The following is a 230,686-nucleotide window of genomic DNA, read 5'->3' as shown; positions in this document are numbered from 1 at the left end:
GCCGGTGTCGCCTGGTTGCCCGCCACCTGTGGGGTAAAACAGCGTGTGCTCCAGGGCGATGCCGTGTTCGCTGACGGCAATCACCCGGGCGCTGAAGGCATTCTGGTAGGGCGCGCTGTCGAACAGCGCCAGGGTTTCCATGGTGTGCACGGACATGTTCAACCTCCGACGATCAGTGGGCGGGCTTGCAGCAGGGAGCGCACCATGGCGCTCAAGCCAGGGGGAGAGAGCAGGGTGATCTCAAATTCCGGGCCGCAGACTTTCAGGTTCAGTGGCAAGCGCGGCAGCTGATTGCCTGCCTCGACGCGATGCAGGCGAAATTGCAGGTGGTGCCGCTCCTTGACCGTGGGCTCCAGCATTAGCCCCGGCAAGGGATGGAAATCGGCGTCCAGCACGGTCACTTTGTGGCTGGCGTTGATCTCGCCCACCACGTGCAAGCGCTCATCCAGGGCGAAGGCACCGAGGTAGTTGCCGTGGTCCGATTCATCGTTTTTTTGCAGCTGGATCTGGTTCACCACCTTCACCTTGGTGCCGGCGGGAACGTCCTGGGTGATCACGCAGGACGGGCTGATAAACACATTGTCGCCAATCAGCACATAGCCCAGCACGCGGGCGCCGGAGCCGACCTCGACGTTATTGCCCAGCCGCGGGTGACGCTTGCCATCTGGGTTGTTGGCGATGCCACGGGCGCCCAGGGTCACGCCGCAGAGGATGTAGCAGTCGTTGCCGATCTCGCAGGTTTCGCCGATCACCGTGCCGTACCCATGATCCAGCACGAAGCGTCGGCCAATGCGGGCTGCTGGGTGGATCTCGGCACCGGAAAGCACCTTGCCCTGGCTGCTCAGCTTGAGTGCAATGCGCGAAAACACGCCGTTGGTCTGGTCCGGGAAATGCCACACCAGGTGCGCCAGGCGGTAATACAGCACTGCCTTGAACGAGGCGTAGGACTCCAGGATCAGCTCGCCGCGCCCACGTGACGCCGGATCACGGTAGGCGTAGGCAATCAGGTCCTCAGCCACCGCCTGGGCCGCATTCTGGATCAGCGGGGCCAGGTGCGGTTCCAACTGCTTCATCTGGACGGGCGTGAGGGTCTTGATGAGGTGGGTCAGCAACTCATCGTGCAACTGTTGCATGTCGATAAAACCGCCCATGGAGGCACCCCCGCATTCTGGTTGGCTGGAAACCCGTTTATTCGAAACTGGGCAGGTAGCTGTCGGCATTGTCATAGACCATGGTCAGCACCACCGTTTCGGGCGGCAGTTCGGGGGCGAGCTTGGCGATGGCCACCATGTTGGCGGCGGACGACAGGCCCAGGCTGATAGCGTCGGTGCGCATGATGCGTTTCATCATATCGATGCAGTCCTGGCGCGAGACCTTGAGCATGCCGTCGATCACGTCCAGGTTGAGGATGCTGGGGATCAGCCCGATCGACAGACCCTGGATGTGATGCGGCGCGTGTTGGTTTTTCAGCAGGTCGCATTCTTCCGGTTCCACACCCATGACGCGCAGGGCTGGCCAGGCGGCTTTCAGGGTTTCGCCGATGCCGGTGATATGCCCCCCGGTGCCGATGCCGCAGACAAAGTAGTCGGCGCGTTGCTCGCCGAAGTCACGCAGAATTTCCGGTGCGGTGGTGTCGCGATGGGTCTGTGGATTGGCGCCGTTGCGCTGTTGGTTGAGCATCACGTAGCTGGGGTTTTCCAGCTGCAGTTCCATGCACTTTTCGCCATGGGAGTTGTTGCCCAGGCGGCTGTCCGACAGCACCACCTTGGCCCCATATAAACGCAGCAGCTTCTGCTTTTCCGGGCTGTAGTTATCGGGGATCACCAACACCACTTTATAGCCCAGCACATTGCCGGCCATGACCAGGCCGATGCCAGTATTGCCGCCGCTGGGTTCGATGATGGTTTGCCCGGAATCACGGATCAGCACGCCCCGGCGCTCGGCGTCGAGAATCATGCCCAGGGCGATGCGCGCCTTGTGGCTGCCGCCGGGGTTGAGGGATTCAAGCTTGGCGTAGACCTCGATGCCGAGGTCTTCGGAGAACTGCGCCAGGCGCACGATCGGCGTTTGGCCGATCACGTCGAGAATGGAGTTATGCAACATCATTCAGCCCTCGCCTCAATACAACGGCATGTCGGGTTCGACGTCGCGAACCCAATGCTTCATGCCGCCCTGCAGGACTTTGGTGTTGGCAAAGCCGGCAGCCAGCAAGGTACTGGCGGCTTGCTCCGCACGGGTGCCGGCGTAACAAATCAGATAATGGGTGTTATCCCGGCTTAGGCTGTCGAGGTGGCCGTCCAGTTCGGCCAGGGGGATATGTACCACGCCCGGCAATTTACACACTTCCAGTTCGCTGGCATCGCGCACGTCCAACAGCACATCGGCGCTGCTATGGTGTTCGAGTACCTGCTTGAGTACCCGTGGCTTTATGTAGCGCTCTTCGGCCAGCGACGGTTGGCTGGGCACGGCATCCGCGCAGGCGGTCGGTGCGAGAGTTTCGTTGTGACGCGCCTCGGAGCAGCACGGGCAGTCGGCACGGCGCTTGAAGCGGATCTCGCTGAACTTCATCGCCAGCGCATCGAAGCGCATCAAGCGGCCGGACAAGGGTTCACCAATGCCGATCAAAAGCTTGATCGCCTCGGTCGCCTGAATCATCCCGACCACACCGGGCAGCACCCCGATCACACCCCCGGCGCTGCAATTGGGCGCCAGTTCGGCGGGCGGCGCGCTGGGGAACAGGCAACGGTAGCACGGCCCGCCTTTGTAGTTGAGCACGCTGATCTGCCCGTCGAAGCGGTAGATTGCGCCGTACACCAAGGGCTTGCCCAATTGTACGCAGGCATCGTTGACCAGGTAACGGGTATCGAAATTGTCGGTGCCGTCGATCACCAGGTCGTAGGCGCCCACCAGTTCCAGGGCGTTGTCGGCGTTTAGCGCGGTGTCGTGGGCGTTGATCTGGATATGGCGGTTGAGGTCCTGCAAGCGTTGCTTGGCGGATTCCACCTTGGGCAGGCCGAGGGTGCTGTTGCCGTGGACGATCTGGCGTTGCAGGTTGCTGCTTTCGACCACGTCGAAGTCCACCAGTCCCAAGGTGCCGACCCCGGCAGCCGCGAGGTACAGGCTGATCGGCGAACCCAGGCCTCCAGTGCCGATGATCAATACCTTGGCTTTCTTGAGGTTCAACTGACCTTCGCGACCCACGCCGGGCAGGGTGATGTGACGCACGTAGCGCTGTACTTCTTCATTACTCAGCGCGTCGACATCCATGCCGCCGGACGTGGCCAGCAGCACTTCGATTTTGGCTTTTTCCGGCAAAGGTTCGTCGGCGTCGATCAACGCTTCCTCAGCGGTAAACAGGAAGTGTTCCTTGAGCTGGTTGTTTTTCTCGTGAAACAGGTGCGGGCGCAACTGTGGATGACTGCTGCAGAGGTTTTCAATGACTTCGCGCAATGTCGATCCGGTGCCCTCAAGGGTCGATTCCGGCAGCTTGGCCACGCGAACCAGAATGTCGGGGAAGGAGACAGCGTTCATGGACAACTCCGTGTGCAGGTCGTTGAAAGGTGTAAGGGCGAAATGCTTGCCATCCCAGGCAAACAGCTTGGAACCCAGGGTCTGGCCCTGGCGAACGTCTACCACCAGGTAGCTGACGGGGTAGATCGGCTCGCCCATGAACAGCGCCTTGTCCTGGTCTTCGTCGCTGAAATAAGCACCGACATCCGGGTGGGAGTGGTAGATCACCACCACGGGGTTGTCGCTGCGAAACGCTTTGTTCAGCAGCAGGGTGTCGGCCACTGAGAACGTGTAGCCGTTGGCCGCGCTGCGCGGGTACATCTCGGGGTTCTTGCGGTGCAGCTCGTTCTGGATATTACTGCCCAGGTACACGCTGCCGTCGGCGAAGACAAAACCACAGCATTCTTCGGGGTAGCTGCGGCTGGCATGGGCGTAGATCTGTTCCAGGGCGGTGGGGCGGAGGACTTCCATGTTTCTCTCGCGTTGCTGAAGGGTCAATTTTTCTTGGCCAGGAGTTTTTCAACCGGCAACTTGGTGATCGCAAAGCCGGCCAGCAGGATGGCCGAGTACAGCATCAGGTCGCGGGAAATCGACACGCCCTCGTACCAGGCGCCGATGATCACCGCGAACACCGGGAAAATGATGAACACGAACGACAGGATGATCGGGCTCAAGCGCTTGAGCAGCATGAAGTACACGATGAACCCGCCCACCGAGGCCACCAGGCCCAGGTAGAACAGCGCGCCCCAGGAGCGCAGGGTGATGGTTTCGAAGGTCGGCGTTTCAAACCACAGCCCGGCGACGAACAGCATCAGCCCGGCAATGCCGATGGGCAGGGTGTTGTAGGTGATCACGCTGATGGCGCTGCCTTTCTGCTTGGTTATCACATAGCACAGGGCATGCATGATCGCGGCGGTGAGGATCGCCAGTACGCCGAAGAATTCCGCGTGGTCCAAATGCAGGCCCTGGCTCTTGATGATCATGTAGAGGCTACCGAAACCGATACCGATACCGACCACCTGGGAAAAGTAGATGCGCTCGCGCAAGAACAGCGCGGAGAAAATCAGGATAAACACCGGCATGCAGCTGAACAGCAGCGCGGTCAGGCCGGAGGAGACATGCATCTCGCCGTAGTTGAGCAGGTAGTAGGGCACGCTGAAGTAGGACAGGGTCACGAATACGAAGAACCAGCGGCTTTCACGGGGAAACAGGATCGGCTCGCGGCGCACCATCGCAAAACACAGGAACAGCGGGAAGGCGATCAGGAAGCGCAGGCCGGCGGAAGTCAGTGGCGGCACGCTCTCCACGGCGATCTTGATCCCCAGCCAGGTGGTACCCCAACTCAGGCACACGATCAGGAACATCACGCTGGTGATCAGCCCGGCCAACCACTGTTTTTGGGTTTTTGTCTTGGTGGTGTTTTCAAGTACGGCGGACATTGGCATCGTTTATGGCTTCCCTGGGCCGGAATTGAACTCTATATTGAGCGTGTAATGAGTTGTAAAATTCGGCGATTGAACCCGTAAAAGCACACTATTAGGGCGAAAGATGACTGTCAAAACAAATATTGACATGGTGTCAATTATGCGTGAGGGGTTGTCCAGCGGTCAGGGCGTGAAGTACAAGCGCCTTTCCGATGTCATGGAGCGGGGCATCCTTGAAGGCTTGATTGAACCAGGACGAAAACTGCCGCCCCATCGGGTGCTTTCCGACAACCTGGGTGTGACCATCGGCACCATCAGCCGGGCCTACGGCGAACTGGAACGCCTGGGGCTGGTTGTGGCGCGAGTCGGTGATGGTACTTTCGTGCGCAAGCGTGGGATGGAGCGTCAGCGCGATGAAGGCTTTCGCAACTTCAGTGAAGAGCCGCGCCAGTACTTCGACATGAGCCGCAACATGCACATCCCAGGGCAGGAGACGGTGTTCCTGGCCCAAAGCTTCCAAACCCTGTCGACCAACGCCAAATTCCTCCAGGACATCAGCGCCTACACGCCGGATGCCGGCTTGCCGCGCTACCGTGAAGCGGGTGCGCAATGGTTGGTGCAGCGTGACTTTCACCCAATCCCCGAGCAGGTCATTTGTGTCAATGGCGGCCAGCATGGTTTGCTGTGCTCGATGATGGCGCTGTTGCGGGCAGGCGACACGGTGGTCACCGAGCAGCTGACATACCCTGGTCTCATTACCGCTGCGCGTATGCTGGGGATCCGGCTGATTGGCCTGGAAATGGATGAGGAGGGCGTGCTGCCGAGCGTGTTGGACGAAGTCTGTCGAAATCACCGGATTTCAGCGCTGTATTGCACACCGACGATCCAGAACCCGACCACCGCAGTGCTCTCGGTGGCGCGCCGCGAGGCGCTGGTCAAAGTGTGCCGTGAACACAACCTGCTGATTCTTGAAGACGAAGCCCACGGCGTGTTGGTCGAAGATCGACCGCCGCCCCTCAGTCATTTCGCCCCTGAACGTACGATTTTGATCAGTAGTCTCAGCAAAGCCGTGTCGGCCGGGCTGCGTGTGGGTTATGTGCACGCCCCACCGGCGTTGGTCAGCCGTATTTCGGCGGCGCTGCGTTCGACCTGCTGGATGGCCACGCCCGTCACCCTGGAGCTTGCCACCCAATGGATCGAAAACGGTACGGCGGAATACCTGCTGCGCCAGCAGATCAACGAGATCAGCCGACGCAAAGCCTTGGTGCGCGACTTGCTGGCCGGCCTGGAATACCGCACCCACCTCAACAGCCCGCATTTCTGGATTGAAGTGCCGGAACCGTGGCGGGCGTCAGAAATCGAGGCGGAGCTCAAGCAGAATAATTACCTGATCGCCACCGCCGAAGCGTTTGCGGTGGGGCAGACGGCGGTGCCTCAGTTCATTCGGGCGAGCATCTGCAATACGTCGGGGGATGATCAGTTGTTGCGGGCGGGGTTTGATGCGTTGGCCACGGCGCTGGGGCAGGGGGGAGGGAGGTTTCAGCTGTAAAGCTACAAGCTACAAGCTACAAGCTGCAAGACAAGTGCCGAGTGGCTTTTCCTTGCAGCTTGCAGCTTGAAGCTTCCAGCTGCTTCACTTGAACCTGCGCTCCACCCCTTTCTCCACCAGAATCTTCGCCGAAATCTCCTCCACCGAAAAATGCGTGGAATTGATGTGCGCAATATTCTCCCGGCGGAACAAATTTTCTACTTCACGCACCTCGAACTCACACTGCGCATAGCTGGAGTAGCGGCTATTCGGCTTGCGCTCATTGCGGATCGCCGTGAGGCGGTCCGGATCAATGGTCAGCCCAAACAGCTTGTGCGAATGCGCGCGCAGGGCAGCGGGGAGCGTCAGGTGCTCCATGTCGTCTTCGGTCAGCGGGTAGTTGGCCGCACGGATACCGAATTGCATGGCCATGTACAAGCAGGTGGGCGTTTTGCCGCAGCGCGACACGCCCACCAGGATCAGGTCGGCCTTGTCGTAGTAGTGGGTGCGGGCACCGTCGTCGTTGTCGAGGGCGAAGTTCACCGCCTCGATACGCTCCATATAGTTGGAGTTGTGCCCAATGGAATGGGACTTTCCTACCGAATACGACGAATGTTCACTCAGCTCCTGCTCCAGTGGTGCCAGGAACGTCGAGAAAATGTCGATCATGAAACCATTCGACGTTGCGAGAATCTCACGGATGTCTTGATTGACGATGGTGTCGAAAATGATCGGGCGAAAACCGTCTTTTTCAGCCGCCAGATTGATTTGTTGTACCATGGCCCGCGCTTTATCCACGCTGTCGATGTACGGCCGCGTGAATTTGGCGAAGGTAATGTTTTCGAACTGCGCGAGCAGGCTTTGACCCAATGTTTCGGCTGTGATGCCGGTGCCGTCGGAGATAAAGAAAGCAGATCGTTTCATTTGAGCCCTGGGCCTTAAGCTGATGGCGAATCTTGGATATGATAGGCGCGATTTTGCCGTCCCGCAGTGGGCCGCATTCTCACTTATTTTCCAGGTCCAGGCCACAAGCGCTGGCCTCGCTCCTACTGAGCAGCCGGCGTCCTGAGCTTTTCCAACACAGTTAGTGGAGAGATCACCTTGGTAGAGTACGTAGTTTCCCTCGATAAGCTCGGCGTCCATGATGTAGAGCACGTGGGGGGCAAGAACGCATCCCTCGGCGAGATGATCAGTAATCTTGCAGGCGCTGGTGTCTCGGTGCCCGGTGGTTTCGCCACCACGGCCCAGGCTTACCGCGATTTCCTCGAACTGAGCGGCCTCAATGCTCAGATCCACGCCGCGCTGGACGCCCTGGACGTCGATGACGTCAATGCCCTGGCCAAGACCGGCGCCCAGATCCGTCAATGGATCATGGAAGCCGAGTTCCCCGAGAAGCTCAACGAAGAAATCCGCACCGCCTTCGCCACGCTGTCGGCCGGCAACCCGGACATGGCCGTTGCCGTGCGCTCCTCGGCCACCGCCGAAGACTTGCCGGACGCCTCCTTCGCCGGCCAGCAAGAGACCTTCCTGAACATCCGCGGCGTGGAAAACGTGATCCGCGCGGCCAAGGAAGTCTTCGCCTCGCTGTTCAACGACCGCGCCATTTCCTACCGTGTACACCAGGGTTTCGATCATAAGCTGGTGGCCTTGTCTGCCGGTGTGCAACGCATGGTGCGTTCGGAAACCGGCACCGCCGGTGTGATGTTCACCCTCGACACCGAATCGGGCTTTCGTGATGTGGTGTTCATCACCGGCGCCTACGGTCTGGGCGAAACCGTCGTACAAGGCGCGGTCAACCCCGACGAATTCTACGTACACAAGGGCACTCTCGAAGCAGGTCGCCCGGCCATCCTGCGCCGCAACCTGGGCAGCAAGGCCATCAAAATGATCTACGGCGACGAGGCCAAGGCCGGTCGTTCGGTTAAAACCGTTGAAGTCGACAAGGCCGAGCGCGCGCGTTTCTGCCTGACCGACGCTGAAGTCAGCGAGCTGGCCAAACAAGCGATGATCATCGAAAAGCACTACAAGTGCCCGATGGACATCGAGTGGGCCAAGGACGGTGACGACGGCAAGCTGTACATCGTGCAGGCTCGCCCCGAAACCGTGAAGAGCCGCACCTCGGCCAACGTCATGGAGCGCTACCTGCTCAAGGAAACCGGCACCGTGCTGGTGGAAGGCCGTGCCATCGGCCAGCGCATCGGCGCGGGCAAGGTGCGGATCATCAAGGACGTGTCCGAGATGGACAAAGTCCAGCCAGGCGACGTACTGGTTTCCGACATGACCGACCCGGACTGGGAACCGGTGATGAAGCGCGCCAGCGCCATTGTCACCAACCGTGGCGGGCGTACCTGCCACGCGGCGATCATCGCCCGTGAGCTGGGCATCCCTGCAGTCGTGGGCTGCGGCAACGCGACCCAACTGCTCAAAGACGGCCAAGGTGTGACCGTGTCCTGCGCCGAAGGCGATACCGGCTTCATCTTCGAGGGCGAGCTGGGCTTCGACATCAAGCAGAATTCCATCGACGCCATGCCGGACCTGCCGTTCAAGATCATGATGAACGTCGGCAACCCGGACCGCGCCTTTGACTTCGCGCAGTTGCCAAACGCCGGTGTGGGCCTGGCCCGCCTGGAGTTCATCATCAACCGCATGATCGGCGTGCACCCCAAGGCCCTGTTGAATTACGACGGCCTACCGTTGGACATCAAGGAAAGCGTCGACAAGCGCATCGCCGGCTACAACGACCCGGTGGGGTTCTACGTCGAGAAGTTGGTGGAGGGCATCAGCACCCTGGCGGCGGCGTTTTACCCGAAGAAGGTCATCGTGCGCCTGTCGGACTTCAAGTCCAACGAATACGCCAACCTGATCGGCGGCAAGCTCTACGAGCCGGAAGAAGAAAACCCGATGCTGGGCTTCCGTGGTGCCTCGCGTTACATCAGCGAAGCGTTCCGTGACTGCTTCGAGCTCGAATGCCGCGCCCTCAAGCGCGTGCGCAACGAGATGGGCCTGACCAACGTCGAGATCATGGTGCCGTTCGTGCGCACCTTGGGCGAAGCGAGCCAAGTGGTCGACCTGCTGGCGGAAAACGGTCTGTCCCGTGGCGAAAACGGCCTGCGCGTCATCATGATGTGCGAACTGCCGTCCAACGCCATCCTGGCTGAAGAGTTCCTGGAGTTCTTCGATGGTTTCTCCATCGGCTCCAACGACCTGACCCAACTGACCCTGGGCCTGGATCGTGACTCGGGGATCATCGCGCACCTGTTCGACGAGCGAAATCCTGCGGTCAAGAAGCTGCTGGCCAACGCCATCCAGGCCTGTAACAAGGCCGGCAAGTACATCGGTATCTGCGGTCAAGGCCCTTCAGATCACCCTGACCTGGCCAAATGGCTGATGGAGCAGGGTATCGAAAGCGTCTCGCTGAACCCCGATTCCGTGCTGGAAACCTGGTTCTTCCTGGCGGAAGGCCAAGCGTCCGCCTGAGATCGTCACGTCAAAAGTGCCGGTCACCCGTTGTGGGTGACCGGCATTCTTATCTGTGCAGGGCGGAACTCCATCCGGACGCCGCCCTTTTTTGTGCAAGAGCATTATGCAAAGCAGCAGCAACCTGTTTCCCGTCGCCTTGATCAGCGCTGAACGTCGTGGCGACCTGAGTGAAGATGTGTACCGCCTCAAACCCGGTAACAGCCCTGACGGCACCGTCGAGCTGGCGGTTACCCGTTTGGGCCTGGCCGATGTCCCGGAAAACCGGGGCATACCGGTTATTTTGCTGCACGGCAGTTTTTCCAATCGCCGTTTTTGGTACTCGCCTAGAGGGATCGGCCTGGGGGCTTACCTGGCGCGGGAGGGGTTTGATGTCTGGATCCCTGAAATGCGTGGTCATGGCCTGTCTAAGCGCAATCATGACTACGCCCGGAACCGTGTTGCTGACTATGCGCGCTATGACTTACCGGCCATTGGCGCGTTCGTGCGTGAGCAAAGCGGGCAGATCCCCCATTGGATCGGCCATTCCCTGGGCGGCACCAGTTTGGCTGCGGCGCTCGGCGGGCAGCACCTTGGCGCGCCAGCAGTGGCGTCGGTGGCGCTGTTTGGCTGCCAGGTCAGTCGTACCCACTGGCCGTTGAAATTGCCCCCGGTGGAATGGACGGGCCGCTTGCTGTTGAAGCGCTTCGGCGAATTATCCGGCTCGCGGTTCAAGCGTGGTCCTGAAGACGAGCCTGCGGGCGTGCTGATCGAAGCCATGCGTTGGAATGGTCTGTTTGGCCGCTTTGGTGAAGGCAATAACGATTGGTGGAAAGGCTTGGCCGAAGTCGATGTGCCGCTGTTGGCCGTCAGTGCCGCCGGTGATCATCAAGACCCCGACTGGGCCTGTCGCAAGCTTTTCGAGCAAGTCGGCTCCGAGCATCGTCAGTACCTGTGCCTGGGCCGGCAGCAAGGCTTTACCGGAGATTTCGGGCATGTGGAAATGCTTGTCAGCAAAGCGGCCCAGGCCGAAGTGTGGCCTTTGGTGGCGCGGTGGCTGAAAGATCCGCTCACACCGTTGTTTGGCGCGCAGGCCAAGGTGTCGGCTGCGGTTTGACGCGGCGCTCTGCCAGGGACGTTTCGTTTGCGTGTGGTTGCGGCTAAGATATGACGCGTTAAACGCTTCTGGTCATATTCAGTCGCGTAGTGGCTATTGCGTTGCGGCGAGGCGAATGGGATGTTTCGCACCTGCTCTGGCTGGCGCTTCTTTCGAAAGACACCTCTTTGACGGAAAGGAATTTTTCAATGAACCATTACGTGACCCCTGATCTGTGCGACGCCTATCCGGACCTGGTGCAGGTGCTCGAACCGATGTTCAGCAACTTCGGCGGCCGAGATTCCTTCGGCGGCGAGATCGTCACTATCAAATGCTTCGAAGATAACTCCCTGGTCAAGGAGCAGGCTGATCAGCCGGGCGCCGGTAAGGTGCTGGTGGTTGACGGTGGTGGTTCCCTACGTCGCGCGCTGTTGGGCGACATGATCGCCGAGAAAGCCGCGAAAAACGGTTGGGAAGGCCTGGTGATCTACGGCTGCATCCGTGATGTAGACGTTATTGCCCAGACAGATTTGGGCGTGCAGGCCTTGGCGAGCCACCCGATGAAGACAGACAAGCGCGGCATTGGCGACCTGAACGTAGTGGTCACGTTTGCAGGCGTGACGTTTCGCCCTGGAGAGTACGTGTATGCCGATAACAACGGCGTGATCGTTTCCCCCAGCCCGCTGAAAATGCCTGAATAAGACAGGGGTAAGGATGTTCGAGGAAGAAAACGCGCAATGGGGGCTGGTGCATGCCCTGGTACTGGACGGTAAAGGCGGTGCGCGTTCGATTGCCCGGACAGAGCTCGACGACTTGCAACTGCAACCCCAGGAAAGCCTGTGGCTGCATTGGGATCGCAGTCACCCGCAAACCCAGACCTGGCTGCGCAAATCCAGCGGTTTGAGCGAATTTGCGTGTGACCTGCTGCTGGAGGAAAATACTCGCCCGCGCCTGTTGCCACTACCAGACTCGGAATTGCTGTTGTTCCTGCGTGGGGTCAACCTCAATCCAGGTGCTGAGCCGGAAGACATGGTATCGGTGCGTATCTTTGCGGCGGCCAGTCGCGTGATTTCCTTGCGACTGCGCCCATTGCGCGCCACTGACGAGCTACTGGTGCAATTAGCGGATGGCAAAGGGCCGAAGACTGCCTCAGAACTTATCCTCTATATGGCCCAGTACCTGACTAACAAAGTGCAGGACCTGGTCTCGGATTTGTCTGAAATCGTCGACGCCGAGGAAGAAAAACTTGATACCGACGAACGGTACACCCCGGAACATGGCAGCGTCCTGCAGATCCGTCGACGAGCCGCTGGGCTGAAGCGATTCCTTGCTCCGCAGCGGGATATTTTTGCCCAGCTCACGCGGATCAAATTGCCGTGGTTCTGTGATGATGATGCTGACTACTGGAACGAATTGAACAACAGCCTGACCCGTTATCTGGAAGAGCTCGAATTGACCCGGGAGCGCGTGGGGCTGGTGCTGGAGGCCGAAGACCGGCGCTTGAGCGTGCGCATGAACCGCACCATGTACCGCTTCGGGATCATCACCGGGATCTTCCTGCCGATGAGTTTTCTCACCGGTCTGTTAGGGATCAATGTGGGCGGTATTCCGTTCTCCGCCAGCCCCTATGGATTCATGGTTGCGTGCCTGTTGATGGTCTCGGTGGCGCTGGGGCAATGGTGGCTATTTCGACGATTGCGCTGGGTTTGAGCTGAATATGACCTGAACACAGGAAGAGTTCTATGTGACCCCAAGAATTTTACCCTCGTCTTTTAAATCACTTGCGAGAGGTCTTTATGCACGATCCGTTCGAACAGTCTTTGCGTGACATGCTCAACGCCTCGCCGTCCAACCGTGACGACGATGCCTGCCTGGGCCGCGTGTTGAAAACCGCCAACCGCCAGGTAGGGGCGGGTGACCTGTTCGGTCTGCTCGGCCGCTGGCTGCCGGCGTTGATGATGGCCCTGAACAACGGTTCGGCCCACGTATCGCCGGTTTCCCGTCGTAAACCTCTTGCTCGCACTGCTGATAAGGCTGATTGAATATGGAACTTGATCTCTGGACCCAGAGCCTGGTCACTGCGATGACCGCATTGTGGACCAAGGTGGCGAATTTCATTCCCAACCTGTTTGGCGCTCTGGTACTGGTACTGCTGGGATTTGTCGTGGCCAAGCTGCTCGACACCCTGCTGTCTAAATTGCTTGCGAAACTGGGCCTCGATCGCCTGATGGCGGGCACCGGTCTGACCAAGCTGTTGGGGCGCGCCGGGCTTCAGGTGCCGATATCCACCTTGATCGGCAAGATCGTTTATTGGTTTGTTTTGCTGATTTTTCTGGTTTCTGCGGCTCAGTCCCTTGGACTTGAGCGAGTTTCAGCTACGCTCGACATGCTTGCGCTGTATTTGCCGAAGGTTTTCGGCGGCGCGCTGGTGCTGTTGGTAGGCGTTTTGCTGGCGCAACTGGCCAATGGGCTGGTGCGCGGCGCGGCTGAGGGCGTGGGGCTGGACTATGCTGCGGGCTTGGGGCGGATTGCTCAGGGCTTGGTGATCATCATCAGTATTTCGGTCGCGATCAGCCAGTTGGAGGTCAAGACTGACCTGCTCAACCACGTGATTGTGATTGTTTTGATTACCGTTGGTCTGGCCGTTGCGCTGGCCATGGGCTTGGGAAGCCGGGAAATTGCCGGTCAGATTCTTGCGGGAATCTATGTGCGTGAGTTGTATCAGGTTGGGCAACAGGTGCGTGTGGGCGAGGTCGAAGGGCAAATCGAGGAGATCGGTACAGTCAAGACGACGGTGCTGACCGACGACGGCGACCTGGTGTCGTTGTCCAATCGGATTCTCCTGGAGCAGCAGGTCAGTAGCCGCTAATCCGGCAAACCCTGCTAATGTACGCCGCCGCTGGCCCGGCTGACCGGGTTGTGGCGGACATTGACCTGACTGTCGGCACGACTTGTTTTGAATAAAGCCCAAACGCTGTCCACGCGCTATGACCCCCGTGAGCTCTCTGATGAGGAGTTGGTCGCGCGCGCACACACGGAGCTGTTTCACGTAACACGCGCGTACGAAGAATTGATGCGCAGATATCAACGCACTCTGTTCAACGTTTGTTCAAGGTATTTAGGGAACGATAGAGATGCGGACGATGTCTGTCAGGAAGTGATGCTCAAGGTGCTGTATGGCCTGAAGAACTTTGAGGGCAAATCGAAGTTCAAGACATGGCTATACAGCATCACGTATAACGAGTGCATCACGCAGTATCGTAAGGAACGGCGAAAGCGTCGCTTGATGGACGCGTTGAGTCTGGACCCCCTTGAGGAAGCGTCTGAAGAGAAGGCGCCGGCACCCGAGGAGAAGGGCGGACTTGATCGCTGGTTGGTGTATGTGAACCCGATTGACCGGGAAATTCTGGTGCTACGATTTGTCGCAGAGCTTGAATTCCAGGAAATCGCCGACATCATGCACATGGGTTTGAGTGCTACAAAAATGCGTTACAAGCGTGCTCTTGATAAATTACGTGAGAAATTTGCGGGCGAGACTGAAACTTAGTGCGTGGCAAATATCTCTTACGTGTAGGCAAGTTCTGTTAGACTTGTCGCCGAGTTGTCCCCCGGTTTGTGGGACTGCTTTACAATCACCAGATGGGGATTTAACGGATGAAACTGAAAAACACCTTGGGCTTGGCCATTGGTTCTCTTATTGCCGCTACTTCTTTCGGCGTTCTGGCACAAGGCCAAGGCGCAGTTGAAGGCGAGCTGTTCTACAAGAAGCAGTACAACGATAGCGTCAAGCACATCGAAGACGGCTTCAATCCTGGCGCTCGCATCGGTTACTTCCTGACCGACGACCTGTCCTTGAACCTGTCCTACGACAAAACCAACCACACCCGTTCGAACGACGGTACTGGTAACCAGAAGATCAAAGGCGATACCGGCAGCCTGGTTGCCCAGTATCACTTCGGTCAAGCTGGCGTAGACAGCCTGCGTCCGTACGTGGAAGGCGGTTTCGGCCACCAGAGCCGTACCAACGTTCAAGCTGACGGCCACAGCGGTCGCGACCAGACTACCTTCGCTACCGTTGGTACTGGCGTGAAGTACTACTTCACCAACAACCTGTACGCTCGTGCCGGTGTTGAAGCTGACTACGGTCTGGACAACGGCAAGTGGGACTACTCCGCACTGGTCGGCCTGGGCGTGAACTTCGGCGGTAACGCTGGCGCAGTCGCTCCAGCTCCTACCCCAGCACCAGCTCCAGAGCCAACTCCAGAGCCAGAAGCTCCAGTTGCTCAGGTTGTACGTGTTGAGCTGGACGTTAAGTTCGACTTCGACAAGTCGGTTGTTAAGCCTAACAGCTACGGCGACGTGAAAAACCTGGCCGACTTCATGGCTCAGTACCCAGCTACCAACGTAGAAGTTGCTGGTCACACTGACTCCGTAGGTCCAGACGCTTACAACCAGAAGCTGTCCCAGCGTCGTGCTGACGCTGTTAAGCAAGTCCTGGTTAAAGACGGCGTTGCTCCTAGCCGTATCACCGCAGTAGGTTACGGTGAGTCCCGCCCAGTTGCTGACAACGCAACTGAAGCTGGTCGTGCTGTTAACCGTCGCGTAGAAGCGTCGGTTGAAGCTCAAGCTCAGTAATTACTGAGTGCTGAAAAAAAGCCCGGCTTAGGCCGGGCTTTTTTTCGCCTGTAATTTGCCTCAGGCACTGGCGGCTTGGGCGAGGCTAGCCACCTGTCCCGGGGCTGAAACACGTCCAATCACCAAGATGGCCGGGCTCTTCAAGGCAAATGCCTGCGCATCTTCATGCATACGCCACAGCTCGCTACGACATTCCCTTTGCTGGGGCAGCGATGCATTTTCGATCATCGCCACGGGCATATCCGCGGCCATCCCGCCGTCGATCAATTGCTGGCGAATTTCTTCCAGCTTCGCCACGCCCATGTACACCACCAGGGTGGTCCCACCTTCTGCCAGTGCACGCCAATTCAGGCTGCTGTTGTCCTGGGTATGCGCCGTGACCAGCGTCACGCCCCGACTCACCCCGCGCAACGTCAGTGGAACCGCGCAATTTGTCGCGCCTGCCAGCCCTGCGGTAATTCCGTTGACCAACTCCACCTCGACGCCCCGTTCACGCAGCCATATAGCCTCCTCACCACCGCGCCCGAAAATGCACGGGTCGCCACCCTTGAGTCGCACAACGCACTTGCCTTGGCGCGCATAGCGCAGCATCAAGCGGTGGATAAAGTCCTGTGGGGTCGAGCGGCAGCCGCCGCGTTTACCCACGATGACTACCCGCGCGTTACTGCAATGTTCCAGCACCGCCGGATTGACCAAGTCATCGATCAGCACCACATCGGCCTCACGCATCGCGCGTACCGCCTTGAGGGTCAGCAGCTCCGGATCACCGGGTCCCGCGCCCACCAGCCAGACTTTTGCGTTCATAGGGTTTTCCTCGTCCAGGGATGACGTCAGCTGTGAAAGAGTGAATACAGCAGTGCCAAGTTGATCAGCATCGACAGCAGCGCCAGCGTGCGCCAGACCTTCACCGGCTCGCGTTCCAGCAGCGGCCTGGGGCGTATGCTCAGCTCCTGGCGGTCAGCCTGTTCCAGCACCCGCAACCATTCTTCGGCGGTCTCGTAACGATGGGCAGGTTGGGCCGCGACTGCCCTCTCCAGGCTGAGGGGCAGCCAATCCGGCAGGTCGGGACGGTAGCGACTGGCGCTGACAGGCTGGTTGAATTTGGGCCGTTGGAAGGCTTCGATTTCACCGTAGGGATAATGCCCGGTCAGCAGGAAATAGAGGCTGACGCCGACGCTGTATAAATCCTGTTGAGCTGTAGGACGCTCGCCATTGAAGGCCTCGGGAGCAATAAAACTTGGCGTGCCCGGCAGTACATGAGCGTGGTCTTCCGACAGGCCCGGACAGTACGCCAGGCCGAAATCCAACACGCGCAGTTCGCCATCTTCTCCCAGCAGCAGGTTTTCTGGCTTGATATCGCGGTGCAGGATCTGTCGTCGATGCAGCATGCCGACCGCCCGCAGCAACCTTTCGGCTACCGACTGCCATTGGGCGAGGGGCAGCGGGCCTTGACGCTGGAAGAGTTCGGCCAGGGTTTGACCGGAATATTCACGCATCACGTAGTATAAATGCTGGCGCCCGCTGGCGACATGGACCTCAGGAAACGCACGTCCTGCAACCCGCCGTAGAAACCATTCCTCCGACAGCAAGGCTTGTCCGGCGTCGCTGTCATCGTCACGGCTCAGCGGCAGGGTTTTGAGCAGCCAGGGTTGCTGCTGGGCATCTCGCACCCGGTACAGTAACGACTGCCGGCTTTGCGCCAATACACATTCTACCTGCCAGCCTTCAAAGTGTTGCCCGGCTTTCAACTGGGGTGGCAGTGGCCACTGCTGCAACTGCACCAGTGCATCGCCGAGAGTGGCCGCGCCGAGGGTGTCGACCCGTACCAGCAGGGCGCTGGCATTGTCCTGACTGCCGGCCAGGTGCGCCGCGCTCACCAGGGTGTTGACCGCCAACTCCATGTCCGTTTGCTCGCGCAAGATCGCACGGATACTGTGATCGCCCAGAGTTGCCCAGACACCATCGCTGAGCAGCAGGAAACACTCACCTTCACGTAACTGGCCATCGAGAAAGTCCACCACCAGGTGCTGATCCAGGCCGAGGGCGCGCTTGAGCACGTGCTGCATACCCGGCTGCTCCCAGACGTGATCCTCGCTGATGCGCTGCAATTCGCCATCGAGCCAGCGATACGCGCGGCAATCGCCAACGTGCGCCAGGGTAAAGCGTTGGCCGCGAAACACCAGGGCACTGAGGGTGGTCAGCAAGGGCTGGCCACCGCCATTGGCCTGCAGCCAGCGATTCTGTGCCAGCAGCAACCGCTCCAGGGCCTGGGCCACGCTCCAGGTTTGCGGCGTGGCGTAGTAGTCCAGTGCCAGCGCCTGCAAGGTCGAACGTGCGGCCAGGCCACCGTCGGCGCACTGGCTTACGCCATCAGCCATGGCGTACAGGTAGCCTTTGCTCGCCGCCAGTTCGGCCACTGGAGTCACCACCCGCAGCGCGTCCTGGTTTTCCGCCCGTGGGCCGATGGCACTGGCTTGAGCGACGCTCAGTTGCAGGCTCATCAGACCCGCGCAGCCGTCACGGCAGCCGAGCCCCAGGTGGTTCTCCAGCGACGCTTCACGCCATGCAGGCCGAACCAAGCCAACACGCACAGGCTGGCGAATAACCATAGCGCCATTTGATAGCTACCGGTACTTTGCTTGATCGCGCCCATGCCCGCTGCCAGGGCGAAACCGCCGATACCGCCGGCCATGCCGATCAGGCCGGTCATCACGCCGATCTCACGGCGGAAACGCTGGGGAACCAGCTGGAACACTGCGCCATTTCCTGCGCCAAGACCCAGCATGGTGCAGACGAAAAGTGCCAGTGCTGCGTAGGAATTCGGCAGGTTGAAACCTACCGCTGCGATGCAGATCGCCGCTACGCTGTACATGCCCAGTAAGGTCCGGATCCCGCCAAAGCGGTCCGCCAGGGCGCCGCCCAGTGGGCGCATCAGGCTACCGCCGAACACGCAGGCAGCGGTGTAATAGCCGGCTGTCACCGGGTTCAGTCCGTACTGGTCGTTGAAATAACCGGGCAGGGCGCTGGCCAGGCCGATGAACCCACCGAAGGTCACACTGTAGAAAAACATGAACCACCAGCTGTCACGGTCCCCCAGTGCCTTGAAGTAGTCGGCCATGGATTTGGCTTTTGGTCGTTCAGGCGCATTGCGAGCCAGCCAGGCAAACGCGATCAGGGTCAGCACGAGTGGGATCAATGCAAAGCCGAACACGTTGCTCCAGCCAAATGCGGCTGCCAGTACAGGCGCCAGCAATGCGGCGAACACCGTGCCGGAGTTGCCTGCACCCGCGATGCCCATGGCCTTGCCCTGGTGTTCTGCCGGATACCACTGGGAGGCCAGTGGCAGTGCAACGGCAAACGATGCGCCGGCCATGCCGAGGAACACCCCCAGCAACAGCGCTTGTTCGTAGCTGTGGATCCCCAGTTCCCAGGCGCCGAACAGAGCGCAGATCACAATCACCTGGCCAATCAGGCCGGCAGTCTTGGGCGACAGCTTGTCCGCCAGCATGCCCATCAGGAAACGCAAAATCGCGCCGGCGAGGATCGGCGTCGCGACCATCAGGCCGCGCTGCTGAGTGGTCAAGTGCAGGTCGGCGGCAATTTGTATCGCCAGTGGGCCCAGTAGGTACCAGACCATGAAGCTCAGGTCGAAATACAGGAACGCGGCAAACAGGGTCGGGGTGTGCCCGGATTTCCAGAAGCTTGATTTCATCACGCACCTCAACGGTTGGGAGTCTTGTAAGAAGGCCAAAACGAAAAAACGCCGCCACCGGGTTCGCGAGGGCAAACCGGGTGTGCGACGTCTTTGTCGTGGAGGGGCAACCGCCGTTGGCTACCTGTGATGATTCCCTAGCAAGAGCTGCGCCAGCTCAGCCGAGCAGCTCACTCATGGCGATAATCTGTTCCGCCACCTGGATCAGTTTCTGCTGGCGACTCATGGCCTGGCGGCGCATCAGGGTGTAGGCCTCTTCTTCATTGCAGTCCTTCATTTTCATCAGCATGCCCTTGGCCAGTTCGATGCGCTTGCGCTCGGCCAACTGCTGGTCCCGAGCATGCAGTTGGGCGCGCAAGGCCTGGTCGCTTTCGAAGCGCGCCATGGCCACGTCGAGGATCGGCTGCAGGCGCTGGGCCTGAATGCCTTCGACGATGTAGGCACTGACGCCGGACTTGATCGCCTGACGCATCACGATCGGGTCGTGTTCGTCGGTGAACATCACAATGGGACGGGGTTGGTCGCGGCTGACCAATACCACTTGCTCCATCACATCACGGCCGGGTGACTCGGTATCGATCAGGATCACGTCCGGGCGCACCGTTTCGACGCGTGCGGGTAGGTCAATCGTCAAGCCGGACTCATCGATGACCTCAAAACCCGCCTCGATCAGCGCACTCCTGAGGCGGCCGACCTTGCGCGGGGTATCGTTGATCAACAGGATTCGCAACATGGAAGTCCTCCTGTCAGCGCGAGGCTTGGCGGTGGGTGAGATCGGCCATGGAATGCAGGCGGAAACTGCGTGCATACCCGGCAGGGTCGGAACCGTCCCAGATTTTGCCGTCGATCAACTGGCTGCTGCGCATGTCATGGTCCTTCGACTCGATGCCCAGGGCGTCGGCTGCCTGGCGATACAGCCCCAGTTGCTGCACCTGGCGTGCAATGCCAAGGTAGTCCGGGTCTTCGCGCAGAAGGCCCCAACGCCGGAACTGGGTCATGAACCACATGCCATCGGAGAGGTAGGGCAGGTTCACCTCACCCCCTGCGAAAAAGCGCAGGGCGTGGGGATCCTGCCACTGGTTGCCCAGGCCGTCGTCATAAGCCCCTGACAGACGCGGTTCGATGCAGTCGAGCGGTGCGTCCAGGTACTCGCGGCCGCTGAGCAATTGCGCGGTGGAGCGGCGGTTTTCAGGGCTCTCTTCGATAAACCGACTGGCCTCCAGAATCGCCATTACCAGAACGCGCGCGGTGTTGGGATACTGGTCCACGAACGCCTGGGTGCAGCCGAGCACCTTTTCCGGGTGGTCCGGCCAGATCGCCTGAGTGGCTGCCAAGGTAAACCCTTGGTCCTGCTTGACCGCGCTGGCGCACCAGGGCTCGCCGACGCAAAATCCGTCGATGCGCCCAGCCTGCAGGTGCGCAACCATTTGCGGTGGCGGGACCACCACGCTGTCCACGTCCTGCAGCGGGTGAATGCCTTGACTCGCCAGCCAGTAATACAGCCACATGGCATGTGTGCCTGTGGGAAAAGTCTGGGCGAAGGTCAGTTTTGTTCGGCTTTGGTGCACGTGGCGATCCAGTGCCTCAGGAGTGGTCACCCCTTGTTGTTGCAAAGCGTGGGACAGGTTGATGCTCTGGCCGTTCTGGTTGAGCCCCATCAGCACGGCCATGTCGGTGGGCGCGACACCGCCGATGCCCAGGTGCACCGCGTAGATCAGCCCGTACAGGCTGTGGGCGGCGTCCAGTTCGCCGCTGACCAGTTTGTCGCGCAGGTTGGCCCAGGACGATTGGCGCTTGAGGTTCAAGGTCAGACCATAGGGTTGAGCGAAGCCCTGGGTGGCCGCCACCACCATCGAAGCGCAGTCGCTCAAGGCCATGAAGCCAAGGTCGAGGCTGCTCTTTTCCGGGGCATCACTGCCGTTGACCCAGGCCAGCGGGTCGTTCATCGGGCTTTTGCCAACCGAATCGTTCATCAACACCTACCTTTTCTTTCAAAAAAAACGTCGTTCCCTCAGATGGCGATGTAAGCCCATGCGAGTAACGACGCCTTTGTCCGTAAGCTCGCTCCGCCGTTGGCGCGTGCTCTGATACAGAGTTCATAGCAAGGCACATGCCACGGGGGAGGCGTGGGCCGCCGTCACCTTTCCATCAAGATTGAAACCGAGCGGCCTTTCAGTATGGCGGCCCCTTCTATGCCAGAACGCTCAGGAACCCAACGGTGTCCGTCGACTTACTTGCAACGATGCCCCGCCTCTGGCTGCTTTTGGTCGTTCTGCTGTTGGGAAGTGGACTTGCTCGGGGTGACCTTTATCAGGCACAGGACGAAAGCCTGCATACCGTATTTACTGCGCTGTCGGAGCCAATGGGGCTGCCCATCGTTGTCAGCCACGAAGTGGCACGCAAACGACTCAGCGCCGCGTTGGACCTAGGTGCGCCGCAACAAACCCTGGAGGCGCTGGCGCAGCAACAAGGATTGATCTGGTACAGCAACGGCCAAGCGCTTTATGTCTATGACGCAGGCGAGGCAAAAAGCTCTGCGGTGACCTTGCGGCATATTTCCGTCGACAGGCTGCGTAGCCTCATGCGCCGCTCGGGTCTTGATGAGTCACGCTATCCCTTGCGTGAAAGTGAAGGGCGAACATTCTACGTGTCCGGCCCACCGAACTATGTCGATCAGGTGCTGCGCCTGACCCAATTGGTGGACCGACAAAGGTCTGAATTGCGCGTGGGGACGCAATCTTTTGGCGTCGTTCAAGTGTTCAACACCGACGTGGCGGACCGTCAATACGGCACGAGCGACAACCCGGTCACACTTCCGGGGATGGCCTCGATGATCGAAACTTTTCTGGCCAGCGAGCATAAGGGCTTGCTAGCCGACAAGAGCCTGGGCGTGATCGCCTACCCGGACAGCAACAGTCTGCTGATCAAGGGTAAACCCGCGCAGGTCAGCTTTATCCAGAAATTGGTGGCGGAGCTCGATATACCCAAGCGTTCGATCGAGGTTTCGCTGTGGCTGGTGGATGTGGAGCGTGAACAATTGAAAAAGCTGGGCCTGGACTGGGGTGAGGACGCCAAGGTATCGACCTCGCGAGTCCTGGCGCCGCTGGATGATAGCCATCTCATGACCAGGATCGGTGCATTGGAGCGTCGTCGACGAGCCAGGGTGACGACGTTGCCGGTGATTCTCACCCAGGAGAATGTTCCCGCGGTGTTTCAGGATAATCACACGTTTTATCTGCCGCCCCCCGCAAGTGAGCCAACTGAGTGGAAACCGGTGCGTTATGGCGCCCAGGTCAGCGTACTACCGCGTTTTGTCGAAGCTAACCAGATCGAGATGCGCCTGGATATTGAGGACGGCCGCCAGATGCGTGAGGCGGGGCGACGTGGCAAAAACATGGGGGTGGGCCGAGTGGCCGTCAACAGTGTAGTTCGTTTGCCTCAGGGCCGGCGCCTCTGGCTGGGCGCCTTTCAACGAGATTCAGAGGGGCAGGGGGCTGCTGCGCCGGCCCAAGTGCGCCTGTTTGTGATACAGGCCAGAGCCGTGGGCAGCGAGTTTGACGAGCCCATCCGGGGGGCCGGGCCTCCTCCCTTGACGGCTACACAATACGAGCGTGTTCAACGGGCGTTTGTAAGGCCTTTGCGCACTCTCTCACCGTGAACCAGGCGTTAGCCCATATATCTGGAGGTTTTTCCACAGGACTGACTGATCTGGCGCAGGTGCCAGGGATAATCGATGACGAAACGTCTTACTGCATAGTTCTATAAAACGCTGGGCGTATAGGTTTTTTCCTACTGAGAGTTGTGCGGCAAGTTTTTATAGTCGCGCAGGTGGGGAGGCTTGAGCCAGCAATGGAAATGAGGACTTTGATGTCAGTAGTCGAATACCGAGGTAACAATGGCCGTCGCGGATAACGAAGGAGCGACGACCTCCCTGTTTTTTGCATGCTGGACCCTGCATGGCGATGGTCGTCTGACTGGCGAGGGTTCGGATGTTCAACTGCCGCCCAAGGAGTGGCAGGTATTACGGCTGCTGCTGGTGTCCGGTGGCGTGTTGATGACCAAGGATCGCCTGCTGGAGCTGGCGTGGCCTCGGGGAGAGGTCGCCGAAGAATCGCTGACACGCTGCATCTACTCGTTGCGCAAGTACCTTGGCGCCGACAAGGGGTTTATCAAGACGATCTATGGTCGGGGTTATCGCTTTACCTGCAGGGTGAGGACGCAAGGCGGCCATGGGACCGGTCGTGTGGAGCATGTGTGTTCGGCCTGCGGCCAAGTCAGTCAGGGCGCGGTGAGACATGGCTAGATTCTGGAGCCGGGGGTTGGTGTTGAGTATGGTGCTGGTCAGTAATCATGCGCTGGCCTATTGTTGGGAGGAAGTCGCCAACCGCCACAATATCGAGCCGGAGTTGCTGCAAGCGATCGCCGCTGTAGAGTCGGGTTATCGCGCACAAGCGATGAATCATGCCAACCGTAATGGCACTCGAGATATCGGCCTGATGCAGATCAATAGCATCCACCTGCCGCGCCTGCTCGAGCAGGGCATTACCGAAGACCGGTTGATCAATGAACCTTGCTTGTCGGTTGAGGTGGGGGCTTCGATTCTCGCCGAGTTCATCCAGCGATTTGGCTACAACTGGACAGCGGTAGGTTCCTACAACGTGGGGACAGGTTCCGGGCCGGAGCGTGAGGCGTTGCGCATGCGGTACGCAGAGAAAATCTGGGCGTATTACGAGCAATTGGTCGCGTTACGCTCCTGACGATTGAGGTTCATGCCTCGCGCGCGCGCTGTCACCCCGGCTATAATCGCCGCCACCTTTCGCCGCCATCCGAGTCTAGCCCGCCCATGTATACCCTGGCCCGCCAGCTGTTGTTCAAACTCTCTCCGGAAACCTCCCACGATCTGTCCCTGGACCTGATCGGGGCTGGTGGCCGCCTGGGGCTCAATGGCCTGGTATGCAAGGCGCCGGCAAAAATGCCGGTATCGGTGATGGGGCTCGATTTCCCCAACCCGGTTGGGTTGGCGGCTGGCCTGGATAAAAACGGTGCGGCCATCGATGGCTTTGCACAGCTGGGTTTTGGTTTTGTCGAAATCGGCACCGTGACTCCACGACCCCAGCCGGGCAACCCCAAGCCACGTATCTTCCGCTTGCCGGAAGCCGAGGCGATCATCAACCGCATGGGCTTCAACAACCTGGGCGTTGATCATCTGCTGTCGCGGGTTCAGGCAGCGAAGTACAAGGGCATCCTGGGCATCAATATCGGCAAGAACTTCGATACGCCGGTTGAGCGTGCAGTGGACGATTACCTGATCTGCCTGGACAAGGTCTACGCCTACGCCAGCTATGTCACGGTCAACGTCAGCTCGCCCAATACTCCGGGGCTGCGCAGCCTGCAGTTCGGTGATTCCCTCAAGCAACTGCTCGAAGCCTTGCGCCAGCGCCAGGAAGACCTGGCCGTTCGTCATGGCAAGCGCGTACCGTTGGCAATCAAGATTGCACCGGACATGAGCGATGAAGAGACCGTCCTGGTCGCCCAGGCCTTGGTGGACTCGGGCATGGACGCGGTGATCGCGACCAACACCACCCTCAGCCGCGTGGGTGTCGAGGGCCTGGCCCATGGCGACGAGGCGGGCGGTCTGTCCGGTGCGCCGGTGCGTGAGCAGAGCACTCATATTGTCAGGGTGTTGGCGGCTGAACTGGCGGGGCGTCTGCCGATCATCGCCGCCGGTGGCATCACCGAAGGCAAGCATGCGGCCGAGAAGATCGCCGCAGGTGCCAGCCTGGTGCAGTTGTACTCCGGGTTTATCTACAAGGGCCCGGCGCTCATCCGCCAGTCGGTGGACGCAATCGCGGCACTGCCAAAAGCCTGACCCGCGCCCATTAAAAAGGGCTCCCTTAAGGAGCCCCCTGGGCCGAAGCCCGCCGCCCGGATGGGGCGCGCATGGTAAGTCGTTACAAATTCAAAGGTGGTGTCGGAATAAGTTGCCCTTGATTAGCCGACGGCGTGAAGTTCGTTGAGTCTGTGGATGCCCGCAGTGCCAGTCATACCGTCCCAGTTGTCGCCGCGTCCTTCTCGCCAGCCGTTGATCCAGGCTTGGCGTACCGACGGTAGAGTAAATGGGCAAAGCTCACGGGATTTGCCATGAACGCCATATTGATATCCGCGTAAAAATGCTCTTTCCAACGGATCACGCTTAAGTCTTCTCATAGGGTGTTTCCCTCACTTGTTGACTGTCTTGATATCCTTCGGCCCCGTCCGAGGCCGGGCAGAGTTTTTCTGCCGTTGGTGGGCTCGCTGCCGGCGTGGCGAGCCTATGTGTCGGCGTCGTTACGGCGCCAACCTGTGTTGAGTTCTAACCAATAGGTCACATGGATTCAATGATCGTTTTGTCATAAGCACGTAACGATAACGATGCTATAGCCATAAGCTGGGATGGCTTTTCGCCCCATTTGTCTGGCAAAGCCAGCTATGATGCACCCTGCATAGAGGATGGGTTTAATCCTTTAGTGAGAATGTCCGCCCGTTGCAGTCGGTTATTATTCGACGAAGGGTCGGAATATTTCTTTTTGTAACGTCAGATTCTCTTTCTGCCCCGTCAATAAAGGCCCAAATGCCTGCTGGACGGGGTGGGATGGCACATTCGTGCCACGCGAGCACTCTTCAAGAAAAGTGCTTGATTGAAAACCGAGCCGGCGATGCGTCGCCCGTTCATTTATTGCTGAAAAGCCTGGAATGCCCCATGTCGGACCGTTTTGAACTCTTCCTCACCTGCCCCAAGGGCCTCGAAGGCCTGCTGATCGAGGAAGCCGTCGGGCTTGGCCTTGAGGAAGCCCGTGAGCACACCTCGGCTGTGCGCGGCATGGCCGACATGGAAACCGCCTACCGCCTGTGTCTCTGGTCACGCCTGGCCAACCGCGTGCTGCTGGTGCTCAAGCGCTTCCCGATGAAGGACGCCGAAGACCTCTACCACGGTGTGCTGGATATCGAGTGGGCCGACCACATGGTCCCGGATGGCACCCTGGCCGTTGAATTCAGCGGCCACGGCTCGGGTATCGACAACACCCACTTCGGCGCGCTGAAGGTCAAGGATGCGATTGTCGACAAGCTGCGTACCCCGACCGGTGAACGCCCGTCCATCGACAAGATCAACCCGGACCTGCGCATCCACCTGCGTCTGGACCGTGGCGAAGCCATCCTGTCCCTCGACCTGTCCGGCCACAGCCTGCACCAGCGCGGTTATCGCCTGCAGCAGGGCGCGGCACCGTTGAAGGAAAACCTGGCGGCCGCGATTCTGATCCGTGCCGGTTGGCCGCGTATTGCCGCTGAAGGCGGCGCGCTGAGCGACCCGATGTGCGGCGTGGGTACCTTCCTGGTCGAAGGCGCAATGATCGCAGCCGACATGGCGCCCAACCTGAATCGCGAATTGTGGGGCTTCACCACCTGGCTGGGTCACGTCCCGGCGCTGTGGAAGAAACTGCACACAGAAGCGGCTGAACGCGCCGCCATCGGCATGAACAAGCCGCCGCTATGGATCCGTGGCTACGAAGCCGATCCACGCCTGATCCAGCCCGCGCGCAACAACATTGAACGCGCAGGCCTGAGTCACTGGATCAAGGTGTACCAGGGTGAGGTCGGCACCTTTGAACCGCGCCCGGACCAGAACCAGAAAGGCCTGGTCATCTGCAACCCGCCATACGGCGAGCGTCTGGGTGACGAAGCCAGCCTGTTGTACCTCTATCAGAACCTCGGCGAGCGTCTGCGCCAGGCGTGCATGGGCTGGGAAGCGGCGGTGTTCACCGGCGCGCCGGACCTGGGCAAGCGCATGGGCATCCGCAGCCACAAACAGTATTCGTTCTGGAACGGCGCGTTGCCGTGCAAGCTGCTGTTGATCAAGGTCAATCCGGACCAGTTCGTCACCGGCGAGCGTCGCACCCCGGAGCAGCGCCAGGCTGAACGTGAGCAAGCCGCTTACGACCAAGCCCCGGCCGAGCCGCAAGAACGCCAGTACAACAAGAACGGCAACCCGATCAAACCTGCACCGGCGCCTGTGGTCGAGCAAGCGCGCCTGAGTGAAGGCGGGCAGATGTTCGCCAACCGTCTGCAGAAGAACCTCAAGCTGCTGGGCAAGTGGGCCAAGCGCGAAGGTGTGGATTGCTACCGCGTGTACGATGCCGACATGCCGGAATACTCCATGGCCATCGACCTGTACCACGACTGGGTCCATGTGCAGGAATACGCTGCGCCGAAATCCATCGACCCGGAAAAAGCCTCCGCGCGTATGTTCGATGCGCTGGCCGCAATTCCCCAGGCGCTGAACATCGACAAGAGCCGCGTGGTGGTCAAGCGTCGTGAGCGTCAGAGCGGTACCAAGCAGTACGAGCGCCAGAGTGCTCAAGGCAAATTCACCGAAGTCAGCGAAGGCGGCGTGAAGTTGCTGGTCAACCTCACCGATTACCTGGACACCGGCCTGTTCCTCGACCACCGTCCAATGCGCCTGCGCATCCAGAAAGAAGCGGCCGGCAAGCGTTTCCTCAACCTGTATTGCTACACCGCCACCGCCAGTGTGCACGCGGCCAAGGGCGGGGCGCGCAGCACCACCAGTGTCGACCTGTCCAAGACCTATCTGGACTGGGCGCGTCGCAACTTCTCCCTTAACGGTTTCTCCGACAAGAACCGCCTGGAACAGGGTGACGTGATAGCGTGGCTGGAGGCCAGCCGCGATGAGTTCGACCTGATCTTCATCGACCCGCCGACCTTCTCCAACTCCAAGCGCATGGAAGGCATCTTCGACGTGCAGCGTGACCACGTGCAGTTGCTCGACCTGGCCATGGCGCGCCTGGCGCCGGGTGGCGTGTTGTACTTCTCGAACAACTTCCGCAAGTTCGCGCTGGAGGACAACCTCAGCGAACGCTATGCGGTCGAGGAGATCAGCGACAAGACCATCGATCCGGATTTTGCGCGTAACGCGAAGATCCACCGTGCGTGGAAAATTACCGCGCGCTGATCGCTGCTACTAAAAGAGCCGCACGCCTGGATTATTCCGGGCTTGCGGTTTTTTTACGCTGGTCAAATACAGGGCCGATGGCTATAACTTAAGGCCTAGCCAAAGTGACACCCCCCGCACGCTGGCGTTGTGAGTGTTGCCTATGCCGTTGCAAGCCGTTCGCCCGAAAATCCTAGGTTTTATCAGTGAGCAGGCGTCGGCTTGGCTGGTGGCATTGGTGGTGTTATTGGCAGGGGTTGCCTTGACGGCGATTGTCGCCTGGGCGGCTTGCGACCTCTATCAGCAACAGGTGCGCCAGCGCTTTCAGTTGCTGGTCAATGAGCGCTATACCCGTTTGCAGGAGCGCTTCGAAGACCAGGAACAGCGCCTGAACAGCTTGCGACGCTTCTTCGTCAATTCCGATGATGTGTCCCGCGAAGAGTTCGACGGTTTCGCCCAACCCTTGTTGTTGCGCGCCCGCGCTTATTCGTGGGCGCCACGGGTGTCTCGCGAGCAGCGCAGCCAATTTGAGCAAAAGGTGTCCGACCTGCGCGGCACGCCTTTTGTGATCCGTGAGTTGAATTCGACCGGTGAGCTGGCCCCCGCGCCCGAGCGCGACGAATACGTGCCGGTGCTGTACAGCCAGACCCAAAGCCTGCTGGGCGCGCCCCTTGGCTTTGATCTCTTGGCCCAGCCGCTGCGCCGTTCGACCCTTGAGCGTGCGCAAAAGACCGGCAAGCTGGCGGTGTCCCAGCCCATGCAATTGGTGGGGGTGGAGCCGGCCTATGCCACCGGGGTGTTACTGGTCGCGCCGGTGAGTCACCTGCCCACCTCCGATCAGTCCCAGAACGAGCCTTACGGTTATGTGATGGCAGTGATCAGCATGCGCCAGCTCGTGTCCGACGGTCTGCCCAAGCCGGGCCGGGACAACCTGGTGATGCAGATCATCGACACTTCGGACTTGCAGGAGCGCGTGCTCTTCGAGTCCAGCAATGAAGTCGGCAGCAGCGCCCTTGTCGGCGTGCGTCGTCTCACACTGGGTGACCATGTGTACGCCTTGAAACTGCGCCCCAGCCAGGTATTCGACCAGGCCAGTCACTCCTCGCTGAACACGATCCTGATCATGGGCGGCCTGCTCAGCCTGCTACTCAGTGCCTTGCTCTACGTGCTGGTGAGCCAACGCCAGCGCGCAGTGAAGCTGGTGGAGCAGCGCACCGCCCAGTTGCGCCTGCGCGAACAGGAATTGCGCGGTGCCCATGGTCAGTTGCGCAGCGTGCTGAATGCCGCGACCCAGATGGCAATCATTGCCACCGACCTGCGCGGCGTCATCAATACCTTCAACGCCGGTGCCGAGCAGATGCTGGGCTTCAAGGCCGAGCATGTGGTGGGCACGCACACCTTGGAAAGCCTGCACCTGGCGTCGGAGCTTGAAGCGCGCGCGGCCAGCCTGAGTGTGACGTTGGGCAAGCGTATTCCCGCCAGCCAGGCGATGCTGGTGGAAAGCCCGGACAACCTGCACGAAGCCCGCGAGTGGACCTTGATCCGCGAGAACGGCAGCCCGTTGGCCGTGAACATGCTCGCCACGGTGTTGCTGGACGACCACGGTTTGTGGATCGGCCACCTGGCGATCTACCTGGATGTCACCGAACAAAAGCATGCCTACGAGGCCTTGGCCGCCCGCGACCGCCTGCTCAAGAAGCTCAGCGCCCATGTGCCCGGCGGGATCTTCCAATTCACCCTGGAACCCCAGGGCAACTGGAAATTCATCTACGCCAGCGACGGCATGCGCGACATCTATGAAATCGAACCCAAAGTGTTGCAGCAGGATGCGAAGCAGGTCTTCGAGCGCATCCACCCGTTGGATGCGGAGCGGGTGCGTGCTTCGATCCGCCTCTCAGCATTGCAGTTGAGCCATTGGCGCGAGGAGTACCGCGTGCTGTTGCCGCAACGGGGCCTGCGTTGGATTCGTGGTGAGGCGACTCCGGAAGAGTTACCCGCAGGCGGTACGCTGTGGCATGGGTACGTGTCGGATATTTCCGATCTCAAGCGGGTGGAAGAAGAACTGCGTGCGCTCTCCATCACCGACGCCCTGACCGGCATCCACAACCGTCGCTATTTCCAGGATCGTCTCAAGGCCGAGATGGTGAGGCTCAACCGCACCTCGGGAAACTTGTCGGTGATCATGCTGGATATCGATCACTTCAAACGCATCAACGACCAGCACGGGCACGCCGTCGGCGACGGGGTGCTGCAGGAACTGTGCAAACGCATCAGTCAGCGTCTGCGCCGCACCGATGTGTTCTGTCGCCTGGGTGGCGAGGAATTCATGGTGCTGTGTCCGCACACCGATAGCGAACGGGCCTACAGCCTGGCAATGGAATTGTGGGCGTCGCTGCGCAGTGTGCCGATGGAACCGGTCGGTATCGTCACCGCCAGCTTTGGCGTGGCCAGTTGGCGGGTGGATGAGGGTATCGATGGGCTGCTGCTGCGCGCCGACTCGGCCGTGTACGTGGCCAAGCAGGCGGGCAGGGACCGGGTGGAGGTTGAGCGCTTGCGTGCTTGAGACCACCGCAGGCCCAATGTGGGAGCGAGCAAGGCCGCTCCCACAGGAGCACTGCGTTGCCTCTTAAAGGACTGGCGCGGCCGCCACCACCTTCGGCTGGCGGTATAAATCCAGCAACACTTGATCCAGCACCGACGAAGCACCCCATGGCTTCGGATCGTTTAGGATCGCCACCACGGCCCAGGTATTGCCGTTGTTGTCGCGGCTGAACCCGGCGATGGCCCGCACGGTGTTCAGGGTGCCGGTCTTGACGTGGGCTTCGCCGCGCATGGCGGTGGTCTTCAGGCGTTTGCGCATGGTGCCGTCGGTGCCGGCAATCGGCATCGAGCTGATGTACTCCGCCGCGTAAGGGCTTTTCCACGCCGCTTGCAGCATGGCCGCCATTTCACGGGCGCTGACCCGTTCGGCACGGGACAGGCCGGAACCGTTCTCCATCACCAGGTGCGGCGCGGTGATGCCCTTCTTCGCCAGCCACTGGCGCACCACGCGTTGTGCAGCCTTGGCATCGTCGCCGTCGGCGTCGTTGCGGAACTGCGCACCCAGGCTCAAAAACAGCTGCTGGGCCATGGTGTTGTTGCTGTATTTATTGATGTCGCGGATGATTTCCGCCAGGTCCGGCGAAAACGCCCGGGCCAGCACCTTGGCATCCTTGGGCACTGGCGCCTGGATGTCGCGGCCCTGGATGGTGCCGCCCAATTCCTTCCAGATCGCACGCACGGCGCCGGCGGTGTAAGTGGCGTGGTCGAGCAACGACAGGTAAGTCTGCGAGCTGCAGCCATCGGCCAATTGGCCGCTGACCGTAACGGTCACGCTGCCATCAGCGGCGGTCACCGGGTTGTAGCGCACATCACCGGTGCACTGTTTGGCATTGGAAACCTTGACCTGATTGTCGATGCGGATGCTGGCAATTGGCGGCTCGACCGACACCAGCACACGGCCGGAATCATTGCGGGTCACAAAACGCAGGGCCTTGAGGTTGACCAGCAGCGCGTCCGGCTTGACCAGGAACGGTTTGTTCTCGTCGTTGCCATCGTCATTGAATTCCGGCAACAGCGGCTGGTTGAAGAAGCTGCGGTCCAGTACCAGGTCACCGGTGACTTGCTGGACACCGTTGGCGCGCAGGTCGCGCATCAGCAGCCAGAGTTTTTCCATATTCAGCTTGGGGTCGCCGCCGCCCTTGAGGTACAGGTTGCCGTGCAATACACCACCGCTGAGGGTGCCGTCGGTGTAGAACTCGGTTTTCCACTGGTGGTTGGGGCCGAGCATTTCCAGGGCTGCGTAAGTGGTGACCAGCTTCATGGTCGAGGCCGGGTTCACGGAGACGTCGGCATTGAAGACAGTCGGCGTGCCTGGCCCGTTCAGGGGGATCATCACCAGGGACAGCGCAGTGTTTTGCAGCTTGGCTTTTGAAAGTGCCTGTTGAACATTTGGCGGCAGAGTGTTGTTGACGGGAGCAGCGGAGACGGAAAAGGCCAGTGGCAGAATCAGGCCGGCAAAAAACACTGAACGCAAAGATTTGATCATAAGAAGTAAAACCCTACTGCTGAGGAGGGTGAAAAAGGCGAGGGGTAAACAAGAAAAATCCCTCAATGGTCATGAAAGTGTCGGCATTATGCCCCAAGGCGGAGCCACTTGTAGCTGAACCATAGCGGGTATTCGGCGTTTTTTTTACAGGCAAAGTGCCGCCTGTCCCAGAGAGTCGGGCAATCGCTGCCTTAAACTGCTAAAGTGCCGCCCGTTATTACTTATGAGGATTGTTCCAATGGCGACTAACCGTTCCCAGCGTCTGCGCAAAAAACTGTGCGTTGATGAATTTCAAGAGCTGGGTTTCGAACTGAACCTGGACTTCAACGAAGGCCTGAGTGAAGAAGCTATCGACGCTTTCCTCGAAGCGTTCATCAAAGAAGCCATGGAAGCCAACGGTCTGGGCTATGTCGGCGGCGATGACTACGGTCTGGTTTGCCTGCAGAAGCGCGGCTCGGTCTCCGAAGAGCAGCGTGCTGCTGTTGAAGCCTGGCTGAAAACCCGTTCCGAGCTGACCAAGGCTGAAGTCAGCCCGCTGCTGGACGTGTGGTATCCGGAAAAGCCGATCAACGCGGCTAAGTGATACTGAAAAAAACGGCGACCTGAGGGTCGCCGTTTTTTTATGCCTTGCGCCAGTTCAGAATCAGCAGCGTCAACACCCCGGCCACAATACCCCAGAACGCCGACCCGATGGAAAACAGCGTCAAGCCGGACGCCGTGACCATAAAGGTGATCAGCGCCGCTTCTCGCTCCTTCGGCTCATTCATGGCGACGCTCAAGCCATTGATGATCGAGCCAAACAGTGCCAACGCCGCAATCGACAGCACCAATTCCTTGGGCAAGGCTGCGAACAATGCCGCCAACGTCGCGCCAAACACTCCGGCAATTCCGTAGAACACCCCGCACCACACAGCAGCGGTGTAGCGTTTGTTGCGGTCTTCATGGGCATGGGGCCCGGTGCAGATGGCCGCGCTGATTGCCGCCAGGTTGATGCCATGGGAGCCGAAGGGTGACAGCACCAGGGAGGCCAGGCCGGTGGTGGTGATCAGTGGAGAGGCGGGCACGGTGTAGCCGTCGGCCCGTAGCACCGCGACCCCCGGCATGTTCTGCGAGGTCATCGCCACCACGAACAACGGAATGCCGATGCTGATGGTCGCGGCCAGCGAGAAGTGCGGCGTGGTCCACACCGGAGTCGCTACCTCCAGCTGAAAACCACTGAAGTCCAGCAGCCCCATCAGCCCCGACAATGCCGTGCCGATCACCAATGCAGCCAATACCGCATAACGCGGTGACAGGCGCTTGATGACCAGATAAGTGAAGAACATCCCCAACACCAGTCCGGTACGGTGCTGCGCGGCGACGAAAATCTCGCTGCCGATCTTGAACAGAATCCCCGCCAGCAAAGCAGCCGCCAGTGACGCCGGGATACGCTTGACCAGTTTTTCGAAACTGCCGGTCAGCCCGCAGATCGTCACCAGCACCGCACAGGTGATATAGGCGCCGATGGCCTCGCCATAACTCACACCACCGAGGCTGGTGATCAGCAGCGCCGCGCCGGGCGTTGACCAGGCAATGGTGATCGGTGTGCGATAGCGCAGGGACAGGCCGATGCTGCACACCGCCATACCAATGGAAATCGCCCAGATCCATGAAGAAATCTGCGCCGTGGTCAAACCGGCGGCTTGCCCGGCCTGGAACATCAGGACCAGGGAGCTGGTGTAGCCGGTCATCATGGCGATGAAACCGGCGACAATCGCCGAGGGAGAAGTGTCGGCCAGTGGGCGTAGAGGCGCTTGGGCGGCGTCGGTCATGGACAGGTGTTCCTTTTACCAGAGTAGTTGCGGATTCCAGCCTAAACTCAAACGTAACGACTCATTGCAATACAGCCGACGCCGCAAACAGCCGTACAGTGTGTTGGCGCAGCCGGTTGTGTACAATGTGCCCTGATTTTAGGTGATACTTGCCAGCGACCCGCTGTTGCCGTATTACCGTTAATTCGCCGCCGTTCTCCAAACCCGAGTGCCCATGAACGAACAGTTGCAACCTCTCAAGAAACAACCGCGAGCCGGCAAGGCCGGTCGCAGCGGAACCCAGGACGATATCGTCTACGCGCATATCTTCGAGGCGATCCTTGAACAACGCCTGGCACCCGGCACCAAATTGAGTGAAGAGGCACTGGGCGAAATCTTCGGCGTGAGCCGCACCATCATTCGCCGCGCCCTGTCGCGCCTGGCCCATGAAGGCGTGGTACTGCTGCGACCCAATCGCGGCGCGGTAGTGGCCAGCCCGAGTGTCGAGGAAGCGCGCCAGGTGTTTCTCGCGCGGCGTCTGGTGGAGCGGGCGATCACTGAATTGGCCGTGCAACATGCTACGGCCGAACAACTGGCCGAGCTGCGCCAGATGGTCAACGACGAGCGCGACAGCTTTTCCCGTGGCGATCGCGGCGCCGGTATCCGCCTCTCCGGCGAATTCCACCTCAAGCTGGCCGAAGCGGCGAAGAACGCGCCGCTGATCAGCTTCCAACGCAGCCTGGTGTCCCAGACGTCATTGATCATCGCCCAGTACGAAAGCGGCAACCGCTCGCACTGTTCCTACGACGAGCACACCCAGCTGATCGATGCGATCGAGGCACGGGACGCGGCGTTGGCGGTGAATTTGATGATGCATCACATGGATCATATCGACAGCAAGCTCAACCTCGATGAGGAGAGCGCGTCGGATGACTTGCACGCGGTGTTCTCGCATTTGTTGCAGACCAAGAAGCCGGGGCGTTCCTCAATAAAGCTGTAGTTTCCCTGATTCACCGGGGACAAAAATGTGGGAGCGGGCTTGCTCGCGAACGCGGTGGATCAGTCAATACATCTGTTGACTGACACTGCGCATTCGCGAGCAAGCCCGCTCCCACATTTGGTTTTGTTGTGTGGCTGAAATTAGCGCTGGTGCACCAGCTGCCCGGCCGCATACGTCTGCAACACCGTCCGATCATCCCCCAGCGTCATCAGCACAAACAACGTCTCGGCAATGTTCTTCGCCTGCTTCAAGCGATAGCTCAGCAGCGGCGTAGCGTTGTAGTCCAGTACCAGGAAGTCTGCATCGGTCCCCGGTTGCAGCGTGCCAATCTTGTCTTCCAAGCGCAGCGCACGTGCACCGCCCAAGGTTGCCAGGTACAGCGACTTGAACGGGCTCAAGCGCGCACCCTGCAACTGCATGACCTTGTAGGCTTCGTTCAGGGTCTGCAGCAGCGAGAAACTGGTGCCGCCACCGACGTCGGTGCCCAGGCCCACATTCAGTTTGTGCTTCTCGGCCATCGGCAGGTTGAACAAGCCGCTGCCGAGGAAGAAGTTCGAGGTCGGGCAGAACGCGACCGCCGAACCGGTCTGCGCCAGCCGTGCGCACTCGTCATCACACAGGTGCACGCCATGGGCAAACACCGAGCGCTCGCCCAACAGTTTGTAGTGGTCGTACACATCCAGATAGCCTTTGCGCTCCGGAAACAGTTCCTTCACCCACTCGACTTCCTGCTTGTTCTCGCTGATGTGGGTCTGCATGTACAAGTCCGGGTATTCCCCCAGCAGTTGCCCGGCCAGCGCCAGTTGCTCCCGTGTGCTGGTCGGTGCAAAACGAGGGGTGACCGCGTAATGCAGGCGGCCCTTGCCGTGCCAGCGCTCGATCAGCGCCTTGCTTTCCTGATAGCCGGATTCCGCGGTGTCGGTCAGGTAGTCCGGTGCGTTGCGGTCCATCATCACCTTGCCGGCGATCATGCGCAGGTCGAGTTTCTCGGCGGCTTCAAAGAACGCGTTAACCGACTGCGGATGCACACTGCCAAACACCAGCGCGGTGGTGGTGCCGTTGCGCAGCAGTTCCTTGATGAAGATATCCGCGACTTCCTCGGCGTGGGCTTTGTCGGCGAATTGGCTTTCGCACGGGAAGGTGTAGGTGTTGAGCCAGTCGAGCAACTGCTCACCGTAGGCGCCGACCATGCCGGTTTGTGGCAGGTGGATGTGGGTGTCGATCAGGCCTGGTGTAATCAGTGCGTCCTGGTAATGGGTGATTTCGATGTCGGCAGGCAGGGTGGGCAGCAAATCGCTGGCATGGCCCACGGCACTGATCTGGCCGTTTTCGATCACCAGCAGGCCGTCCTCGAAATACTCGTAGGAGGCTTCGATCCCCACTTCAGCAGGGTCGGCGATGCTGTGCAGGAGGGCGGCACGGTAGGCTTTGCGAGTCAAAGGCATGGTCGTCTCAATTCAAATGGCTTGGCTGCGACGCGAAGCCGGCAGCAGTTTGGCAATGGGTTCGGCGCTGGCGGTGTGCTGGCCAAAATTGGCGTTGTAGGTGGCGATGATTTCGCCGGCGATGGAAATGGCGATTTCCACCGGCAACTTGCCCTTCACCTCGGTGAGGCCCATGGGGCAGCGCATGCGTTGCAGTTGCGCAGCGTCGAAGCCGCGATCACGCAGGCGGTGTTCGAACTTGACGCGTTTGGTCTTCGAGCCGATCAGGCCGAAGTAGGCGAAGTCGTTGCGTTTGAGCAGGGCGGCGGTCAGTTCCAGGTCCAGCGCATGATTGTGGGTCATGACAATGCAGTAACTGCCCACTGGCAGGTCGGCAATTTCGTCGACCGGCTCTTCGCTGACGATTTTACGCACGCCTTGGGGGATATGTTCCGGAAACTCCTGGTCTCTCGAATCAATCCAGCGCACCCGACACGGCAGGCTGGCCAGCAACGGCACCAAGGCACGCCCCACGTGGCCGGCGCCAAACACAGCGATCTGCGCCTGCACCTGGCCCATGGGCTCGAACAGCAGCACGGTCACACCGCCGCAGCACTGGCCCAGGCTTGCGCCGAGGCTGAAGCGCTCCAGATGGGTGTTCTGCTGACCGCGCACGAGCATGTCGCGGGCGATCTGCATCGCTTTGTATTCCAGGTGCCCGCCGCCGATGGTGTCGAAGGTCTGCGCGGCGCTGATCACCATCTTTGAGCCGGCATTGCGCGGCGTGGAGCCGAGCTCTTCGATGATGGTCACCAGCACGCAGGGTTCACCCCTGCTTTGCAGGTCGGCGAGGGCGCTGATCCAATTATTCATAGTCACCTCGGCTCAGAGTGAGGCCAGCTCGGTTTCGGTTTCAACCGCCTTGGCCGCATTTAACTGGCGCATCTGCTCACACCCCCACAACACCCGCTCCGGCGTTGCCGGCGCATCGATCTTGGGTTGATGGCGATAGTCCCCCAGGCTCGCCACCGCATCCTTGATCGCACACCACGATGCAATCCCGAGCATGAACGGCGGTTCGCCCACGGCCTTGGAATGGAACACCGTGTCTTCGGGGTTCTTGCGGTTTTCCACCAGCTTCACCCGCAGGTCCAACGGCATATCCGCCACGGCCGGGATCTTGTAGCTGGCCGGGCCGTTGGTCATCAGCTTGCCTTTGTTGTTCCACACCAGCTCTTCCATGGTCAGCCAGCCCATGCCCTGGATGAAACCGCCTTCCACCTGGCCGATGTCGATGGCCGGGTTCAATGAGGCGCCGACGTCGTGGAGGATGTCGGTGCGCAGCATCTTGTACTCGCCGGTCAGGGTGTCGACGATCACTTCGCAGCAGGCCGCGCCGAACGCGAAGTAGTAGAACGGCCGACCGCGCGACTGACTGCGGTCGTAGAAGATTTTCGGGGTCTTGTAGAAGCCGGTGCTCGACAGCGAAACCTGGGCAAAATACGCCTGCTGGATCAACGCCTCGAAGGTCAGGATCTGGTCGCGAACGCGCACATGGCCGTTGTGGAATTCCACGTCCGCTTCGCTCACGTCGTACTTGCGTGCGGCGAATTCCACCAGGCGTTGCTTGATGGTTTCAGCGGCGTTCTGTGCTGCTTTGCCGTTCAAATCCGCACCACTGGAAGCAGCGGTCGGCGAGGTGTTGGGCACCTTGTCGGTGTTGGTGGCGGTGATCTGTACGCGGTCGATTTCCACCTGGAACACTTCGGCCACCACCTGCGCGACCTTGGTGTTCAAACCCTGGCCCATCTCGGTCCCACCGTGGTTCAGGTGGATGCTGCCGTCGGTATAGATGTGGATCAAGGCACCTGCCTGGTTGAGGAAGCTGGCGGTGAACGAAATGCCGAATTTCACCGGGGTCAGCGCCAGGCCTTTTTTCAGGATCGGGCTGTGGGCGTTGTACAGGCGGATCGCTTCGCGGCGCTCAGCGTATTGGCTGCTGGCCTCAAGTTCGGCGGTCATCTCTTCGAGCATGTTGTGCTCGACGGTCTGGTAGTAGTGGGTGACGTTGCGCTCGGTCTTGCCGTAGTAGTTGATCTTGCGCACGGCCAGCGGGTCGAGGGCCAGATGGCGGGCGATGGCGTCCATCACTTCCTCGATGGCAACCATACCTTGCGGGCCACCGAAGCCGCGATAGGCGGTGTTGGACGCGGTGTTGGTCTTGCAGCGATGGCCGTTGACCGTGGCGTCGCCCAGGTAATACGAGTTGTCGGAGTGGAACATCGCGCGGTCGACAATCGAGTTCGACAGGTCCGGCGAGCAGCCGCAGTTGCCCGCCAATTCCAGGTTGATCCCGTGCAGGCGGCCGCTGTCGTCAAAGCCCACGTCGTATTCGATATAGAAGGGGTGCCGCTTGCCGGTCATCAGCATGTCTTCGACGCGCGGCAGGCGCATCTTGGTCGGCTGGCCGGTGAGGCGTGCGACCACCGCGCATAGGCACGCGGGGCTGGCCGCCTGGGTTTCCTTGCCACCGAAACCGCCGCCCATGCGACGCATGTCGACGACGATTTTGTTCATCGACACGTCCAGCACTTCGGCCACCAGCTTCTGCACTTCGGTGGGGTTCTGCGTAGAGCAATAGACGATCATGCCGCCGTCTTCGGTGGGCATTACCGAGGAAATCTGGGTTTCCAGGTAGAAGTGTTCCTGGCCGCCGATGTGCAGGGTGCCCTGGATACGGTTTTTTGCGGTGGCCAGTGCGGCTGCCGAATCACCGCGCTGATGGGTGTGGCTGTCGAGCACGAAATGCTTCTTGCGAAAGGCCTCGACCACGTCCAGTACGGGTTCCAGGTCTTCGTATTCGATCACTGCGGCCATCGCAGCTTTGCGCGCGGTTTCCAGGTCGCGGGCGGCGACCGCCAGCACGACCTGACCGACGAACTGCACGGTGTCGATCGCCAGCAATGGATCGCCCGGCATCAATGGGCCGATGTCTTTCAGGCCCGGCACGTCTTCATGGGTGATGACAATGCGCACGCCTTCGAAGGCGTAGCAGGGCGCGGTGTCGATGCTGATGATGCGGGCATGGGCGCGGTCGGACATGCGCGCATACAGGTGCAACTGATTAGGGAATTCCAGGCGATCATCGATGTACTGCGCTTCACCGGACACGTGCTTGGCGGCGCTGTCATGCTTGACGCTGCGGCCGACCCCGGAGGTGAGGTCCTGGGCGAACAGCTCGGCGAGTTCGGCCTGGGTTTTAACGACGGCGTGATGGTTAGACATAAGCGGTCACCCGAGTCTCGATGTGCGGCGTTTGCAGTTCGATGAAGTATTTGCGCAGCAGGTTCTGGGCGCTGAGCAGGCGGTATTCCTTGCTGGCGCGGAAGTCCGACAGCGGGGTGAAATCTTCGGCGAGGGCGGCGCAGGCTTTTTCCACGGTGGCGGAGTTCCAGGTGGCGCCGACCAACGCGGCTTCGCAGCTCTTGGCGCGTTTTGGCGTGGCGGCCATGCCGCCGAACGCGACGCGCGCCTCGCCGATCACACCGTTGTCGATCTTCAAGTTGAACGCGGCGCAGACGGCGGAAATATCATCGTCCAGGCGTTTGGACACCTTGTAGGCACGGAACAAGGTGTGGCCCTTCGGCACGATGATCTTCTCGATGAACTCGCTGTCCTGGCGCGCGGTGACGCGGTAGTCGATGAAGTAATCTTCCAGGGCCAAGGTGCGGCGCGCTTCGCCCTTGCACAAGACGATCTGCGCGCCCAAGGCAATCAGCAGCGGCGGCGAATCCCCAATCGGCGAGGCATTGCCGATGTTGCCGCCCAGCGTGCCCTGGTTACGGATCTGCAGAGAGGCGAAGCGGTGCAGCAGTTCGCCGAAGTCCGGGTAGGCGTGATGCAGCGCGGTGTAGCAGTCGGAGAGGGCGGTGGCGGCGCCGATTTCCAGGCGGTCGTCGAAGTCGTCGATGCGCTTCATTTCTTCAATGTTGCCCACGTAGATCATCACCGGCAGCGTGCGGTGGAACTGGGTGACTTCCAGCGCCAGGTCGGTGCCACCCGCCAGCAGGCGGGCTTGCGGGTAGGCATCATAGAGGTCGGCCAGGTCGGCGACGGTCAGCGGCACCAGGCAGCGCTTGTCGCCGCTGTTGAGTTCACCGGTCTGCGTCGGCGCGATGGCTTTGAGACGGGCGATGGTCTCGGCCTGGCGGCTGTCGAACTGGTCCTGGGGCTTGTTGCAGCAGGCCTGTTCGGCGGCGGCAAGAATCGGGCGATAACCGGTGCAGCGGCACAGGTTGCCGGCCAGGGCTTCGTGGGCTTTCTGGCTGTCGGGGGCGTCGCTGTTCTTTTGCAGGGCGAACAACGACATCACGAAACCGGGTGTGCAAAAGCCGCATTGCGAGCCGTGGCATTCGACCATGGCTTGCTGGACGCTGTGCAGTTGGCCCTGGTGCTTGAGGTCTTCGACGCTGATCAGTTGCTTGCCGTGTAACGACGACACAAAGGTCAGGCACGAATTGAGGCTGCGATAACGAATCTGCTCAGTGCCTTGATCATCCGTATGCAACTCACCGACCACCACGGTGCACGCACCGCAATCGCCGCTGGCGCAGCCTTCCTTGGTACCGGATTTGCCCAAATGTTCACGCAGATAGTTGAGCACAGTCAGGTTGGGGTCCAGGGCGTGCTCGCTACGGAGTTCCTGGTTAAGTAAAAACTGGATCACGGAAGGCCTCGCAGACTCATTATTGTTGTTAACCGCTTTGCGCCGAATCTAGTCATGTCTGACTTTTCGGTCAACGATTTTCTGACCAGAAGGTCAAGAAAATGCAATCGCAACACTTTCAATTATGGTCCAGTCTTCTGGAACCGGCGTTTTTGGGGGCTTATGGGTGTTCATCGTTGCTTATTCCGTGCCAAATTCTGAAAGGTGGGCGTAGCGCCATCAGCCAGCCAATGCGCTACACTGCCGCGCTTGTACCGATAGCAGATTTTGAAGGGAAAACATGACGTTCAAGGCGCCGGACAGTCTCGCCGAGCAAATCGCTCACCACCTCGCCGAACGCATCATTCGCGGCGATCTCAAGCCTGGGGAGCGGATCCAGGAGCAAAAGGTCACGCTGGCGCTCAATGTCAGCCGTGGTTCCGTGCGCGAAGCCTTGCTGATCCTCGAACGCCGCCATCTGATCGCGATCCTGCCGCGCCGAGGCGCCCACGTCACCGAACTCACCGCGCACAAGGTGCAGAGCCTGTGCACCTTGATGGGCGAGCTGTACATCCTGCTCGGCAACGCGGTGGCCCAGGGCTGGCAGACCCAGGCCGACATGGCGCCGTTCGTGCAGATCCAGCAGCGCCTGGTCACCCATTTCGAGCGCCAGGAGATCCGCGGCTTTGTCGAGGAAAGCTTCAATGTGATGCGCGCCGCCTATCTCTTCGCCAACAACCCGTACCTGCAGGAAACCGTCGAGAACCTGCAACCGGCGATGAACCGCGCCTATTACTTGGCGCTGGATCAACGCAAGGCGTCCATGAGCGAATACCTGGCGCTGTTCGAGCAACTGCTCGCCGCCGTACTGGCCCGTGACCTGCCGCAGATCCGTCAAGTGCTGTCGGCCTACGGCGAGCGCAGTTGCTCGTTGGTCATCGCTGCGTTGGCGGACGCCTAAACGTGCGGCTCAAGTGCATCAAACTGGCGGGGTTCAAATCCTTCGTCGACCCGACCACGGTGAACTTCCCCAGTAACATGGCGGCGGTGGTCGGGCCCAATGGTTGCGGCAAGTCGAACATCATCGACGCCGTCCGCTGGGTGATGGGCGAGAGCTCGGCGAAAAACCTGCGTGGCGAGTCGATGACCGACGTCATCTTCAACGGCTCCACCAGCCGTAAGCCGGTGAGTCAGGCCAGCATCGAACTGGTGTTCGATAACTCCGATGGCACCTTGATCGGCGAGTACGCGGCCTACGCGGAAATCTCGATTCGCCGCAAAGTGACCCGCGACAGCCAGAACAGTTACTTCCTCAACGGCACCAAGTGTCGTCGCCGGGACATTACCGATATTTTTCTCGGCACCGGCCTGGGCCCGCGCAGCTACTCGATCATCGAGCAGGGCATGATCTCCAAGCTGATCGAAGCCAAGCCCGAAGACCTGCGCAACTTCATCGAGGAAGCGGCTGGCATCTCCAAGTACAAGGAGCGCCGCCGCGAGACCGAAAACCGCATCCGCCGCACCCACGAAAACCTCGCCCGCCTGACTGACCTGCGCGAAGAGCTGGAACGCCAGTTGGAGCGTCTGCACCGCCAGGCCCAGGCCGCCGAGAAGTATCAGGAATACAAGGGTGAAGAACGCCAGCTCAAGGCACAACTCTCGGCCCTGCGTTGGCAGGCGCTGAACGATCAGGTCGGCCAGCGCGAAGCGATCATCGGCACCCAGGAGATCAGCTTTGAAGCCTTGGTAGCCGAGCAGCGCAATGCCGACGCCAGCATCGAACGCCTGCGCGACGGTCACCATGACCTGTCCGAGCGCTTCAATCTGGTGCAGGGTCGCTTCTATTCGGTGGGCGGCGATATTGCCCGCGTCGAACAGAGCATTCAGCACGGCCAGCAACGCCTGCGCCAGTTGCAGGATGATTTGAAGGAAGCCGAACGCGCGCGACTGGAGACCGAATCGCACCTGGGCCACGATCGCACCTTGCTGCTGACCCTCGGCGAAGAGCTGGACATGCTCACCCCTGAGCAGGAAATCACCAACGCCGCCGCGGAAGAAGCCGCCGCCGCGCTGGAAGAAGCCGAAACCACCATGCATGGCTGGCAGGAGCAGTGGGACACCTTCAACCTGCAATCCGCCGAGCCACGCCGCCAGGCCGAGGTGCAGCAGTCGCGCATCCAACAGTTGGAAACCAGCATGGAGCGTTTGGCCGAGCGCCAGCGCCGGATGCAGGAAGAGCGCGCATTGCTGTCCGCCGACCCGGAAGACGCGGCGATCATGGAATTGAGCGAGCAACTGGCCGAAAGCGAAATGACGCTGGAAGAGCTGGAAGCCAGCGAAGAACAACAAGTGGAGCGCCTGGAGCAATTGCGTCAGCAACTGCAACAGGCGACCCAGGCACAACAACAAGCGCAGGGTGATTTGCAGCGGCTCAATGGTCGCCTGGCATCCCTTGAGGCTTTGCAACAAGCCGCGCTGGATCCGGGGACTGGCACCGCCGAATGGTTGCGCGATCAGCATCTGGCCGAGCGCCCGCGCCTGGCCGAAGGCTTGAAAGTGGAAGCGGGCTGGGAGCTGGCGGTGGAAACCGTACTCGGCGCCGACCTGCAAGCCGTATTGGTCGACGACTTCGGTGGCTTCGACCTGGCCGGTTTTGCCCAGGGCGACTTGCGTTTGCTCAGCCCTTCGGCGGATGGCACGCGGGTGCCGGGCAGTCTGCTGGATAAGGTTGAGGCGGCGATTGATCTGTCGCCATGGCTGGGCCAGGTCAAACCGGTCGAATCGCTTGAGCAGGCCCTGGTCCAACGCGGCCAACTGGCGGCCGGCGAAAGCCTGATCAGCCGCGACGGTTACTGGGTCGGCCGCCACTTCCTGCGTGTACGCCGCGCCAGTGAAGCCGAAAGCGGCGTTTTGGCCCGTGGCCAGGAAATCGTCAATTTGATCGCCGAGCGCGAAGAGCGCGAAGCCACCCTTGAAAGTCTGGAAACCGAACTGCAAACCCTGCGTGCCACTCAGCGCCAGCAAGAGGCCGGCCGCGAACACCTGCGCCGCCTGTTGCAGGACGAAGCGCGCCAGCAAGGCGAACTCAAAGCTCAACTCTCCGCGAGCAAAGCCAAGGTCGAACAACTGACCCTACGCCGCACTCGCCTCGACGAAGAAGTCGCCGAGATGGGTGAGCAACGGGCCCTCGAACACGAACAAATCGGCGAAGCTCGTCTGCAATTGCAGGAAGCCCTCGACAGCATGGCGCTGGACACCGAGCAGCGCGAACTGTTGCTGGCCCAGCGCGACAGCCTGCGCGAACGTCTCGACCGCGTGCGCCAGGAAGCCCGTCAGCACAAGGATCACGCCCACCAGTTAGCGGTGCGCCTGGGTTCGCTCAAGGCCCAGCACGCCTCCACCGCCCAGGCCCTTGAGCGCCTGGAGATGCAGTCTGAACGCCTCACCGAAAAGCGCGAGCAACTGAGCCTTAACCTGGAAGAGGGTGAAGCGCCGCTGGAAGAACTGCGCCTCAAGCTGGAAGAATTGCTCGACAAGCGCATGACCGTCGATGAAGAACTCAAGACTGCGCAAATCGCCCTGGAAGACGCTGACCGCGAACTGCGCGACGCCGAAAAACGCCGGACCCAGGCCGAGCAACAATCTCAGCTGATCCGCGGCCAGCTCGAACAACAGCGCATGGAATGGCAAGCCCTGACCGTGCGCCGCAAAACCCTGCAGGACCAGTTGCTGGAAGACGGCTACGACCTGCACGGCGTGCTCAATACCCTGACCGCCCAGACCAACGAGAAAGAAGCCGAAGAAGAGCTTGAGCGGATTGCTGCGCGTATTCAGCGTTTGGGTGCGATCAACTTGGCGGCCATCGACGAATATCAGCAACAGTCCGAGCGTAAACGTTATCTGGATGCTCAGGACGCCGACTTGGTCGAAGCACTGGACACCCTGGAAAACGTGATTCGCAAGATCGACAAGGAAACCCGTAACCGCTTCAAGGATACCTTTGATCAGATTAATGGCGGTTTACAGGCCTTATTCCCAAAAGTTTTCGGCGGTGGCAGCGCTTACCTGGAACTGACGGGCGAAGATCTACTCGATACAGGGGTGACGATCATGGCGCGGCCTCCGGGCAAGAAGAACAGCACCATCCATTTGTTGTCCGGTGGCGAGAAAGCCCTGACGGCATTGGCCCTGGTATTTGCCATCTTCAAGTTGAATCCGGCGCCGTTCTGCATGCTCGACGAAGTGGACGCCCCGTTGGATGACGCTAACGTTGGACGCTACGCACGATTGGTGAAAGAGATGTCCCAGACCGTGCAGTTCATCTATATCACTCACAACAAGATCGCCATGGAAATGGCGGATCAATTGATGGGTGTGACGATGCACGAGCCAGGTTGTTCGCGTTTGGTCGCGGTGGACGTGGAAGAAGCGATGAAGATGGTGGACGCCTAGTGGCGGAGCTTTTAGCTAAGAGCCGCAAGCTGCAAGTGAGTTGGCTTGAGCTTGATGCTTGTCACTTGTAGCTTGTAGCTCACAGTTGGCGCCAGGGTACGAAAATGCTATTTGGGAGCGAAGATGCCAATCCAATACATCTTTCGCCAACTGTGCTAATTTAATGTCAAATTTTCGTATGCGTGGGCAAAACGTCAGTCAGAACATAGAGTTGGCGCCACGTTTTAAAGCGGTTTGCACGTTGCTAAACCCCTTATTTTTCAGCATTTTTTATTAGAGGCACGGGATTACATGGAAATCGGTCTGCGCGAGTGGCTGATCGTCATCGGCATAATTGTCATTGCCGGTATTCTTTTTGATGGCTGGCGCCGCATGCGCGGTGGCAAGGGCAAGCTCAAATTCCGTCTGGACCGCAACCTGTCCAACTTGCCCGACGACGACGGCGCCGAGCTGCTGGGGCCGCCCCGTGTGCTGGATACCCATAAAGAACCGCAACTGGACGAGCACGACTTGCCATCGATGAGCGCACCGGTGCGCGAAGCCCGCGAGCCATCGTCCAAGCGTGGCAAGCGCACTGCGCCGGTGGTTGCAGAGCCGCGCCAGGCTGATCTGGACCTGGACGTCGATGACGGCCCGAGCTTCAGCAGTCGTGACGATGATTTCCCGGACGAGAACGCTGGCAAGAATGCGCCGCGCCAATCTGTGAACGACCAGCCCGCCGCCGAAGAAGTCCTGGTGATCAGCGTGATCTGCCGCGACGCAGCCGGGTTTAAGGGCCCGGCTTTGTTGCAGAATATTCTGGAAAGCGGCTTGCGCTTCGGCGAGATGGATATCTTCCACCGCCACGAAAGCATGGCCGGCAACGGCGAGGTGCTGTTCTCCATGGCCAACGCGGTCAAACCGGGCACTTTCGATCTGGACGATATCGACCTGTTCAGCACCCCGGCGGTGAGCTTCTTTCTCGGCCTGCCAGGCCCGCGTCACCCGAAACAAGCGTTCGACGTGATGGTGGCCGCAGCTCGCAAGCTGTCCCAGGAACTGAACGGCGAACTCAAGGACGACCAGCGCAGCGTCCTGACTGCCCAGACCATCGAGCACTACCGTCAGCGCATCGTCGAGTTCGAGCGTCGCGCCCTGACACAAAAACGCTGAGGATTGCTCCTCGGCGTTGTCGGATAGAATAAGCGCACTAACATATTGAGCAGCTTCGGCTGCTCTTTTGCTTTCTGAGAGAACACCCATGACCGCCGCCCACACCCGCATCCTCGAACTGCGCGCTGAACTGGATCAGCACAACTACCGTTATCACGTCCTCGACGAGCCGAGCATTCCGGACGCCGAGTACGACCGGCTGTTCCATGAGCTCAAGGCCCTGGAAGCCGAGCACCCGGACCTGGTTACGCGTGATTCACCGACGCAGCGGGTGGGCAGTGCGGCGTTGTCGGCGTTTACTCAGGTGCGCCATGAGATCCCGATGCTCAGCCTGGGCAACGCGTTTGATGAAACCACCATGCTTGAGTTTGATCGTCGGGTGACGGAAGGCCTTGATCTGCCTGCGGATGACCTGTTCGGGGGTGTCGAGTACAGCTGCGAGCCGAAGCTGGATGGCCTGGCGGTCAGCCTGCTGTATCAAGACGGCGAGCTGGTACGTGGCGCCACTCGTGGCGACGGCACCACCGGCGAAGACATCAGTGTCAACGTGCGCACCGTGCGCAATATCCCGTTGAAACTGCACGGCAGCGGCTGGCCGGCGACCCTGGAAGTGCGCGGCGAAGTCTTCATGTCGAAGGCCGGTTTCGAGCGTTTGAACGCCTCGCAGTTGGAAGTCGGTGGCAAGACTTTCGCTAATCCGCGCAACGCGGCTGCCGGCAGCTTGCGCCAGCTGGATTCGAAGATCACCGCCGGCCGGCCACTGGAATTCTGCTGCTACGGCGTGACCACCGATGTCAGTGACACCCATATCGGTAATCTGAAACAGTTGCAGAAATGGGGCATGCCCATCAGCCATGAGTTGAAACTGGCCAAGGGCATCCAGGATTGCCTGGACTACTACCGTGATATCGGCGAGCGGCGCAACAGCCTGCCGTATGAGATCGACGGTGTGGTGTTCAAGGTCAACAGCATCGCTTCCCAGCGTGAACTGGGCTTCCGCGCCCGTGAACCGCGCTGGGCTATCGCGCATAAATTCCCCGCCCTGGAAGAGCTGACTGAACTGCTCGACGTGGAATTCCAGGTCGGCCGTACCGGCGCGGTGACCCCGGTGGCGCGCCTCAAACCGGTCAAGGTTGCGGGTGTCACCGTATCCAACGCCACCTTGCACAACATGGATGAAGTGGCGCGCCTGGGCGTGATGATCGGCGATACCGTGATCATCCGCCGCGCCGGGGATGTGATCCCGCAGGTGGTCTCGGTGGTGCTTGAGCGCCGCCCGGAAAACGCCCGCGCGGTGCCGATCCCCGAAAGCTGCCCAGTGTGCGGCTCCCACGTTGAGCGCACGCAACTGGTCAAGCGCAGCAAGGGCAAGGAAACCGTCAGCGACGGCGCGGTGTACCGTTGCGTCGGCCGTCTGGCCTGTGGTGCGCAGCTCAAGCAGGCGATCATCCATTTTGTCTCGCGCCGCGCCATGGACATCGACGGCCTGGGCGACAGGACCATCGAGCAACTGGTGGATGAAAAGCTCATCGGCTCCCCGGCCGACCTCTACAAACTCAAGTATGAGCAGATTATCGACCTGGAAGGCTTTGCCGACATTTCCAGCAAGAAGCTGATCACCGCCATCGAAAACAGCAAGACGCCGACTCTGGCGCGCTTTATCTACGCCTTGGGCATTCCCGACGTAGGCGAAGAGACCGCCAAGGTGCTGGCGCGCTCCCTGGCCTCTCTGGAGCGCGTGCAGAAGGCGTTGCCCGAAGTGTTGACGTACTTGCCGGATGTGGGCCTGGAAGTAGCGCATGAGATCCACAGTTTCTTTGAAGACAGCCACAACCAGGACGTGATCGGTGCGCTGCTGTCGCCGCAAGAATGCGGCCTGCAATTGCAGGATCAGGGTGACCTGAGTGCCGAATTCGCGGCCAGCACCACCCTGGGAGGGTTGCTCGACAAGCTGCACGTACCGAGTGTCGGCCCGGGCGCTGCGCAGAAACTCGCGGACAAGTTCGTCACCCTGGAAGGCGTGATCAAGGCCGACTGGCTGGATATGCGCCAGGCCCTGCCCGAGAAGCAGGCAAAGGCCGTGCGCGAGTTCTTCGACAATGCCGACAACGCCAGCCGCGCCCTGGCCATCGAGCAACAGCTCAAGGACTTCGGCATGCATTGGGAGAGCGAGAAGAAGGTCGTCGAAGGCTTGCCCGAAGCCGGGCACACCTGGGTACTTACCGGTTCCCTGGAGCTGATGAGCCGCGATGTGGCCAAGGAAAAACTCGAAAGCCTCGGCGCCAAGGTGGCGGGTTCCGTGTCGGCGAAAACCCACTGCGTGGTGGCGGGGCCGGGCGCCGGTTCCAAGCTGGCCAAGGCCAGTGAGTTGGGCTTGAAAGTGCTGGATGAAGAAGCCTTTGTCGCATTCCTCGCCAAGCACAACATCACCGTCTGATCTGGACTGTGTGGTGAGCGGGCTTGTCCCGCGCTGGGCTGCGAAGCAGCCCCCCGGGGATCATTAGGAAAGTGGAACGATCCTGAAGGAAAAATGATCTAGTCTCGGTCACCCAGGGAGAGATCGCCATGTTCCGCTACTTCGAGCAACTCAGTTCGCGCATCGCCGCACCGTTCGTAGCCGGCACATCCCGCGACAGCAAGGTGTGGCGGTGCCGTTGCGGCCAATCGCTGTTTTTTCGCAATAGCCAATGCCTGGCTTGCCAGGCGCTGCTGGGCTACCAACCGCAACAAAGTCGACTGGACTCCCTGCAACCCGGCCCCGTCGAAGGCACCTGGCGGTTAGACGGCAACCTAGACGCCGGCGCTTTCCGCCGCTGCGCCAACCTCGACACGCCGGCCGCCTGCAACTGGCTGATCCCGGCCCACAGCACCGCGCCGCTGTGCGTGGCGTGCAGCCTGAACCGCACCATTCCTGACCTGTCGATCGTGGAAAACCATGAGCGCTGGCGCAAAGTTGAAACCGCCAAGCGCCGTTTGGTCGCGCAATTGATCAGTCTCGGCCTGCAAGTGGTGCCCAAGACTGTCGATGAGGACAACGGCCTGGCCTTCGACTTTGTCGGTATCGACCTGGAAGGCAATGCGCCCATGACCGGCCACGCGAACGGCCTGATCACCCTCGACATCAAGGAAGCCGACGACGCCCACCGCGAAAAAGTCCGCGTACAAATGCGCGAACCCTACCGTACCCTGCTCGGCCACTTTCGGCATGAGGTCGGCCATTACTACTGGGACCGGCTGATCGCCAATACCCACTGGCTTGAACCGTTTCGCCACCTGTTCGGCGACGAACGCGCCAGTTACGCCGATGCCCTCGACCAGCATTATCAGAACGGCCCACGGCCGGACTGGCAGCAAACCTGTGTCAGCGCCTACGCCACCATGCACCCCTGGGAAGACTGGGCCGAAACCTGGGCTCACTACCTGCACATGATGGATGCCGTCGACACCGCCCTCGGCTTTGGCATGAGCGCCCGCGAAATGGACCTGGATTACCAGCCATTCCCGCTCACCACCCTCTATGACCCCGAACACCCCGGCGGCGCGGCATTCCTGTCGTTCGTCAACGCCTGGATCGAACTGGCCGGCATGCTCAATGAACTGTCACGCAGCATGGGCCAGCCGGATTTCTATCCCTTCGTGCTGCCACCGCCGGTGATTGCCAAACTGCACTTTATTCACCTGGTGATTCAGGAGGAGGGCGGCCGGGCCGATGAAGCAGTGATTTTGTAGGGACACAAGTGCTTGAGCTCCTTCATATTTTTAATCCGGCCCCAACGGTTGTAACTTCCGATGAGATCGGTACAATGGCCCCGCTTGCCGAGAGGCAGGCGTCGTTATGGTGACCCCATCGGTCCCCCCGCAACGATTACCCGTGAACCTGGTCAGAGCCGGAAGGCAGCAGCCACAGCGGGAACATTGTGTGCCGGGGTGTGGCTGGTGGGGTTGCCTCCATAACGCTCTTCCTTGCAATACTTCCTCAAATTCAATTCAAAAAATGCTTTCACGCCATCTGCCATCGTGCAGTCCATGGCGGCATACTCCAGTGCCTGGCATCCGGAGACAACACACGTGGAAAAAGTCGACGACCTCACGCGCGAAAAACTGCGGGAGTGGCAGATGCGGCGCCTGGAGATCAAGGACCGCATTCAATCGCACCCTGAACAGACCCTGGAATTGTCGCGGGTGCTGGATCTTATGGACGACGAGCACGCGGAAATTCTTAGCCAGGCGGAAATAATCCGCTCTGCGGACGTGGCCAATGAGCCCACGCCACCGCTACTCACTGGCGCCTACACGCTGCAGTTGAATGTAGCCGCACAGAGTGCCGAGGACCTGCGCCGGTTGCTGGATATGGCGGTCTTCGAACTCCAGCAGCAGGTCAATGCGATGGCCGCTACGGCTGAGGCAGGTCCTCATTGCGGCGGTATGTCGGGCTCCCTGGGGGAGTATCGGTTTGAACTGGGCGGGCAGGGCAATGCCTGATCTCCTGGCGGCGAGGCACTATGCAACCCGAACACTTTGATTTATCCAGCCCTGTCTTCCTGCCCGTTACGGAGGAAACCTGCACGGGCCTGCTCGGCGCGGACGGTGCCAAGATTCTGCCGGGGCTGACTGACCCGGAGCTGGCCGCCGTGCTGGTTATCCAGAACCTGGCCCAGGCGGCGGAAAAGGACCTGACCTGCGCTGGCGCGGAGCGCATCCTGGCCAAGCTGCTCGACTGGGCGGTCGATACCCAGGCACAGGGCGGCCCGACGTTGCTGTCCGAAGCCCAACGGCTGTTCGATCCGCGCAAGCTGTACTTTGGCTTCAACGCCCTTAAAACGGTCAATCTGCGCCTGCTCTCGGCTGAAGAGGTTGCATCGCGTGATTACCTGCTGCCTACCGGCAAATGGGATATCGGTTACAAGGTCCGTCACCTGCGCAGCAACAATCCGTTCAGCCAGCAAATGGTCACGCCCCGGCACCGCGAGCGCTGGCTCAGCCCGGCCCAGGACAAGCTGGTGCGGACCTTCCGCGCCAACCTCAACGAAGACCTGCATGTGCAAGGCTACGCCGGCATTGGCAAGAGCCATCTGCTGGGCGCGTTGATGGAATGCCTGCGTCCCGCCCAGACCTTGATACTGGCGCGCACTGGGCCAAAACTCGCGACCCTGCGTGAACGCATGGGACTGCCCAAGGACAGCAAGACCGGCTCGACCTTTGCCGCCTTCGCAAAAGCATTGTTACAGGGGCAGCGGCCCGCCGCACAGGCCACCCCGGCCCGGTTGCCCGGCAAATACGAAGTGTCGCAGACCCTGAATATCCATGGCTGGCGCGGTCACGATGGCGCGGCGACGCTCGATATCTGCCTGAAGGTGCTCGACAGTTATTGCCATTCCAACCATCACAGTTTGTCGGCACGGCATCTGCCGCATTTCAAGCAATCCTTGTCCAGCGTGGATGCCCAGGCGTTGCTGGAGTATTCCAGCCGATTGTGGACGTATTTGGGAGCCAATCCGCAATGGGCCGGTCAGACGGCCTTCGCCGCGCTGTTACTGATCAAGCGTGCGAGCCTTGATGGGTGCGTGGTGCCGCCCCGGTACACCCATGTCCTGATCGACGAAAGCCAGGACATTCCTCCGTCGTTGTTGCAGATCATCGAACGCGGCCGCCAGGTGCTGATCACCCTTGGCGATGAGTACCAGTTGGCCAGCGGTGTGATGGTCAGGCGCAAGCGCGAAGTCCGGCACACCGACATCAATTACTCGGTGCGCTCGGGCCGCAACGTGGAGCGCCTGGTCAACCCGCTGATCAGCGTGCACTCGCAGAAGGGCAAGACGCCCTTCGAAGGCGCGCGGGACGCCGACGTCGGTATCGAGTATTACCCTCAGGGTTTCGTGCCGCCCGAAGGCTGCGTGGTGTTGACCGCATCCCATTGGGACACCATGAAATGGGCCATCCAGTTGCAACAGGCCAACTGCCCGTTTGGCTTCTTCGACAGTGCAACGCAGCAGGATCTGCAGCGCTTCATGATCAGCGTCATCGCGCTGTTCAAGCCAGACTTCTACAGCAACGAGCACGACGATAACGGCCCGCACGCGCACTTCAGTGACATGGACGACTGGCAACAGGTGCGCGATGCCAGCCAGTACGACGAGTCGTTCCTGTGGGTCGAGAGCGAGCTGGAAAAGGGTTTCAACGTCGCTGATATCACACGTTTGAACCGCTTGAGCGGCGTCCCCGGCAAGCGCTGCCTGCTGATGCTGGCGGAAGAGGCGGGCGGGATGGAGTTCGACCGGGTGTTACTGACGCCGGAGCTGCTGACCAACGTGAAATTCAAGGACGCCTACGCGTTCGATCAGCGGCTGTGCGCGGTGTACATCGCCATTTCCCGGGCGCGCGTGCAGCTTTACCTGCCTTACGATGTGGTTGAGTGGATTGATTTCCACACGTATCAAAAAACCCGTGAATTCCACGGTTACTGATTTATTTAATTCGGCTGTTTCACAACTTTCATCGGTCGCTCTGGACAACCCAAAACCACCTTGTTAGTTTTCGCCAGCCACTTGTTTCAGAGTATGACAAGGGGTGCGAATGATATTGAAGTGCTATCACTTCTTTAACTAACAAGGATGTCTGTGATGAAAAGCCTGCAAGGGTTGCCCCGTCTTATCAGTGCTTCGGTCGGTGCGCCCGGTAAAGCCCGCAATTTGCCCGCCGATGTGCAGTGCATCCAGTACTTGTTCAATCTGATCATTCCCAAACTGGGCTTCCCACTGGCCGAAAACGGCAAGTGCGACGGCCAGTTGGTGCAATGCATCAGCCAGTACCAATTCCGTCATCTCAAGTATGCGCACCCCGATGGTGTGATCGACCCGACCGGTAAAACCTTCAACAGCCTGATCGAAGAAGCGGTGAAGGTGCCGGTGAAGGCCTTCCCGAGCATGCGTATTCCGAGCTTTCTGAATGCATTCGGTAACAACCAGGGTGACGCGGTGCAAGCCACCGTCAACGTGTACCTGGACCGCATGCGGGCGATGATCGAGGCTGAGCGGCGCAATCGCCAATTGATGCTTCAGGCCACGTGCGACGGCGGCATGACGCTCACCGATACAGATTTCCAGGAGGCCGCCAAGCAGTTGGGCAACGGCATTTCGGTGAATGTCATCAGGGCCTTCGCCACGGTGGAGTCCGGTGGTCGCTCGGGTTTCGGCCCGGCCAAGTTGCCGATCATTGCCTTTGAAGGGCACCAATTTCGCAAGTACACCAAGCATATCTACGACCAGGCGCATCCGCTGCTTTCGTATATCTATGTGAGAAAGGCCGGGCCGCAGTGGCAGGTCAATAACAAGGATCAGGTCAAGGCCTGGGAAACCATGGCCACTGCATTCGCCCTGGACCAGGAAGCGGCGTTGATGTCGGCGTCGTGGGGCATGTTTCAGACCATGGGGTTCAACTATGCCTCATGCGGTTACAAGACGGTGTTTGAGTTTGCCGCGGCATTAAAAGTGAATGTCGGTAACCAATTGAAGGCGTTTCTCGCGTTTTGCGCTAACAGCCCGGCGTTGATGACGGCCATGAAAACCAAGGATTTCACTTCGATGGCCCGTAACTATAACGGCAAGGACTACGGCAACTATGACGTCCTTATGCAAAAAGCCTACGAGAAACTTGAAGGGAAAAAATAAGATGATGCGTTTTCTAGCAGCCGGTGCGTTGTCGTTGTGCGCCGTAGTGCCTGCGTTGGCCGGTTCACCGGCGTTGCATTCGGGCAAATACGAAGGGCTGATGCTGGCGGTGACGCCTGAGCATCAGGTGGAAGGCTATTACGCGGAAGAGATGGGCGAGGGCGTGACCCGCAGCTGCACGTTCTACCTGCAAGGCAAGCCCTCAGCGCTGACCACCTGGAATGACACCGCCTACCCCGGCAGCGTGGCGCCTTCTTCGGACGGCGTGACCCTGACTGTGGAACAGGGTCGCCAGCATCCCGGTTGCTTGAGTGTACTGATGCCAGAGATCGCCACCGGCCTGGACCTGACCCAGACCGCCAACAAAAAGTGGATCGGCCTGGTGAAGGTGTCCGCCGACAAGGCCTACCTGCTGAAGAATCCGAGTGCCAAGGCCGCCAAGCGCCCCTACATCGTCAAGAATGACGTGGTCGGTGTGCTGGCCTTCAAGGATGGCTGGGCCCAGGTCGAGTTCATCAATGCCGATGACCGCTCGTTTACTGGCTGGATCAGCCAGGATCAGTACAGCCGTTTGTCAGCCCCAAAAAGCTGATCAGCCAAAGGTTTCACGCAACAACCCGGCAAACGCATCCCGCGCCAGGTGCCGCCGGGTGTCCTTGTGCCAGAACAGCAGGTTGTCCACCGCCTGCAATTCTTCGAACCGGTACGATGCCAGCTGATTGGCCTGCTCATAGCGGGCCAGGATGCCTTCCGGCGCCAGCGCCACGCCAATCCCGGCACTCACGCAACCAATGATCGTGCCCCAACTGGCATAGCTGGCGATGGTCGGCTTGAAGGCATGGGGCTTGACCCAGTTTTCCAGCGCTGCCCGATAGGGGCAACCCGGTGGCCATACCAGCAAGGTGCGGCCGGCCAGGTCTTCGGCGCTGCGGATCGGTGCGCTGGAGGCACTGGCGATCAGCACCAGGCGTTCGCTGTAGACCACGCTGTGTTCGAGCTTTGCGCGTTTGTTGCCAGCGGCCACCAGCGCCACATCCAGGCGATGGTGTTGCAGGTCATCGAGCAGCTCGCCCCAGGCGCCAGTCACCAGTTCCAGGCTGACATCCGGGTAGCGTCGGTGGTATTCCGCCAGCAGCGGCGGCAGACGGCCACTGGCGCTGGACTCCACTGCGCCGATGCGCAGGGTGCCACGGGGTATGGCGTTGGCGTCCACGGCGCGTTTGGATTCGTCCACCAAGGCCAGGATGCGTTCGCAGTATTCGAGGAAAATCTCCCCCGCCGCACTGATTGCCAGCCCACGCCCCGCTCGGATGAACAGCGGCGTGCCCAACTCGCTTTCCAGCTGCTTGATCCGCGTAGTGATGTTGGACGGCACGCAATGCAAGTGCACGGCCGCCTGGGCCACGCTGCCGGTTTGCGCTACGGCTCGCACCATTTTCAGTTGGGCCAGTTCCATTGCTCAGTTCCAGTGATTTCAGAAGTCAGAAACAGTTAATTGTCCTGCGTCTTGTGCGGGCCAAGACTGACGGTATTCCTTCTCTGTTTTCGGATGCCATCGATGAACATCCCGTCACCCCTGAAGCTTACGCTAGTCATCGCCAGCGTCATCCTCTGTTGGGCCTATTCGCCGATTGGCGTGCACATGGGGCTGCACAGCTACAGCCCTGGCCAGCTGGCGTTGCTGCGGTTCTTGATTGCCTCGGTGTTCATGGCGGGTGTGGCACTGGTGATGGGCATTGGCCGGCCGCGCCTGTGGGATCTGCCATGGCTGCTGGTGTTGAGTTTTTTCGGGGTGTTCCTGCATCACACCAGCCTCAATTACGGGCAGCAATTCGTGACGGCGGCGGCGTCCAGCGTGCTCGCGCAATCGGCGCCACTGTTCAGTGTGTTGATCGCATTTTTCTGCTTGAAGGAACGGGTCAGCCTCTGGCGCTGGAGCTGTGTGTTGCTCGGCCTGCTCGGTGTGCTGGTAGTGATCTGGGGCGATCAGGGTTTGGGTGACATCGACCCGCGCGGCCTGTTGATCCTGCTGGCGGCTGTGTCGTGGAGCCTGTACTTCGCCATCCAGAAACACTTCGCCCATCGCTACAGCCCGCTCACGATGGCGTGCTACATGGTGTGGGTGGGCACGCTGATGCTTTGCGTTAACCTGCCAGGCTTGCCCGCTGCGGTGTTGCAGGCGCCGTTGGCGGAGAACCTTGCGGTGCTGGTGCTCGGGGTCTTCCCCAGCGCCCTGGCCTACCTGGCCTGGGGCTATGTGTTAAAGCATGTCGAGGTCAGTCGCGCGTCGGTGGCGATGTACTTGATACCGCCGGTCGCGATGGTGATGGCCGCCACGCTGCTGGGAGAGTCCATTGCCCTGCAGGTGGTGCTTGGCGGGGGCATCGTAGTGGCCAGTGTCGCGGCCATCAGCCTGGAGGGGCGTTGGGTGCGCGCTGCCCGAGGTTTTCATCACTCATAAATGCCCAGGGCTGGCGGCATACTCGCTCCGGGTTCAGGCCTTTTCGGGGCCAACCAGAAGAGCTTGGTCAGATTAGGCAAGCGTGCCGGATGCAATTTCCCCCTTGCTCCGCTAGCATTACCGGCTTCTGTTTCCCAGTTGCGACGGTTTTCGATGAGTTATCAGGTTCTTGCACGTAAATGGCGTCCGCGCTCGTTCCGCGAAATGGTCGGCCAGACCCATGTGCTCAAGGCTCTGATCAATGCCTTGGACAGCCAACGGCTGCACCATGCCTACCTGTTTACCGGTACGCGAGGGGTGGGCAAGACCACCATTGCGCGCATCATCGCCAAATGCCTGAACTGTGAAACCGGTATTACTTCAACGCCGTGCGGCACCTGCTCGGTGTGCAAGGAAATCGACGAAGGGCGTTTCGTCGACCTGATCGAAATCGACGCCGCGAGCCGCACCAAGGTCGAAGACACCCGCGAACTGCTCGACAACGTGCAGTACGCTCCCAGTCGTGGCCGCTTCAAGGTCTACCTGATCGACGAAGTGCACATGCTCTCCAGCCATTCCTTCAACGCCCTGTTGAAAACCCTGGAAGAGCCGCCGCCCTACGTCAAATTCATCCTGGCCACCACGGACCCGCAGAAACTTCCTGCAACGATTCTGTCGCGGTGCCTGCAGTTCTCCCTGAAAAACATGACCCCCGAGCGCGTGGTCGAGCATTTGAGCCACGTATTGGGCGTAGAGAACGTTCCGTTCGAAGACGACGCACTGTGGCTGCTCGGCCGTGCCGCCGATGGTTCGATGCGTGACGCCATGAGCCTCACCGACCAGGCCATCGCCTTTGGTGAAGGCAAGGTCATGGCCGCCGACGTGCGTGCCATGCTCGGCACGCTGGACCACGGCCAGGTCTTCGACGTGCTGCACGCGCTGATCGAAGGCGATGCCAAGGCGTTGCTCGAAGCCGTGCGTCACCTGTCGGAGCAAGGCCCGGACTGGAACGGCGTGCTCTCGGAAATCCTCAATGTGCTGCACCGCGTTGCCATCGCCCAGGCCCTGCCTGATGGTGTCGACAATGGCCATGGCGACCGCGACCGCGTGTTGGCCCTGGCCCAGGCGTTGCCGGCCGAAGATGTGCAGTTCTATTACCAGATGGGCCTGATCGGCCGCCGTGACCTGCCCCTGGCGCCCGACCCGCGTGGCGGCTTTGAAATGGTGCTGCTGCGGATGCTGGCGTTCCGGCCCGCCGATGCGGCCGATGCGCCGAGACAGCCGCTAAAGCCAGTGGGGATCAGCCAGGCCACAGTTGATTCCGCCAAACCAGTGGCTGGCGCGGCAGTTGTTGCGCCAGTGGTTGCTGCATCTGCGCCCGTTGCGCCGGTGCCCGAACCGGTGGTCGCTGCACCCGTGGTCGAGCCGGAACCTGTTGTCGAGCCCGAGCCGGTTGTCGACCTGCCCTGGAATGATCCGATTGAAGCCGAAGTCGAAGCTGGGCAAGTGCCCGCCGTGGAGCCGGTGCTGGAAACCAGCGGCGAGCAGCCCGAGCTGACGCCGATGCCTACGCCGACCCCGGACAGCGTGGTGCCGGATGCGCCTGAATGGGTGTCCGCACCGGTCCCCGAACCCACCGTGGCTCAAGTGGAAGCCGCTACGCCGGGCATCGACCTCGACGACGAACCCCCGCTGGACGAAGACTACATCGAGCCGGATATGGATTCGGCGTACAGCTACCTGGACGACCTGGCCAGCGAACACACCGCTGAACCTGCCCCCGAGCCCGAGGCGGAACCCGCTGCCGCACCGGCAACCGGCCTGGCCCTGCAATGGCTGGAACTGTTCCCGAAACTGCCGATCTCCGGCATGACCGGCAGCATCGCCGCCAACTGCACATTGATCTCTATCGAAGGTGACCACTGGCTGTTGCACCTGGACCCGGCGCACAGCGCCCTGTTCAACGCGACCCAGCAGCGCCGCCTCAACGATGCGCTGAACCAGTACCATGAGCGCACGCTGACCATTACCATCGAGCTGATCAAGCCCGAGCAGGAAACCCCGGCCCAGGCCGCGACCCGCCGGCGTATCAACCGTCAGCGTGAGGCCGAGGACTCGATCCACGGTGATCCGCTCATCCAGCAAATGATGCAACAGTTCGGTGCGGTCGTCCGTCACGATACTATTGAACCTGTCGAAGCCCCGGTGCCCCAGGCGTCCTGACACCGGGCTATTAACTTGATCCACGTACTTTGAGGTGATTTCCATGATGAAAGGTGGCATGGCCGGCCTGATGAAGCAGGCGCAGCAGATGCAGGAAAAGATGGCCAAGATGCAGGAAGAACTGGCCAACGCCGAAGTCACCGGTAAAGCCGGTGGCGATATGGTCAGCGTGGTGATGACCGGTCGTCACGACATCAAGCGTGTGAGCATCGACCCAAGCGTGCTGCCTGGTGTTGGTGAAGATGACCTGGAAATGCTCGAAGCCTTGTTCGCTGCGGCCGTCAATGACGCGGTGCGCAAGATCGAAGCCAACAGCCAGGAAAAAATGGGCGGCATGACCGCGGGCATGCAATTGCCGCCGGGCATGAAGCTGCCGTTCTGATCCGGTTGCTTTAGCTAGACGTCAATGCCAGGCCTCGCGCCTGGCATTTTTGTTTGTGCCAAATCTGATCGAACCCTGGCACGGCACGCATGGTCTGCACCCTATACCGATGTATTCGATAAAGGAGCCCCTCATGCCTCAAGAACCGACCCTGAACCAGCGCATTGTCCTGGTCTCACGCCCGCAGGGCGCACCGACCCCGGAAAACTTTCGGCTGGAGCGCGTGAATCTGCCGGAGTTGGCAGACGGCCAGGTCCTGCTGAAAACCCTGTACCTGTCCCTCGATCCCTACATGCGCGGACGTATGAGCGACGCCCCGTCCTACGCGGCTCCCGTGGAAATCGACGAAGTGATGACTGGCGGCGCTGTCAGCCGCATCGAACAGTCACGTAATCCAAAATTCGAAGTAGGCGACCTGGTGGTCGGCTCGACTGGCTGGCAGAGCCACAGCATTTCCGATGGTCGCAACCTGATGCCGGTGCCCAAGGGCTTGGCCAGCCCGTCCATGGCCCTCGGTGTGCTGGGAATGCCGGGCATGACCGCCTATATGGGCCTGATGGACATCGGCCAGCCCCAGGCTGGGGAAACCCTGGTAGTCGCCGCAGCGTCCGGCGCGGTGGGGTCGGTGGTGGGGCAGGTGGCCAAGCTCAAGGGCTTGCGCGTGGTCGGCATCGCCGGTGGCGCGGACAAGTGCCGCTACGTGGTGGATGAGCTGGGCTTTGATGCCTGCGTCGATCACAAAAGTGAAAACTTCGCCGACGAATTGACCCAGGCTTGCTTCAAGGGGGTGGACATTTATTTTGAAAACGTCGGAGGCAAGGTATTTGACGCCGTGGTGCCGCTGCTCAATCCCAAGGCCCGCATTCCGCTGTGTGGGCTGATCGCCGGCTACAACGCCCATGAAGCGCCCAGTGGTCCCGACCGGCTGCCGGCCCTGCAACGCACGCTGCTGACCAAGCGCGCACGCATCCAGGGCTTTATCGTGTTCGATGACTACGGCGATCGCCAGCCCGAATTCCTCAGCGCCATGGCGCCGTGGGTGCGCGACGGCAAGATCAAATTCCGCGAGGATGTCGTCGAGGGTCTGGAGCACGCGCCAGAGGCCTTTATCGGTCTACTGGAAGGACGCAACTTCGGTAAGTTGGTCGTGCGCATTTGACGCTTATCCGGGGCGCGGGTATAAACCGCGTCTCGTTGTTTTGTCGGACCCTTCGCCCATGAGCTTCAGCCCCCTGATTCGCCAACTGATCGACGCCCTGCGCATTTTGCCGGGTGTCGGCCAGAAAACCGCCCAGCGTATGGCGCTGCAACTGCTGGAGCGTGATCGCAGCGGCGGCGCCCGGTTGGCCCAGGCCCTGAGCCAGGCCATGAGCGGTGTCGGCCACTGCCGCCAGTGCCGCACCCTCACCGAGGAAGAACTCTGCCCGCAATGCGCCGACCCGCGCCGTGACGATACATTGCTGTGTGTGGTGGAAGGGCCGATGGACGTATATGCGGTGGAGCAGACCGGCTACCGCGGGCGCTACTTCGTGCTCAAGGGCCATCTGTCGCCGCTGGACGGCCTGGGCCCGGAAGCCATCGGCATTCCGCAACTGGTGGCGCGCATCGAGGAGCAGGGCACGTTTACCGAAGTGATCCTGGCCACCAACCCGACAGTGGAAGGTGAGGCGACTGCGCACTACATCGCTCAGTTGCTGACCAATAAAGGCCTGATCACTTCGCGTATTGCCCACGGCGTGCCGTTGGGTGGCGAGTTGGAGTTGGTGGATGGCGGGACGCTGGCGCATTCCTTCGCAGGCCGCAAACCGATCACTCTCTAACAGGCGACACAGTCAAAAATGTGGGAGCGGGCTTGCTCGCGAATGCGGTGGATCATTCAATATTTTTGTTGACTGATACCCTGCATTCGCGAGCATGCCGCTCCCACATTGGTTTGTGTTGTCATTACAGTTTTCGCACGGCTTGATAACCAAGCAAGCGCTTGGTAAGTTCGCTTCACCTCACCGTGGAGCTTGCCGATGTCTGCCTATCAGGACTACTTCGACCCCAGCCACCAATTGGTCCGCGACAGCGTGCGCCGTTTTGTCGAGCGCGAGATGTTGCCGGGCATCGAGCAGTGGGAGGAGGCGGAGAGCTTTCCTCGAGAGCTGTACCTCAAGGCTGGCAAGGCGGGGATCCTCGGCATCGGCTACCCTGAAGCCTTGGGCGGTAGCCATGAAGCGGACCTGTTCGCCAAAGTGGCTGCCAGCGAGGAGTTGATGCGCTGCGGTTCGGGCGGTGTTGTCGCTGGGCTGGGCTCCTTGGATATCGGCCTGCCACCAGTCGTCAGATGGGCTCGGCCCGAGGTGCGCGAGCGCGTGGCGCCCCAGGTGCTGGCCGGCGAAAAGATCATCGCCCTGGCGGTCACCGAGCCGGACGGCGGTTCCGATGTGGCCAGCCTGCAGACTCGTGCTATCCGCGACGGCGACCACTACCGTGTCAGCGGTAGCAAGACTTTTATCACCAGCGGCATTCGCGCCGATTTTTACACTGTCGCTGTGCGCACCGGGGGGCCGGGCTTTGCCGGCATCAGCCTGCTGTTGATCGAAAAAGACACCCCTGGTTTTATGGTCGGCCAGCCACTGAAGAAAATGGGCTGGTGGGCGTCGGACACCGCTGAATTGTTCTTCGACGATTGCCGCGTGCCCGTCGGCAACCTGATCGGCGCTGAAAACATGGGCTTTGCCTGCATCATGGGCAACTTCCAGAGCGAGCGCCTGGCCCTGGCATTAATGGCCAATATGACGGCGCAGATGGCACTGGAGGAAAGCCTCGAATGGGCTGCGCAACGCGAAGCCTTTGGCAAACCCATCGGCAAATTCCAGGTGATCAAGCATCGCCTGGCGGAAATGGCCACCGCCGTGGAAGTCTCCCGCGAATTCACCTACCGGCAGGCGGCAAAGATGGCCGCCGGTATCAGCGTGATCAAGGAAATCTCCATGGCCAAGAACCTTGCCACCGACACCGCCGACCGCGTCACCTACGACGCGGTGCAGATCCTCGGGGGCCAGGGTTACATGCGCGGTAGCCTGGTGGAGCGGCTGTATCGCGACAACCGCATCCTGTCCATCGGTGGCGGTACCCGCGAAGTGATGAATGAAATCATCAGCAAGCAGATGGGGCTTTGATCACTGTTCGGTCAGCGCAAATTGCGTCAAACAAAACGTCGGAATCCCCATGTCTTCCAGGCGTTGCGATCCACCCAGTTCCGGCAGATCAATAATCGCCGCCGCTTCGAAGATCGTCGCCCCCATACGCCGCACCAGGTTCGCCGCCGCGATCAGGGTGCCGCCGGTGGCGATCAAGTCATCGAACATCAGCACCGAATCGCCCTCGCACAGGCTGTCGGCATGCACTTCCAGGAACGCCTCGCCGTACTCGGTCTGGTAACCCTCGGCCAGCACGTCAGCCGGCAACTTGCCCTGCTTGCGGAACAGGATCAGTGGCTTGTTCAGTTGGTAGGCGATGATCGAGCCGATCAGGAAACCCCGCGCATCCATCGCGCCGATATGGGTGAATTCGGCCTCGACATAACGATGGGCGAAGCTATCTGCCACCAGGCGCAGGGCGCGGGGCGATTGGAACAACGGCGTGATGTCACGAAAGATCACCCCAGGCTTGGGGAAGTCGATGACGGGGCGGATCAGGGATTTGATGTCGAACGAATCGAAGGTCATCGTCGAAAAGTCCTGGGGCTGGAAACGGACTCGAAGTATACCTGCGGCCTCGCCGATTGGCGCGGCCGCAAGTGTCTGCGTCAACCTTCCAAGGAACCACCGGCCAGCGCACACAGCTGGATCGGATCAAGGATATGCACTTCCTTGCCTTCGGCGGCGATCAGCTCGTTCTGCTGGAAGCGGGTGAACACGCGGGATACCGTTTCCACCGCGAGGCCCAGGTAGTTACCGATTTCATTGCGCGACATGCTCAGGCGGAACTGGTTGGCCGAGAAACCACGGGCACGGAACCGCGCCGATAAGTTGACCAGGAATGTGGCGATGCGCTCGTCGGCGGTTTTCTTCGACAACAGCAGCATCATTTGCTGGTCGTCACGGATCTCGCGGCTCATGACGCGCATCAACTGGCGACGCAGTTGTGGCAATTGCAGAGCCAGTTCGTCCAGGCGTTCGAACGGAATTTCGCACACCGAGGTCGTTTCCAGGGCTTGGGCCGATACCGGGTGAATCTCGGTGTCCATGCCCGACAATCCCACCAGTTCGCTGGGCAAGTGGAAACCGGTGATCTGCTCTTCGCCGCTGTCGCTCAGGCTGAATGTCTTCAACGCACCCGAACGCACTGCATAAACGGAATCGAACTTGTCGCCCTGGCGAAACAGGAATTCGCCTTTTTTCAGCGGGCGGCCGCGTTTAACGATGTCGTCCAGCGCATCCATGTCTTCCAAATTCAACGAAAGTGGCAAGCAGAGGGGGGCCAGGCTGCAATCCTTGCAATGAGCCTGGCTGTGAGCGCGCAGTTTAACTGGCTCGGGCATTTCTTAAATCCTTGTGGGAAAACACACATAAGACGTAAGGGTAACGTACTGGGGGGCGCTGAGGCCAGTGTGTACAAAAAACGGGCAGCGGTATAAAGCTTTTTGTATCAGGGTCGATACAGGCTTATATCTCAATAATCCAGGGTTTGGATGATGACTTCCATTGGCGGTATTAACCCCTCAAGTATTCGCATACCCACAGTGCCGGACCTCAAAAAGGACGCGGTGGTAGAAGATGCCAGCAACCCATTGGCACCGCAGGCTGACACCAAGCCGGTCGAAGGCGTGGCGGTGACGATTTCCGGTGCTGGTCTGCAGGCTGCCCGTAACGACGCGAACAAGGATATCGACGACAGCGACTTGAAGGACAACATCAAGCAGTTGTTGAAAATGATCCGTGAGCTCAAGAAACAGCTCGAAGACAAGATGGCCGAACTCGCAGCGGCCATGGCTGACACCTCAATGACGCCTGAGGCGCGCCAGGCCAGAATCGCGGGCTTGCAGAGCGATGTGACGTCATTGCAGGGCGCGCTGGCAACCACTCAGACCCAACTGGCCAAAGCCATGAAGGACGAACCGCCAGAAGCTCAGATGGATGTCATGAGCCTGATGGCCAAGTAAGGCGCATCGACTAGATAACCTTGGAGAAACGTTGCCTGTTCTGGTGCTCCAGATAGGCATCGAACACCATGCACACTGACCTCACTAGCAGTCGCCCGGCCGGCAATACATGGATGCCCTGGGCCTCCAGCTTGATCAGGCCGTCTACGGCCAAGGCCTCCAGTTGCGGCCAGATGTCTTCAAAATACCCAAGAAAATCAATGTTGAACGCCTGTTCGATCGTCTCGAATGCCAGGCTGAAATTGCAGATCAACTGCTGGATAACCTCCCGCCGTAACTGATCGTCCGTGGTGCAGACCAGGCCGCGGCTGGTGGCGAGTTGCGCGCCAGCCAACGTGTTCTGGTAGCCGTTGAGATCGCTGCTGTTCTGGCAATACAGGTCGCCGATCTGGCTGATCGCCGACACCCCAAGCCCGATCAAATCGCAATGGCCGTGGGTCGTGTAGCCCTGGAAGTTGCGTTGCAGCGTGCCTTCTTCCTGGGCCACGGCCAATTCGTCGTCGGGCAGAGCAAAATGGTCCATGCCGATATAGCGGTAGCCGGCTTGGGTCAGCTGTTCGATGGTGGTTTGCAGCATCAATAGTTTTGACGCCGGGGAGGGCAGTTCGTCGGTGTTGATGCGCCGCTGCGGCATGAAACGCTCCGGCAGGTGCGCATAATTGAATACCGACAAGCGATCGGGTTGCAGCCTGATCACTTCTTCCACGGTGCGCGCGAAGTTGATCGGCGTTTGCTTGGGCAGGCCGTAGATAAGGTCGATATTGATCGAGCGAAATTGCAGGGTGCGCGCCGCATCGATCACCGCGCGGGTTTCTTCCAGGCTCTGCAGGCGATTGACCGCCCGTTGCACCTCGGGGTCGAGGTCTTGCAGGCCGATACTCACGCGGTTGAAGCCGAGTTCACGCAGCAGGCCCATGGTCGCCCAGTCCGCTTCACGGGGGTCAATTTCGATACCGTAATCGCCCGAGTCGTCATCCAGAAAGTTGAAGTGCCGGCGCAGACAGCCCATGACCTGGCGCAGTTCGTCGTGGCTGAGAAAAGTCGGGGTGCCACCGCCGAAGTGCAGTTGTTCCACCGGCTGTTTAGGGTCGAGGTGGCAGGCCACCAGTTGGATCTCTTGCTCCAGGCGTTGCAGATAAGCCTGGGCGCGGCCACGGTCCTTGGTGATGACTTTGTTACAGGCGCAGTAGTAGCAAATGTTCGCGCAGAACGGCACATGCACATACAGCGACAAGGGGCGCAAGGTTTTGCGGCTGTCGCGCAGGGCGTGGAGCAGGTCGAAGGTGCCGACCTGGCTGTCGAATTGTACGGCCGTGGGGTAGGACGTGTAGCGCGGTCCCGCGAGGTCGTAGCGGTGAATCAGATCAGTGTCCCAACGAATGGCGTCGAGCATGCGGGCGTTCCCCCGGATAGGCTAGTGGGCCGAGTCTAGGGGCGTGGTGGGGATGGCATCTTGATTTGCATCAACGGGGAGCGGCGCTATGCCACATGGTGATTCAATGGCCCATTAGCCAATGTTGATGTGGGCCTGGCAATGTCCAGATGCCGAATAGAATCACCAGCAAACCTCCGGCCATCCGAATACTGCGTTTACGTAAAAGCGCCGTGACGCGTTCAGCGGCCAACCCTGTCGCCAGCAACACAGGCCAGGTCCCCAGCCCGAACGCCAGCATCAGCAACCCGCTGTCCAGCGCATTGCCCTGGCTCGCCGCCCAAAGCAAAGTGCTGTAGACCAATCCGCACGGCAACCAGCCCCACAGCGCGCCCAGCAGCAATGCACGCGGCACGCTGGACACCGGCAGCAAACGGTTGGCGACGGGTTGTATGTAGCGCCACAAGCCGCGCCCGAGGCTTTCGATACGGGTGAGGCCGCTCCACCAACCGGCCAGGTACAGGCCCATGCAGATCAACAACAGCCCGGCCAGTACGCGCATGAACATTGCCGCCGGACTGTTCGCCACCGCCCAACCGGCCAGGCCGATCAACACCCCGGCAGCGGTATAGCTGAAGATGCGCCCCAGATTGTAGGCCAGCAGCAGTCGAAACCTGCGGCCGCGCTGTTCCTTGGGGATTGCCAGGGTCAGCGCGCCCATCAGACCGCCGCACATGCCCAGACAATGGCCGCCGCCCAGCAGGCCAAGGATCAGCGCGGAGACCAGCAGTGGCGCCAGTTCAAGCATGGGGCGGGTCTTTGGGCGGTTGTTCGGGGTGGTTGGCCTCTTCGACGCCAGCCAGGTGGTTCGGGTCCTGGTCGTCGAACAGCACGCTGTGGGCCGGGCCGTCGAGGTCGTCGTACTGACCGCTGTCCACCGCCCAGAAGAAGATATAGATGGCCACGCCCACTAACAGGAGCGCCGCCGGAATCATCACGTATAAAGCTGGCATCTGCACTCCATGCCCGGGCGGCTCACACCGGCAGCGGACGGGTTACTGAGGGGGCTCGGGCCGCTGGCGCGCTCGGCAGGCGAGTCAGGCGCAGGGCATTGAGCACCACGGTCAACGAACTGAGGGACATGCCGACCGCCGCCCAGATCGGGGTGATCCAACCCAAGGCGGCAAACGGCAGCATAAAGCCATTGTACAGCCCGGCCCATAGCAGGTTTTCGATGATTACCCGGCGGGTGCGCCGCGCCAGGGTAAAGGCGTGCACCAGGGCTTCCAGGCGATTGGACAGCAGCACGGCATCGGCGCTGGTCTTGGCCAGGTCGGTGGCAGTGCCCATGGCCACGCTGATGTCGGCGGCCGCAAGCACCGGCACATCGTTGACCCCGTCGCCGAGCATCAGCACCTTGCGGCCTTCCTTGTGCAACTGTTGCAGCACGTGCAGCTTGTCATCGGGGCGCAGGCCGCCGTGGGCTTCGTCAATCCCCAATTCGGCGGCGACGCCGGCGACCATCGGCGAACTGTCCCCGGACAGCAGCAGCGTGCGCCAGCCGCGTGCTTTGCAGGCGGCGAGCAGGGCCGGCGCGTCGCTGCGCAGACGGTCATCAAGGACGAACCAGGCCAACGCGCCTTCGCGGTCACCGAGCAGCAGCCATTGGCCGCAAATCTCCGGCGCAGCAGGCATCGGGCAACCACTGAGTTCGCAGACAAAGCCCGGCTGGCCAATGCGCAATACGCGCTCGCCGACGCGCCCTTCAAGGCCCAGTCCTGGCGAACTGATGACTTCATCGGCAGCCAACGGCGCTCGTCCAAAGGCGCGAGCAATCGGGTGTTCGGAGCGGTTTTCCAGGGCGGCGGCGAGGCTCAGGCACAGGTCGGTACTCAGGGGACCCAACGGCCGGATGGACCGCAGTGCCAGGCGTCCCTCGGTCAGGGTGCCGGTCTTGTCGAAAATCACCGTGTCGATCTGGTTCAACCCTTCCAGCACATGCCCGCGCGTCACCAACAGGCCGAGTTTGTGCAAGGTGCCGGTGGCGGCGGTAAGGGCAGTGGGTGTGGCCAGTGACAACGCGCACGGGCAGGTCGCCACCAGCATCGCCAGCACAATCCAGAACGCCCGGGACGCGTCCAGCTGCCACCACAACAGGCCGATCAGCGCGGCGGCAATCAGCGAACACAACAGGAACCACTGCGCCGCGCGGTCTGCGATCTGCGCCAGGCGCGGTTTCTCGGCCTGGGCCCGCTCCAGCAGGCGCACGATGGCGGAGAGGCGCGTTTCATGGCCCAAGGCGCGCACTTCGACAGTCAGCGCGCCCTCGACGTTGAGGGTGCCTGCGGTGACCGCGTCGCCGGTCTGACGGGGTTGCGGCAGGTACTCGCCGGTGAGCAGGGACTCATCAACGCTCGATTGCCCCTCGAGGATCACGCCATCCGCCGGCAGCACGGCGCCCGGATGCACTAACACACGATCTCCCAGCGCCAGTTCGGAGAGCAGGATGCGTTCGCTCTGGCCATCCGCCTTGAGCCGCAGGCAAGAGGCGGGCAGCAGGTTGACCAACTGCGCAGTGGCGGCCGCCGTCCGTTCCCGGGCACGGCGCTCCAGGTAGCGACCGGCCAGCAGGAACAGCGCAAACATGCCCACAGCATCGAAGTACAACTCACCCACCCCGGTTATCGCGGTCCAGATCCCCGCCAGATACGCCCCCCCAATGGCCAATGACACCGAGACATCCATGGTCAGGTGGCGCGTACGCAAGTCGCGCATGGCCCCCTTGAAAAACGGCGCGCAGCTGTAGAACACAATGGGTGTGGTGAGAAACATCGCCACCCAGCGCAGGATCACGTGCAGCTCCGGGCTCAGGTCGATATTGAACTCCGGCCAGGTGGCCATGGTCGCCATCATCGCCTGGAACCACAGCAGTCCGGCCACGCCCAGTTGGCGCAGGGCCAGGCGATTCTCGCTGGCCAGTTGCTCGGCGGCGCGGTCCGGCTGATAGGGGTGGGCGGCGTAGCCGATGTGGCGCAACTCGCCGAGCAGTTGGCTCAGCGGCAGTTGGCCGTCGGCCCAACGCACCTGCAATCGATGGTTGGACAGATTCAGCCGTGCCTCGGCCACGGCGGGCAGGCTGCGCAAGTGTTTTTCGATCAGCCAGCCGCAGGCCGCGCAACTGATGCCTTCCATCAATAGCGTGGCTTCGGCGAGTTCGCCTTCGTGGCGCACAAAGGGTTTTTGCACATCGGCGCGGTCGTACAGCGCCAGTTCATCCACCAGTTGCACCGGCAACGCTTCAGGGTTGGCCGAGGCTTCGCTACGGTGCTGGTAGTAGCTTTCCAGGCCGCCGGCCACAATCGCTTCGGCCACTGCCTGGCAGCCTGGGCAACAGAGTTCGCGGCGTTCGCCGAGGATCACTGCGGTGAAGCGGCTGCCGGAGGGGACGGGCAGGGCGCAGTGGTAGCAGGGTGGGGGGCTGGTCATGGTTCGAAATCTTTGGTGGCTGGTAGGGCCTCTTCGCGAGCAAGCCCGCTCCCACATGGGATCGCGGTCTCCTGTGGGAATGCGAAGCGCAGGCTGCTATTTTTTCAGGTCTTCGGCACCCTGCAACGGTTCATCGCCCAGCAGTAGGTCCTTGTCGTGGCTGACCTGTTCTTCTTCGAACATGCGCCAGGTACGTTCGCCTTCCACGCCGAGCAATTCGACGAAGCGACGACCTTCGACCTTGTCGGTGACCTGGCCGATGTAGCGGCCAGGTTCGCTGTCACTGCGAGCCAGGTTGATCTTGCGATCCTTCTCCGGCTGGGTCGGAGAAACCAAGTTCAATTCCAGGGTAGTCGGGTTGCTGTTGCCGGTGAGGTTCACTTCGACTTCACCGGTCAGCTCATCCAGGTGCACCTTGGCGCGCAGTTGCAGGGTCTGTGCCAGCAGTTCGCGGTCCAGGGAGCGGTTGATGCCCTTGCCGGCCTCGTAGTAGTTGTCGTTGACCAGGTTGTCCGGGTTGTTCACCGCGATGGTCACCATGGACAGGGTCAAGGTCACCGAGCAGGCCAGGATCCCGATGATGATCCAGGGCCAGAGGTGCTTGTACCAGGGGCTTGCGGCAGTCGCTACGGACATTGTTCGGCTCTCTTGATTAACGAACTTGCGGGCCGATGAATCGGCTCTTGGCTTCAATATGGACGCTGGCGTCATCGGCATCGGTGAGGATGAATTTCACCTCGTTGGTGCTCGACGGCAATTGTTCCGGCGCGCTCGACAGCTCCACCGGCATGCTGACGATATCACCGGCGGCCACCTTGATTTCGCGGCGACCTTGCAGCTTGAGATCCGGCAGGCCTGCGGCGTCGAGCACGTAAGTGTGGTCGCGCTGATCCTTGTTCATGATCTTCAGGCTGTAGACGTTTTCGATGCGTCCTTCGGCGTTTTCGCGATACAGCACACGGTCCTTGCTTACGTCAAAACCCACCAGCGAGCGCATGAAGAACGCTGCCACCAACAGGCTGATCATCGCCAGCAACACCAGCGCGTAGCCAATCAGGCGCGGGCGCAGCTTGTGGGTTTTCTGCCCGGACAGGTTGTGTTCCGTGGTGTAGCTGATCAGGCCGCGGGGGTACTCCATCTTATCCATGATGTTGTCGCAGGCGTCGATACACGCGGCGCAGCCGATGCACTCGATCTGCAGGCCGTCGCGGATGTCGATACCGGTCGGGCACACCTGCACGCACATCGTGCAATCGATGCAATCCCCCAGCCCCTGGGCCTTGTAGTCGACACCTTTTTTGCGCGGACCACGCAGTTCGCCACGGCGCGGGTCGTAGGAAACGATCAGGGTGTCCTTGTCGAACATCACGCTCTGGAAGCGCGCGTAAGGGCACATGTAGATGCACACCTGTTCGCGCAGCCAGCCGGCGTTGCCGTAGGTGGCGAGGGTGAAGAAACCGACCCAGAAATACGACCAGCCATCAGCCTGCCCGGTGAAGAAGTCGAACACCAGTTCGCGGATCGGCGAGAAGTAGCCGACAAAGGTCATGCCGGTGACAAAACCGATCAGCAGCCATAGGGTGTGCTTGCTGAGTTTGCGCAGGAACTTGTTGGCGCCCATCGGTGCTTTGTCGAGCTTGATGCGCTGGTTGCGGTCGCCTTCGGTGATCTTCTCGCACCACATGAAGATCCAGGTCCACACGCTTTGTGGGCAGGTATAACCACACCACACACGGCCGGCGTACACGGTGATAAAGAACAGGCCAAACGCCGCAACAATCAGAATCCCCGAGAGCAGGATGAAGTCCTGGGGCCAGAAGGTCGCACCAAAAATAAAGAATTTACGCTCCGGCAGGTTCCACCACACGGCCTGATGGCCACCCCAATTCAGCCACACCGTGCCGAAGTAGAGCAGGAACAGGCCGGCACCGCCGAGCATGCGCAGATTGCGGAACAGGCCGGTGAAGGCTCGGGTGTAGATCTTCTCTCGCGAGGCATAGAGGTCAACGGTTTTGGCAGGCGGGGTAACGTCATGTACCGGTATTTGGTCGCTCATCATTGCATCCCACGGCGGTGGAGATTTGCCTCGGCCAGTACGTGCCAACCGGGGTCAAATTAGGGGTGTTGCAGTGGCCTAATGATACGCCCCCGATGGTGCGCAAAGGGTGCGACCTTTGGTCGCGTTGGGGGAAATCAATTGATGGTGTACGTGATCTGGATCAATTGACATAAATGAGTATGGACGGTTTTTGGCGTTGCGGGCCCGAGGACTACGACGACCCGTCACCCAAAGGGTGGTTCATGCTTTTCATCGAGACCATGATCTTCGCCGTCGGCAACAACAAGCAAACCCCATTCGTCACTATAACTGTGGGCCGACACGGTGAGGCGTTCAGTTCAGACTGGCTCTCATAGCTGATAACGATTTTAACCTTCTCCTTTATCTCGCCAATTAGAGAGTCCAGCACCCACTTTTTAGTTGTCTGTGTTCGAGGTGCTGGAGTATGCAGGGTTATACTCACTTGTGCCCGGTTTCTCGTATTGATTCTGTCGGATTACACTTATTGATCCTCGGCCCTGTTTGAAGATGTGGAGTTTGATGGCCTGAAATAGTTTGTCGTATTACGTGAGAGATTTAATATCATTGCCAATGGAACTGATAGTGTCTATTTGTCACATATTAGTGGCCACTGCTGTCAAGGTGGTTACTTACTAGGGTGTTGCTATGACCGTTCATAATTCTTTGATTGTTCCACAGCTGTTTCCGAGTGCTCTACCTGATTTCCCGCCGTCTCTTGAAGAATCAAAAACGGCTCACACGCAATACTCCGCTTGGAGCGATTTGCGGATATCTAAACAACTAGCCAGCGACTTCAAAGTGTATGAGGATCCTAAAAATCCGGGCTTCGTCACGCTGAGACATCTGGAAGAAATGATTAATGATAAGCGTCTTCCACCAGAAGTGCGGCAGTTCGCATATGAGCTGGTAAACCGTGATTTATTTGATCAACTGGATGCCGGGGATAATAAGTCGGATAACAAGGTAAGTGAGCAAAGTATTCAAGACTCCATTGTAGAGCAAAGGCAAGCGAAGCGAGAGCAACCAGTCGAGCAGAACAGGCCTCCCTTTGGGCGCCGGGATCTTGAATACTTTGATCCGGGAGTCGTACCCTTGTAACGTGGCCTGAGGCATTTCCCTGCCAATACGCCAAGTGGCGGTAGAGTCAAGCCCCGTGCGGTGTCACCGTACGGGGCTTGATATTTCGAGGGTTACTGCTGTTCGGTTTTCTTCTCCCCATGGGACAAGCTGTACACATACGCCGCCAGTAAGTGCACCTTGTCATTGCCTTGCAGTTGCTCCTGCGCAGGCATCTGGCCCTGACGACCCCAACGGATGGTCTGTTGCAGTTGGGCGAAGCTTGAACCGTAGATGAAGGCACCCGGGTGGGTCAGGTCGGGAGCGCCCATGGCGGGCGTGCCTTTACCGGCCGGACCGTGGCAGGCCACGCAGTTGGCGGCGAAAAGTTTCTCGCCGTTGGCCACATCGGCTTTCACGCCCTCTGGCAGCTTGCGGCCGTCGAGGTTGGTGACCACGAACGCAGCCACATCGCTGACGCCTTGTTCTTTCAGGATATCCAGCCAGGCCGGCATTACCGCATGGCGGCCTTTCATGATGGTTTCCTTGATGGTGGCCGGCTCGCCACCCCAGCGCCAGTCGGCGTCGGTCAGGTTGGGGAAACCATAGGCGCCCTTGGCGTCGGAACCGTGGCACACCGAGCAGTTGGAGGCAAACAGGCGGCCGCCCATCTTCAAGGCTTGCGGGTCCTGGGCCACTTCTTCAATCGGCATCGACGCGAATTTGGCGAAGATCGGCCCGAACTTGGCGTCCGACCTGGCCATTTCCTTTTCCCATTCGTGCACGCCGGTCCAGCCGGTCTGGCCGTTGGCAAATGGGGTTTGCTTGTCGGTGTCGAGGTAGTTGTAGCCCGGTAGCAAGCCTTTCCAGTTGCCCAGGCCGGGGTACAGCGCCAGGTAGCCGAGGGCGAAGATGATGGTGCCGACGAACAACATGAACCACCACTTTGGCAGCGGGTTGTCGTACTCCTCGATGCCGTCGAACGAGTGGCCGACGGTCTCGTCGGTTTGCTCGGCGCGCTGGCCCTTGCGGGTCGACAGCAGCAGCCAGGTCAGGGCGAAGATGGTACCCAGACTGAGGACTGTGACATACAGACTCCAGAACGTAGTCATTCTTTGTTACTCCTAGAAGCTTGCTCGACGTGCTTGATGGCTTCGGGATCATCCGCAAAGGGCAGCAAGGTCGCGTCGTCAAACTCCGACTTGCGCTTGGGGCTGAACACCCACAACGCCAGGCCGATAAAGGCCACCATCACCACCACGGTGCCCAGGCCACGAATCATCCCGATATCCATGAAGAATCACCGTTTGCTTTTGATGAGGGTGCCCAGGCCTTGCAGGTAGGCCACCAATGCGTCCATTTCGGTCTTGCCCTTCACGGCTGCGGCTGCACCGGCGATGTCTTCGTCGGTGTAGGGCACGCCCAGGGTGCGCAAGACTTCCATCTTCTTCGCGGTGTCCTTGCCGTCGAGCTTGTTTTCCACGAGGAACGGATACGCCGGCATCTTCGACTCAGGCACGACGTTGCGCGGGTTGTACAGGTGCGCACGCTGCCAGTCATCGGAGTAACGTCCGCCGACACGGGCCAGGTCCGGGCCGGTGCGCTTGGAACCCCACAGGAACGGGTGATCCCACACGCTTTCGCCAGCGACCGAGTAGTGGCCGTAGCGTTCGGTTTCGGCGCGGAACGGACGAATCATCTGCGAGTGGCAGCCGACACAACCGTTGGCGATGTAGACGTCGCGACCTTCCAGTTCAAGGGCGGTGCGTGGCTTCATGCCCTCGACCGGCTTGTTGGTCACGTCCTGGAAAAACAGCGGAACGATCTGGGTCAGGCCGCCGATACTCACGGCGATGACCATGAAGAAGGCCAGCAGGCCGATATTCTTCTCGACTACTTCATGCTTCATCAGTGCGCTCCCACAACGGCGATCTTGGCGGCGGCTTCGGCTTCTGCAGGGTCGGAGGCACGCACGGTGCGCCAGACGTTGTAGGCCATGAACAGCATGCCGGCGGCAAAGAACGCACCGCCCAGGGCGCGGACTATGTAGCCCGGGTGACTGGCTTGCAGCGCTTCGACGAAGGAGTAGGTGAGGGTGCCGTCATCGTTGATCGCACGCCACATCAGACCCTGGGTGATGCCGTTGACCCACATCGAGGCGATGTAGAGCACGGTGCCGATCGTGGCCAGCCAGAAGTGCGTGTTGATCAGCGCGACGCTGTGCATCTGCACGCGGCCAAACAGTCGGGGGATCATGTGGTAGATCGCGCCAATGGAGATCATCGCTACCCAGCCGAGGGCGCCGGCGTGTACGTGGCCGATGGTCCAGTCGGTGTAGTGGGACAGCGAGTTGACGGTCTTGATCGCCATCATCGGCCCTTCGAAGGTCGACATCCCGTAGAACGCCAGCGATACCACCAAAAAGCGCAGGATCGGGTCGGTGCGCAATTTATGCCAGGCGCCCGACAGGGTCATCATGCCGTTGATCATGCCACCCCAGCTCGGCGCCAGCAGGATGATCGACATCGCCATGCCCAGCGACTGCGCCCAATCCGGCAGCGCGGTGTAGTGCAAGTGGTGCGGACCGGCCCAGATGTACAGGGTGATCAGCGCCCAGAAGTGCACGATGGACAAGCGATACGAGTAGATAGGACGTTCGGCCTGTTTCGGCACGAAGTAGTACATCATCCCCAGGAAACCGGTGGTCAGGAAGAAACCCACGGCATTGTGGCCGTACCACCACTGGATCATCGCATCCGTGGCCCCGGCGTAGGCCGAGTAGGACTTGAACAGGCTCACCGGCAACGAGGCGTGGTTGACGATGTGCAGCATCGCCGTCACCAGGATGAACGCGCCGTAGAACCAGTTGCCCACGTAGATGTGCTTGGTCTTGCGCTTGACGATGGTGCCGAAGAACACCACGGCATAGGTCACCCACACGATGGCGAGCAAAATGGCGATCGGCCATTCCAGCTCGGCATATTCCTTGGTGGTGGTGTAGCCCAGCGGCAGGGTGACGATGGCACTCACGATGACCGCCTGCCATCCCCAGAAGGTGAAGGCCGCAAGGCTGTCGGAGATCAGTCGCGTCTGGCAGGTTCGCTGCACGACATAGTAGGAGGTGGCAAACAATGCACATCCGCCGAAGGCGAAGATCACCAGGTTGGTGTGCAGCGGGCGCAGGCGGCCAAAGGTCGTCCATGGCAAACCGAAATTCAATTCCGGCCAAACCAGTTGCGAGGCGATGAACACCCCGAGCCCCATGCCAAGGATCCCCCAGACCACCGTCATGATGGCGAACTGGCGGACTACCTTATAGTTATAAGCAGTCGGACTGATTGCTGTGCTCATTCTAAGGTTCCACGGTTTAGGTTTTTTTATAGGTAAAATCGGCCGCAAGTATGTAGAAAGCGAGGGACCATTGCAACGCAATGGCTGACCTGTATCAATGCGTTCCACGCCAGATTCTGCGCCCTTTCCATGTTTTGCGTAGGGACAAAATCAGAAATCGAAAGCTGATCGAGTGGACAGGAAAATTTTGGGCTCGCAACGAAGGCCGTCGCGTACGCCAGAATTGGTCCGCTGTGGGAACAAGCGTAGACCCGAAAGTGAGGAGGGGAAAGTTGTGCCTTGGAAGGGTGTGACGAAGGGCCGCAGGACGGCAGTTGCAAGCGGCCAGTTGCAAGTCACAAGAAAAAGCGGCTGCAAGATCAGAGTTGGGAGCTCTTCACTTGCAGCTTGAGGCTTGAAGCTTGCAGCTTAAAACTTGCAGCTCACCTGCTGCTATTGATGAGACAGGCTGTAAACGTAAGCGGCCAACAGATGCACCTTGTCATTGCCTTGCAGCACTTCCTGCGCCGGCATCTGGCCTTGGCGGCCGTGGCGAATGGTCTGCTGCAACTGCGCGAGGCTGGTGCCATAGATGTAGCCGGCCGGCTTGGTCAGGTCTGGCGCGCCCATGGCTTCCATACCATGGCCTTCCGGACCGTGGCAGGCGACACAGGTGGTGTTGAACGCCGCTTTGCCGGCGGCCAGGTCGGCGGCGTTGTCGGCCGGCAGAGGCAGCTTGGCCAGGTCGTGACGCACAAAAGCGGCGACATTTTTAACCCCTTCATCACCGAGCATGTCACCCCAGGCCGGCATCGCTGCGTGGCGGCCGTTCAGGATGGTGGTCTTGATCGCTTCAGCCGAACCGCCCCAGCGCCAGATGTTGTCCGCCAGGTTTGGGAAGCCAAACGCGCCCTTGGCATCCGAGCCGTGGCACACCGCGCAGTTGGAGGCGAACAGGCGACCGCCCATTTTCAGCGCTTGCGGGTCCTTGGCCACTTCTTCCACCGGCATGGCCGAGAATTTGGCGAAGATCGGCCCGAACCTGGCGTCGGCCTTGGCCATTTCCTTGTCCCATTCCTTGGTCTGGGTCCAGCCATCTTCATAGCCCGGCAACACGCCTTTCCAGTTGCCCAGGCCCGGATAGAGGATCAGGTAGCCGACCGCAAACACCAGGGTGCCAGCGAACAGCATGAACCACCACTGAGGCAGCGGGTTGTCATATTCCTCGATACCGTCGAAGGCGTGGCCCATGGTCTGGTCGACGCTGCCCTTGGTCTCGCCCTTGCGGGTGCCCACCAAAAGCCAGGTCAGGCCGATCAGGCTGCCGAGGGTCAGTACGCAGATCCATGTACTCCAGAACAGGGTCATGACCGAGTGCTCCTTATTGCAGGCTCTTCTTGAGCGTCGGATGGAGAAGGCTCATCGGCGAACGGCAGCAGGCGCGCCTGCTCGAATTCCGCATTGCGCCGGTTGTTGAACACCCACAGCGACAGGCCGATAAACGCGATGGCGACCACCAGCGTACCGAGGCCGCGGAGGGTGCCTGCATCGAATTCAAATCCCATGGCTCACCTCTTGCTCTTGATGGCAGTGCCGAGCACTTGCAGGTACGACACCAGCGCGTCCATCTCGGTCTTGCCCTTGAGGCTGGCCACGGCGCCACTGATATCGTCGTCGGTGTACGGCACGCCGAGAGTGCGCATCACGTTCAACTTGGTCTCGGTGTGGCTGCTGTCGACGGCGGCGGTGACCAGCCACGGGTAGGCCGGCATTTTCGACTCGGGCACTACGTTGCGCGGGTTGTACAAGTGCGCGCGGTGCCAGTCGTCCGAGTAACGTGCGCCGACGCGCGCCAGGTCCGGGCCAGTGCGCTTGGAACCCCACAGGAACGGGTGGTCCCACACGCTTTCGCCCGCTACCGAATAGTGGCCGTAGCGTTCGGTCTCGGCGCGGAACGGGCGGATCATCTGCGAATGGCACTGTACGCAGCCTTCGCGGATGTAGATGTCACGGCCTTCCAGTTGCAGCGCGGTGTAGGGCTTCATGCCTTCGACCGGCTTGTTGGTCACGTCCTGGAAGAACAGCGGGACGATCTGGGTCAGACCGCCGATACTCACGGCGAGCACCATGAGCAGCATCAGCAAGCCGACGTTCTTTTCAATCGTTTCGTGTTTCATCACAGACTCCTCAGGCCAACTGCACAGTGGTGGCGGCTTCGACAGGCTGCGCCGAACGCACGGTGCGCCACGTGTTGTAAGCCATCAGGAGCATGCCGCTGAGGAACACCGCACCACCCACCAGTCGCACAATGAAACCTGGGTGGCTGGCCACCAGGGTTTCGACGAAGGAGTAGGTGAGGGTGCCGTCTTCGTTGATCGCACGCCACATCAGGCCTTGGGCGATGCCGTTGACCCACATCGAAGCGATGTAGAGCACGGTGCCGATGGTGGCCAGCCAAAAGTGCGCGTTGATCAGGCCGAGGCTGTACATCTGCTCGCGACCGAAGACTTTCGGGATCATGTGGTACAGCGCACCGATGGAGATCATCGCCACCCAACCGAGGGCGCCGGCATGGACGTGGCCGATGGTCCAGTCGGTGTAGTGTGAAAGCGAGTTGACGGTCTTGATTGCCATCATCGGGCCTTCGAAGGTCGACATGCCATAGAACGCCAGGGAGACTACGAGGAAGCGCAGGATCGGGTCACTGCGCAACTTATGCCAGGCGCCCGACAAGGTCATCATGCCGTTGATCATGCCGCCCCAGCTCGGTGCCAGCAGCACCAGCGACATCACCATACCGAGGGACTGTGCCCAGTCCGGCAGCGCGGTGTAGTGCAAGTGGTGAGGACCGGCCCAGATGTACAGGGTGATCAGCGCCCAGAAGTGCACGATGGACAAGCGATAGGAATACACCGGACGCTCGGCCTGCTTGGGCACGAAGTAGTACATCATGCCCAGGAAACCGGCGGTGAGGAAAAAGCCTACCGCGTTATGCCCATACCACCACTGCACCATGGCATCCGTCGCACCGCCGTAGAGGGAGTAGGACTTGGTCAGGCTGACCGGGATTTCCAGGTTGTTGACGATATGCAGGATCGCCACGGTGATGATGAACGCACCGAAGAACCAGTTGCCGACGTAGATGTGCTTGGTGTTGCGCTTCATCACCGTGCCAAAGAACACGATGGCATAGGCCACCCACACGATGGTGATCAGGATGTCGATCGGCCATTCCAGCTCCGCATATTCCTTGGAGCTGGTGTAGCCCAGCGGCAAGGTGATCGCGGCCAAGAGAATGACCAACTGCCAGCCCCAGAAGCAGAACGCGGCGATTTTCGGCGCGAACAGTTGGGTTTGGCAGGTGCGTTGCACCGAGTAAAAGGAGCTGGCGAACAGCGCGCAGCCGCCGAAGGCGAAGATCACCGCGTTGGTGTGTAACGGGCGCAGTCTCCCGAAACTGGTCCACGGCAAATCGAAATTGAGTGCAGGCCAGACCAATTGGGCCGCGAGAAAAACCCCGAGCCCCATGCCGACGATGCCCCACACCACCGTCATAATGGCGAATTGGCGGACCACCTTGTAGTTATAGGCGGTACTTAAAGTAGTGTTCATGGTTCCCCATCCACGGTTCAACCCAAGCAGATGCGGCACTTGGGCTGGAGTTATAGGCAGACTAAAAAGCGAGGCAAGCATGGGCAAAGAGCACAAGGCCAGTATTGACGGGGATCAATGGGCGCAGTGTGTGCGCGAACGCGGCTGGTTATGGGATGTCGCGGCGAACGTTGCCGGACGTGAACCTGTGACGCTGATCCTGGCCCACGGCGCCGGTGCGCCGATGGACTCATCCTTCATGAGCGACATGGCTGCACGCCTTGCCGGGCATGGCGTGAACGTGTTGCGCTTTGAGTTTCCCTACATGGCGCAGCGCCGGGTGGACGGCGGTAAACGCCCGCCCAATCCGGCCCCGAAGCTCCTGGAATGCTGGCGTGAGGTGGTTGCCGAGGTGCGACGTCATGTCGCTGGGAAACTGGCCATTGGCGGCAAGTCCATGGGCGGGCGCATGGCCAGTTTGCTGGCGGATGAAGTGGGCGCGGATGGGTTGGTGTGCCTGGGCTATCCGTTCTATGCGGTGGGCAAACCGGAGAAACCACGGACTGAGCATTTGGCCGGGTTGAAGACGCCGACCTTGATTGTGCAGGGCGAGCGGGATGCGCTGGGCAATCGAGTGGCGGTAGAGGGGTATGACTTGTCGCCGAGCATCGAGGTGATGTGGCTGGTGGCGGGGGATCATGACTTGAAGCCGTTGAAGGCGTCGGGGTTCAGCCATGAGCAGCATTTGGAGGCTGCGGCGGTGAAAGTGGCGGAATTTCTCAGCGGCTGTTAGGGCCTCTTCGCGAGCAAGCCCGGTCCTACATTTAACCGTGTACATCCTTTGGAATACGGTCGAATGTGGGAGCGGGCTTGCTCGCGAAAGCGATTTATCGGTTAAAGCGCTCCACCAGCGAATACTGGGTATTTGCGGTATGGGTCAGCTCTTCGCTCAGTTGCGCCGAATTCAGCGCCTGCTCCGACGTCTGATCCGCCAGCAACGCAATGGTGCTGATGTTGCGACTGATCTCCTCGGCCACCGAGCTCTGTTCTTCGGTCGCGGCCGCGATCTGCGTGGTCATGTCGGTGATGTGCGCCACCGCCTCACTGATCCCCACCAGCGCCTGATCCGCTTCCATCACCCGCGCCACGCCTTCTTCGGCCTGGCGATGCCCGGCGTCCATGGTTTGCACGGCGGCGGTGGCGGTTTGCTGCAGTTTGGCAATCAAAGCATGAATCTGCCCGGTCGACTCAGCGGTGCGCTGCGCCAGTTGACGGACTTCGTCGGCGACCACCGCAAAACCGCGGCCCATCTCACCGGCACGCGCCGCTTCGATGGCGGCGTTGAGCGCCAGCAGGTTGGTCTGGTCGGCAATGCCTTTGATCACGTCGACGACGCCGCCGATCTCATCACTGTCCTTGGCCAGTTGGGTCACGGTCACACCTGTCTCACCCACTGCAACGGACAAGCGCTGAATCGCCTCACGGGTTTCCCCGGCGATATCGCGACCGCGACCGGTCAGGCGATTGGCTTCTTGGGTGGCATCGGCAGTGCGCTGGACATGGCTGGCGACTTCCTGGGTAGTCGCCGCCATCTGGTTGACGGCGGTCGCCACTTGCTCGGTCTCGACGCGCTGGCGTTCCAGGCCGCTGGAGCTGTTATGCGCCAGGGTGTTGGACTGCGCCGCCTGGTCGTTGAGGTGCTCGGCCGTATCCTGCAAACGCGTAAGGCAGGTCTTCAGACGTGCCTCCTGGCTGAGAATCGACATTTCCAGGCGCGCCTGGGCGCCACGGCTGTCGGTGTACATCTGTGCGATCAACGGGTCGGAGGTGGTCTGCTCGGCCAGGCGCAGCAGGCGCTTGAGGCCACGCTGTTGCCAGCTCAGGCCCAGTAGGCCCAATGGCACCGACAGCCCTGCCGCCAAGGCAAAGCCCCATTGGGAGGTGAGGGTGGCGCCGATCATGAAGCTCAACTGGCTCACCAGGATAAACGGCAGCCAATCCTGCAACACCGGTAGCCACTTGTCCCGCTGAGGAATCGCCGACTTGCCCTGGTTGATGCGCTGGTAGAGCGCTTCGGCCCGTCGGATCTGTTCGGCGGTGGGCTTGATGCGCACCGATTCGTAGCCGACCACCTGGTTGCTTTCGAAGACCGGCGTCACATAGGCGTTAACCCAATAGTGATCCCCGGTCTTGCAGCGATTCTTGACGATGCCCATCCATGGCAAGCCTTGTTTGAGCGTGGACCACATGTGCGCGAACACCGCCGCCGGAACATCCGGATGACGCACCAGGTTGTGCGGGGCACGTACCAGTTCGTCGCGGGAGAACCCACTGATTTCGACGAAAGCGTCGTTGCAGTAGGTGATCACGCCTTTGGCATCTGTGGTGGAGATCAACCGTTGCTGAGCGGGGAAGGTCCGTTCGCGCTGGGTAACGGGTTGGTTATTACGCATGGTTATTCAATCCGCAAGGCTTTGACAGGGTATCGGCAGCTGCGGGGGATTATTGAGAGGGATTTTGCGCAGGGTACTTCGCCGGGGGCTTGCCCGGAAAAGCGACAGCACCTGCTTGGGCTATAGATCAATAAAGTCGAACATTCTAGGAGTAGATGGGTGGGGTGTAGGAAAATTCACCAAGGAAAGTGACAAGTTCTACTTGGAGCGCCATTTAGCCAGAGAAAAAGAATGATCACGTCAATGGGAATGTTCTGCCTTTTCCTAGACATAAATGACCATTTGATAAAGAATGCACAGGTTATTCTGTAAGAAAAAAACACTATTCCTCCCCCAAAACGCCTTTGGCGATTTGACTTTTTTAGCTGAAAGTCTCTAGTCACTTTTTCCGAGCAGGCAGCTTCGAGGGGGCGAGGGCTGAGGCGGAAATCTAGTGGCAATGCGTAAAGGAGTACAAAGTGATACTTGTTCCAGTCATTATCTGTGGCGGTTCGGGCAGCCGTCTCTGGCCGGTTTCACGTTCAGCGCATCCCAAGCCGTTTATCGAGCTACCTGACGGCGGTAATCTGATCCGCAAAACATACGCTCGGGCGTTGGCATTGGACGCTGTGAGTGAAGTATTGACGATCACTAATCGCGATCTCTACTTCAAGACACTTGATGAATACGGTGCCCAGGCGCCCGAGTTCAACAATTTGGGTTTTGTGCTGGAACCCTTTGGTCGTAATACTGCAGCGGCTGTTGCACTGGCTGCCCAGGAAGTTGCGCGTACTCATGGGCAAGATGCCATCATGTTGATATTGCCGGCTGATCACTTGATCGATAATCAAGTGTCATTCTGCGCTGCGGTTTCAAGTGCATGCGAGTTGGCCAAAGACGGCTGGCTGGTGACTTTCGGCGTGAAGCCCGAATACCCTGAAACGGGTTACGGCTATATCCAGAAAGATAACGACAGCCCACTGAGTGACGGCTTCAAGGTCAAACGCTTCGTCGAGAAGCCGGACCTCGAAACGGCCCAGGGTTATTTGGCGTCGGGCGAGTACTTCTGGAACTCAGGCATGTTCTGCTTCCGCGCCGGCTCCTTGATCGAAGAGATGGCACTGTGCGCACCGGACGTCGCCAGCGCCGTAGACCTGTGCCTGGCTGGCTCGGGCACGATGACGGGTAGCAGCCACCGCAGCCTACACCTCGACCCCGAAAGCTTCGCCAAAGTGCCGGATATTTCTATCGACTTCGCACTCATGGAACGCTCCAGCAAAGTTGCGACGGTGCCGTGTGACATCGGTTGGAGCGATATCGGCTCGTGGAATGCCATGAGCGAGTTGTCAGAGGCAGATGAACAAGGTAACCGTGTCGAGGGTGAAGCGATTTTTCACCATGCCATCAACAACTACGTACGCAGCCCACGTCGTTTGGCGGCTTTGGTGGGTGTTGAGGATCTGATTATTGTCGATACGCCGGATGCCCTGTTGGTCGCGCATAAGGATCATGCGCAGGATATCAAGGCGATCACGGCGCAATTGAAGAAAAATGGTCATCAGTCACACCTGGACCACACCACCGTGCGTCGCCCTTGGGGCGCTTACACCACGTTGGAAGAGGGGTTGCGTTTCAAGATCAAGCGGATTGTCGTCAAGCCACAAGGGTCGTTGTCGCTGCAAATGCACCATCATCGTAGCGAACACTGGATTGTGGTGAGTGGTATGGCGCGCGTGGTTAACAACGACCGCGAGTTTTTGTTGAATACCAATGAATCAACGTTCATTCCCGCAGGTCATACACATCGTCTGGAGAATCCAGGGGTCATCGATCTGGTGTTGATCGAGGTGCAGAGTGGCGACTACCTGGGGGAAAACGACATCGTTCGATTCGAAGACATCTACGGCAGGGCGGGAGGGTAAAGTAGCGCGCCTTTACGGGTAGGCGCTGAGAGCCCGCTTTTTGCTTGTTTGCTGGTCGGTGCGTGAAGGTCCAGGCCGCAGTTTAGTGTGCAGTAAGTCAGGCATCTGCCTGGCTTTTTTCAGGAGTCAGCGATGTTGGGGTTGTTTAGAAGCCTTTGGGAGTACCGGGGTTTCGTCTGGTCATCCATTCGTAATGAGTTCGTTGCCCGTTTTGCCCGGAGTCGTTTGGGTGGGCTTTGGATGATCATTAACCCGCTGGCGCAGGTAGCAATTTATGCGCTGGTTTTATCCAACGTGCTGGCGGCGAAGTTGCCGGGTATTGATAACAAATATGCCTACGCGCTTTACCTGATGGCGGGGGTTTTAGCCTGGAGCCTGTTCTCTGAAATCATCGGGCGCTGCTTGACCCTATTTATCGATCAGGGAAACCTGATGAAGAAAATGCGTTTCCCACGTATTACCTTACCAGTGATTGCGGTGGGGTCTTGTCTGCTCAACTACGGGCTCCTGTTTGTCGCATTGTTATTGGTTTTCGCGCTGCTGGGCCAGTCTCTGACGATGCACGTTTTCTGGATTGTGCCGCTGACATTGGTCGTCACTGCACTGGCGGTAGGTATCGGCCTTGTGCTTGGGGTCCTCAATGTCTTCGTCCGGGATACAGGCCAAGTGGTGCCGATCGTCCTGCAAGCCTGGTTCTGGTTTACGCCGATCGTCTACCCCGACAATATCATTCCCGAAAGCTTCAAGGGGTTGATGCAATACAACCCGATGTACCCGATTGTCACCGCCTATCATGACGCGTTGGTGCATTCGCGAATGCCAAATCTCGATGGACTCATTGTCCCTGCGGTTATCGCAATTGCACTTATGCTGTTGGGCTTGATGATGTTCAGGCGCGCAGCGCCAGAAATGGTGGATGTACTATGAGCCTTTTGAGCGTCAGCAATCTGGGTAAGGCTTACCGGGTTTATGCCTCGGAGTTCCAGCGTATCGGTCGTTGGCTTGGCTTGCCGATAAAACCCAGTGAAGAACATTGGGTGATAAAAGGTGTCAACTTCACGATTCATCCTGGAGAGTCGATTGGTATCGTTGGCCAGAATGGGGCAGGAAAATCAACATTGTTGAAAATGATCACCGGTACGCTGCAGCCTAGCGAAGGCAGTGTCCAGATCAATGGCCGTATTGCAGCCATCCTTGAGTTGGGGATGGGGTTCACGCCGGAACTGAGCGGGCGTCAGAACGTATTCCACTCGGCTGGCCTGATGGGCTTCAGCGCCGCCGAGATCGCGCAGGCAATGCCGGATATCGAGGCCTTTGCTGAAATTGGCGAGTATTTTGAAGAGCCCGTGAGAACTTACTCAAGTGGTATGCAAATGCGTGTTGCCTTTGCAGTGGCGACAGCGTTCAAGCCCGATCTTCTAATCGTCGATGAAGCACTTTCTGTTGGTGACAGTTACTTTCAAGCCAAGTGCTTCAAACGTATCAAGCAGTACCGCGATGAAGGGATGACACTGATTCTTGTCTCGCACAGTGCTGATGACATTGTGCGACATTGCGAGAGGGCTATCCTGCTTAAGAACGGGCATGTCGAACTGGACGGTCCCTCGCGAGATGTGACTAACCGTTATTTGGACGAGCTGTTTGGCAAGAAAAAAGGAGTGGGGCATCAGACCGAAGTTTCCAGCCCCGGCCTTGTTCAAGAAGATTTCTTGACTAGCAATGATGTTTTCGCTACGCGGGGTGGGTATAACCCATCTGAATATCGCTGGGGGCATGGCGGCGCCGCCATTCTGGATTATTTAGTGATTGTGGACGGTGAACGTTTTCCATCACGCATCGAAAGTAATTCAAATGCGGACTTTTACTTCAAAGTCAAGTTTGATGCGGACTTCGAAAGTATCGTGCCTGGCTTTCTGATCAAGACCATTGACGGCGTATTTTTATATGGAACCAACTCATTTGTTTCTAGCCGTGGTCAGGCTGTTGTTTCAGTACGAGCAGGTGATGTCCGCATGTTTAAGTTTTCGCTTCCGCTCAATTTAAATGCGGGAGATTTTCTGGTGTCATTTGGTGTTTCGTCGGGCGACCCTTTGTCGGGCGACTTGGTACCGTTGGATCGACGATATGATTCGGTGATGTTGAAAATTAGCAGATCTGTTCAGTTCTGGGGTATTTCCGATATGGGGGCAACGTTCAATGTCGAGTACCTGGAGTCTTCAGGCGTTGAGGTTGCAACCCATGATTGAGCAATTGGTAGCCGAGTTGCCAGAGGTTTATCAGCCGATCTTTGGCCGCTCCGATCTTTCGGATCATGTTTCACGTCCGTGCGCTGATCGGCTGGATGTTATTGCGCGCATCTACGACGCTCTGCAGGCACATCTCGGCCGCCCTCTGAGAGTCCTGGACCTGGGCTGTGCCCAAGGCTATTTCAGCCTTAGCCTTGCCAGTCGCGGCGCGGCGGTTCGAGGGGTCGATTTCCTGGATAAAAACGTCGCAGTTTGTACCGCACTTTCTCAAGAACATCCTCAACTGGATGCGACCTTTGAAGTAGGCCGGGTCGAGGATGTTATCGATCGTTTGGAGCCTGGCCAATACGACTTGATTTTGGGGCTGAGTGTTTTTCATCACGTGATTCACGAGCGTGGGATCGATGAGGTGAAGCGGCTTTTTCAGCGTGCTGCCGAGATGACGGGTGCACTGGTTCTGGAAATCGCGTTACGAGAGGGCGATCTTTACTGGGCGGCCTCTCAGCCTGAAGACCCAAGGGAGTTGTTGGAGTCGGTTCATTTTGTCCGCGAGATGGCTCGTTGTCAGACACATCTAACGAGCGTGCAACGTCCTCTGTATTTCGCCAGTAACGGTTATTGGACTGTCGACGACAAAGCGGGAGCGTTTGATGCGTGGCGCAGCGATTCCCATGCGTTGGCGAAGAATACCCACGAGGGAACGCGTCGCTATTTTTTCGGGGCACAGGCGGTCATTAAGTTTTACCGATTTGTGGGCGGGCGTGCAGACCACAATCGTATTGAGTTTCATCGCGAAAAATTATTTTTGACCGGAGCACCGCCGAACTACCCTGTTGCCGAGTTGATTGCCCTTTCAGAGAGTGAAAGCGAAGGTTGGGTCGTTATGCAGAGGTTTCACGGCGATCTACTGCTGGATGTATTGAATGATGCTTCCTTGGATCGAAAAAAGGTGCTTCGGGAAGTTTTGGAGCAACTTGCCACGCTGGAAGCCTTTGGTCTTTACCACAGTGATTTTCGAGCGTGGAACGTGATAGTGGCGCCGGATGTCGGCGCGCGAGTTATCGACTACGGTGCCATATCGCAAGATTTCAAAGACTGCGTTTGGCCCAACAATATTTATTTGTCGTTTATGGTGTTTGTCCATGAGTTGGCGACAGGGCACGTTGTCGACCCCTCACCGATCAGGCAAATAACGATAGCCCCCTTTAATCTGCCACAGCCTTTCCGTAGTTGGGCGACTGGATTGTGGGCCGTACCGGTGCATCAGTGGAGCTTTCGTCTGATGCTTGAGCATCTCGACAATCTAGACGAATCACCCAATGACGGCAGTGCCGAGAAGACAGAAGATCTTTGGATGCAGGCGATCGAGGAAGCGCTTGATCAGCACAGTGGCTACATAAAAAACTTGGATGGAAAACTGCTAGGGAATAGTTACGAAATGGAAGCGCAACTTGAAAAAGTGCGAAATCGCTTGGAGCAGGTGGCCGATATCGCTTTGGATGCCCAGGGGGGGATGAGCGGGTTTGAGCGTCGTGCGATATACAGTGAAGCCGTGGCCGAACAACAGCGGCTTCAGCTGCAAGAGGCAGGATTTCGAATTCAGTCGGCCGAGCGTCGTAGCTACGAAACTGAAGCGGCATTGAGAGAAAGTATAAATCGCGCAACTCAGGCTGAACTCAAGCGTGTCTCGGCCGAAGCATTGAATGATGTGCTGCGTGATCAAGCCCGGCAAGCGACCAATGAACTGCTGGAGCTCTATAAAGGGCACCAACAGGTTGCATTGCAGTTTGAAATTGAACAACAGCGTCGAATAGCACTTGAAAAGCAACTCCAAGGTCTCGAGGTGCGCGCTGGCACATTGGAAGTGGAGCGTAATTCACTGCGTGCAGATGCGGTGGGGGCTCACGCACAAGTGGAGTATCTCGAAGGTCATCCCAAGTATTTGGGGGGGCAGATAGAGTCGCTGAGTGAACAGCTTTTGCTCTCTGAAGAGCATAATCGTCGCCTGGTTGCGGAGCGCCAGGTTAACCACCAGCGTATGGGCCAACTTGAAGCGCAGATAAAAGAACTCAGCCATCGCCTGAATGCGGCCATGACTGATACCCACAACTGGTGGTTGAAAGCGGTGGCCCACGAAGAACATGCGGCTGCATTGCTCAACAGTACGTCGTGGAGGATTACTTCACCGCTACGTCTATGCATGAAAGCCGGGACTTGGTTGATCAAGCTGCCCTTTCGCGTGATTAGATTCATGGCACGCTCAGTGTTGCTGAAGGTATTGCGTTTCGTCTTGCGACGTCCTTCTCTGCATCGGCGGTTGAACGAAACAATCAAGAACTATCCGCGCGTCTGGGGGCATTTGAAGCGGTTCGCTGTGCATCGCGGGCTTGTGGCTGGTCGACAGGACCAGGCAGCCGCTGTGCCTGCGTCGGCTGAAGCATCGACAGACGTAGACGTAAATAAGCTGAGCCCGCGGGTGTCCAGTGTTTATTCCGAATTGAAGGAAGCAATAGAGCGCAAGGGTAACCACTGATGCGGATAGTCATTGATCTTCAAGGTGCTCAGTCGGAAAGCCGGTTTCGTGGCATTGGCCGTTACTCGCTCTCTTTGGCATTGGCCATCGCTAAAAATGCGGGCGACCACGAGGTATGGATCGTTCTGAATGGCAGGATGCCGGAGAGTATTCTGGATATTCGGAATGCTTTTTCGACACTGATCCCCAAAGAGCGAATCCGCATATTCGACGTACCTGATGACTTAAGTTCTCCGTGGGTACTGAGCGCATCGGAGATCGTCAGGGAAGAGTTTATCGGCTCCCTTGAGCCCGACGTGGTCTTGATCACTAGCCTCTTTGAGGACCCGGGTGCGGGCGCTGTGACGTCCGTAGGCGCCACCGTTAATAATTACAAGACAGCGGTTGTTCTGTATGACCTGATTCCGCTGCTAAATAAAGAAGTGTACTTGCCGACGCCGGCACTCCGAGACTATTACGGCAGGAAAATTACCTGGTTGGAGCGCGCCGATGCTCTTTTGGCAATTTCTCGATCCTCCCGTGATGAAGCGGTCGAGCATTTGAGCGTGCCGCAAGAACGTGTCTCGAATATTTCCGCTGCTATTGGTGAACATTTTTATCCCCGGGTCTTTTCCAAAGCCGCCGCCGCCAAGTTTCTTCAGCGAATGGGCGTGCAGGAAAAGTTTGTTTTGTATGCCCCCGGCGGCTTTGATCCCAGGAAGAATTTTTCACGCCTGCTTGAGGCTTACAGCAGGCTGAAACCTGAACTCAGATCTCATTATCAACTGGTGATTGCCAGCCGGCTGCATGAGCAGCAGCGGATTGAGTTGTTGGGTCTAAAAGAAAAATTCGGTTTCGAAATTCATGAGTTGGTTTTGACCGGGTATGTTGAGGACGAGGACCTTATCTCACTCTATTCCCTGGCATCACTCTTTGTATTTCCCTCTACTCACGAAGGTTTTGGCCTGCCTGTCTTGGAAGCGATGGCGTGCGGGGCGCCTGTTGTGGGCTCCAATTGCAGCAGCATCCCCGAGGTCATTGGGCTGGCGGATGCGCTTTTCGATCCACTGTCGGTCGCCTCGATATCCAATAAGATCAGCCAGGTACTGGAAGATGAATCCTTCAGACAAAGGTTGATAGAGCACGCTGAAGCTCAATCAGGAACGTTTTCCTGGGATGAGTCTGCGCTTAACGCCATTACGGCTATGGAGCGTATGGTGAAGGCTGACAGCCCAGCCGCGCCTTATGATTTTTCCCGGCAAGCTTTGCTTGAGAACCTGACCCGCCTGCCAGATTGCCAGCCCACCGACATTCAGCTCGTTCAGATTTCGAAAAGCATTGCTTTCAATTTATTGGGCGGGACTGAAAAGCAGTTGCTTCTGGACGTCTCCAGTATCGTTCAGTCAGATGCGAAGTCGGGTATTCAGCGGGTGGTCCGCAGCCTGTTGCAGGAGCTTTTGAATGCTCCGCCAGCAGGTCTGGTTGTTCGGCCAATTTATTACCATGCAGGCGAATACTTTTATGCCAATGAGTTCGTGGCCCGGTTCTTTCCGGAAAGTAGCAGTACTGCTGACGCTCCCATTGACTTCACTCAGGGCGATATTTATCTGTCGTTGGACCTGACGATGCATTTGGCCGATGAACTCTACCCACTGCATTCGCAAATGCGCTCCGGTGGGGTTGAGGTCAACTTCATCGTTTATGATTTGCTCTTGGTGCAAAGACCTGATTGGTGGCCGGCACCCACCGCCGATTACTTTACCAATTGGCTGAAACGGATTACGGATGTCGGAGCCGGGCTCATTTGTATCTCTGAGGCGGTTGCACAAGAAATGAAAGCGTGGATGGCAACCAATGCCCCCGCGCGATGTGACGGTGGACCTCAAATAAAGAGTTTCCACTTGGGCGCAGATATTGCGAGCAGCATGCCTTCGGTCGGATTTCCCAAGAATGCTCAACATGTTCTCGCCCAACTGCAAGCACGTCCCAGCTTTTTGATGGTCAGTACCATCGAGCCTCGCAAAGGACATGCGCAGACGATCGCAGCTTTTGAAGCGTTGTGGGCCGACGGTCTTGATGCGAATTTGGTTATCGTCGGGAAACGGGGTTGGCTGGTCGATTCCGTGATCACATCGATTGAGCGTCATCCGGCGTTGAACGAACGACTCTTTTGGCTTGAGGGGATCAGTGATGAATACCTCGAGAAGGTATATGCCGCCTCTACCTGCCTGATCGCCGCATCGGAAGGGGAGGGTTTCGGGCTGCCGCTGATCGAAGCAGCACAGCATCACTTGCCGATGATTGTGCGCGATATTCCTGTCTTCCGCGAAGTAGCGGGCGACCACGCGTTTTATTTTGAAGGGCTCGCGCCAGCTGCTTTGGCGGAATCCATAAGAGAGTGGTTAGTGCTTTTCAATACGGGTGAACATCCACTGTCGGTGAATATGCCTTGGCTGACCTGGGAGCAGAGTGCCCATCAATTGAAGCAATCCATATGTCAATGACAAGGCTTGGCATTTTTTGAGCTGCGCCCTGTAAAGGGTGAGTCCCGCATTTCAGATTCAATACAGCTTTATTAGGGAGCTACACGTGAAAAAAGCAATTATCACCGGTATCACTGGCCAAGACGGTGCCTACCTCGCTCAGCTCTTGCTAGAAAAAGGCTACACCGTCTACGGTACCTATCGCCGCACCAGCTCGGTCAACTTCTGGCGCATGGATGAACTGGGTGTTACCCAGCACCCTAATCTGCACTTGGTTGAATACGATCTGACTGACCTGTCATCCAGTATTCGCCTGTTGCAGACTACCGAAGCTACCGAGGTCTACAACCTGGCGGCCCAGAGCTTTGTGGGTGTGTCTTTCGACCAACCGGTGACCACTGCTGAAATCACTGGTCTGGGCGCAGTCAATTTGCTGGAAGCCATCCGTATCGTTAACCCGAAGGTGCGGTTCTACCAGGCCTCAACCTCGGAAATGTTCGGCAAGGTTCAAGCGATCCCGCAGATTGAAACCACGCCGTTCTATCCGCGCAGCCCTTACGGCGTCGCCAAGTTGTACGCCCACTGGATGACCATCAACTACCGTGAGTCCTACGGCATCTTTGGCACCAGTGGTATTTTGTTCAACCACGAGTCGCCTCTGCGTGGGCGCGAGTTCGTAACGCGCAAGATCACTGACTCTGTAGCCAAGATCACTCAAGGCAAGCTGAGTGTCCTGGAACTGGGCAATATGGACGCCAAGCGCGATTGGGGTTTTGCGAAAGAGTACGTGGAAGGTATGTGGCGCATGCTGCAAGCCGACGAGCCGGATACTTTTGTACTGGCGACCAACCGGACAGAAACGGTGCGTGACTTTGTATCGCTGGCGTTCAAAGCAGTCGATATCAACCTTGACTGGAAAGGCGAGGGTGACCAGGAGCACGCGATTGATGCAGAAAGCGGCAAGATTGTAGTCCAGGTCAATCCGAAGTTTTATCGACCGGCTGAAGTTGAGTTGCTGATCGGCGATCCAGCAAAAGCCAAGGCGGTATTGGGTTGGGAGCCAAAAACCAGCCTGGAAGAACTGTGCCGGATGATGGTGCAGGAAGACCTGCGTCGCAACGAACAAGGCTTTTCGTTCTAAGGCCAGAAGAGCGCGATCACTTGCGTTCCAAGCGGGCGGGTTCGTGTTTGAACCCGTACCGTCCTACTTATGTTGTTCAGGCCAAAGGTGAATAGCGGTGAAACATGTTCTGTTGACCGGAGCTAATGGCTTTGTCGGTAAAGTACTGCTGGACCAACTACTGGCGGCAGGCTATCGAGTAAGCTGTGCTTGTACTACTCCTAACCCGTCATCCCGTGCTGGTGTCGAGCAGGCTGTATTGGATATTCGGGATCCGAGCGCCTGTGCGGCAACGCTGGAACGGTTAAAGCCAACCCATATTATTCACCTGGCGGCCATCTCTCATGTGCCGACCAGTTTTCGTGATCCGCTGCTGACGTGGAATACCAATGTCATTGGCAGCCTGAATCTGCTGGAAGCCATCAAGCAGAAAGCTCCGGATGCATTCGTCGTGTTTGCCAGTTCTTCGGAAGTGTATGGCGAAGCCTTCAAGGCTGGTGTAGCGCTTGATGAAAGCAGCCCGTGCTTGCCGATGAACCCCTACGCAGCCAGCAAATTGGCGGCTGAGTTGGCGTTTGAACAGTACTTCAAACAAGGCGTGAAAGGTGTGATTGCACGGCCTTTCAACCATATTGGCAGTGGACAGTCTCCCGACTTTGTCACCGCTTCGTTTGCCCGGCAGATCGCATTGATCGAAAGTGGAAAACAAGCGCCCGTCATGCAGGTAGGAAATCTCGAAGCGTGCCGTGATTTCCTTGATGTGCGTGATGTCTGTGCCGCGTACTTGCAGTTGCTTGAGTTGAGCGACGGCGCAGAGCACCCGCGTGTGTTTAACATCGCGTCGGGGCAGGCGCGCAAGATACGTGACATTCTCGATGAAATGATCAGCCAGAGTCCTGCGGCCATTTCTGTCGAACTCGACCCACAGCGCCTGCGTCCATCGGATATTCCGTTTGCGGTAGGTAACTGTGATCGCATCCGCAATGTGCTCGGCTGGCAGCCAAGTATCTCACTGAAAGAAACCCTGGCTTCATTGTTGGCCGACTGGCGTGTGCGTGTGGTGGCCGAATAGTGAAGCTCTTGATGGGTATTGAGTCGTTACGGCCTCCGTTGACGGGGATTGGGAACTATACGTTGAACCTGCTTCGTGAGTTTCAGCGTATGCCCGAGGTTGAGGCAATGGATTGCTTCGATGGCGATCGGTTCTCATCGTCATCGGACGTATTAGCTTCTTTCGATTTACCGTCACCCTCAGCCGGTGGGAAGCTCTCCGTTGCAGGCAATTGGAAATCAAGCCTGCGCAGTACGCTGCGGGGGCTGCCCCTTGCCTATCGAGCAAAAGCGCTATTGTCTGATACGCGTTTCAAGCGCGGTGGGCGCACCCGCGGGGATTTTGTGTATCACGAGCCGAATTTTATTCTCAAGCCCCATGATGGACCTAGTGTAACGACGGTGCATGATCTTTCGTTTATTCGCCACCCGGAGTTTCATCCGGCAGAGCGCGTTGCTTGGTTGAGTCGTCAATTACCTCGTACTCTGGACCGCGCAGATTTTGTTATCGCGGACTCAGAAGTCGTACGTACAGAGCTAATCGATCAGTTCAGCGTACCGGCTAGCAGGGTCAGGGCCATTCATTTGGGTGCAGATGCCCGTTTTTTTGCGCGTTCGGCAGAAGAAACCCGATCAGTCTTAACTCAGCATGGGTTGGAGCACGGAAGTTACCTGGCGTTTGTCGGTACCATTGAGCCTCGCAAGGGCCTTTCGACGCTTTTGGATGCCTGGCAGCGTTTAACACCCCAGATTCGACGGTCATTTCCCCTCGTAATCGCGGGCGCGCCAGGTTGGAATAATGCAGAATTGATGCTGCGCATCCAAGCATTGCAGGCAACGGGAGAAGTGAAGTTTTTGCAGTTCGTCAGCTCCCGGGACCTACCTTTTATTTATGCGGGTGCGGCGACGTTCATCTACCCCTCGCTGTACGAGGGATTCGGGCTGCCGGTGCTTGAGGCGATGGCCAGTGGTACCCCTGTCATTTGTGGTGCAGGGACGTCCATGGCTGAATTCGCTCAAGGCGCCTGCAGTTTGTTTGAACTGGATAACTGCGAGGCACTGGCTCTGGCAATTTCTTCACTGGCTGATGATCCAAAACAGCGCGCACGTCTGGCAAATCTTGGCACGATTCAAGCTAGTCACTTCTCATGGGCACGTTGCGCACAAGAAACCACGCAGGTCTACAGAGACGCTGAACAGAGTTCCGTGAACGCTCACTAGAAAGGTCGGCAATATAGCGAGCCGTGAGGTAACAAGCGCTTGTTCGTGGACAATAAATGCTGGAGAGGGCGGCATTTTCAGTTGGCCGAACAGGTGTCAAAACGTCCCCTCAGGGCGGCAACCCAATAAACGTTTCAGGTGTTGGAGTGCCTGAAGGGTTTTTGAGATGGATCTGGATGCATTGGGCGTTCGGCAGAGTACCGTCGAACAGTGGCAGCAGTTTTTTTATTTGGTTCGAGTGATGGCATCAGTAAAAATAAGTAACGGGAAAAGCTTCAATTCAGCCGCAGGTGATTCAATGCTGGATAGCGCCAGAGCTGAAGGGTTGACGCTGGAGTACAGTTGCAGGACTGGTCGATGCGGTGTCTGCAAGACAAAAGTATTAAGTGGCGAAACCGAGGCTTTTCGCGATGAGCTTTCATTAAGCCCTGAGGATAATCTCAATGGGTACGTGCTGACCTGTTGCCGTTTTGCCCTGACTGATGTCGAACTGGACGTTGAAGATATTGGCGCGCTGGGCGACATCAAGATAAGAACACTTCCATGCCGGATTGACGCACTGGGTGTACTCGCATCCAATGTTCTTCAGGTGGTCCTGAGACTTCCCCCCAATAGCCGGTTCACCTATCTTCCTGGGCAGTATCTGGATGTGATTGGTCCGGGAGGCGTTCGGCGTAGTTACTCGATTGCCAATGCTCAGCGTGAAGATGAGAAACTCGAACTGCATATCCGTGAAGTGGAGCAGGGTGTTATGTCCGCCTATTGGTTTGGGGCGGCTAAAGCAAATGATCTTTTACGTCTTGAAGGGCCTTTAGGTACATTCAGCCTGCGCGAAAAAGACGCGAGAAATATTATTTTCTTGGCGACCGGTACAGGTATTGCACCTGTTAAAGCCATGTTAGAGCAAATTAAGAAAGCACCTGAGACGGTCATGGGTAAACAGATTTTTGTTTACTGGGGTGGACGTACAGAGAGCGATATATACTGGCAGCCGGAGTTGGCGCAACTTGCGGCAGTATTTGCTCCCGTTTTGTCACGAGCGAGTTCATCGTGGTCCGGGCGTACTGGGTATGTTCAAGCTGCTGTGCTTGAAGATGATATTGATCTGACTCAGTCGGTCGTTTACGCCTGTGGTTCGGAAAACATGATCTTCTCTGCTCGAGAGGTTTTGCAAAAAGCAGGACTGCCGGAAAGGAATTTTTACGCGGACGCATTTGTGCGCTCAAACTAAATTAGGAGGGATTATGAAGGCAGTAATTTTAGCCGGAGGCTTAGGGACACGTCTGAGCGAAGAAACCAGCATTCGGCCGAAGCCAATGGTGGAAATTGGTGGGAAGCCGATCCTGTGGCACATCATGAAAATGTACTCTTCCCATGGCATCAACGACTTTGTCATTTGCTGTGGGTATAAGGGGTACTTGATAAAAGAGTATTTTGCGAACTACTTTCTGCATATGTCCGATGTGACGTTCAAGATGAGTGAGAACGCAATGGAGGTTCACGGCAAGCGTGCAGAGCCTTGGAACGTTACGCTGATCGATACCGGTGATACCTCCATGACAGGGGGCCGCCTCAAGCGGGTTGCCGACTATGTACGTGATGAGGAAGCATTTTGTTTTACCTATGGTGATGGCGTGGGTGACATTGACATCAACGCAACGGTTGCATTCCACAAACGTCATGGTAAAGCTGCAACGCTCACCGCTACCTACCCGCCAGGCCGGTTTGGAGCGTTGGATATCCAGGAAGGTGCCGTGCTGAATTTCAAAGAAAAGCCAAAAGGCGACGGTGCCATGATCAATGGCGGATTCTTCGTGCTTTCTCCCCAAGTGCTTGATTATTTGAGCGACGACAGCACGGTCTGGGAGCAGGAACCGCTGAAAAACCTTGCGGCTGAGGGGCAGTTAATGGCCTATGAGCACCATGGTTTCTGGCAGCCAATGGACACCCTGCACGACAAAAATATGCTCGAGACCCTGTGGACTACAAACAAAGCTCCGTGGAAGACCTGGGACTAATATGAAAGCTTCCGTAGCACCCGACTTTTGGAAGGGAAAAAAAGTCTTCCTCACCGGCCATACCGGCTTCAAGGGCAGTTGGTTGTCGCTCTGGCTGCAATCCATGGGCGCGCGGGTCAAAGGTTTTGCGCTTGCTCCTCCCACTACGCCGGCGCTGTTTAATGAAGCGCGCGTCAGTCAGGGGATGGAATCAGAAATCGGTGACATTCGTGACCTGCAAGCTGTTACGGCAAGCATGACTGCGTTCGACCCTGACGTCGTGATCCATATGGCGGCTCAGCCATTGGTCAGGTTGTCGTACCGTGAACCGGTGGAAACCTATGCGACCAATGTGATGGGAACCATTCATGTACTGGAAGCTGCGCGCAAGTGCCCTAACGTTAAGGCGATTGTCAATGTCACTACTGACAAGTGCTACGAGAACCGGGAGTGGGAGTGGGGCTACCGTGAAAATGAGCCCATGGGTGGGCATGATCCTTACAGCAACAGCAAAGGCTGTGTGGAGTTGGTAACTTCCGCCTACCGCCAATCCTTTTTTAACGGAACGGACACAGCAGCGCTTGCCTCAGCGCGCGCTGGCAATGTCATCGGTGGAGGCGACTGGGCAGAGGATCGCCTGATTCCTGATATCCTTCGCGCAATCGAGAAGGGAGCGCCTGTCATCGTTCGTAACCCGAACGCCACTCGTCCCTGGCAGCATGTTCTTGAACCGCTGGGCGGCTACCTGGTGCTGGCGCAACATTTGTGGTCAGGCGGCCAGAAATTCGCCCAGGGCTGGAATTTCGGTCCCAAGGATGAGGATGCCCGTCCCGTGGAGTGGATACTCAATCATATGGTTTCAGCCTGGGGAGCGGGAGCCTCCTGGAAGCTCGATGCTGATCCACAGCCACACGAAGCGCGTTATCTAAAGCTGGATGTCTCCAAAGCGCACATGCACATGCAGTGGTCACCTACATGGGGCCTGGAAAAAACGCTGACCTACATAATCGATTGGCAGCGTGCCTGGTTGCGTGGAGACGATATGAAGGCGTGCTGTATTGACGAAATCGCTGATTACATGGCCGCTATGGCTGTAAGTAACTAATTCATTAAAGTTTTAAGTAGGAAATCTCATGACCCCCGATATGCTTCGTCAGGAAATCAGCCAACTGGTTGAGCGTTACGCCCAAACCGCCTTGGCAGCCAAGCCTTTTGTTGCAGGTGAAAGCGTCATTCCACCCTCCGGAAAAGTGATTGGCGCACGCGAATTGCAATTGATGGTTGAAGCATCCCTTGACGGTTGGTTGACCACTGGGCGGTTTAATGCAGAGTTCGAGAAAAAGCTCGCCGAGTTCTTGGGCGTCAAGTACCTGCTCAGTGTGAACTCTGGTTCCTCAGCCAACCTTGTAGCTTTCAGTACGCTGACTTCACCAAAGCTGGGCGATCGTGCCATCAAGCGAGGGGATGAAGTAATCGGCGTCGCTGCGGGTTTCCCGACCACCGTCAATCCTATCGTGCAGTTTGGCGCAATTCCCGTATTTGTGGACGTGGACATGGCCACCCACAACATCAATGCCGAGCTGATTGAAGCTGCTATTACACCCAAGACCAAGGCAATCATGCTTGCCCATACTCTGGGCAACCCGTTCAATCTCGGCAAGGTCAAGGCGTTGTGCGAGAAGTACAATCTGTGGCTGGTCGAAGACTGCTGCGATGCGCTTGGTGCCACATATGACGGTCAGATGGTAGGTACCTTCGGTGATATCGCCACGCTGAGTTTCTACCCTGCACACCATATTACGATGGGAGAGGGGGGAGCGGTATTCACCAACAATGCGCAACTGAGGCTCATCGCCGAGTCCTTTCGTGACTGGGGACGAGATTGCTACTGCGCGCCAGGGTGTGACGATACTTGCGGTAACCGGTTCGGGCAGAAGTTTGGCAGCTTGCCACAGGGCTATGACCATAAGTATGTGTATGCCCACCTGGGTTACAACCTCAAAATTACTGATATGCAGGCGGCGTGCGGGTTGGCTCAATTGGACCGTGCCCAAGAGTTTATCGATACTCGCAAGCGTAACTTCAAGTTGCTCAAAGACCGTCTTTCCAGCCTGAGTGATTTTCTGGAAGTGGCTGAAGCCACACCTAATAGCGACCCGTCCTGGTTCGGTTTTCCTGTAACGCTTAAGGAAAGCTCTGGCGTTAATCGCGTCGATTTGTTGAAGTTTCTTGACCAAAACAAAATCGGTACACGCTTGCTGTTTGCAGGGAATCTAACTCGCCAGCCATATTTTCACGATGTTGAGTATCGGGTCGTAGGTGATCTGACCAATACTGATCGAACCATGAATCAGACCTTTTGGCTCGGGGTCCAACCCTCCCTGGGGCAGGAACACTTCGACTACGTCGGTGAGAAGTTGGAAGAGTTTTTCGGAATCGGTTTTTAAATTATGAAAGCTTCAGATGCGGTAGCAAAAGTACTAGCAGAAAAAAATGTTCTGTTCGGTTTTGAGCTGATCGGTGGGATGATTACCCACTTGGTAGATAGTATTAACTTGTTGGGTAAGACAAAGTTAGTGTCTATGCACCATGAGCAAGGCGCAGCCTTTGCTGCATCTGCAGTTTCACGTGCAACCAATCATAAAATCCTTGGCGTGGCGTTGGGAACAAGTGGCCCGGGCGCTACGAACTTGATGACAGGGATTGCTGATTGCTGGTTGGACAGTCACCCTTGCATATTTTTAACCGGTCAGGTTAATACTTATGAACTCAAGGGTGATAGAGCCATTCGACAGCAGGGTTTCCAGGAACTGGATAGCGTGGCACTTGTTAAGAGTATCACCAAGTATGCCTATCAAGTGACGAAAGTGGACGAGTTAATCCCTTGTCTTCTGAAAGCTATCGATATTGCCAGGGAAGGGCGCCCGGGCCCTGTCTTGTTGGATATTCCCATGGATATTCAACGCGCTGACATAGATGAGGCAGTGTTTAATGAACTTATGAAAGTCAACGAGGCTGTCGAGCAACGTGTCGACAGTTTCACTGAATTTGATATTTTTAGGTCTAAGTTGCAGGCCGCTAACCGCCCTTTGTTTCTCATTGGTGGCGGTGCCGTCAATCTTTCTGGCTTTTCGGAATGGCTGGCGCTGATCAACAGGTTGGGAATCCCTCATGTTGCCAGTCTGAAAGGAGCAGAAAAGCTCTCCTCCAGTGATTGTTACCTCGGGATGTTAGGAGCATACGGTACGCGCGCAGCAAATCATGCAGTCCAGAATTGTGATCTGTTGGTGGTACTCGGCAGCCGTATGGATGTCCGGCAAACGGGCGCTAAACCAGAAAGTTTTGCCCCCCTTGCGGAAATAGTGCAGTTTGACCTTGAACCAGGCCAGCTAAATAACCGGGTTGCAACTGACGTTGCTTATCAGATATGCCTGAGCCAACTGTTCTCCGCGTTCACCCACTGTGGATTTGACTCTAATCCTGAATGGTCATCCTGGCAGAAGCATCTTGCTCTAAAGTCTGAGGAGACGTTTGTTGATGAGTACAGCAGTTGGGGTGTCAGCCCGTTTCAATTATTTACTACTCTCAATGAACTGACGCTCGGCCGTGCCCTTGATTATGTGGCAGACGTCGGAAATAACCAAATGTGGGCGGCACATACATTGAGGCTGGACCATGGTCAAGCCATGCACCATTCCGGAGGCCTGGGTACGATGGGCTTTGCTATTCCTGCGGCGGTAGGAGTGTGCTGTGCAGCTAATAAGCCCGTTATCGTTATTACAGGGGATGGTGGTGCCCAACTCAATATCCAGGAGCTGGACATCATTGCCCGCGACCAATTGCCAGTTTTGACAATCGTATTGAATAACCACTCGCTGGGCATGGTCAGGGGGTTTCAAGAGATGTATTTCGAGGGTAGAAACTCTTCTACATATTGGAACGGCTATAGCTCCCAATTTGAGGCGATCGGAAAAGCTTACGGTGTGAGTTCTGTAAGTGTCGTGAACCTCGAAGCATTCCGTTTGGCTGTGCAAGCGTTTATGGCTGAACCCAAGCCAATGTTAATTGAAGTCTTAATGCCTGATGCCAGAGAGTGCCGCCCCAGGTTGGAATTCGGACGTCCAATCGACCAACAGTCACCTCAGTTGGAACCTCAGCAATGAAGTTGGCAATTTTTGGGGCGAACAGTCATATCGCCGGAGATTTGGTGGCTTCATTTGCAAGTAACGGAGGTTACGAATGCCATTTGTTCGTTCGAAATGTCATTACATTGGCCCCTGATATTCGCGCGATCGTCGAAAGCAACGCCTTCACCGTGTCTGAGTATTCGGAGTTCAATCTGTCTGCCCATTATGACGCAATAATAAATTTCGTCGGTGTGGGGGATCCTGCACAAGCTAAAGCAATGGGCGCGACGATTTTTGACGTGACTGAGTCTTATGACCGATTAGCTCTGGCATATTTAGAAGGCCACACTGCGTGTAAGTATATATTTTTGAGCAGTGGCGCTGCGTATGGCAGCAATTTCGATACCCCCGTAACAGCAGACACGAACGCTGTATTTTCTATTAATAATCTGATTCCACAAGATTGGTATTCAGTGGCGAAATTTTGCGCGGAGTGCAGGCATCGTGCTCACGCGGAGCTGAACATTGTTGATGTCAGGGTGTTCAGTTATTTCAGCAGCAGACAATCACTGGACGCTCGCTTTTTATTGAGTGATGTTCTTAGAGCAATAGCGACAGGTAGTGTTTTAGGGGTGTCACCTGAAAACATGGTAAGGGATTACATAGTGCCTTCTGATTTTTTTCTGTTAATCAAATCAATACTGTCTTCCCCTCCAATTAACTCGGTTGTTGATTGCTATACGCTGGCGCCCGTCGACAAATTCTCATTGCTGTCGAGTATCAGCGAAAAATTTTGTCTTGAGTACAACGTGGTAGGAGAGCAGGCCAGGATTAATGCGACAGGTGCGAAGCAGAATTACTATTCGCTCAATCGCAAGGCGGGTGAGCTGGGGTATAAACCAAGCGAAACCTCGTTAAGTGGGATTTTTAAAGAGATTGAAACTTATCTGGAATTTCAGAAAGGCGGAGGGACAGAGCATTGACGGCCGATAAACTTTTGAAAGCACGATTTTTCAAGTTTTTATTGGTGGGGATGATGAACGCGGCCTTCGGTTATGGCTGCTTTGCAGTATTCACATATTTGGGTCTGCATTACAGTGCTGCATTACTTTTGGCGACGGTGTTGGGCGTGATTTTTAATTTCAAGAGCACGGGTGCTCTTGTATTTAATTCGAATAATAATGGGCTGATTTTTCGGTTTGTTATTGGGTATGTTGTCGTGTACGGCGTTAACTTAAGTGGAATTGCACTGTTTTCGCTTTTTGGCGTCACGCCGTATGTCTCTGGCTTGATACTGGTGCCACCCATGGCGGTGCTATCGTTTCTAATAAATAATAGGTTTGTTTTTAATCATGCGTAAACTTTTAAGTATTGTAACCCCTTGTTATAACGAGGAGGCCAACATTGACGAGCTGTGCCAGCGAATCAATAGTGTGATGGCTAAGTTAGACTATGATTACGAGCACATTTTTATCGACAACTGCTCGACTGATGGCAGTGTGGCGAAACTGCGCACAATTGCTGCGGAGGATAAGCGCGTCAAGCTTATTTTAAATGCCAGAAATTTTGGCCATATACGCTCTCCTTATCACGCTCTGTTGCAGAGTAGGGGCGATGCATGTGTACTCATTGCGTCGGACCTTCAGGATCCGCCCGAGATGATTGCCGAGTTTGTGCAAAAGTGGGAGGAAGGCTTCAAGACTGTGTTGGCGGTAAAGCCTGAGAGTGAAGAGTCCCCGCTGATGTTCTTCGCCCGAAAAACCTACTATCGGTTTGTCTCAAAGATCTCCGAAGTCCCTCTGGTGAAAAACGCCACGGGAGCTGGCCTGTTTGATCGTGTGGTTCTGGATGTCCTGAAAACGCTGGACGACCCTTATCCTTATTTTCGAGGGCTTCTCTGTGAGATAGGTTTTCCCATCGCAACAGTTCCGTTCAAGCAACCCAGAAGGCAGCGGGGGATAACAAAAAATAACTTCTACACGCTTTATGATATCGCCATGCTTGGGATTACCAATCACTCTAAAGTGCCACTGCGATTGATGGTAATGGGGGGAGGTATCCTTGCCCTGCTGAGTTTGTTGATGGCATTTGGTTTCCTAGTTGCGAAGCTGATTTTTTGGAACTCTTTTCAGATGGGCATCGCTCCGATGCTGATTTCATTATTTTTCTTCAGTTCGATTCAAATACTTTTCCTTGGTATGTTGGGTGAGTACATTGGATCGGTACACACCCAAGTCCGCAACATGCCTTTGGTTGTTGAGGCTGAACGCGTAAATTTTGATTGATCTGGTAAGGGATTAAATAGTGACTTCAAGTATCGTTCATCCGGAGCCTCGTCTATTATCATTGTTGCCGATCCTAAGGCAAGAATGGAAATTGGTGATTTTCGGTTCGATTTTTTCATTAGTTTTGGCGAGTATTTTAACTAATGGCTGGCCGAATGGATTGTGGCCTGATATTTCTGTTCCATTAAGATACTCCGGCGATGGGCTTTTCCACGCTTGGATGGCACAGAGAGTCACGGAAGGTTGGTTGTTTGAAAATGCTCGCAGTGGGTATCCATTTGGATCGACGTTTCTTGATTTTCCAGGTTCGGATGCAGGCAGTCATTTTCTGATTAAAGTGCTGTCCTTGCTCTCGGGGAGTAGCTTCGCCGGCGTCAATTTGTTTTTCTTGCTAAGTTTTCCCGTCTGCTTTGTAGCCACGTACCTTGTGGTCAGAGCTTTTGGGCTGGTTCGATCATTTGCAGTTGTGAGTGCTTTGCTGTTTACGTTTTTGCCTTTCCATATTCTTAGGTTGGGGCACCTGTTTTATACATGGTATTTTGTAGTTCCTTTGTTTTATTACCTGTCCTTCTTTTTACTCCAGAATTCAGCGGGTTTGGAGGGCAGTAAGAGTAGTCGTCTGTTTTCCGTAAAGTCTGTTTTAATTGTCGCAGGATTATTAGTGCTCTCGTCGTTCGGCGTTTATTATGCGTTGTTCGGTGTGCTTATGGTTTCGCTGACAGGAATTCTTGGTTGGATGGTGACAGGCCAAATAAAAGCCGCGGGCCGTCCGTTGCTAGTCGCAGCCATTTTAATTTTTGGTGTGTTGCTTAACGTTCTACCCAATTTAATTGGGAAGTATCAGCTGGGCGCCAATATGGAAGTCGCTCAACGGGCTCCAATGGAATCAGAGGTTTATGGTTTAAAGCTGATGCAACTCATCTTGCCACGCGCAGACCATCGTATATCTTCGCTAGGTAGGTTTACCGATTACTATAATGGAACATTTCCGCTGGTAAATGAGAACTCGACATCTGTTCTTGGCGTTGTCGGGGCTTTTGGGTTGTTAATTGGTTTTTGCTTGTTGTTGTGGTCTTTAGCTGGCCGCAGGCTTGATCGAAGACTTGGTTATTTGGTAGCGGTCGTATTTCTTCTCTTCATGTTTGGTACCATCGGAGGGCTGGGTGCGTTTTTCTCATCATTTATCTCTTCATCAATCAGAGCGTGGAACAGAATAAGTATTTTTATCGGTTTTGGCGCACTATTGATTTTCTTTGTTGTTATTCAGGCATGGTTATACAAACGGTCTTCGAAAGTAAAACGCTACGTGCCTGCAATTGCGGTTTTGTTGCTTTTTTGCGGAATTTACGATCAGACAATTCCTGCCTGCAAGTCGTGTAATGTTGGCGAAAAAAATGCTTATGAAAACGATAAGAAATTTGTACATTCGATAGAAATGTCTGTGCCGGAAGGCGCCGCCATTTATCAGCTTCCGTATCTGCCTTTTCCTGAGGCGCCAGCGGTACATAATTTATATAACTACCAAATGGCGGCTGGAGTGCTGCACTCTAAATCGCTGCACTGGAGTTTTGGTGGGATGAAGGGGAGGCCAGGTGATTTATTTTACAGGTCACTCTCTCATGAGTCTGTAGAGAAGCAGTTGGAGGTGGTTCGCAATCTAGGGTTCAGTGGTATCTATATTGATCGCCGGGGGTATGCTGACAACGCTCAGGACTTAGTAGCTCGCTTGACTGCTTTGCTGGGATATCCGCCAAGTTTGTCTAGTACAGACGGCAATCTTGTGTTTTTCAAGTTGGCACCTGCAGCGAATGAGAGCCTTGTGGGTAAAGACCCTTCAAGCATTATGAATAAGTCAGGTTATTATGCTGACAGTTTGGGTCAGCGATCTCCTGCTAGCCTTCATGATGGAATCGATTTCACGAAGGCCGAATGGCCTCAATTTGTCCGTGATGTACGCGGGTTTTCTGGAAGCGAGCAATGGGGCCGGTGGTCCGATGCGAATGTTTCAAAAAGTGTGCGTATCGATTTCAGGGAACCTTTGCCCCAGAAATTTACGTTGGCTTTGGTGGCTCAAGCGTTTGCATCGAATGCCAATGCTCCGATTAAAGTGCTGATTGGTGCGCGAGAATACGAATTGATTCTTGGCTCCCAACCGTCTGAAGTGAAGCTGCAGATCGACCTTCAAGGAGCGTCTGTAGATAGTATTTCCTTCATTCCCCCTAATCCTACTTCTCCCTTACAAGCCGGTGTAAATGGAGATGTGCGCAAATTAGGAATCGGCTTTATATCACTTCGAATTATCGAATAATTTGGCTTTCTAGTAGGCGTGAATTATAGAAATAGTTGTGCAAGAAGGCTGGCATATTTGCCTTCTTGTGCAAGGGCAAATAAATCGCAGAGGACGGGGCATATTTTGGCCTTGCCAGAATATACTCGATGCTCACTTCACGGTTCGAAATTCTGCCGGCTGAGAAGGTTACTTGCGTCTTCAAGTTTTTGTGGCGCACGTGACTTCCCTTGGTGTTAGCTGACCGGCGTCAGCTGCTGATCGACTGAGCTTTTTATGATTTTCGCGTTGAGGAGGAAGCGGGAGAACTGTTTTATTTGCCCAGTGTCCAAATGCACGTGTTAGTCGGTTGTCAGGAGTTTGGGTGTCGAATCGTAGCCCAGGGATGGCAAGGCAGAGAATGTAATTGGAGCTACCTTTTATAGCGTTTCAGGTAGAAGTAAAAAATTGTTCTTTTACGTATTACAAAATATGCCATTTTATAAGATAGGTGTTATTTGAAGATTCTACATTTTTATAAAACATTTGCAGCTGATCAGCATGGCGGCGTGGAGATGTTTATCCGGCATTTGACCCGTGCGACAAGTCAGCAGGGGTGTGAAAATGTAGTGTTATCACTATCAAAGGACGCAATGCCGTGTACACAGACGGCCGACTACCAATTGGTTCAGGCGAAAGAAGATTTTAATCTGGCGTCGACTGGATTTTCTCTATCCGCTTTCAAGAAGTTTTCAACCTTGGCTCAATCAGCCGATCTTATCCACTACCACTTCCCTTGGCCATTTATGGATGTGGTTCACTTCGCCACACGCGTTCAAAAGCCTACCGTAGTGACCTATCACTCGGATATTGTTAGGCAGAAGTTTTTGAAGTGCCTTTATACTCCCTTGCAGAAGTTATTCCTTGAAAGTGTCGACCGCATTGTGGCTACTAGCCCAAATTATATCGAGAGTTCACCTGTTTTGGCAAAATACCGCCATAAGACAAGTGCTATTCCAATTGGTTTGGAGGAATCCATGTATCCCGAGCCTGAGGTTGATAAAGTTGCTGAGCTGCGCATGCAGCACGGTAAGTTTTTTCTGTTCGTCGGTGTTCTTCGCTACTACAAAGGTCTTGAGTACTTATTGCGGGCCATGGAAGGAAAAGACTGGCCCCTGCTGATTGTTGGCGCTGGACCATTGGAGCAAGAATTAATCAGAATTGCAGTAGAGGGAAAATTAAGCAGCGTGCGCTTCATTGGTCAAGTGTCTGAACAGGAAAAAGTCAACTTGCTTAAGGCGTGTTATGCGGTGGTCTTTCCTTCACATCTGCGATCAGAGGCTTTTGGTATAAGCCTGCTTGAAGCTGCAATGTTTGGAAAACCGATGATATGCAGTGAGATTGGTACTGGAACTAGCTACATCAATCAAAATAATATTTCGGGATTGGTTGTTCCTCCAGGTAATTCACTGGCGATGCGTCTTGCTATGGAGCAACTTTGGAGTTCTCCTGAGCTGGCGGCCGTCTATGGGGCCGCAGCTCGAGAAAGGTATCTGAAGGTATTCACGTCCCGTGCGATGGGGGAGGCGTATATGAATGTCTATTCCGAATTGGTTTCCGAGGGTACTAAAGGGGATTAAAGCGGGCTGTTGGATGTGGGCTGAGGCATGTCCTTTGATGCAGGCTCAAGCAGCATCATCGTACCGAGTGTGTTCTTGGTAATGACTGGGTATTTCTCAATCAGCATAGCGTCGTTGACATCAATGAATGTAATTGAGCCTTCCGTAGTTCCCAAATATATACATTGAAGGGGTTGGCTTAGTGCTGACTTAACAAGGTTATCCAAATCAGTCTGACGTAGTGTTTCTGCAATACCAGGTCCGTTCACAGGTGAGGCGATACCCAGTTCTGCTGAGTAAATAGCCTGTCGCTGGGACAAGATGAGGCAATTCCTGTTGTGGTAAGTACTGCGCATGAACTGCAACTCATCGGCCACTACGGAGTCTTTAGGAATATTGCGGTTCGAGAAGTTTTTTAGGGTGTCGTCTAGCATGTTTTGACTGGTAGAAATAAACACAAGCCCACCCAATGAGAAGAATAGAATAAAGGGTACTACCAAGGCTATCGATGCGAGCGGGGTAGACCGGCGCCTTACTGATCTAAGTATGAGGTCGGTAAGGATTCCGCTGATCAAGATTGCTGGCCAAGTTACCAGAATCAAGCAAAAGACATGAGACCTGCCTTGGTAATAGGCAAAAAGACCCAGGCCCATGATTGCGCTGCAGAAGAGTAGATCGTAAGTGCCGTGCTTGTTGTCTTGCTGTTGCCACCCGCTTAGCGCTGTGACTGCCCCCGCAGCATAGATGACTAGAATTGCCTGCCAAGGATGGAGGGTGAGAGGCATCGGAAGCATGCCGAAACCAGTCATGTAAAATATTTTTTGATAAGCTAATAATTCATCAAGCTCTAACGGTTTTCCAGCTTTAATGCGAAGTAGCGTAAAGCATAGTGCTATTGTGAGTGTCGCAATTGCGGTGAATAATAACGAACGCCCAATGGCTTGTATGAATGGTCGTTTTGTTATTAGTGATTTTATCAGGAGTGTGGCTCCTATGGAAATTAGTACAGGAATGCCTGTGTCAAAGTTCCAGAGTATGGCTATCCCAGATGTTATGCCTAGAACGCAAAGTAATGCGCGGCTCTCATTTTTTGAATATATAGAAATAAGTAGCAGTGCTAAGGCGGGCCAGAAAAACCTGATGGGGAAGTACTGGATATAGATGTCCTGAATGATTCCGTTTGTATACATGAATAGGCATGTCGCAACGGACAGCGCAAGAAAAATAAATACCGAAAGTAGTTTGTTGGCTACGTGTCTATAAAGCAAGGCGGCAACTGTAGCGAGCCCCAAGGCGTGAAGTATGGCAAAAAACAAGGTTTCTTTGAAAATAGAAAAGCCGGTCAGTTTAAATAGAGGGGCAATGATTTCAGGGAATAATCCATACTGTGATGGGAGATCTGCAATCAGCGTTTTGCCGTGGATGACTTGGTTTAGTGCATAGGTGACTGCGTCTAAATGAACTGACCAGATAGGCGACAGCGTAACTGAGTTAATAGAGACTATTCGATAGGATAAGACCTGTAATACTATAGCGAGCAACGCTACTGTCCACCAAGTGATTTTTCCTGCTGTTCCCTTTGAAACTTTACCCGTCAGGCAATGGTAGATCAGAGCAGTAGAGAGCAGCACTGCAGTGAGTGTTAATGTGATCTTATGTTCTTTTGCCCACGGAGACGGAAAGAGTAGTATATCAATGAAGTCGGCTCCCCAGAACAGAGCAGCGAATAGAAGTGCCGCAAAAAGCGGTAGTATGATTCTGGCTTGTTTATGCAATTCTTTGAATTTTAAATTGGAATTTTTAAGACTGTGGTACCAGAAGTATCCAGACAAAGCCGTAGGTGCGACAGCTGCCAGGATAATGTATATGGCTCTTTCCACGGGCTCTGGTGAGATGTTATATGGTTTTCCGGATCTGGCGTGAACCAAAACCTGGCCTACCGCGTCTGGCGTCGTGATGTATGGTGCTATCGCCCAGATGCTGATTGCCAATATAACCAAGATCACAATAAGACCGAAAAGAATCAGTACATTTTGTGAAATCAGATCGTGTTTAACGAGTAGGATTTCTTCTTGCTTAGGGCCTTTCAAATCGATGCTTCCATGCTAGGGTGCTGAAGTTTATTTTTAGAGTTGAGGGTGCAGTCGGACTGATTATTCGCGACCGGCCCTACGTTTTAGATTTTCGTATGTTCATCGAATGAATGTGTTTCAGACACTTCTTATACTATAGGCTTGATAGTTCTAGACAGGTGTTTTCTCTAAGCCAACATCGGATAAACAAACAACCCAAAATGCACCAAATTCACCCCAAAATGCGTCAAGACCGCAGCCCCCAACCCACCAAACCGATACGCCAACCCATACCCCGCTCCCGCAATGGTTGCCAGTAACGTCCACTGCCACCCCGCGCCAAGGTGGACCAGCCCAAACAGCAACGAAGCCAGCAACAACGCTACGTTGTCGCCATACGACAAATGTTTGAACCGCCGGCTCAGCCCGCCCTGCACGTAGCCTCGAAACAACGCCTCTTCCACCAGCGTGACCAACAGTAAGTTGTTCAGTACCCATAGCCACGCCTGCTCCGGCCATTTTGGTGCCCAGTGGGTGATGCCCAGCAGCACTGCTCCACCGAGCGCAACAACGGCTGTCAAGGTCAGTGCCAGCGCCGCCACACAGAGCGACAAACGCAACGAGCGCCGCGCCACAATCCACGGGCAGGCCAGCAACAGCCAGAAGCCAATCAGCGGTTTGTCCTGGTTCAAGTACATCGAGAAGGGCACTGCATCTTCGGTGAAACGCTGCGGGGCAATGCCACGCCCGTTGTAGAAACCGGGCAACCAGTGCATCGCCAGGCCTAGCGCCAATACGATAAACAACCCGTGGCCCAGGTAGCGTGCCCACGGCGTGCGTTGCTGGCGTACGGCGTAGCCGGCAATCAGCAGCAGGGCGACGGACACGCCCGCCAGCACGCCCATTTGCCCGTAGATCAAGGCCAGTAGATAGCCAATGGAAAGAAGCGCCAGGTACAGCCAGGGCAATGCGATCATGGGAAATCCTTGGGGAAAACTGGGCGGCATTATAGCGATCTGTCCTACGGGGCCCACATGAAAACTCCTCCATTCAGAGTGATTGCAAAACCTATCACCGGCTGGTTATAGTCCAAGCCTCTTCATCCCTTCACACAAGATCAGCTCATGCCAGCCCTCCAGCGCACAGCGGTAGTCGATTCAGCGGTCAACGCCGTGGTCGTGCCGTGCGTGGACAAGCAGCCTGCGCAGGTCAGTCACTACCCGCCACCTGTCAGTAGCACGCCGGTGTACGCAGTCGTATCACCGCCGGGTGTTGGCATCTCGGGCTGATCAGCGAGTCGCTGGTTTCCTTCTGCCTGCCCGAAAAAACCTACTGAATTTCAGCAAACGCTGAGTCGGCTTTTTTTGCCTGATTACGGGTGGTATCCATGTCTGTTCTTTCGAAACAATCCGTGGCCGCGGCGGCCTCGACGAGCCTGTTTGTCTTGCTGTGGAGCAGCGGGGCGATCTTCTCCAAATGGGGCCTGGCCCACGCCTCACCCTTCGCGTTTCTGCTGATTCGCTTTGCCACTGCCCTCACGGGCCTGGTAGTGCTTATTCCCATCTTCAAATTGAAACTGCCGCGTCCTGGCAAGCCCATGCTGTATGCAGCGGCGACCGGGCTGGTGCTGTTGGGGGCCTATCAGATTTTCTACCTGTTGGCCCTGGACCTGAAAGTGACGCCCGGCGTGATGGCGACCATCATGGGCGTGCAGCCGATTCTCACGGTCGTGCTGATGGAACGTCGGCGTTCGTTGAGCCGGCTGTTTGGTCTGGCGTTGGGTTTGGCGGGGCTGATCATGGTGGTGTACCAAGGCATCGGTCTGTCCGGCATGTCCCTCGCGGGGATGCTGTTCGGGCTGCTGGCCCTGGCCAGCATGACCTTCGGCTCAATCATGCAAAAGCGCATCACCGACAACCCCTTGGGCACGCTGCCGGTGCAGTACCTGGCGGGGCTGCTGCTGTGTTCGGTGTTTGTGCCGTTCCAGCCGTTCCACTTCGAACACAGCAGCGGTTTTTACCTGCCGGTGCTGTGGATGGGGCTGGTGGTGTCGTTGCTGGCCACTCTGTTGCTGTACCGCCTGATCGCCCGGGGCAACCTGGTGAATGTCACCAGTCTGTTTTACCTGGTACCGGCGGTGACGGCGGTGATGGACTACCTGATCTTTGGCAACAGGCTTGCGATGTTGAGCGCGATGGGGATGGGGTTAATTATCGTTGGGTTGGTGTTCGTCTTCCGTAAGAACTGACCCTGTCTAACTGTGAGCAAGAGCGCTTGCTCACAGTTTTTTCGGCCGCAACACTAACCACAACGCCCCAGCGATCAACACCCCGCCATACACATGCGCCATCGATAACGGCTCATCCAGCAGCAACGCGCCCCACAGTACGCCGAATGGCGGAATCATAAACGTCACCGTCATCGACTTAACCGGCCCGATGGACGTCAGCAGGCGGAAGTACAAAATGTAGGCAAACGCCGTACACACTAGTCCCAACCCCAGCAACGACAACCATACCTGCCACCCACCCCAACTGGCCGGCGGATGACTGATCGCGCTGTAGGCGAAGAACGGCAACAGAAACAACGTCGCACCGAGCATGCTACCCAGGGCTGACAGGCGACTGTCCAGCCCGCCGTGTTGATCCAGCCAACGCCGCGCCAGGAACCCGGCAAAACCATAACAGGTGGTCGCCAGCAAACACGCCAGCGCTCCCATCAACAACTCCAGATCAAACGCCACGGGCCCCGCACGGGTCAGCACACCCACGCCCAGCAGACCCAGGCAGACTCCGGCAACGTTCGACGGCGTGAGACGCTCGCTGAAAAACAGTCCGCCGATCAATACACCCATCAGTGGCGTGGTGGCGTTGAAGATCGCCGAGTAACCCGCCGGCAGCACCTGGGCCGCCACCGAATACAGGGTTGCCGGGATCCCGGAGTTGATCACCCCCAGTAGTAACACAGTCTTGAACTTGCCCTGGAAATCCCAGCTCACCCGCATCATCGCCAAGATTACCAGCAACCCGGCGGCGGCAATCGACACGCGGAAAAACGCCGTCGGCACCGTGCCGATCTCCGGCGCAATGATGCGCATGAACAGGAAGCTCGCCCCCCAAATGGCGGCGAGCCCCAGCAAGTACAAGGTGTCGACAGGTCTCACGGAAAGCTCCTACATCAATAAGTCGGCGAGTGTTACACGCCCCCCTTACTGATTACAGGGGTAGTGATCAGGGTTTCCCTTAGTGGGATGAACGAGGTTGTACAAAGTCGTGCGAAAAATGATCCTTCTCCTGCCCCCGTACACTGGCTAAGCTCAGGGCTTCCAGATGCCCGCCGAGGTTTCCCGCATGTCGCAGTCCGCCCTCGCAGTCGCCCAGGTGATCCTCAATGGCTTCGACGATTACCGCGAGCACTTCCGCCAGATCACCGATGGCGCCCGCGAGCGTTTCGAAAAGGCCCAGTGGCAGCAGGGCCAGGCGGCATCGGCGGCGCGCATCAACCTCTATGAAGAAAAGGTCAGTGAGGTGACTGCGCGGCTGCGCGAACGCTTCGATGAGGCTGCATTACTCAATATCAATGTGTGGCCCCTGGTGAAAAGCGCCTACATCGGCCTGATCGACCTGCGCTTCGACGATGAACTCTCCGAGACCTGGTACAACTCGATTTTCTGCGGGTTGTTCAGTCACGACCTGATCAGCGACGGTTGCATGTTCATCCACACCACCCGCCCCAGCCTGCGCCGGGCACGGGCCGCGCAGACGCGCACCTACACGCCCGCCGGGAAAATCCCGGAAATGCTGGCGCAGATCTTTGCCGATTACCGCTTCAGCGAACCTTACGCCGACCTGGCCGTCGACCTTCATCGTCTCGAAACCCAACTGCGGGAAAACCTGCCGGACTGGGTGTGCAAGGACCCGGACCTCAAGGTCGAGCTGTTTTCTTCGGTGCTCTACCGTAATAAAGGCGCGTACCTCGTAGGACGCATCTACACCCGCGACGAACAATGGCCGCTGGTCATCCCGCTGTTGCACCGCGAAGGGCAGGGTATCCAGATCGATGCGTTGATCACCGACGAAGCCGATGTGTCGATCATCTTCTCGTTCACCCGTTCCTACTTCATGGTGGATGTACCGGTGCCGGCGGAATTCATCGGCTTTCTCAAGCGCATCCTGCCGGGCAAGCACATCGCCGAGTTGTATACCTCCATCGGGTTCTACAAGCACGGCAAGTCGGAGTTTTACCGCGCGCTGATCAACCACCTCGCGACCACCGACGATCAGTTCATCATGGCCCCCGGTGTGCGCGGCATGGTGATGAGCGTGTTTACCCTGCCGGGCTTCAACACGGTGTTCAAGATCATCAAGGACCGGTTTTCACCGTCGAAAAACGTCAACCGCGCCACGGTGATCGAGAAATACCGCCTGGTCAAAAGCGTCGATCGGGTGGGTCGCATGGCCGACACACAGGAGTTCGCCGACTTCCGTTTCCCCTTGAGCAAATTCGAACCGGAGTGCCTGGCCGAACTGCTGGAAGTCGCCGCCGGCACCGTCGAGGTTGAAGGTGACACGGTGCTGATCCGCCACTGCTGGACCGAACGGCGCATGACCCCGCTCAACCTCTACCTGGACAATGCCAACCCCGCCCAGGTGCGCGAAGCCCTGGAAGACTACGGCCTGGCGATCAAGCAGTTGGCGGCGGCGAACATTTTCCCCGGCGACATGCTGTTGAAGAACTTCGGCGTCACCCGCCACGGCCGCGTAGTGTTCTACGACTACGACGAAATCTGCTTTCTCACCGAGGCCAACTTCCGCCATATCCCGGCACCGCGCACCCCCGAGGACGAAATGGCCTCCGAGCCCTGGTACTCCATCGGCCCGTTGGATGTATTCCCCGAGGAATTCCCGCCGTTCCTGTTCGCCGACACCGGCCAGCGCAAGCTGTTCGATGAGCTGCACGGCGAGTTGTACAACGCGGATTACTGGAAGGGCCTGCAAGAGGCGATTCGTGCGGGCAAGGTCATCGATGTATTCCCTTATAAGAGAAAAGAGCAGCCATAAGCTGCAAGCTGCAAGTGAAAGCAGATCTGCCCTTACTTGCTGCTTGAAGCTTGCCGCTCGCAGCTGCTTTTCTGCGACAATCCACCCCCTGCATATATAGACGACCCTTGCGTACCTGATGACTGACCAAGCGCCCACTATCGACCAACTGCTCAAAACTCTCGATCACGCCATGCTCGCCGACCGCCACCGCTTGCGTCGGCAGTTGCTTGAGCTGCGTAAAAAGCCCGACGAGGAAAAGCTGGCGCAGTGGGTGGCGCGCATGCAAGCGTCCTGCGCCCAGGTTACGGCGCGGCGCGCCAGCTTGCCGGTGATCCGTTACGACGACAGCCTGCCGATTGCCGCCAAGCGCGATGAAATCAAAGACGCATTGAACAAGCACCAGGTGCTGATCATTGCCGGTGAGACGGGCTCGGGTAAAACCACCCAGTTGCCGAAGATCTGCCTGGAGATCGGTCGTGGTCAATACGGTCTGATCGGCCATACCCAGCCACGCCGGATCGCCGCGCGCAGCGTGGCCAGCCGGGTTGCGGAAGAGCTGGCGACGCCATTGGGCGCGCTGGTCGGCTATCAGGTTCGGTTTGAAGACCAGAGCGATTCCAATACGCTGATCAAGTTGATGACCGACGGCATCCTGCTGGCGGAAACCCAGAACGACCGTTACCTGGAACGCTACGACACGATCATCGTCGACGAAGCCCACGAACGCAGCCTGAATATCGACTTCCTGCTGGGCTATCTGAAAACGCTGCTGCCGCGTCGCCCCGACCTGAAAGTCATCATCACCTCGGCAACCATCGACCTGGAGCGTTTCTCCAAGCATTTCGACGACGCGCCGATTGTCGAGGTCTCGGGCCGCACCTTCCCGGTGGACACCTGGTATCGCCCGCTGACCCTGGAGCAGGACGAGGAGGGCAATCGCGTCGAGGACGACTTGACCGTTGACCAGGCGATCCTAGCCTCCCTTGATGAAATCGCCGCCTATGAGCGCAGCGAAAGACGCAGCCCTGGCGACGTGTTGGTGTTCCTGCCGGGTGAGCGCGAGATTCGTGACGCGGCCGACATGTTGCGCAAAGCCCAGCTCAAGCATACCGAAATCTTGCCGCTGTACGCACGCCTCTCGCCGGCCGAACAGCAGCGCATCTTCCAGTCCCACCCGGGGCGGCGCGTGGTGCTGGCGACCAACGTCGCGGAAACCTCGCTGACCGTGCCGGGCATTCGTTATGTGATCGACAGCGGCACCGCGCGCATCAGTCGCTATAGCTACCGCGCCAAGGTGCAGCGCCTGCCGATCGAGGCGATCTCCCAGGCCAGCGCCAACCAGCGAAAGGGCCGCTGTGGCCGGGTCGAGCCGGGCATCTGCATCCGCTTGTACAGCGAAGAAGACTTTATCGGTCGCCCGGAATTTACCGACCCGGAGATCCTGCGCACCAACCTCGCCGCCGTGATCCTGCAGATGCTGCACCTGCGCCTCGGCGAGATCACCGATTTCCCGTTTATAGAGCCGCCGGACGGCAAGGCCATCAGCGACGGCTTCAACCTGCTGCAAGAGCTGTCGGCGGTGGACCGCAACAGCCAGCTCACGCCGCTGGGTCGCCAATTGGCGCGCCTGCCGGTGGACCCGCGCATGGGCCGCATGCTGCTGGAGGCCGCCAAACTCGGCAGCTTGCAGGAAGTGCTGATCGTCGCCAGCGCCATGTCGATCCAGGACCCACGCGAGCGTCCGCCGGAGCGTCAACAGGCCGCGGACCAGGCTCACGCACAATGGAAAGATCCGGATTCGGACTTCGCCGGGTTGGTGAATTTGTGGCGCGGTTTTGAAGAGCAGCGCCAGGAACTGACCGCCAGCCCGCTGCGCAACTGGTGCCGCAAGAACTTCCTCAACTACCTGCGCCTGCGCGAGTGGCGCGATTCCCATCGCCAGTTGAGCCTGATCTGCCGCGACATGCAACTGAGCGTCAATAAAGAGCCGGCAGACTTCCCGAAACTGCACAAGGCGGTGTTGTCCGGTTTGCTCAGCCAGATCGGCCAGAAAACCGAAGACGGTGATTACCTCGGCGCACGTCAGCGTCGTTTCTGGATTCACCCCTCGTCGGGCATCGGCAAGAAGCGTCCGCAATGGCTGATGACCGCCGAGCTGGTGGAAACCACCAAGCTGTACGCGCGCATGGTCGCCAAGATCGACGCCGACTGGATTGAGCCGCTGGCCGGGCACCTGATCAAGAAAAACCACTTCGAGCCCCATTGGGAGAAGAAGCGTGGACAGGTTGTAGCGTTTGAGCAGATCACGCTGTTCGGGCTGATTGTGGTCGGGCGCCGGCCGGTGCATTACGGGCCGATCGATCCGGTAGTGTCCCGTGAGTTGTTTATCCGCGAAGGCCTGGTGCGTGGCGAGATCCAGTCGCGGGCCAAATGCCTCGCGGCCAATCAGCAACTGCTGGAACAGCTTGACGAACTGGAAGCCAAGGCGCGCCGTCGTGACATCCTGGCCGATGAAGAAACCCTGTTCGCCTTCTACGACGCGCGCTTGCCTGCGGAGATCCACCAGACCGCGACCTTCGACAGTTGGTACAAGGTCAACAGTCAGAAAGACCCGCAACTGCTGATCATGCGCGAAGAAGACGTACTGGCCCGCGAAGCCAGTGAAGTCACCGCCGCGCATTACCCGGACACCCTGCACCTGGGCGACCTGGAACTGGCATTGAGTTACCACTTCGAACCCAACCACCCGCGTGACGGTGTGACCCTGCGCGTGCCGGCGCCGCTGCTGCCGGCCTTGCCGCCTGAACGTCTGGAGTGGTTGGTGCCGGGGGTGATCGAAGCCAAGTGCATCGCCCTGGTACGCAACCTGCCCAAGGCGCTGCGCAAGAACTTCGTGCCGGTGCCGGATTTCGTCAAGGCCGCGCTGCAACGCATCGAGTTCGGCCAGGGCTCATTGCCTCAGGCACTGGGTCGTGAATTGCTGCGCATGACCGGGGCGCGGGTCAGCGATGAAGCCTGGGCCGAAGCCGCGCAGCAGGTGGAAAGCCACCTGAAGATGAACCTGGAAGTGGTCGATGGCCAGGGCAAGTTCCTTGGCGAAGGTCGTGACCTGGCCGAACTGACCGCGCGTTTTGCCGAGGCCAGCCAGGCCGCGCTGGCCGTGCCGCAAACCGCGAAAAGCCAGCAGCCGGTGGAAGCCAAGGTGTTTGCAGCGGTGGCGGAAAAGACTCAACAGAAGATCGCCGGGCTGTCGATGACGGTGTATCCGGCGCTGGTGGAAGACAACGGCACGGTCAAGGAAGGGCGCTTCTCCACTGCCGCCGAGGCTGAATTCCAGCATCGCCGCGCGTTGCAGCGCCTGCTGATGCAGCAGCTGGCGGAACCGGCGAAATTCCTGCGCGGCAAAGTGCCGGGCTTGACTGAGTTGGGCCTGATGTACCGTGAATTGGGCCGTATCGATGCGCTGGTGGAAGACATTCTCCTGGCCAGCCTCGACACCTGCGTGCTCGAAGGCGAAGCCAGCCTGCCGCGTGATGGCGCAGGCCTGGCCGCCTTGGCCGAACGCAAGCGCGGCAGTTGGACCGAACACGCCGAGCGCCTGGCGCGCCTGACACTGGATGTGTTGAAACTGTGGCACGGCCTGCAAAAGCGCTTCAAAGGCAAGATCGACCTGGCCCAGGCCGTGGCCCTGAACGACATCAAGCAGCAATTGAGTCATTTGGTGTATCCCGGTTTCGTGCGGGAAACCCCGGCACAGTGGTTCAAGGAGTTGCCGCGCTACCTCAAGGCCATCGAGTTGCGCCTGGAAAAATTGCCGAGTCAGGTGCAAAAGGATCGGGTGTGGAGCGGCGAGCTGGCCGGTTTGTGGACGCAGTACGAAAACCGTCTGAAAAAACACGCCCAGGAAGGTAAGCGCGACCCTCAACTGGAGCTCTATCGCTGGTGGTTGGAGGAATATCGGGTGTCGTTGTTTGCCCAGCAACTGGGCACCAAAGTGCCAATCTCCGACAAGCGCCTGAGCAGGCAATGGAGTCAGGTAGAGCCCTGAGACCCAACACAAATCCCCTGTGGGAGTGGGCAAGCCCGCTCCCACGTTCGAATGCATTCCCAGGGAAAACACTGTTTGTCCGCAGATAGCGCCAAATTCCGAGGGTTGTGGCAAACTTCGCGCCTATAAATGCCGGAATCGTCGTTACAGGTTGACAGTTGCAGCCACGACGCGAAGGAATAAAGCGTTGCCAGTTTGGTGTCCGCGGTGCGGAATCGGACTACTTACAGTTTGGTACGACGGTACCAATATCTTCTGCCTGACAGATTTAGAGGAACGACCGTGCATAACGTCGTCATCAGCGGCACTGGCCTGTACACCCCGGCCAATAGCATCTCCAACGAAGAGCTGGTGCAGTCTTTCAATGCCTACGTACAACAGTTCAACAGCGACAACGCCGCGGCTATCGAGCGTGGTGATGTGCCGCCGCTGACCGAATCCAGCGCCGCCTTCATCGAAAAAGCCTCGGGCATCAAGAGCCGCTTCGTGATGGACAAAGACGGCATTCTCGACCCGCAGCGCATGGCCCCACGCCTGCCCGAGCGCAGCAACGACGAATGGTCGGTGCTCTGCCAGATGGCCGTCGGCGCCGCCGAACAAGCCCTGCAACGCGCCGGCAAAACCGCCGCCGACATCGACGGTGTGATCGTCGCTTGCTCCAACCTGCAGCGCGCCTACCCGGCTATCGCCATTGAAGTGCAGGAAGCCTTGGGCATCGAGGGTTTTGGTTTTGACATGAACGTGGCGTGTTCCTCGGCTACCTTCGGCATCCAGAACGCGGCCAACAGCATCCAGCTGGGCCAGGCGCGGGCGATTTTGATGGTCAACCCGGAAGTCTGCACCGGCCACCTGAATTTCCGCGACCGTGACAGCCACTTCATCTTTGGTGACGCGGCCACCGCCGTGGTGCTGGAGCGCGCTGACCTTGCAACGTCCGAACATCAGTTCGACGTGGTGAGCACCAAGCTGCTGACCAAGTTCTCCAATAACATCCGCAACAACTTCGGCTTTCTCAACCGCACCGCGGAAGAAGGTGTCGGCGCGCCGGACAAGCTGTTCATACAGGAAGGCCGCAAGGTGTTCCGCGACGTATGCCCGATGGTGGCCGAGCTGATCGGCGTGCACCTGGAAGAAAACCAGCTGAACGTGACCGATGTGAAGCGCTTCTGGCTGCACCAGGCCAACCTGAGCATGAACCACCTGATCGTGAAGAAACTGCTGGGCCGCGAAGCGTCGGTGGAAGAAGCGCCGGTGATCCTTGATACCTACGCCAATACCAGCTCGGCGGGTTCGGTGATTGCCTTCCACACCTACCAGGATGATCTGCCCAAGGGCTCCGTAGCGGTGCTCAGCTCGTTTGGCGCGGGCTATTCGATCGGCAGCGTGATCCTGCGCAAACGCTAAGACAATCGAGGTCATGAATGGCAGCAGCGGACGACGCGCACCTGCTTGAACGCCTGCTCAAGGGTGAGCAGCGGGCCTACAAGGAACTGGTCACCACCTACCAGAGCGCCATGCGGGCGGTGGCCTATGCCATCGTCGGCCAGCGCCACGCCGACGAAGTCGTGCAGGACGCCTGGCTGTCGGTGGTGCGCAACCTGGCCAAGTTTGAAGGGCGTTCCAGCCTCAAGACCTGGCTGCTGACCATCACTGCCAACGCCGCCAAGGGGCGCTACAAGCAGAATCGTCGCGAAGTGTTGCTCGACGACCTGCCTTCGCCTCATGGCACTATCGGTGATGACCGTTTCTCCCCCGATGATGGTCACTGGGCGGTAGCGCCCTATGCCTGGCACCAGGACACCCCGGAAGCCCTGCTGACCGAGGAAGAACTGCGCAAATGCCTGGAGCACACGTTACTGAGCTTGTCGGAGTTGCAAAGCAGCGTGCTGGTGTTGCGTGAGCGTCAGGGGTTGGAGTTGGAAGAGATCTGTAATCTTCTGACGCTGTCGCTCTCCAATGTCCGTGTGCTGTTGCATCGGGCACGGCTTAAAGTCTTCGCCACGGTGGAGCATTTTGAGGAAACAGGCGAATGTTGACCTGTAAAGAACAAGTGGCACGTTCCAGCGACTATCTCGATGGGCAATTGACCTTTCGCGAGCGTCTGCTGGTGCGTCATCACTTGATGTTCTGCCCGAACTGCCGCCGTTTTATCCGCCAGATGCGCCTGATGCAGGCGACGCTGAAGATAATGCCGGATGAGCCGGTGGAGGGTGTGGATGCCTTGGCGCAGCGGTTGGCTGAAGAACGACTCAAGGGGGAGTGAAGCTGCTGCAAGCTGCAAGTGAAAAGCGGCAAGTGACGCGCTTCTCCTTGAAGCTTGTCGCTTGCCGCTTAAAGCTGCTTTAGAACTTGGCTTCTGCGTCCAGTTGCAGGGTGTTGGCGTTCGCATCGCGATAGCCGGTGGCGCTGGCGTAGTCGGCTTTGGTCAGGAAGTAAGTGGCGCCGATGGCGAAGTTCTTGTCGATATCGTAGCCGACCTTGAACTTGTGACCGCGTGCACCGGTGAAGCCGCCGGCGAAATCGGAGTCGGTAAAGGCACCCACCACCGCATAACGTTGTACGTCGCGGTAGTTGTAGTCCAGGTTCAAACCGAACACTTTGGACTTGGCACCGAGCAACCAGGCCGTGTCCTTGTCTTTGTCAGTGGCTTTGGTGTTTTGCACGTACTGGCCGTAGAACGACAACGGTACGGCCAGACCGCCGATATCGACTTGGCTGAAACCTTCATACAAACGGTACTCGCTGGCATTGCCGGCGGTGGTGTTCGCCACCGTTTCGCCTGGTGTCAGGCAGCCAGGGGTGGTGCCGGTGGTGGTTGGGCAACGGCTGTCTTCGTCGTTCTGGAAGGCGTAGACGCTACCGCCCAGGGTCAGTTTCAGGTTGTCGCTCAGCGAGAAGCGCGACCCCAACTGGCCGGCGGTCATGCGCAGGTCGTTGCGAAATTGCACGCCGTCGCCGTTGACGTTGTCCTTCAGGCTGTAGTTACCCAGGCTGCCGAACAGTTCGGCGCTGCTGCCCAGTGGGTACTTGTAGGTCAGTGCCAGGCCTTCCGGGTTGATATCGCTATCCCAGATCACATCACCCATGCTGACCCACGGCTGCAACATCTTGCCGCCGATCACGTGCAGGTTCTTGATTTGGGTCGGGTGGTAGTCGATGTAACCCAGGTCCAGCCAGATCGACTTCTTGTTGAAGTAACCGTCCAGATCCTGGTTGGTGGAGCGCGCATCGTCGCTGCTGCCGGTGGCGACACGAATGCCGGTGTCGACCTGGGAGTTGATTTCGGTAAACGCGCCCAGACGGGCACGGATGCGCTCACGGTCCTTGTCTTTGCCGCCGTTGTTCGGCGTGCCGTCGATCTTGATGGTTTCGTGGCGGAAACGCACATCGCCCTTGAGTTGAGTCTTGGCCGCCCAGGCCAGCTTCTGGCCGAAGCTGCTCAGCTCGTTGGTTTTCTTCGCGGTGGCCGCGATCTGTTCGTTGGTCTCTTGTTGAGCTTGCCGTGCGATCTGCTGTTCTTTCTGGTCTTTGGCCAGTTCGCTTTGCAGTTCGGTGTACTGCGCCGCAGTGATCTGGCCGTTGGCCTTGAGCATGTCGAGCAATTTAGCGTCGACTGCAGCGCTGGCCGGAACGCTCAGGGCCAGTAACAGGCCGCCGCACAGAACCGCCGCAGTTTTAGTGGAAGCAAGACGCATATCAATCTCCGAAAGTGAGGAGGGATGGCAAACCATCCAGGACACAACCGACCGATGACGGACGGAAAAATAACCACCTGCTAGAACCAGGCGCTCTAAAAACAGGCGTCAGTATCACGATCGTTTATGACGGAGCAGTGGCGAAGTGATGTCATCTAGATGACAAATTTTTCACGTCTGGAACTATCGCCTGAGAGCCTTGTCGCGCGAATCGGGGGTGTGCGAAGTGCGGCGATCAGCGATACTCGCCTGGCTTTCACGCCCTGAAGTAGTGAGGATGCCGATGCCGTTGCAACGCCTGGACAGCCTGTCCGAGATCGCCCCGCAAGCCTGGGATTCGCTGGTGCCGCAGGCCCAGCCGTTCGTACGGCATGCCTTCTTGAGCGCACTGGAAGACAGCGCCAGCCTGGGCCCGCAATCGGGTTGGCAAGCCGAGCATTTGCTGCACTGGGAGGGCGATCGGCTGGTGGCGGCTTTGCCCAGCTATCGCAAGTGGCATTCCTATGGGGAGTACGTGTTCGATCACGGTTGGGCCGATGCCTGCGAGCGAGCCGGCATTGAGTACTACCCCAAGCTGCTGACCGCCGTGCCGTTCAGCCCGGTCAGCGGGCCACGCCTGTTGGCGGTGAGTGCAGAGGATGGTTTCGAGCTGCTGAAAAGCCTGCCGGGTTATCTGGAAATCGAAGGGCTTTCCAGTGCCCACATCAACTTCACTGACGAACTTGCCGATGCAGCGCTTTCCCAACAACCGGGCTGGCTGCAGCGCTTGGGCTGCCAGTTCCACTGGCAGAACCGCGGCTATCGCGATTTCCAGGATTTCCTCGACGCCTTGAGTTCACGCAAGCGCAAACAGATGCGCAAAGAGCGCGAACAAGTGGCGGGGCAGGGCATCGACTTCGAGTGGCTGCACGGCCATGAATTGAGCGAAGCCCAGTGGGATTTTGTTTACGCCTGCTACGCCAACACCTACGCCATCCGCCGTCAATCACCCTATCTGACCCGCGCGTTCTTCAGCCTGCTGGCCGAACGCATGCCCGAGGCGATCCGGGTGGTCCTGGCCAAACAAGGCGCACGCCCGGTGGCCATGGCCTTCAGCCTGATTGGCGGCGACAGCTTTTACGGCCGCTACTGGGGCTGTCTGGCGGAGTTCGACCGCCTGCATTTCGAAACCTGTTTCTACCAGGGCATGGACTACGCCATCGCGCACGGTCTGCAACGCTTCGATGCGGGGGCACAGGGCGAGCACAAGTTGATCCGCGGGTTTGAGCCAGTGATTACACGGTCATGGCACTACCTGCGCCATCCGGGGTTGAAGAATGCGGTGGAGGATTTTCTGGAGCGTGAGCGGGTGGGGATCGTGGCGTATGCGGAGGAGGCGAGGGCAGCCCTGCCTTATCGACAGGGCTGAACCCATTTTGCCTCAGCCAGGTGCCTCCTTACCCAGCCATCGATAGGTAACCCCGCCGATTACCGCGCCAAGGATCGGCGCGAGCCAGAACATCCACAACTGCTGGATTGCCCACCCGCCGACGATCAGGGCCGGGCCGGTACTGCGGGCCGGGTTGACCGAGGTGTTAGTCACGGGAATGGAGATCAGGTGGATGAGTGTCAGCGCCAGACCGATGGCGATGGGCGCAAGGCCCGGCGGGGCACGGCGGTCGGTGGCGCCGAGGATGATCACCACGAACATGGCGGTCATCACCAGCTCACAGACAAAACCCGCCGCCATCGAATAACCGTCGGGCGAATGCTCGCCATAGCCGTTGGACGCGAGCCCCGACGCCAGTTCGAACCCCGGTTTGCCACTGGCAATGAAATACAGCAGCGCAGCGGCGATCGTTCCGCCGACCACCTGCGCCACGATATACGCCGGCAGTTCCCTGGCTGGAAACCTTCCGCCGACGACCAGCCCCACCGACACCGCCGGGTTGAGGTGACAACCGCTGATATGCCCGATGGCGAATGCCATGGTCAGCACCGTGAGCCCGAATGCCAGGGACACGCCCAACAATCCGATCCCGACTGCGGGGAACGCTGCGGCCAGCACCGCACTCCCGCAACCGCCCAGCACCAGCCAAAACGTACCTAACCCCTCTGTGATTGAACGCTTGAACAAAGACATTCAGCCCGTCCTTGATAGATCGCTCTACCGGATCCGTAAATCAGTGATGCTCCCTGCAGATTTACTTCAGCGCCCGTCTGGGCACTGCACTGATTACAGCACGGTTGTGGCACAAATCCAGGGCATGAAAAAGCCCCAGTGCCCTTTGTTTTCGGGCACTGGGGCTTTTTTCGGCAGTGCGGTATCAATCGATGCCGACAAACCCGCCCGTCTGGTGCTGCCACAATCGTGCATACAGCCCGCCATGGACGAGCAGCTCGGCGTGGCTGCCGCTCTCGGCAATCTGGCCTTTCTCCAGCACCACCAGGCGGTCCATCCGCGCAATGGTCGACAACCGGTGCGCGATGGCAATCACCGTCTTGCCCTGCATCAGGGTTTCCAGGCTTTCCTGAATGGCCGCTTCCACCTCCGAGTCCAGTGCGGAGGTCGCTTCGTCCATGATCAGTATCGGAGCGTCCTTGAGCAGCACGCGGGCGATGGCGATACGTTGGCGTTGACCGCCGGAGAGTTTCACCCCGCGCTCACCCACGTGTGCGTCCAGCCCGGTACGACCTTCGGAGTCCGACAGCAACGGGATGAACTCATCGGCACGCGCCTTGTGCACCGCCGCCCAGAGTTCTTCGTCGGTGGCGTCCGGCTTGCCGTACAGCAAGTTGTCGCGGATCGAACGGTGTAGCAGCGAAGTGTCCTGGGTGATCATGCCGATCTGCTCGCGCAGGGATTCCTGGGCGACCTCGGCGATGTTCTGGCCGTCGATGAGGATGCGCCCGCCTTGCAGGTCGTAGAGGCGCAGCAGTAGGTTGACCAACGTCGATTTGCCCGCACCGGACGGGCCGATCAGGCCGATTTTTTCACCGGCCTTGATCTCAAGGTTCAGGCCGCCAATGATCCCGCTCTTCTTGCCGTAGTGGAAATCCACCTGCTCGAAGTGCACTTCGCCACGGGGTACGCTCAAGCGCGGGGCGTTGTCGCGGTCGATCACGGCCAGTGGTTGGGCGATGGTTTTCAGGCCGTCCTGCACCTGGCCGATGTTTTCGAAAATGCCGTTGACCACCCACATGATCCAGCCGGACATGTTGACGATACGGATGACCAGGCCGGTGGCCAGGGCAATTGCGCCCACCGAGATCAGCGAATGCGTCCACAACCATAGGGCCAGGCCGGTGGTGGTAACGATCAGCAGGCCGTTCATGGTGGTGATCACGATGTCCATGCTGGTCACCACGCGGCTGGCCAGTTGGGTTTTTTCGGTCTGCTCGATGATCGCTTCCTTGGCGTATTCCTGCTCATAGCGGGTATGGGCAAACAGCTTCAAGGTGGTGATGTTGGTGTAGCCATCGACGATACGGCCCATCAATTTGGAGCGCGCTTCGGAGGAAATCACCGAGCGCTCCTTCACCCGTGGCACGAAGTAGCGCAGCGCCAGGCTGTAGCAGATGATCCAGGTCACCAGCGGGATCATCAGGCGCCAGTCGGCCTCGGCAAACAGCACCAGGGCACTGATGGCGTAGATCGCCACGTGCCAGATCGCATCCACCGCCGCCACCGCAGAGTCGCGCAGGGAGTTGCCGGTTTGCATGATGCGCTGGGCAATGCGTCCGGCGAAGTCATTCTGGAAGAAGTTCAGGCTCTGCTTGAGCACATAACTGTGGTTCTGCCAGCGGATCAGGCTGGTCATGCCGGGGCTGATGGTCTGGTGCACCAGCAGGTCATGCAGAGCGCCGAAGATCGGGCGCAACAGCAGCGCGACCACGGCCATCCAGATCAGCTCGGTGCTGTGGATCTGGAAAAAGTCTGCGGGCGGCGTGCCCTGGGCGAGGTCGATAATGCGGCTCAGGTAGCTGAACAGCGCGACTTCGATCAGCGCACCGATCAGGCCTACCACCAGCAAGGCGGCGAAATGCGGCCACACTTGGCGCAGGTAGTAGAGGTAGAAGGGCAGGACTTTGTCGGGTGGGGCGTCGCTGGGCGCGTCGCGGAAAATATCGATCAGTTGTTCAAAACGACGATAGAGCATTAGGGTTGACGCCCGCCTGGCGGGCTCTCCTTTCAAATACGCGCGGTACCTTGTGGGCACCGCGCGGGGCTACTTGAATAAAGCCCTGTTACCTCAGTCGATGCGCTTGGCCGACTTGATGTACACAGGATCGATTGGCACATTCTGCATGCCCTGCTTGGTAGTGGTCTGCGAGTTGACGATCACATCAACCACGTCCATGCCCTTGACCACCTTGGCGAACACGGCGTAACCGGCATCACGACCCGGGTCGAGGAAGGCATTGTCGGCGACGTTGATGAAGAACTGGCTGGTGGCCGAGTTCGGGTCACTGGTGCGCGCCATGGACAGGGTGCCACGTACGTTATGCAGGCCGTTGCTGGCTTCGTTCTTGATCGGCGCTTCAGTTGGCTTTTGCGACATCGACTGGGTAAAACCGCCGCCCTGGACCATGAAGCCCGGGATCACACGGTGAAAAATTGTGTTGGTGTAGAAGCCCTTGTCGACATAGGCCAGGAAGTTCTTGGTGCTGATCGGCGCCTTGACCGGGTCCAGCTCGATCTCGATGTCGCCGTTGGTGGTGGTGATCAGTACGTGGGGCGCCTTGGCGGGCTCGGCGGCCATCAGGTTGGCGGCGAACAGAACAGAACCGGCAAAGAAGGCGATTTTTTTCAGCATGGGTCAGTGATCCTGGGTAGTGGCTTCGACTGTCTTTAGGAAATCGAGCAGGGTTGCGTTAAAGACTTCGGGTTGATCCAAGGGCGTGGCATGGCGGGAATCTTCGATTACCACCAGTCGCGCATCGGGCAGCAGTTTTACATAGTTTTCTTTCTGCGCCACGGGGGTGTAGTCGTGGTCGGCGCTGATGACCAGAGTTGGACAGGTGATCCTCGAAAGTCGTTCCTGCACGCCCCAGCCCACAATCGCATCGAAGCTGGCGAGATAAGCACGTTTGTCGTTCTTTGCCCAGCGTTCGGCCATCTTGCGGCGAAGGTCGGCCTGTTGCGGTTTTGGGAATAAGCGGTCGCCCAATGCCTTGCCGAGGGTGGCCAGGCTGAGTACACGCGCCAGGCTCCGCCGTTTAGCCCATTGCCAATAGTCATTGGCACTGCGCACCTTTACCTGCGGCGCGCTATTGACGATGCACAGACTTTTGACCTGCGCGGGTTCGTCCACGGCCAACTGGAAAGCGATCATGCCGCCCATGGACAAACCCACCACATGGGCGGACGGCAGGTCCAGGTGATCGATCAGCGCAAGCAGATCAACGGTGAAGCCCTGGATGCTGTAGCGCTCACGGGGTTTGTCCGATCGCCCATGGCCGCGCACATCCACCAAGATCAGGCGGAAATGCCGAGCGAGCACCGGTATTTGTAACTCCCAATCCTGGCAACTGGAGCCCAGGCCGTGAATCAGGATCAGCGGTGTGCCGTGGCCGTATTCCTCGTAGTGCAGGCTGCATCCTTCGTGGTCGAACCAGGCCATGCATGAACTCCGTTTCAGGCTTGCTGGGGGGCGGCGAAAGGCGCGTCCAACGGCGCGGTGTCAAAGGTGCGCAGCAGTTCCACCAGGATCTGCGTCGCCGGCCCCAAGGGTTTGTCCTTGTTTGAATACAGGAAGAACGTGGGGTGACGGCTGCCGCCTTGTTCCAAGGGTAGTTGCTTGAGCACGCCTTCGGCGAGTTCGCGTTCGATCATGTGCCGGGGCAGCCAGGCAAAGCCCAGGCCGCTGCCCACAAAGGCGGCGGCGGTGGCCAGGCTGCCGACGGTCCAGCGCTGTTCGGCACCGAGCCAACCCACATCCCGGGGTTGCTGGCGGCCGGAATCGCGGATCACCACTTGCATCTGGCTCTCCAGGTCCTGGAAGCTCAGTTCGCGATTCATGCGGTGCAAGGAATGCTCGGGGTGTGCCACGGCGACAAATTCCACATCGCTCATTTCCGTGCCCAGGTAGCCAGGGATGCTGAAACCGCAAATCGCCAGGTCGGCCACGCCTTCCATCAGCAACTCTTCAACACCCGACAGCACTTCTTCACGCAGACGCACACGACAACCCCGGCTCTGTGGCATGAACGCGGTAAGCGCGCGCACCAGGCGTGCGTTCGGGTAGGCCGCGTCCACTACCAGGCGCACCTCTGCTTCCCAGCCTTGTTCCATGTGGTGAGCGAGGTCTTCCAGCTGGCTGGCGTTTTTCACCAACTGTCGGGAACGGCGCAACAGCACTTCACCGGCGTCGGTGAGCACCGCCTTGCGCCCGTCGATGCGCAGCAGCGGCACGCCAAGCTGGTCTTGCATGCGGGCCACGGTGTAGCTCACCGAAGACTGTGAACGGTGCAGCGCTTCCGCCGCCTGGGCGAAGCCGCCATGATCGACCACGGCTTGCAGCGTGCGCCATTGATCGAGGGTAACGCGGGGCGCTTTCAAGATGGGTTCCTCTTGTCCTAAGCTGACAGTCCTTATTGGAGACTGCCGAATGAGAAAATTCTGTTGTGTGTTGCTGGCCTTGCTGCCGATGAGCGCATTTGCCTACCCCATCGACGTGACTAAAAAGATCGACGGCGTCAGCATCGATTACACCGCCTCCGATGTGGACGGCGATATCAGCTCGATCCAGCTCAATAACTACGGCACCAACGATGCGGTTTGCTCGGTAATCTTCACCAATGGCCCGGAATCGCCGCGTCGCCGTACGGTCACCGTGCCAGCGGGCAAAAGCACCAACACCACGGTCAAGTTCAACCGCGCCATTATCAAGATGCGGATCGCCTTGGCTTGCGCCCCGAAGTAGCCTAAGCGCGGAGCATGCTCCGCTTATGAACAAATTTATAGATGGGTTATAGCAGTTTTTTGCGCTTTTTTATCGAATTGGCTCTGTTTAATCTTCACTCCATCGACTTACAGCAATTACAGATGGAGCCTACAACGCCATGTCCAATGTTCTGATCATCGAAAGCAGCGCCCGCCAGCAGGATTCGATTTCCCGCCAACTGACCCAGCAGTTCATCAGCCAATGGCAGGTCGCTCATCCGGCGGATCAGATCACCGTACGTGACGTGGCCCTCAACCCGGTTCCACATCTGGACGCCAACCTGCTCGGCGGCTGGATGAAGCCAGCGGATCAGCGCAACGACAGCGAGCAAACGTCTCTGGATCGCTCCGACGAGTTGACCAACGAACTGCTGGCCGCCGACGTCTTGGTGATGGCCGCACCGATGTACAACTTTGCCATCCCCAGCACCCTCAAAGCCTGGCTTGATCATGTGTTGCGGGCCGGTGTGACCTTCAAGTACACCGCCACCGGGCCACAGGGCCTGCTGACCGGCAAGCGCGCCATCGTGCTCACTGCGCGCGGCGGCATCCATACCGGTGCCAGCTCCGATCACCAGGAACCCTACCTGCGCCAGGTCATGGCTTTTATCGGTATCCACGACGTCACGTTCATTCACGCCGAAGGGGTGAACCTCAGCGGGGACTTCCAGGAAAAGGGCATCAACCACGCCAAGGCACTGCTGGCACAGGTCGCGTGATCCTTTAATCGCCAGATAATCCCGCGATGTTTATCTAGTCCCACGCAAGCCCTTCAAGTACGCGTAACAAACCTCCCTTTGCACTTTCTGCTCCTGAGTGCTCCTGCCCGACTGCCGCTTTAGCGAGGTCGGGTTTTTTTTGCCCTGAGTTTCTTCAACCGCCGAAAACCTTTAATGTCCCGCCCATTCGAAACGAGGCGCGCATGGGCTACTTACTGGTTGTCACCCTGATTCAGGCATTTTCCTTCAGCTTGATTGGCGAATACCTCGCCGGTCATGTCGACAGCTACTTCGCGGTGCTGGTGCGTGTGTTGCTGGCTGGGCTGGTATTTGTCCCGCTGACCCGTTGGCGTTCGGTGGAGCCTGCCTTCATGCGCGGCATGCTGGTGATCGGCGCGTTGCAGTTTGGCGTGACCTACGTGTGTCTGTACCTGAGCTTTCGTGTGCTCACGGTGCCGGAGGTGCTGCTGTTCACGATCCTCACGCCGTTACACGTGACCCTCATTGAGGATGCACTCAATCGCCGCTTCAACCCTTGGGCGCTGATCGCCGCACTGGTGGCGGTGGCGGGCGCGGCGGTGATCCGCTTCGACCAGATCACCCCGCACTTCCTCGGGGGCTTCTTGCTGTTGCAATTGGCCAACTTCACCTATGCCGCCGGGCAGGTGATGTACAAGCACCTGGTGGCGCGCTATCCGAGTGATCTGCCGCACTACCGGCGCTTTGGTTACTTTTATGTGGGCGCATTGCTGGTCGTGTTGCCGGCGTTCTTGATGTTCGGCAAGGCCAACTACTTGCCCGACGCGCCGCTGCAATGGGGCGTGCTGGTGTTCCTCGGCCTGGTCAGTACCGCGCTGGGCATGTACTGGTGGAACAAGGGCGCCTGTCTGGTCCAGGGCGGCACCCTGGCAGTGATGAACAACCTGCATGTGCCGGTGGGGTTGCTGCTGAACTTGCTGATCTGGAACCAGCATGAGCCGCTGGGGCGCTTGGCCTTGGGCGGGCTGGTGATTGTCGGGGCGGTGTGGATCAGCCAGTTGGGTGAGCGCAAACAGCCGATCCTGCGCTGACCCCCTGTGGGAGCGGGCTTGCTCCCACAGGGGGTTGGTGGCATCAGGCAGATTTGTTGTCCAGAGTCGGCAAATGACTAGCCCCCAACACCGCCGGCAGCACCCCCGCACGTAAGTCATTCCCACTCGGCTGTTGATACAGGCTCAAGCCAAACTCCGGCAGCACCGCCAGCAGATAGTCAAAAATATCCCCCTGGATCCGCTCGTAATCCGCCCACGCGGTGGTGCGGGTAAAGCAGTAGATCTCCAGCGGCACGCCCTGGGCGGTGGTCTGCATCTGGCGCACCATGCAGGTCATGTTCGGCTGGATGTCCGGGTGGCTTTTCAGGTAGGCCAGGGCATAGGCGCGGAAGGTACCGAGGTTGGTCATGCGGCGGCGGTTGGCCGACAGTTGCGCGCTGTGGCCCTGGGCTTCGTTCCAGGCCTTGAGCTCAGCCTGCTTGCGTCCGATGTAGTCGGTGAGCAGGTGCACCTGGGTCATGCGCAGTTCTTCATCGTCGCGCAGGAATCGCACGCCGCTGGCGTCGATGAACAGGCTGCGCTTGATGCGGCGCCCGCCGGAGGCCTGCATGCCGCGCCAGTTCTTGAACGACTCGGACATCAGCCGCCAGGTGGGGATGGAGACAATGGTCTTGTCGAAGTTCTGCACCTTGACCGTGTGCAGCGTGATGTCCACCACGTCACCGTCGGCGCCGACCTGGGGCATTTCGATCCAGTCGCCGACCCGCAGCATGTCGTTGCTGGTCAACTGAACGCTGGCGACGAACGACAACAGCGTGTCCTTGTATACCAACAGGATCACCGCCGACATGGCACCCAAACCCGACAGCAGCAACAGCGGTGAGCGGTCGATCAGTGTGGCGACGATGATGATCGCGCCAAACACGAACAGCACCATCTTCGCCAACTGCACGTAGCCCTTGATCGAACGGGTGCGCGCGTGTTCAGTACGGGCGTAGATGTCCAGCAAGGCATTGAGCAGGGCGCTGATGGCCAACACCAGGAACAGGATGGTCAGCGCCAGGGCCACGTTGCCGATGAACAGGATGGCGGTCTTGCTCAGGCCGGGCACCAGGTACAGGCCGAACTGGATCACCAGCGACGGCGTCATTTGCGCCAGGCGATGGAAAACCTTGTTGTGCCGCAGGTCGTTGAGCCAGTGCAGGGCCGGTTGCCGGCCGAGCAGTTTGACGGCGTGGAGAATGAGGTAACGTGCCACTCGTCCGAGCAACAGGGCCACTACCAGCAACACCAGCAAGCCGAGGCTGGCATGCAGCAGCGGGTGTTCGTCGAGCGCGCCCCAGAGGTCTTGGACGTTGAGCCAGAGCTGTTTGATATCCATGGGTGAAACCGATTCTTCTATAAGACAAGACGGGGCGATTAGAGCATTTAAGTGCAACAAAGTTGATGCCATGGACAAATGCCCTGACAAAAAAGCGGCCGATTAGCACCGTTCGCGTAAAGAAACTCGGTTTGGACGCCCGAAACCGGTAACCTATGCAGCTGATTTTTTGTATTTCTTCGAGGTAGCACCCGTGTTTTCCCAATTCGCCCTGCACGAACGCCTGCTCAAAGCCGTGGCCGAGCTTAAATTTGTCGAGCCTACGCCTGTGCAAGCAGCGGCCATCCCGCTCGCGCTCGAAGGGCGTGACCTGCGGGTGACAGCTCAAACCGGTAGCGGCAAGACCGCCGCTTTCGTCTTGCCTGTGCTGAACCGCCTGATCGGCCCGGCCAAGGTTCGCGTCAGCATCAAGACCCTGATCCTGCTGCCGACCCGCGAGCTGGCGCAGCAGACCCTGAAGGAAGTCGAGCGCTTTTCGCAGTTCACTTTCATCAAGTCCGGCATCATCACCGGCGGTGAAGACTTCAAGGTCCAGGCCGCCATGCTGCGCAAAGTGCCGGACATCCTGATCGGCACCCCGGGCCGCATGATCGAGCAGCTCAACGCCGGCAACCTCGACCTCAAGGAAGTCGAAGTGCTGGTGCTGGACGAAGCCGACCGCATGCTCGACATGGGCTTTGCCGACGACGTACAGCGCCTGGTGGGCGAGTGCGTCAACCGCCAGCAGACCATGCTGTTCTCCGCCACTACCGGCGGTTCGACCCTGCGCGACATGGTCGCCAAGGTGCTGAACAACCCTGAGCACCTGCAGGTCAACAACGTCAGCGACCTGAACGCCACCACGCGCCAGCAGATCGTCACCGCCGACCACAATGTGCACAAAGAGCAGATCCTCAACTGGCTGCTGGCCAACGAGACCTATCAGAAAGCCATCGTGTTCACCAACACTCGCGCCGCCGCCGACCGCATCTACGGCCGCCTGGTCGCCCAGGAATACAAGGCGTTCGTGCTGCACGGCGACAAAGATCAGAAGGACCGCAAGCTCGCCATAGACCGCCTCAAGGCAGGCGGCGTAAAAATCCTCGTGGCCACCGACGTGGCGGCCCGCGGCCTGGACGTAGACGGCCTGGACCTGGTGATCAACTTCGACATGCCGCGTAGCGGCGACGAGTACGTGCACCGTATCGGCCGTACTGGGCGTGCCGGCAATGATGGCCTTGCCATCTCGCTGATCTGCCACGGTGACTGGAACCTGATGTCGAGCATCGAGCGTTACCTCAAGCAGTCGTTCGAGCGGCGTACCATCAAGGAAGTCAAAGGCACCTACACCGGGCCGAAGAAGGTCAAGGCGTCGGGCAAGGCCGTTGGCGTGAAGAAGAAAAAGACCGACGCCAAGGGCGACAAGAAGAAGACCGGCGCCAAGTCGCCGACCAAGCGCAAGATCGCCAACCGGCCGAAGACCGACAACCTGTCGCTCGTCAGCAAGGACGGTATGGCACCGCTCAAGCGCCGCAAGCCGGAAGCCCCGGCTGCGGAATAAGGCGCGTGTGATGTGAAAAAACCGGACTATTGTCCGGTTTTTTTATGCCTTCAGTTTTTGGCCTTGGTGGCCGCTTCCTTGAGTTCCTTGAGCCGGGCATCGATCAGTTGGCATTTGTCGGGGAACTCGGCGCTCTCGGTGTCAAGGTCCATCTTCTGCAGTTCGTCGTTCATCTCCTTGGCTTTGGCCGGGTTCTGTTCGGTCAGTTTGGCCACTTCCTGGGCCAGTTGCTCGCGTTTGGCCGTGGCCTCGTCGGGCGTGCAGGCCCAGGCGGGCAGGGCGCTCAACAACGCGGCCGCGACGGCCAGGTTCATCAGGGTTTTCATGGTAGACCTCCTTGGCGGTTATGTGCTGTTGAGGCGGCGAACGTCTGGAAAGTTCAGAGAAATGACGTCTGTCTATTAGGCTGAACGGCTACTGACGCGGCCTGTCACAACCTTGACGGGCTACTTTCCACCAGCCTGCAGGAGGAATCAGGATGACGACTTACAACTGGGATCTGATCGAACGTCTGCTGCATGAAGTGCAGAACGGCGAGGGCAGCTTCGCCCCGCGCAAATACGCCGAGCAGGAAGCGGCCGAGAAGGCCACGGCGGGCGAGTCCACCGGTAACCTGGACGCGCTCAAGAAGACTGCTGCAGATTATGAAGCGCTGCTGTTCAAACGTGGTTTTATTGAATCACGCTCCGAGGAAGAGGGTGGTAATGGCGAGAATTTCATCCTGACGGCGCTGGGTGCGCGGTTGCTGGCGCTGATCGACAGCTCGATTCCGGGCAACGATCACCCTCGCCAGGTGCTGGATGAGCAGGCGGACGCACTGGATCCGGCGACCTTTGCCGAGTTGGCCTCCAAAGCTCAGATTGCCTGATCCATTGTCTTACAGTGCGGCGGCCTTGAGGCATTTAAGTGCCTTGAAGTCGCTGCGTACACCGTCGATTTTCTGCGTCAGTTTCAGGCGTTGTTGCACGGTGCTTTCGGCCATCAGGTCCACGATCAGGCTGCGCGCTGCGGCTTCTGTATGGGCGTAGGCGACTCGGTATTCCGGCGTCCATAGGATCTCCCGATCCACCAGCAATTGCTGCATTTTCTGCGGGAAGTCAGCACTTTCGCGTTGCTTTACCGCGTCGATAAATTGTGTCTGCCAGTGGGCACGGTTGCCGATCCATTGCTTGTTTTGCTCTCCCAAGCTGATTGACCAGGCTGTGACCCGATTTTTCTGGCTATCGCTTAGCGGTCCCATCCATGCGTCCAGGCGCTTATTCATCCGATCAGCGCGTTCCTGGATCTGCTTGGCCAGCGGCGGCTTGAGGTATTCGTCTTGGCGCTTGCGCAGGTCCTTGCCCAACGCTTCGTTCATTTCTTTGACTTGCTGATCGTCCAACCCCTTCAGCAGTTCAATGGCCGATGGCGTAATTTCGCGGGCAATGTCGGCAATGGCTTGCTTGGCTTCGGCGGTTCGGGTCTGTAAGGCAGCGTCGGTTACCTGGTTGTCGTCGACCATCTGTTGCAGGCGGTCCAGCCAATCCAGATAGCCCGGCAACTGCGTGGTGCAGTGCCAGGCCAAGTGTTGCTTGAGTGTGTCGTTGAACCAGCTCTTCTGCCCGGCGTTCATGTCCAGGTAATCATTGAGGGTCCAGGGAATGATCACGTCCAGGTTGCGATAGGCCAACCCCACGCGATTGCAACCGGTGAGCACCAGGCTCAGGGTCAGTAATACCACCAGTAGTTTGAGCCGACGCAGCATGGGCGGGTCCTTCGCAGAGTGGGTTATCACATGTGAACCTGCGGCGGGTGCGACAGTTCAGCCCATCAATAAAACGACCGCGCAGCCTTCAACGTCAACAGCCCGTCGCATTGCGAATTGTGTCCGGAATAGGCCGAGCAATCCCCGCCGCTGAGGCTGGAATCGCTGTAGATCAAGTTCAAGTCCACGCCCATCCACTGCCGGGAGAACTGCACCGACCAGTCACTGAAGGCGCGAATGGAGCCGCCTTCCACCGAGACCGGGGTGCCTAACTGATGAGTGGTGTATTTCATGCTGACGCCGATGCCGAAAGGCTGGGTACCGCCGAGGTCGGCGAACAGGGTGCTGTCCTGGCGATCCGGGTCGTTGCTGAAGGAGGCGCCGAAGCGATTGCCCAACAGGTTAAGGCCGCCGTAGAACTCCTGGCTGTCGAGGGGGCTGAGCTTGGGGTAGCTGTAGTGGATCAGGCCCACTTCGTAGCCGAGAGTCTGGTCGAAGGGGTGCTTGAAGCCCATGTAGGAATCGACTTCGAGGTTGCTGGATGAGGACAGGCCCATGTTTGGGGAAAACTGGCCGAAGTACAGGCCGCTGTCGTGGCTCAGGTCCAGCCCGCCATGGAACGAGTCGCTCCCGGGGGAGGTCGGTTTGACCAGGCCCTGGGCCATGCTGCGGCTGGGCGTCGTACCCAATTTCAGGTCGAAGTCACCTAATTCACGCTGGAAAATCTGCGCTTCGGCGAGAGGGCTGGCAACCAGGGCACCGACCAGAAAAATGCAGGATTTGAACATGCTTCACTCCATGAAAAGCGAGGAGCAGTGACGAAGAAATCGGGCAGATGCCCGTGCTAGACGTGTGCAAGCATACCGGCGAAATCCGGGAGGTGAGGCCCGTTCGTCGATTAACGCTGTTCGCAGGTAGAGGATGTTTCGGGCTCTAGTCCTAGCGCCTTGATGGCAAGACGCTTAGGGACCAGGTGTGTTGCGCGATATTACTTTTTACCCAGGCTGATCTGCTTGGATGGGCCGAACGTCTGGCCGCTGACGCCCTTGGCAATCTGCTGGATTTCGCCACCGGACTTGAGGAATGCAGCAATCTGGCTGTTGATCGATTCGCTGGTTTCAACGGCGGGAGCTGGCTTTGCTTTGCTGTTGGATGCTTTTACGCGCATGGCGGCCACTAACCTGTAGAAAATTAACTTGGCCAGGCATCGTACAGGAAATACTTGACAATTGCTTGGTAAATATCCCCATGAAATAAGTGAGACAGTGGGGAAGAGCCGAAGTTGATCTTTGAAATAATCCCCTAACTTACTGTTTTAACTCGAAACCATGGGACTATCGACAAAAGGCAGCGTGGGAAAAATTGGCCGATTGATCGGACGAGCGGGGCGATGCCACTGTAATGCCACGCCAGCCCGTGATTTTTCAGGCACGCGCGCGTGGCGCACGCAACTCGGGTAGAATGCCGCCCACGTAATGAGGGTATTGAAAATGGCTTTGGTCGGGCGCTACAACAGCTTGCAAGTGGTTAAACACACTCACTTTGGTTTGTACCTGGACGGCGCGCAAGATGGTGAAATCCTCTTGCCTAATCGGTATATCCCCAAAGATATTCCCAGCGAAGATGAAGACTGGCTTAACGTTTTCATTTACCTGGACAGCGATGACAAACTTATTGCTACTACTGAAAAACCGAAAGTTCAAGTTGGCGAGTTCGCCAGTTTGAAAGTGGTGGAAGTCAACAGTATTGGTGTATTCCTCGATTGGGGTTTGCCCAAGGACCTGTTGCTGCCGTATTCGGAAGAAAAGCGTCAGCTGACCGCGGGTGAATACTGCGTGGTTCACGTCTACCTCGACAAACACACCAAGCGCATTACCGCCACCGCACGGTTGGATCGCTACCTGGACAAGACGCCGGCCAACTATCAGGTGGGCCAGGAAGTCGACCTGCTGGTGGCCGAAGCCACTGACATGGGCTTCAAAGCAATCATCAACAACAAGCACTGGGGCCTGATCCACAAGAACGAAGTGTTCAAGTTCCTGCGCCCAGGTAAAGAAGAAAAAGGCTTTATCAAAGAGATCCGTGCCGATGGCAACATCAGCCTGAGCTTGCAACCAGTCGGCCAGGAAGCGGCTTCCAGCCTGAACTCCAAGATCCTCGCCAAGTTGCGTGAAAACAACGGCAGTTTGCCGGTCAGCGACAAGAGTGATCCGGCAGTGATCAGTAACTTGTTCGGCGTGAGCAAGGGCAACTTCAAGAAGGCCATCGGTGCGTTGTACAAGCAGGGCCAGATCGTGATCCACGCTGATCGCATTGAACTAAGCTGACCACGCCTTGCTCTTCTGTAGACGCTCGCTGGCGTCTACAGAGGCTGCATCAATGACCAAGAAATCGCTGTTAGCCTACCTCGGCACGTTGCTCGCCTTCCTTGTCCTGGACGGCCTCTGGCTCGGCGTCCTTATGGGGCCCACCTATAAGTCCCTGCTGGGGCCGCTGATGCTGGATCAACCCCGCCTGTTGCCCGCGACACTCTTCTATCTCCTTTATGTGCTCGGTTGCGTCGTGTTCGTGGTCTTGCCCAGCGCAAGCTGGCAACGCGCAGCACGCCTGGGTGCCTTGCTGGGGCTGGTCGCCTATGGCACCTATGACTTGAGCAACTGGGCCACGTTGCAAGGTTGGTCTGCGCAGTTGGCGGTCATGGACATGGTGTGGGGCACCTTCCTGACCGCAGCCTGCTGCACGGTGGGTTATCTGTGTGCACATCGAGTGCAGCGTTGATTGTGTACAGAATTTCTGTGCACCGTTGCTGAGCGCGGTCCCCACCTTTAAGCCTCTATTGTTCGATTTGGAACGCCCTTCCAGAGTGATTGGGTTCAATTGGCACGCATTCTGCTGAATGCCTCGTATACAAACCGCGCCGCCTTCCGTATGCACCCGTAATGGAGGTGCAGGCCGGTATTCGAGGAGCCCAGCGATGACCGAACAATTGCCCAAAGGCTACAGCCCGCGCCTGTATAACCAGGATTTGGGCCCGCTGCCGCAAAAGTGGAACTGGTACAACATCTTCGCTTTCTGGATGAGCGACGTGCACAGCGTCGGTGGTTACGTGTTTGCCGCCAGTCTGTTCGCGCTGGGCCTGGCCAGCTGGCAGGTGTTGTTCGCCTTGCTCATTGGTATCTGCATCGTGCAGCTGATCGCCAACCTGGTGGCCAAGCCGAGCCAGCAGGCTGCTGTACCTTACCCCGTGATCTGCCGCCTGGCGTTTGGTGTGTTCGGCGCGAACATTCCTGCGGTGATCCGAGGCTTGATTGCCGTGGCCTGGTACGGGATTCAAACGTATCTGGCTTCGAGCGCCTTGATCATCGTGGTGCTGCGTTTTTTCCCACAGATGGCGGTGTATGCAGAGCCGCATTTCGCAGGCTTGTCCTACCTTGGCTGGTTTGGTTTCCTCAGCCTTTGGCTGTTGCAAGCGACGGTGTTCTGGGCCGGCATGGAGTCCATCCGGCGGTTTATCGATTGGGCAGGGCCAGTGGTCTACGCGGTGATGTTCGCCCTGGCGGGTTGGATCGTGTGGAAGGCGGGCTGGTCGAACATCAGCTTTACCCTGGCGGAAAAATCCTTGTCGGGCTGGCAGGCATTCGGCCAGGTGATCGTAGCGACGGCGTTGGTGGTGTCGTATTTCTCCGGGCCAACCCTGAACTTCGGCGACTTCAGCCGCTATTGCCGCAGCATGCAGGACGTGCGACGCGGCAACTTCTGGGGGCTGCCGGTGAATTTCCTGGCGTTCTCCCTGGTCACCGTGGTGATCGTTTCGGGCACCTTGCCGGTGTTCGGCGAAATGCTGCATGACCCGATCGCCACGGTTTCGCGCATCGATAACAGTATGGCGGTTTTGCTCGGGGCCTTTGCCTTCGTCACCGCGACCATCGGCATCAATATTGTCGCCAACTTCGTGTCCCCGGCGTTTGATTTTGCCAACGTTGCACCGAGCAAGATCAGCTGGCGCGCGGGTGGGATGATCGCTGCCGTGGCGTCGATCTTCATCACGCCGTGGAACCTGTTCAATAACCCGCTGATGATCCACTACACCCTGGATATTCTCGCGGCCTTTATCGGGCCACTGTTCGGCATCCTGCTGGTGGATTTCTACCGGATCAAAAAACAGCAGATCGACGTGGACGCGTTGTTCGATGACAGCCCAAGCGGGCGTTACTACTTCGACGGTGGCGTGAACTGGACGGCGGTCAAAGCGTTGGTGCCCGCGACGCTGGTGGGCGTCGCGATCACCTTCACCCCGGCGTTGCAGGGCATGGCCAACTTTGCCTGGTTTACCGGCTGCTTCCTGGGTGGGCTGTTTTTCCTGGTATTGGCGCGGCGTGAACAGGTGCGTGTGTCTGCGCCGATGGTTGTCGGCTGATCAATACCGAGCCCGCTACCAACAAGCCTGCCCCGGCGACCACCAATGCCGGTTGCAGGCCACCGCTCAGATGGCTGCTGATCGATGCCAGCAATGGCCCGCTCAATTGGCCGATTGCAAAACTGGCGGTCAGCAGTCCGGTGCTGCGCTGGTAACCGTGGGGGGCGACGTCCCGCAGGCGTGCCATCACCAACTGCATGCAGGCCAGGAACGGCCCGCCGCACAGCAATACCCCGAGTGCCAGGCCCCAACCATTGCCCAGCAAACAGGCAAACACCCCAGCCGCTTGCAGCCACAATGTGGTCATCAGCCAGCGGCGAGTGGTGTCTGGGTCCTTGCGGCGCAGGGTCGCCACCACCACGCCAATCGCGGCGGCCAGGCCAAAGCATGGCCAGAACAGATCGGCCTGCCAGGCGCCCTTGAACTGCGCGCTGGCCATCTGCGACAGGAATGTCGCCGGGATGATGTAGCCGAGGCCGTACAACACGTAGATCCAGCACAGATGCGCGATGCTGCCGTTGCTACCCGCGTCTATATGGCTGGCAATGGGCGTGCCGGTGGTAGAAGGCTTGGGCAGGAAAGGCAGGATGGCCAGCAACATTACCAGCGCCACCCCGCCATACAGCAGCCATAGCGTGGCCGAGCTTTGGCCCAGCAGGTTGGAGCCCAGCGCCAGCAACCCGGTCAACAGAATCCCCAGTCCCGGCCCGGCAAATACCAGGGCGCCCAGGCGCGGACGCCCGGCGGCAATCGCTAGCGGCTGGCTCAGGCTGGTGATCATCACCAGTGCCCAGGCACTTGCGACACCGGTGCCAAAACGCAGCAACAGATGGGGCCAGAACCCGTGGGCCCAGTACGACGCCAACGTCAGCAGCACACACAGCCACAACCCGCCATATAGACGCCCACGGACATGGTGATGGCTGCGCGCGAAGATCGAATCCACCGCGCCGACGAAGTAGCCCAGGTAGTTGGCGGCGGCGATCAGGCCGGCGCCGGTCAGGTCGATCTGCCCTTCACTGAGCAGATGCGGCATTTGTGGGGTGAGGGCGAAGCGGCCAATACCCATCGCCATCATCAAGGCGACAAAGCTGGCAGTTAAGCGAATCAGGGGAGACATGGTCAGGTTTCCTGCGGGTACGCGAATACCTTCAGGCTAAGACAGATTGACTTTCTGTAAAATTGAATAATAGTGAGTAACTTGTTCAGTTTTGGAGAAAGATGTGGAGTTCAGTCAATTGCGCATTTTCCAGGCCGTGGCGGAAGAGGGCTCCATTACCCGTGCGGCTGACCGTTTGCATCGGGTGCCGTCGAACCTGTCGACGCGCCTCAAGCAAATGGAGGAGCAACTCGGTGTAGAGCTGTTCGTGCGTGAACGCCAGCGCCTGCAGCTTTCTCCTGCGGGCAAGGTGCTGCTGGACTACAGCACCCGTCTACTGGCCCTGCATGACGAAGCCCACGGTGCTGTGCAAGGTGGGCAACCGGCTGGCGATTTTGTTTTGGGCAGCATGTACAGCACGGCAGCGGTGCATTTGCCGAAGTTGTTGGCGGGCTATCACAAGGCTTATCCGATGGTGAACCTTCAGGTGCAGTCGGCACCCAGCGGGGAGTTACTCGAAGGGTTGATCACCGGCCGCCTGGATGCGGCCTTTGTGGATGGCCCCATCACCATCGCCTCCCTGGACGGCATCGCCCTGTGCGAAGAGCGCCTGGTGCTGATTTGTGAGGCCGACCATCCGCCCGTGCGTGGGCCTCAGGATGTCGCAGGGCGCTCAGTATTCACCTTCCGTCGCAGTTGCGCCTACCGCACCCGCCTGGAGACCTGGTTTTCCCACGAGCGCGTGGCTATGGGAAGGGCGATCGAGATAGAGTCCTACCAAGGCATGCTCGCCTGTGTGATCGCCGGATCGGGTGTGGCGTTGATGTCCGAGTCCATGCTCGACAGCCTGCCCGGCAAGGACAGCGTGTCCGTTCATCCGCTGATAGGGCCTTTTGCCACTGCGACCACCTGGTTGATGTGGCGAAAGGGTATGCTCGGCGCTAACCTCAACGCGTGGATCGACCTGCAGCAAGCCGGCAAGGCTGCAGTGGTGCAAGACACCCGCGCCATTGCTTGAGCGATCCGTCAGGATTTTGATGAATTCAGTAATAGTTCGTTGTGGTTTCGTTCAAGCAATACGTAGGACTTAGAGCTACTATCAGTGTAGGAAAGGGCGACAGAACTGGCGCCTACCCGCATTACCCTCAAAGGGGGCAACCATGAAAGAGAAAATTCAAAACTGGCTCCACGATCTGGGTGTTGCGCTGGGCTTGATCGAGCCTCCGCTGCAGCCGGTGCCGATTCGCACAGATGACGAGCAGCGTCGTCCACGTCGCAGGTAAGTCCTGAAGCGCTCACGCGATCCCCCTCGTGCGGGCGCTGCCCCTTGGATTGTTATCAGGGCATATTCGGTTCCCTGTAATACGAGTGCATTCGCTGCTCATTTTGTACTGCGCGCAATTGTCTGACGGGGGCATGTTTCATCGTCAGAGCCTTCTTCTTATCCCGTCGTCTGTGCCCTTTTCCCTGTTCGTCCTTCTATATTTTTGCCTTCACATGGATGAATGGGCAGTGGGATGTCGAGTATTGATAGCGAAGGGATGTTGATTTCCGACAGAGTTGAACTCCGTCGGTTTCAGTCGATTGAGCACGGGGATTTGCGCAGCGTGAGCGCGCTGGTGGTTCACCAGACAGATGCCCCGACCGCCGAGCACACCTTTAACGCCTACCTTGCCCAGGGCAACGGAGCACACTTTCTCATTGAGAAAAATGGTGTGATCTACCAGACAGCCAGCCTCAAGAAACGTTGTTATCACGTTGGCCGCTACCTGCGTTCAAAGTGCATGGCAATGGATAAGGCGACGTGCGACACCGCCCGAATCCAATCTATTCAAGCACTCATCTGGACCTTGCAGATCCGTGCGCTGGATCGGTATGAACGCACCAAGGGCTATCCTGAGCGATTCCCGATGAATGCGGATTCCCTGGGCATCGAATTGATCGGCAAACATTTGGATGCTGCACGTTATGAGGAGGTGACCGCTATGCAGAATCAATCTCTGCGATGGCTGGTGGGAGAGTTGTATGGTCATTTCCACCTGACGCCGGAGGACGTCTACAGGCATCCGCAAATCTCTTACAAACACCCCGGCGAAGCCAGCAGTGCGGTGTGGCAATGAGTCTGCGCCGATGCTCAGTTGGCGTGTGGGTATTGCTCGCCGGATGCATGGCTTCCCCTCCTGATATCGACGAAATTGCCCTCTCGGGTTTTCACTCCGAAGAGCCGGAAGGCTGTCGACCCAGTGATGTTGCACTGGATGAGCGACAGATCGCGTCCTTTTTCAAGCGCGCCGAGCCCATTGATGGACGCACGCTGCATGACGAGTACGACTGGGCGCCTTGTTATCTTGAAGGGACACTGAAGTATCGCGGCAAGGCGTGTACTTGGCGGGTGAGGGCAGGGGCGACAGGGGAGATCGAATGCCCGGCCGCTGAGCAGTATTTTGGCTGCAAGGCGTGCGGTGATTTGTTTGAAGAAGCCAGCCGGAGTGCTGACTAAAAAAACGGGCACGACATCCGACGTCGTGCCCGCTGAAGGAACCGCTCTACATCCTGTTGCGCATCAAACCGCCCGAGCGGCTACTGCCTCGGGCTTGCGCGACAGCAAACTCACCACCACAAAACTCACCAGCCCAATCGCCAGGCTGTAGTAGATCGGCGTGTTCGCATCCAGCCCATCCTTGAACATGAACACCAGCGCCGTCACAAAGCCCAGGGTCATGGAGGTGATGGCTCCCGATGTGGTTGCGCGTTTCCAGAAGATCGCGCCGATCAGCGGGATCAACATGCCGCCCACCAGCAGGTTATAGGCCAGGGTCAGGGCGCTGATCACATCGCTCACTACCAGTGCGATGCCCAGCACGGCAACACCTGTCAGCATCGTGAACAGGCGGTTGACGGCCAGGCTCGACTGTTTGCCGCCACGCAGGCGCGGCAGCAGGTCTTCGGTCAGGACAGTGGAGGCGGCGAGCAGGCCGGCGCTGGCGGTAGACATCATTGCAGCCAGTGCTGCGGCAATCACCAGGCCACGGATGCCGTCCGGCAGCGAGGCTTTCACGATGGCGGCAAACGCATTGTTCACGTTGTCCAGGTCCGGGATCAGCACATGCGCCGCCATACCGATCAACGCACAGGCCAGGCCGTAGAGGATGCAGTAGAAACCGGCGAAGGTGCCGGCGTACTGGGCGACCTTTTCGTCACGGGCGGTGAACACCCGCTGCCAGATGTCCTGGCCGATCAGGATGCCGAAGAAGTAAATCATGAAGTAGGTGATGATCGTGTCCCAGCCGATCGCGGTGAAGCTGAAGCTCGACGCCGGCAGCTTGGCCACCAGTTCGTCCCAGCCGCCGACGCGGTACAGGCATATGGGCAGCAGGATAAACATCAGGCCGACGGTCTTGATCACGAACTGCACGATGTCGGTCAGGGTCAGCGACCACATGCCGCCGATGGTCGAGTACACCACCACCACGCCACCGCCGAGCAGCACCGAGATCCAGAACGGCAAGCCGAACAACACCTGCAACACAGTGCCGATGGCCAGGATCGACGTTACGCCGATCATCAGCGCATAAGCCAGCATAATCACAGCGCTGGCCTGGCGGGCCATGGGGTTGTAGCGTTTCTCCAGCACCTGGGTCACGGTGAAGATCTTCAGCTTCAACAGCGGCTTGGCCAGGAACAGGTTCAACGCGATGATCCCGGCGCCCAGTGCGGCACACAGCCAGAAGCCGGAAATGCCATGTACGTAACCCAGGCGCACGGTGCCGACCGTGGATGCACCGCCCAATACCGTGGCGGCCATGGTGCCCATGTACAGCGACGGGCCCAGGTTGCGCCCGGCCACCAGATAGTCTTCGTGGGTCTTGGCGCGACGCATGCCGTAGTAGCCGAGCACGAGCATGCCGGCGGCGTAGATGAGTACGACGAATAAATCCAAAGCCATGACGGCGGTTCTCCGATTATCTTTTTTATGGGCGATCAGGCGGCGGCTTGCAGCGCCGGTTTAACGTGCGCATCCATGCGCTTGCTGCGAGGGTCGGACGGCCCGTAGACGGCCGCCGGTTCCGGAAACACACGCAGCAAGGTCAGGTACACCACCGAGGCCAGCCCCAACGTCACCGGCAGGCTGATATCGATGCCGTCGGCCAGGTTGCCCAGTGGCCCGACAAACTGCCCCGGCAGGTTGACGAAGCACAGGCCCACCAGTGCACTCGGGATCCACGCCCCCAGCCCGCGCCAGTTCCAACCATGGCTGAACCAGTAGCGGCCGCCGGTCTCACCTCGGGTGAACACCTGCAGGTCATCCGGGCAGTAGAAGCCACGACGCACGATCAGGCCGATGATCATCATCACCATCCACGGCGTGGTGCAGGTGATGATCAGCACGGCGAAGGTCGACACGCTCTGCACCAGGTTGGCGGCAAAGCGTCCGATAAAGATGAAGGCAATCGACATTACCCCAATCAACAGCGTGGCCTTCACCCTAGACAGCAGACGCGGAAACACGCTGGACATGTCCAGCCCGGTGCCATACAGCGAGGTGGTGCCAGTGGACATACCGCCGATCACCGCGATCAAGCACACCGGCAGGAAGAACCAGCTCGGCGCCACCGCCAGCAAACCGCCGACGTAGTTGTTGGCCGCAATGTAATCCGGCGCCTTGATCGCCACGATGGTCGCGGTGGCCAGTCCGAACAGGAAGGGGATCAAGGTCGCGATTTGCGCCAGGACCACCGCCAGCATGATGCGTATTTTCGGCGTCTCACGCGGGATGTAACGCGACCAGTCACCCAGGAACGCGCCGAAGGAAATCGGGTTGCTCATGGCCACCAGCGCGGCGCCGATGAAGGCGGCCCAGAAGCCGGTCTGGCTCAGCGCGACGGTGCCTGCGAAGTGGCTGTCGAAGGCCGGCGCGAAGGCGAAGATGCCCAGCAGAAACAGCAGGCCCGCGGCCCATACCGCAATGCGGTTGACCCACAGCATGAAGCGAAAGCCGTAGATGCACACGGTCAGTACCAGAATCGCAAACACGCCATAGGCCAGGCCCAGGGTCAGGTCAGTTTCCGGCAGGCCGATCAGACGTTTCGCACCGCCCACCAGCGCATCACCTGAACTCCACACCGACAGTGAGAAGAAGGCAATCGCCGTCAGCAGCGAGAGAAACGAGCCGACAATCCGCCCGTGCACGCCAAAGTGCGCACCGGAAGACACGGCGTTGTTGGTGCCATTGATCGGCCCGAACAGGCCCATGGGCGCCAGGATCAGAGCACCCACCAGCACCCCCAGCACAATCGCCCAGACGCCGGCCTGGAACGACAGGCCGAACAACACGGGGAAGGAACCCAGCACGGCGGTGGCAAAGGTATTGGCACCGCCGAAGATCAGTCGGAACAGATCCTTGGGGCCGGCGGTACGTTCGTGGTCCGGGATCTGCTCGACCCCGTTGGTTTCTATTTTGCGAATACTTTTATCGTTGTTTTTATTATTCATGATCTGCTCCGATCACATTGGCTAAGGGGGCGGCAGCCCTTCCGGCATAGCGGACAAATGTTCGTGACAGGCCAGCCACAGGCCTTGTTGTTGTTGTTCTGCGCCAAACCCTTGCCGTTTGAAGACAATGGTCTCGCGTTCCTGGCTATTGAATTGCTCCCCGTTCATGCGCAGCTCAGTGGCCACGTCATGCATGAAAATCGCCACGTCACCCTGCAGGCTGACAAAGGCGTTGCTCGACGTGCAGGACAGCACCTCGAACCCCTCGTCCTGACGCCAGCTGTCCCACAACGCCTGGTAGGCATCGCGACTGAGCAGCGGCTGGGGCAGGGTGTAGAACACAAAGCTGGCGTCCGCCGTGAACGCGCCGAAGTAGGCAGCGCGGTCATTGCGGGCGAAGGCCGCCACTAGGCCGGCGGCGGCTTGCAGCACCTCGTGGGCGCTCATCAGCGATGCGCCACGCCAGGCAGTACGCAGAGCATTTCGTACAGCAAGTTGGCGCCCAGCAGTGAGGTGTTACCGGTGGTGTCGTAGGGCGGCGAAACTTCTACCAGATCGCAACCAATCAGGTCGAGGCCCTGGCAACCGCGGATGATCTCGATCGCCTGGATAGTGGTCAGTCCGCCGATTTCCGGGGTGCCGGTGCCCGGCGCCCAGGCGGGGTCGATGCCGTCGATGTCAAAGCTCAGGTACACCGGGCCGCCGCCGACTTTTTCACGCACTTCGGCCATCAGCGGTGCGAGGGAGTGGTGCCAACATTCTTCGGCCTGGACCACACGGAAGCCCTGTTTGCGGCTCCAGTTGAAGTCTTCGGCGGTGTAGCCCTGGGCGCGCAGGCCGATTTGCACCACACGGTCACAATCGAGCAAGCCTTCTTCCACCGCGCGGCGGAAGGTGGTGCCATGGGCGATTTTCTCGCCGAACATATGGTCGTTGACGTCGGCGTGAGCATCAATGTGCACCAGCCCGACCTTGCCGTGTTTCTTGTGGATCGCCCGCAGGATCGGCAGGGTAATGGTGTGGTCGCCGCCCAACGTCATCGGGATCACGTCGTGCTCAAGGATCTCGTCGTAGGCTTCTTCGATGATGCGCACGGCGTCGAGCAGGTTGAAGGTGTTGATCGCCACGTCGCCAATGTCGGCAACCGACAGCGAGTCGAACGGCGCAGCGCCGGTGGCCATGTTGTAGGGGCGGATCATCACGGATTCGGCGCGGATTTCACGCGGCCCGAATCGGGTGCCGGCGCGCAGCGAGGTGCCGATGTCCAGAGGCACGCCGATAAAGGCGGCATCCAGGCCCTTGGCCGTTTGCAGGTGGGGAAGACGCATCATGGTGGCGATGCCGGCGAAGCGCGGCATTTCGTTGCCGCCCAGTGGTTGGTGGAAAATCTTGTCCACGGGAGTGCCTCATCGTTGTTTTGTTTATTAGGGGCCGATTCTGCGAAATACGTGGAAACGAAAGAATCGGCACGGGCAAATACTTAGTTCAGATTTTTCTAAACTAATGCTTGAGGTAAACTCGGTTCAAATGTGTGGTGGCTTGCTCCCACAGGATTTGTGTGTGCCTTCGGAGACCCCATGGCCAACGCTCTGCCCGACCTGAAACTCCTGCGCATCTTCGTCAGCGTCGTGCGGCACCAAGGGTTCGCCAATGCCCAGCACGAACTCAACCTGTCCACGTCGGCTATCAGCACCTACATGAGCCAGCTGGAAGCAGCGTTGGGTCTGGTACTGTGTCATCGCGGGCGGGGCGGGTTCAGCCTGACCAGCAAGGGCGAGCTGTTTCATCAGGAAACCTTGCGCCTTCTGGGCGAACTGGAAGGCTTCGAGCAATACGCAGCGGCGTTGAAGGGCGAGTTGCGCGGCACGCTGAAACTGGGTGTCCTGGACTCCACCGTCAGCGACAAAGCCCTGCCCTTCGCCGAAGTGATCGGCGCCTACAGCCTGGAACACCCGGCGGTGCACCTGCACCTGTCGGTGATGAGCCCTTATGAACTGCAACTGGGCGTGCAGGACAACCGCCTGGACCTGGCCATCGGCGCCTTTTCCAACCGCATGAGCGGGCTGATCTACATGCCGCTGTACCGCGAGCAACACTGGTTGTATTGCAGTACCCGTCACCCCTTATTTAACGAACGACGTATTCCCGAGCAGGTGATCACGCAACAACGCATGGTCGGTCGCGGCTACTGGAGCCAGGCGGAATTGGCGCGGCACGGTTTCAAACACAGCGCGGCGACCGTTGAAAGTATGGAGGCGCAGTTGATCCTGGTGCTGTCCGGTGCCTACATCGGCTATTTGCCCGAACATTACGCCCAGGCCTGGGCCGACAAGGGCGATCTGCGTGTGTTGCTGCCGGCGACCTTCGGCTATCAGGCGCCGTTCTCGATGATCATGCGCCGTGGCCGCAGCCGCGAACCGCTGATCCAGACCTTCCGTGATTTGCTCAAAGCCCAGCTCAACCAGGCCTGAAAAACCATGTCCAGACCCCAGTGTTCCCGCTGCCTCAGGCCTGTCGCCCACTGCCTGTGCGCGCTGATCCCCAATCTCGACAGCCGCACGCGCGTGTTGCTGTTGCAGCATCCGAGCGAGGTCAACCATGCGCTCAATACCGCACGGCTGGCGGCGCTGGGTTTGAATAATACGCAGTTGGTGGTGGGCGAGGTGTTTGAGGATCTGCCGACATTGCTGAATGTGCCCGGCTACCAGGCACGGCTGCTGTTTCCGGCTGACGGCGCCGAGCCGTTGCAAGCCTACGCGCCGGGTGATCAGCCGTTGCTGCTGGTGGTCCCCGACGGCACCTGGCGCAAGGCACGCAAGCTCTTGCACCTCAACCCGTCATTGGCGGCGTTGCCCAGGGTGGCATTGGCCGACGGCGCGGTGTCCCGTTATCGGCTGCGCAAGGCACCCGACCCCGGCGCATTGTCGACGGTTGAAGCGATCGTGCAGGCGTTGGAGGTCCTGGAATCGCCAGCATCGTTCGTGCCTTTGCTCAAACCCTTCGATGCGTTGATCGACGGCCAGATTGCGGCGATGGGGGCTGATGTGTTCCAGCGCAACCATGGCGAACGGTGACCATTCGGCGCCTTATTCCTTTAAGGAATAATCACCGCACTTTGCGTGATATGGTCCGTCGGCCTTTCCCGGTATGATGTTCGCCCCCGCAGTCTGGATTGCGAATACGCCATGACCTTGCAGTACCCAACAATCGCCGATTGCGTCGGCAACACACCCCTGGTCCGCTTGCAACGCATGGCGGGTGAGACCAGCAATACCCTATTGCTCAAGCTCGAAGGGAACAACCCGGCCGGTTCCGTGAAGGACCGCCCGGCGTTGTCGATGATCACCCGCGCCGAGCTGCGCGGACAGATCAAGCCGGGCGACACTCTGATCGAAGCCACCTCGGGTAATACCGGGATCGCCCTGGCCATGGCCGCCGCGATCAAGGGTTACAAGATGATCCTGATCATGCCCGACAACGGTAGCGCCGAGCGCAAGGCGGCGATGACCGCCTACGGTGCCCAGCTGATCCTGGTGACCCAGGAAGAGGGCATGGAAGGCGCGCGCGATCTGGCCGAACGCATGGCTGTCGAAGGCCGTGGCCTGGTGCTGGATCAGTTCGCCAACGGTGACAACCCCGAGGCGCACTACACCACCACCGGCCCGGAAATCTGGCAGCAGACCGCGGGCACCATCACCCATTTCGTCAGCTCCATGGGCACCACCGGTACGATCATGGGCAACTCGCGCTACCTCAAGGAGCAGAACCCGGCGATCCAGATCGTCGGCCTGCAACCGATGGAAGGCGCGGCCATCCCCGGTATCCGCCGCTGGCCCGAAGAGTATCTGCCGAAGATCTACAATTCGACCCGCGTGGACCGCATCATCGACATGGCCCAGCGTGAAGCCGAAGATACTACCCGCCGCCTGGCCCGTGAAGAGGGCATCTTCTGTGGCGTGTCCTCCGGCGGCGCCGTGGCCGGTATGTTGCGCTTGTCCCAAGAAGTGAAAAACGCAGTGATCGTCGCGATCATCTGTGACCGAGGCGACCGCTACCTGTCGACCGGCATCTTCGACGAACCCAACTGATGGCCAAGCACGAGAGAGGCCTGCGCTTCCAACCGACGGGCGGCAGCCGGGCCCCGCAGATCCCTGTGGGCAAGAAACAGCGCCTGACCATCGAGCGCTTGGCCAATGACGGGCGGGGCATCGTGTTCTTTGAAGGCCGTACCTGGTTTGTAAATGGCGCGCTGGCCGGCGAAGAAGTCGAGGCGCGGGTGTTGGGTGCTCACGGCAAGATTGTCGAGGCGCGTACCGAGCGGGTGTTCAAGGCCAGCGAATTGCGTCGCCCGACGCCGTGCGCCCATGTCGGCCGCTGCGGCGGTTGCAGCGTGCAGCACTTGCCCCATGGCGAACAGCTTGCCCTGAAACAGCGCATGCTCGCCGAGCAACTGTCCCGCGTGGCGGGTGTCGAACCGCAGGAGTGGGCCGCGCCTTTGAACGGGCCGGAATTCGGCTACCGTCGCCGTGCCCGCGTGGCCGTGCGTTGGGATGCCAAGGCGAAACACCTGGAAGTGGGTTTCCGCGCCGTGGCCAGCCAGGACATCGTCGCCATCGACGATTGCCCGGTGCTGGTACAGGCCTTGCAACCGATCATGCAGCGTCTGCCTAACATGTTGCGCTGCTTGAGCAAACCCCAGGCGTTGGGGCATGTGGAGTTGTTCAGCGGTACGTCCATCGCCGTGTTGCTGCGGCACATGGCGCCGTTGTCGGAAGCGGACCTGCAGGTGCTGAAAGAGTTCTGCGCCTTCCATGAAGCCCAATTGTGGCTGCATGGCGAGGGCCAGCCCGAACCGGTGGACGCCGATTCGGTGCTCGGGTTTCGATTGGATCACTGGGATCTGGAGCTGGCTTACCGGCCCGCAGATTTTGTCCAGGTCAACGCCGGGGTCAATGAAGCGATGGTTGCCCAGGCACTGGAATGGCTGGCGCCACAACCCGACGAACGGGTGCTGGACCTGTTTTGCGGTCTGGGCAACTTCGCCCTGCCACTGGCGCGTCAGGTGCGTGAAGTGGTGGCGGTGGAAGGCGTGCAGACCATGGTGGACCGGGCGGCCGTCAACGCTGTCAGCAACGATTTGCATAATGTGCAGTTTTTTCAGGCCGATTTGTCCCAGCCTTTGACTGACGCGAAATGGGCCAAACAGGGCTTTTCTGCGGTACTCTTGGACCCACCCCGCGATGGTGCCCTGGAGGTTGTGCGCAAGCTGGCTACCCTGGGGGCCAAGCGTCTGGTGTATGTGTCCTGCAACCCGGCCACGCTGGCGCGGGACACGGTTGAGTTGGTCAAGCAAGGCTACCGGCTAAAACGTGCCGGGATCCTCGACATGTTTCCGCAGACCGCGCATGTCGAGGCCATGGCGTTATTTGAAGCGGGCTAGGATGCCCGTTTAATCCGACCGGCCTGTCGTCTCCAGGGCCTGTGATCTGCCAGGGAGCAGTACAAGGTCGGCGATGAATTCTGGCGCATCAGAGGTGCGTCGTAGGGAAGGTAAGCAAGATGGTACAGGTGAGAGCACACCAGCCGATCAACACCGACGGCAGTATCAATCTCGAGGCATGGCTGGATCATGCCATCAGTGTCGACCCGGCACTGGACCGTGAAGCCTTGAAAGCAGCCTGCGAGTTCGCTCGTGAGTCTGAGCAGCAAGACAATGCGGCCAAGAACCTGTGGGCCGAGGGCACTTCAAGCTTTCGCACCGGGTTGGAAATCGCCGAGATCCTCGCCGATCTCAAGCTGGACCAGGATTCGCTGATCGCCGCCGTGCTCTATCGCGGCGTGCGTGAAGGGCACATTCAGTTGGCGACCGTTGGCCAGCGTTTCGGCTCCGTGGTGGCCAAACTGATTGATGGCGTGCTGCGCATGGCGGCGATCAGTGCCAGCCTCAGTCCGCGTCAGTCCATGGTACTGGGCACCCAAGGCCAGGTAGAAAACCTGCGCAAAATGCTCGTGGCGATGGTCGACGATGTACGCGTCGCGCTGATCAAGCTGGCCGAGCGCACTTGCGCGATTCGGGCGGTAAAGACCGCCGACGACGAAAAGCGCAACCGTGTTGCCCGTGAAGTCTTCGACATTTACGCGCCGCTGGCGCACCGCCTGGGCATCGGCCATATCAAGTGGGAGCTGGAGGACTTGTCCTTCCGCTACCTCGAACCCGATCAATACAAACAGATTGCAACACTGCTGCATGAGCGGCGGCTTGACCGTGAGCGTTTCATCAGCGACGTGATGGGCCAGCTGCGCTCCGAGTTGCAGGCCACTGGCGTCGAAGCCGACATCAGCGGCCGCGCCAAACACATCTATTCCATCTGGCGCAAAATGCAGCGCAAGGGCCTGGCCTTCAGTCAGATCTACGACGTACGTGCCGTGCGCGTGCTGGTGCCGGAGATGCGCGACTGCTACACCGCGCTTGGCATTGTCCACACCCTGTGGCGACACATCCCCAAGGAGTTCGACGACTACATCGCCAACCCCAAGGAAAACGGTTATCGCTCGCTGCACACCGCCGTGATCGGCCCCGAGGGCAAGGTGTTGGAAGTGCAGATCCGCACCCATGCCATGCACGAAGAGGCCGAGCTGGGCGTGTGCGCGCACTGGCGCTACAAAGGTACCGACGTCAAGGCTGGCTCCAACCAGTACGAAGAGAAAATCTCCTGGCTGCGCCAAGTGCTGGAATGGCACGAAGAACTCGGCGACATCGGCGGCCTGGCCGAACAGCTGCGGGTGGATATCGAACCGGACCGGGTCTATATCTTCACCCCGGACGGCCACGCCATCGACCTGCCGAAGGGCGCCACACCGCTGGACTTCGCCTACCGCGTACACACCGAGATCGGCCACAACTGCCGGGGCGCGAAGATCAACGGGCGCATCGTGCCGCTCAACTACAGCCTGCAGACCGGTGAACAGGTCGAGATCATCACCAGCAAGCACGGCACGCCGAGTCGGGACTGGCTCAACCCGAACCTGGGCTACATCACCACGTCGCGGGCGCGGGCGAAGATCGTCCACTGGTTCAAATTGCAGGCGCGCGACCAGAACGTCGCCGCCGGTAAAACCTTGCTTGAACGCGAGTTGGGGCGCCTGGGCCTGCCTCAGGTGGACTTCGACAAGTTGGCCGAAAAAGCCAACATGAAGATCGCCGAAGACATGTTCGCTGCCCTGGGGGCCGGCGATTTGCGCCTGGCCCAACTGGTCAACCTGGCCCAGCAGTTGGTGGAGCCAGAGCGCGGCAACGAGCAACTGGAGTTGATTCCGCGCAAGGCCACCGGCTACAAGCCCGGCAAGCGCGGCGATATCCAGATCCAGGGCGTTGGCAACCTGCTCACGCAAATCGCCGGTTGCTGCCAGCCATTGCCGGGGGATGCGATTGTCGGCTATATCACCCAGGGCCGTGGCGTGAGCATTCACCGCCAGGACTGCGCCTCGGTGCTGCAACTGGGTGGGCGCGAGCCGGAGCGCATCATCCAGGTCAGTTGGGGGCCGGTGCCGGTACTCACCTACCCGGTGGACATCATCATCCGTGCGTACGACCGTTCCGGTCTGCTGCGTGACGTGTCGCAAGTGCTGCTCAACGAGCGGATCAACGTGCTGGCGGTCAATACCCGCTCGAACAAAGAAGACAACACCGCGCTGATGTCCCTGACCATCGAGATTCCGGGGCTGGACGCATTGGGGCGGTTGCTGGGGCGGATTTCCCAGTTGCCGAACATTATCGAGACGCGGCGTAATCGCACGCCATGATTAGCGGGATGAACGCGGACTAAAATGTGGGAGCGGGCTTGCTCGCGAATGCGGTGGGTCAGTCAATATAGTTGGCACTGAAACACTGCTTTCGCGAGCAAGCCCGCTCCCATATTTGATCTTCAGCGGATAGAGATCAATGTATTCACTAGATGACCTGCTGCACTTGATGAATCGCCTGCGGGACCCGCAATACGGGTGCCCGTGGGACATCAAGCAAACCTATGCCACCATCGTCCCGCACACCCTGGAAGAGGCCTACGAAGTGGCCGACGCCATTGAACGCGGCGACTTCGATCACCTGCAAGGCGAGTTGGGCGACCTGTTGTTCCAGGTGGTGTATTACAGCCAACTGGCGCGGGAAGAGGGGCGTTTCGAATTTGCCGGGGTGATCGACAGCATCACGCGCAAGCTCATTCGCCGCCATCCCCATGTGTTCCCCACCGGTGATCTGTATGCGCCGCTGGATATCCCGCAGTTGAGTGAAGAACAGGTCAAGGCGCGCTGGGAGCAGATCAAGGCCGAGGAGCGCGCGGAAAAGTCCGACGCACCTGAGCAACTTTCCCTACTGGACGATGTGCCCACGGCGCTGCCGTCCCTGTCCCGTGCCGCCAAATTGCAGAAGCGCGCCAGCCAGGTCGGCTTCGACTGGCCATCGGCCTTGCCGGTGGTGGACAATGTGCGCGAAGAACTCGATGAAGTGCTCGAAGCCATGGCCGACAACGATTCGGTGGCCATTGCCGATGAGGTCGGTGACCTGCTGTTCGCGGCAGTCAACCTGGCCCGTCACCTCAGGGTCGACCCGGAAACCGCGCTGCGTGGCGCCAATGCCAAGTTCGAACGACGCTTCCGATTTATCGAACAGGCATTGCGCGATACGCACCAATCCATAGAAGATTGCACCCTCGAAACGATGGACGCCCTGTGGGGCGAAGCCAAACGCCAGGAAAAGAATCTGTCCAGCTGCGGTTGAGCAGTTGCCTAAGTGAGTAAGCACCATGAGCCTTTCCCTTCGCGACCAGTTGCTCAAAGCAGGTCTGGTCAACCAAAAGCAGGCCAAGCAGGTCGGCAAAGAGAAACAGAAGCAGCAGCGTCTGGTCCACAAAGGCCAGATCGAGGCGGATGACACCCAGGCCCGCCTGGCGGCCGAAGCGCACGCCGAGAAGGTCAAGCGCGATCAGGAACTCAATCGCCAGCAACAGGAAAAAGCCGAGGCCAAGGCCCGTACCGCCCAGGTCAAGCAACTGATCGAGACTTCGCGCCTGCCCAAGCTGACCACCGAGGACTACTACAACTTCGTGGATGACAAGAAGGTCAAGCGCCTGTCGGTCAACACGCTGATGCGCAACAAGCTGAGCAACGGCTCCCTGGCCATCGTGCACCACGGTGGCAGCTACGAGGTGATTCCGCGCGAAGCGGCGCTGAAGATCCAGGAGCGCGCACCGGAGCGTATCGTGCAGCTCAATATCCTGACGGAAAGCCAGGTGCCGGATGAGGATGATCCATACGCCGCCTACCAAATCCCGGATGATCTGATGTGGTAAAGCTGTAGAAACAATAAACCCCGCTCAAAAGGCGGGGTTTGTTTGCAGGCTATCCAGCTGCTGTGTGGGGCTGGATGCCTGCAGAATTTCAGAGTCTCAGGAGCCTTGCGTCTGGCGTCTCATCTCAAGGGCTTCGAGCTCGTTTTTATAATTATGAGCGTCGCTCTCGTTATGAAACATGCCGACCAACAGGTCTTGTTGGTGTACATCCCAGATGTGAATCCCATGGCCCAGTGCTTCGTGGGACATATGTTCGTCGTCGCGTTCAGTTACTTTTACAGTCATCTGCTTGCTCCAATCTCTGGTGGATCTGCGGCAAGTCGTCGCAGGCCTTTGTTATATGTTTTGTTAGCTTGCTAAGTAAACCGACTTTTCGCGCAACAATTCATTGCGGTAAATGCAACAGTGCTGCAGGCCGCGTAACCCGCGACATTGCGCCGCAGGGGCATGAGTTTTATGACAAAAGTTTCATGTTCGCGTCAGGAGCAGCTCAATCGACAGGCGAAAAAAAGCCCCGCATTCGCGAGGCTCTTGTTCCAGTTACCTATCAGCTACCTTTGACAGCCTTACCGTCAACAGTACCGTCCTGCAGCATGATGTTGTATTCCTTGCCGTCGGTCTCAACCTGACGCAGGGCAACCAGAATGCCGCCCTGATCCTTGGCAAACCACATCTGGGTGATGCGCTTGCTCTGAGTCGGGTCACGCACGCGCTCAACCTTGATCGCGTCGATGGAGCCCACCTTGGTCTGGACCTTTTCCGGGCCGATCACGCGGAAGTCATAGGTGTCGACGTCCGTGCCTTCGACCACGTTGTAGCTCATGCTCTTCTTGCCGGCAGCCACGTCGCGCTGCAGGGCCAACTGATAGGTCGACTTGTCGAGCATGCCACTTTGCAGGGCCACGTTGACCGCGTCCTTGTTTTCAAAGCCGGTGACTTTCTTGGCGGTCTGGTCGAAGTCCAGATTGATCTTCTTCGCCTTGCCCAGACCACCGCGTTCGAAGGTGTAGCTCTTGGGTTGCAGGGTGTCTTTGTCGAACAGGATCACACTGGTTTCGGTCAGGCTGGCGATCATCATGGAAGCCTTGAAATTCAAGGTCCAGGTGCCATCGGCATTCTTGGCCAGGCTGCGTTCAGCCGAACCACTCATGGGCAACTGTTTCCAGTCGGCGGTGTAGCTTACGGAGAAAGGGTGAAGGTCTGCTGCTTGCACGGCAGGCAAGGCGAACAGCGCAAAAGCGAAGAGCAGGGCGCGACGCATAAAATCTCCTAGGTTCGAATCAAGTGGCCGCTGGCCGCGAGTAACTGACCGTCCAATAATGCACCCTGGTCACCAAGAATCAACCGCCCCTCGGCAAACCAGCGCACGGCCAGCGGGTAAATCCTGTGTTCCTGGGTGTGAACCCGTTGCGCAAGCGTCTGCGCCGAGTCGTCAGACTCTACCGGAACCACTGCCTGTACGACCAGAGGCCCGCCATCGAGTTCCTCGGTGACAAAGTGCACGCTGCAGCCGTGCTCGCTGTCGCCGGCATCGAGCGCACGCTGGTGCGTGTGCATACCTTTGTACTTGGGCAGCAGGGAAGGGTGGATATTGAGCAGGCGTCCTTCGTAATGCCGCACGAAATCAGCGCTGAGGATGCGCATGAAGCCGGCTAGTATCACGAGTTTGGGGTTGAAGGCGTCGATCAGTTCGATCAAGGCGCTGTCGAAGGCTTCGCGGCCTTCGAACGCCTTGTGATCCAGCGAGCGGGTGGCAATACCCGCGTCCCTGGCGCGTTGCAGGCCGTAGGCGTCGCTGCGGTTGGAGATCACCGCAGCGATGCGCACCGGGCTGTCGCCCGCGCGCGTGCTGTCGATCAGGGCCTGCAAGTTACTGCCGGTGCCGGAAAGCAGCACCACGACATCACAGGTCTCAAGCATCAGTGAGCCTTGAGATTTTTCAGCTCGACTTGAGCCGCGCCTTCGGCAGCGGTGGCGATCTGGCCGATGACCCAAGGCTGCTCGCCGGCTTCACGCAGCACGTTCAGCGCTGTTTCTACGTGCTCTTGCGCCACGCAGATGACCATGCCGACGCCGCAGTTCAGCACGCGGTGCATTTCGGTTTCATCAACGTTGCCTTTCTCTTGCAGCCAGTCGAATACCGCGGGACGCTGCCAGCTGGCCACGTCAACGATTGCCTGGGCGCCTTTTGGCAGCACGCGCGGGATGTTGTCCAGCAGGCCGCCGCCGGTGATGTGGGCCATGGCTTTGACTGCGCCAGTGTCCTTGATCAGCTTGAGCAGAGGTTTGACGTAGATGCGGGTCGGGGCCATCAGCAGGTCGGTCAGCGGCTTGCCGTCGAGTTGGGTGTTCTCGATCTCGGCACCGGACACTTCGATGATCTTGCGGATCAGCGAGTAACCGTTGGAGTGTGGACCGGAAGATGGCAGTGCCAGCAGGGCGTCACCGGCAGCCACTTTGGAACCGTCGATGATGTCGGCTTTTTCCACGACGCCGACGCAGAAGCCGGCCAGGTCATAGTCTTCGCCTTCGTACATGCCTGGCATTTCAGCGGTTTCGCCGCCAACCAGGGAGCAACCCGACAGTTCGCAGCCAGCGCCGATACCGGTGACCACTTGTGCAGCGGTGTCCACGTTCAGCTTGCCGGTGGCGTAGTAGTCCAGGAAGAACAACGGCTCGGCGCCGCATACCACCAGGTCGTTGACGCACATCGCAACCAGGTCGATGCCGATGGTGTCGTGCTTGTTCAGGTTCAGTGCCAGGCGCAGCTTGGTGCCCACGCCGTCGGTGCCGGAAACCAGTACAGGTTGCTTGTAGCCGGCCGGGATTTCGCAGAGGGCGCCAAAACCGCCCAGGCCGCCCATGACTTCGGGGCGCGCAGTGCGCTTGGCGACGCTCTTGATGCGTTCGACCAATGCTTCACCGGCGTCGATGTCTACACCGGCGTCCTTGTAGCTCAGGGAGGGTTGCTTGCTCATGATCCAGGCCTTTAGGGGGATTCAGGGGTAACGACCGAGCGGGCAGGCGCTTTTGATAAAAGGCCCAGCCGTTGACGGTCTGCGAAGGCGCGCGATTTTATCAGGCTTGAGGGGCAGCGGCCATCCTCGGGCCGACGGGCAGGGCCATATAGGTAAAAAAGCCGGTTAAAAAAATGCTAATGGGCCCTGCCTTGGCACGTATTAAGGTATAGCCTTTAACCCGCTGTCGTTATGACAGTCCAAAAACTGCCAGGACCCTGTGAATGTTTTGTCGGTCGCTGTGGTCACAGCCTTGCCAAGCCGAGTTCACGCGGTCTGTTCCAGCCGCCAAATTTGTCGTTCGGGAATCTTCCATGCGTTTGTGTCAATTCTTCTTTTTAGGCTGCTTGTCGTTGGTCAGCCTGGCGAGTCATGCCGAAACCCTCAATGGCCTTTATCAAGTACTCGAACCCGTCAGCAGCCAGTCGCCACAAGAGCGCGACCAGGCGACCCAGCGTGCCGTGCAGACGATGGTGATCCGTCTGACCGGCGACGCCAAGGCCGCCGACGGCCCAGGCCTGGCGGCCGTTCGCAAAGATCCGCAACAAATTATCAGCCAGTACGGCTACGACGCCGGCCCGCCGGAAAGCCTGCAAGTGGATTTCGACCCGGTAAGCACCGATCGTGTTCTGCGTGAGGCGGGCCTGTCGATCTGGGGCAGCAATCGGCCGTCGATTCTTGGCTGGTGGCTGAACGATTCCACCGAAGGCAGCAACCTCGTGGGTGATGGTCAGACCGTCGCCCAAGTGCTGCGCCGTGCCGCGCAACACCGTGGCTTACCGTTGCGTCTGCCGTTGGGCGATTTGGATGAACAGGTGGTCGCCACCGCGCCGAACCTGGAAAGTGCTGACGCCACACCGCTGCGTGCCGCCTCCGAGCGTTACGGCGCCGACGCCTTGCTGGCCGTGCATGCGCGCCAGGAAGGCAGCCAATGGCAGGCCAAATGGCGCCTGTGGCTGGGCGACAAGAGCGAGCAGGGCACTGCGCAAGGTGCCGACACGGGTGCCGTGGCCGATGCGGTGATGCTGGCGGTCAGCCAGAAGCTGGCGCCGCGCTTCGCGGTCAAGCCTGGCGTGAGTACCGAACAATTGCTGGAAGTGCAGGGCATGACCCTGGAGCGTTATGCCGCACTGGGTCATCTGTTGGAGCCTTTTGGCGGTCAGCCACAGTTAGTGGATGGCAATCGCATCGTATACCGCGTCAACGGCAGTGCCGATCAGTTGCGTACTCAATTGAGCCTGGCCAAGTTGCAGGAGATTCCTGCGGGTGAGGCGCCGGTCCAGCAACCCATGGCAGACGGCACTCAGCCGGCGGTTGCGCCTGAGCCCCAGGCGCAATTGCGTTTTCGTTGGTAGAAGTTTTCTTCTTTATATAGATGGAGTGGTTTATGGCGGATACGCGTCGTTGGGTGTGGCTTGGCGGGATTGTCCTGCTGTGCGTTTTTGTGTTCCTGCTGCATTCGATCCTGACGCCGTTCCTGGTTGCGTTGCTGCTGGCCTACCTGTTCGATCCGGTGGTGGATCGCCTGGAGAAGGCCGGACTGTCGCGGACCTGGGGCGTGGTGGCGGTGTTCGCCCTGTTTACCCTGATCATCACGGCGTTGGTGCTGGTGCTGGTGCCGATGCTGGCCAAGCAACTGTTCCGTTTGTATGAGCTGGCGCCGCAGATGCTCGATTGGCTGCAGCATACGGCCATGCCATGGGCCCAGGCCAAGTTGGGGCTGGCGGATGGTTTCTGGAAGTTCGACAAGGTCAAGGCCGCGATCAGCGATCACATGGGCCAGACCACCGATATCGTCGGGGTTATCCTCAGCCAGGCGACCGCCTCCAGCCTGGCGCTGATCGGTTGGTTGACCAACCTGGTGCTGATTCCAGTGGTGGCGTTCTACCTGCTGCGCGACTGGGACATCATGATGGCCAAGATCCGCAGCCTGCTGCCACGCAATCGCGAAGAGCGCATCGTGTCGCTGGCCGAGGAGTGTCATGAGGTACTTGGTGCCTTCGTGCGCGGGCAATTGCTGGTGATGTTGGCCCTGGGGGTCATCTATGCGGCCGGCTTGATGGCAATCGGCCTGGAGCTGGGTCTGTTGATCGGTCTGATCGCCGGCCTCGCCGCAATCGTGCCTTACATGGGTTTTGTGATTGGTATCGGCGCGGCCTTGGTGGCGGGGTTGTTTCAGTTTGGCGGCGACCTGTACCCGATGCTGGGGATCGTGGCGGTGTTTATGGTTGGCCAAGCCCTGGAAGGCATGGTGCTGACGCCGTTGCTGGTAGGAGACCGGATTGGCCTGCACCCAGTGGCCGTGATCTTTGCGATTTTGGCGGGCGGTGAGCTGTTCGGATTTACCGGTATCCTGTTGGCACTGCCGGTGGCGGCGGTGATCATGGTGCTGGTGCGCCATGTGCACGATTTGTATAAGGATTCGGATGTGTACACGGGGGTTGAAGACCCCGATCTGTAATCGCTCTGCAACAAACCCGGCCCAGGCCGGGTTTGTTGTTTCTGGAGCAGGGGCGTCAACCAATCTGCGTAAATCCAACAAGTTAACGCAAACCTTTGATTTTGCTTGGGGTCAGTTGCATTGTGCGCCCGGCGTCACGGGTATAAACTTTGCAAACTTTACACAGAGGCCACTAGCGGTTCGTTTGGAGCCGTTCAGTCAGCATGAAACCGATTCAGCTGCCCTTGGGTGTGCGTCTGCGTGACGACGCCACCTTTATCAACTACTACCCAGGCGCCAATGCCGCTGCACTCGGCTATGTCGAGCGACTCTGCGAAGCCGACGCCGGGTGGACCGAAAGCCTGATCTATCTGTGGGGCAAGCACGGCGTAGGGCGTACCCACCTGTTGCAGGCCGCGTGTCTGCGTTTCGAGCAGATGGGTGAGCCGGCGGTTTACCTGCCCCTGGCTGAGTTGATGGACCGTGGTATCAGCATCTTCGACCATCTTGAGCAGTACGAGCTGGTGTGCCTGGACGATCTGCAAGCGATCGCCGGCAAGGCGGAGTGGGAAGAGGCGTTGTTTCACCTGTTCAACCGCTTGCGTGACAGTGGCCGGCGCCTGCTGATCGCTGCGTCTACCTCGCCGCGGGAATTGCCGATCAAGCTGGCCGACCTCAAGTCGCGGATGACCTTGGCGTTGATTTTCCAGATGCGCCCGCTCTCCGACGAAGACAAATTGCGAGCCCTGCAACTGCGCGCATCCCGTCGTGGCCTGCACCTCACCGACGAAGTGGGGCATTTCATTCTCACTCGTGGCACCCGCAGCATGAGCGCGTTGTTCGATTTGCTCGAACAGCTTGATCAGGCCTCTTTGCAGGCCCAGCGCAAGCTGACTATTCCCTTCCTGAAAGAAACCCTCGGCTGGTAGCCAACCCACTGTTTTCGCGGCTTCTGGAAATTCCCGGGCGCCAGAAAACCTGCGTTTGAGCCGATGTGGCCACGCAAAAGGCAGGTACGGGGTGTTAAGGGCTTAGATGTCATAGTCCAAACAAGAAGTCACAAAGATCACGATTGAATTTGCAAATCGATGTGATAGAGGGCATAGTCTCGTCTTCTTTACATATCAGCCACGGTCGTGCCCATGCTAAATCGCTTCGCACCCCTCGTGCCCCTCGCACTCGTTACCCTGTTGTTTGGTTGCGCCTCCCACCCTCAGCAGGTGGCAGAACAGCAAAAACCACAGGTTCAAAATCAGGCAAAGTTCGTTGCCGCACAGTCTGCTTCTGTTTATGAAGAAGAGCTGGCAACTGAAAAAGAACTGACCAACTTCTCCGGTAACAAGCCTTACCAGCTTCCCGTTCTGGCCGACAGCATCCTTGAACGTGGCATGTCCCTGATCGGTACCCGTTACCGTTTCGGCGGCACCTCTGAAGCCGGTTTCGACTGCAGCGGTTTCATCGGCTACCTGTTTCGTGAAGAGGCTGGCATGAACCTGCCACGCTCCACCCGCGAAATGATCAACGTGAATGCACCGTTGGTCGCGCGCAACAACCTCAAGCCCGGTGATCTGCTTTTCTTCAGTACGGCGGGTCGTGGTCGTGTGAGCCATGCCGGTATCTACCTGGGCGATAACCAGTTTATCCACTCCAGCAGCCGTCGCAGTGGCGGTGTTCGGGTCGACAACCTGGGCGACAGCTACTGGAGCAAAACCTTCATTGAAGCCAAGCGCGCACTCGCCATGGCCCCGACGACGGTTACCGCGAGCAAGTAAACTTAAAGTGATACTTGAAGTTTGACGTGTAAGCGCTAGAATCCCTGGACATTGTTGTAATCCGTTCGCGCGAGCTTTGCTTGCGCGTTCTGGTTTTCAGCGTTCGGCAGCGAAAGCCGCATCCAGACCAGGATTGTTCTGCCCATGTCGACCTCGGCCCGCCTGATCCTCATTCTTTGCGCCGCGCTGCTCAGCGCCTGCGCAAGTCGACCACCGCCGCCCGCGCCTGTCGCGGTGAAGCCCAAGCCGGTGTTCACCTACTCTACCCAGAATTTTTCGCCAGCGGCCGAAGACGTGCTCTTTCGCGCGTTGGGCCTGGTCGGCACGCCTTACCGATGGGGCGGCAACACGCCAGACTCCGGGTTTGATTGCAGCGGCCTGATCGGGTTTGTCTTCCGCGATGCCGCCGGGATTTCCCTACCGCGTACCACCCGCGAGCTGATCGTAATGCGCGCGCAGGATGTCAGCGAGCAGAACCTGCAGACCGGCGACCTGCTGTTCTTCGCCACCGGTGGCGGTTCCCAGGTCAGCCACGCGGGGATCTACGTAGGTGAAGGGCGTTTTGTGCACGCGCCACAAACCGGCGGTACGGTGAAGTTGGATACGCTGTCCAAAGCGTATTGGCAGAATGCTTACCTGAGCGCCAAGCGCGTGTTGCCGGGCAACCTGGCACGAAATCCGTAAGAAGCAGCGGCAAGTTTCAAGTTTCAAGCCGCAAGGGGAGTGATGCCTGCTTGCGGCTATCTGCTTGAGGCTTGCAGCTCGCCCCTCAACCCACTACCCTTCGCCGCTTGTTCCAGGTGCTCTGTGACCCACGGGTCGACAGAGTGAAACAGGGAAGCCGGTGAGTGAGCGCACTTCTACACAGTGCCGCCGCGATTCCGGCGCTGCCCCCGCAACGGTAAATGAGTCAAGACGCTGCCTTTTGCCACTGTATCGCCTGCGATATGGGAAGGCGCAGCGTTGGCCTGCCTTCAGCCAGCACGTCACTCATGAGCCCGGAGACCGGCCTGCAACATCCAACAGCATCACGGTGGGCGATGCTTGGCTGTCTGTGTTTTCTTTTTTCCTGCCCGCCGTTTTTGTCCAGCCCCAACGGAGAGCTGCCATGACCGATTCCCCCGACCGCGACGAACGCCACTTGGCGCGCATGTTGCGCAAAAAAGCCGTGATCGACGAACGCATCGCTAATTCCCCTAACGAATGCGGCTTGCTGCTGGTGCTGACCGGTAACGGCAAGGGCAAGAGCAGTTCCGCGTTCGGCATGCTGGCCCGGGCCATGGGCCACGGTATGCAGTGCGGCGTAGTGCAATTCATCAAGGGGCGCAACAGCACCGGCGAAGAGTTGTTCTTCCGCCGCTTCCCCGAACAAGTGCGTTTCCATGTGATGGGCGAAGGCTTTACCTGGGAAACCCAGGACCGCCAGCGCGACATCGCCGCCGCCGAAGCCGCTTGGGCGGTGTCCCGCGAACTGCTGCAGGACCCGGCCATCGGCCTGGTGGTGCTGGACGAACTGAACATCGCCCTCAAGCACGGCTACCTCGACTTGGACCAGGTCCTCAGCGACCTGCAAGCCCGCCCGCCGATGCAACACGTGGTGGTCACCGGTCGTGGCGCCAAACCCGAGTTGATTGAAATGGGCGACACCGTCACCGAAATGGGCATGCTCAAGCACGCGTTCCAGGCCGGTATCAAGGCACAGAAGGGCGTCGAACTTTGAATCAGCCCCGTCATTGCCCGGCCGTCTTGATCGCCGCACCGGCGTCCGGCCAGGGCAAAACCACGGTCACCGCCGCGCTCGCCCGTTTGCACCGCAACCTGGGACGCAAGGTGCGCGTATTCAAATGCGGCCCGGACTTTCTCGACCCGATGATCCACGAGCGCGCCAGCGGTGCGCCGGTATATCAATTGGACATGTGGATGGTGGGCGAGCAGGAAAGCCGTCGCTTGCTGTGGGAAGCGGCGGGGGAGGCTGACCTGATCCTCATCGAAGGCGTGATGGGCCTGTTCGACGGTACGCCGTCCAGCGCCGACCTGGCGCGACACTTCGGCGTGCCGGTGCTGGGCGTGATCGACGGCACGGCCATGGCCCAGACCTTTGGCGCATTGGCCCTGGGTTTGGCGCGTTATCAACCGGATTTGCCGTTCGCCGGCGTACTGGCCAACCGCGTCGGCACTCTGCGCCATGCGCAATTGCTGGAAGGCAGCCTCACCGAAGGCTTGCGTTGGTACGGCGCATTATCCCGCGAGACCGGTATCGAATTGCCCAGCCGTCACCTGGGCCTGGTACAGGCCAGCGAACTGAATGACCTTGATGTGCGCCTGGACGCCGCCGCCCAAGCGTTGGGCAGCAGTTGTGAAGTGGCCTTGCCGCCGCCGGTGACCTTTGCCGCGCCGCAAGTGGTCGAGGCCCAGCCCTTGCTCAACGGCGTGCGCATCGCCGTGGCCCGCGATGAAGCCTTCGCGTTCACCTATGGCGCCAGCCTCGACCTGTTGCGGGCGATGGGTGCCGAGCTGAAGTTTTTCTCGCCGATCCATGATCGCCAATTGCCTGACGCCGACAGCCTCTATCTGCCCGGCGGTTATCCGGAACTGCACCACCAGGCGTTGTCGGAAAATACCCCGATGCTCGACGCCATCCGTGCCCATCACGCGGCCGGCAAACCCTTGCTCGCCGAATGCGGCGGCATGCTCTACCTGCTCGACTCGCTGACCGATGTCAACGGCGCCCGCGCCGAACTGGTGGGCCTGTTGCGGGGTGATGCGGTGATGCAAAAGAAACTTGCGGCCTTGGCACTGCAAAATGTCGAACTACCCGAAGGCACACTGCGCGGCCATACCTATCACCACTCCCTGACCACCACCGAATGGCAGCCGATCGCCCGTGGCCTTAGCCCCAATGGCGGACGCGGTGCCGAGGCGGTTTATCGGCAGGGGCGGATGACGGCGTCCTACGTGCACTTCTATTTCCCATCGAATCCCCAGGCGGTGGCCGCGTTGTTCGCGCCCGATCCAGCATTATGAGCGACAACGCCTTCCCCCAGTCTGACCGTGACGCGGTCTACCGTGCCATCGCCGAACGCCGTGACATGCGCCACTTCAGCGGCGGCACTGTCGCCCCCGAACTACTGCACCGTCTACTCCAGGCCGCGCACCAGGCCCCCAGCGTCGGCCTGATGCAACCTTGGCGTTTTATCCGCATCAGCGACCGCTCGTTGCGTGGGCAGATTCAACAACTGGTGGAAGAAGAACGCGTACGCACCGCCGAAGCCCTGGGTGAGCGCTCCGATGAATTCATGAAGCTCAAGGTCGAGGGTATCCACGACTGCGCCGAAGTGCTGGTGGCGGCGTTGATGGATGATCGCGAGCGCCATATCTTCGGCCGGCGCACCTTGCCGGAAATGGACATGGCCTCGCTGTCCTGTGCTATCCAGAATCTATGGCTGGCAGCCCGTGTCGAAGGCCTGGGCATGGGGTGGGTCTCGCTGTTCGACCCCCTGGCGCTCGCCGATCTGCTGGGTTTGCCTGCGGGGGCGAAACCCTTGGCCGTACTGTGTCTGGGACCGGTAGCCGAGTTCTACCCGGCACCGATGTTGCAGCTAGAAGGCTGGGCCGAGCCACGGCCGCTGAATGACATGTTGTACGAGAATGTGTGGGGAGTGAGTCAATGAGTGTGGCCTTGCTGTGTGTCGCTGCCGTCGCGCTGGATGCGCTGCTGGGCGAACCCAGGCGCTGGCATCCGCTGGTGGCGTTCGGCAATTTCGCCGGGCGTATCGAACAACGTTTCAACACCGGTGGCCGCGGCTGGCGCAGCCATGGCGTCACCGCTTGGTTTATCGCTGTAGTACCGTTGACGCTGCTGGCCACGGCGTTGTCGTGGGCGCCTTATATCGGTTGGGTTCTTGAGATCCTGGCCTTGTATTGCGCCCTCGGCATGCGCAGTCTCGGCGAGCATGTGATCCCAGTGGCCCAAGCGTTGCGCAGCGATGACCTGGAGGAAGCCCGCAAGCGCGTGAGCTACCTGGTGAGCCGTCAGACCAGTGAGCTGGACCGCACTGAAGTCGCCCGCGCCGCCACCGAATCGGTGCTGGAAAACGGCAGCGACGCGGTGTTCGCCGCGATTTTCTGGTTTGTGGTCGCCGGTGTTCCGGGCGTGGTGTTATACCGCCTGAGCAATACCCTCGATGCCATGTGGGGCTACCGCAACGAACGCTTCGAACGTTTCGGCTGGGCCGCAGCAAAAATCGACGATGTGCTCAACTATATTCCTGCACGCTTGGTGGCCTTGACCTACGCCGTACTCGGCAAGACTCGTTTGGCACTCAAATGCTGGCGCACCCAGGGCCCGACCTGGGACAGCCCTAACGCGGGGCCGGTCATGGCCGCCGGTGCCGGTGCTTTGGGCGTCGAGTTGGGTGGCGCTGCGATCTACCACGGTGAAGTGCACCAACGTCCGCAACTGGGTGAAGGCCCGGCGGCGGATGCCGGCTCCATCGACCGGGGCTGGCAACTGGTGCAGCGCGGCGTATGGTTGTGGTTGCTGATCCTATGCGCGGGGGCGCAACTTTATGCTTGAACACGGTGGCCGGCTGCGTAAGGCAGCGATTCAGTACGGGATAGCCGAAGCCGACTGGCTCGACCTGTCCAGCGGCCTCGCGCCGTGGCCGTGGCCGATCCCCGACATCCCGCTGCGGGCCTGGGCGCGCTTACCGGAAACTGACGACGGTCTTGAGCAGGCCGCCAGCGAATATTACGGCGCTGCCCACCTATTGCCGGTGCCCGGTTCCCAGGCGGCGATCCAGTTGCTGCCGCGCCTGCGCCGCTCCGGCAAGGTCGGCGTGCTGTCACCGTGCTACGCCGAGCACGCCGAAGCCTGGCGCCGCGCCGGTTACGTGGTGCGCGAAGTGCAGGAGCAGGAAGTCGACTTCTTTCTTGATGGCCTCGATGTGCTGGTGGTGGTCAACCCCAACAATCCCACCGGGCTGAGCCTGAACCCGCAACGCTTGCTGGACTGGCACTCGCGGCTGGCCCAGCGCGGCGGTTGGCTGGTAGTGGACGAAGCCTTCATGGATGTCACCCCTCAACTGAGCCTGGCGAGCCAGGCGCATCAGGTCGGTCTGATTGTGTTGCGCTCATTCGGTAAATTTTTCGGCTTGGCCGGTGTGCGGTTAGGCTTTGTGTTGGCCGAGCGCAAGCTGCTCAAGTTGCTGGCTGAGCAGGTAGGCCCTTGGGCGGTCAGTGGGCCGACGCGGGTGCTCGGCCAAGCCTGCTTGCGTGACACCGCCGGGCATGCGCGGCAACGTACTCGGTGTATCGAGGCCGGCCAGCGGTTGTTCGCCGCTCTTGAGCGTCACGGCTTTCAGCCCCAGGGCGGCTGCGCGTTGTTTCAATGGCTGATCACGCCCCACGCTGAACATATGCATGAGTTCATGGCCCAGCGCGGCATCCTGCTGCGCCTGTTTGTCCACGACAGCAGCCTGCGTTTCGGTCTGCCCGACACCGAGGCCGACTGGCTAAGGCTGGACGAAGCCCTGGTCGCCTATAAGGAAGCGACATGAGTACGCTGATGGTGCAAGGCACCACCTCCGACGCCGGCAAAAGTACCTTGGTGACGGCGCTGTGTCGCTGGCTGGTCCGCCAGGGCGTGGCGGTGGCGCCGTTCAAGCCGCAGAACATGGCGCTCAACAGCGCCGTGACTGCTGAAGGCGGCGAAATCGGCCGCGCCCAGGCCGTGCAGGCCCAGGCCGCTAATCTGGCGCCGCACACGGACATGAACCCGGTGCTGCTCAAACCCAACAGCGACACCGGTTCCCAAGTGATCATCCATGGCCGCGCAGTGACCAGCATGAACGCGGTGGCTTATCACGACTTCAAGGCCATCGCGATGCAGGCGGTGCTGGCCTCCCATGCCCGATTGAGCCAGGCCTACCCAGTGGTGATGGTGGAAGGCGCGGGCTCCCCGGCGGAGATCAACCTGCGCGCCAATGACATCGCCAACATGGGCTTCGCTGAAGCGGTGGATTGCCCGGTTTTGCTGATCGCCGATATCAATCGCGGCGGGGTGTTTGCCCATCTGGTCGGCACCCTGGAACTGCTGTCGCCCACGGAGCAGGCGCGGGTCAAAGGCTTCATCATCAACCGTTTTCGCGGCGACATTGCGCTGTTGCAGCCCGGCCTGGACTGGCTGGAAGCGCGCACCGACAAACCGGTGGTGGGCGTGTTGCCCTACGTGATGGACCTGCACCTGGAAGCCGAAGACGGCATCGACAGGCGCCAGATCGGCAAGGCGGCCCAGGTACTCAACGTGGTGGTGCCGGTGTTGCCGCGCATCAGCAACCACACGGATTTTGACCCACTGCGCCTGCATCCTCAGGTGGATCTGCAATTCATCGGGCCAGGCCAGCCGATCCCGGCCGCCGACTTGATCATCCTCCCTGGTTCGAAAAGCGTGCGCAGCGACCTGGCTTTTCTGCGCGCCAACGGCTGGGACACCGCCGTGGCCCGGCACTTGCGCTACGGTGGCAAAGTGCTTGGTATTTGCGGCGGCCTGCAGATGCTCGGCGAGCAGGTGCATGACCCGTTGGGCCTGGAAGGGCCTGCCGGTTCAAGCGACGGCCTTGGGTTGCTGGCGTTCAGCACCACGCTGGAAGAAGAGAAGCAGCTGCGCAACGTACGCGGGCGTCTGTTACTGGAAGATGCCGACGTCAGCGGTTATGAGATCCACGCGGGCGTAACGTCTGGCGATGCCTTGTCGAACGCCGCTGTAATCCTGGAGGACGGCCGCCGCGATGGCGCGCAAAGTGCCGATGGGCAAATCCTCGGCACTTACCTGCATGGTCTGTTCGAAAGCCCGGCGGCGTGCAGTGCGTTGCTGCGCTGGGCCGGTCTGCAGGATGTGCAGATGGTGGATTACCACGCGTTGCGCGAGCGCGATATCGAGCGTTTGGCCGACTTGGTGGAGAACCATTTGGATACCGATTTATTGCGTAGCTTGTGTGGAGTCGCTCCATGCTCCAACTGATCCTCGGCGGCGCCCGTTCCGGCAAAAGCCGCCTCGCCGAAAAGCTCGCCAGCGAGACGGGTTTACCCATCACGTACATCGCTACCAGCCAACCGCTGGATGGCGAGATGAACGCGCGCGTTGCCCTGCATCGCCAGCGTCGCCCGGACCATTGGGGCCTGATCGAAGAGCCGATTGAACTGGCCCGCGTGCTACGCGAAAACGCGGCTGCCGGGCAATGCCTGCTGGTGGACTGCCTGACCCTGTGGCTGACCAATTTGCTGATGCTTGAAGACCCTGATCGCCTGACGCTCGAGCGCGATCAACTGCTGCAAACCCTGGCCGTGCTGCCAGGAGAAATCATTTTTGTCAGCAACGAGACCGGTTTGGGTGTCGTGCCGCTGGGCGAATTGACTCGCCGCTATGTGGATGAAGCCGGTTGGCTGCATCAAGCCTTGGCCGAGCGGTGTCAGCGTGTTGTCCTGACGGTTGCCGGCCTGCCCCTGACTTTGAAAGGTACTGCGTTATGACTGACACCTGGTGGCTCAATTCCTGTAAGGCAATTGACGCCCAAGCGTACGAACACGCCTTGGCGCGCCAGCAGCAATTGACCAAGCCGGCCGGTTCCCTCGGCCAGTTGGAAGCGCTGGCGGTGCAATTGGCCGGTTTGCAGGGCCAGGTCAAACCGTCGGTGGATCAGCCCTGGATCACCATTTTTGCCGGTGACCATGGCGTGGTCGCGGAAGGCGTGTCGGCGTTTCCCCAGGAAGTCACCGGGCAGATGCTGCACAACTTTGTCACCGGTGGCGCGGCCATCAGCGTCTTGGCGCGCCAGTTGGATGCGCAGTTGGAAGTGGTCGACCTCGGTACGGTCACGCCGTCCCTGGACCTGCCAGGTGTGCGCCACCTGAACATCGGCGCGGGCACCGCCAACTTCGTCCACGGCTCGGCGATGACCGTGGCCCAGGGCCAGCTCGCCCTGCAAGCCGGCCGTGACAGTGCGCGACGGGCGCTGGCAAGTGGGGCACAGCTGTTTATCGGCGGCGAGATGGGCATCGGCAACACCACCGCCGCCAGTGCGCTGGCGTGTGCCTTGCTCGACTGCCAGGTCGGTGACCTCACCGGGCCAGGCACCGGGCTGAATGCCCAGGGCGTGAGCCACAAGGTGGCCGTGATTGAGCGTGCTCTGGCGTTGCACGCAGGGCAGCGCGGTGATGCGTTGCAGACGCTATTCAATCTCGGTGGTTTTGAGATTGCCGCACTGGTGGGCGCGTACCTGGCCTGCGCCCAGGATGGCATCGTGGTGCTGGTGGATGGGTTCATTTGCACCGTCGCAGCGTTGGTCGCGACGCGCTTGAACCCTACGTGTCGTGAGTGGCTGGTGTTTGGCCATCGCGGCGCCGAGCCAGGTCACCGCCATGTGCTGCAGAGCCTCGATGCGCAACCGCTGCTCGAGCTGGGCCTGCGCCTGGGTGAAGGCAGCGGCGCGGCGTTGGCCGTGCCGTTGTTGCGCCTCGCGTGTGCGTTGCACGGACAGATGGCGACGTTCGCCGAAGCCGCTGTGGCAGACCGTCCGGCATGACCTTGCGCCTGGACCTGCTGCGCCACGGCGAAACCGAACTGGGCGGCGGCCTGCGTGGCAGCCTGGACGACGAACTCACCGCCAAAGGCTGGACGCAGATGCGTGCGGCCGTGGTGGAGCAGGGGCCGTGGGACCGTCTCGTCAGTTCGCCGCTGCAACGGTGCGCGCGGTTCGCCAATGAATTGGGCGCCCAGCTCGATCTTCCAGTGACCCTGGAAAAGGATCTGCAAGAGCTGCACTTCGGCGCCTGGGAAGGGCAGAGTGCGGCGGCCTTGATGGAAATCGACGCCGAGGGACTGGGTTTGTTCTGGGCCGACCCCTACCGCTTTACGCCGCCGGACGGCGAGCCTGTCAGCGCTTTTTCCGACCGTGTTCTGGGCGCAGTCGCACGCTTGCATCAGGCTTATGCCGGCGAGCGTGTGCTGTTGATCAGTCATGGCGGTGTAATGCGCCTGCTACTGGCGCAAGCGCGTGGCTTGCCTCGGGAGCAACTGTTGAATGTCGAAGTCGGCCACGGCGGGCTGTTCAGCCTGCAGGTCGCGGCTGATGGCGTGTTGAAGGAAGTGGTGTAGGCATGCAGCCCTTCTGGATCGCCCTGCAATTTCTCAGCAGTCTGCCGATTCGTCTGCCAGGCATGCCGCAGCCTCAGGAATTGGGGCGCTCACTGCTGTTTTACCCGGTCGTGGGGCTGTTGTTCGGTCTGCTGCTGTGGGCGCTGAACACGGCGTTGATGGGGGCCCCGCTATTACTGCATGCCGCGCTGTTGCTGACGGCCTGGGTGTTGCTCAGTGGCGGCCTGCATCTGGACGGCCTGGCGGACAGCGCCGATGCCTGGCTGGGCGGTTTCGGTGATCGTGAGCGCACGCTCACGATCATGAAGGACCCGCGCAGCGGGCCGATTGCCGTGGTCACGCTCGGCTTGGTGCTGTTGCTCAAGTTCACCGCGTTGGTGGCCTTGATCGAGCAACATAACGGTGCAGCGCTGATCCTGGCGCCGCTGATCGGCCGCGCATCGATGCTGGCGCTGTTTCTCTCCACGCGCTATGTGCGTGCCGGCGGATTGGGTCAGGCGTTGTCGGATCATTTACCGAGGATCGTCGGTCAACAGGTGCTGATCCTCAGTGGCTTGGCCTGCATCCTAATTGGTGGCTTCAGTGGGGGGATGGCTGTATTGCTCGCTGCGATCTGCTTTATGGGCCTTCGCCAACTGATGGTCAACCGCCTGGGCGGCACCACGGGCGACACCGCAGGCGCCTTGCTGGAACTGCTGGAAGTCGCGGTTTTGGTCGGTCTGGCGCTGTAACACTTTCTTGCATTTCCTTAATCGCGGGTATATACACCTTCCATGCTTGCCTCCCAGTGTTTATGCACCAACCTGCGACGCGCCGCCCGTGGCGTCAGCAGGCATTACGACGGCGCCCTTGATGGCTTCGGGATCAACGTCGCCCAGTATTCTTTGCTGTGTAACTTGCAGCGCCTCGATCAACCGAGCATTTCCAGCCTGGCGGAAGCCATGGGCCTGGATCGCAGCACCTTGGGGCGTAATCTGCGAGTACTGGAGGGCGAGGGTCTGGTGCAATTGGTTGAGGGTGATGACCTGCGCAACCGCCTGGTGATGTTGACCCAAGACGGTGAAGCGCGATTGGCCGCCGCATTACCCGCCTGGGAGGCGGCGCAGCAGAAATTGATCGATCAACTCGGCACGGAAAAACGCGAAACCTTGTTGGCCTTGCTGGACGAACTCGCCTGAATGCGTGTTTGTTCGAATACAAGCGGGTATATACCCGCGAGCGGAGAATAAGAAATGACCTCGATGTGGCGCACCAGTGGTTGGATTCTTGTGGGGAGTGCGCTGATCCTGGCGTTGTCGTTGGGCGTACGGCACGATTTTGGCCTGTTCCTGGCACCGATGAGCAGCGAATTCGGCTGGGGCCGTGAGACCTTCGCCTTTGCCATCGCCTTGCAGAACCTGATCTGGGGCCTGGCGCAACCGTTCACCGGCGCCCTGGCCGACCGTTTTGGCGCGACTAAAGCGGTGTTCTTCGGCGGCGTCCTGTACGCGGCGGGCCTGGTGTTGATGGGCATGTCCGATTCGGCGTGGTCGTTGTCTTTAAGTGCCGGCTTGCTGATTGGTATCGGCCTGTCCGGCACCTCATTCTCGGTGATTCTCGGTGTGGTCGGCCGGGCTGTGGCGCCGGAAAAACGCAGCATGGCCATGGGCATTGCAAGTGCTGCCGGTTCATTCGGTCAGTTTGCCATGGTGCCGGGCACTTTGGGCTTGATCAGTTGGTTGGGTTGGTCTGCGGCACTGCTGGCACTGGGCCTGATGGTGGCGCTGATTCTGCCGCTGGTGGCCATGCTCAAGGACCGGCCATTGCCGGTGCTGGCGGGTCAGCAAACCTTGCGCGAAGCCTTGAAGGAAGCCTGTTCCCATTCCGGTTTCTGGCTGTTGGCCTTCGGCTTTTTTGTCTGCGGTTTCCAGGTGGTGTTTATCGGCGTGCATTTGCCGGCCTACTTGGTGGATCAGCACTTGCCGGCCACCGTCGGTACCACGGTGTTGGCGCTGATTGGCCTGTTCAATATATTCGGCACCTACACCGCCGGCTGGCTCGGTGGGCGCATGTCCAAGCCGCGGTTGTTGACCGGTTTGTACCTGCTGCGTGCAGTGGTGATCGTGCTGTTTCTGTGGGCGCCGGTCACCGAAGTCACGGCTTACCTGTTCGGCATGGCAATGGGCTTCTTGTGGCTGTCCACCGTGCCGCTGACCAACGGCACCGTCGCCACATTGTTCGGCGTACGAAACCTCTCCATGCTCGGTGGGATCGTGTTCCTGTTCCACCAACTCGGTTCGTTCCTGGGTGGCTGGCTGGGTGGGGTGGTCTATGATCGAACCGGCAACTACGATTTGATCTGGCAGGTCGCGATCCTGCTGAGCCTGCTCGCCGCGGCCCTGAATTGGCCGGTACGCGAGCGGCCAGTGGCGCGATTGCAGGCGCAGATGGAGGCGGCATGAGCATAGCGATACGCGGGTTGACCCTCGCCGCGGTGTTGGTTTTGATGTTGCTGGCCTGGTGGGGCTGGCAACACGGCGGGCTGGCGTTGATGCAACTGGGTATGTCGATCTGTTAAGTTCGTGCTTTGACTACTTTCAAGGACACACGACATGCAGATGCGGTGGCTCACTGTACCCGTCCTGATGGCTATTGGCAGTGCTGCGCTGGCTGCCAGTTGCCCGCCGCTGCTGGAAGGTCAATTGCCCAAGCTGCGCGCCAAGGAATCCATCGACCTGTGCCAGCGCTTTGCTGGCAAGCCCTTGGTGATCGTCAACACCGCCAGCTTCTGCGGGTTCGCTCCACAGTTCAAAGGTCTCGAAGCCTTGTATCAACGCTACAAGGGCGAAGGGCTGGAAGTGATCGGCGTGCCATCGGATGACTTCAAGCAGGAAGCCAAGACCGGCGAAGAAACCGCCAAGGTCTGCTACGTCAACTACGGCGTGACCTTCACCATGACCGAGCCACAGAAGGTCAAGGGGCCGGATGCGGTGCAGCTGTTCAAGGTGTTAGCCAAGCAAACCGACGCGCCGCCAAAGTGGAATTTCTACAAGTACGTGGTCGATCGGCAGGGCAAGGTGATTGCCAATTTTTCCAGCCTCACGAAACCGGACAGCCCGGACATGATCAAGGCGGTGGAGGAAGCGATAGCGTCCAAGCCTTGATAATCAGCCATTAAAAAGCCCCGCTTCCTTTGCTGGAGAGCGGGGCTTTTTTTACACCGATCTGGATCAGAAGGTGTAGGTCATGCCCAGGCCGAAGCCGTTGGCACTGTTTTCATACTTGGCGCGGTAGCTGGCGGTTGAAGGAGCGGCAGCGGTCTGGTTGACCTTGACGTCCTCTTCCTTCAGGTACGAGTAAGCCAGGTCAATTGTCATGTTATCCATGACTTTGTAACCCAAGCCCACACTGAAGATCGTACGGTCGCCTGTAGGAATCCGCGGCGAACGATTGGTGTTGTTGGTGGGTGACTGGTCGAAGGTCAATCCGGTACGCAGCACCACTTGTTTGGTCAACTGATAAGAAGTACCCACTGCGTAGGCCCAGGTGTCGTGCCAATTCTGTTCTTCGGTGATCGCGCTGAGCTGGGTCGGTGCCAATAAACCACCTGCCCCGGTCACACCTTTGTTGTTGACAGTGATCTCTTTCAGGCGACTCCAGCGCGTCCAGGTAGCACCCCCATACAGTTTCCAGGCGTCAGTCAGGTCTTGTGTGACCGACAAGTCGTAGGACTCTGGCGTATCGATTTTCAGCGATGCGTCGTAACGGTTGTTACGCAGGAAAGGTTGAGTGGCGGCGGGGCCGCTGACGGTGGTATGGCCGTCCAACTTGTACTTGACCTTGGAGTGGTAGGTCAGGCCAACACGTGTTGTATCAGTCGCCTGGACCAATACACCGACATTGAAGCCCAGTGCCGTATCATCGCCCTTGATTTTGACGTTGGTATCGCTGACGGCAGGGTTAAGGGTCTTGTCCGATTCCAGCACACCGGAGATCCGGTTGATAGTCGGACCAAAACCGATGGACACGCGGTCGTTGAAGGCATAGCTGACAGTTGGCTGGAAAGTCATGACCTTCACTTCGCTCTTGCTGCCGAAGCCACGGCCCTGGAAGCCGCTTTCATAGTCGGTCACCAGGCCAAACGGTGCATACACACCGAAGCCGATGGCCCACTGGTCATTGAGTTTGTTGGTGTAGAAGCCAAATGGCACCGCAGTGAACGGCACCATGTCACCTTTGTTGGAGCCACGAGAGTTCCCGCCGGTGTTGCTGATATCGGTCGAGGCATCAATGGCAGCAACACCACCTGTGATCTGCTGGCCATTCAGGCGAGCCATACCGGCAGGGTTACCGTAAACAGTGCTTGCATCATCGGCAGAAGAAGAGCGACCTGCGAAACCCGTACCCATCCCGCTGACGCTCTGTTCGTTCAGTGCGAAACCGCTTGCAAACAGGTGGGAGGATGCCATGGCAACGGCGAGGCTAAGTGTGGTCTTGAGCATTACTTTTTTCATTATTAGAACTCCGTGGTGATCACCGCTGCGGAAAGTAACAATAAATTTAAGATCGCGCTATAGGCTGTAATGCAGGAGATAGAGCATTTTTGTAGGACAATCCGACCAAAATTCCGGTTTTTTGACGAATCTTGCAAATTGCCCGGTCAGCAAATCACGTGATTCATGGGTGAAACACAGGTTTGCCAGGCTTGAGTGAAATCGCGCAGCCGTCCTTGTGGGTGAAAAATTTCTTTCCAGATACGCGCCATGGCCAGCACATCACCGGGCGGAGGCAGTGCGGGGGTGTGTTGTTCCACCAAAAGCCAGGCAATGGCCGTGGCGTAACGCAGGTTGACGGTGAGCTCCAGTTGCGGAGCGCTGAGGAACGCATGCTGGCTGGCGAGCCCGCGTACCAGGCTGGCACGTTCGGGATCCAGCGCCAGGTAGTCATCCCACAAGGCGCGGTGGCGCGGTTCGGTGATGCTGTACAGGCCATGCCCGCGGCGGTCGTGCAGCGCGGAACCGAGCTCCGACTGGCTGGCGGCAATGCCCAGCAGCAGGGACTCGGCCGTCAGGTTATGGCGGCCGAGGTACATCAAGGTCGGCCGGATCACATAACGACACAATTCACTGGCAGCGATACCCATACAAGCCTCAATCCGTGAAAGTGGTCGACGAAGCCTGAGAAGGTAGGGGGCTTGGCAGCAGTGGATCGGATCTCAGGCTCGCCGGAAGCGGATCATGCCGCTTGAGTTGAAGTGTAGTGTCATATTTGTGATGTAAAGGACTGTTTTTAAAACATCTTCTTCATTTAGTTATAACGTTTATATCTATTTGAACTTAGTACAAAAGCTCAGTAGGCAAATTCCGGACAATAAAAAACCCTGCTTTTTAAACAGGGTTTTTGTGTTTCAGCGACTCAGGTCGATCAGGCAGTCAGTGCCTGACGGGTACGCTCGATCACGGCCTGCAGCGGTTCTGCGCTGGAGTATTGATCGGGGTACAGGCGTTCGCTGTGACGAGCGATGCCGTGTTCGTTGACCAGGGTGAAGCTGAAGCAGCCTTTGCGAGCGGCCATGATCAGGCAGTTCATTGGAGCAAAAGCGTTGGTGAGGGTGCGAATGGCATCCTGAGTATGGATTTGAGCGTTCATAATTATTGGTGTTCCTACAAATGACACAGATAAGAACCGTGCCGTATTAAAACGTTCCAGTAACGTTGATCACCATTGATCAAACGAAGAACCCGACTGGAACAAAGCAGCCAGTTTGAAGCGCTGATAAGTTAGGCGCGCTTGGGCTGGCAGGTAGGTACTTAGGAGGGCAGGCAACACAACAGGGGCAAAGGTTCTGGGCCCGGGGTGAAGATCCTGATCAATTTGCAGGTTGGTTCGGTCAGAGTATGGAAACTTCGCGGCACCCTTTGCTTGTTCAAAGGCAGTGTCGTCGCAAGTGATACCTGGAAACCATCGAGGTGGTCGATCCCGTGTTGTACATGGGAGTTGTTCGACCAGAATTGACTTTCAGCTTGGTACTAACGCCGCGGATAGTAACGGATTGAATCGGGTAAGGGAAGTGTGTAGCCAAAAAAAATCCATCAGCCGCCCAGCAGGCCCCGATAGACCAGCACGGTGGTTGCCGCAGCCAGCGAACAGCCCAGCCCGTAGGCGGCGAGTGTCAGGCGCAGGGATTGGCCGTTCTCGACCACCTTCATTACATCACCCATGTCATTGATCCGGCCATCGCCGAGTTCGATGCACAAGCTGACAGCAGTGAACGCCGCCGACAGCAGGATCGCGATGGCGAACAGCGCTCCATCCGGAGACGGCAGTGCCGCATTGATTCCCAGGGAAATGGCGCAGACAGCCAGTAGCAACACGGCGAACAACAGAATTCCTTTCATCGAGCCACCCACCGTCGCGTTGTAGGTGGAGGAGTGTGGCCAGCCGGGAAAGATTTGAAAAGTCCCTGATTTGCCTCGGCAGTAACATTTTTGCTACGTGTAGCTTCAAAAAAAGCCGGCGATATAACCGTTGGAGAGTAGTTGTGCACATTAGTTGCGGCGTGTGTAACCGTACTGTCAACTGCGCCTTCGGTGTGCCATTTGCCTGTAATGGAAATTTAAGTCAATGAAAAATCTGGCTTTTTTTTATTGGTGAAAAAATCGTCAGTTTGACTGCGGCCCCCATTCCATGCGGCTTTGCGCCAGTTCAAGGGGGGTTGTCCACTGAGTTATCCACAGCTTCTGTGGATTGTCCCGAGCGCTTGCTCTAGAACGGGCGTATAGAGTTTTTTCAGCTTTACCTGTACGAAAAAAAGAGTAGAGTGGCGCGCCTTCCGTTCTGTCCCTCAGTGCTTTATGAAGTTTCGCTCAGTATCACCTTCTGTTACCGATACCCCTCAAACTGTTACCGCCCCCAAGTGCTTTTCACTGAGAGTTGCCTTGTGGTTGCTCGACAACCCGCGCCTGGGTCACAACACCAACGTCAAACATTTTGCCGGGCGTTTGCTCAAGCAGCCGGCTCGTGACGGCGTAGTTGCCGCACAAAGCCGTCTGGGCCAACTCATGTGCCGTGAGTGCGGGAACGCCCGCGACCGACGCATCGGCCATGATCTGCTGCGCCTGGCGGCCCGCGCCGGTGATCGCCGCGCCCAGCGTGAACTGGGCCAGGTCGAAGACTGAGCTGTCCTCAGGCCCTGCGCTCCGCTAACCTTGTTTTTTTTCGGTGATGGCAGACATATCTATGGCTTTTGACTGGCCCAGTATTGCCCTCGGCGTCGCTGGCGCTGCCGTGCCTTTATTGGCCGTGTGTTGGCGACTTCAGCGACGGCTGACTGCACGCATGACCGGCTGGGAGTTGCTCGAAGAACGCCTGGCCACCGCGCAACTGGCCCAGGAAGGCCTTGCCGCGCAGCTGGATGCCAGCCGCGATGAAATCAGCGACCTTAGCCAGGCCAACGCCGCTAAACAGGCTGACTTGGCCGCCGTACGCCGTGAAGTCGAACTGCTGCAGATTGACCGCGATAACGCCCGCGACGCCGCCCATGCGTGGAACCTGGACCGCAGCGCCAAAGAGAGCGAACTGCGTCGCCTCGATGCATTGTCGGCCGCCTTGCGCGCCGAACTGCGGGAACAGCAGGACAGTCATCAACAACGTCTCACCGACCTGCAAGGCTCACGGGATGAGCTGCGCGCGCAGTTCGCCGAGTTGGCCGGCAAGATTTTCGATGAGCGCGAACAGCGCTTCGCCGAAACCAGCCAGGAACGCCTGGGCCAGTTGCTCGACCCGTTGAAGGAACGTATCCAGTCCTTCGAAAAACGCGTGGAGGAAAGTTATCAGAACGAGGCGCGCGAGCGCTTTTCCCTGGCCAAGGAGCTTGAACGTCTACAGCAACTGAACCTGCGCCTGTCAGACGAGGCCACCAACCTCACCCGTGCGCTCAAGGGTCAGAAAACCCAGGGCAACTGGGGAGAGTTGATCCTTGAGCGGGTGCTGGAGCATGCGGGGCTTGAGAAGGGGCGTGAATACCAGACCCAAGTCAGTCTCAAGGGCCCGGACGGCGAGCGGTTCCAGCCGGACGTGCTGATCATGTTGCCCGGCGACAAGCAGGTGGTGGTGGATTCCAAGGTCAGCCTCACCGCGTATCAACAATACGTGGCGGCGGAGGATGAAGTGATTGGCCAAGCCGCACTGAAGCAGCACGTGCTGTCGCTGCGCAATCACGTCAAAGGCTTGGCCGGCAAGGATTATAAACGCCTGGAGGGCCTGCACAGCCTGGATTTCGTGTTGTTGTTCGTGCCTATAGAGGCCGCGTTTTCCGCCGCGTTGCAGGCCGAACCCAACCTGTTTCAGGAAGCGTTCGACCGCCATATCGTTATCGTCAGCCCGACCACCTTGCTCGCCACGCTGCGAGTCATCGACAGCCTATGGAAACAGGAACGCCAGAGTCAGAACGCACGGGAAATCGCCGAGCGCGCCGGTTGGCTGTACGACAAGTTCGTGCTGTTTATCCAGGACCTGGATGAAGTGGGTAATCGCTTGCAGCAGTTGGACAAGGCTTACAGCGCGGCGCGAAACAAGCTGACAGATGGACGCGGGAATCTTGTCAGTCGCACCGAGCAATTGAAGTTGCTCGGTGCGCGGGCGAGCAAAAGCCTGCCGGCTGATTTACTGGAGCGGGCGATGACGGATTCAGAGGGTGTCGCGCACCTACCGGAATAACCGCGTTACAAGGGAAGGTGTCGGCTTAACAACGCCCGCAACGCTGCCGGCTTCACTGGCTTGGCCAGGTAATCCAACCCCGCTGCATGCACTTCGGCCACCATCTCAGGGCGGCCGTCAGCGCTGATCACTACGCCGGGGATCGGCTCGGCCAATTGCGCGCGCAGCCAACCCATTAATTCGGTACCGGTTTCGCCATGGTCCAGGTGGTAATCCACCAGGGCCAGCTGCGGGCGCACGCCCTCGGCCAGCAACGCCGCGCACTGCGCCTGGTCGGTGGCGGTCCACACTTCGCAGCCCCAGCGCGTCAACAGGCTGCGCATGCCGATCAGGATGCTCTCTTCATTATCCACGCACAGCACCTGCGCACCGCTCAGCGGTAGCCCGGTTTCCTGCGGTTTCTGGACCTGCGAGGTCGTCTGATTACGCGCCAACGGCACGCGCACACTGAACACGCTGCCCTTGCCCGGCCACGAGCGCACGCTAAGACGGTGGCCCAGCACGCGGCACAGGCCGTCGGCGATCGCCAGGCCGAGCCCCAGGCCTTTCTCCGCGCGGGTCTGGTGGCTGTCCAAGCGCTTGAATTCCTCGAAGATCACCTTCTGTTTATCCAGTGGAATGCCGGGGCCACGGTCCCACACTTCAAGGCACAGTTCGCCCTTGCGTCGGCGTACGCCAAGCAGCACCGGGCCGTCGGCATAACGGAAAGCGTTGGTGAGAAAATTCTGCAGGATTCGCCGTAGCAATTTGATGTCGCTGTCCACGCGTAAACGACTGCCACGCAGGCGGAAGCGCAGGCCTTGCTCCTGGGCCAGCGCCTTGAACTCCGCGCCCAGGGTGTCGAACAGCTCATTGATGAAAAAGGGCTGACGCTGTGGGTTGATCTTGCCGTTTTCCAGGCGCGAGATATCCAACAAGTCGCTGATCAGGTCTTCGGCGGAACGCAGCGAGCTGTCCAGGTGCTGCACCAATTGCCGGGCTTCGCTGGAGAGGCCGTCGTTCTGGTGGGAGAGGGCAGCGGAGAACAGGCGTGCGGCGTTCAGCGGTTGCATCAAGTCGTGACTGACCGCCGCCAGGAAGCGTGTCTTCGATTGGCTGGCGGACTCGGCTACGCCCTTGGCATCGGTGAGCGCCACGTTGAGCTGCGACAGTTCATGGGTACGCTCGATCACCCGCTGTTCCAGGCCTTCGTTGGCCTCGGTGAGTGCCTGCTCGGCTTCGCGGAACGCGGTAATGTCGGTGAAGCTCATGACGAAACCGCCGCCAGGCATCGGGTTGCCGATCAGCTCGATCACCCGTCCATTGGGGAATAAACGTTCGGAGGTGTGCGCACGGCCCTGGCGCATCCAGTGCAGGCGGCGCGCCACATGCACTTCAGCTTCGCCCGGCCCGCACAGCCCGCGTTCGGCGTTGTAGCGAATGATGTCGGCAATAGGGCGGCCCACGCTGATCAGCCCGTCCGGGTAATTGAACAGCTCCAGGTAACGCCGGTTCCAGGCCACCAGCTTGAGGGACTGGTCGACCACGCTGATGCCCTGGGTGATGTTCTCGATGGCGCCTTGCAGCAACGCGCGATTGAACTGCAGCACTTCCGACGCTTCGTCGGCGATGCGTACTACGTCCTCCAACTGCATTTCCCGCCCTTCGATGGCGGCTTTTACGACAGCACGTGTAGAAGATGCCCCGAGTACGCCGGCCAGTAATCGCTCGGTGTGAGCGATCCAATCGTTGTCGGCATTCTGGTTGGGGTTGAAGCCCTTGCCTTGGCGATAAGCGAAGCGGATAAAGCTTTGCTGGGCCCGTTCCTCGCCCACGAAGCGCGCAGCCAGGCTGAGCAAGTCACTGATCTGCACCGACAACATCGATCGGGCATTGGCGCGCTGGCTGATCTCCTGGCCGACAAAGCGCCCGGCTTGCCAGTGTTCTGACACGCGCGTACGCGAGAGCATCGAGACCCACACAAACAGCGTGAAGTTACCCGCCAGTGAGAACACGGTGCCCAGGGTCAGTGAGGTGACGGACAAGCCCAGCGGGTGCGAATGCATCCACGTCAGCCCTGGGAAGAGGCTGAGCGACCACCCCAGGCTTTTCGCCGTCACGGGTAGGACCAAGGTGTAGAACCACAAGAAAGTACCCGCAGCCAGCCCGGCGAATACGCCGCGCCTGTTCGCCTGTTTCCAATACAGCGCTCCAAGCATCGCCGGCGCCAACTGGGTTACCGCTGCAAAGGCGATCTGGCCGATGGTCGCCAGGCTCGCGGTAGAGCCGAGCAGTCGATAGCTGACGTAGGCCAGCAATAGAATGATGACGATGCTCACGCGGCGTACCGACAGCATCCAGTGGCGGAACACTTCGAACGGCCGCTCGGCGCTGGAACGACGCAACAGCCAGGGCAGCAACATGTCGTTGGAGACCATGGTCGACAAGGCAATGCTCGCCACGATCACCATGCCGGTGGCGGCCGACGCGCCGCCGATAAAGGCGAGTACCGCGAGCGCAGGGTGGGCTTCGGCCATCGGCAGGCTGATCACGTAGGAGTCCGGCAGTACCGAGCCGGGCAGCATCATCTTGCCGCCCAAGGCGATGGGTACTACAAACAGCGCGGCCAGAATCAGATAGGCGGGAAACACCCATTTGGCCAGGCGCAGGTCCTGCGGGTCGATGTTCTCTACCACCGTGACATGGAACTGCCGAGGCAGGCAGATAATCGCCATCATGGCCACGCCGGTCTGCACCACCATTGACGGCCAGTTGACGGTCTCCTTCCAGTATTCGTCCAGGCGAGGGGCGAGCATGGCTTGGCTGAACAGGTCACCGAAACCGTCGTACAGGCCGTAGGTCACAAATGCGCCAACCGCGAGAAAGGCGAACAGCTTGACCAGCGATTCAAACGCAATCGCCAGCACCATGCCACGGTGGTGCTCCGTGGCGTCCAGATTGCGCGTACCAAATACGATGGTGAACAGCGCCAGTACCAGTGACACGATCAGCGCGGTGTCCTGGGCGCGGGTGCCGGTAGTGTCGGCGCCTGCGCCGATCAGCAGGTTGACCCCCAGCACGATGCCTTTGAGTTGCAGGGCGATATAGGGCAGTACGCCGACCAGGCAGATCAGCGCGACCACCACGGCCAGCGATTGGGACTTTCCGTAGCGTGCGGCAATAAAGTCGGCGATGGAGGTGATGTTTTCCTGCTTGCTGATCAGAATCATCTTCTGAAGCACCCACGGTGCCAACACCAGCAACAGCACCGGTCCCAGGTAGATCGGTAAAAACGCCCACAATTGTTCGGCGGCCTGGCCTACAGCGCCGAAGAAGGTCCAACTGGTGCAATAAACGGCCAGCGACAGGCTGTACACCCAGGCACGCATACGCGGCGGCAATGGCGCACGACGGCGGTCACCATAAAAGGCGATGGCAAACATAATGGCCATATAGGCCAGGGCAACGGCGGCAATCAGCCCGCTGGACAGCGTCATGGTAACTCCGAGCATAAGAACACCCGGGCATTCCAGGCCCGGTTGGACAGTCTCGCATGATGCTTGGGGTTAGTCAGTGTCGACCAAGGTCGTGTGGGATCGAATGTCGCAGGGACGTTCAGCGCGGCGGCAGGGTTTTCTGGCGCAGGATGTAGATCGTCACCAGCGCGGCGCTGGTCAGCATGAAGCCACGCGCCCACGGCAGTGGCACCAAGTAACAGGACAGGCCGATACTCAGCCACATCAAGCCGATGGCGTAGACCTTGCCTTTGAGGGGAATGCCATTGCCGTCCAGGTAATCACGGATCCACGGGCCCAGGCGCGGGTGTTGCACCAGCCAATGGTAGAAACGCGGGGAGCTTCGGGCGAAGCACGCGGCAGCGAGGAGTAGGAAGGGCGTAGTCGGCAATACCGGTAGGAAAATGCCGATCACCCCCAACGCCACACTGAGCCAGCCGATGGCCAGCAGCAGGTAGCGCAGGAGCAGTGAACGATTGCCCATGGGTGTCACGGGCAAGCGACTCAGTGGTGACGTGGCTTGAGGATCGCCGGTTTTTCGTCAGGAGCGTTGCACAGCAGGTACAGCGCGGTCAGGGCTTCCGGGATCTGGACGATCATGTCATCCATCAGGTTGGCGTCGGCGGCGATGTCGGCGAACTCCGGCTGGTCGTCGAACAGGCCCGAACCGACCATGATCGGCAGCAGCATTTCGCTGACCTCTTCCTCGGCGGTTTCGAACCAGGCCGCTTCACGCAGGAACACGCCTTCCATGAAACCGATGCACCAGCCGCGCAGGTCGGAGTCGTCCGGCTCTTCGCCCAGGTCCAGCTCGCATGGAAGCTCGAATTCCTCGTCGGAGGCCAGTTGGCGTCCGATGTGGGCCTTGAGGGCCAGCAGGGTGGATTCGATTTCTTCGCGTTGAGCGGCGTCAGTGTAATGCGGCTCTTCGGCGAACAGTGCGTCGATCCATTCACGGTCGGGAACGACTTCGGAGCAGATCGACAGGGCGGTCAGGTAGCCGTGGGCGGCCACGTAGTCCAGCGCCTCGTCATGCAGCTCATCGGCGTCGAGGAAGGCTTGCAGGCGGGTTAGTTGCTCAGCGAAGGACATTGAAGGACTACCTTGGGAATAAACGATGCTGAATTCTAGGCTTTCTTGAGCGTCCAGGCCAGCCACACTGCATATTTGCCAGGTTTTAGATAGCGTTCGCTGTTCGTCAGTGGCGCCCTTTGCCGGGTAGCGCTCGGGTATACTGCCGCGTTTTGTGATGCCCTTGCAGGCCAAGCACCAGTCCGCGAAAATTTCGCTTACGGATTATTTCCCGTGAAAGCGCATTTTTTCGGCCAGCCTGTACAGAGGGATTTCGGCACTATTTTGGAGTTTTACATGCTCGAGCAGGCTCAACGCGTCCTCAAGGACATCTTCGGCTACGACAGTTTTCGTGGCCGCCAGGGTGCGATCATTGAGCGCGTGGCCAGTGGCGGTGATGCACTGGTCTTGATGCCTACCGGCGGCGGCAAGTCGTTGTGCTTCCAGGTCCCGGCATTGTTGCGCAATGGCTTGGCCGTGGTGGTGTCGCCACTGATCGCGCTGATGGACGATCAGGTCGCGACCCTGGAGGAGCTGGGCGTCGCTGCTGCTTCCCTGAACTCCACCCTCAGCGCCGAGCAGCAGCGTGACTTGGCTGCGCGCATCAAGCGCGGTGAGGTGAAAATGCTCTACCTCGCCCCCGAGCGACTGGTACAGCCGCGGATGCTGGCCTTTTTGCAGAGCCTGGAAATCGCCCTGTTCGCCATCGATGAAGCCCATTGCGTATCGCAATGGGGTCACGATTTCCGTCGTGAATATTTGCAGCTCGGCCAATTGGCTGAGCTGTTCCCCGATGTGCCGCGCATCGCCCTGACGGCGACTGCCGACAAACGTACCCGCGAAGAAATCGTCGAGCGTCTGCATCTGCAGAATGCCGAGCGCTTCCTGTCGAGCTTCGACCGGCCGAATATTTTCTACCGCATCGTGCCCAAGGAGCAGCCGCGCAAGCAGTTGCTCGCGTTCCTTTCCGAACGGCGCAGCGATGCGGGCATTGTTTATTGCCTGTCGCGCAAGAAGGTCGATGAAGTGGCCGCGTTCCTCTGCGAGCAAGGCTACCCGGCACTGCCGTATCACGCCGGTCTGCCCAACGAAACGCGCTCGGCTCACCAAAAACGCTTCCTCAACGAGGAAGGTTTGATCATGGTAGCCACCATTGCGTTCGGCATGGGTATCGATAAATCCAACGTACGCTTCGTCGCGCATATGGACCTGCCCAAATCCCTCGAGGCGTACTATCAGGAAACCGGTCGCGCCGGCCGTGATGGCCTGCCGGCGGATGCGTGGATGGTCTACGGCCTGCAAGATGTGGTGATGCTCAAGCAGATGCTGCAGAATTCCGAAGGCGACGAGCGTCACAAGCGCCTGGAGCAGCACAAGCTCGACGCAATGCTCTCGCTGTGTGAGGAGACCCGTTGCCGTCGCCAGACCTTGCTGGCGTATTTCGACGAAGACATGCCCGAGCCTTGCGGCCATTGTGACAACTGCGTGGACGGCGTGCAGACCTGGGACGCCACCGAGCCGGCGCGCCAAGGATTGTCCGCCATCTACCGTACTGGCCAGCGTTATGGCGTCGGTCACTTGGTGGATGTGTTGCTGGGCAAGGACAACGAGAAAGTCCGCAGCTTTGGTCACGAGAAACTCTCCGTCTACGGCGTCGGTAAGGCCCGCGCAGAGGGCGAGTGGCGCTCACTGTTCCGGCAGATGGTTGCGCGCGGCCTGGTGGATATCGACATCGAGGGCTATGGCGGGCTGCGCTTGAATGACAGCTGCCGGCCGTTGCTCAAGGGCGAAGTGAGCCTGCAACTGCGCCGCGACCTCAAGCCGCAGACCACCGCCAAGAGCAGCACCAGCCAAGCCAGCCAACTGGTGCGTGGCGAAGAGCGCGAGCAGTGGGAAGCCTTGCGCACCCTGCGGCGCAAACTGGCACAGGAACACAGCGTGCCGCCGTACGTTATTTTCCCCGACTCCACTTTGCTGGAAATGCTGCGCGAACAACCGACCAGCATGGCCGAGATGGCGCGGGTCAGCGGTGTGGGTGCACGCAAGCTGGAGCGTTACGGCCAGGCCTTCCTCGAAGTGCTCGGCGGCCAGGCCGAAGCGCCGAAGGAAGTCGCCGATATCCGCCACGAATTGATCAGCCTGGCACGTGCCGGCATGACCCCGATTCAGATCGCCGGTCAGCTGCAATGCTCGGAGAAAAACGTCTACACCTTGCTCGCCGAATCCATCGGCAAGCAGCAGTTGTCGTTAGAGCAGGCTCTTGATTTGCCAGAGGATCTGCTCGGCGAAATCCAGGATGCGTTCCTCGACGGGGAGGGCGAATTGCCACCTGTGACAGATGTTGCCCCGCTGTTTACCGGTCGTGTCCCAGAAGGCGTTTTGTACTGTGTGCGGGCCGCTTTGCAGTCTGAATTCGAAATTTAGTGCGTCAATTACGACAATGTAACGAATCAGTACATAGCAACTCTTGCCTACTGGCAAAGCTCATGCTTAGCTGACTAATAATTAGCCACACTTTATTTTCAGTCTAAAACAAGAGTTTTTTATGCCGTTAACCGATCAACACCGATTTGGCATGCAGCTGGCGCAAATGTCCCGTGGTTGGCGCGCCGAGCTGGACCGTCGTCTGGCCGGGCTTGGCCTGTCCCAGGCGCGCTGGCTGGTGCTGTTGCACCTGGCTCGTTTCGAAGAAGCCCCCACCCAGCGGGAGCTGGCGCAAAGCGTTGGCGTCGAAGGGCCGACGCTCGCCCGCCTGCTTGACAGCCTTGAAGGCCAGGGTTTGGTGCAACGCCAGGCCGTGGTGGAAGACCGTCGTGCCAAGCGTATCCTGTTGTGTGATACCGCCCGGCCGTTGATCGAACAGATTGAAACCATCGCCACCGCCCTGCGGCATGAGCTGTTTGTGGGAGTGGATGAAGCTGATTTGAGTGTGTGCATGCGCGTGCATGCACACATTCTGTCGAATCTGGAAAAGTCCTGATCTCTAAGTCCGCGGCAGATCAAATTGTTGTGGGAGCTGGCCTGCCTGCGATGCAGCCACCTCGGTATGTCAGCTTCACCGCGGCGATGCGACAAGCCACCTCTCACATAGGGTTTCGTGTTCGGCCTTTCAGAACGTCTGCCCCAGGTTCAGGTACACCGCCTTCTGGTTGTCATCATTGAACCCATAACTGAAGTTCAGCGGCCCCAATGGTGTATCGAACCCCAGGAAAATACTCGCCGCGTTGATATACCCACTGTCGAATTCATTGTCGTTGTTCCACGCCCGGCCACGTTCCAGTGACGCGCCCAGGTACAGCGGGAAATCCAGCGGCAGGTACGAACGCGGTGTAAGCCTGCGGTAGTACACCGCCCGTATCAGGCTTATGTTCTGGCCCGAGATTGCGTCCTGGCGAAAGCCCGACAGCTGCCGCGCGCCGCCCAGCAGGAAGCTGGAAATCACCACGTCCGAATCATCCAGGGTACGCCCGTAGCGACCACCCAGTACCAGGGTGTCCGGGCCGTGGCTCATGGCTTTGTCGAGTTTGAACTCCCATTGGCGATAGCGCTGGTCCGAGCCTAGCCCTGGCTCGAATTCGCGGTAGGCCAGGCCAATGTCTTCGCCGGTGTGGGGGAAGTACACGTTGTCCAGGGAGTCGAAGGAGTACTTCAGCTCGTAGAAGCCTTCGCTGAAACTCACGCTGGGCAAATCCCGGTCGCCGATGCGCACATCCGCCTTGCCCCAGGCTTCGCCGACACCGAAGCGGATTTCGCCGCTGTTGCCGATCTGCCGCCCTACGTTCAAGCCGAAACCGTAGCGTTCCAGGCGATATTCGGAGATGGGGTCATTGTCCAGTATCAGCTCGACATTCTGTGCCTGGGCGCTGATATAAGGCGCGACGAAGTAACGCGAGCCGGTGTCCATGGGCTGGTAGAACTCGCTGTAGAGCTCTTGGCGATCCCCGATCTGCACACGCGTCAGCCATTCGGCGCCGAGGCGGTTGATACCGTTCATGCGGTAGCTGGCGCCGAGGTTGAAGGCGCTGTCGCCACGCATGTCATCTGACAGGTTCAGGCCGAGGCGCAGGTAGTCGGTGCCGCTGCGTTTGCCGCGCGCGCTGATCACCAGGGTGTTGTCCTGGCCCTTTTTCACCACGCGGTATTGCACCTGTTCGAAGTAATCCAGGCCGTACAAGGTGCCCATGTCCGATTGCAGGCGACCCAGGTTCAGTGGCTCGCCCAGGGGTTGGCGGATGTAGTAGCGGATCACGTCGTCGCTGACTTTCGAATCGTTTTCCACATTGATGGCCGTGATCACTGGCGTGCGTTCGCCCGGAGTGCGGGCCGCCACCAGTTGCGGGTCGACCGGCTCGGCGGGGCGCAGGTGGGCGAGGCGCGCGTCGAGGGCGCGGGTGGCGCGATAACCGGCCTCGATCATGTCTTTGGCGCGGCCGAAATCGGTCACGCCGTAGGCGGCGAGGGGGGGCTGGATCAGCACGTCCTTGGGGTGCAGGTCTTTGAGCTGCTCTTCGGAGTTGCGCCGGGTCATCAGGGTGATCGACTGGTTGAGCACGTCCACCACCGTCGCCAGTTGCTTGCGCGAACGCAACGGGGTGCCGATGTCGACGACAATGGCGATATCCACGCCCATTTCCCGCGCCACATCCAGCGGGATGTTATCGGTCATGCCGCCGTCCACCAGCAGTCGGCCATCCAGTTCAACCGGCGCGAAGACCGCCGGGATCGACATGCTGGCGCGGATCACCTGGGGCAGATGACCCTTTCGGAATACCACTTTCTCGCCGGTGGTGATATCGGTCGCCACCGCGCGAAAGGGGATGGGCAGCTTGTCGAAGTTACGCGTGTTGCTGCTGTGGGCGAACATGCTTTCCAGCAGCAACGCCAGGTTCTGACCCTGGATTACACCCAGTGGCAGGCCCAGGCTGCCATCGTCACGAAAGCTGAGTTTCTGTTTGACCAGAAAATCCCGATCATCCTGCTTGCGCCGGAACGGCACATCTTCCCGAGGCGGCGCGTCGGACAGGGCCTGTTGCCAATCGATATTGAGCGCCAGTTTTTCCAGCTCGTCGATCTTGTACCCTGACGCGTACAGCCCACCGATCACCGCGCCCATGCTGGTGCCGGCAATCGCATCGATCTGGATGCCTTGCTCTTCCAGCGCCTTGAGCACGCCGATATGGGCCAGCCCACGGGCGGCGCCGCCGGACAGCACCAGGCCGATTTTCGGGCGTGGCGGTTCGACGGCGTCGGCAACAAGAGGAAGTAGGCACAGAAACAGGCAGGACAGCAGGCGGCGCATCATGAATCTCGAGGCTGGGCGATAAAGGCCGGTATTATAGCCACTCGATCCGCCAAGCCCGTTACGCCTGGAGCCTCTCAAATTATGTCTTCGATCCAGCCCGAGATCATTATCACCTATTGCACCCAGTGCCAGTGGCTATTGCGCGCCGCGTGGCTGGCGCAGGAATTGTTAAGTACGTTCGCCGATGACCTGGGGAAAGTGTCGCTGGTGCCGGCTACCGGTGGTGCGTTCAGCATTACCTGCGATGGCGTGCAGATCTGGGAGCGCAAGGCCGATGGTGGCTTCCCTGAAGCCAAGGTGCTCAAGCAGCGTGTGCGTGACCAGATCGATCCGCAGCGTGACCTGGGGCACAACGAGCGGACGCAGTAGACGTCACCGCCGTAGGCAGGCGGTGACTGTGCAGGGTCGAATTATTTGGCGGCCATTTTTTGCTTGATGAAGCCAATCAGCCAGGTCAGCAGCAGCCCGCCGATGCCGCCGCCGACAATGTTGCTGCCGACTGCCGCCACATCCAGCGCCTCGCCGCCCGCGGTGCCCGTGAGTGCCAAGGCAACCTGGCCCAGCACCAGTCCGCCGACACCACCGATCAATGTGTTAAGCCCTGTTCCAAGGCTCTGTTTGGTCATGCCGGCGATATTGCCGCCCACGGCCCCGCTGATTATCTGCACCAACAAACTGATGAGCATTTCCATAGTAAAGCTCCTGCATCGCGTTGAGGTTTTGACCACTCGCTTGCAGCAACTTCAGAACACACCCAGGCTGTCGTCGAGCTGTCAGTTATCCGTTGAACGACTGCAGACTGTTGCGGATGTTTTAAAGTGTAGATCAAGCCGTCGCAGTAGGCTGTTTCGCCTGGCTGGCACCGCCCATCAACCCCGACAGCACAATCGCGACGATGATCAACACACCGCCCAACAGCATCCGCAACGTGGGAGTTTCGGCAAACAATAGCCAGGCCGCAGTGATCCCATAGACCGGTTCCATGGCAAACACCACCGAGGCGGTGCGTGCTTTGATCACCGCGAGGCTGGCAACAAACAGGCTGTGTGCCAGGCCGGTGCAGAACACACCGAGCAAACCGATCCACAGCCAGTCGATCGCCCGCACCTGCGCCAACCCAGGCGCCGCCACAGGCAACAGGCACGCCGCGACCACCACGTTCTGGCACAGCGCCGCCTGCACCGCAGGGATGCGCCCGGAGCTGGCGCGATTGTTCAGTGACAGCAAGGCGAACAGCAGCCCCGAAGCGATTCCCCAGAGCAACCCGCCGGTGGCTTCGCTGGCGAGGTTGAAGTCCGGTGTGACCAATACCAGGCCGACGCTGACCAGCACGACCAGCACCACTTCGTTGGCGCGAATGCGCTCGCGGAAAATCAACCCTTCGAGGATCACGGTAAAAGCCGGGAACGCGGTGAAGCCCAGCGTCGCAACGGCGACACCGGCCACCTTTACCGCGATAAAGAAGGTCACCCAGTGCGCCGCGAGCAAAACGCCGCTGATCACCAGCCGTTGCCAGTCGCGCCACTCAAGTTTTTTCCAGGCGGTGCTGCTGGCGAACCGTGCAAATACCGTCAGGGCCATCACGGCAAACACCGCGCGACCAAAGACGATAATAGATGGCGAGGCGGCCGCCAGTTTGCCGAATACGCCGGTAAGGCCAAACATCAATGCGCCGATGTGCAGGGCGCCGAGGGCTGAGCGGGGAGTCATTGTTATCCTTGAGTCAGGCGGGTGACAGAAGCGCAGTCTAGTGGGTCGGCCGTGCAGGCGTCTGTCGTCTGGCTCTCGATGTTTATCGCAAGACTCTTCCTACGCGTTGCGTCGCAAAGCACCCGGTGAGGCGCCAAACTCACGCAGCATCGCTGCCGCAAAGGCACTTTGCGAGGTATAGCCGACGCGATCAGCAATTTCGCCAATGGGCAGCGGCGTTTTGCGTAGCAGGTCCAAGGCCATCTGCAGCCGGCGACTGCGGATGTAGTCCATCGGCGTCTGTCCGCGCTCCGCCATGAAGCGTGCGTGCAAGCGCGCCACCGACAGGTCGGCGATACGCGCCAGGTCAGCCACTTGCAGCGGATGCGCAACGTGACGCTCGATATGCGCATTGAACGCCGCGTAGGGTAAGCGCCGGCCCGGCAGTGGTTGGTCCAGCGGATGATTCAGGCTGGCCAGCAACAGCACTGCACCTTGCTGGACAATCAGCGGGTCATCCACCGGGCTGTGCGCCAACCATTGCACCAACTGGCTTTGCCGTGAGTCCAATGCCAGCTGCGCAGGTTGGTCGAGCAGGCGGCGACTGGCATCGGCGTGTTCGCCCAGTGATTGCAGGACCCAGTGCTCGGTGGGCACATCCAGTACCAGGCAGCGGCTGCCATCACGGCTGTCGCACACGTGATGGGCGCAGAAGGGCAATACCATCACGCTGCTTTCGCGTACTTGGCTGCCACGGCCGTCCACTTCGAAATCCAGATGCCCGGACAGGCCAAACACCAGCTGCGCATGGTCATGGCTGTGGGCGAGGGGCGCTTCGAGGTAGTGGCGTAGCGTGAGAGTGGGGCTCATCGCGGTCTCCGGGGCTGCAAGTCGCTAGTCTACAACGCTTCGCGGCCGGCGAGCGCTGTCATCAGACTGACGCACAGTTGTCATGGTCTATTAATCGCTATGGCGCAAGCTCGCGAAAACACCGTCGAGGGATGCCCATGACCAGTGCCGAGTTCGCCAAGCCCAGCCGCAAGCAACGGGTTCGTACCCTGTGGATCTCCGATGTGCACCTGGGCACCCGAGATTGCCAGGCCGAACATTTGTCGCAGTTTCTCAAGGGCTACCACGCCGATAAGGTCTACCTGGTGGGTGACATCATCGACGGCTGGAAACTACGCGGCGGCATGTATTGGCCCCAGGCCCACACCAACGTGATCCGCCGCCTGCTGACCATGGCCAAGCGCGGTACCGAGGTGATCTACGTCACCGGCAACCACGACGAGTTCTTGCGCCGCTATTCCAAGCTGATCCTGGGCAATATCCAACTGGTGGATGAGGCGGTACACGTGACTGCCGATGGCCGGCATCTGCTGGTGATCCACGGCGATCAATTTGATGTGATCACCCGCTACCACCGCTGGCTGGCGTTTCTTGGCGACTCGGCCTACGAGTTCACCCTCACGCTGAACCGCTGGCTGAATCACTGGCGTGCGCGCTATGGCTATGGCTATTGGTCGTTGTCGGCGTACCTCAAGCACAAGGTCAAGACGGCGGTGAACTTCATCAGCGATTTCGAAGAAGCCATCGCCCACGAAGTGACCAAGCGCGAACTGCATGGTGTGGTCTGCGGGCATATCCACCATGCGGAGATTCGCAAGGTGGGCGAGGTGGATTACCTCAATTGCGGGGATTGGGTGGAGTCGTGCACGGCGTTGATCGAGCACTGGGATGGGAGCATCGAGCTGTATCGGTTGGCGGATGCGCAGGCCAAGGAGGCACAGCTCAAAGCCGAAATGGTCGCAGGCTAGCGGGCTCGGTCAACATGTGGGAGCGAGCAAGCCCGCTCCCACAGTTTGATTGGGGTGTGTCAGTTAGATGTTGGAGACATCGGCAATGGCTTCAGCCAGCATTATCAGGCGTGTCGCATCGATGCCGGCCACATTGGCCCGGCCCGAATTCACCATATACACGCTGTGCTTCGCGCGCAGTTGCTTGACCTGTTCGGCACTCAAGCCGGTGTAGGAAAACATCCCACGCTGCGCCCCGATGTGCGCAAACCGCTCCGACAGACCGTGTGGCGCCAACGCCTCGACCAAGCCCGAACGCAGATGTGCGATCCGCGAGCGCATGGCTTCGACCTCGTCGCTCCACAGCTTTTTCAGCTCGGCATCACCCAGGATGGTCGCCACCACCGCAGCACCATGATCCGGCGGCGTCGACCACAGGTTGCGCGCAGTGTCAGCAAGCTGGCTGCGCACATCCGTGAGCTTCTCGGCATTCGCCGCACACACGATCAACGCGCCGACACGGTCGCTGTACAAGCCGAAGTTCTTCGAGCAAGAACTGGTGATCAGCACTTCCGGCAGCTCAGCCGCAAACAGGCGAACCGCCCAGGCGTCCTGCTCCATACCGTCGCCAAAGCCCTGATAGGCGAAGTCGATCAGCGGCAACAGCTGGCGCTCGCGCACGATCTGCAGCACCTTGCGCCAGTCATCCTGGGACAGGTCGAAACCGGTCGGATTGTGGCAGCAGGCGTGCAGCAGCACCACGTCGCCCTCGGGCACGCTGGAGAGGGTGGCGAGCATCGCCGCCACGTCCAGGCGGTTGTCAGCACCCACGTAGGGGTAGTGGCTGACCTGGATCCCGGCCTTGGCAAAGATGGTTTCGTGGATCGGCCAGGTCGGGTTGCTCAACCAGACGCCACGGCCCGGCAGGTTGTGCGCGATGAAGTCGGCGCTCAGACGCAGGGCGCCGGTGCCGCCAGGGGTCTGGGTGGCGCCAGCACGGCGCTCGCGCAGCAGTGCCGAATCGGCGCCGAGCACCAGCTCGCTGATCAGCTTGCCGAATGCGGCATTGCCATGGCCGCCGATGTAGGTCTTGGTCGTTTGTGTGTCCACCAGTCGCTGCTCGGCCAGCTTCACCGAGTGCGGAATCGGCGTCAGGCCGTGGTCATCCTTATAGACGCCCACGCCCAGGTCGAACTTGTTCGGGTTGGCATCCTGGGCATACAGGTCCATCAGTCCGAGGATCGGGTCGCCGGGCACGCGGCCAATGGCATCGAAATGCATTACTTGCGGCCCTCGGCGTCCTTGGCCACTTCGTCGGTGCGTGCGGCCATGATGAAGTCGTTGCGGTGCAGGCCTTTGATGGAATGGCTCCACCAGGTCACGGTGACCTTGCCCCACTCGGTGAGCAGGCCTGGGTGATGGCCTTCGGCTTCGGAGATTTCACCCATGGCGTTGGTGAAGGCCAAGGCGAATTTGAAGTTCTTGAACAGAAAAACCTTTTCCAGCTGCATCACGCCGTCGCGGACTTCGATGTTCCAGTCGGGGATCTGCTTGAGCAGTACCGGCAGTTCTTCGTCGCTGACTTGTGGTGCATCGGCGCGGCAGGCTTCGCAGTGGGCTTGGTTCAAGGTGGTCATGGGGGTGTCCTGAATTCGAATGTTTGAAGATCAGTCGCGTCACCCTAAAGCAACGCGCGGCCAGGGAACAGACTCACCTGGCCTCAAGATGTAAGGTTCACGCAGCTTTGGGTTTTGGAGGAAACTTCGGTGCATGCAAACCCAACTGCATCCCGCGCTCCACCATGCCCATGATGTCTTCCTGCGCCACTTCGAACAGGCGCTTGAGGTTGGGAAGCACGAAGTACAGCGGTTGCAGGATGTCGATGCGATACGGCGTGCGCATGGCTTCCAGCGGGTCGAACACCTGGTGCTCGGGCTCGGACGACAGGCTGTACACCGTCTCCTTGGGCGACGACAAAATACCGCCACCGTAGATGCGTCGACCTTCAGGTGTGTCCACCAGGCCGAATTCGATGGTCATCCAGTACAGTCGCGCCAGGTACACCCGTTGCTCCTTGGTGGCCGCGAGGCCGAGCTTGCCGTAGGCGTGGGTGAATTCGGCGAACCAGGGGTTGGTCAGCAGGGGGCAGTGGCCGAAGATCTCGTGGAAAATATCCGGCTCTTGCAGGTAGTCCAGTTCTTCACGGGTACGGATAAACGTCGCCACCGGAAATTGTTTGTTGGCGAGTAATTCGAAGAAGGTCTGGAAGGGAATCAGTGCTGGCACGCGGGCGACCTGCCAGCCAGTGGTCTGGGCCAGGACCTGGTTGATTTCACCCAGTTGCGGAATACGGTCATGGGGCAGGCCGAGCTTGTCGATGCCATCCAGGTAATCCTGGCAGGCGCGACCCTCGATCACTTTCAACTGACGAGTGATCAGGGTATTCCACACCGCATGTTCTTCCTGCGAGTAGTGGATAAAACCTTGCGCATCGGGCTCGCGGGCCACGTACTGCGTCTGCTTCATACGGCTCTCCTGCTAGGCATTCGTTCTTGTTATGTCCTGCGATGAACTTATTGATAACCCGTATGCGGCTAGATTCCATCTGTTTAAAACGTCTTCGCGTAGGAAAAGTTACTATTTTTCGTAAAGTATTCGTTACGTTCGTGGGGTTGGCCGTTGTCTTGGGCTGGGAAAAGCCTGAAAGCTGTCACATAATCTTGACGACTATCTGCGCCCAGCGACAAAAAGACGTGGCGCCTTCCCACTATTCGGACCTCTTCATGCGTATCAAAGTGCACTGCCAGAACCGCATCGGCATTCTGCGGGACATCCTCAACCTGCTGGTGGAGTACGGGGTCAACGTCGCCAAGGGCGAGGTGGGCGGTGAGCATGGCAATGCCATCTACCTGTTTTGTCCGAACCTGGTGAACATGCAGTTCCAGGCGTTGCGCCCGCAGTTCGAGGCGATTGCCGGGGTGTTCGGTGTCAAACGGGTCGGGTTGATGCCCAGTGAGCGGCGACATATGGAGCTCAATGCGCTGCTCGGTGCCTTGGAGTTTCCGGTGCTGTCCATCGACATGGGCGGCTCCATCGTTGCCGCCAACCGCGCGGCGGCGCAGTTGCTCGGTGTGCGAGTGGACGAGGTGCCGGGGATTCCGCTGTCGCGCTACGCCGAAGATTTCGACTTGCCGGAACTGGTACGCGCCAGCAAATCGCGGATCAATGGCCTGCGGGTCAAGGTCAAGGGTGACGTATTTCTGGCGGACATCGCGCCACTGCAATCTTCCGAGCACGATGACAGCGAAGCCATGGCCGGCGCCGTGCTCACCCTGCACCGCGCCGACCTTGTCGGTGAGCGCATCTACAACGTGCGCAAGCAAGAGCTGCGCGGCTTCGACAGCATCTTTCAAAGCTCCAAGGTCATGGCGGCGGTGGTCCGCGAAGCTCGGCGCATGGCACCGTTGGATGCACCGCTACTAATAGAAGGCGAAACCGGCACCGGCAAAGAACTGCTGGCCCGCGCTTGTCACCTGGCCAGCCCGCGAGGACAGTCACCATTGATGGCCCTCAATTGCGCGGGCTTGCCCGAGTCGATGGCCGAGACCGAGCTGTTCGGCTACGGCCCCGGCGCGTTCGAAGGCGCACGGGCCGAAGGCAAGTTGGGGCTGTTGGAACTTACTGCGGGTGGTACGTTGTTTCTCGATGGTGTGGGGGAAATGAGCGCACGCTTGCAGGTGAAATTGCTACGCTTCCTGCAGGACGGTTGCTTTCGTCGCGTCGGCAGTGATGAAGAGGTGTACCTGGATGTACGGGTGATCTGCGCCACCCAGGTGGACTTGTCCGAGTTGTGTGCCCGTGGCGAATTCCGCCAGGATCTCTACCACCGTCTAAATGTACTGTCGCTGCATATCCCGCCCCTGCGCGAGTGCCTTGATGGCCTGGCGCCGTTGGTTGATCACTTCCTTGACCAGGCCAGCCGGCAGATTGGCTGCCCGTTGCCCAAGCTGGCGCCTGCCGCCATGGATCGCCTGAGTCATTACCACTGGCCAGGCAACGTGCGGCAGTTGGAAAACGTACTGTTCCAGGCGGTGTCGTTGTGCGAAGGCGGGACGGTCAAGGCTGAGCATATTCGCCTGCCGGATTATGGCGTGCGTCAGCCCCTTGGCGACTTTTCCCTGGAGGGCGGCCTGGAAGATATCGTCGGCCGCTTCGAAAAGGCGGTGTTGGAGGCCTTGTACGCCGAGCATCCCAGCAGCCGACAATTGGGCAAGCGCCTGGGGGTGTCCCACACCACCATTGCCAATAAGTTGCGTGATTACGAAATTCTGAAGACAGATAAATAACCTACCTGACTCAACGCGGTTAAAACTGTGGGAGCGGGCTTGCTCGCGAATGCGATGGGTCATTCAGCACATCGGTGACTGAACCACCGCATTCGCGAGCAAGCCCGCTCCCACATTCAATCTTTGTCGTTTTCAAGGAGGGCGCTTGCCGCAGGCGGCAGTAGTCCGCCGTTTTTTCGACTCACGCTCACTCCTGAAAACATCACACCTCACCGCAAACCCCCGCCGTGTCTGCACCTTACCCTATTTTCAAAAGTTGGTTCGCAAATTGCTTAAGCCTCATCAGTACAGCGGTGGGCGGCAAGCGTCCGTCAGAAAGAGGAAGAAGCGTGGACAAGTACCTTTATGTGGCAATGACCGGCGCCAGCCAGAATGCTCTGGCGCAGAAGGCCCATGCCAACAACCTGGCGAACATTTCCACCAACGGTTTCCAACGTGACCTGGAGCAGGCGCGTTCGATGCCGGTGTTCGGTGACAGCTTTCCGGCGCGGGCGTTTGCCTTGACTGAGCGCCCGGGCACCGACTTCTCGCCTGGCGCGATGATCGAGACCGGCCGTGACCTGGACGTTGCCGTCAGCGGCAATGGCTGGATGGCCGTGCAGACCCCGGACGGCAGCGAAGCCTATGTGCGCAGCGCCAGCATGAACGTCGATGCATTGGGCGTACTGCGCGCCGGCAACGGCATGCCGATCATGGGCAACGGCGGTCCGATTGCCGTGCCGCCGCAGCAGAAAATCGAAGTGGGTGCCGATGGCACCATCAGCATCCGCGCCATGGGTGAAGGCCCGCGCGTAATGGCTGAAGTGGACCGCATCAAGCTGGTCCAGCCGGACCTTAAGAACATGAATAAAGGCCTCGACGGCACCATCCACACCAAGGATGGCCAGCCGGCCCAGGCTGATGCGACGGTCACGCTGACCTCGGGCTTCCTGCAGGCGAGCAACGTCAACGCGGTGGAAGAAATGACCGCGGTACTGGCGCTTTCCAAGCAGTTCGAGCTGCACATCAAGATGATGAACAGCGCCAAAGAAGACGACCAGGCCATGACCCGCGTCATGCAGATGAGCTGATTCAAGCCCACTCACTAATTTTGCGATGCAGCGCCAACAAACAGGCGCATGAAGGAGAACAGCATGCTTCCGGCTCTATGGGTTGCCAAAACAGGCCTGTCCGCCCAGGACACCAACCTGACCACCATTTCCAACAACCTGGCGAACGTATCGACCACGGGCTTCAAACGTGATCGCGCCGAGTTCCAGGACCTGCTCTATCAGATCAAGAAGCAGCCAGGCGCCCAGTCGACCCAGGACAGCGAACTGCCGTCGGGCCTGCAACTGGGGACCGGTGTGCAAATCGTCGGCACCCAGAAGAACTTCAGCGCCGGTAACCTGCAACAGACCGGCCAACCGCTGGACATGGCCATCAACGGCCGCGGTTTCTTCCAGATCCTGCAGCCGGACGGCACGACTTCCTACACCCGTGACGGTACTTTCCACCTGGATTCCAACGGCCAGATCGTCACGGCCAACGGTTTCGCCCTGGAGCCGGCCGTGGTCGTTCCTGCAGACGCCAAGACCTTCACCGTCGGCAACGACGGCACCGTGTCCATCACCGTGGCCGGCAACCCCGCGTCGCAAGTGATCGGCAACCTGCAGACCGCCGACTTCATCAACCCAGCCGGCCTGCAGGCAATGGGTAACAACCTGTTCCTGGAAACCGCCTCCAGCGGCGCGCCGCAAATCGGCACCCCGGGTTTGAACGGTTTCGGCACCACGCTGCAAAGCACCCTGGAAACCTCCAACGTGAGCACGGTTGAGGAGATGGTCAACATGATCACCACCCAGCGCGCCTACGAGATGAACTCCAAGGTGATCTCCACCGCCGACCAGATGCTTTCGTTCGTAACGCAGAATCTGTAATCAAGTCTATGGGGCGCTCTTGAGAGCGCCTGCAACACCGTGAGGTAAGGGTCATGAATCGCTATGTTTCCGTTCTGGCATTGAGTGGGATTGCCGTGCTCGCAGGCTGTGTCGCCCCGACGCCAAAACCCAATGACCCGTACTATGCGCCGGTGTTGCCACGTACGCCGTTGCCGGCGGCCGCCAACAATGGCTCGATCTACCAGGCCGGTTTCGAACAGAACCTGTACAGCGACCGCAAGGCGTTCCGGGTCGGTGACATCATCACCATCACCCTGAACGAGCGCACCCAGGCCAGCAAGAACGCCAACTCGCAGATCGGCAAGACCAGCAAGGCCAACCTCGGCCTGACCTCGTTGTTCGGCGCGGTGCCCAACACCAATAACCCGCTGGGTGACGGCGACCTCAGTCTCAGCGCCGGCTACAGCGGCGACCGTGCCACCAACGGCAAGAGCGCGGCAGGGCAGGGCAACAGCCTGACCGGTTCGATCACCGTGACCGTGGCCGACGTATTGCCCAACGGCATCATCGCCGTACGTGGTGAAAAGTGGATGACCCTCAACACCGGCGACGAGCTGGTGCGCATTGCCGGCATGGTGCGCGCCGATGACATCTCCACCGACAACACCGTGCCGTCGACGCGGATTGCCGATGCGCGCATTACCTACTCGGGTACAGGTTCGTTTGCTGATGCCAGTCAGCCGGGCTGGTTCGATCGTTTCTTCCTTAGCCCGCTGTTCCCTTTCTAGGTGGCTACTTTGAACTTCAAACAGCTGATGGCGGCCGCACTCCTGCTTTCCTTGAGCGCTGTCGCCCAGGCCGAACGCCTGAAGGACATCGCGAGTATTTCCGGCGTGCGTTCCAACCAGTTGATCGGCTACGGCCTGGTGGTGGGGCTCAACGGTACGGGTGACCAGACCACGCAGACCCCGTTCACCCTGCAGACCTTCAACAACATGCTCTCGCAGTTCGGCATCAAGGTGCCGGCAGGGTCGGGCAACGTGCAGCTGAAAAACGTCGCGGCGGTGTCGATCAGTGCTGATTTGCCGGCGTTCTCCAAGCCAGGCCAGGTGGTGGACATCACCGTGTCGTCCATCGGTAACTCGAAAAGCCTGCGCGGCGGCACCTTGCTGATGACGCCCCTCAAGGGTATCGACGGCAACGTCTACGCCATCGCCCAGGGCAACCTGGTGGTGGGCGGGTTTGACGCCGAAGGTCGCGACGGTTCGAAGATCACGGTCAACGTGCCGTCGGCCGGTCGCATCCCGGGTGGCGCAACGGTTGAACGCACCGTGCCAAGTGGCTTCAACCAGGGCAACAGCCTGACCCTGAACCTCAACCGTTCCGACTTCACCACTGCCAAGCGCGTGGTCGACAAGATCAATGACATGCTCGGCCCTGGCGTGGCCCAGGCCATCGACGGCGGTTCGATCCGTGTGACAGCACCCCTGGACCCAAGCCAACGCGTCGACTACCTGTCGATCCTGGAAAACCTTGAAGTCGACCCAGGCCAGGCCGTCGCCAAAGTCATCATCAACTCGCGTACCGGCACCATCGTGATCGGTCAGAACGTGAAGGTGTCGCCGGCAGCGGTGACCCACGGCAGCCTGACCGTGACCATCACTGAAGACCCGATCGTCAGCCAGCCAGGGCCGTTGTCCAACGGCCAGACGGCGGTGGTGCCGCGTTCGCGCGTCAACGCCCAGCAAGAAGCCAAGCCGATGTTCAAGTTCGGCCCCGGCACCACCCTGGACGAGATTGTCCGCGCGGTGAACCAGGTGGGCGCGGCGCCCGGCGACTTGATGGCGATCCTCGAAGCTTTGAAACAGGCCGGCGCCTTGCAAGCCGACCTGATCGTGATCTGAGGCCATGGCCATGGATATGCGCAAGAGCGGGATCAGCAGCACGGCGGACTCGGGGTCTTACTCCGACTTGAACCGGCTTAACCAGCTCAAGGTCGGTGCCGACAAGAACAGCGAAGGCAACATGCGCAAGGTGGCGCAGGAGTTCGAGTCGCTGTTCCTGAGCGAGATGCTCAAGTCCATGCGTTCGGCCACCGAGGCGCTGGGTAAGGACAACCCGATGAACACGCCGGCCGCCAAACAGTACCAGGAAATGTACGACCAGCAACTGGCGGTCTCGATGTCGCGCGAGGGTGGCGGTATCGGCCTGGCCGACGTGCTGATGCGCCAGATGCAGAAGAACAAACCGGTGGAGGCCCAGGCCGCCACCTTGCAAGGCCCGGCAGCAGCCGCGCCTGCGAAGAAAGTTGATGTGCCGACGGAAATTGCGGCAGGTACCCAGGCCGAAGGCCCGTTGGGCCGCTCCAATGGCCAGCGTCCACTGTGGGCTTACCGCGTGGCTGAGCCGCAAGCGGGCGCCGTAGCGTCCCACAGCAATGATATGGAATTGATGAACCAACGCCGTATCGCCTTGCCAAGCAAGCTGACTGATCGCCTGCTCGCCGGCATCGTGCCGAACGCACCGGTTGCTATCGATGCCAAAAGTGCGCCGCTGCGTAACAGCGTGGCCGACGACAACGTGATCAACAGCACCGCACGCACCTTTGCCGTGCCGAGCGGGCGCATGCAGGTCTACGGCCGCGCCGTGGCCCAGCCACCGTTGGCGCCGGCGAAGAAAGCCTTCAGCTCGCAGGATGAATTTGTCGCCACCATGTTGCCGATGGCCAAGGCGGCCGCCGCGCGCATTGGTGTCGATCCGAAGTACCTGGTGGCCCAGGCCGCCCTGGAAACCGGTTGGGGTAAATCGGTAATGCGCGCCGAAGATGGCAGCAGCAGTCACAACCTGTTCGGCATCAAGGCCGGCCAGAGTTGGCAGGGCGGCCAGGCCCGCGCGATCACCAGCGAGTTCCGCGATGGGGCGATGGTCAAGGAAACGGCGCAGTTCCGTTCCTATAACTCCTATCAGGACAGCTTCCATGACCTGGTGACCTTGCTGCAAAGCAATGATCGCTATAAAGAAGTTGTGAAGTCGGCCGACAACCCGGAACAGTTTGTCCGCGAGTTGCAAAAAGCCGGTTACGCCACCGACCCGGCCTATGCCAGCAAGATTTCGCAGATCGCCAAATCGATGGACAGTTACCAGAATTACGCTGCCGCTGGCGCAACCACACATTTATAAGGTCTGAACCATGAGTTTGCTCAGTATCGGGATGTCAGGGCTTAACGCCTCTCAAGGATCGTTGTCGGTCTTGAGTAACAACATTGCCAACGCCAATACTCCGGGTTATTCGCGTCAGCAGACCACCCAGAACGCCAGTGCGGCCAACCAGTACGGTGGTGTGTACATCGGCAGCGGTACCACCCTGGCCGATGTGCGCCGGGTGTATAACGAGTTCCTCGACGCGGCCTACCAGAACAGCACCTCGCTCAACAGCGATGCCAAGGCTTACCTCGACCAGGTCAGCGCTGTCGACAAGACCCTGTCGGACAAGACCACCGGTATGTCGGCTGTGCTCAGTGAGTTCTTCTCGGCCGTGCAGACTGCCTCGGCCAACCCGAGCGATGTCTCGGCCCGCCAGGTGTTGATCACCAAGGCGCAGACGCTGAGCAATCGCTTCAACTCGATCTCTACACAGTTGGGCCAGCAGAAAGAAACCATCAACAGCCAGCTGTCGTCGATGAGTGACCAGGTCAACAAGCTGACGTCGTCCATTGCCTCGCTCAACAAGCAGATCGCCCAGGTGCAGGGTTCGTCGAACACGGCCCCGGCCAACCTGCTGGACGCGCGTGCCGAAGCCGTGCGTTCGCTGAACGAATTGGTCGGCGTGACCGCCACCGAGAAGAATGGCATCTTCAGCGTCAGCACCGGTTCCGGCCAGTCGCTGGTATTGGGTGACCAGTTCAACACCATCTCCGCCGTACCGAGCAAGAACGACACTAGCCAGTTCACCATCCAGCTCAACGTGGGCGGCGGTGAGTCGCTCGATCTGGGCAACGTGCTCAGCGGCGGTAGCATCGGTGGTCTGTTGCGTTATCGCAGCGATGTCCTGATGCCTGCCATCAATGACCTGGGGCGCATCGCCATCGCCACCGCAGACACCATCAACAACCAGTTGGGCCAGGGCCTGGATCTCAACGGCCAGTTCGGCAGCTCGCTGTTCAAGGACATCAACAGCGCCGCGGCCATTGCCCAGCGCAGCCAGGCTTCGGGTGGCAACAGCGCGGGTTCCGGCAACCTGAACGTGTCGATTAAGGACAGCAGCAAGCTGACCAATTTCGATTACAAGGTCACCTTCAACGACAGCGCCAACCCGAACAACGTCACCGTGGTGCGTTCCGATGGCAAGGCCATGGGGACGTTTGACGTCACCGCCACGCCACCGGCCGTGATCGATGGTTTCACGTTGGCGCTCGACGGCAAGGGGCCGATGGCTACCGGGGACAGCTTCAAGGTCAGCCCGACCGCCAATGGTGCCAAGGACATTGGCACCGTGATGACGGATCCGAACAAGATCGCTTTTGCCGCGCCACTATCCGGGCAGGCCAGTAAGACCAACGAAGGTACCGGCACGTTTACCCCGCCGACCCTGACGGTGCCTTTGGATATCCAGGGCGGCGCCGCCACTGCCCAGTTGCGCACGGGGATTGAACATTCGATGCCGGTGAAGATGGTATTCGGCAAGCCGGCAGCCGACGGCACCCAGCCGTACACACTCAATGATGCCCAGGGCAACCCGATCGGCACCGGCAGCATTGTTCCGGGGCAGGGCAACAAGGTCACGATCAACGTGCCGATGCGCGATGCCAACGGTGCCCTGGTGGTGCCGGCCAAGAGCTTCAGTTTCGACACCACGGTGGGCGGTTCGCCGGCCAACGGTGACAGCACGACGTTCTCGTTCAATGCCTCCGGCAAGTCCGATAACCGCAACGCCCTTGAGCTGCTCGGCCTGCAAACCAAGGCGACCATCGGCACGGCCGCCGATGGCACCGGCGGCACCAGCCTCGTAGGGGCCAACAGCAAGTTGGTATCTACCGTTGGCGCGAAAGCGGCGGCTGCCGGTACGGACAGCACGGCGACGAACGCATTGCTGACCGCCAACAAGAACGCGCGCAACTCGGTGTCCCAGGTCAACCTGGACGAAGAGGCGGGCGACATGATCAAGTTCCAGCAGTACTACACGGCGTCGTCGCAGATCATCAAGGCTGCGCAAGAAACCTTCAGCACATTGATCAATAGTCTTTAAGGGAGCCTGGGACGATGCGTATTTCTACACAGCAGTATTTCGAGACCAGTTCCGCCAAGTATTCGGATAACTATTCGGGTGTGGTGAAGGCCCAGGACCAGGCCAGTTCCGGTGTGCGCGTACAGACCGCCGCGGATGATCCTGTGGCAGCGGCGCGGTTGTTGATGTTGCAGCAGCAGAAAGACATGGTGGCCCAGTCCACTGGCAACATCACCAGCCTGAAAAACTCGCTGACCAACGAAGAGAGTGTATTAACCGCGATCAGTGAGGCCATGCAACGCGCCACAGAGTTGGCACTCAAGGCGGGTGGTGTCGGCAGTGATGCTGATCGTCGCTCGATTGCCAGTGAGGTCGGTGCGATTGAAGATCAGGTCCTGGGCCTGCTCAATAGCAAGGACTCGGCCGGCAACTACTTGTTTTCCGGTTCCAAGACCCAGACGCCGCCGTATGCGCGCAACAATGATGGCACCTACAGCTACCAGGGGGATGAAACCCCACTGAGCCTGCAGATTTCCAATACGCTGAATGTCAGCGCGGGCGATACCGGCAAGACTATTCTGGAAGGCGCGGCCAACGCCGGTCGCACCCAGGCCACCTGGGTTGCGCCGAACCCGCAGACCGTGCCGCCTACGGTCAATGACAACAAGGTCGCGCTCTCGGCTGGGCTGGTGACCTCGAGCGGCGACTACGCCAGCAAATTCGCCGACGGCCAGCCTTACAAGCTGACCTTTACCAGCAGCACGCAATACAAGGTGGCCGACAAGAATGGCAACGACGTGACCTCCGAGATTCCGGGCAATGGTACGTTCGACGCCACCAAGGAAGGCAGCACCAGCGTTGCGCTGCGGGGTGTGAAGTTCGACATCACCATGAACCTCGGGGATGTGGTGCCGGGCGCCAACTCAGATGCGTTGGTCAAGGACCGTACGTTCAGCCTGGAGGCCAAGCCGGATACATTCAGTGTTTCGCGCACGCCGAGCAATGCATCGAGCGCGCAGTTGACAGGGGCTCAGGTCACCAATCAGGCGGACTATGCCAGCACGTTCCCGTCCAACAGCGGGGCGATCATCAAGTTCACCAGCGCGACGGCCTATGAGGTTTACGCCCAGCCCTACTCGAGTGCCAGCAAGGCGATTGCCACCGGCGATACGGGCGGCGGTACGACGGTGACGGCGGCTGGCGTGACGTTCGATGTGAGCAGTGGGCCGCCGCAGCCTGGCGATCAGTTCTCCGTGGGGGCCAACACCCAGAAGACCCAGAATGCGCTGGATACCCTTGGCCAGTTGCGCAAGGCGCTGGATGCGCCGGCCGACGGCAATCCGGCAGCGACGGTCAAGCTCAAGGATGTCCTGAATACGTCCATCGCCAATCTGGCCAACTCGACGTCCCAGATTGTCAATGTGCGGGGTTCTATTGGCGCTCGGCTGAACGCTTTGGATATCCAGGCCAGTGAGAATTCGAGCATCAGCATTGCCACGACCAGCACGATGAGTGATCTGGCCAACATCGACATGGGTGAAGCGGCCATCAACCTGGCGCTGCAGCAAACCATGTTGCAAGCCTCCCAACTGGCGTTCGTGAAAATCTCGCAGTTGAGCCTGTTCAACAAGATGTAAGTGGCGTCACGTCAAGCGGCCCGCCCTGAAAACAGGGCGGGCCGTTGTCGTTTCTGGGATTTAATTGTTTGAAGGTTTTGCACAAAGCACACAAAATTGAGTGACCTGTGAGTCATAAAGCGCATCTTCACTGTATCGTGTGAAAAGGATAAGTCGTCACAGGGTCCTTGCGGGACGGCTTTCAGCGAGATTTTTATGGGGTTATCCCCTTTTATTGTCAGCACTCCGGGCGCAGTCCCTGGGGTGTTCTCCAGCTATTTAGTATTGGGAAGCCACAATGATTGGCATAAAAAGCATCGCCAGTTACGTGCCGGCAGACGGGATCGATAACTACGCCCAGGGTGCCAAATTCGCCAAGGATGAAGAATTCATCATTGGCAAGATCGGTTCGGCGTTCCTGCCGCGCAAGGATGCCGCGCAGGAAACCTCCGATCTGTGTGTCGAGGCGGTCAACGCTTTGTTTGCCAATAACCCGGATTTGAAGCGCGAGTCCATCGATGCGCTGATCGTCGTCACCCAGAACGGTGATGAAGAAGGCCTGCCGCACACGGCGGCCATTGTCCAGGACAAGCTCGGCCTGCCCACCCACGTCGCGGCTTTTGATATTTCCCTGGGCTGCTCCGGCTACGTCTACGGCATCTACGCGATGAAGGGCTTCATGGAAGCCGCCGGCCTGAAAAACGGCCTGCTGATCACTGCCGACCCGTATTCGAAGATCGTCGACCCGGAAGATCGCAACACCACCATGCTGTTCGGCGATGCCGCCACCGCCACCTGGATGGGCGAAGACGCGTCGTGGTTGCTGGGCAAATCCAAATTCGGCACCGACGGTTCCGGCGCGCCGCACCTGAAGGTCAGCGATGGCGTGTTCTTCATGAACGGTCGCCAGGTCTTCAACTTCGCCTTGCTCAAGGTGCCGGCACACTTGCATGAGCTGCTCAACGAGTCGGAGCTCAAGGCGGACGAGATCGATGCCTTCTGCATTCACCAGGGCAGTGCGGCGATTGTCGACGCCGTGGCGCGTCGATTTGAAGATGCGCCGGTGGACAAGTTCATCAAGGACATGGTCGAGACCGGCAACACCGTGTCGTCGAGCATTCCCTTGCTGCTGGAAAAGCACGTGATGGACGCCACCTGGAAACGGGTGGCTATCAGCGGTTTTGGTGTGGGCCTGTCGTGGGGCTCGGCGATTCTCTATCGCCCTTGATGCCTTGATAGCGTCCACAAAAAACGCCGATGATCGAAAGATCATCGGCGTTTTTTATTTGGCGCCAAAAAACCTAATGAAATCGGGCTTTGGAGCCCGCGTAAACCCTTGAATTGCAAGGGGTGGCACGACGCCAGCAAAAAAATCAAAAAAAATCCTCAAGCAACCGGCTACCACGACGATAACTATTACGTAGGTTCTCAGGCCACACCCGGCGGTTGCCAGGGCCGGAAGCCGCAGTATCCATCCAACGAGGATTTCGTCATGGCTTTAACAGTAAACACCAACATTGCTTCGATCACTACTCAGGGCAACCTGAACAAAGCTGGCGGCGCCCTGGCCCAATCGATGCAGCGCCTGTCTTCCGGCCTGCGTATCAACAGCGCTAAAGACGACGCCGCCGGCCTGGGTATCGCCAACCGTATGACCAGCCAGATCAACGGCCTGGGTCAAGCTGTAAAGAACGCCAACGATGGTATCTCCATCGCGCAGACCGCTGAAGGCGCAATGCAGGCTTCGACCGACATTCTGCAAAAAATGCGTACCCTGGCTCTGTCCTCTGCAACCGGCTCCCTGAGCCCTGACGACCGTAAGTCGAACAACGATGAATACCAGGCCCTGACTTCGGAACTGACCCGTATCGCCCAGACCACTACTTTCGGTGGCCAGAAGCTGCTGGACGGTTCGTACGGTACCAAGTCGATCCAGGTTGGCGCCAACGCTAACGAAACCATCAACCTGTCCCTGGACAACGTTGCTGCCAACAACATCGGTTCGCAGCAAATCAAGAGCATCGGCATCACTCCAGGCGCTGGTGTTGTAGGCGGCGCAATCGCAGTGACCGGTAACGGCCAGACTGCCAGCGTTACCGTAGCCGGTGCAGCGTCTGCCAAAACCATCGCTGCCCAGCTGAACGGCGCCATCGGTGGCCTGAGCGCTACTGCCAGCACTGAAGCTCAGTTCGTGGTTGGTGGTGCTGCTGCTACCGCTCCAGCTTCGTTCACCATGACCGTTGGCGGCCAAGCCACCACGTTCGTTGGCGTAAAAGACACTGCCAGCCTGGCTGAACAGCTGAAGTCCAACTCCGCCAAACTGGGTATCAGCGTTAACTACGACGAGTCCAAAGGCACTCTGTCGGTTAAATCCGACACCGGTGAAAACCTGTCCTTCAGTGCTTCGACCGATGCCGGCAGCATCACTGTTGCCACCAAAGACGGTTCGGGCGTTTACGGTACTGCTACTGCCCTGGCTGACGGCATCATCGCTACCGGTGCTGTGAACATGGACTCCTCCAAGGGTTACTCCCTGGAAGGCGCTGGTGTGACCGGTGTCTTCGGTGCCGCTACTTCGGCTGCTTCGGCCAAGACCTCCGTATCGCAAACTGACGTGACTGACGCCACCAAGGCCCAGAACGCTGTTTCCGTGATCGACCAGGCTATCGCAACCATCTCCAGCTCCCGTTCGGGCCTGGGTGCGGTACAGAACCGTCTGACCAGCACTGTGGACAACCTGTCCAACATCCAGAAAAACACCACCGCTGCTCGTTCCACCATCCAGGACGTCGACTTCGCTTCCGAAGCCGCTGAACTGACCAAGCAGCAAACCCTGCAGTCGGCTTCCACTGCGATCCTGTCGCAGGCTAACCAGCTGCCATCCGCTGTACTGAAGCTGCTTCAGTAATAACGGCACGTGGTGATTGACGGAAGGGCGCGTTTACGTGCCCTTTCGTCTTTTCCAATCAGAGGAGATTGGGCATGGACATGAATGTAAAACTGAACTTGTCTTATCCGCCGCTGGCCCCCCAAGGCACCGTGGCACCTGTGGTTGCAGACAAGGACAAAAGCAAGGTTGAAGCGGCCGCGCCAACCGTGGGCACGTCCCAAAAGGACAGCCTGGAAAAAGCGGTCACCGATATTAAAGAATTCGTACAAGCGGCCCAGCGTAATCTGGACTTTTCCATTGATGATTCCACCCACAGGGTCGTGGTCAAGGTCATTGCCACCGACACGGGTGAAGTGATCCGGCAGATTCCTTCGGAAACAGCCCTGAAGCTGGCGCAAAACCTGGCCAGCGCCAGTCATGTGTTGTTTGATGACAAAGCTTGAACTGGCATGAAATTTGTTGCTGTCACCGCTTGAAGCGACGTTCGTCAAGATAACGGCAGCCACCGGAATAGGAGAAAGATGATGGCGGGTACAACGATTACCGGCGTGGGGTCGGGTTTCGACACTCAGGCAATTGTGAAATCCCTGGTGGATGCCGAGCGAGCGCCGAAACAGGCTCAGATCAATCTGCAGTCGCAAAAGGCGACCACCCAGCTGTCGTCGATCGGCAAGATCCAGGCCGCCCTGGACGCCTTCCGTGGTGCGCTGGCCAGTATGGGCACCGACAACAGCTTCAGTGGCTTGACCGGTACGTCTTCGGACGAGAAGGTTGCAACCATGACGGCCAACCAGGGTGCGGCGAGCGGTAGCTTCGCGCTGATCGTCAACCAGTTGGCGATGCCTTCGAAGTTGTCGACCAAGAGTTTCACAGGTGGCCAGTCGACGGTCGTGAACAGTGGCACCACCCCAACGACGCTGACGATCAGCCAGTCGGGCAAGAACTTCGACCTGAAGGTGCCGGCCGGCGCGACCCTGCAACAGGTGCGTGACTCGATCAACTCGCAGTTCGGCACCGCAGGCCTGAGTGCCAACATCCTCACCGACTCCAACGGTTCGCGTCTTATCCTGACCTCCACCAACTCCGGGGTTGGTTCCGACCTGACGATGTCGGGTAACTCGGGGATTGATACCGGTTACACCGTAGTGACCCCGCCCCAGAATGCCAAATACACCATTGACGGTATTGCTGCAGAGTCCAAGTCCAACAGCATCACGGATGCAGTGAGTGGTGTAAGCATCAAGTTGCTGGCGTTGTCGCCGACGGTCGCTGCGAATGATCAAACCAAGGACGCGCCTCGGACTGCGCTGACCATCTCTGTCAGCACCAGCACCACCGCCCTCAAGTCCGGGGTCAAAGGCTTCGTCGACACCTACAACGCCCTGCTCAAGGCGATGAACGCCGAGACCAAGGTGACCAAGGATGCTGCCGGCAACTCGGTGGCGGCCACCCTGACCGGCGACTCGACCATGCGCACCTTGCAGGCTGCGATTCGCAACGAGTTCAACGCACTGTCCGGCAACGGTACCCTGAAGTCCCTGGCCCAGTTCGGTGTCACTACCGACCAGGACACCGGCGCGCTGAGCATTGATGCCAAACAGTGGGACAAGGCCGTACTGACAAACGCCGCCGACATCAACAGTATCTTCAGCGGCAAGAACGGTTTGCTTGCGCGGCTGACCACCGCCACCGATGGCTATGCCAAGGCCACCACGGGGATTCTGGCGACGCGTTCGACATCCTTGTCGGACAGCCTCAAAGACCTGAACAAGCAGCAGACCGCCCTGGATGAGCGTCTCACCACCATGCAAGACGCCTTGACCCGCAAGTACACGGCCATGGATACGCTAGTGGCGCAGTTGCGCCAGCAGAGCAACAGTATCCTCGGCACGCTCAATGCGCTCAGTAAATCGCAAAGCAGTGATAGCTGATTGAATACGGATAAAAAAGCCCGGGTCCGTTGACCTGGGCTTTGTTCTTTGTAGGACCATCGGCTTAAAGTTTTTTGCGAACGGGTCGACATAATGGTTACTGCAACCCTTCTCGCTGTTGCCTGTCACGAGGTAGAAACATGAATCCCATGAGAGCCCTTCGCCAATACCAGAAGGTCAATTCCCATGCCCAGATCTCCGAAGCCAGCCCGCACCGCCTGGTGCAGATGTTGATGGAGGGCGGGCTTGACCGCATGGCGCAGGCCAAAGGCGCGCTGGCGCGTGGCGACATCGCAGCGAAGGGCCTGATGCTGGGCAAGGCCACCGATATCCTTATCGGCCTGCGTGACGGCCTGAGTGAGGAAAAGAGCGACAACAAGGAATACGTTCAGCAACTGGAAGGCCTGTACGTGTACATGACCAACCGTTTGATGGAAGCCAATTTGCACAACGACGCCGACATGATCGACGAAGTCGCGCGTTTGCTGATCACCGTGAAAGAAGGCTGGGATGCCATCGGCGCGCCACAGACCGCCGCACAATAAGGCCATCGGCCTTGAGGAACACGTCATGAGCCAAGCATTGCAACGCATTGATGAAACCCGTGAGGCGCTGATCGGCGCGCTGGCGGACCGTAACTGGGACGCCATTGGCGAACTGGACCTGGGCTGTCGTCATGTCATCGACGAGGTGCTCAGTGAAGCGCCGGTCGATGAGGATGCGTTGCGTGAAAAGCTTGAGAGCCTGCTGGCGGTGTACCAGCAATTGCTTGAGGTGACGACTGGCGAGCGCCAGGCGATTTTCGAAGAGATGTCGCAGATCAACCAAGCTAAAAACGCGTCAAAGGTTTACCATCTGTTCGGCTGAATGGGCTCAGTTGGTCCGAACGGCGCGTCATATATTTGACTGTGCCAGCATTTTTGACTTAACTAGTGCTGTTTTCAGATTTCAGACGTCTAGTAAGGTACAAAGTCTTACAGGCGTCTCGATTGCCCTCACATCGGGGCAGGAAGTTTTACTAGGGAAGTTGCTATTGCATGTGGCGTGAAACCAAAATTCTGCTGATTGATGACGATAGCGTCCGCCGCCGCGATTTAGCGGTGATTTTGAATTTTCTTGGCGAAGAAAATTTGCCCTGCGGCAGCCATGACTGGCAGCAGGCGGTCAGCTCATTGTCATCGAGCCGTGAAGTCATTTGTGTGCTGATCGGGACGGTGAACGCTCCTGGCGCTGTTTTGGGCTTGTTAAAGACACTGTCAACCTGGGATGAGTTCCTTCCCGTGTTGTTAATGGGCGATATTTCTTCCGTCGACCTGCCCGAAGACCAGCGCCGCCGGGTGCTTTCCAGTCTGGAAATGCCCCCCAGCTACAGCAAACTGCTGGATTCCCTGCACCGTGCCCAGGTCTATCGCGAGATGTACGACCAGGCCCGCGAGCGCGGTCGCCACCGCGAACCCAACCTGTTCCGCAGCCTGGTCGGCACCAGCCGTGCCATCCAGCACGTACGCCAGATGATGCAGCAAGTGGCCGACACCGACGCCAGCGTGCTGATCCTCGGCGAGTCCGGCACTGGCAAGGAAGTGGTTGCGCGCAACCTGCACTATCACTCCAAGCGCCGCGACGGGCCTTTCGTGCCGGTCAACTGCGGGGCGATCCCGGCAGAGCTGCTCGAAAGCGAACTGTTCGGCCATGAGAAGGGCGCCTTTACCGGGGCGATCACCAGTCGTGCCGGGCGTTTCGAGCTGGCCAACGGCGGCACGCTGTTCCTCGACGAAATCGGCGACATGCCGCTGCCGATGCAGGTCAAGCTGCTGCGCGTATTGCAGGAGCGGACCTTCGAACGCGTGGGCAGCAACAAGACCCAGAGCGTCGATGTGCGCATCATTGCGGCCACCCACAAAAATCTCGAAAGCATGATCGAGGTCGGCAGCTTCCGTGAAGACCTGTACTACCGCCTCAACGTATTCCCGATCGAGATGGCCCCACTGCGTGAGCGCGTGGAAGACATCCCGCTGCTGATGAACGAACTGATTTCGCGCATGGAGCACGAAAAGCGCGGTTCGATCCGTTTCAACTCCGCCGCGATCATGTCCCTGTGCCGTCATGGCTGGCCGGGCAACGTGCGTGAGTTGGCCAACCTGGTGGAGCGCATGGCGATCATGCACCCCTACGGTGTGATCGGCGTGGTCGAGCTGCCGAAGAAATTCCGTTACGTTGACGACGAAGATGAGCAACTGGTCGACAGCCTGCGCAGCGACATGGAAGAGCGGGTGGCCATCAACGGCCATACCCCGGACTTCGGTTCGACTGCCATGCTGCCGCCCGAAGGCCTGGACCTGAAGGACTACCTCGGCAACCTCGAACAGGGTCTGATCCAACAAGCCCTGGACGACGCCAACGGCATCGTCGCCCGTGCCGCCGAGCGCCTGCGCATTCGTCGAACCACCTTGGTGGAGAAGATGCGCAAGTACGGCATGAGCCGCAAAGAAGGTGACGAACAGGCGGATGATTGACGCCTGTTTTTTAAATCACTGAAACTTCAGTGGTTTTTTTTCGGCACGGGTATTGCTACAGCCCTCGCAACGTTCCGTTTAACTGACGGTCAGCCAAGCGAGAGAGCATGATGCCCCACGCCGCCCAACACGCTTCCAGTCCTGCCATTGCAGGGCTGGTTCCCTCTGTAGAACAGCAAAGCCGCCAAGGCCTGGAACAGGCTTTTTCGCTGTTCAACCAGATGTCCAGTCAATTGACCGACTCCTACAGCCTGCTCGAAGCCCGTGTGTCCGAGCTTAAAGGCGAGTTGGCCGTGGTCAGTGCCCAGCGCATGGAAGAGTTGGCCGAGAAGGAACGCCTGGCCAACCGTCTGCAAAACCTGCTGTCGCTGCTGCCCGGTGGCGTGATTGTCATCGACGAAGAAGGCCGCGTGCGCGAAGCCAACCCGGCGGCCTGCGACATGCTGGGCCTGCCGCTGGAAGGCGAACTGTGGCGGCATGTCATCACCCGCTGCTTTGCGCCGCGTGAAGACGACGGTCACGAAATTTCCCTGAAAGACGGCCGCCGTTTGTCCATCGCCACCCGTTCCCTGGACGCAGAGCCGGGCCAGTTGGTGTTGCTCAATGACCTGACTGAAACCCGTCACCTGCAAGACCAGTTGGCGCGGCACGAGCGTCTGTCGTCGCTGGGGCGCATGGTCGCTTCTCTGGCGCATCAGATCCGCACGCCGCTGTCGGCTGCCCTGATCTACGCCAGTCATTTGACTGACGAACAATTGCCTGCCGCCACCCACCAGCGGTTTGCCGGTCGGCTCAAGGAGCGCCTGCACGAGTTGGAGCATCAGGTGCGCGACATGCTGGTGTTTGCCCGTGGCGAATTGCCGCTGACCGACCGCATCACGCCGGCCGAGTTGATGCAGGCGCTGCAGGCGGCGGCCGCCACTCATATTCAAGACGTGCACGTGCGTTGGCAGTGCGATAGCCACCTTGGTGAACTACTGTGCAACCGTGACACCCTCGTCGGCTCGCTGCTCAACCTGATCGAGAACGCCACCCAAGCCAGCGGCCCCGGTGCGCGGCTCAAGGTGCACCTGTACAACCGCGAGCAAAACCTGCGCCTGTGCATCAGCGACAGCGGCAGCGGTATCGAGCCCGCCGTGTTGCAGCGTCTGGGCGAACCTTTTTTCACCACCAAGACCAACGGCACCGGCCTGGGCCTGACCGTGGTCAAGGCAGTGGCGCGTGCTCATCAGGGAGAATTGCAGTTGCACTCCCGGGTTGGGCGGGGCACCTGTGCATTGATGACCTTGCCGCTGTTTTCATGCGCGGCAAGCGCGGAGTAGGAAGGCTATGGCAATCAAGGTTCTGTTGGTGGAAGACGATCGCGCCCTGCGTGAAGCATTGGCTGACACGCTGCTGTTGGCGGGCCATGACTACCGGGCGGTCGGTTCTGCCGAAGACGCCTTGGAGGCGGTGGAGCAGGAGTCCTTCAGCCTGGTGGTCAGCGATGTGAACATGCCCGGCATGGACGGGCACCAGTTGCTCGGCCTGCTGCGTGCGCGTCAGCCGCAGTTGCCGGTATTGCTGATGACTGCCCATGGCGCCGTCGAGCGTGCAGTCGATGCCATGCGCCAGGGTGCGGCGGATTACCTGGTAAAACCCTTCGAACCCAAAGCCTTGATCGAGCTGGTTGCACGGCACGCCCTGGGTGTAATCCCGGCCACTGACGGCGAGGGTCCGATTGCCTTCGAACCGGCCAGTGCGCAATTGCTGGAGCTGGCGGCCCGCGTGGCGCGCAGCGATTCCACTGTGTTGATTTCCGGCGAGTCCGGCACCGGTAAGGAAGTGCTGGCGCGTTATATCCATCAGCAATCGACCCGCACCAAGCAGCCGTTTATCGCGATCAACTGCGCGGCGATCCCCGACAACATGCTCGAAGCCACGCTGTTCGGCCACGAAAAAGGCTCCTTTACCGGCGCCATCGCGGCCCAGGCGGGCAAGTTCGAGCAGGCTGACGGCGGCACCATTCTGCTCGATGAAATTTCGGAAATGCCCCTGGGTCTGCAGGCCAAGTTGCTGCGGGTGCTGCAGGAACGTGAAGTGGAGCGCGTCGGCGCCCGCAAGCCGATCCAGCTGGATATTCGTGTGGTTGCTACGACTAACCGTGACCTGGCGGGCGAAGTGGCGGCGGGGCGTTTTCGCGAAGACCTGTTCTACCGTCTGTCGGTATTCCCCCTGGCCTGGCGCCCGTTGCGCGAACGCCCGGCGGACATCATCCCGCTGGCCGAGCGCCTGCTGAACAACCACGTCAAAAAAATGAAGCACGCCCAGGCGCGGCTGTCGGCTGAGGCCCAGGCCTGCCTGATCGCCTACCCGTGGCCGGGTAATGTGCGGGAGCTCGACAACGCCATCCAGCGTGCGCTGATCCTGCAACAGGGCGGCCTGATCCAGCCCCAGGATTTCTGCCTGGCCATGGGCAGCGGGGCCGCGCCGCTGCCAACCTTGGCGCCGGCGCCCGTGGTAGCCGAAACCGAAACCGCCGGTGCGCTGGGCGACGACCTGCGTCGCCGCGAATTTCAGATGATCATCGACACCCTGCGCGCCGAGCGTGGCCGTCGCAAAGAGGCCGCCGAGCGTCTGGGCATCAGCCCGCGCACCTTGCGCTACAAGCTGGCGCAGATGCGTGACGCGGGGATGGATGTCGAGGCGTATCTGTTCGCCACCTGATTAGTATCGAGGCCGACAAGGTTTGTCGCCTTTTCTTACGAGTTGAACCAGAGCTGGCACCCTTGTTGCTACCTCCCATAGTAATTGCGGCGTAGCGTCAAAAAACATGCGGGTTGTCGGAGAGAAAAGTTCATGAGCCAGGGTATTGAGTTCAATCGGTTGATGTTGGATATGCGCTCCATGCAAATGGATGCCATGGCTCAACCGAAATCTGTCGCGCCAGCGCCGGAATTGGGCCAAAGCAGCTTCGCCGACATGCTCGGCCAGGCCATCAACAAAGTCAGTGACACCCAGCAAGCCTCCAGCCAGTTGGCCAATGCCTTTGAAATCGGCAAAAGCGGCGTGGACCTCACCGATGTGATGGTCGCCTCGCAGAAGGCCAGTGTTTCTTTCCAGGCGTTGACCCAGGTACGTAACAAGCTGGTTCAGGCCTACCAAGACATCATGCAGATGCCGGTTTAAGGACGAGATTTAAGTCATGGCAGAAGCAGTCGTGGACAACGCACCCGCCAAGGCAGACGGCAAGCCGCCGCTGTTTGGGCTGTCGTTCCTGGAAAACCTTTCCGAAATGACCATGTTGCGTCAGGTAGGCCTGATGGTCGGCCTGGCTGCCAGCGTGGCAATTGGTTTTGCCGTGGTGTTGTGGTCGCAGCAGCCCGATTACCGGCCGCTGTACGGCAGCCTGGCGGGCATGGATTCCAAGCAGATCATGGAAACCCTGGCCGCCGCCGATATCGCCTACACCGTGGAGCCCAACTCCGGGGCCCTGCTGGTCAAGGCCGACGATGTGGCCCGTGCGCGCATGAAACTTGCCGCCGCCGGCGTGACCCCGTCCGACAGCAACATCGGTTTTGAGATCCTCGACAAGGACCAGGGCCTGGGTACCAGCCAGTTCATGGAGGCCACCCGCTACCGTCGTGGCCTGGAAGGCGAATTGGCGCGCACCATCTCCAGCTTGAACAACGTCAAGGGTGCCCGCGTGCACTTGGCCATTCCGAAAAGCTCGGTGTTTGTGCGCGACGAGCGCAAGCCAAGCGCCTCGGTATTGGTGGAACTGTTTGCCGGCCGCTCCCTGGAGCCTGGCCAGGTGCTGGCGATCGTCAACCTGGTGGCCACCAGTGTTCCTGAATTGAGCAAGTCGCAAATTACCGTGGTGGACCAGAAGGGCAACCTGCTGTCCGATCAGGCGGAAAACTCCGCGCTGACCCAGGCCGGCAAGCAGTTCGACTACAGTCGTCGCGTCGAAAGCATGCTCACCCAGCGGGTGCACAACATCCTGCAACCGGTGCTGGGCAACGACCGCTACAAGGCCGAAGTGTCCGCTGATGTGGACTTCAGCGCCGTCGAGTCGACCTCCGAGCAGTTCAACCCAGACCAGCCTGCGCTGCGCAGCGAGCAGTCCACCAGCGAACAACGCACCGCCGCCAATGGCCCGCCGCAAGGCGTACCGGGTGCCCTGAGCAACCAGCCGCCGGCCCCGGCCTCGGCGCCGCAAACCACCGGTGGCGCGGCTGCCAGCGCTGGTGCGATCCAGCCTGGCCAGCCACTGCTGGACGCCAACGGTCAGCAGATCATGGACCCGGCCACCGGCCAGCCGATGCTCGCGCCGTACCCGGCGGACAAGCGTAACCAGTCCACCAAGAACTTCGAGCTCGACCGTTCCATCAGCCACACCAAGCAGCAACAGGGCCGCGTCAATCGCCTGTCGGTGTCGGTGGTGGTGGATGACCAGGTCAAGGTCAATGCCGCTGACGGCGCCGTCACCCGTGCCCCATGGAGCGCCGACGAATTGGCGCGCTTCACTCGCCTGGTGCAGGACGCCGTCGGTTTTGACGCCAGCCGTGGCGACAGTGTCAGCGTGATCAACATGCCGTTCTCCGCCGAGCGTGGCGAAGTGATCGCCGAACCGGCGTTCTACTCGCAGCCGTGGTTCTGGGACATCGTCAAGCAAGTGCTGGGGGTGTTGTTCATCCTGGTGCTGGTGTTTGGTGTGCTGCGTCCGGTGCTCAACAACATCACCGGCAACGGCAAGAAACAACTGGCCGCCTTCGGTGGCAGCGACGTCGAGTTGGGCGGCATGGGCGGTCTGGACGGCGAACTCGCCAACGACCGCGTCAGCCTCGGCGGCCCGCAAAGCATCCTGTTGCCAAGCCCGAGCGAAGGTTATGACGCTCAGCTGAACGCAATCAAGAGTCTGGTGGCAGAAGACCCGGGCCGTGTGGCCCAGGTCGTGAAAGAGTGGATCAACGCAGATGAGTGATAATCGAGCCGCTGTTGCCAAGCTCACCAAGGTCGACAAAGCTGCAGTCCTGCTGCTGTCCCTCGGTGAAACCGACGCCGCCCAGGTGCTGCGCCACATGGGCCCCAAAGAGGTTCAGCGTGTCGGCGTGGCCATGGCGCAAATGCGCAATGTGCACCGCGAGCAAGTCGAGCAGGTGATGAGCGAGTTCGTCGAGATCGTCGGCGACCAGACCAGCCTGGGCGTCGGTTCCGACAGCTACATCCGCAAGATGCTCACCTCGGCCCTGGGCGAAGACAAAGCCAATGGCCTGATCGACCGCATCCTGCTCGGTGGCAACACCAGCGGCCTCGACAGCCTCAAATGGATGGAGCCGCGTGCGGTCGCCGACGTGATCCGCTACGAGCACCCGCAGATCCAGGCTATTGTGGTGGCCTATCTCGACCCGGACCAGGCCGGTGAAGTGCTTGGCCACTTCGACCATAAAGTGCGCCTGGACATCATCCTGCGCGTGTCGTCGCTGAACACCGTGCAGCCGGCGGCCCTGAAAGAACTCAACACGATTCTGGAGAAGCAGTTCTCCGGCAACTCGAATGCCTCGCGTACCACCCTGGGCGGTATCAAGCGCGCGGCCGACATCATGAACTTCCTCGACAGTTCGGTCGAAGGCCAGTTGATGGACTCGATCCGCGAGATCGACGACACCCTGTCCGGCCAGATCGAAGACCTCATGTTCGTGTTCAACAACCTCTCCGATGTCGACGACCGTGGCATCCAGGCGTTGCTGCGCGAAGTGTCTTCCGACGTGCTGGTACTGGCCCTCAAGGGCTCGGACGAAAACGTCAAGGAGAAGATCTTCAAGAACATGTCCAAGCGTGCCTCGGAACTGTTGCGCGACGACCTGGAAGCCAAAGGCCCGGTACGCGTCAGCGACGTGGAAACCGCGCAGAAAGAAATCCTCACCATTGCCCGCCGTATGGCCGAAGCCGGAGAAATCGTTCTCGGCGGGAAGGGCGGCGAAGAAATGATCTAAGGCGCTTCTCATGTCGAACAAAGATGAGGCGCCCAGCGATCTGATTCGCGCACGGGACGTCGGTGGATTCGACATCTGGTCGTTGCCCAGCTTCGACCCGCATGTGCCCGAACCGGAGCCGGAACCGGTTGCAGAGCCTCCGGTGGAAATGGAAGAAGTGCCGCTGGATGAAGTCCAGCCACTGACCCTGGAAGAACTGGAAGCCATCCGCCAGGAGGCCTATAACGAAGGCTTCGCGGCGGGTGAAAAAGATGGTTTTCGCAGCACCACCCTCAAGGTCCGTCAGGAAGCCGAGGAGGCGTTGAGCGTCAAGCTGGCCAGTCTGGAGCGCTTGATGGGCGGGCTGTTCGACCCCATCGCCGAGCAGGATTCGCAGATCGAAAAAGCCATGGTCGGCTTGGTGCAGCATATCGCCCGCCAAGTCATCCAGCGTGAACTGGTGCTGGACTCCAGCCATATCGAAAGCGTGATGCGCGAGGCCCTCAAGCTGTTGCCCCTGGGCGTCGGCAATGTGCGGTTGTACATCAATCCCCAGAATTTCGAACAGGTCAAAGCCCTGCGCGAGCGTCATGAAGAAACCTGGCGCATCGTCGAAGACGCCTCGTTGCAGCCCGGCGGCTGCCGTGTCGAAACCGAACACAGCCGCATCGATGCCACGGTGGAAACCCGCATCAGCCAGATCATGGCCAAGCTGCTGGACCAGGCCCATGAGCAGGTGTTGAACCCGGCCGAGCCCGACCTCAGCGTAGACCTGGACGCCCCTGATGCGCCTTGATCGCACCAGCTTCGCCAAGCGCTTGAGCGGTTATGCCGAAGCGACCGAGTTGCCTGGCCAGCCGATCCTCGAAGGACGCTTGTTGCGCATGGTCGGCCTGACCCTCGAAGCCGAAGGCCTGCGCGCCGCCATGGGCAGCCGCTGTATGGTGATCAATGACGACAGCTATCACCCGGTACAGGTCGAAGCCGAAGTGATGGGCTTTTCCGGCAGCAAGATTTTCCTGATGCCCGTGGGCAGCCTGGCGGGCATCGCCCCCGGTGCCCGCGTGGTGCCGTTGGCCGACACCGGCCGCCTGCCGATGGGCATGAGCATGCTCGGCCGCGTACTCGACGGCGCCGGTCGCGCGCTCGATGGCAAAGGCGGCATGAAGGCCGAAGACTGGGTGCCGATGGACGGCCCCACCATCAACCCGCTCAACCGTAACCCCATCAGCGTGCCGCTGGATGTGGGTATTCGCAGCATCAACGGATTATTGACGGTCGGTCGCGGCCAGCGTCTGGGCCTGTTTGCCGGTACGGGTGTGGGTAAGTCGGTACTGCTGGGGATGATGACCCGCTTTACCGAAGCCGACATCATTGTGGTGGGGCTGATCGGTGAACGGGGCCGCGAGGTGAAGGAATTCATTGAACATAGTCTCGGTGAAGAAGGCCTCAAGCGCTCCGTTGTGGTCGCGTCGCCAGCCGATGACGCACCACTGATGCGTTTGCGCGCCGCCATGTACTGCACGCGCATCGCCGAATATTTCCGCGACAAGGGCAAGAACGTCCTGTTGCTGATGGATTCGCTCACCCGTTTCGCCCAGGCCCAGCGGGAAATTGCCCTGGCCATCGGCGAGCCGCCTGCCACCAAGGGCTACCCGCCGTCGGTGTTCGCCAAGTTACCCAAGTTGGTGGAACGTGCCGGTAATGCCGAGGCGGGCGGGGGCTCGATCACCGCGTTCTATACGGTGCTGTCCGAAGGCGATGACCAGCAGGACCCGATTGCCGACTCGGCGCGGGGCGTGCTCGACGGTCACATCGTGCTGTCGCGGCGTCTGGCCGAAGAGGGGCACTACCCGGCCATCGATATCGAAGCGTCCATCAGCCGGGTGATGCCGGCGGTGGTCACCCCGGAGCATATGATCCGCGCACAACAATTCAAGCAGCTGTGGTCGCGCTACCAGCAGAGCCGCGATTTGATCAGCGTCGGCGCCTACGTGGCGGGCGGCGATCGTGACACCGACCTGGCCATCGCCCTGCAACCGCAGTTGGTGACCTACTTGCGCCAAGGTCTCAACGACAAGATCAGCATGGGCGAAAGCGAAGCGCACCTGCAGTCGATCTTCGCCCCCGCGCCGGGCGGCTAAGCCATGGCCAACAGCCGCGCTGCGCGCCTGGCTCCGGTGGTGGACATGGCCGAAAAGGCCGAGAAAACCGCCGTGCAACGTCTGGGTTACTTCCAGGGGCAAGTGCGCTTGGCGGAAAGCAAGCTGGGCGATCTCGAGCGCTTTCGCGGCGAGTACCAGCAGCAGTGGATCGAACGCGGCAGCAAAGGCGTGTCGGGCCAGTGGCTGATGGGCTACCAGGGCTTTCTCAACCAATTGGAAACCGCCGTCGGCCAGCAGCGCCAGAGTTTGGCCTGGCATCAGAACAACCTCGAAAAAGCCCGTGAAAGCTGGCAGGCGGCGTTTGCCCGTGTCGAAGGCTTGCGCAAGTTGGTGCAGCGCTATATTGACGAAGCGCGGGCGCTGGAAGACAAGCGCGAGCAGAAGCTGCTCGATGAGCTTTCGCAGCGTCTTCCCCGTCAATCACAGTTCTAAATGTGGGAGCGGTGTTGCTCAGATCCAGTTCGCCTGCTAAACCTTGTGTCATTGCCAATGACAAGGAAGCAGTCGCATGTCGGTCGAGTCAGAAGTATCCCTGGACGGGAAGAAATTGACGATCGCGGTCAAGGGCCGGTTTGATTTCGGCAGCCACCAGATGTTTCGTGATGCCTACGAGCGTTTCTACAAAGTGCCCGAGTTGTACGTCGTCGATTTGAAGGAAACCACCTACATGGACAGTTCCGCCCTGGGCATGCTCCTGCTCCTGCGCGACTACGCGGGTGGCGACGAGTCGGAGGTCAGGGTGGTCAACAGCAACTCCGACGTGCGCAAGATCCTCGCCATCTCCAACTTCGACAAACTGTTCGACATCAGTTGAGCGCCCTGGCCCCGGTCCTTGAACCGCTGACAATCCTGATCGCCGAAGACAGTGCCGCCGACCTCCTGTTGCTGTCGACCATCATCCGGCGTCAGGGCCACCAAGTGCTTACAGCCACCAACGGTGCTGAGGCGGTCGAGGTGTTTACCCGTGAGCGCCCTCAGTTGGTGTTGATGGATGCGCTCATGCCGGTGATGGACGGTTTTGAGGCAGCGCGGCGGATCAAGCAGTTGGCGGGAGAAGAGCTGGTACCGCTGATTTTCCTCACCTCCCTGCGCGAGAGCGAAGCGCTGGCCCAGTGCCTGGATGCCGGCGGCGATGACTTCCTGCCCAAACCCTACAACCAGCTTATTCTCGCGGCGAAGATCAACGCCATGGACCGCCTGCGTCGGTTGCAGGCCACGGTTCTGCAGCAGCGCGACCTGATCGCCAAGCACCACGGCTATCTCCTGCATGAGCAGCGCGTGGCCAAGGCGGTGTTCGATAAGGTCGCGCATTCGGGTTGCATCAATGCCGCGCCGAATATCCGTTACCTGCAATCGCCCTATGCGTTGTTCAACGGCGACCTGTTGTTGGCCGCCTACACACCGTCCGGTGACATGCATGTGCTGCTCGGCGACTTCACCGGGCATGGCCTGCCGGCGGCGGTGGGGGCCATGCCCCTGGCCGAAGTGTTCTACGGCATGACCGCCAAAGGCTACGGCCTGGCGCAGACCCTGCGGGAGATGAACGCCAAGCTCAAGCGCATCCTGCCGGTGGACATGTTCTGCTGCGCCACCCTGTTGTGCCTGAGCACGCAGCGGCAGGTGGTGGAGGTGTGGAACGGCGGCATGCCCGACGGCTATGTGCATGAAATCGCCACCGGCAAACGCACACCGCTTGCGTCGCGGCATATGCCATTGGGTGTGCTGTCGGCCGAAGCGTTTGATGATCGCACCGAAGTCTGGCCCATGGCCCTCGGTGATCGGGTGTTCTTGTTGTCCGATGGTGTGTTGGACACCGCCGATGTCAATGACCAACTGTTCGGCGCCGAACGCTTGCAACAGGTGTTTGCCGCCAATCGTGAGCCTGATCGTTTATTTGAAGATATCGAGCAGGCTCTGGCGGCATTTCGCGGAGAAGCACGGGATGATGTGAGCATGGTGGAAATCACCTTGCAAGCCGGCGAACAATTGCGTGCTGCTGGGCCGTTGTATGCGGACAGCGGGCAGTCGTGTCCGCTGGATTGGTCGGTGAGTTTCGAATTCCGCGCTGAAACCTTGAAGCGTTACAACCCGTTACCGTACCTGCTGCAACTGTTGTTGGAGATCCATGGCTTACGTGAGCAGAGCGGGGCGCTCTACAGCGTGATGGCTGAGTTGTATTCGAATGCGTTGGAGCATGGCGTGCTGGGCCTCGATTCCAGGCTCAAGCGCGACGCCCAAGGGTTTGCCGAGTATTACCGTCAGCGTAATGACCGCCTGGCGCGACTCGACAGCGGGTATATAAGGGTGCATGTGCAGGTGGTGCCGACGGCGACGGGTGGGAAGATGACCCTGCGCATTGAGGACAGCGGTCCGGGGTTTGACGTGGAGCAGGTGCTGGCGCGGCCGCTGGATGTCGACCGTCTGTCTGGCCGGGGCTTGAGCCTCGTGCGTCAGTTGAGCAGCGCTGTAGGCTGGTCCGATGGCGGGCGCAGTGTCTGCGTGGAGTTTTCCTGGGAGGCTCTGGCATAATCCGTCGATTCTTGATCAAGGAGCGAGCAAGTGGTTGATCTACATCTGGACCCGGAGGTGTTGTCGGGTTTGCAGGAAGTCATGGAAGGTGAGTATCCGAAGTTGCTTGATACCTTTCTTGATGATTCCCAGAAACGTGTCGAGGCGTTGCGCAAGGCTAGGGATGATGCCAAGGCGTTGGGGCGGATTGCGCATAGTTTCAAGGGGAGCAGTGGGAACCTTGGGGCGGTAAGGTTGGCGCAGTTGTGTCAGCGGTTGGAGGCTGAATCCGTTGAGTCTGCTGTTGGGGATCTGGGGGAGTTGGTGGATCAGATTGATCGGGAGTTTGCTTTGGTTAAGCCGTTGTATGAGTCGGAGCGGCAGCGGTTTCAGATTTGATTGTTGGTTTTATCGAGTACATATCCATTCCTGCGGTAACGGCTGCTTAGGGTTCCGCTCTTACAGCGGGTCACTTTTTGAAAAGCGCAAAAAGTAACCAAAAACGCTTCGCCCCAACACTCGGCACCTCGCCTAGGCTCGGTGTGCCCTCACTCCGGCTTTGGAGCGTGGGCCGCCGCGATGGGCCATCCTTGGCCCAGCGCGGCTAACCCGGCGTCCTGCCGGCTTACCCACGCTCCAAAGCCAGCTCCCGCTGTAAGAGCGGAACCATAGGTGGCCGTTACCTAAATAACGGATATGTACTCAATAAAACCAACCCCAACCAAAACCTGGCCCAACTCTTGCTCTACCTCCCAATACTGCATCCCCGACCCCCATGCAGTGGAGACCTTTACCTATGCCAGTCGCCCCGAATTCGCTCCTTCAGGCTGCCCCCGCGGCCAAGCCTCAAGCGCCCGCCGCCGCCCCAGCGGCAGCGGCTGCGGACCCACGGAACACGGGCCCTGGCTTCGCTCAAGTGTTCGCCAACCAAGCGTCGAAACCCACGCCCAAGGCCGACGACAACTCGCCCAAACCCACCGCAGGCAAGTCTTCCGACGCCAGCGCCAAACCTGCTACGGGCAGCGACAAACCTGCCGCCAACACGCCAGCCGTTGCCGATAGCGGCAAACCCTTGCCTGCCACCCCACCGGCCAAGCCCGACGACAGTGCCAGCAAGGATGACGACGCGCCTGCCGATCCGACCCTGGTGCAGCAGCCCCCAACGGACCCAGTGGTCGACCCGGCATTGATAGCCAGCGTCACCCCGGTGGCCGTGCCGGTGCCGGTAGAAATCCCGGCGCCCGTCACCACGGCCAAGGATGACAAAGCCCAACCGGTACTCGCCGCACCGATCGCGGCGACCGAAGAAGCCAAGCCGGCTTTCGATCCAGAAGCCGATCCCCTGGACGCCATGCCAGCCGTGCGCCTGGCGATGGAGCAGGGCGGTCACGTCTCGGCCAGCAGCCAGGCGCAGACGAAAGCCGCCCCGGCGCCCACTCAGGACCAACCCACCGCCGCGCAGAACTTTGCCGCCGGCCTGGCCGATATGGTCGACCAGCAAGCCACCAAAGACAGCACTGACACGGGCGGCGACAAGGCTTTCAGCGGGCTGATCGAAGACGGTCTCAAGGACCTCAAAAACGCCAGCAGCGACACCCGAGTCGATGACTTCGCCAACCGCCTGGCTGCATTGACTCAAGCCGCCACGCCGAAAACCGCCAACGCCTTGCCGCCGGTGACCAATGCGCCGCTGGCCATGCACCAGAGCGGCTGGACCGACGAAATCGTCAACCGCGTGATGTACCTGTCCAGCGCCAACCTCAAGTCGGCGGAGATCCAGTTGCAGCCGGCCGAGCTCGGTCGTCTGGATATCAAGGTCAACATGACCGCCGACCAGCAGGCCCAGGTCAACTTCATGAGCGCCCACCCGGTGGTGCGTGAGGCGTTGGAAAGCCAGTCCGGCCGCTTGCGGGAGATGTTCGCCCAGCAGGGCATGGGCCAGGTGGATGTGAACGTGTCCGACCAATCCCGTGGCCAGGAGCAACAGCAGCAACAGGCGCAGACCCGTGGCGTGAGCGGCAGCGGCGGGCGCGGTGGTGATAACGGCGACAGTGGTAACCACATTGATGTGGCTGAAGCCGTGGCACCTGTAACCTCAACCGTAATCGGCTCCAGCGCCGTCGATTACTACGCCTGATTTGAACGTTGCACAGGCCCAAATATGTGTGCGGGCTTGCTCGCGAATGCGGTGGATCAGTCAGCATATTTGTTACTGATATACCGCATTCGCGAGCAAGCCCGCTCCCACAGGGCACCTGTTGCGTGGCAGATATCGGCATACACTTCCAAATCCATCAGACAACTCTGGCATAACACTTGCTCTTGCCTTTCCGTAGATCTATGAATCCCCGAATAGTGACGGATTATTGGCATGGCGAAGAGCGACGACGCAGCAAAAGCACCCGCAGGCAAAGGCAAGCTCAAGCTTATCCTGTTGATAGTCCTGGGCCTGCTCCTGGCCATCGGCGCCTCGGTCGGCGGCACCTGGTACATCATGCACAGCAGTGCCAGCAAGCCGGCAGTCGCCGCCGAAACCGCCAGTAACGTCAAGCAACCGGCAATCTTCGAGCCGATGCTTCCGGCCTTTGTCGCCAACTTCAATCAGAACGGCCGCCAGCGCTACCTGCAGGTGAGCATCACCTTGCTGGCGCGCAATGCTTCGGACCTGGACGCACTCAAGGTGCACATGCCAGTGATCCGCAACAACCTGGTGATGCTGTTCTCAAGCCAAAGCTTCGACACACTCGCCACTCCGGTGGGCCAGGAAATGCTGCGCCAGAAGGTCACGGCCAGCGTGCAGGAAGTGGCCCAGAAGGAACTTGGCAAAGTCGTGGTCGAGCAGGCGCTCTTCACTAACTTCGTATTGCAGTAGGATCACGACATGGCCGTGCAAGACCTGCTGTCCCAGGATGAAATCGACGCGCTGTTGCATGGCGTCGACGATGGTCTGGTACAGACCGAAATGTCTGCCGAGCCCGGCAGCGTCAAAAGTTATGACCTCACCAGCCAGGATCGCATCGTCCGTGGACGCATGCCGACCCTGGAGATGATCAACGAGCGTTTTGCCCGTTATACCCGCATTAGCATGTTCAACATGCTGCGCCGCTCGGCGGACGTGGCGGTGGGCGGCGTGCAGGTGATGAAGTTCGGCGAGTACGTGCACTCGCTATACGTGCCCACCAGCCTCAATCTGGTCAAGATCAAGCCCCTGCGCGGCACCGCGCTATTCATCTTGGATGCCAAGCTGGTGTTCAAGCTGGTGGACAACTTCTTCGGCGGCGACGGCCGTCACGCCAAGATCGAAGGCCGTGAGTTCACCCCTACCGAGTTGCGGGTGGTGCGCATGGTGCTGGAGCAGGCCTTCATCGACTTGAAGGAAGCCTGGCAGGCGATCATGGAGGTCAATTTCGAGTACATCAACTCGGAAGTGAACCCGGCCATGGCCAACATCGTCGGCCCCAGCGAGGCCATTGTGGTGTCGACCTTCCACATCGAACTCGATGGCGGCGGCGGCGACCTGCACGTGACCATGCCGTACTCGATGATCGAGCCGGTGCGCGAGATGCTCGACGCGGGCTTCCAGTCCGACCTGGACGACCAGGACGAACGCTGGGTCAAGGCCCTGCGCGAAGACCTGCTGGACGTCGACGTGCCCCTGAGCGCGACCGTGGCCCGTCGCCAGTTGCGCCTGCGCGATATTTTGCACATGCAGCCGGGGGACATCATCCCCGTCGAATTGCCGGAAGAAATGATCATGCGCGCCAATGGCGTGCCGTCATTCAAGGTCAAGCTCGGTTCCCACAAGGGCAACTTGGCTCTTCAAGTGGTCGAACCGATCAATCGTCGCTGATCAACACTCATTTTTGCTCCGCCGAGGACATGCAATGGCTACCGAACACGAAAACACTTCCGCCGAAGACCAGGCCCTGGCTGACGAATGGGCGGCTGCCCTGGAAGAAACCGGCGATGTCGGCCAAGACGATATAGATGCGCTGCTGGCCGCTGACGCCGCCACCGCGCCGGCCGGCAATCGCCTGCAAATGGAAGAGTTCGGCAGCGTGCCGAAAAACAATGAACCGGTGTCCCTCGATGGCCCGAACCTGGATGTGATCCTCGATATTCCGGTGTCGATCTCCATGGAAGTCGGCAGCACCGAAATCAACATCCGCAACCTGCTGCAACTCAACCAGGGTTCGGTGATCGAGTTGGATCGCCTGGCCGGTGAGCCGCTGGACGTGCTGGTCAACGGCACCCTGATTGCCCATGGCGAAGTGGTGGTGGTCAACGAAAAGTTCGGCATCCGCCTGACCGACGTGATCAGCCCGAGCGAACGCATCAAGAAGTTGCGCTGATATGAAGTATTCGATGGCGGGACTGTTTCTGGCGCTGCCATTGAGCGCCCTGGCGGCTGAGCCGGCCGCGCAAGCGGCTGCCGCCACTGCGCCCGTGGTGAGCAGCGGCATCGGCGGGCAATTGACCCAGCTGGTGCTGGGCCTGTTGCTGGTTGTGGGTTTGATCTTCGCACTGGCCTGGCTGATGCGCCGCGTGCAGCGTGTGGGGCCGGGCAATGGCCAGGTGATCGAGATGATCGGCTCCCGCGCCCTCGGCCCGCGTGATCGGCTGGTGCTGGTGCAAGTGGGCGAGGAGCAGATCCTGCTGGGCATCACGCCCGGTCGCATTACCTCGCTGCACGTGCTCAAGACCCCGGTGAGCGTGGATCAGAGCCAGTCCGCCACGCCAGAATTCGCCCAGCGCCTGATGGAGTTGCTGGGCAAGGATCAGAAGGATAAGAAGTAATGCGCGTTTTATTGACGCTCATGCTGTTGCTGGCGGCGCCATTGGCGTTCGGCGCCGATCCGTTGTCGATCCCGGCGATCACGCTGGGGACCAACGCCGCGGGCGCGCAGGAATATTCGGTCAGCCTGCAGATTCTGCTGATCATGACCGCGCTGAGCTTTATCCCGGCGTTCGTCATGCTGATGACCAGCTTCACGCGGATCATCATCGTGTTCTCGATCCTGCGCCAGGCCCTGGGCCTGCAGCAGACGCCGTCGAACCAGATCCTCACCGGCATGGCCTTGTTCCTGACGCTGTTCATCATGGCACCGGTGTTTGACAAGGTGAACCAGCAAGCCCTGCAACCCTACCTGGCGGAAAAAATGACCGCCCAGGACGCGATCGACAAGGCCCAGGGCCCGATCAAGGACTTCATGCTGTCGCAGACCCGCTCCAGCGACCTTGAGTTGTTCATGCGCTTGTCCAAGCGCACCGACATCGCCACCCCGGATCAGGCGCCGCTGACCATCCTGGTGCCGGCGTTCGTCACCTCCGAATTGAAAACCGCGTTCCAGATCGGCTTCATGATCTTCATCCCGTTCCTGATCATCGACCTGGTGGTGGCGAGCGTGCTGATGGCCATGGGGATGATGATGCTGTCGCCGCTGATCATCTCGTTGCCGTTCAAGATCATGCTGTTTGTGCTGGTCGACGGCTGGGCGCTGATTATCGGCACGTTGGCCGGCAGTTTCGGCGGGGTATAGCGCAATGACGCCAGAAGTAGCGGTTGACCTGTTCCGTGAAGCGTTGTGGCTGACCACCGTGATGGTCGCCGTGCTGGTGGTGCCGAGCCTGTTGGTGGGCCTGCTGGTAGCGATGTTC

The 230,686-nt window shown here is 59.1% G+C and carries 210 protein-coding genes, 1 other RNA gene and 1 riboswitch (2 of these 212 only partly in view); of the genes, 138 read left to right on the top strand and 73 right to left on the bottom strand.

All coding sequences use genetic code 11. The features are described 5' to 3' along the window. The 5 genes in view from LVW35_RS21435 to LVW35_RS21415 are tightly spaced (at most 37 nt apart) and all read right to left on the bottom strand, a layout consistent with a single transcriptional unit that may run on beyond the window. Window positions 1-156: the 5' portion of an alanyl-tRNA editing protein gene (locus LVW35_RS21435; RefSeq protein WP_233891934.1), read on the bottom strand. Its footprint begins 573 nt before the window's first position; 156 of the gene's 729 nt are visible here — the first part of the coding sequence; its start codon is at window positions 154-156; its stop codon lies beyond the left edge, outside the window. Between the two features lie 2 nt (window positions 157-158). Beyond that, window positions 159-1,151, bottom strand: a complete 993-nt coding sequence (locus LVW35_RS21430) for a serine O-acetyltransferase (protein ID WP_233891933.1) — start codon at window positions 1,149-1,151, stop codon at window positions 159-161. A 37-nt stretch (window positions 1,152-1,188) separates the two neighbouring features. Continuing rightward, complete coding sequence (locus LVW35_RS21425) at window positions 1,189-2,103, bottom strand: PLP-dependent cysteine synthase family protein (RefSeq protein WP_233896530.1); 915 nt, start codon at window positions 2,101-2,103, stop codon at window positions 1,189-1,191. A 15-nt stretch (window positions 2,104-2,118) separates the two neighbouring features. Continuing rightward, window positions 2,119-3,981 carry a molybdopterin-synthase adenylyltransferase MoeB gene (moeB, locus tag LVW35_RS21420; protein ID WP_233891932.1) on the bottom strand — a complete coding sequence of 621 codons (1,863 nt, stop codon included), beginning with the start codon at window positions 3,979-3,981 and terminating at the stop codon, window positions 2,119-2,121. A gap of 23 nt (window positions 3,982-4,004) precedes the next feature. Beyond that, on the bottom strand, window positions 4,005-4,898 hold the full coding sequence (locus tag LVW35_RS21415) for a DMT family transporter (protein WP_161630257.1): 894 nt from the start codon (window positions 4,896-4,898) through the stop codon (window positions 4,005-4,007). Window positions 4,899-5,058: 160 nt separating this feature from the next. Between LVW35_RS21415 and LVW35_RS21410 the strand changes: the two genes are divergently transcribed. Continuing rightward, entirely contained in the window at window positions 5,059-6,483 is a 1,425-nt protein-coding gene (locus LVW35_RS21410; RefSeq protein WP_233891931.1) for an aminotransferase-like domain-containing protein, read from the top strand. A gap of 84 nt (window positions 6,484-6,567) precedes the next feature. Here the strand turns inward: LVW35_RS21410 and ppsR are convergent, their stop codons facing one another. Next, window positions 6,568-7,386, bottom strand: a complete 819-nt coding sequence (ppsR, locus tag LVW35_RS21405; RefSeq protein ID WP_003193298.1) for a posphoenolpyruvate synthetase regulatory kinase/phosphorylase PpsR — start codon at window positions 7,384-7,386, stop codon at window positions 6,568-6,570. Window positions 7,387-7,563: 177 nt separating this feature from the next. Between ppsR and ppsA the strand changes: the two genes are divergently transcribed. The 8 genes from ppsA to LVW35_RS21365 all read left to right on the top strand — a co-directional run bounded on the left by ppsA (window position 7,564) and on the right by LVW35_RS21365 (window position 15,649). Continuing rightward, window positions 7,564-9,939 carry a phosphoenolpyruvate synthase gene (gene ppsA, locus LVW35_RS21400; protein WP_025854225.1) on the top strand — a complete coding sequence of 792 codons (2,376 nt, stop codon included), beginning with the start codon at window positions 7,564-7,566 and terminating at the stop codon, window positions 9,937-9,939. Window positions 9,940-10,045: 106 nt separating this feature from the next. Continuing rightward, a complete protein-coding gene (locus LVW35_RS21395) occupies window positions 10,046-11,035 on the top strand; it encodes an alpha/beta fold hydrolase (RefSeq protein WP_233891930.1) in 990 nt (329 codons plus the stop codon). 188 nt (window positions 11,036-11,223) lie between these two features. Continuing rightward, window positions 11,224-11,715, top strand: a complete 492-nt coding sequence (gene rraA, locus LVW35_RS21390) for a ribonuclease E activity regulator RraA (RefSeq protein WP_049711998.1) — start codon at window positions 11,224-11,226, stop codon at window positions 11,713-11,715. Window positions 11,716-11,728: 13 nt separating this feature from the next. Then, window positions 11,729-12,724, top strand: coding sequence for a zinc transporter ZntB (locus LVW35_RS21385; RefSeq protein WP_016979263.1), 996 nt, complete (start codon window positions 11,729-11,731; stop codon window positions 12,722-12,724). 86 nt (window positions 12,725-12,810) lie between these two features. Further along, window positions 12,811-13,056, top strand: coding sequence for a hypothetical protein (locus tag LVW35_RS21380; protein WP_005790375.1), 246 nt, complete (start codon window positions 12,811-12,813; stop codon window positions 13,054-13,056). Between the two features lie 2 nt (window positions 13,057-13,058). After that, complete coding sequence (locus tag LVW35_RS21375; protein ID WP_003175519.1) at window positions 13,059-13,883, top strand: mechanosensitive ion channel family protein; 825 nt, start codon at window positions 13,059-13,061, stop codon at window positions 13,881-13,883. 87 nt (window positions 13,884-13,970) lie between these two features. Beyond that, window positions 13,971-14,561, top strand: coding sequence for an RNA polymerase sigma factor SigX (sigX, locus tag LVW35_RS21370; RefSeq protein WP_003175518.1), 591 nt, complete (start codon window positions 13,971-13,973; stop codon window positions 14,559-14,561). A 107-nt stretch (window positions 14,562-14,668) separates the two neighbouring features. After that, a complete protein-coding gene (locus tag LVW35_RS21365; RefSeq protein WP_010208496.1) occupies window positions 14,669-15,649 on the top strand; it encodes an OmpA family protein in 981 nt (326 codons plus the stop codon). Window positions 15,650-15,709: 60 nt separating this feature from the next. Here the strand turns inward: LVW35_RS21365 and cobA are convergent, their stop codons facing one another. From cobA to LVW35_RS21340, 5 genes are all read right to left on the bottom strand, one after another. Beyond that, on the bottom strand, window positions 15,710-16,453 hold the full coding sequence (gene cobA / locus LVW35_RS21360; RefSeq protein WP_233891929.1) for a uroporphyrinogen-III C-methyltransferase: 744 nt from the start codon (window positions 16,451-16,453) through the stop codon (window positions 15,710-15,712). A gap of 26 nt (window positions 16,454-16,479) precedes the next feature. Beyond that, the gene (locus LVW35_RS21355) at window positions 16,480-18,150 is read right to left on the bottom strand and encodes a bifunctional protein-serine/threonine kinase/phosphatase (RefSeq protein WP_233891928.1); all 1,671 of its coding nucleotides are present in this window, start codon (window positions 18,148-18,150) and stop codon (window positions 16,480-16,482) included. Further along, window positions 18,150-19,361, bottom strand: coding sequence for a nitrate/nitrite transporter (locus tag LVW35_RS21350; RefSeq protein ID WP_233891927.1), 1,212 nt, complete (start codon window positions 19,359-19,361; stop codon window positions 18,150-18,152). Before LVW35_RS21350 ends, LVW35_RS21355 begins: the two co-directional genes overlap by 1 nt. A gap of 157 nt (window positions 19,362-19,518) precedes the next feature. Further along, window positions 19,519-20,094 (bottom strand): ANTAR domain-containing response regulator, encoded by a 576-nt coding sequence (locus LVW35_RS21345; protein ID WP_233891926.1) that lies wholly within the window; start codon window positions 20,092-20,094, stop codon window positions 19,519-19,521. A gap of 13 nt (window positions 20,095-20,107) precedes the next feature. Further along, entirely contained in the window at window positions 20,108-21,334 is a 1,227-nt protein-coding gene (locus LVW35_RS21340; protein WP_233891925.1) for a CmpA/NrtA family ABC transporter substrate-binding protein, read from the bottom strand. Between the two features lie 269 nt (window positions 21,335-21,603). On the opposite strand from LVW35_RS21340, the gene sctC reads away from it, so the two are divergent. The 4 genes from sctC (at window position 21,604) to LVW35_RS21320 (ending at window position 25,230) form a co-directional block, all read left to right on the top strand. Continuing rightward, window positions 21,604-23,019, top strand: coding sequence for a type III secretion system outer membrane ring subunit SctC (sctC, locus tag LVW35_RS21335; RefSeq protein WP_233896529.1), 1,416 nt, complete (start codon window positions 21,604-21,606; stop codon window positions 23,017-23,019). Between the two features lie 237 nt (window positions 23,020-23,256). Then, complete coding sequence (locus LVW35_RS21330; protein WP_233891924.1) at window positions 23,257-23,664, top strand: winged helix-turn-helix domain-containing protein; 408 nt, start codon at window positions 23,257-23,259, stop codon at window positions 23,662-23,664. Continuing rightward, complete coding sequence (locus LVW35_RS21325) at window positions 23,657-24,118, top strand: transglycosylase SLT domain-containing protein (protein ID WP_233891923.1); 462 nt, start codon at window positions 23,657-23,659, stop codon at window positions 24,116-24,118. Before LVW35_RS21330 ends, LVW35_RS21325 begins: the two co-directional genes overlap by 8 nt. An 86-nt stretch (window positions 24,119-24,204) precedes the next feature. Continuing rightward, on the top strand, window positions 24,205-25,230 hold the full coding sequence (locus LVW35_RS21320; protein WP_233891922.1) for a quinone-dependent dihydroorotate dehydrogenase: 1,026 nt from the start codon (window positions 24,205-24,207) through the stop codon (window positions 25,228-25,230). A 122-nt stretch (window positions 25,231-25,352) separates the two neighbouring features. Here the strand turns inward: LVW35_RS21320 and rmf are convergent, their stop codons facing one another. After that, window positions 25,353-25,568, bottom strand: coding sequence for a ribosome modulation factor (gene rmf / locus LVW35_RS21315; RefSeq protein WP_002553055.1), 216 nt, complete (start codon window positions 25,566-25,568; stop codon window positions 25,353-25,355). Window positions 25,569-26,100: 532 nt separating this feature from the next. Here rmf and rlmKL point away from each other — a divergent pair. Beyond that, window positions 26,101-28,365, top strand: a complete 2,265-nt coding sequence (rlmKL, locus tag LVW35_RS21310) for a bifunctional 23S rRNA (guanine(2069)-N(7))-methyltransferase RlmK/23S rRNA (guanine(2445)-N(2))-methyltransferase RlmL (RefSeq protein WP_233891921.1) — start codon at window positions 26,101-26,103, stop codon at window positions 28,363-28,365. Between the two features lie 142 nt (window positions 28,366-28,507). Then, the gene (locus tag LVW35_RS21305) at window positions 28,508-30,907 is read left to right on the top strand and encodes a sensor domain-containing diguanylate cyclase (protein WP_233891920.1); all 2,400 of its coding nucleotides are present in this window, start codon (window positions 28,508-28,510) and stop codon (window positions 30,905-30,907) included. A gap of 63 nt (window positions 30,908-30,970) precedes the next feature. Here LVW35_RS21305 and dacB read toward each other — a convergent pair whose 3' ends face one another. Then, window positions 30,971-32,431, bottom strand: coding sequence for a D-alanyl-D-alanine carboxypeptidase/D-alanyl-D-alanine endopeptidase (dacB, locus tag LVW35_RS21300; RefSeq protein WP_233891919.1), 1,461 nt, complete (start codon window positions 32,429-32,431; stop codon window positions 30,971-30,973). Window positions 32,432-32,669: 238 nt separating this feature from the next. Here dacB and LVW35_RS21295 point away from each other — a divergent pair, with 238 nt between their 5' ends. Further along, on the top strand, window positions 32,670-33,014 hold the full coding sequence (locus LVW35_RS21295; RefSeq protein ID WP_003193255.1) for a YggL family protein: 345 nt from the start codon (window positions 32,670-32,672) through the stop codon (window positions 33,012-33,014). Window positions 33,015-33,051: 37 nt separating this feature from the next. On the opposite strand, the gene LVW35_RS21290 is transcribed toward LVW35_RS21295, so the two are convergent. After that, window positions 33,052-34,242 (bottom strand): benzoate/H(+) symporter BenE family transporter, encoded by a 1,191-nt coding sequence (locus LVW35_RS21290; RefSeq protein WP_233891918.1) that lies wholly within the window; start codon window positions 34,240-34,242, stop codon window positions 33,052-33,054. Between the two features lie 214 nt (window positions 34,243-34,456). Here LVW35_RS21290 and LVW35_RS21285 point away from each other — a divergent pair, with 214 nt between their 5' ends. After that, complete coding sequence (locus LVW35_RS21285; RefSeq protein WP_015885332.1) at window positions 34,457-35,221, top strand: GntR family transcriptional regulator; 765 nt, start codon at window positions 34,457-34,459, stop codon at window positions 35,219-35,221. A 140-nt stretch (window positions 35,222-35,361) separates the two neighbouring features. On the opposite strand, the gene guaD is transcribed toward LVW35_RS21285, so the two are convergent. The 4 genes from guaD to xdhA are packed head-to-tail and all read right to left on the bottom strand — an operon-like array spanning window position 35,362 to window position 41,371. After that, a complete protein-coding gene (guaD, locus tag LVW35_RS21280; protein WP_233891917.1) occupies window positions 35,362-36,666 on the bottom strand; it encodes a guanine deaminase in 1,305 nt (434 codons plus the stop codon). A gap of 12 nt (window positions 36,667-36,678) precedes the next feature. Continuing rightward, window positions 36,679-37,518: a xanthine dehydrogenase accessory protein XdhC gene (gene xdhC / locus LVW35_RS21275; RefSeq protein WP_233891916.1), complete on the bottom strand. Its 840-nt coding sequence runs from the start codon at window positions 37,516-37,518 to the stop codon at window positions 36,679-36,681. A gap of 12 nt (window positions 37,519-37,530) precedes the next feature. Beyond that, window positions 37,531-39,930, bottom strand: coding sequence for a xanthine dehydrogenase molybdopterin binding subunit (gene xdhB / locus LVW35_RS21270; RefSeq protein WP_233891915.1), 2,400 nt, complete (start codon window positions 39,928-39,930; stop codon window positions 37,531-37,533). Further along, the gene (xdhA, locus tag LVW35_RS21265) at window positions 39,923-41,371 is read right to left on the bottom strand and encodes a xanthine dehydrogenase small subunit (protein WP_233891914.1); all 1,449 of its coding nucleotides are present in this window, start codon (window positions 41,369-41,371) and stop codon (window positions 39,923-39,925) included. The genes xdhB and xdhA overlap by 8 nt, the downstream gene beginning before the upstream one ends. A 280-nt stretch (window positions 41,372-41,651) precedes the next feature. On the opposite strand from xdhA, the gene LVW35_RS21260 reads away from it, so the two are divergent. From LVW35_RS21260 to LVW35_RS21215, 10 genes are all read left to right on the top strand, one after another. Further along, window positions 41,652-42,311: a GntR family transcriptional regulator gene (locus LVW35_RS21260; RefSeq protein ID WP_233891913.1), complete on the top strand. Its 660-nt coding sequence runs from the start codon at window positions 41,652-41,654 to the stop codon at window positions 42,309-42,311. 2 nt (window positions 42,312-42,313) lie between these two features. Then, a complete protein-coding gene (gene smc, locus LVW35_RS21255; RefSeq protein ID WP_233891912.1) occupies window positions 42,314-45,802 on the top strand; it encodes a chromosome segregation protein SMC in 3,489 nt (1,162 codons plus the stop codon). Between the two features lie 291 nt (window positions 45,803-46,093). Next, window positions 46,094-46,954, top strand: coding sequence for a cell division protein ZipA (gene zipA, locus LVW35_RS21250; RefSeq protein WP_233891911.1), 861 nt, complete (start codon window positions 46,094-46,096; stop codon window positions 46,952-46,954). 88 nt (window positions 46,955-47,042) lie between these two features. Continuing rightward, on the top strand, window positions 47,043-49,391 hold the full coding sequence (gene ligA, locus LVW35_RS21245; RefSeq protein ID WP_233891910.1) for an NAD-dependent DNA ligase LigA: 2,349 nt from the start codon (window positions 47,043-47,045) through the stop codon (window positions 49,389-49,391). Between the two features lie 128 nt (window positions 49,392-49,519). After that, the gene (locus LVW35_RS21240) at window positions 49,520-50,683 is read left to right on the top strand and encodes a zinc-binding metallopeptidase family protein (protein WP_233891909.1); all 1,164 of its coding nucleotides are present in this window, start codon (window positions 49,520-49,522) and stop codon (window positions 50,681-50,683) included. Window positions 50,684-50,799: 116 nt separating this feature from the next. Continuing rightward, window positions 50,800-50,896: signal recognition particle sRNA small type (ffs, locus tag LVW35_RS21235), an RNA gene on the top strand. 126 nt (window positions 50,897-51,022) lie between these two features. After that, entirely contained in the window at window positions 51,023-51,436 is a 414-nt protein-coding gene (locus LVW35_RS21230; protein WP_233891908.1) for a hypothetical protein, read from the top strand. Between the two features lie 20 nt (window positions 51,437-51,456). Continuing rightward, the gene (locus tag LVW35_RS21225) at window positions 51,457-53,418 is read left to right on the top strand and encodes a hypothetical protein (RefSeq protein ID WP_233891907.1); all 1,962 of its coding nucleotides are present in this window, start codon (window positions 51,457-51,459) and stop codon (window positions 53,416-53,418) included. 156 nt (window positions 53,419-53,574) lie between these two features. After that, on the top strand, window positions 53,575-54,621 hold the full coding sequence (locus LVW35_RS21220) for an N-acetylmuramidase family protein (protein ID WP_233891906.1): 1,047 nt from the start codon (window positions 53,575-53,577) through the stop codon (window positions 54,619-54,621). Window position 54,622: 1 nt separating this feature from the next. Beyond that, window positions 54,623-55,213 carry a hypothetical protein gene (locus LVW35_RS21215; RefSeq protein WP_233891905.1) on the top strand — a complete coding sequence of 197 codons (591 nt, stop codon included), beginning with the start codon at window positions 54,623-54,625 and terminating at the stop codon, window positions 55,211-55,213. Here the strand turns inward: LVW35_RS21215 and LVW35_RS21210 are convergent, their stop codons facing one another. Continuing rightward, complete coding sequence (locus tag LVW35_RS21210; protein ID WP_233891904.1) at window positions 55,214-56,077, bottom strand: LysR family transcriptional regulator; 864 nt, start codon at window positions 56,075-56,077, stop codon at window positions 55,214-55,216. It abuts the gene before it with no gap. Between the two features lie 102 nt (window positions 56,078-56,179). Here LVW35_RS21210 and LVW35_RS21205 point away from each other — a divergent pair, with 102 nt between their 5' ends. The 6 genes from LVW35_RS21205 to LVW35_RS21180 all read left to right on the top strand — a co-directional run bounded on the left by LVW35_RS21205 (window position 56,180) and on the right by LVW35_RS21180 (window position 62,833). Beyond that, the gene (locus LVW35_RS21205) at window positions 56,180-57,082 is read left to right on the top strand and encodes a DMT family transporter (protein ID WP_233891903.1); all 903 of its coding nucleotides are present in this window, start codon (window positions 56,180-56,182) and stop codon (window positions 57,080-57,082) included. A 153-nt stretch (window positions 57,083-57,235) separates the two neighbouring features. Continuing rightward, the gene (dnaX, locus tag LVW35_RS21200) at window positions 57,236-59,284 is read left to right on the top strand and encodes a DNA polymerase III subunit gamma/tau (RefSeq protein WP_233891902.1); all 2,049 of its coding nucleotides are present in this window, start codon (window positions 57,236-57,238) and stop codon (window positions 59,282-59,284) included. A 43-nt stretch (window positions 59,285-59,327) separates the two neighbouring features. Next, complete coding sequence (locus tag LVW35_RS21195; protein ID WP_122810140.1) at window positions 59,328-59,666, top strand: YbaB/EbfC family nucleoid-associated protein; 339 nt, start codon at window positions 59,328-59,330, stop codon at window positions 59,664-59,666. 133 nt (window positions 59,667-59,799) lie between these two features. Beyond that, a complete protein-coding gene (locus LVW35_RS21190; protein ID WP_233891901.1) occupies window positions 59,800-60,825 on the top strand; it encodes an NADP-dependent oxidoreductase in 1,026 nt (341 codons plus the stop codon). A gap of 58 nt (window positions 60,826-60,883) precedes the next feature. After that, window positions 60,884-61,486, top strand: coding sequence for a recombination mediator RecR (gene recR / locus LVW35_RS21185; protein WP_233891900.1), 603 nt, complete (start codon window positions 60,884-60,886; stop codon window positions 61,484-61,486). Window positions 61,487-61,684: 198 nt separating this feature from the next. Continuing rightward, window positions 61,685-62,833, top strand: coding sequence for an acyl-CoA dehydrogenase family protein (locus LVW35_RS21180; protein ID WP_233891899.1), 1,149 nt, complete (start codon window positions 61,685-61,687; stop codon window positions 62,831-62,833). On the opposite strand, the gene LVW35_RS21175 is transcribed toward LVW35_RS21180, so the two are convergent. Together LVW35_RS21175 and fnr are read right to left on the bottom strand one after the other, a co-directional pair. Continuing rightward, window positions 62,834-63,382 carry an adenine phosphoribosyltransferase gene (locus tag LVW35_RS21175; protein WP_016979301.1) on the bottom strand — a complete coding sequence of 183 codons (549 nt, stop codon included), beginning with the start codon at window positions 63,380-63,382 and terminating at the stop codon, window positions 62,834-62,836. 80 nt (window positions 63,383-63,462) lie between these two features. Next, the gene (gene fnr / locus LVW35_RS21170) at window positions 63,463-64,197 is read right to left on the bottom strand and encodes a fumarate/nitrate reduction transcriptional regulator Fnr (RefSeq protein ID WP_233891898.1); all 735 of its coding nucleotides are present in this window, start codon (window positions 64,195-64,197) and stop codon (window positions 63,463-63,465) included. 153 nt (window positions 64,198-64,350) lie between these two features. On the opposite strand from fnr, the gene LVW35_RS21165 reads away from it, so the two are divergent. Next, the gene (locus tag LVW35_RS21165; RefSeq protein WP_233896528.1) at window positions 64,351-64,818 is read left to right on the top strand and encodes a hypothetical protein; all 468 of its coding nucleotides are present in this window, start codon (window positions 64,351-64,353) and stop codon (window positions 64,816-64,818) included. A 10-nt stretch (window positions 64,819-64,828) separates the two neighbouring features. On the opposite strand, the gene hemN is transcribed toward LVW35_RS21165, so the two are convergent. From hemN to ccoG, 6 genes are all read right to left on the bottom strand, one after another. After that, window positions 64,829-66,211, bottom strand: a complete 1,383-nt coding sequence (hemN, locus tag LVW35_RS21160; protein WP_233891897.1) for an oxygen-independent coproporphyrinogen III oxidase — start codon at window positions 66,209-66,211, stop codon at window positions 64,829-64,831. A gap of 103 nt (window positions 66,212-66,314) precedes the next feature. Next, window positions 66,315-66,998: a sulfite exporter TauE/SafE family protein gene (locus tag LVW35_RS21155; protein WP_233891896.1), complete on the bottom strand. Its 684-nt coding sequence runs from the start codon at window positions 66,996-66,998 to the stop codon at window positions 66,315-66,317. Next, entirely contained in the window at window positions 66,991-67,203 is a 213-nt protein-coding gene (gene ccoS, locus LVW35_RS21150) for a cbb3-type cytochrome oxidase assembly protein CcoS (RefSeq protein ID WP_010208549.1), read from the bottom strand. Before ccoS ends, LVW35_RS21155 begins: the two co-directional genes overlap by 8 nt. 22 nt (window positions 67,204-67,225) lie before the next feature. Then, a complete protein-coding gene (locus tag LVW35_RS21145) occupies window positions 67,226-69,676 on the bottom strand; it encodes a heavy metal translocating P-type ATPase (RefSeq protein ID WP_233891895.1) in 2,451 nt (816 codons plus the stop codon). Between the two features lie 96 nt (window positions 69,677-69,772). Further along, on the bottom strand, window positions 69,773-70,312 hold the full coding sequence (locus LVW35_RS21140) for a FixH family protein (protein ID WP_233891894.1): 540 nt from the start codon (window positions 70,310-70,312) through the stop codon (window positions 69,773-69,775). Between the two features lie 16 nt (window positions 70,313-70,328). Continuing rightward, window positions 70,329-71,732, bottom strand: a complete 1,404-nt coding sequence (gene ccoG, locus LVW35_RS21135) for a cytochrome c oxidase accessory protein CcoG (RefSeq protein ID WP_233891893.1) — start codon at window positions 71,730-71,732, stop codon at window positions 70,329-70,331. Between the two features lie 669 nt (window positions 71,733-72,401). Between ccoG and LVW35_RS21130 the strand changes: the two genes are divergently transcribed. Next, window positions 72,402-72,854, top strand: a complete 453-nt coding sequence (locus LVW35_RS21130; protein WP_233891892.1) for a hypothetical protein — start codon at window positions 72,402-72,404, stop codon at window positions 72,852-72,854. A 92-nt stretch (window positions 72,855-72,946) separates the two neighbouring features. Here the strand turns inward: LVW35_RS21130 and ccoP (LVW35_RS21125) are convergent, their stop codons facing one another. The 8 genes from ccoP (LVW35_RS21125) to ccoN (LVW35_RS21090) all read right to left on the bottom strand — a co-directional run bounded on the left by ccoP (LVW35_RS21125) (window position 72,947) and on the right by ccoN (LVW35_RS21090) (window position 79,754). Then, the gene (ccoP, locus tag LVW35_RS21125; RefSeq protein WP_233891891.1) at window positions 72,947-73,924 is read right to left on the bottom strand and encodes a cytochrome-c oxidase, cbb3-type subunit III; all 978 of its coding nucleotides are present in this window, start codon (window positions 73,922-73,924) and stop codon (window positions 72,947-72,949) included. After that, window positions 73,921-74,106, bottom strand: a complete 186-nt coding sequence (locus LVW35_RS21120; protein ID WP_003183474.1) for a CcoQ/FixQ family Cbb3-type cytochrome c oxidase assembly chaperone — start codon at window positions 74,104-74,106, stop codon at window positions 73,921-73,923. The genes ccoP (LVW35_RS21125) and LVW35_RS21120 overlap by 4 nt, the downstream gene beginning before the upstream one ends. Before the next feature lie 6 nt (window positions 74,107-74,112). Then, window positions 74,113-74,721 (bottom strand): cytochrome-c oxidase, cbb3-type subunit II, encoded by a 609-nt coding sequence (gene ccoO, locus LVW35_RS21115; RefSeq protein ID WP_025854274.1) that lies wholly within the window; start codon window positions 74,719-74,721, stop codon window positions 74,113-74,115. Next, window positions 74,721-76,163 (bottom strand): cytochrome-c oxidase, cbb3-type subunit I, encoded by a 1,443-nt coding sequence (ccoN, locus tag LVW35_RS21110; RefSeq protein WP_233891890.1) that lies wholly within the window; start codon window positions 76,161-76,163, stop codon window positions 74,721-74,723. The genes ccoO (LVW35_RS21115) and ccoN (LVW35_RS21110) overlap by 1 nt, the downstream gene beginning before the upstream one ends. Before the next feature lie 432 nt (window positions 76,164-76,595). After that, on the bottom strand, window positions 76,596-77,510 hold the full coding sequence (gene ccoP / locus LVW35_RS21105) for a cytochrome-c oxidase, cbb3-type subunit III (RefSeq protein ID WP_233891889.1): 915 nt from the start codon (window positions 77,508-77,510) through the stop codon (window positions 76,596-76,598). Then, window positions 77,507-77,707 carry a cbb3-type cytochrome oxidase subunit 3 gene (locus tag LVW35_RS21100; RefSeq protein ID WP_233891888.1) on the bottom strand — a complete coding sequence of 67 codons (201 nt, stop codon included), beginning with the start codon at window positions 77,705-77,707 and terminating at the stop codon, window positions 77,507-77,509. Before LVW35_RS21100 ends, ccoP (LVW35_RS21105) begins: the two co-directional genes overlap by 4 nt. Before the next feature lie 3 nt (window positions 77,708-77,710). After that, complete coding sequence (gene ccoO / locus LVW35_RS21095) at window positions 77,711-78,319, bottom strand: cytochrome-c oxidase, cbb3-type subunit II (protein ID WP_065873836.1); 609 nt, start codon at window positions 78,317-78,319, stop codon at window positions 77,711-77,713. Between the two features lie 10 nt (window positions 78,320-78,329). Next, a complete protein-coding gene (gene ccoN, locus LVW35_RS21090; RefSeq protein WP_233891887.1) occupies window positions 78,330-79,754 on the bottom strand; it encodes a cytochrome-c oxidase, cbb3-type subunit I in 1,425 nt (474 codons plus the stop codon). A 79-nt stretch (window positions 79,755-79,833) separates the two neighbouring features. Here ccoN (LVW35_RS21090) and LVW35_RS21085 point away from each other — a divergent pair, with 79 nt between their 5' ends. Then, window positions 79,834-80,526, top strand: a complete 693-nt coding sequence (locus tag LVW35_RS21085) for an alpha/beta family hydrolase (RefSeq protein WP_233891886.1) — start codon at window positions 79,834-79,836, stop codon at window positions 80,524-80,526. A gap of 94 nt (window positions 80,527-80,620) precedes the next feature. On the opposite strand, the gene LVW35_RS21080 is transcribed toward LVW35_RS21085, so the two are convergent. After that, window positions 80,621-82,186 carry a methyl-accepting chemotaxis protein gene (locus LVW35_RS21080; RefSeq protein ID WP_233891885.1) on the bottom strand — a complete coding sequence of 522 codons (1,566 nt, stop codon included), beginning with the start codon at window positions 82,184-82,186 and terminating at the stop codon, window positions 80,621-80,623. 458 nt (window positions 82,187-82,644) lie between these two features. On the opposite strand from LVW35_RS21080, the gene LVW35_RS21075 reads away from it, so the two are divergent. The 18 genes from LVW35_RS21075 (at window position 82,645) to LVW35_RS20990 (ending at window position 107,034) form a co-directional block, all read left to right on the top strand. Then, on the top strand, window positions 82,645-84,087 hold the full coding sequence (locus tag LVW35_RS21075; protein ID WP_233891884.1) for a mannose-1-phosphate guanylyltransferase/mannose-6-phosphate isomerase: 1,443 nt from the start codon (window positions 82,645-82,647) through the stop codon (window positions 84,085-84,087). A 132-nt stretch (window positions 84,088-84,219) separates the two neighbouring features. After that, the gene (locus tag LVW35_RS21070; RefSeq protein WP_233891883.1) at window positions 84,220-85,014 is read left to right on the top strand and encodes an ABC transporter permease; all 795 of its coding nucleotides are present in this window, start codon (window positions 84,220-84,222) and stop codon (window positions 85,012-85,014) included. Continuing rightward, window positions 85,011-86,333, top strand: coding sequence for an ABC transporter ATP-binding protein (locus tag LVW35_RS21065; RefSeq protein WP_233891882.1), 1,323 nt, complete (start codon window positions 85,011-85,013; stop codon window positions 86,331-86,333). The genes LVW35_RS21070 and LVW35_RS21065 overlap by 4 nt, the downstream gene beginning before the upstream one ends. Further along, window positions 86,326-88,866: a methyltransferase domain-containing protein gene (locus LVW35_RS21060; RefSeq protein ID WP_233891881.1), complete on the top strand. Its 2,541-nt coding sequence runs from the start codon at window positions 86,326-86,328 to the stop codon at window positions 88,864-88,866. Before LVW35_RS21065 ends, LVW35_RS21060 begins: the two co-directional genes overlap by 8 nt. Further along, window positions 88,866-91,349: a glycosyltransferase family 4 protein gene (locus LVW35_RS21055; RefSeq protein WP_233891880.1), complete on the top strand. Its 2,484-nt coding sequence runs from the start codon at window positions 88,866-88,868 to the stop codon at window positions 91,347-91,349. The genes LVW35_RS21060 and LVW35_RS21055 overlap by 1 nt, the downstream gene beginning before the upstream one ends. An 85-nt stretch (window positions 91,350-91,434) precedes the next feature. Beyond that, a complete protein-coding gene (gmd, locus tag LVW35_RS21050) occupies window positions 91,435-92,469 on the top strand; it encodes a GDP-mannose 4,6-dehydratase (protein WP_233891879.1) in 1,035 nt (344 codons plus the stop codon). A 97-nt stretch (window positions 92,470-92,566) separates the two neighbouring features. Then, on the top strand, window positions 92,567-93,520 hold the full coding sequence (locus tag LVW35_RS21045) for a GDP-mannose 4,6-dehydratase (protein ID WP_233891878.1): 954 nt from the start codon (window positions 92,567-92,569) through the stop codon (window positions 93,518-93,520). An 11-nt stretch (window positions 93,521-93,531) separates the two neighbouring features. After that, a complete protein-coding gene (locus tag LVW35_RS21040; RefSeq protein WP_326489611.1) occupies window positions 93,532-94,719 on the top strand; it encodes a glycosyltransferase family 4 protein in 1,188 nt (395 codons plus the stop codon). A 166-nt stretch (window positions 94,720-94,885) separates the two neighbouring features. Further along, on the top strand, window positions 94,886-95,950 hold the full coding sequence (locus LVW35_RS21035) for an FAD-binding oxidoreductase (protein ID WP_233891876.1): 1,065 nt from the start codon (window positions 94,886-94,888) through the stop codon (window positions 95,948-95,950). Between the two features lie 13 nt (window positions 95,951-95,963). Further along, window positions 95,964-96,737: a glucose-1-phosphate cytidylyltransferase gene (gene rfbF / locus LVW35_RS21030; RefSeq protein WP_233891875.1), complete on the top strand. Its 774-nt coding sequence runs from the start codon at window positions 95,964-95,966 to the stop codon at window positions 96,735-96,737. A 1-nt stretch (window position 96,738) separates the two neighbouring features. After that, window positions 96,739-97,821, top strand: a complete 1,083-nt coding sequence (gene rfbG, locus LVW35_RS21025; protein WP_233891874.1) for a CDP-glucose 4,6-dehydratase — start codon at window positions 96,739-96,741, stop codon at window positions 97,819-97,821. Window positions 97,822-97,849: 28 nt separating this feature from the next. Further along, a complete protein-coding gene (rfbH, locus tag LVW35_RS21020) occupies window positions 97,850-99,163 on the top strand; it encodes a lipopolysaccharide biosynthesis protein RfbH (RefSeq protein WP_233891873.1) in 1,314 nt (437 codons plus the stop codon). A gap of 3 nt (window positions 99,164-99,166) precedes the next feature. Continuing rightward, complete coding sequence (locus LVW35_RS21015) at window positions 99,167-100,879, top strand: thiamine pyrophosphate-binding protein (protein ID WP_233891872.1); 1,713 nt, start codon at window positions 99,167-99,169, stop codon at window positions 100,877-100,879. Continuing rightward, window positions 100,876-101,826, top strand: a complete 951-nt coding sequence (locus LVW35_RS21010; protein ID WP_233891871.1) for an NAD-dependent epimerase/dehydratase family protein — start codon at window positions 100,876-100,878, stop codon at window positions 101,824-101,826. The genes LVW35_RS21015 and LVW35_RS21010 overlap by 4 nt, the downstream gene beginning before the upstream one ends. Further along, window positions 101,823-102,203, top strand: coding sequence for a GtrA family protein (locus tag LVW35_RS21005; RefSeq protein ID WP_233891870.1), 381 nt, complete (start codon window positions 101,823-101,825; stop codon window positions 102,201-102,203). Before LVW35_RS21010 ends, LVW35_RS21005 begins: the two co-directional genes overlap by 4 nt. After that, entirely contained in the window at window positions 102,196-103,128 is a 933-nt protein-coding gene (locus LVW35_RS21000) for a glycosyltransferase family 2 protein (protein WP_233891869.1), read from the top strand. Before LVW35_RS21005 ends, LVW35_RS21000 begins: the two co-directional genes overlap by 8 nt. Before the next feature lie 19 nt (window positions 103,129-103,147). Then, window positions 103,148-105,436, top strand: coding sequence for a DUF7024 domain-containing protein (locus LVW35_RS20995; protein WP_233891868.1), 2,289 nt, complete (start codon window positions 103,148-103,150; stop codon window positions 105,434-105,436). A 476-nt stretch (window positions 105,437-105,912) separates the two neighbouring features. After that, complete coding sequence (locus tag LVW35_RS20990) at window positions 105,913-107,034, top strand: glycosyltransferase (protein ID WP_233891867.1); 1,122 nt, start codon at window positions 105,913-105,915, stop codon at window positions 107,032-107,034. Here the strand turns inward: LVW35_RS20990 and LVW35_RS20985 are convergent. Then, the gene (locus LVW35_RS20985; protein WP_233891866.1) at window positions 107,031-109,103 is read right to left on the bottom strand and encodes a hypothetical protein; all 2,073 of its coding nucleotides are present in this window, start codon (window positions 109,101-109,103) and stop codon (window positions 107,031-107,033) included. The genes LVW35_RS20990 and LVW35_RS20985 overlap by 4 nt on opposite strands. Window positions 109,104-109,273: 170 nt before the next feature. Next, window positions 109,274-110,062: a CPBP family intramembrane glutamic endopeptidase gene (locus LVW35_RS20980; RefSeq protein ID WP_233891865.1), complete on the bottom strand. Its 789-nt coding sequence runs from the start codon at window positions 110,060-110,062 to the stop codon at window positions 109,274-109,276. Window positions 110,063-110,209: 147 nt separating this feature from the next. Here LVW35_RS20980 and LVW35_RS20975 point away from each other — a divergent pair, with 147 nt between their 5' ends. Further along, window positions 110,210-110,374: a hypothetical protein gene (locus tag LVW35_RS20975; RefSeq protein ID WP_233891864.1), complete on the top strand. Its 165-nt coding sequence runs from the start codon at window positions 110,210-110,212 to the stop codon at window positions 110,372-110,374. 98 nt (window positions 110,375-110,472) lie between these two features. Continuing rightward, entirely contained in the window at window positions 110,473-111,333 is an 861-nt protein-coding gene (locus tag LVW35_RS20970; protein WP_233891863.1) for a DMT family transporter, read from the top strand. A 30-nt stretch (window positions 111,334-111,363) separates the two neighbouring features. Here LVW35_RS20970 and LVW35_RS20965 read toward each other — a convergent pair whose 3' ends face one another. Further along, window positions 111,364-112,248, bottom strand: a complete 885-nt coding sequence (locus LVW35_RS20965) for a DMT family transporter (protein ID WP_233891862.1) — start codon at window positions 112,246-112,248, stop codon at window positions 111,364-111,366. Window positions 112,249-112,435: 187 nt separating this feature from the next. Between LVW35_RS20965 and aceK the strand changes: the two genes are divergently transcribed. From aceK to LVW35_RS20940, 5 genes are all read left to right on the top strand, one after another. Next, window positions 112,436-114,145: a bifunctional isocitrate dehydrogenase kinase/phosphatase gene (gene aceK / locus LVW35_RS20960; RefSeq protein ID WP_233891861.1), complete on the top strand. Its 1,710-nt coding sequence runs from the start codon at window positions 112,436-112,438 to the stop codon at window positions 114,143-114,145. A gap of 118 nt (window positions 114,146-114,263) precedes the next feature. Next, entirely contained in the window at window positions 114,264-118,175 is a 3,912-nt protein-coding gene (gene hrpA, locus LVW35_RS20955; protein ID WP_233891860.1) for an ATP-dependent RNA helicase HrpA, read from the top strand. 282 nt (window positions 118,176-118,457) lie between these two features. Beyond that, window positions 118,458-119,579, top strand: a complete 1,122-nt coding sequence (locus LVW35_RS20950) for a beta-ketoacyl-ACP synthase III (RefSeq protein WP_233891859.1) — start codon at window positions 118,458-118,460, stop codon at window positions 119,577-119,579. 17 nt (window positions 119,580-119,596) lie between these two features. Continuing rightward, window positions 119,597-120,211 carry an RNA polymerase sigma factor gene (locus tag LVW35_RS20945; protein WP_233891858.1) on the top strand — a complete coding sequence of 205 codons (615 nt, stop codon included), beginning with the start codon at window positions 119,597-119,599 and terminating at the stop codon, window positions 120,209-120,211. Then, window positions 120,205-120,438 (top strand): anti-sigma factor family protein, encoded by a 234-nt coding sequence (locus LVW35_RS20940; RefSeq protein WP_233891857.1) that lies wholly within the window; start codon window positions 120,205-120,207, stop codon window positions 120,436-120,438. The genes LVW35_RS20945 and LVW35_RS20940 overlap by 7 nt, the downstream gene beginning before the upstream one ends. 79 nt (window positions 120,439-120,517) lie before the next feature. On the opposite strand, the gene LVW35_RS20935 is transcribed toward LVW35_RS20940, so the two are convergent. After that, entirely contained in the window at window positions 120,518-121,870 is a 1,353-nt protein-coding gene (locus LVW35_RS20935; RefSeq protein WP_233891856.1) for a putative porin, read from the bottom strand. Between the two features lie 283 nt (window positions 121,871-122,153). Here LVW35_RS20935 and LVW35_RS20930 point away from each other — a divergent pair, with 283 nt between their 5' ends. Continuing rightward, entirely contained in the window at window positions 122,154-123,278 is a 1,125-nt protein-coding gene (locus LVW35_RS20930) for a GNAT family N-acetyltransferase (RefSeq protein ID WP_233891855.1), read from the top strand. A gap of 12 nt (window positions 123,279-123,290) precedes the next feature. Here the strand turns inward: LVW35_RS20930 and aqpZ are convergent, their stop codons facing one another. From aqpZ to LVW35_RS20905, 5 genes are all read right to left on the bottom strand, one after another. Continuing rightward, window positions 123,291-123,992: an aquaporin Z gene (gene aqpZ, locus LVW35_RS20925; protein ID WP_233891854.1), complete on the bottom strand. Its 702-nt coding sequence runs from the start codon at window positions 123,990-123,992 to the stop codon at window positions 123,291-123,293. A gap of 184 nt (window positions 123,993-124,176) precedes the next feature. Beyond that, window positions 124,177-126,009, bottom strand: coding sequence for an ABC transporter ATP-binding protein (locus LVW35_RS20920; RefSeq protein ID WP_233891853.1), 1,833 nt, complete (start codon window positions 126,007-126,009; stop codon window positions 124,177-124,179). 93 nt (window positions 126,010-126,102) lie between these two features. Further along, entirely contained in the window at window positions 126,103-126,666 is a 564-nt protein-coding gene (locus tag LVW35_RS20915; RefSeq protein ID WP_233891852.1) for a peptidylprolyl isomerase, read from the bottom strand. 3 nt (window positions 126,667-126,669) lie between these two features. Further along, window positions 126,670-127,473: an alpha/beta fold hydrolase gene (locus tag LVW35_RS20910; protein ID WP_233891851.1), complete on the bottom strand. Its 804-nt coding sequence runs from the start codon at window positions 127,471-127,473 to the stop codon at window positions 126,670-126,672. 14 nt (window positions 127,474-127,487) lie between these two features. Then, window positions 127,488-128,411: a LysR family transcriptional regulator gene (locus LVW35_RS20905; protein ID WP_038848033.1), complete on the bottom strand. Its 924-nt coding sequence runs from the start codon at window positions 128,409-128,411 to the stop codon at window positions 127,488-127,490. 49 nt (window positions 128,412-128,460) lie between these two features. Here LVW35_RS20905 and LVW35_RS20900 point away from each other — a divergent pair, with 49 nt between their 5' ends. The 3 genes from LVW35_RS20900 (at window position 128,461) to LVW35_RS20890 (ending at window position 130,584) form a co-directional block, all read left to right on the top strand. Next, a complete protein-coding gene (locus LVW35_RS20900; protein ID WP_233891850.1) occupies window positions 128,461-128,775 on the top strand; it encodes a 3-phosphoglycerate kinase in 315 nt (104 codons plus the stop codon). A 139-nt stretch (window positions 128,776-128,914) separates the two neighbouring features. Next, a complete protein-coding gene (locus LVW35_RS20895) occupies window positions 128,915-129,514 on the top strand; it encodes an FMN-dependent NADH-azoreductase (protein WP_233891849.1) in 600 nt (199 codons plus the stop codon). Window positions 129,515-129,717: 203 nt separating this feature from the next. Further along, window positions 129,718-130,584, top strand: coding sequence for a carboxylate/amino acid/amine transporter (locus tag LVW35_RS20890; RefSeq protein WP_233891848.1), 867 nt, complete (start codon window positions 129,718-129,720; stop codon window positions 130,582-130,584). A gap of 43 nt (window positions 130,585-130,627) precedes the next feature. On the opposite strand, the gene LVW35_RS20885 is transcribed toward LVW35_RS20890, so the two are convergent. Then, window positions 130,628-131,926: a mechanosensitive ion channel family protein gene (locus tag LVW35_RS20885; RefSeq protein WP_233891847.1), complete on the bottom strand. Its 1,299-nt coding sequence runs from the start codon at window positions 131,924-131,926 to the stop codon at window positions 130,628-130,630. A 193-nt stretch (window positions 131,927-132,119) separates the two neighbouring features. Between LVW35_RS20885 and LVW35_RS20880 the strand changes: the two genes are divergently transcribed. Beyond that, on the top strand, window positions 132,120-133,466 hold the full coding sequence (locus LVW35_RS20880) for a DEAD/DEAH box helicase (protein ID WP_233891846.1): 1,347 nt from the start codon (window positions 132,120-132,122) through the stop codon (window positions 133,464-133,466). Between the two features lie 50 nt (window positions 133,467-133,516). Here the strand turns inward: LVW35_RS20880 and LVW35_RS20875 are convergent, their stop codons facing one another. Then, a complete protein-coding gene (locus tag LVW35_RS20875; RefSeq protein WP_233891845.1) occupies window positions 133,517-133,792 on the bottom strand; it encodes a hypothetical protein in 276 nt (91 codons plus the stop codon). Window positions 133,793-133,944: 152 nt separating this feature from the next. On the opposite strand from LVW35_RS20875, the gene LVW35_RS20870 reads away from it, so the two are divergent. Then, window positions 133,945-134,334, top strand: coding sequence for a transcriptional regulator (locus tag LVW35_RS20870; RefSeq protein ID WP_233891844.1), 390 nt, complete (start codon window positions 133,945-133,947; stop codon window positions 134,332-134,334). A gap of 9 nt (window positions 134,335-134,343) precedes the next feature. On the opposite strand, the gene LVW35_RS20865 is transcribed toward LVW35_RS20870, so the two are convergent. The 3 genes from LVW35_RS20865 to LVW35_RS20855 all read right to left on the bottom strand — a co-directional run bounded on the left by LVW35_RS20865 (window position 134,344) and on the right by LVW35_RS20855 (window position 136,378). Next, the gene (locus tag LVW35_RS20865) at window positions 134,344-135,210 is read right to left on the bottom strand and encodes a DUF6279 family lipoprotein (RefSeq protein ID WP_233891843.1); all 867 of its coding nucleotides are present in this window, start codon (window positions 135,208-135,210) and stop codon (window positions 134,344-134,346) included. 65 nt (window positions 135,211-135,275) lie between these two features. Then, on the bottom strand, window positions 135,276-135,998 hold the full coding sequence (locus tag LVW35_RS20860; RefSeq protein ID WP_233891842.1) for a TorF family putative porin: 723 nt from the start codon (window positions 135,996-135,998) through the stop codon (window positions 135,276-135,278). A 200-nt stretch (window positions 135,999-136,198) separates the two neighbouring features. Further along, window positions 136,199-136,378, bottom strand: a complete 180-nt coding sequence (locus LVW35_RS20855; protein WP_003193095.1) for a hypothetical protein — start codon at window positions 136,376-136,378, stop codon at window positions 136,199-136,201. 322 nt (window positions 136,379-136,700) lie between these two features. Between LVW35_RS20855 and LVW35_RS20850 the strand changes: the two genes are divergently transcribed. The 3 genes from LVW35_RS20850 to LVW35_RS20840 all read left to right on the top strand — a co-directional run bounded on the left by LVW35_RS20850 (window position 136,701) and on the right by LVW35_RS20840 (window position 139,627). Then, window positions 136,701-137,537, top strand: a complete 837-nt coding sequence (locus tag LVW35_RS20850) for a CvfB family protein (RefSeq protein ID WP_233891841.1) — start codon at window positions 136,701-136,703, stop codon at window positions 137,535-137,537. A 52-nt stretch (window positions 137,538-137,589) separates the two neighbouring features. Beyond that, window positions 137,590-137,988, top strand: a complete 399-nt coding sequence (locus tag LVW35_RS20845; protein WP_233891840.1) for a DUF2177 family protein — start codon at window positions 137,590-137,592, stop codon at window positions 137,986-137,988. A gap of 196 nt (window positions 137,989-138,184) precedes the next feature. Then, complete coding sequence (locus LVW35_RS20840) at window positions 138,185-139,627, top strand: NCS1 family nucleobase:cation symporter-1 (protein ID WP_233891839.1); 1,443 nt, start codon at window positions 138,185-138,187, stop codon at window positions 139,625-139,627. On the opposite strand, the gene LVW35_RS20835 is transcribed toward LVW35_RS20840, so the two are convergent. Beyond that, the gene (locus tag LVW35_RS20835) at window positions 139,539-140,747 is read right to left on the bottom strand and encodes an MFS transporter (RefSeq protein ID WP_233891838.1); all 1,209 of its coding nucleotides are present in this window, start codon (window positions 140,745-140,747) and stop codon (window positions 139,539-139,541) included. The genes LVW35_RS20840 and LVW35_RS20835 overlap by 89 nt on opposite strands. A gap of 103 nt (window positions 140,748-140,850) precedes the next feature. On the opposite strand from LVW35_RS20835, the gene ptrR reads away from it, so the two are divergent. From ptrR to LVW35_RS20820, 4 genes are all read left to right on the top strand, one after another. Beyond that, window positions 140,851-141,744, top strand: coding sequence for a putrescine utilization regulator PtrR (ptrR, locus tag LVW35_RS20830; RefSeq protein WP_179030082.1), 894 nt, complete (start codon window positions 140,851-140,853; stop codon window positions 141,742-141,744). A gap of 142 nt (window positions 141,745-141,886) precedes the next feature. Further along, window positions 141,887-142,009, top strand: a complete 123-nt coding sequence (locus LVW35_RS28935; protein ID WP_003193089.1) for a PA1414 family protein — start codon at window positions 141,887-141,889, stop codon at window positions 142,007-142,009. Between the two features lie 234 nt (window positions 142,010-142,243). Then, a complete protein-coding gene (locus tag LVW35_RS20825; protein WP_233891837.1) occupies window positions 142,244-142,846 on the top strand; it encodes a peptidoglycan recognition protein family protein in 603 nt (200 codons plus the stop codon). Then, the gene (locus LVW35_RS20820) at window positions 142,843-143,226 is read left to right on the top strand and encodes a hypothetical protein (protein ID WP_233891836.1); all 384 of its coding nucleotides are present in this window, start codon (window positions 142,843-142,845) and stop codon (window positions 143,224-143,226) included. Before LVW35_RS20825 ends, LVW35_RS20820 begins: the two co-directional genes overlap by 4 nt. A 63-nt stretch (window positions 143,227-143,289) precedes the next feature. Here LVW35_RS20820 and LVW35_RS20815 read toward each other — a convergent pair whose 3' ends face one another. Genes LVW35_RS20815 through speB form a run of 4 tightly spaced genes read right to left on the bottom strand, consistent with a single transcriptional unit; the run spans window position 143,290 to window position 147,616 of the window. Continuing rightward, window positions 143,290-144,672: a sodium:solute symporter gene (locus LVW35_RS20815; protein WP_233891835.1), complete on the bottom strand. Its 1,383-nt coding sequence runs from the start codon at window positions 144,670-144,672 to the stop codon at window positions 143,290-143,292. A 35-nt stretch (window positions 144,673-144,707) separates the two neighbouring features. Beyond that, window positions 144,708-146,219, bottom strand: a complete 1,512-nt coding sequence (locus LVW35_RS20810) for a purine-cytosine permease family protein (RefSeq protein ID WP_233891834.1) — start codon at window positions 146,217-146,219, stop codon at window positions 144,708-144,710. A 21-nt stretch (window positions 146,220-146,240) separates the two neighbouring features. After that, window positions 146,241-146,666 carry a YybH family protein gene (locus tag LVW35_RS20805; RefSeq protein WP_233891833.1) on the bottom strand — a complete coding sequence of 142 codons (426 nt, stop codon included), beginning with the start codon at window positions 146,664-146,666 and terminating at the stop codon, window positions 146,241-146,243. Beyond that, a complete protein-coding gene (gene speB, locus LVW35_RS20800; protein ID WP_033900672.1) occupies window positions 146,666-147,616 on the bottom strand; it encodes an agmatinase in 951 nt (316 codons plus the stop codon). Before speB ends, LVW35_RS20805 begins: the two co-directional genes overlap by 1 nt. A gap of 180 nt (window positions 147,617-147,796) precedes the next feature. Between speB and LVW35_RS20795 the strand changes: the two genes are divergently transcribed. From LVW35_RS20795 to LVW35_RS20765, 7 genes are all read left to right on the top strand, one after another. Further along, window positions 147,797-148,690, top strand: a complete 894-nt coding sequence (locus LVW35_RS20795; protein ID WP_028617381.1) for a LysR family transcriptional regulator — start codon at window positions 147,797-147,799, stop codon at window positions 148,688-148,690. A gap of 6 nt (window positions 148,691-148,696) precedes the next feature. Continuing rightward, window positions 148,697-149,293: a tRNA-uridine aminocarboxypropyltransferase gene (locus LVW35_RS20790; RefSeq protein ID WP_233891832.1), complete on the top strand. Its 597-nt coding sequence runs from the start codon at window positions 148,697-148,699 to the stop codon at window positions 149,291-149,293. A 111-nt stretch (window positions 149,294-149,404) separates the two neighbouring features. Further along, window positions 149,405-150,307 (top strand): cysteine synthase CysM, encoded by a 903-nt coding sequence (gene cysM, locus LVW35_RS20785; RefSeq protein WP_233891831.1) that lies wholly within the window; start codon window positions 149,405-149,407, stop codon window positions 150,305-150,307. Next, entirely contained in the window at window positions 150,307-151,659 is a 1,353-nt protein-coding gene (gene rlmD / locus LVW35_RS20780) for a 23S rRNA (uracil(1939)-C(5))-methyltransferase RlmD (protein ID WP_233891830.1), read from the top strand. The genes cysM and rlmD overlap by 1 nt, the downstream gene beginning before the upstream one ends. A 119-nt stretch (window positions 151,660-151,778) precedes the next feature. Then, window positions 151,779-154,022 (top strand): GTP diphosphokinase, encoded by a 2,244-nt coding sequence (gene relA, locus LVW35_RS20775; RefSeq protein WP_233891829.1) that lies wholly within the window; start codon window positions 151,779-151,781, stop codon window positions 154,020-154,022. A 139-nt stretch (window positions 154,023-154,161) separates the two neighbouring features. Further along, complete coding sequence (mazG, locus tag LVW35_RS20770; protein WP_233891828.1) at window positions 154,162-154,995, top strand: nucleoside triphosphate pyrophosphohydrolase; 834 nt, start codon at window positions 154,162-154,164, stop codon at window positions 154,993-154,995. 25 nt (window positions 154,996-155,020) lie between these two features. Continuing rightward, window positions 155,021-155,566 carry a DUF2058 domain-containing protein gene (locus LVW35_RS20765; RefSeq protein ID WP_016976511.1) on the top strand — a complete coding sequence of 182 codons (546 nt, stop codon included), beginning with the start codon at window positions 155,021-155,023 and terminating at the stop codon, window positions 155,564-155,566. 96 nt (window positions 155,567-155,662) lie between these two features. Here LVW35_RS20765 and LVW35_RS20760 read toward each other — a convergent pair whose 3' ends face one another. The 4 genes from LVW35_RS20760 to purM all read right to left on the bottom strand — a co-directional run bounded on the left by LVW35_RS20760 (window position 155,663) and on the right by purM (window position 158,544). Then, complete coding sequence (locus tag LVW35_RS20760; RefSeq protein ID WP_122717887.1) at window positions 155,663-155,851, bottom strand: hypothetical protein; 189 nt, start codon at window positions 155,849-155,851, stop codon at window positions 155,663-155,665. Between the two features lie 262 nt (window positions 155,852-156,113). After that, window positions 156,114-156,827, bottom strand: a complete 714-nt coding sequence (locus LVW35_RS20755) for a DUF3108 domain-containing protein (RefSeq protein WP_233891827.1) — start codon at window positions 156,825-156,827, stop codon at window positions 156,114-156,116. 8 nt (window positions 156,828-156,835) lie between these two features. Then, complete coding sequence (gene purN / locus LVW35_RS20750; RefSeq protein ID WP_233891826.1) at window positions 156,836-157,486, bottom strand: phosphoribosylglycinamide formyltransferase; 651 nt, start codon at window positions 157,484-157,486, stop codon at window positions 156,836-156,838. Then, window positions 157,486-158,544 carry a phosphoribosylformylglycinamidine cyclo-ligase gene (gene purM, locus LVW35_RS20745; protein WP_233891825.1) on the bottom strand — a complete coding sequence of 353 codons (1,059 nt, stop codon included), beginning with the start codon at window positions 158,542-158,544 and terminating at the stop codon, window positions 157,486-157,488. Before purM ends, purN begins: the two co-directional genes overlap by 1 nt. Before the next feature lie 353 nt (window positions 158,545-158,897). Here purM and LVW35_RS20740 point away from each other — a divergent pair, with 353 nt between their 5' ends. The 18 genes from LVW35_RS20740 (at window position 158,898) to LVW35_RS20655 (ending at window position 175,092) form a co-directional block, all read left to right on the top strand. Next, on the top strand, window positions 158,898-159,938 hold the full coding sequence (locus LVW35_RS20740) for a DUF2066 domain-containing protein (RefSeq protein ID WP_233891824.1): 1,041 nt from the start codon (window positions 158,898-158,900) through the stop codon (window positions 159,936-159,938). Between the two features lie 32 nt (window positions 159,939-159,970). Continuing rightward, entirely contained in the window at window positions 159,971-161,044 is a 1,074-nt protein-coding gene (locus LVW35_RS20735) for an AI-2E family transporter (RefSeq protein WP_233891823.1), read from the top strand. Window positions 161,045-161,247: 203 nt separating this feature from the next. After that, window positions 161,248-161,952, top strand: coding sequence for a DnaA regulatory inactivator Hda (gene hda / locus LVW35_RS20730; RefSeq protein ID WP_233891822.1), 705 nt, complete (start codon window positions 161,248-161,250; stop codon window positions 161,950-161,952). Window positions 161,953-162,165: 213 nt separating this feature from the next. Continuing rightward, the gene (locus LVW35_RS20725; RefSeq protein ID WP_233891821.1) at window positions 162,166-162,795 is read left to right on the top strand and encodes a C40 family peptidase; all 630 of its coding nucleotides are present in this window, start codon (window positions 162,166-162,168) and stop codon (window positions 162,793-162,795) included. Between the two features lie 144 nt (window positions 162,796-162,939). After that, on the top strand, window positions 162,940-163,479 hold the full coding sequence (locus LVW35_RS20720) for a C40 family peptidase (protein ID WP_233891820.1): 540 nt from the start codon (window positions 162,940-162,942) through the stop codon (window positions 163,477-163,479). Between the two features lie 97 nt (window positions 163,480-163,576). Next, window positions 163,577-163,823: riboswitch (cobalamin riboswitch) on the top strand. An 80-nt stretch (window positions 163,824-163,903) separates the two neighbouring features. Further along, window positions 163,904-164,515 carry a cob(I)yrinic acid a,c-diamide adenosyltransferase gene (gene cobO / locus LVW35_RS20715; protein WP_025855821.1) on the top strand — a complete coding sequence of 204 codons (612 nt, stop codon included), beginning with the start codon at window positions 163,904-163,906 and terminating at the stop codon, window positions 164,513-164,515. Beyond that, on the top strand, window positions 164,512-165,819 hold the full coding sequence (locus tag LVW35_RS20710; RefSeq protein WP_233891819.1) for a cobyrinate a,c-diamide synthase: 1,308 nt from the start codon (window positions 164,512-164,514) through the stop codon (window positions 165,817-165,819). Before cobO ends, LVW35_RS20710 begins: the two co-directional genes overlap by 4 nt. Next, window positions 165,816-166,466 (top strand): 5,6-dimethylbenzimidazole synthase, encoded by a 651-nt coding sequence (gene bluB, locus LVW35_RS20705; RefSeq protein ID WP_233891818.1) that lies wholly within the window; start codon window positions 165,816-165,818, stop codon window positions 166,464-166,466. The genes LVW35_RS20710 and bluB overlap by 4 nt, the downstream gene beginning before the upstream one ends. Beyond that, complete coding sequence (gene cbiB, locus LVW35_RS20700) at window positions 166,463-167,371, top strand: adenosylcobinamide-phosphate synthase CbiB (protein ID WP_233891817.1); 909 nt, start codon at window positions 166,463-166,465, stop codon at window positions 167,369-167,371. The genes bluB and cbiB overlap by 4 nt, the downstream gene beginning before the upstream one ends. Beyond that, window positions 167,364-168,353 carry a threonine-phosphate decarboxylase CobD gene (gene cobD, locus LVW35_RS20695; protein WP_233891816.1) on the top strand — a complete coding sequence of 330 codons (990 nt, stop codon included), beginning with the start codon at window positions 167,364-167,366 and terminating at the stop codon, window positions 168,351-168,353. The genes cbiB and cobD overlap by 8 nt, the downstream gene beginning before the upstream one ends. Next, window positions 168,350-169,816 carry a cobyric acid synthase gene (locus tag LVW35_RS20690; RefSeq protein ID WP_233891815.1) on the top strand — a complete coding sequence of 489 codons (1,467 nt, stop codon included), beginning with the start codon at window positions 168,350-168,352 and terminating at the stop codon, window positions 169,814-169,816. The genes cobD and LVW35_RS20690 overlap by 4 nt, the downstream gene beginning before the upstream one ends. Then, window positions 169,804-170,325, top strand: a complete 522-nt coding sequence (cobU, locus tag LVW35_RS20685; RefSeq protein ID WP_233891814.1) for a bifunctional adenosylcobinamide kinase/adenosylcobinamide-phosphate guanylyltransferase — start codon at window positions 169,804-169,806, stop codon at window positions 170,323-170,325. Before LVW35_RS20690 ends, cobU begins: the two co-directional genes overlap by 13 nt. Beyond that, on the top strand, window positions 170,322-171,377 hold the full coding sequence (gene cobT, locus LVW35_RS20680; RefSeq protein ID WP_233891813.1) for a nicotinate-nucleotide--dimethylbenzimidazole phosphoribosyltransferase: 1,056 nt from the start codon (window positions 170,322-170,324) through the stop codon (window positions 171,375-171,377). Before cobU ends, cobT begins: the two co-directional genes overlap by 4 nt. After that, window positions 171,374-171,949 (top strand): alpha-ribazole phosphatase family protein, encoded by a 576-nt coding sequence (gene cobC / locus LVW35_RS20675; RefSeq protein ID WP_233891812.1) that lies wholly within the window; start codon window positions 171,374-171,376, stop codon window positions 171,947-171,949. The genes cobT and cobC overlap by 4 nt, the downstream gene beginning before the upstream one ends. A gap of 2 nt (window positions 171,950-171,951) precedes the next feature. Next, window positions 171,952-172,680, top strand: a complete 729-nt coding sequence (locus tag LVW35_RS20670; protein WP_233891811.1) for an adenosylcobinamide-GDP ribazoletransferase — start codon at window positions 171,952-171,954, stop codon at window positions 172,678-172,680. A gap of 42 nt (window positions 172,681-172,722) precedes the next feature. Beyond that, a complete protein-coding gene (locus LVW35_RS20665; protein WP_233891810.1) occupies window positions 172,723-173,127 on the top strand; it encodes a MarR family winged helix-turn-helix transcriptional regulator in 405 nt (134 codons plus the stop codon). 63 nt (window positions 173,128-173,190) lie between these two features. Next, entirely contained in the window at window positions 173,191-174,390 is a 1,200-nt protein-coding gene (locus LVW35_RS20660) for an MFS transporter (RefSeq protein WP_233896527.1), read from the top strand. Window positions 174,391-174,540: 150 nt separating this feature from the next. Further along, window positions 174,541-175,092 carry a glutathione peroxidase gene (locus LVW35_RS20655; protein ID WP_233891809.1) on the top strand — a complete coding sequence of 184 codons (552 nt, stop codon included), beginning with the start codon at window positions 174,541-174,543 and terminating at the stop codon, window positions 175,090-175,092. 66 nt (window positions 175,093-175,158) lie between these two features. Here the strand turns inward: LVW35_RS20655 and LVW35_RS20650 are convergent, their stop codons facing one another. The 4 genes from LVW35_RS20650 to LVW35_RS20635 form a co-directional block, all read right to left on the bottom strand. Beyond that, a complete protein-coding gene (locus LVW35_RS20650) occupies window positions 175,159-176,442 on the bottom strand; it encodes an OmpP1/FadL family transporter (RefSeq protein ID WP_233891808.1) in 1,284 nt (427 codons plus the stop codon). Window positions 176,443-176,588: 146 nt separating this feature from the next. Further along, on the bottom strand, window positions 176,589-177,071 hold the full coding sequence (locus LVW35_RS20645; RefSeq protein ID WP_233891807.1) for a hypothetical protein: 483 nt from the start codon (window positions 177,069-177,071) through the stop codon (window positions 176,589-176,591). Window positions 177,072-177,352: 281 nt separating this feature from the next. Next, complete coding sequence (locus tag LVW35_RS20640; RefSeq protein WP_005790139.1) at window positions 177,353-177,577, bottom strand: hypothetical protein; 225 nt, start codon at window positions 177,575-177,577, stop codon at window positions 177,353-177,355. Window positions 177,578-178,020: 443 nt separating this feature from the next. Next, on the bottom strand, window positions 178,021-178,326 hold the full coding sequence (locus tag LVW35_RS20635; RefSeq protein ID WP_233891806.1) for a hypothetical protein: 306 nt from the start codon (window positions 178,324-178,326) through the stop codon (window positions 178,021-178,023). 456 nt (window positions 178,327-178,782) lie between these two features. On the opposite strand from LVW35_RS20635, the gene LVW35_RS20630 reads away from it, so the two are divergent. Together LVW35_RS20630 and rmuC are read left to right on the top strand one after the other, a co-directional pair. Continuing rightward, window positions 178,783-179,106 (top strand): sel1 repeat family protein, encoded by a 324-nt coding sequence (locus LVW35_RS20630; RefSeq protein ID WP_233891805.1) that lies wholly within the window; start codon window positions 178,783-178,785, stop codon window positions 179,104-179,106. A 175-nt stretch (window positions 179,107-179,281) separates the two neighbouring features. Then, window positions 179,282-180,646, top strand: a complete 1,365-nt coding sequence (rmuC, locus tag LVW35_RS20625) for a DNA recombination protein RmuC (RefSeq protein WP_233896526.1) — start codon at window positions 179,282-179,284, stop codon at window positions 180,644-180,646. A 5-nt stretch (window positions 180,647-180,651) separates the two neighbouring features. Here the strand turns inward: rmuC and LVW35_RS20620 are convergent, their stop codons facing one another. The 3 genes from LVW35_RS20620 to LVW35_RS20610 form a co-directional block, all read right to left on the bottom strand. Then, complete coding sequence (locus LVW35_RS20620) at window positions 180,652-184,122, bottom strand: hybrid sensor histidine kinase/response regulator (protein WP_233891804.1); 3,471 nt, start codon at window positions 184,120-184,122, stop codon at window positions 180,652-180,654. Window positions 184,123-184,240: 118 nt separating this feature from the next. Next, window positions 184,241-184,624, bottom strand: a complete 384-nt coding sequence (locus tag LVW35_RS20615; protein ID WP_233891803.1) for a YbaN family protein — start codon at window positions 184,622-184,624, stop codon at window positions 184,241-184,243. A 20-nt stretch (window positions 184,625-184,644) separates the two neighbouring features. Then, on the bottom strand, window positions 184,645-185,232 hold the full coding sequence (locus LVW35_RS20610; protein ID WP_010208706.1) for a UPF0149 family protein: 588 nt from the start codon (window positions 185,230-185,232) through the stop codon (window positions 184,645-184,647). Window positions 185,233-185,508: 276 nt separating this feature from the next. Here LVW35_RS20610 and recQ point away from each other — a divergent pair, with 276 nt between their 5' ends. After that, a complete protein-coding gene (gene recQ, locus LVW35_RS20605) occupies window positions 185,509-187,635 on the top strand; it encodes a DNA helicase RecQ (protein ID WP_233891802.1) in 2,127 nt (708 codons plus the stop codon). A 121-nt stretch (window positions 187,636-187,756) separates the two neighbouring features. Beyond that, window positions 187,757-188,191, top strand: coding sequence for a MarR family transcriptional regulator (locus LVW35_RS20600; RefSeq protein ID WP_010208708.1), 435 nt, complete (start codon window positions 187,757-187,759; stop codon window positions 188,189-188,191). Window positions 188,192-188,320: 129 nt separating this feature from the next. On the opposite strand, the gene LVW35_RS20595 is transcribed toward LVW35_RS20600, so the two are convergent. Continuing rightward, window positions 188,321-190,510 carry a patatin-like phospholipase family protein gene (locus LVW35_RS20595; RefSeq protein ID WP_233896525.1) on the bottom strand — a complete coding sequence of 730 codons (2,190 nt, stop codon included), beginning with the start codon at window positions 190,508-190,510 and terminating at the stop codon, window positions 188,321-188,323. 84 nt (window positions 190,511-190,594) lie between these two features. Here LVW35_RS20595 and LVW35_RS20590 point away from each other — a divergent pair, with 84 nt between their 5' ends. Further along, window positions 190,595-190,882, top strand: a complete 288-nt coding sequence (locus LVW35_RS20590) for a SelT/SelW/SelH family protein (RefSeq protein ID WP_233891801.1) — start codon at window positions 190,595-190,597, stop codon at window positions 190,880-190,882. A 41-nt stretch (window positions 190,883-190,923) separates the two neighbouring features. On the opposite strand, the gene LVW35_RS20585 is transcribed toward LVW35_RS20590, so the two are convergent. The 3 genes from LVW35_RS20585 to LVW35_RS20575 form a co-directional block, all read right to left on the bottom strand. After that, on the bottom strand, window positions 190,924-191,205 hold the full coding sequence (locus tag LVW35_RS20585) for a hypothetical protein (RefSeq protein WP_233891800.1): 282 nt from the start codon (window positions 191,203-191,205) through the stop codon (window positions 190,924-190,926). A gap of 133 nt (window positions 191,206-191,338) precedes the next feature. Continuing rightward, on the bottom strand, window positions 191,339-192,223 hold the full coding sequence (locus LVW35_RS20580) for a DMT family transporter (protein WP_233891799.1): 885 nt from the start codon (window positions 192,221-192,223) through the stop codon (window positions 191,339-191,341). A 99-nt stretch (window positions 192,224-192,322) separates the two neighbouring features. Then, the gene (locus LVW35_RS20575) at window positions 192,323-193,072 is read right to left on the bottom strand and encodes a helix-turn-helix transcriptional regulator (protein WP_233891798.1); all 750 of its coding nucleotides are present in this window, start codon (window positions 193,070-193,072) and stop codon (window positions 192,323-192,325) included. Between the two features lie 137 nt (window positions 193,073-193,209). Here LVW35_RS20575 and LVW35_RS20570 point away from each other — a divergent pair, with 137 nt between their 5' ends. After that, window positions 193,210-194,019 (top strand): UDP-2,3-diacylglucosamine diphosphatase, encoded by an 810-nt coding sequence (locus tag LVW35_RS20570; RefSeq protein WP_068937101.1) that lies wholly within the window; start codon window positions 193,210-193,212, stop codon window positions 194,017-194,019. 63 nt (window positions 194,020-194,082) lie between these two features. Here the strand turns inward: LVW35_RS20570 and LVW35_RS20565 are convergent, their stop codons facing one another. The 3 genes from LVW35_RS20565 to phhA all read right to left on the bottom strand — a co-directional run bounded on the left by LVW35_RS20565 (window position 194,083) and on the right by phhA (window position 196,524). After that, window positions 194,083-195,279 carry an amino acid aminotransferase gene (locus LVW35_RS20565; protein ID WP_233891797.1) on the bottom strand — a complete coding sequence of 399 codons (1,197 nt, stop codon included), beginning with the start codon at window positions 195,277-195,279 and terminating at the stop codon, window positions 194,083-194,085. After that, window positions 195,279-195,635 carry a 4a-hydroxytetrahydrobiopterin dehydratase gene (locus LVW35_RS20560; protein WP_010208721.1) on the bottom strand — a complete coding sequence of 119 codons (357 nt, stop codon included), beginning with the start codon at window positions 195,633-195,635 and terminating at the stop codon, window positions 195,279-195,281. Before LVW35_RS20560 ends, LVW35_RS20565 begins: the two co-directional genes overlap by 1 nt. A 97-nt stretch (window positions 195,636-195,732) precedes the next feature. After that, complete coding sequence (gene phhA / locus LVW35_RS20555) at window positions 195,733-196,524, bottom strand: phenylalanine 4-monooxygenase (protein ID WP_233891796.1); 792 nt, start codon at window positions 196,522-196,524, stop codon at window positions 195,733-195,735. A 257-nt stretch (window positions 196,525-196,781) separates the two neighbouring features. On the opposite strand from phhA, the gene LVW35_RS20550 reads away from it, so the two are divergent. From LVW35_RS20550 to fliQ, 33 genes are all read left to right on the top strand, one after another. Beyond that, window positions 196,782-198,344, top strand: coding sequence for a sigma-54-dependent transcriptional regulator (locus LVW35_RS20550; protein WP_233891795.1), 1,563 nt, complete (start codon window positions 196,782-196,784; stop codon window positions 198,342-198,344). Between the two features lie 329 nt (window positions 198,345-198,673). After that, window positions 198,674-199,414 carry a flagellar basal body rod protein FlgF gene (locus tag LVW35_RS20545; protein WP_015885209.1) on the top strand — a complete coding sequence of 247 codons (741 nt, stop codon included), beginning with the start codon at window positions 198,674-198,676 and terminating at the stop codon, window positions 199,412-199,414. A gap of 63 nt (window positions 199,415-199,477) precedes the next feature. Further along, complete coding sequence (flgG, locus tag LVW35_RS20540; RefSeq protein ID WP_005790105.1) at window positions 199,478-200,263, top strand: flagellar basal-body rod protein FlgG; 786 nt, start codon at window positions 199,478-199,480, stop codon at window positions 200,261-200,263. A 53-nt stretch (window positions 200,264-200,316) separates the two neighbouring features. After that, window positions 200,317-201,012, top strand: coding sequence for a flagellar basal body L-ring protein FlgH (gene flgH / locus LVW35_RS20535; RefSeq protein ID WP_028617341.1), 696 nt, complete (start codon window positions 200,317-200,319; stop codon window positions 201,010-201,012). Between the two features lie 27 nt (window positions 201,013-201,039). Then, the gene (locus LVW35_RS20530; RefSeq protein WP_033901075.1) at window positions 201,040-202,128 is read left to right on the top strand and encodes a flagellar basal body P-ring protein FlgI; all 1,089 of its coding nucleotides are present in this window, start codon (window positions 201,040-201,042) and stop codon (window positions 202,126-202,128) included. Window positions 202,129-202,132: 4 nt separating this feature from the next. Next, the gene (gene flgJ / locus LVW35_RS20525) at window positions 202,133-203,404 is read left to right on the top strand and encodes a flagellar assembly peptidoglycan hydrolase FlgJ (protein ID WP_233891794.1); all 1,272 of its coding nucleotides are present in this window, start codon (window positions 202,133-202,135) and stop codon (window positions 203,402-203,404) included. A gap of 10 nt (window positions 203,405-203,414) precedes the next feature. Next, on the top strand, window positions 203,415-205,469 hold the full coding sequence (gene flgK, locus LVW35_RS20520; RefSeq protein ID WP_071491290.1) for a flagellar hook-associated protein FlgK: 2,055 nt from the start codon (window positions 203,415-203,417) through the stop codon (window positions 205,467-205,469). Between the two features lie 14 nt (window positions 205,470-205,483). After that, window positions 205,484-207,085 (top strand): flagellar hook-associated protein 3, encoded by a 1,602-nt coding sequence (locus LVW35_RS20515; RefSeq protein ID WP_078049629.1) that lies wholly within the window; start codon window positions 205,484-205,486, stop codon window positions 207,083-207,085. 277 nt (window positions 207,086-207,362) lie between these two features. Beyond that, window positions 207,363-208,292, top strand: coding sequence for a ketoacyl-ACP synthase III (locus tag LVW35_RS20510; protein ID WP_233891793.1), 930 nt, complete (start codon window positions 207,363-207,365; stop codon window positions 208,290-208,292). 264 nt (window positions 208,293-208,556) lie between these two features. Beyond that, window positions 208,557-209,972: a flagellin N-terminal helical domain-containing protein gene (locus LVW35_RS20505; protein ID WP_099493531.1), complete on the top strand. Its 1,416-nt coding sequence runs from the start codon at window positions 208,557-208,559 to the stop codon at window positions 209,970-209,972. 74 nt (window positions 209,973-210,046) lie between these two features. Continuing rightward, the gene (locus LVW35_RS20500) at window positions 210,047-210,397 is read left to right on the top strand and encodes a flagellar protein FlaG (RefSeq protein WP_078049626.1); all 351 of its coding nucleotides are present in this window, start codon (window positions 210,047-210,049) and stop codon (window positions 210,395-210,397) included. Window positions 210,398-210,478: 81 nt separating this feature from the next. Next, window positions 210,479-211,885 carry a flagellar filament capping protein FliD gene (gene fliD / locus LVW35_RS20495; protein WP_233891792.1) on the top strand — a complete coding sequence of 469 codons (1,407 nt, stop codon included), beginning with the start codon at window positions 210,479-210,481 and terminating at the stop codon, window positions 211,883-211,885. Between the two features lie 140 nt (window positions 211,886-212,025). Continuing rightward, window positions 212,026-212,430: a flagellar export chaperone FliS gene (gene fliS / locus LVW35_RS20490; RefSeq protein ID WP_233891791.1), complete on the top strand. Its 405-nt coding sequence runs from the start codon at window positions 212,026-212,028 to the stop codon at window positions 212,428-212,430. A 25-nt stretch (window positions 212,431-212,455) separates the two neighbouring features. Beyond that, entirely contained in the window at window positions 212,456-212,752 is a 297-nt protein-coding gene (locus LVW35_RS20485) for a flagellar protein FliT (protein WP_078049623.1), read from the top strand. Between the two features lie 170 nt (window positions 212,753-212,922). Beyond that, window positions 212,923-214,398 (top strand): sigma-54 dependent transcriptional regulator, encoded by a 1,476-nt coding sequence (locus LVW35_RS20480; protein WP_233891790.1) that lies wholly within the window; start codon window positions 212,923-212,925, stop codon window positions 214,396-214,398. 110 nt (window positions 214,399-214,508) lie between these two features. Further along, window positions 214,509-215,720 carry a sensor histidine kinase gene (locus LVW35_RS20475; RefSeq protein WP_100492398.1) on the top strand — a complete coding sequence of 404 codons (1,212 nt, stop codon included), beginning with the start codon at window positions 214,509-214,511 and terminating at the stop codon, window positions 215,718-215,720. Window positions 215,721-215,727: 7 nt separating this feature from the next. Beyond that, a complete protein-coding gene (locus tag LVW35_RS20470) occupies window positions 215,728-217,104 on the top strand; it encodes a sigma-54-dependent transcriptional regulator (protein WP_233891789.1) in 1,377 nt (458 codons plus the stop codon). Window positions 217,105-217,236: 132 nt separating this feature from the next. Further along, window positions 217,237-217,566: a flagellar hook-basal body complex protein FliE gene (fliE, locus tag LVW35_RS20465; RefSeq protein WP_015885194.1), complete on the top strand. Its 330-nt coding sequence runs from the start codon at window positions 217,237-217,239 to the stop codon at window positions 217,564-217,566. 16 nt (window positions 217,567-217,582) lie between these two features. Continuing rightward, window positions 217,583-219,364, top strand: a complete 1,782-nt coding sequence (gene fliF, locus LVW35_RS20460; protein ID WP_233891788.1) for a flagellar basal-body MS-ring/collar protein FliF — start codon at window positions 217,583-217,585, stop codon at window positions 219,362-219,364. Next, on the top strand, window positions 219,357-220,376 hold the full coding sequence (fliG, locus tag LVW35_RS20455; RefSeq protein WP_010208743.1) for a flagellar motor switch protein FliG: 1,020 nt from the start codon (window positions 219,357-219,359) through the stop codon (window positions 220,374-220,376). The genes fliF and fliG overlap by 8 nt, the downstream gene beginning before the upstream one ends. A gap of 10 nt (window positions 220,377-220,386) precedes the next feature. Then, on the top strand, window positions 220,387-221,151 hold the full coding sequence (gene fliH, locus LVW35_RS20450; RefSeq protein WP_233891787.1) for a flagellar assembly protein FliH: 765 nt from the start codon (window positions 220,387-220,389) through the stop codon (window positions 221,149-221,151). After that, entirely contained in the window at window positions 221,141-222,499 is a 1,359-nt protein-coding gene (gene fliI / locus LVW35_RS20445; RefSeq protein ID WP_038847746.1) for a flagellar protein export ATPase FliI, read from the top strand. The genes fliH and fliI overlap by 11 nt, the downstream gene beginning before the upstream one ends. Window positions 222,500-222,502: 3 nt before the next feature. Next, complete coding sequence (fliJ, locus tag LVW35_RS20440) at window positions 222,503-222,952, top strand: flagellar export protein FliJ (protein WP_233891786.1); 450 nt, start codon at window positions 222,503-222,505, stop codon at window positions 222,950-222,952. A gap of 76 nt (window positions 222,953-223,028) precedes the next feature. Then, window positions 223,029-223,334, top strand: a complete 306-nt coding sequence (locus LVW35_RS20435; protein ID WP_233891785.1) for an STAS domain-containing protein — start codon at window positions 223,029-223,031, stop codon at window positions 223,332-223,334. After that, a complete protein-coding gene (locus tag LVW35_RS20430) occupies window positions 223,331-225,049 on the top strand; it encodes an ATP-binding SpoIIE family protein phosphatase (protein WP_233891784.1) in 1,719 nt (572 codons plus the stop codon). The genes LVW35_RS20435 and LVW35_RS20430 overlap by 4 nt, the downstream gene beginning before the upstream one ends. 30 nt (window positions 225,050-225,079) lie before the next feature. Next, window positions 225,080-225,427 carry an Hpt domain-containing protein gene (locus tag LVW35_RS20425; protein WP_233891783.1) on the top strand — a complete coding sequence of 116 codons (348 nt, stop codon included), beginning with the start codon at window positions 225,080-225,082 and terminating at the stop codon, window positions 225,425-225,427. Between the two features lie 397 nt (window positions 225,428-225,824). Further along, window positions 225,825-227,165 (top strand): flagellar hook-length control protein FliK, encoded by a 1,341-nt coding sequence (locus LVW35_RS20420; RefSeq protein WP_233891782.1) that lies wholly within the window; start codon window positions 225,825-225,827, stop codon window positions 227,163-227,165. 234 nt (window positions 227,166-227,399) lie between these two features. Then, the gene (gene fliL / locus LVW35_RS20415; RefSeq protein ID WP_233891781.1) at window positions 227,400-227,900 is read left to right on the top strand and encodes a flagellar basal body-associated protein FliL; all 501 of its coding nucleotides are present in this window, start codon (window positions 227,400-227,402) and stop codon (window positions 227,898-227,900) included. A gap of 9 nt (window positions 227,901-227,909) precedes the next feature. Next, window positions 227,910-228,878, top strand: a complete 969-nt coding sequence (gene fliM, locus LVW35_RS20410; RefSeq protein WP_233891780.1) for a flagellar motor switch protein FliM — start codon at window positions 227,910-227,912, stop codon at window positions 228,876-228,878. A gap of 34 nt (window positions 228,879-228,912) precedes the next feature. Next, window positions 228,913-229,380 carry a flagellar motor switch protein FliN gene (gene fliN, locus LVW35_RS20405; protein WP_233891779.1) on the top strand — a complete coding sequence of 156 codons (468 nt, stop codon included), beginning with the start codon at window positions 228,913-228,915 and terminating at the stop codon, window positions 229,378-229,380. A 1-nt stretch (window position 229,381) separates the two neighbouring features. Beyond that, a complete protein-coding gene (gene fliO / locus LVW35_RS20400) occupies window positions 229,382-229,825 on the top strand; it encodes a flagellar biosynthetic protein FliO (protein WP_233891778.1) in 444 nt (147 codons plus the stop codon). Further along, window positions 229,825-230,568, top strand: coding sequence for a flagellar type III secretion system pore protein FliP (gene fliP, locus LVW35_RS20395; protein WP_016976565.1), 744 nt, complete (start codon window positions 229,825-229,827; stop codon window positions 230,566-230,568). The genes fliO and fliP overlap by 1 nt, the downstream gene beginning before the upstream one ends. 4 nt (window positions 230,569-230,572) lie before the next feature. Further along, window positions 230,573-230,686 carry the 5' end (the start) of a flagellar biosynthesis protein FliQ gene (gene fliQ / locus LVW35_RS20390; protein ID WP_010208761.1) on the top strand. The gene runs 156 nt beyond the window's last position, so only the first 114 of its 270 coding nucleotides appear in the window; its start codon is at window positions 230,573-230,575; its stop codon lies off the right edge, out of view.

This window comes from Pseudomonas sp. HN11, assembly GCF_021390155.1.
Taxonomy (GTDB): Bacteria; Pseudomonadota; Gammaproteobacteria; order Pseudomonadales; family Pseudomonadaceae; genus Aquipseudomonas.
Note: the sequence above shows the minus strand (reverse complement) of the source record. Positions and strands in the feature narration are given on the sequence as shown.

Coding starts and splice junctions, on each gene's coding strand:
- LVW35_RS21430 (WP_233891933.1), bottom strand. CDS start 1,151: ATGGGCGGTTTTATCGACATGCAACAGTTGCACGATGAGTTGCTGACC.
- LVW35_RS21425 (WP_233896530.1), bottom strand. CDS start 2,103: ATGTTGCATAACTCCATTCTCGACGTGATCGGCCAAACGCCGATCGTG.
- moeB (WP_233891932.1), bottom strand. CDS start 3,981: ATGGAAGTCCTCCGCCCCACCGCCCTGGAACAGATCTACGCCCATGCC.
- LVW35_RS21410 (WP_233891931.1), top strand. CDS start 5,059: ATGACTGTCAAAACAAATATTGACATGGTGTCAATTATGCGTGAGGGG.
- ppsR (WP_003193298.1), bottom strand. CDS start 7,386: ATGAAACGATCTGCTTTCTTTATCTCCGACGGCACCGGCATCACAGCC.
- LVW35_RS21395 (WP_233891930.1), top strand. CDS start 10,046: ATGCAAAGCAGCAGCAACCTGTTTCCCGTCGCCTTGATCAGCGCTGAA.
- rraA (WP_049711998.1), top strand. CDS start 11,224: ATGAACCATTACGTGACCCCTGATCTGTGCGACGCCTATCCGGACCTG.
- LVW35_RS21385 (WP_016979263.1), top strand. CDS start 11,729: ATGTTCGAGGAAGAAAACGCGCAATGGGGGCTGGTGCATGCCCTGGTA.
- LVW35_RS21380 (WP_005790375.1), top strand. CDS start 12,811: ATGCACGATCCGTTCGAACAGTCTTTGCGTGACATGCTCAACGCCTCG.
- LVW35_RS21375 (WP_003175519.1), top strand. CDS start 13,059: ATGGAACTTGATCTCTGGACCCAGAGCCTGGTCACTGCGATGACCGCA.
- LVW35_RS21365 (WP_010208496.1), top strand. CDS start 14,669: ATGAAACTGAAAAACACCTTGGGCTTGGCCATTGGTTCTCTTATTGCC.
- cobA (WP_233891929.1), bottom strand. CDS start 16,453: ATGAACGCAAAAGTCTGGCTGGTGGGCGCGGGACCCGGTGATCCGGAG.
- LVW35_RS21355 (WP_233891928.1), bottom strand. CDS start 18,150: ATGAGCCTGCAACTGAGCGTCGCTCAAGCCAGTGCCATCGGCCCACGG.
- LVW35_RS21350 (WP_233891927.1), bottom strand. CDS start 19,361: ATGAAATCAAGCTTCTGGAAATCCGGGCACACCCCGACCCTGTTTGCC.
- LVW35_RS21345 (WP_233891926.1), bottom strand. CDS start 20,094: ATGTTGCGAATCCTGTTGATCAACGATACCCCGCGCAAGGTCGGCCGC.
- LVW35_RS21340 (WP_233891925.1), bottom strand. CDS start 21,334: ATGAACGATTCGGTTGGCAAAAGCCCGATGAACGACCCGCTGGCCTGG.
- sctC (WP_233896529.1), top strand. CDS start 21,604: ATGCCCCGCCTCTGGCTGCTTTTGGTCGTTCTGCTGTTGGGAAGTGGA.
- LVW35_RS21330 (WP_233891924.1), top strand. CDS start 23,257: ATGGCCGTCGCGGATAACGAAGGAGCGACGACCTCCCTGTTTTTTGCA.
- LVW35_RS21325 (WP_233891923.1), top strand. CDS start 23,657: ATGGCTAGATTCTGGAGCCGGGGGTTGGTGTTGAGTATGGTGCTGGTC.
- LVW35_RS21320 (WP_233891922.1), top strand. CDS start 24,205: ATGTATACCCTGGCCCGCCAGCTGTTGTTCAAACTCTCTCCGGAAACC.
- rmf (WP_002553055.1), bottom strand. CDS start 25,568: ATGAGAAGACTTAAGCGTGATCCGTTGGAAAGAGCATTTTTACGCGGA.
- rlmKL (WP_233891921.1), top strand. CDS start 26,101: ATGTCGGACCGTTTTGAACTCTTCCTCACCTGCCCCAAGGGCCTCGAA.
- LVW35_RS21305 (WP_233891920.1), top strand. CDS start 28,508: ATGCCGTTGCAAGCCGTTCGCCCGAAAATCCTAGGTTTTATCAGTGAG.
- dacB (WP_233891919.1), bottom strand. CDS start 32,431: ATGATCAAATCTTTGCGTTCAGTGTTTTTTGCCGGCCTGATTCTGCCA.
- LVW35_RS21295 (WP_003193255.1), top strand. CDS start 32,670: ATGGCGACTAACCGTTCCCAGCGTCTGCGCAAAAAACTGTGCGTTGAT.
- LVW35_RS21290 (WP_233891918.1), bottom strand. CDS start 34,242: ATGACCGACGCCGCCCAAGCGCCTCTACGCCCACTGGCCGACACTTCT.
- LVW35_RS21285 (WP_015885332.1), top strand. CDS start 34,457: ATGAACGAACAGTTGCAACCTCTCAAGAAACAACCGCGAGCCGGCAAG.
- guaD (WP_233891917.1), bottom strand. CDS start 36,666: ATGCCTTTGACTCGCAAAGCCTACCGTGCCGCCCTCCTGCACAGCATC.
- xdhC (WP_233891916.1), bottom strand. CDS start 37,518: ATGAATAATTGGATCAGCGCCCTCGCCGACCTGCAAAGCAGGGGTGAA.
- xdhB (WP_233891915.1), bottom strand. CDS start 39,930: ATGTCTAACCATCACGCCGTCGTTAAAACCCAGGCCGAACTCGCCGAG.
- LVW35_RS21260 (WP_233891913.1), top strand. CDS start 41,652: ATGACGTTCAAGGCGCCGGACAGTCTCGCCGAGCAAATCGCTCACCAC.
- zipA (WP_233891911.1), top strand. CDS start 46,094: ATGGAAATCGGTCTGCGCGAGTGGCTGATCGTCATCGGCATAATTGTC.
- ligA (WP_233891910.1), top strand. CDS start 47,043: ATGACCGCCGCCCACACCCGCATCCTCGAACTGCGCGCTGAACTGGAT.
- LVW35_RS21240 (WP_233891909.1), top strand. CDS start 49,520: ATGTTCCGCTACTTCGAGCAACTCAGTTCGCGCATCGCCGCACCGTTC.
- LVW35_RS21225 (WP_233891907.1), top strand. CDS start 51,457: ATGCAACCCGAACACTTTGATTTATCCAGCCCTGTCTTCCTGCCCGTT.
- LVW35_RS21220 (WP_233891906.1), top strand. CDS start 53,575: ATGAAAAGCCTGCAAGGGTTGCCCCGTCTTATCAGTGCTTCGGTCGGT.
- LVW35_RS21215 (WP_233891905.1), top strand. CDS start 54,623: ATGATGCGTTTTCTAGCAGCCGGTGCGTTGTCGTTGTGCGCCGTAGTG.
- LVW35_RS21210 (WP_233891904.1), bottom strand. CDS start 56,077: ATGGAACTGGCCCAACTGAAAATGGTGCGAGCCGTAGCGCAAACCGGC.
- LVW35_RS21205 (WP_233891903.1), top strand. CDS start 56,180: ATGAACATCCCGTCACCCCTGAAGCTTACGCTAGTCATCGCCAGCGTC.
- dnaX (WP_233891902.1), top strand. CDS start 57,236: ATGAGTTATCAGGTTCTTGCACGTAAATGGCGTCCGCGCTCGTTCCGC.
- LVW35_RS21195 (WP_122810140.1), top strand. CDS start 59,328: ATGATGAAAGGTGGCATGGCCGGCCTGATGAAGCAGGCGCAGCAGATG.
- LVW35_RS21190 (WP_233891901.1), top strand. CDS start 59,800: ATGCCTCAAGAACCGACCCTGAACCAGCGCATTGTCCTGGTCTCACGC.
- recR (WP_233891900.1), top strand. CDS start 60,884: ATGAGCTTCAGCCCCCTGATTCGCCAACTGATCGACGCCCTGCGCATT.
- LVW35_RS21180 (WP_233891899.1), top strand. CDS start 61,685: ATGTCTGCCTATCAGGACTACTTCGACCCCAGCCACCAATTGGTCCGC.
- LVW35_RS21175 (WP_016979301.1), bottom strand. CDS start 63,382: ATGACCTTCGATTCGTTCGACATCAAATCCCTGATCCGCCCCGTCATC.
- fnr (WP_233891898.1), bottom strand. CDS start 64,197: ATGCCCGAGCCAGTTAAACTGCGCGCTCACAGCCAGGCTCATTGCAAG.
- LVW35_RS21165 (WP_233896528.1), top strand. CDS start 64,351: ATGACTTCCATTGGCGGTATTAACCCCTCAAGTATTCGCATACCCACA.
- hemN (WP_233891897.1), bottom strand. CDS start 66,211: ATGCTCGACGCCATTCGTTGGGACACTGATCTGATTCACCGCTACGAC.
- LVW35_RS21155 (WP_233891896.1), bottom strand. CDS start 66,998: ATGCTTGAACTGGCGCCACTGCTGGTCTCCGCGCTGATCCTTGGCCTG.
- ccoS (WP_010208549.1), bottom strand. CDS start 67,203: ATGCCAGCTTTATACGTGATGATTCCGGCGGCGCTCCTGTTAGTGGGC.
- LVW35_RS21145 (WP_233891895.1), bottom strand. CDS start 69,676: ATGACCAGCCCCCCACCCTGCTACCACTGCGCCCTGCCCGTCCCCTCC.
- LVW35_RS21140 (WP_233891894.1), bottom strand. CDS start 70,312: ATGTCCGTAGCGACTGCCGCAAGCCCCTGGTACAAGCACCTCTGGCCC.
- ccoG (WP_233891893.1), bottom strand. CDS start 71,732: ATGAGCGACCAAATACCGGTACATGACGTTACCCCGCCTGCCAAAACC.
- LVW35_RS21130 (WP_233891892.1), top strand. CDS start 72,402: ATGACCGTTCATAATTCTTTGATTGTTCCACAGCTGTTTCCGAGTGCT.
- ccoP (WP_233891891.1), bottom strand. CDS start 73,924: ATGACTACGTTCTGGAGTCTGTATGTCACAGTCCTCAGTCTGGGTACC.
- LVW35_RS21120 (WP_003183474.1), bottom strand. CDS start 74,106: ATGGATATCGGGATGATTCGTGGCCTGGGCACCGTGGTGGTGATGGTG.
- ccoO (WP_025854274.1), bottom strand. CDS start 74,721: ATGAAGCATGAAGTAGTCGAGAAGAATATCGGCCTGCTGGCCTTCTTC.
- ccoN (WP_233891890.1), bottom strand. CDS start 76,163: ATGAGCACAGCAATCAGTCCGACTGCTTATAACTATAAGGTAGTCCGC.
- ccoP (WP_233891889.1), bottom strand. CDS start 77,510: ATGACCCTGTTCTGGAGTACATGGATCTGCGTACTGACCCTCGGCAGC.
- LVW35_RS21100 (WP_233891888.1), bottom strand. CDS start 77,707: ATGGGATTTGAATTCGATGCAGGCACCCTCCGCGGCCTCGGTACGCTG.
- ccoO (WP_065873836.1), bottom strand. CDS start 78,319: ATGAAACACGAAACGATTGAAAAGAACGTCGGCTTGCTGATGCTGCTC.
- ccoN (WP_233891887.1), bottom strand. CDS start 79,754: ATGAACACTACTTTAAGTACCGCCTATAACTACAAGGTGGTCCGCCAA.
- LVW35_RS21085 (WP_233891886.1), top strand. CDS start 79,834: ATGGGCAAAGAGCACAAGGCCAGTATTGACGGGGATCAATGGGCGCAG.
- LVW35_RS21080 (WP_233891885.1), bottom strand. CDS start 82,186: ATGCGTAATAACCAACCCGTTACCCAGCGCGAACGGACCTTCCCCGCT.
- LVW35_RS21070 (WP_233891883.1), top strand. CDS start 84,220: ATGTTGGGGTTGTTTAGAAGCCTTTGGGAGTACCGGGGTTTCGTCTGG.
- LVW35_RS21065 (WP_233891882.1), top strand. CDS start 85,011: ATGAGCCTTTTGAGCGTCAGCAATCTGGGTAAGGCTTACCGGGTTTAT.
- LVW35_RS21060 (WP_233891881.1), top strand. CDS start 86,326: ATGATTGAGCAATTGGTAGCCGAGTTGCCAGAGGTTTATCAGCCGATC.
- LVW35_RS21055 (WP_233891880.1), top strand. CDS start 88,866: ATGCGGATAGTCATTGATCTTCAAGGTGCTCAGTCGGAAAGCCGGTTT.
- LVW35_RS21040 (WP_326489611.1), top strand. CDS start 93,532: ATGGGTATTGAGTCGTTACGGCCTCCGTTGACGGGGATTGGGAACTAT.
- LVW35_RS21035 (WP_233891876.1), top strand. CDS start 94,886: ATGGATCTGGATGCATTGGGCGTTCGGCAGAGTACCGTCGAACAGTGG.
- rfbF (WP_233891875.1), top strand. CDS start 95,964: ATGAAGGCAGTAATTTTAGCCGGAGGCTTAGGGACACGTCTGAGCGAA.
- rfbG (WP_233891874.1), top strand. CDS start 96,739: ATGAAAGCTTCCGTAGCACCCGACTTTTGGAAGGGAAAAAAAGTCTTC.
- rfbH (WP_233891873.1), top strand. CDS start 97,850: ATGACCCCCGATATGCTTCGTCAGGAAATCAGCCAACTGGTTGAGCGT.
- LVW35_RS21015 (WP_233891872.1), top strand. CDS start 99,167: ATGAAAGCTTCAGATGCGGTAGCAAAAGTACTAGCAGAAAAAAATGTT.
- LVW35_RS21010 (WP_233891871.1), top strand. CDS start 100,876: ATGAAGTTGGCAATTTTTGGGGCGAACAGTCATATCGCCGGAGATTTG.
- LVW35_RS21000 (WP_233891869.1), top strand. CDS start 102,196: ATGCGTAAACTTTTAAGTATTGTAACCCCTTGTTATAACGAGGAGGCC.
- LVW35_RS20980 (WP_233891865.1), bottom strand. CDS start 110,062: ATGATCGCATTGCCCTGGCTGTACCTGGCGCTTCTTTCCATTGGCTAT.
- LVW35_RS20975 (WP_233891864.1), top strand. CDS start 110,210: ATGCCAGCCCTCCAGCGCACAGCGGTAGTCGATTCAGCGGTCAACGCC.
- LVW35_RS20970 (WP_233891863.1), top strand. CDS start 110,473: ATGTCTGTTCTTTCGAAACAATCCGTGGCCGCGGCGGCCTCGACGAGC.
- aceK (WP_233891861.1), top strand. CDS start 112,436: ATGTCGCAGTCCGCCCTCGCAGTCGCCCAGGTGATCCTCAATGGCTTC.
- hrpA (WP_233891860.1), top strand. CDS start 114,264: ATGACTGACCAAGCGCCCACTATCGACCAACTGCTCAAAACTCTCGAT.
- LVW35_RS20945 (WP_233891858.1), top strand. CDS start 119,597: ATGGCAGCAGCGGACGACGCGCACCTGCTTGAACGCCTGCTCAAGGGT.
- LVW35_RS20940 (WP_233891857.1), top strand. CDS start 120,205: ATGTTGACCTGTAAAGAACAAGTGGCACGTTCCAGCGACTATCTCGAT.
- LVW35_RS20935 (WP_233891856.1), bottom strand. CDS start 121,870: ATGCGTCTTGCTTCCACTAAAACTGCGGCGGTTCTGTGCGGCGGCCTG.
- LVW35_RS20930 (WP_233891855.1), top strand. CDS start 122,154: ATGCCGTTGCAACGCCTGGACAGCCTGTCCGAGATCGCCCCGCAAGCC.
- aqpZ (WP_233891854.1), bottom strand. CDS start 123,992: ATGTCTTTGTTCAAGCGTTCAATCACAGAGGGGTTAGGTACGTTTTGG.
- LVW35_RS20920 (WP_233891853.1), bottom strand. CDS start 126,009: ATGCTCTATCGTCGTTTTGAACAACTGATCGATATTTTCCGCGACGCG.
- LVW35_RS20915 (WP_233891852.1), bottom strand. CDS start 126,666: ATGCTGAAAAAAATCGCCTTCTTTGCCGGTTCTGTTCTGTTCGCCGCC.
- LVW35_RS20910 (WP_233891851.1), bottom strand. CDS start 127,473: ATGGCCTGGTTCGACCACGAAGGATGCAGCCTGCACTACGAGGAATAC.
- LVW35_RS20900 (WP_233891850.1), top strand. CDS start 128,461: ATGAGAAAATTCTGTTGTGTGTTGCTGGCCTTGCTGCCGATGAGCGCA.
- LVW35_RS20895 (WP_233891849.1), top strand. CDS start 128,915: ATGTCCAATGTTCTGATCATCGAAAGCAGCGCCCGCCAGCAGGATTCG.
- LVW35_RS20890 (WP_233891848.1), top strand. CDS start 129,718: ATGGGCTACTTACTGGTTGTCACCCTGATTCAGGCATTTTCCTTCAGC.
- LVW35_RS20885 (WP_233891847.1), bottom strand. CDS start 131,926: ATGGATATCAAACAGCTCTGGCTCAACGTCCAAGACCTCTGGGGCGCG.
- LVW35_RS20875 (WP_233891845.1), bottom strand. CDS start 133,792: ATGAAAACCCTGATGAACCTGGCCGTCGCGGCCGCGTTGTTGAGCGCC.
- LVW35_RS20870 (WP_233891844.1), top strand. CDS start 133,945: ATGACGACTTACAACTGGGATCTGATCGAACGTCTGCTGCATGAAGTG.
- LVW35_RS20865 (WP_233891843.1), bottom strand. CDS start 135,210: ATGCTGCGTCGGCTCAAACTACTGGTGGTATTACTGACCCTGAGCCTG.
- LVW35_RS20860 (WP_233891842.1), bottom strand. CDS start 135,998: ATGTTCAAATCCTGCATTTTTCTGGTCGGTGCCCTGGTTGCCAGCCCT.
- LVW35_RS20855 (WP_003193095.1), bottom strand. CDS start 136,378: ATGCGCGTAAAAGCATCCAACAGCAAAGCAAAGCCAGCTCCCGCCGTT.
- LVW35_RS20850 (WP_233891841.1), top strand. CDS start 136,701: ATGGCTTTGGTCGGGCGCTACAACAGCTTGCAAGTGGTTAAACACACT.
- LVW35_RS20845 (WP_233891840.1), top strand. CDS start 137,590: ATGACCAAGAAATCGCTGTTAGCCTACCTCGGCACGTTGCTCGCCTTC.
- LVW35_RS20840 (WP_233891839.1), top strand. CDS start 138,185: ATGACCGAACAATTGCCCAAAGGCTACAGCCCGCGCCTGTATAACCAG.
- LVW35_RS20835 (WP_233891838.1), bottom strand. CDS start 140,747: ATGTCTCCCCTGATTCGCTTAACTGCCAGCTTTGTCGCCTTGATGATG.
- LVW35_RS28935 (WP_003193089.1), top strand. CDS start 141,887: ATGAAAGAGAAAATTCAAAACTGGCTCCACGATCTGGGTGTTGCGCTG.
- LVW35_RS20825 (WP_233891837.1), top strand. CDS start 142,244: ATGTCGAGTATTGATAGCGAAGGGATGTTGATTTCCGACAGAGTTGAA.
- LVW35_RS20820 (WP_233891836.1), top strand. CDS start 142,843: ATGAGTCTGCGCCGATGCTCAGTTGGCGTGTGGGTATTGCTCGCCGGA.
- LVW35_RS20815 (WP_233891835.1), bottom strand. CDS start 144,672: ATGGCTTTGGATTTATTCGTCGTACTCATCTACGCCGCCGGCATGCTC.
- LVW35_RS20810 (WP_233891834.1), bottom strand. CDS start 146,219: ATGAATAATAAAAACAACGATAAAAGTATTCGCAAAATAGAAACCAAC.
- LVW35_RS20805 (WP_233891833.1), bottom strand. CDS start 146,666: ATGAGCGCCCACGAGGTGCTGCAAGCCGCCGCCGGCCTAGTGGCGGCC.
- LVW35_RS20795 (WP_028617381.1), top strand. CDS start 147,797: ATGGCCAACGCTCTGCCCGACCTGAAACTCCTGCGCATCTTCGTCAGC.
- LVW35_RS20790 (WP_233891832.1), top strand. CDS start 148,697: ATGTCCAGACCCCAGTGTTCCCGCTGCCTCAGGCCTGTCGCCCACTGC.
- cysM (WP_233891831.1), top strand. CDS start 149,405: ATGACCTTGCAGTACCCAACAATCGCCGATTGCGTCGGCAACACACCC.
- rlmD (WP_233891830.1), top strand. CDS start 150,307: ATGGCCAAGCACGAGAGAGGCCTGCGCTTCCAACCGACGGGCGGCAGC.
- relA (WP_233891829.1), top strand. CDS start 151,779: ATGGTACAGGTGAGAGCACACCAGCCGATCAACACCGACGGCAGTATC.
- mazG (WP_233891828.1), top strand. CDS start 154,162: ATGTATTCACTAGATGACCTGCTGCACTTGATGAATCGCCTGCGGGAC.
- LVW35_RS20765 (WP_016976511.1), top strand. CDS start 155,021: ATGAGCCTTTCCCTTCGCGACCAGTTGCTCAAAGCAGGTCTGGTCAAC.
- LVW35_RS20760 (WP_122717887.1), bottom strand. CDS start 155,851: ATGACTGTAAAAGTAACTGAACGCGACGACGAACATATGTCCCACGAA.
- LVW35_RS20755 (WP_233891827.1), bottom strand. CDS start 156,827: ATGCGTCGCGCCCTGCTCTTCGCTTTTGCGCTGTTCGCCTTGCCTGCC.
- purN (WP_233891826.1), bottom strand. CDS start 157,486: ATGCTTGAGACCTGTGATGTCGTGGTGCTGCTTTCCGGCACCGGCAGT.
- purM (WP_233891825.1), bottom strand. CDS start 158,544: ATGAGCAAGCAACCCTCCCTGAGCTACAAGGACGCCGGTGTAGACATC.
- LVW35_RS20740 (WP_233891824.1), top strand. CDS start 158,898: ATGCGTTTGTGTCAATTCTTCTTTTTAGGCTGCTTGTCGTTGGTCAGC.
- LVW35_RS20735 (WP_233891823.1), top strand. CDS start 159,971: ATGGCGGATACGCGTCGTTGGGTGTGGCTTGGCGGGATTGTCCTGCTG.
- hda (WP_233891822.1), top strand. CDS start 161,248: ATGAAACCGATTCAGCTGCCCTTGGGTGTGCGTCTGCGTGACGACGCC.
- LVW35_RS20725 (WP_233891821.1), top strand. CDS start 162,166: ATGCTAAATCGCTTCGCACCCCTCGTGCCCCTCGCACTCGTTACCCTG.
- LVW35_RS20720 (WP_233891820.1), top strand. CDS start 162,940: ATGTCGACCTCGGCCCGCCTGATCCTCATTCTTTGCGCCGCGCTGCTC.
- cobO (WP_025855821.1), top strand. CDS start 163,904: ATGACCGATTCCCCCGACCGCGACGAACGCCACTTGGCGCGCATGTTG.
- bluB (WP_233891818.1), top strand. CDS start 165,816: ATGAGCGACAACGCCTTCCCCCAGTCTGACCGTGACGCGGTCTACCGT.
- cbiB (WP_233891817.1), top strand. CDS start 166,463: ATGAGTGTGGCCTTGCTGTGTGTCGCTGCCGTCGCGCTGGATGCGCTG.
- cobD (WP_233891816.1), top strand. CDS start 167,364: ATGCTTGAACACGGTGGCCGGCTGCGTAAGGCAGCGATTCAGTACGGG.
- LVW35_RS20690 (WP_233891815.1), top strand. CDS start 168,350: ATGAGTACGCTGATGGTGCAAGGCACCACCTCCGACGCCGGCAAAAGT.
- cobU (WP_233891814.1), top strand. CDS start 169,804: ATGCTCCAACTGATCCTCGGCGGCGCCCGTTCCGGCAAAAGCCGCCTC.
- cobT (WP_233891813.1), top strand. CDS start 170,322: ATGACTGACACCTGGTGGCTCAATTCCTGTAAGGCAATTGACGCCCAA.
- cobC (WP_233891812.1), top strand. CDS start 171,374: ATGACCTTGCGCCTGGACCTGCTGCGCCACGGCGAAACCGAACTGGGC.
- LVW35_RS20670 (WP_233891811.1), top strand. CDS start 171,952: ATGCAGCCCTTCTGGATCGCCCTGCAATTTCTCAGCAGTCTGCCGATT.
- LVW35_RS20665 (WP_233891810.1), top strand. CDS start 172,723: ATGCTTGCCTCCCAGTGTTTATGCACCAACCTGCGACGCGCCGCCCGT.
- LVW35_RS20660 (WP_233896527.1), top strand. CDS start 173,191: ATGTGGCGCACCAGTGGTTGGATTCTTGTGGGGAGTGCGCTGATCCTG.
- LVW35_RS20655 (WP_233891809.1), top strand. CDS start 174,541: ATGCAGATGCGGTGGCTCACTGTACCCGTCCTGATGGCTATTGGCAGT.
- LVW35_RS20650 (WP_233891808.1), bottom strand. CDS start 176,442: ATGAAAAAAGTAATGCTCAAGACCACACTTAGCCTCGCCGTTGCCATG.
- LVW35_RS20645 (WP_233891807.1), bottom strand. CDS start 177,071: ATGGGTATCGCTGCCAGTGAATTGTGTCGTTATGTGATCCGGCCGACC.
- LVW35_RS20640 (WP_005790139.1), bottom strand. CDS start 177,577: ATGAACGCTCAAATCCATACTCAGGATGCCATTCGCACCCTCACCAAC.
- LVW35_RS20635 (WP_233891806.1), bottom strand. CDS start 178,326: ATGAAAGGAATTCTGTTGTTCGCCGTGTTGCTACTGGCTGTCTGCGCC.
- LVW35_RS20630 (WP_233891805.1), top strand. CDS start 178,783: ATGAAGTTTCGCTCAGTATCACCTTCTGTTACCGATACCCCTCAAACT.
- LVW35_RS20620 (WP_233891804.1), bottom strand. CDS start 184,122: ATGACGCTGTCCAGCGGGCTGATTGCCGCCGTTGCCCTGGCCTATATG.
- LVW35_RS20615 (WP_233891803.1), bottom strand. CDS start 184,624: ATGGGCAATCGTTCACTGCTCCTGCGCTACCTGCTGCTGGCCATCGGC.
- LVW35_RS20610 (WP_010208706.1), bottom strand. CDS start 185,232: ATGTCCTTCGCTGAGCAACTAACCCGCCTGCAAGCCTTCCTCGACGCC.
- recQ (WP_233891802.1), top strand. CDS start 185,509: ATGCTCGAGCAGGCTCAACGCGTCCTCAAGGACATCTTCGGCTACGAC.
- LVW35_RS20600 (WP_010208708.1), top strand. CDS start 187,757: ATGCCGTTAACCGATCAACACCGATTTGGCATGCAGCTGGCGCAAATG.
- LVW35_RS20595 (WP_233896525.1), bottom strand. CDS start 190,510: ATGCGCCGCCTGCTGTCCTGCCTGTTTCTGTGCCTACTTCCTCTTGTT.
- LVW35_RS20590 (WP_233891801.1), top strand. CDS start 190,595: ATGTCTTCGATCCAGCCCGAGATCATTATCACCTATTGCACCCAGTGC.
- LVW35_RS20585 (WP_233891800.1), bottom strand. CDS start 191,205: ATGGAAATGCTCATCAGTTTGTTGGTGCAGATAATCAGCGGGGCCGTG.
- LVW35_RS20580 (WP_233891799.1), bottom strand. CDS start 192,223: ATGACTCCCCGCTCAGCCCTCGGCGCCCTGCACATCGGCGCATTGATG.
- LVW35_RS20575 (WP_233891798.1), bottom strand. CDS start 193,072: ATGAGCCCCACTCTCACGCTACGCCACTACCTCGAAGCGCCCCTCGCC.
- LVW35_RS20570 (WP_068937101.1), top strand. CDS start 193,210: ATGACCAGTGCCGAGTTCGCCAAGCCCAGCCGCAAGCAACGGGTTCGT.
- LVW35_RS20565 (WP_233891797.1), bottom strand. CDS start 195,279: ATGCATTTCGATGCCATTGGCCGCGTGCCCGGCGACCCGATCCTCGGA.
- LVW35_RS20560 (WP_010208721.1), bottom strand. CDS start 195,635: ATGACCACCTTGAACCAAGCCCACTGCGAAGCCTGCCGCGCCGATGCA.
- phhA (WP_233891796.1), bottom strand. CDS start 196,524: ATGAAGCAGACGCAGTACGTGGCCCGCGAGCCCGATGCGCAAGGTTTT.
- LVW35_RS20550 (WP_233891795.1), top strand. CDS start 196,782: ATGCGTATCAAAGTGCACTGCCAGAACCGCATCGGCATTCTGCGGGAC.
- flgG (WP_005790105.1), top strand. CDS start 199,478: ATGCTTCCGGCTCTATGGGTTGCCAAAACAGGCCTGTCCGCCCAGGAC.
- flgH (WP_028617341.1), top strand. CDS start 200,317: ATGAATCGCTATGTTTCCGTTCTGGCATTGAGTGGGATTGCCGTGCTC.
- LVW35_RS20530 (WP_033901075.1), top strand. CDS start 201,040: ATGGCGGCCGCACTCCTGCTTTCCTTGAGCGCTGTCGCCCAGGCCGAA.
- flgJ (WP_233891794.1), top strand. CDS start 202,133: ATGGCCATGGATATGCGCAAGAGCGGGATCAGCAGCACGGCGGACTCG.
- flgK (WP_071491290.1), top strand. CDS start 203,415: ATGAGTTTGCTCAGTATCGGGATGTCAGGGCTTAACGCCTCTCAAGGA.
- LVW35_RS20515 (WP_078049629.1), top strand. CDS start 205,484: ATGCGTATTTCTACACAGCAGTATTTCGAGACCAGTTCCGCCAAGTAT.
- LVW35_RS20510 (WP_233891793.1), top strand. CDS start 207,363: ATGATTGGCATAAAAAGCATCGCCAGTTACGTGCCGGCAGACGGGATC.
- LVW35_RS20505 (WP_099493531.1), top strand. CDS start 208,557: ATGGCTTTAACAGTAAACACCAACATTGCTTCGATCACTACTCAGGGC.
- LVW35_RS20500 (WP_078049626.1), top strand. CDS start 210,047: ATGGACATGAATGTAAAACTGAACTTGTCTTATCCGCCGCTGGCCCCC.
- fliD (WP_233891792.1), top strand. CDS start 210,479: ATGGCGGGTACAACGATTACCGGCGTGGGGTCGGGTTTCGACACTCAG.
- fliS (WP_233891791.1), top strand. CDS start 212,026: ATGAATCCCATGAGAGCCCTTCGCCAATACCAGAAGGTCAATTCCCAT.
- LVW35_RS20485 (WP_078049623.1), top strand. CDS start 212,456: ATGAGCCAAGCATTGCAACGCATTGATGAAACCCGTGAGGCGCTGATC.
- LVW35_RS20480 (WP_233891790.1), top strand. CDS start 212,923: ATGTGGCGTGAAACCAAAATTCTGCTGATTGATGACGATAGCGTCCGC.
- LVW35_RS20475 (WP_100492398.1), top strand. CDS start 214,509: ATGCCCCACGCCGCCCAACACGCTTCCAGTCCTGCCATTGCAGGGCTG.
- LVW35_RS20470 (WP_233891789.1), top strand. CDS start 215,728: ATGGCAATCAAGGTTCTGTTGGTGGAAGACGATCGCGCCCTGCGTGAA.
- fliE (WP_015885194.1), top strand. CDS start 217,237: ATGAGCCAGGGTATTGAGTTCAATCGGTTGATGTTGGATATGCGCTCC.
- fliF (WP_233891788.1), top strand. CDS start 217,583: ATGGCAGAAGCAGTCGTGGACAACGCACCCGCCAAGGCAGACGGCAAG.
- fliG (WP_010208743.1), top strand. CDS start 219,357: ATGAGTGATAATCGAGCCGCTGTTGCCAAGCTCACCAAGGTCGACAAA.
- fliH (WP_233891787.1), top strand. CDS start 220,387: ATGTCGAACAAAGATGAGGCGCCCAGCGATCTGATTCGCGCACGGGAC.
- fliI (WP_038847746.1), top strand. CDS start 221,141: ATGCGCCTTGATCGCACCAGCTTCGCCAAGCGCTTGAGCGGTTATGCC.
- fliJ (WP_233891786.1), top strand. CDS start 222,503: ATGGCCAACAGCCGCGCTGCGCGCCTGGCTCCGGTGGTGGACATGGCC.
- LVW35_RS20435 (WP_233891785.1), top strand. CDS start 223,029: ATGTCGGTCGAGTCAGAAGTATCCCTGGACGGGAAGAAATTGACGATC.
- LVW35_RS20420 (WP_233891782.1), top strand. CDS start 225,825: ATGCCAGTCGCCCCGAATTCGCTCCTTCAGGCTGCCCCCGCGGCCAAG.
- fliL (WP_233891781.1), top strand. CDS start 227,400: ATGGCGAAGAGCGACGACGCAGCAAAAGCACCCGCAGGCAAAGGCAAG.
- fliM (WP_233891780.1), top strand. CDS start 227,910: ATGGCCGTGCAAGACCTGCTGTCCCAGGATGAAATCGACGCGCTGTTG.
- fliN (WP_233891779.1), top strand. CDS start 228,913: ATGGCTACCGAACACGAAAACACTTCCGCCGAAGACCAGGCCCTGGCT.
- fliO (WP_233891778.1), top strand. CDS start 229,382: ATGAAGTATTCGATGGCGGGACTGTTTCTGGCGCTGCCATTGAGCGCC.
- fliP (WP_016976565.1), top strand. CDS start 229,825: ATGCGCGTTTTATTGACGCTCATGCTGTTGCTGGCGGCGCCATTGGCG.